Genomic DNA, 226125 nt, shown 5'->3' on the forward strand with positions numbered 1-226125 from the left:
ACGGTCGGCAACATCCAGCGCTTCGCGTTCGACGAGGACGCCCCGCCGGGACTGCCCTATCTCGCGACCCTGGCGACGATCGCCGCCCTGGGCAACTTCACCTACGTCTCGCCCAACATCGCCTCGATCATCAACACGTCGACCGACAACGCGGCCGCGGACTTGAACAACATCCTGACCGTGTTGAGCCTCCTCAAGAGCATGGTCGCCATCCGCTACGCGGCCAGCGTCCCGGCCGGCGAGGTGTTCGCCTTCCTGGAGACCTTCCTGAATATCGCCTGGAACCTGCCGGTGATCGCCAACCTGCTCCAGAACCACGGCGCCTTCGACACCACCTACAAGTCCCTGCTGCCCGAGACCGTCGGCAACCTGGCGTTCAACACCGGCGGCATCCTGGAACTGCCGATCGCTATCGCCGAGGACATCAAGGTGAAGGCCGCCCTCGCCGCGACCCAGGCCGCCCTGATGCTCACCTACGGCGGGCTCATGGTCGCCGCCGCCAGCATCTACCTGTTCGCGCCGGGGCAGGAGCACTAGGGGGAGGCGCCGCTGTCGGTGCGCCATAGGGCCGACCCGCTAAGCGATTGATCTTGTTGCGGCCCGTCTTGGCCACCAATTTCAGGAAACAACTTAACGCAGTCCCTGAATCGCCTTCGGCCAACCTAAGCCGGGCCCAGCGTCGGTTTATGCTGTTCTACGTGGTCGTTCGCGAACGTGCTCGATCGAAATCTCTAAGGCGCCGATACGCCAAAAACGGTCGCCAGCTACTGGCTCGCCATTCGGTCAAGAATATGCGCCTGACTCCAGCCGCTCCAGAGTGCCCGAGATCAGCGCTTGGCCTTCCATTGTGTCCAGGAAATCCATTGGGCAAGCGCCTCCAAATGCAGGTAGGGGCGACCTCAACCAATCGCCCAGCCAAGGCGACGGGATCAAAGTTTGGCGGAGCTTGATTTCTCTCAGTCATATCTTGGACCTGCAGGCCACCGACTTCCGGCAAGATCCGCTTTGTAACGATCGCCTGATCCAAAAGTGTCGTGTAGCCCGCGAGCAGGCCTCGGTCAGATGGAGTTCGGAAGTCTAGAGGCTTGAGGTCGCACGGAGGAAGGAGCCTCCCTCCGAGCTGCACATTACGGGTAAAAAGGTCCCTCGCTTCCTCCGTGCCTAGAAACACAATTGGAACGACGCCATCGTCCAGAAGCCTTTTCAGGCTGTCGGTGACGTCGCTGCGTTCGGAATTTCGATAGTTGAGATGTTGGGCCTCGTCGATGATTAGGAGGTCGGTCTGAAACCTCTGGAAGCACGCCTTCACCCGCATCTTGAGTTTTTGCTCAGTGCCTTGAGACGAATAAGAGTCCCCGAAATAGTCCAGGATTGAGCTCATCAGCCGCTTGGATGTCGCAGCGCGTTCGAGTGCGACGAAGACAATGGGGACGCGTTCTGAATTGCGAGGGTTGCTCGCATGGTATTGCCGGACAAATTCCGCAGTGGCGGTTGTCTTGCCCGATCCCGAGGGCGCGAGCGCGCGGAGATGGGCGCCAAGCCATCGTGGCGAGAAGGCGCGTAGGCCAGCGCCACCTCACCCTCGTTCAGCGACTGCACCTTGGGCGAGTTCTGCAGCCGGGCCATGGCTCGGCGCTCCTTGCCACGAAGCGTGGGTGCGAGATCCTCTAGCTTCTGGTTCAGCCCCGCCCGGACTCGTAGTCGGTCCGCTTCGCTGCAGAACCGCTCCCCCCTCTCCTCGGCCCACTTTTGAAGCTGCCGATGGTGCCAGAGCGACACGCTGCGGGCGTAGTCCGCATCGAGGCAAGGAAGCGTCACGTAAGTGCTGTTGCGCCTGTTCCAGACATGGATCTCCGACAGGCAAGCCGGGTTGTACTTGACCTTGACCGTTGCTGTAGCCGAACCCTTTCTGCGGGGCCTGATCGGCTCATAGCCAATCAGATCTTCGAGCAAGGCTGAAACCTTGCCTTCGTCGTGAAACACCAAGCCGAACAGTTCGACGCCCGACCGCGTGACGCGGCAGGGGTATTTGACAGCACCCAGCATCTTGTCGAGCTGCGCATCGTCCCTGATGACGTCGATTGAATGCTGCTGAGCGCTCTCCTGCCAGAGTTGGGCGGGACAGGCGCTCTGACCGCGACGCGGCGTAATGTGAAAGAGAATAATTGCTTCCGTGAGGAGTTCCTCAAGCTCAGTGAGCGTGAGCGCCGCTTCCTTTTCTGGATCGTATCCAAATTCACGCAAGAGCTCGGGCTTAAGCACGCCACCCGGCAGCTTCCGATTCAGAAGAGAGTTGAGGGTGCCAAACAGGCGCTCGATAGGCGCCTTATAGGTTGGGGAACCAACTGGAGCGAGCCGAAGGGAGGTACCGATATCGGCGAGAGCCTCCTGCATCGCGACGCCGGCAAACTCCCGGCCATCATCGACGACGATTTCGTCGAAGCGACCGAAGATAAACTCAAGGATGGGGAACGGATCGGCGGAGGAAGGAAGATAGATTTTGGGTCGGTTCGCTCCCGTATGACCTAGAGCGCGCTCGCGACCTTAGCGACAGCTTCGCCAAGATTTTTGCGAACGAGCAATTCGTCGATCAGCACAACGCCTTTCACCTGCGTGGCGTGGAGTGGAACGCTTGGTGCGACTGGCGAATGAAGATCGAACAGCGTGGCTTTGCCCGTGGAATTTTGTTTAAGGCTGATTGGAGCCTGCGTCGCTGAGCCTAGCGCGGTGATGATGTCGAATCCGTCGGAGAACTGGCGGCGCAGATCTGCCGCCAAGAGCTCGACGGACGATTGAGCCCGCTCGGGCGAATAAGGCGGGGTCACGCCGGTCATCACCTGCCGCAGCACTTGGGCGCCAAGTTTGCGGTCGAGCAGGTTGTGATCAAGTCGATTGCGGAAGCTCCGCAAGCACCGGTAGCAAGACGCGTCGCAGGCTGCGGGGCAATCCTCCATGATCTCAAGCGCTTTGCAAAATAGTTCGCTGCCGCGAGACGCCATCTGCGGCGAGAAGCCTGCGCCGCCCGCGAGCGTGTCGTAGAGGAAGACTTCCACGGCGGTTCCGGCCGCACCATCGTCGTTCAACGCCGGCCGATGTTCCGCCAGGATTTCACCGGGCTCAATCTCCAACAATTGGCTCGCAGCCTTGGCGATCGCCTCACAGATAGTGCGCATTGCCGACGCGGTCTCGGCGTTGGGCGGTGGCAATCGGATTGGCGAGGTTAGGCTGAAAGAGAACAGCGCTATGTCTGTGACAAATTCCACGCCCAACACCACCCCTCGGGACACGGCCCCCTGACAATTGGGCTCGCTTTCATTGGGGAAAGGTAAGCCGTGGGGCTGGCGCAAATTCACCTCCGGCGAGGCTACGGACTCAATGCGCCCGCAACGCACGCAGTACTCGTAGCCGTCGCCGCCGGGTCCAGAGTTCGAAACGAGTAGATGCTTGCGGGTAGCAAGACCCCGGAGCCTGGCATTTATCTCGTGGTCGAAGTCTTGGACGCCGGTCGACATGACAAGTTTGGCTCGCGTGGCGTAGGCGGTTTCGTTCGGTTCGTCCGGCGTGGTGACAGCCGGTTGATCCCAGAGATGGGCAAAGCCGGGTGGGCGGAACCAGGGTTTGCTCGGACCGAACGTGCCCGGCGTCTGGCAGGCCTCACAGGTGAGGGTTTCTCCACGCCGGCCTGGGTCGAAATCGATGGTCTTCGCGTGACCGCACCGGGCGCACTCGTAATAAAGCTTGCGGCGACCCCAAGCGTTCTTTCGGTCGTGCGGGAACGGTGAATAGATCGCTCGCGAGGTGTACTGCTTGCCGGCGATCCAGATCTGCTTATTTGGGGCGTACTGCGACAGGGCCACGTTGAGGCCTTGACTGGGGGCGAATTCCATCTCGTGACGAAAGCCCGTCGAGTTCGGGCTGAACACATAGAAGGGTGCGACGTCGGTCGGGAAAGCGTAGCGCGGTAGGACGCCCCAATAGAGCAGGCGGTCCAATAGATTGTCAGAGGCCACATCGACCAGATCCTCGGCCTCTGGCTGAGGATCTTGCTCCGCGCCTTCGGTCTCGGTGCCTCCGCTTGACGTGTCCGCCGACCCAATCGCCTCGGGCCCATCGAGCACTTCAGGCTGCTTATCGGCTTCAAGGGCGACCGGCATCGGGGGTTGTCCGCCTGTGGCCTCGTCTACGGCGGCCAGCAGATCGGGGATGAAGTCGGCAATCAACCCCGCGCGATCTGCTGACGAAAGCTCGGTCGGCAACCAGCGTTGCAAGGCACCTACCAAGTCGTCGCGCGCCAACTCCAGCCACTCTGCCAGGTCCACACGATTGAGGATGCCTGTCGAGTCCCGGAAATCGCCGACCTTTCCGAGCACGGAGAACAGGTTGGCGGCGGCCTCGGTGGTATGATCGAGATCCGGCAGACGTGCTTCGTGATAGCGCTGGAGCACGAACGCCCGGATGTGGCGACGGGCGATGTCGGGATTTTCCAGCGTGAGGCGGGGGTCGATGACCTCCCCTCGGATCATTTCCTGGGGCCGCGTAAAATAGTGATCGTCGTGGCTGTCGGCGCTACCGAAGGCCACCACCGTGGCCACGGCGTTGCCGCGGCGACCGGCGCGGCCGGCGCGCTGCTGGTAGTTCGCCCGCCCCGGAGGCATGTTTCGAAGCGCGACCCCCGATAGTTCACCAATATCGATACCGACCTCCATGGTCGTCGTGCTGGAGAGAACGTCGATCGCCGTCTCCGGCACGTCGGTGTTGCGCCAAGCCAGGTCGATGTCCTGGAAGCGCATTTCGTGGTGTTCCGCCCGGGAGAAAGCCTCGTCAGGGCGAGCCGCGTTTAACTGTGCGGTGTGTTCCGCAGCGATCAGGGACATCAACGCGGGCTGGTCGGACTCGAGAGCATCGATCACCGGTGTGCGATAGAACCCTTTGCGAGCCTGGAAGACGTCGTCGGCGTCCGGATCGAAGGCGTGGATGTCGTCCGAACTGCAGTCGATGCAGACGCTGAGCGTGCTGATCGGCCGATGCACTGACGTGCAGCGGTTGCACCGGCGCCAGGTTCCGCCAATTTCCAGGGTAAGATTCCGAGCCACCATCCGATGCTGGCCGTTAATGTTCTCGGTCAGAAGTGGGAGCAGGACCGGGAGCCAGCCCTTCTTGAACGCCGACTTCAACGCCGGCGTGCTGAAGATGGAATTTAACGGCTTAAACTCCCCACGGTGCGCGCGGACGAGCCCGCCCGTGCCCCACCATCCTGGCGGCATGTCCTTGAACCATATACCGGGTTTTCGGGCCCACGCTCTCAGCCAGGCGCGAACTACCGCCAGCTTGGTCTCCGGCGTCTCTGCCAACCCCGGTAGGGGCGGGAGCATTGTTACAAGCTTGTCGGTGTGTTTTGGCGCCTCGCGGATTGAGGCCACCGCGAGCGCTTCGAAGCCCAGGACATTGTCGCGTAACGTATCAGCGATGGCGCGTGTCAGATTGACCGGCGGCTTCTCATTGATGAGCGCCATCAGTTCCTGAGCATCCGGAACACTGCCCGGCGCGGTGTCGTGCAGAGTGGGCGTGACCTCGGATGCCTCAAGGCCAGGCCGCAGGCGAACCCCAAAACGGTGGGCGGCCACGATCACGGCCATGTAGGCGTTGTCGAGCACCACGGCCGGCAATCCGTCCTCTAGCATCCGATAACCCCTCGGCAGCAGGGCGCGAATAGTGTCCTTGAACGAGAAGTTCTGCAGCGTCGGGGCCAGTCGCGCCGCGACCTGGCGAGAATCCGAGAAGACCAGAACCTTACGACCGCGTAGCGGCGCGAACTCGGTGGCCGGCCTGGGGCTAGGCGGCTGAACCTTGATTTGAGAACTTAGCAGCGCTTGGAAGGGCTGATCGCCCTTTGTTATGTGATCCTGAACACTCGACTTGTTGCCGCGCGCGTATTTCTTACAGCAGCCGCAGGGGGCGAACTGACCGGCCCTGACCGCACTTCCGTCGCCGTCCACCTCATCGTCGTCATCGTCCTCATCATCACCGCTGTCCGCCTGGCCGGCCATGGCGATGGTCGAGGGCGCCAAATAGACGATGCGTGTTCGCTCGCTCGGGTGAGGCGGATCAAGCCGACCAGTGACCAGATCGTAGACGGCAGGAATGCCAAGCGTGGCTGCGGCGGGCGGCTCCAGTAGCAGGTCGAGCGGCTCCAGCGCCTCAACGAAGCCGTCGGCGGTAAGCATCTGATGACCTGCATCGGCGAAAATCTGCCGCGGCCGGCTGACGTCCTTTGTGTAGGCACGAGCGTACGAAGTGCCGCAGTACCGGCAGGTGAAGTACTCCAAAACCGGGGCGTTACAGGCGCACCGGGCGCGCGGCTGGCTGTAGAGGCGGCCGATTGGACCGCCGCGGTCGAGCGGTGGGAGATCTTCGCAGTCCGGATTAGTGCAGGCCCACAGGCCGGGTAAGCCCCGATAGAAGGCGTGAATTCGGCAGGGTAAGAGGCTCGCGTCGTCGGGCTTGAGCCGCGCCCGGCTGCCTAGCGCCAATAGGGCGTTGATGGCTTGGTCGCCGCGGGGCGTGTCGATCTTTGGAAATACGCGCTGCCGAACTTCGTCGAACGATAGGGCGCCGACCATGGTGGCGTTGACGAGCCGACTGAACGGGGCCCAGCCAGACAGCGCCGCGTGAAGGTCGGGTCCGTGTCCTGCGCCGCTCGGCTTGCCGCGATAGGCGAGGAACGATGCGATCGACTGGTCGCGCTCGGCATCGAGATCGGAATAGAACTTGGCCATGTCGACGCTGCAGAGGGCCATGGCGTCGGCTTCGACGCCGTCGCCCTCACCGGGTTGAAGCTTCAGATCACCGGTGATTGGTCGAAAGCTCGACGGTTCCGCCCCCGAGAGCTGGCCACCGAACACGCCGGCCGTCTTCTTACCCTCGGCGCTAAAGCTCGCCGTGGCGCAGATTACCTGAAACCTCTCCGCGGGGATATCCAGCCGTTCGCGCAGGCGCCGCAACAGCAAGCCGACCTCGGCGCCCTGGGCGCCGCGATAGAGGTGAGCTTCGTCGAGGACGATGAGAAATTTCTCATCTGGGCATGCTTTCAGCCAGGCCCGCGTCTGATCGAAGATCGGGCGCTCGATGGGCCGGAGCATCATATATTCCAGCATCGAGTAGTTGGTGATCAGCAGGTCAGGCGGACTGACCTGCACTTCGTAGCGGGTTAGAAGTTCGGCTTCGCCCGCCCGGGTGATCGCCCTTCGGAACTCGCCGTTCGAGTCCAACCAATTGCCGCTGCCGAACCAACCGCCCACGCTCGGCTTGGCGGGCCATTTGCCCTTGTCATGGAGCTTGCCCTGCAGACCTTGCGCCTTGGCCGGAGCCGACTGCGGTGGAGTGCCCGGGCCGACCTGGGCTGCGGCGTCTTCGATATCGACGAAGAAGTCGCCGATCGATTTGAGCCGTCGCGAGTCCTTTTGGCGTGTGCGCACCCCGGCGTAGGGCGTGCGGCTGGTGTAGCGCGCGAAGAGGGCCGCCCGCCCGGACCATTGCTCGAAAGCGCTAACGACGCGCGGGTCGCCAAACAGCAGCCGCAGCCGGCCCAGTTGGTCGTTGACCAGGGCGTTCATCGGATAGAGCACCATGGCGCGAACGGCGTGATGCTTGGCGAACTGCTCCGGTTTGTCGTGGGCCTCGACCGCCAGCTTGCCGATGATCGGCAGTAGGAATGACTCGGTCTTGCCGGAGCCGGTCCCCGTCATGATCATCAGGTTTCTGAGCTCCACCAGAATGCCTTCGATGGCTTCGGCCTGGTGGATGTAGGGCGGATCGAACAGCAGTGGTTTGCCCGCAGAAGGATCGGAGAGCCGCATGTAGAGGTCGCGTGCGCCCTTCGGTAGGTTCGCCATCTCCGCATAGCGCTTGCCTGTCTGATAGCGCGGCGTGGATTCCAGGAACGGGTTCTGGAAGATGCCGCCGATCTCTTCGAGCAACTGGCGGCGCTGGCGCACGACGGACGGATCGGCGACGTGATAGGTCGCCTCGATATAGCCCAGCAAGGTGCGCTGCAGCGCCTCGATCGTCTCTTGAATGGTCGCGGTCATTTGAGCCCCACCGGCGAGATCATTGCGCTTCTGTCAGCCAGAGTTTTTCGGATAGCGCAGCGAGCTCGTCGGCTGCGGCGGCCGCTGGAACAGTGTAGGCGAAGAGGCAGCCAGCGCGGGACGACTTGTCCCCTTTGACGGCCAGTCGTCGCTCGGCGAAGGCCGGCAACGGCGAGAAGAACGCCAAATCCACGTCCTCGCCGGAGGTCGAAGGCCTGACCTGCTGAGGGCTGTTGGCGGTGGCGTCGAAGGCGGCTTGGATACGCCAGGCCAAATCGCACGGCCGCTCCCAATTGTCAGTCGGGACGAGATCGTGAAGCCGTCTGGGCTCGCCGCGCTCCAGCTCGACCAGGCACCAAGGCCGCACACCGAACAGTTGCTGGCGCCGCGCCACGAAGACACCCGTGTCGTTCGACGCGGGCGGGCGCCAACGGCCCGCATAGAAGGTCACGGGACTTTCGGGATCAATGAGGGTCAAACCCTCCACCGGCGCAGTCGCCAGCGGCGTCTTTGACAGCTCGCCGCGGCTAGAGTCGGAATAGCTCCTGGCCGAGGTGCTGACGGGCGCGCGCAGCCATGCTGTCTCGGGGAGTTCGACAAGGCCTAGCGCCTTCAAATGGTCGATCACCGTAGCGGCCATCGGCTGCCGCAGGCTGCGCAAGGGGCCTTGGTGCTGCACATGGGCTGCAAGGTCGCCCAGCAATGCGGTCGGTTGATCACCAGCCACGCCCAAAATGATCAGATCGCCGTTGCTCCGCCGCACGAAGCTCGGGGGTGCTGGGCGCAGGACCAAACTGCCGGTGCGCCAGGCGTCGCCATCCTGCGGCGTCACCTCAAGAACATCCCCGTAGGCAATAAGGGCGTCGAGGATTGCGTCGTACCATTCGCCATCTTCGCCGATGACGCCGACCAGCGGTTCACGCGCGAAGTGGAGCGCGTCCGCTCGGGAACAAGGCGCAAGCGCCGAGACTGCCCGGCGCAGCGACTGAGCAGCGAGCGCCTCCGGCGAAACACCTGGCCCGCTGAGAGCCAGGGCGCGCGCTGTCCTGGTGAGGACGCCGGCGAGGGTCAGCAACTGAATCATGCCGCGACCGCCCCCTTGATTGCGGGGGCTGTCGCCTGGGCGAGGAACGCGCCTCGAACCAGCGGACGGACAGCGAGCAGGCGTCCGATCGCTTCAGCAGGGTTGAGGCCAGCGGGCGGCCGGTATCTCCAAGGTCTGAATGCCAAGGTGGCCGCCTGATTCGCCAAGTCTCGATCAGAGGTGATGCTGTAGTGCTGCGCGTGACGGAAGAGCTCCGCTCGGACTCGGGGCCAGGGCAAATTCACCCAGTCGGTCGTCCGCATCCGCCACCCAAAGCCTGGTGATCCGCCGACGCCCCCTTGAGCTCGCTCCAAGGTCGGTGTCGCAACAGTCCCAAGCAAAGCCGTCCAATTTGCACCGCAGGCCGTGCGCCGCAATTCGGCGTAGAGGCCGGCCAGGGTCTGGGTCTTCCGAACGGCGGCCAGGCGCCCGATTGGACGGGCGCGTCGCCAGTGCTGCAGTGCTGCGACCAGCGTCACAACCGCTGGCGCGGGTTCGTCTGAGCCAGGACTGCAGTCCTGGCGCAAGCCGAGCTCGGAAAAGGCGGAGAGGCGCTCGGTGACCGGAACTGACGCAAATGCTATGTAACGCTCGCCTTTGTAGGTGGCGCTGTAGAGCGCCCCGGGACCTGGCATGTCGATGCCGGCGACAAGATCGCTGGCGTTGGCGGTGCGGAAACGGGCTGGTGAGGCGACGTCAATCCGCGTCACGCGAACGTCCTCGTCGTGGGCCGTCTCGTCGATCAGTCGCAAATGCTGCCGAACCGGGTCAAGGCTCCACCGCAGCGGTTCGACGCGGTGCGGGAACCGGACGGTCTGTCGCCCGAGTTCATCCAGCTCCGCAACCAGATCCACGCGGTGGGCGGCGTCGATAGCGTCCGAATACTCCTTGAGGCGGCGTAGGGCGGGTGCGAACCCATTCTCGCCCATGGGCAGGGAAATCTGGGTGAGCGGGCCGCCACCCGCGACCTGGCCGCTGGCGTCTATCGTCTCCAGACGCCAGTTAACCCGCCGCCCAGACGGGCCATAGAGCGACACTGCGGCGTGACCGGTCAGCACGTTTTCGAGGCTCGCATTGGCTGGGTCCAGGAGAACGCGAAAGCCCGCCCGCTCCGACGCCACGTCGGTCCAGGGACGCGGTTCGAACACTTCGAAATCGAAAGCAACAGGGCTGACGTCGATGGCGCCGTCTGCGGTCGCGTTGCGGGCAACGGCCGAAATTCTGAGGGTATGGCGGCCGACGGGTAGGGCGCCCAGCGACACAAGGATCGCGGCGTCGGCCGCTGCTAAGCGACTCCGGCCGCCAGCGTCCAAGTCGAGGATGAATTCTGCGGCCGGAAAATCCGCAGTGAGCCGCAACATCACTTCCTCGCCGGCCGCCCAGCTCGGGCCGTCGAAGTCGCGACGGACGACAGGGTTGAGGCCAAGAGGTTCGACCCGCGCTCGAAGCGAATAGCCGAGACCCAGCTGCTTCAGCGCGGTCCGATAGGCCTGTGAAATCGATGGCGGGGTTTTGAAGGCGTAGGCGAAGGCACCCGTCAAACCCGTGGTCGTCGAACGCATGGCCAAGGAACGAGCGAGTTCGGCCGGAACGGCTCCGCGCGCCACCACCACGTAGCCTTGGGAAGGCCGGACTTGATTGCCGGCGACCTGTCGGTACGCATTGTCTTCGTGGCGCCGCAACAGCCACAACGGACGGTCTTCGAGAGTGATCAGCGGTGCAAGGAGCGGGAGCACGGCACCCGATGCGCCCTCCAACTCGATCGCCGAGTCGCCCGCTTCGGGAAAGCTTACCAGCGGAACCTCGCGGTTGGACCATGAGAGCAGGACTGCACCCGGAGCCCAGCGCTCGGTTTCGCCGTGCTGTCGGACCCTCATCCGGCCCAGGGCCGCTGGGGCCAGTGCGGCCTTTTTAAACGCTGCGGCAAAGTCGGGCATGTGCAGGCCAAGCTGGGTGGCCCCATCCGCGACACGAGCCACCAGGCGTGGGGGCCGAACCATGTCGTCTGATTTCGCCAAGCCCGACCGGGGTTTGCCGTCACCGGCGAGCGTCGACGCGGCGACTCCGCGCGCCGACCGAAGAACTTGCCGCGCCGCGCGCAGGAACTCGCCGGCTTCTCGCCGCCCCTCAAGGTCGGCCACGATGCGCGACAGGGTGTTTGGAATGATCCGTGGTACGAGTTCGTTCAGATCCTCGTCGCGAAGCGCCAGCACGATCCGACCCGTCAGATCGGTCTGTTCCAAGAAATCGTCATAGCGCGCCGACCGCTGGTCGCCTGTCGCGGCCAGATAGGCGCCGATCTCGTCGGCGCCCGCGTCGGCGAGCCGGCTGAGTCCATAGCGGATATGGAAGAGATGGCGGGCGAAATGGCCTTGAAGATACTTGGGCAATAGAGCGCCGGCGATCGGCCACGCGATTATGCTAAAGTGCTGCGCCCAGCGCCCTTCTGGGGTGGGGCCAGCGAACTCTCGCTGGAACCGCTCAAACCAAGCGCGGAGCACTTGGCGGTCCGTCTGGGCGCGCCAGGCTCCAGCTGTGAGTTCCAACGACGGCCAATATTCGTCACCGTCGTAGCCGTAGCCCGCTTCCGCGGCCAAAGTGACCCACACCAGCCAATGTTGGCGACGAAGCCCGTAGGTGCGGTGTTCCAGTGACGCCGCCTCGCGCGCTGCCCGGATGATGTCCTCGGTCTGGCCATGCTCTATGGCGTAGACGGGATAGCCCGCCGGCCTTCGCAGATCGGCCAGCGCCGCGAAGTGCGCTTCAAGCTGGATTTGGAGGGTATCCAGCATCGGGGACCTATCCAGTCCGGCGAAGGTCGGCGCCAGGGAGTTCGACCAGGCCGCGGATCAGGCGCGGGATCTTCGCGCGCGTCCAACTGCGATAGTCGATTTCGCCACGCTCCGCGCGCGGGGCCATCCAGCGTGCCACCGCCATGTCCGAGATTTCAGCGACCGTTCGCAGTCCGGTGATGTCGGGTTCTGCCTGGCCGTTGTGCAATACGTCGAAGGCGTTGGTTGCCAACTTGGCGACAAACACCTCGCGCTGGATGCCATGCTTCAAGACCGTTTCGTTGATCCGGAGGGCCTTCAACGCCGCCCGGATCGTCCTGAGCCGCCAATTGGGTCCCTCGCCAAACTCGTGGCGATCAGCGTAGGCATGGTCACGTTCGCGTAGAAAATCGCGCATCTGCTCGAACAGCGCGTCGGTGATGTGGAAATGACCCCAGCCGATCGTGAAGCCGATGCGCTCGAAGTACGGCTCGCCCTCAAGCCGCAGGCGGTTGTAGACCGACGATCGGCCCATGGACGACGTGGTCGTGACGGCGAGCAAATTTGCGGACTTCTCCGTCTTGGAGATCACGCCCACCGTTGTGCCGTACTTGGCTTTAAAGTCGTCATAGACGTCGCGGGAACGGATCAGACACGCGACTGCCTTGCCGCCCAGGAGGAAGCTGTAGGGCGGCACAGCTCCGAGCACGTAAGCGTCGAGCAAGCCAACTAGGCGCTCGGCGCGATCATGCACGGTCCAACCAATCGCATGGTCGCGGACGGACAGATTGTAGACCGGATCGCCCAGGGCGATCACACCTGCCAGCCGGTCGTGCGCCTCGTCCCAGACCAGGTACCGCATCCGGCGGCCAAACCCTACCGAGACTGGAACCGACCACGTCATGGTCGCGACCCGGAAGATATCCGCTTCAAGTGTATCGGATTTCACGACACGCAGCGTCAATCGGACGTGATTGACGTCGATTTCCGCCCCATCGGCGAAATAGGGCAAAGCCCGCGGAAGCGCGCGCTCCAAAAACGGCTGGGCGTCCTGCAGCCGACTGCGGCGCTGGGCGCGATGCAACTGGCGGACAACTGTCTTGCCCTCCCCGGGCAGCACCAATTCGCCCTCCGAGTTCTTGGTGAAGCCCAGAGTTTTGAAATGGCGTCGTATGGTCCGCTTGAGCGCGGCTTCTTTGTCAAAAGGTCTTGCGACGCTCCCTGGCTGATCACTCACACTGTCCCCGCCGCCTCCCGCCACCATCGAATCCAGCGGGATGTGATCACCGCTCCAAACTGGAGCTTGCACTATAATATTCAGGGCGCACAACCTCGGAGGGTGGTCAATTAGGCCTGCTCTGGTTCGGCTGTCATCTCGTGTCAGCAGGGGAAGGGCTAACCGAGCCGGTGAGCAGCATCATATTGAGTTCGGGGCTTCTGATGCGGTTCGCTATCAATGGTACCCGGCTGTATTCTGCGCCTTCTTCGGTCTCGCCGACGGCCGTCGGGTTTGCGGCGCGATTTGCGCCGTAAGCCCTGCATCCTCAACGGGAGACACATGATGTCCCAGTCCAGTCAAAATGCCGCTGAGACAATTGTCGCCAATGGCTGGATTCCACCGAAGGCAGCGCGGTGGACGGCGACAGGCGCGCCAGTCTCCCGGCCTTATGCGTCGGGTGCAGCGTCGATGCAGTGAGGACCTTCGCCGGCTGCGGTGCGGCCTTGATGCACGCTGAGACTCTGGCCTAAGGCCAACGCTTCGGGGTTGATGTCGCCTAACACTAAGTTTCTGGAAGGAGCGACGCGCGTACCTCGCCGCGTCCCAGCAGTCGGCTGAACTTTCGATAGTCGCTGTGTTCAAAGCGCCAGCGGCCGGCGACGACCGCAGGATGGACTTTGGCGTGCTCCGCAAGCTCGATGATGTCTTCGGACGACATCTCCGGCGAGGCGTGAGACGCCCATAGAGAGTCAGGAATTAGAGCATTGCGCGCGAACGCGTCGGCTTCCGCTTCGATCTGATCTGAGCTGCTGACCTCAAGATCATCCAGGATGACCGATACGTTCGGTCCCAGATGACAGCACACATGTGCGAATTCGTGTAAAAGCGTAAACCAGAAGTTGTCTAGACGATCGTGGCGCAAAGTCATCGCGATGATCGGTGTGCCGTCGTGCCGGCAAATGGCCGCGCCGTCCAAGAAGGTTCCTGGCAGGTGCTCTAGAACAACAAAAACAATCCCAAGCGCCGCCAGTTCTGCTTTGAGCCGCTCTGGCCAGTCATCATGGACACTCAGCGCGGCCAGGCGTCGAGCGTCTTTCCCCGTTAGAGCTTTCTTTCGCTTCGACGGAATGTCTGCGGTTTCGGCCTTCAGAAGAACGGCGCCACACCACCCCTCAAGCGCGGCAAAGTCCGTTTTGGCGTTAGTCCTATCGGTCCGTGTCTTCCTCAACATCGCCATTGCCGGAGACAGGTTCGTGGTGCGCGCCAGGAACGCGTCCCAGGTTTCTTTCGGTTTGAGGAAGCCCAGGCTCCGCAGCTTCTCGATCGCACTCTGAGATCCCGTGGAGGCGCGTTTGGGGGGCTCATGCCGGATCGGGCCGATAAGAGAGGCGATAGGAATTCCAAGGTGCTGATGTAGAGCGCGAATTTGATCGACGGTCGGCTGCCGCTGACCGGTCAAAATCTCGGAAACGCGTGATTTAGAACCAAGGTACGGCGCTAGATCGCGCGGCTTTAGCCCAGCCTGATCCATACGGAATCGGATGGCGTCCGCCGCCGTCGTGGCCATCGGAGGCATCTTCGAGGCCTCCCAGCGCTCGATGAGCATTTGCAGCACTTCGAGTTGATCAACTGACGCCCGGTCGGTCTTCGTGATCAGGCTGCTCGCCTGTTTCATCGCGACCTCGTAGTCGGCGTCCGAGCGAATAGGTGTGATCGTCAATTCGCCTTACCTCTTCCGCGCGTCGGACGTTGCTCGGTTCTTGCCACTGAGTCCACGCCGACGATCAAGATGATGCTTGTGCTGTAGTTCACCACGAGCCGAACGAAGCACTGCGGCCCCACGACGATGGTGACATTCGCGCCATCGACCAGAGCGCTTGGGTACGCAGCACGCACGTCTTCAACTGACTTCCAACTCGCATCGATCAGTTCTGCGCAAAGCGCGCCGAGTGCTCGCGCGTTCGCATCCGTGCTTCGCCCCCCGGCGGCGGATGCGAGTCGGAGCGTACCCATGATCTTCATGCACCGTTGCATACCCGCAGTAGTAGCGCAAGAAAATTGGTTCCACATGCGGGAACGCATATTGCGCTCCTCGCGTCGTTGTGGCAGCTGTTTGCATGTGGGTTCCCGGATGTGGAACTCACATTTTCACTGTCGCCTTTGATGGCGCCGTAGGGTCGGAAAGGACCAATGTTATGATTGAAGCCAAGGCCGAAGAGCCCCTTGTCGATGGTGTCGTCGCCGGCGGATTTGCGATCGAGACGGGCGATGCCGAGTTCAACTTCGCCACGGCGTATATCGCTGATGCGAAGGTCGTCGGTTCGCAGATCGTCGAAGCCGCCGGCATCCGCCCCGCCGATGATGTGGTGGTTCTGCAGCACCTGCCGACTGGAGAACTTGAATCGCTGCGCATGAACGAAACGGTCGATCTCACCGCCTCGGGCGTCGAGCGGTTCTTCGTGCTTACCGGCGCCAGCGCTCTGAACCGTGTCTTCGTCGATCGTCTGGAACTCGCTTGGCCTTACAAGACGCTCGCTGCGCGCCATATCAAGTTCCTCGCCAAGGCCAAGCCGAACGAGCAGTTGGTCCTGGATGGCCCCCACGGGCCGGTGGTCTTGGATGATGACGTGATCGTGGACATCTCCAAGGAGGGCGTTGAGCACCTGCGCCTGGAAAAGCAGACCTGGACCCTTAATGTCCATGGTGTCCCGCTGACGCTGTCGACGCCGACAATCATCGCCCGTGACGCGCTTGTCCTGGCCGGCTTCGACCCCAAGGACTGGCGCATCATCCTGAAGGTGGTGCGGGCGCCCGCCGTCCCGATCAGCGCCGACGACGTGGTCGACCTGCGCACTCCCGGGATCGAGAAGCTGCGGCTGATGAAGGACGACGTGAACAACGGTGAAGCGCCCGCGCAGCCGAGCCGTGCGTTCGCGCTCCTGGCCGTCGACGAAGCCCATCTCAATCGCCTTGGCCTGCGGTGGGAGACGGTCGTTGAAGGGCAGCGCCGCTGGTTGCTGATTCACAACTACCCGGTCTTGCCGGGCTACGAGGTTGACCGGGTCATCCTCGCGCTCGAAATCCCGCCGGACTATCCCGGCGCGGCGATCTACGGCTTTTTCACTTATCCGCCGCTGAAGCTGACCAACGGGCGCCAAATCCCCAATCCGCGCCCCGACAGCGAGATTGCCGGCCGGGTCTACACCGGCTGGTCGCGATACCGCACGCCGGTTCAGTGGGACCCGAACATCGATAACATCGTCACGCAACTGGCGCTGGTTGAGCAGGCTCTTGAAAAGGAGGTGGTCGCATGATCGCCTGGACCTGTCTGGCCTTTCCCGGATCGCTCCATGCGGATCTTCAAGCCCATCTCTTCCCCGGGGACGGGCTGGAAGCCGCGGCGGTCTTGGTGTGCGCTCGCACGCCCGGACCTAGGCTCCGGCTGATCGTGAAGCACGTGATCCTGGTGCCGCATGACGCCTGTAAACAGCGGACGGTGGACACCATTACCTGGCCCAGTGACTTCGTCGAGCAGGCGATCGCCGTCGGCGAGGACGAGGGGCATGTCTTGGTCCCCATCCATTCGCATCCCGGGGGGCTGTTTGACTTCTCCGAGGCGGACGATCGTAGCGACCGCGAACTGCTGCCCTGCATTTTTCAGGCCTACGGCGAGGCGCACGGTTCGGCTATCATGACCCCCGATGGTTCTGTTCGCGCCCGTCTCTACAATCGGGCGATGAAGGTCACGCCGATCAGCGCGGCCATGGTGATCGGCGACGACATCCGCATCTGGTGGTGCGACGGCGCGACTCTCACCGGCCCCGCCCCACGTCCCATCGCGTTCACGGCTGGCATGACCTCGGAGTTGGCCCGCTTGACGGCGGTGGTGATTGGCGTGTCGGGCACGGGCTCGATCATTGCTGAACAGGTCGCCCGGCTTGGCTTTGGTCGTGTCGTCCTGATCGATTTCGATCTCGTCGAACTCAAAAACCTCAATCGAATTCTCAACGCGACCACTGCGGACGCTAACGCCGAGCGCAATAAGGCGCGGATGTTTGCTGACGCCGTCGCCACCTACCGGGGTGAGGACGTCGCTTTGGCGGTTCCGATGTCGATCGCCGAACGCGACGCGGTTCTCGCCGCCAGCCAGGGCGATGTCCTCTTCTCCTGCGTCGATACGCTTGAGGCGAGGCATCTCGCCGATCGGATCGCCGCTGCTTTCGCCATCCCGTTGTTTGACGTTGGCGTGACAATTCCGACGCGGATGTCACCGAAGGGGGCGCAGATCGCGGACGTCTGCGGACGCATCGATTATGTCCAACCCGGTGGTTCAACCTTGAAGGATCGCCGCATCTACACGGCCGATACGCTGCAAGCCGAATATGATCGGAAGGCTGATCCAGTCGGGCACCAACAACAAATCGACGCCGGATACATCAAGGGCATTGTCGAGGAGGCACCGGCGGTCATCGCGCTCAACATGCGCGCCGCATCTGCGTGCGTACTTGAGTTCATCGCCAGGCAATATCCGTTCAGGCACGAACCCAATCGGCTCTACGCCCAGACCCGGTTCAGCCTTGCTGTCGGTGATGAAACGCTGATGGCGGAAGACGATTTTGGCCGGTCCGCCAATCCCATTCTCGCCGTCGGTGCCCAAGAGCCGCTCCTGGGCTTGCCGCGATTGGCGCGGCCGGCGGGGGCATTGTGATCGGTTCGTCGAAGTGGATCCGCTTCTGGTCGAGCGTTTGCCCGCCACGCCGGATCAAGACGGTGGAAGGGGATTCTCTTCCGTCGGTCCTTCGGGGGCGAGACCTCTTCTTGGCTCGCGAGGATGGCCAAGATTGGTGCGTTGGGCTGAGGTGTCCCTGCGGCTGTGGCCGCACCATCGAACTCATGCTGTTGCCGGCGGCTAAGCCACGCTGGTCGGTTGAAATTGACCAACTCGGCCACCCGTCACTTTCGCCCTCGGTATGGTTGAAGTCGGGATGCTGTTCGCACTTCTGGCTCAAGAACGGCCGCGTTTACTGGTGCTGACTTCGGGCGGCCGGTCGCGGACGACACTCGCCCCTGAGCGCCCAGGGCGAGCGTCGGGACGCATGTCAGTCCACGGTCTTGCGCTGGCGCAGGTCAGTCGCCCGCGGAGCTTTCACGCCCCACCACTTGCGACCGCCTCGCATTATTGACGGTCTTAAGTTGGAAATGGGTACGCGTTAGGTTGCAACGACAGCCGCCTGGCGGCCCGGAAGGGACTCGAACCCCTGACCTTCGCTTTAGGAAAGCGCTGCTCTATCCTGCTGAGCTACCGGGCCACGCTTGCGCGGGTCAGGGTGCATAGCGCAAGTTTCCGGGCATGCGAACCCCGGGCCGGAAAAGCTTCACGGGTCGCCGCGGCGTCGTTCAAAGGGGGGATACGCCATGGGTCTGCTGCGGCCGTTGAAGACGCTCTATGTCCAGGTGCTGATCGGCATCGCCCTGGGCGTGCTGGTCGGGGCGCTGTGGCCGGACGTCGGGGTGCAGCTGAAGCCGCTGGGCGACGCCTTCATCAAGCTGGTCAAGCTGGTGATCGCCCCGGTGATCTTCCTGACCGTGGCGGGCGGCATCGCCCACATGGGCGACATCAAGGCCTTCGGCCGGGTGGGCGTGAAGGCGCTGGTCTATTTCGAGGTGGTCTCGACCCTGGCCCTGTTCGTGGGCCTGCTGGTCGGCCACATCCTGCAGCCTGGCCACGGCTTCAACATCGACCCGGCCCACCTCGATCCCAAGATCGCCGCCGGCTACCTGGAGAAGGCCCATCACGGCGAGGGGCTGGTCGCCTACCTGCTGCACCTGATCCCCGAGACCTTCTTCGGCGCCTTCGCCGAGGGCAACCTGCTGCAGGTGCTGGTGATCGCCGTCCTGACGGGCTTCGCCTGCACCCGCATGGGCGAGTTCGGCGACCGGATGGCCGCGGGCATGAGCGACCTGGCCCGATTGTTCTTCGGGATCATCCACGTGGTGGTCAAGCTGGCGCCGCTGGGCGCGTTCGGGGCCATGGGCTTCACCATCGGCAAGTACGGCGTGCACAGCCTGATCCAGCTGGGCGCCCTGGTGGCCACCTTCTACGTCACCGCCCTGGTCTTCGTGCTGGTGGTGCTGGGCGCCATCGCCTGGGCCTGCGGCTTCTCGATCCTGAAGTTCCTGGCCTATATCCGCGAAGAGCTGCTGATCGTGCTGGGCACCAGCAGCTCGGAAAGCGCCCTGCCCCAGCTGATCGAGAAGCTGGAGCGGCTGGGGGCCCGGAAGTCGGTGGTCGGGCTGGTGGTGCCCACGGGCTACAGCTTCAATCTCGACGGCACCAACATCTACATGACCCTGGCCACCCTGTTCCTGGCCCAGGCCACCAACACCCACCTCAGCTTCCTGCAGATGGCCAGCCTGCTGGGCGTGGCCATGCTGACCTCCAAGGGGGCCAGCGGGGTGACGGGCGCGGGCTTCATCACCCTGGCGGCGACCCTGGCGGTGGTGCCCGACATCCCCATCGCCGCCCTGGCCGTGCTGGTGGGCGTGGACCGGTTCATGAGCGAGTGCCGGGCCCTGACCAACTTCGTCGGCAACGGCGTGGCCACGCTTGTCGTGGCCCGCTGGGAGGGGGCGCTGGATCGCGACCGATTGTCGCGGGAGTTGTCCCAGGGTCCCAACGCTTCGCGCCTTGAAGTCGTTGAGGAACTGCCCGCCGACTGAACGCGCGGTTTCTCCGGCGGGGCGCCGGATGACCGCGTTCGACGAGCGTTAAGCATAGACTCCACCTTGCCGCGACATCGGCCGATGCTAGGCTGGCGGCTCGGGGACACGCGTATCTGGGACGCCAAGAGTGTTAAACGTCGCGAACGCCGAGCGTTCGGAACAGGCCGACCACGCCGCCCTGATCACCCTGGTCGAAACGATCGAGGCGCTGTCGGCCACGCGCACCATCGAGGATGTCGCCGCGGTCGTCCGCTCGGCCGCCCGGCGCATCTCCGGGGCCGACGGCGTCTGCTTCGTGCTGCGCGACGGCGACCTGTGCTGGTACCTGGACGAGGACGCCATCGGCCCGATGTGGAAGGGCCAGCGCTTCCCGATGACCGCCTGCATCTCGGGCTGGGCCATGATCCACGGCCAGACGGTGGTGATCCCCGACATCTACCTGGACGACCGCATCCCGCACGACGCCTATCGCCCGACCTTCGTCAAAAGCCTGGTGATGACGCCGGTGCGCGCCAAGGACCCCATCGCCGCGATCGGCGCCTACTGGGCCGTGGGCCAGACGCCGTCGGTCGACACGGTGATGAAGCTGGAGGCCATGGCCCGGGCCACGGCGGCGGCCATCGAGAACGCCAACCTCTACGCCTCGCTGAACGAGGCCCTGGAGCGGCGCACCTTCCTGCTGCGTGAGCTGGACCACCGGGTGAAGAACACCCTGGCCTCGGTGCAGTCGATCGCCCGCCAGACCCTGCGCACCGCCCCCTCGCCCGCCGACTTCGCCGAGTCTTTCGAGTCCCGGCTGATGGGCCTGTCGCGGGCCCACGAGCTGCTGACCCGCCGCGCCTGGGGCCGCACCGACCTGCGCGACGTGCTGGAGGCGGCGCTGCAGCCGTTCGGCGGCCTGGCCGACCCGCGCTTCTCGGCGCGCGGCCCCGCCATCTCGCTGACGGCGGAAACCGCGGTGGCGCTGCACATGACCCTGCACGAGCTGATGGTCAACGCGGCCAAGCACGGGGCCCTGACGGCGGCCAGCGGCCAGGTCACCGTGGTCTGGCGGATCGAGGACGTGGAAGGGGTCCGGAACCTCGTGCTGGAATGGGTCGAGCGCGGCGGCCCGCCGGTGTTCGTGCCCAAGCGCCAGGGCTTCGGGACCAAGCTGCTGGAGCGCGGGGTGGCCCGCGACCTGGGCGGCGAGGCCAAACTGACCTACCAGCCCAAGGGCCTGACCTACTGGCTGCGCGCGCCGCTGTCAGACCGGATCGTGGCCGGCCCGATCGCGAGAACGCCCGAATGACCGCCCATCCTCCGCGCATCATGATCGTCGAGGACGAGGCCCTGGTGGCCCTGATGGTCGAGGACCTGCTGACCGATTTCGGCTGCGAGATCTCCGGCTCGTTCGGCGCGGTCGACGACGCCCTGGCCTATCTGAAGGACGCGGTCGCGCCGCCGCCGGCCCTGGACGGGGCGGTGCTGGACGTCAACATCGGCGGGACCATGGTCTTCCCGGTCGCCGAGCGCCTGCGCGCCGCCGGCATCCCGTTCGTGTTCGCCACCGGCTACGGCGCCCTGCCGCGCCAGGGCTTCGAGGACGTGAAGGTGCTGAACAAGCCGATCAATCCCGTCCTGCTGAAGGATGCGGTCGAGGCGTTCGGCAAGGCCGCCTAGGGCGCGCCTGGCGCGCCGGCCGGCAAGGTCAGGCGATAGACCAGGATGACGCTGTCGTTGTCGCCCTCGCCCGCCCCCTTGTCGTTGGTCAGGCCCGCGTCGAAGGCCTGGCCGTTGACCTGGCCCTTGGCCGTCAGGAAGTCGTTGTCGTTGCCGACCAGCAGGAAGACGTCGTTCGGCGCGGCCGGGTCCAGCGCCGGCGCCAGCGCCATGGCCTCCCACTTCTCCGACAGGCTGAACCGGTCGGACGGGGCGGTCGAAAGGTTCATGCCGAACCGCGCCAGCTGGACGGGGTTGAGCAGGTTCACCAGCTCGGCCTGCCTGACCGGCCTCAGGCCGGCCGCCAGCGCGCCGTCGGCGGCGACGGGCTGGACGCCCTGTTCGTACGGCCCGCCCGCCAGGTTGGTCGCGCCGGTCGTGTCGACCAGCAGGACAGCCTTGAACACCGGGGCCTTGGTCGAGCCCTTGCCCCGGCCGTTGGCGTCGCGGGCCAGCACCAGGAACTGGTGGTCGTTCAGGGCCAGCATCTCCGACTGGGCGGCGGTGACGTCGGCGGCCTGGCCGTCGCCGCTCTCGCGCACGACCGGCAGCTGCAGCACGTAGTGGCCGATCGGCGCCTTGGGCGTGCGGCTCTTGGAGATGTCGTAGACCAGGACGCGGGTGTTGTTGCGGGTGGCCGCGTTCGAGCCGGCTGTGTCCTGCATCGTGGCGCTCTGCAGGATGGCGACCAGGCGCTTGCCGTCGGGCGTGACCGCCAGGGCCTCCAGCCCCTGGTTGTTGCGCCGGCCGGTGGTCGGCGCGCTCTCGGCGGTGAAGTCCATCTGGCCCTTGCGCATCGGCAGCAGGGCCGGCGGCGCCTGGATCGCGCCGATCTGCCGGCCCGTCCTGTCGAACAGGTAGATGCCCGCCGCGTACTCGTCGGAGACGTAGAAGGCGCCGTCCGGCAGATAGGCCACGGCCTCGGAGTCCAGGCTGATCTTGCCCGCGCCTTCCCCGGTCGCGGGCGAGGGATAGCGCACGCCGTCGCGGGTCAGCACGTTGGGGCCGGGATCCTTGCCGGTGAACGGCTGGCCCGTCTGGTCCTTCAGCAGGAAGCCCCCGGTCGGGGTGATCGTCAGCTTGCCGCCGGCCAGGGTCAGGCGATGGGCGTGCAGCCGGTTGGCGTAGTCGACCGTGCCGGCCACCGAGCCGACGCCGTTGGGGCCCCGGTCCGGCAGGGTCAGCAGCTGGCCCTCGTAGGTCCCGTCGGCCAGGCGGCGCCAGGACCGCAGGGCCATGCCCGAGAACGAGCCCAGGGTGTCGCCCTTGAAGTCCCGCGTGGCCGCGTCCAGCCGCCCCACGGCGACCAGGCCGTGGTTGACGAAGGTCCGCCCCTGGAAGGTGACGGTCTCGTCGCCCGCCGCCTGGCTCCAGTGCTTGACGAGGTAGGTCGGGGATTGCGCCTGGGCGGCGCCGGCGAGCGTCGCGGCGGCGAGAGCCAGCAAGATCCAACGGCGCATCGGGTCTCCTTGAACATGGAGCGGCGGGCGACCGCTAAGCCGCCCGCCGATGGTGGGTTCGCGCGGGCGCGTGGACGCCTAGAAGTCGAAGCCGACCGTGGCGAAGACCTGCCGCGGGGCCGAGGCGTGGAACACCAGGATGCTGCCCGCCGCGTCGTCCGGCGCGAACACGCTGCTGTCGAAGTTCGACGCGTAGCGCTTGTTGGTCAGGTTGGTGACGTTCAGCGTCACCTTCGCGCCCTTGGCGAAGCTGGCGCCGTCGAACTTGTAGCCCACGCCCAGGTCGAAGGTGGTGTAGCCGCCGAAGCTCTGGTCGTTGGTGTAGGTGTAGTAGCGGCGATCGGTGTACTTGCCCTGCAGCGTGGCCCATAAGCCGTCATGCCGGAGGGTCAGCGAGCTGGCCAGCAACTGCTTGGGCGTATCCACCTGCTGCTTGCCGGACGTTTCCTTGACCACGCAGGTGGTGGTGCACCAGTTCAGGTCGTCGTCGTAGGTGGTCTTGTTCAGCGAGACCGAGTTGTACCAGTCCATCCAGGCCAGCGGCTTCCACAGCACGCCCACTTCCAGGCCCTTGCTGGTGACGCTGCCGGCGTTGTGGAAGGAGTTGCCGCAGCCCGGGTTCTGCTGCTGGTTGGTCGGGCAGGGATTGTACTGCAGCAGGCGGTTGTCGAAATCCACGAGGTAGGCCGAGGCCGAGACCTGCAGCGGGCCGCTGACATAGCGGTAGCCGGCGTCGAAGCTCTTGGAGGTCTCGGGCTTGAGGTACTTGCCCTGGGCGTCCCAGACGGCCTGCGAGACCGACTGCGGGCCCAGTTTGAAGCCGCCCTGGAACATGGCCATGTTCTCGGCGTAGCTGGCGAACACCTCGTGGCCGGGCGCGATGCGCCAGCGCGCGCCGACTTCCGGCAGGAAGTTGTCCTTGGCGTGCAGCACCCCGCTGGCGAACTGGCTGGACGCCGGCGGGGCCGCCAGGGCGATGCCGCGGATGGCCTGGGCGTCCGACTTGGCGTCGGTGCTCTTGAAGCCGAAATCGATGCTCAGGGCGTCGTCCAGCAGGGTCACCGTGTCCTGCAGATAGAACTGCTGGGTGGTCCAGTCGGTCTGCTGCACCCACTGGGCGGTGTTGGGCGTGCCGTCCAGGAACCGGGCCAGGCTGAAGGGGTCGGTGACGTTGGTCCAGATGTAGCGCGCGGCGCTGCTGGTGTTGTCTTCCAGCCAGAGGCCGCCCTGGATGTGGTGGACGCCGACGGTCCAGCCCAGGCTGGCGACCACGCCGGTGCGGTCGATGGTGTAGCGCGTGTCGCGGATCTGGACCGGGAGGTCGTCGGCGGTGGACGTCGTGCCCTGGGTGGACCAGCCGGTGATCCAGTTGTTGCCCGCGCCCTTGTCGGTGTGGTTGTAGACCTGCACGTGCAGCAGCAGCGACGGCGTCATGTTGAAGTCGCCGGCCAGGTAGTACAGCTCGTCGTTACGCAGGATCTGGCCGTTGGTGAAGGTGACGTCGGCGTTCTTCTGCGGCGACGGCGCGGGAACGCACTTGGTCGGCGCGGTCGGGGCGGTCACCGAGCAGTAGGCGACGCCCAGATAGGACTGCCAGTCCGGCGCATAGCCGCCCCAGTCCCAGCCGAGGCGGCCCAGCATGTCCTTCGACAGATAGGCGTCGTCGGCCTGGTTGGTGCGCGAGACGTCCGCGAAGGCCGTGATCTTGGCGACCTCGCCGATCCGGTAGACCAGCTTGCCGTTCAGCTGCTTGCCCGTCGACTTGTTCCAGGCGCCCTGGTTCACGAACAGGTCCTGCTGGCTGTATTGGCCCGACAGATAGGCCGACAGGCCGCCGTGCTCGCCGCTGTCGATGCGCAGGAAGGTGCGCGCGGAGTCCTCGCTACCGACGGTGCCGTTGACCGAGACGCCGAAGTCCTTGTGCGGGTCGCTGGAGGTGTAGAGCAGCGCGCCGCCCAGGTTGCTGGTCGAGGCGATGCCCAGGCCGGCGATGCCCGTCGCCAGATCGGCGCGGCCCAGGTTCTCGGAGATCAGGGCGCGGCTGACGGTCAGGCCGTTGTAGTTGTTGTAGGCGCCGTCGCCCAGCGGCATGCCGTCCAGGGTGTAGCCCAGGTGGGTGGTGTTGAAGCCGCGCACCTGCAGGGACAGCGACTGCTCGTTGACGCCCAGGGCGTCGATCGACTGGGCGCTGACGCCCGGCAGCAGGTTCAGCGACTTCTGGAGGCTGGTCCCGGGCGGCAGCACGTCCAGCTGCGACGGCAGCAGGGTCGAGACCGAGCGGGTCTGGCCGCTGCCGACGACGACCAGCTGATCGACTTCGTTGCTGTCCGCGGCCGCGGGCGGCGCGTCCGCCGCGTGCGCTTGCGCGGCGAACATGAGGCAGGCGGCGATGGCCGCCACGCTAGCGGATCTCAGCAACATTCAGACGTCCCCACAGGCAAGAGCGCCGCAGGGACTCGCTTCCACGGCGCCGGTTGTTCCGACGTCGCGTCTATTTCACAGCTTGATGACAGTTTTGCCGCAGCCGCAGGCTGTCGCGGGCGAGCGACAACCCCCGGGTGAGAAGGGGGCGCCGCTCGCCGGAGTCGGCCTTACTTCTTCTTCCCGATCTCGAACCGGCCCACCGTCATCGGGCCGTTGTCGCCCTTCTTCAGCTCGATGGTGAAGGTCTCCTGCTTCTCGCTGGGGCGGCCCCAGTCGCGGAACAGGCGCACCCGCACCGTGCTCGGGCCGTTCGGGTCGAGGACGTCGGCGGCGTAGACATTGACCTTCAGCACGTAGGTCCCGTCCGGAGCGCGGTGCAGCAGGTACTCCTCGGGGCCGAAGCCCCGGGTCATGTCGTTGGACAGCCGGCCGCCGATGGCGGTGTTGGGGTTGTTGTAGATCGCCCGCTCGCCGGTCGGCTCGTCCACCCACAGGTCCATGTCGGTCTTGTCGGTGTTCCACTCCAGCACCGCGCGGATATCGACGTCGAGCAGGGCCACCAGGCGCGGGTCCAGCACCTCCTGGGTCAGGCCCAGGGCCTTCATCCGGGCGATCAGGCGGTTGGCCTCCATCAGGGCGATGACCTCGACGCCGTCATAGTCGCGGTTCCAGGGGCGGACGACGACGGCGTTCAGCAGGTCCAGCGCCCGGCGGTAGTCGGCCTCGCGGGCCTTGCCGCTGGTGCGGTCGCCGCGCGCGATCAGGGCCAGGGCCAGGTCGCGGCGGGGCTGCGGACGGTCGGGCTCCAGGAACAGCATCCGCTCGCGCAGCCAGATCGCCCGGTCCAGGTCGCCATAGGCCTGCAGGCGGTCGGCGACGATGATCAGGGTCTTGGCGTCGGCGCCGGGTACGTCCAGGGCGCTGACCACGACGGCGGCCGCCTGGGTCTTGCGTTCCGAGCGGGCCAGCCATTCGGCGACGTCGAAATAGAAGGCCGGGGCGTCGCCGTACGACTTCTCCAGTTCGGCGTAGCGCGGACGCCAGGCCTCGCCCGAGGTCGCGGCCAGGGCCTTCAGATAGGGCCGGTCGGGGTTCCATGCGGCGGCGGCTACGACGATGCGGCTTTCCGTCGGCTCGGACTCCGCCGACGCGGCGTCCGAGGAAGCCGCGGCGCGGGCCACGGCCACGGACTGCGACTGCTGGCGCCGGGCGGCCGTGACGGCGACCTCCTCGACGCTCTCGCTCGAATAGGCCGTCGGCGGCGGAGGCGGCGGAGGCGGCGGAGTGGGCATCGGCGACGGGAGCGACGGCGCCATGTCCATCGGCGCCGCCATGACCGCGGGCGGGGCGACGCCTGGGCGCGGCTGGACGACGTCGCGCGCGGGGCTCGGTTTCGGCGCCTTGTACGTCTTGTCCCACCAGGCCTTCTGCGCGGTCCAGGTCGCGACGATCCTGTCCAGGCGCGCGGCCTGGACCTGGGCGTCGGCCGTCTTCTTCGCCACCATGGCGGCGCGGTAGCCGTCGATCAGGGCCTCGCCGGCCGAGGACGGCGGGGCGACGCCGGCGTCGACATAGTCCTGGACGTTCTCGAGCACCACGAAGCTCGCCTCTTCGGTCGCCACGTTGTAGCGCCGCGCCAGGGCCAGGGCCTCGTCGCGGTCGGGACGGTCGGTGGCCAGCAGGCCGGCCACCGCGTCGCGGCCCCACAGCACGCCCGCGCCGTCGAAGGCCCGCACGGGCCCGTCCAGGCGGAAAGTGCGCGCGCCGCCGGGTCCGGTGAACACCAGGCCGCCGGCGGCCGGTGCCTTGCCGACGATCCACCAGCGGCCGGCGGGACCGGCGACCAGGCGATAATCGACGGCCTGGCCGTCGTCGGCCTTCAGGCTGAAGCCGGGCGTCCCGGCCGCGGTCAGGCGGGCCAGGGCGGCGTCCGGGGTCACGGACGACAGGTCCACATGCCGCCCGCCGCCACGCTCGGCCAGGGCGGCCAGGAAGTTGCGGTCCGCGCCCTTGGCGCTGGACAGGGCGAAGGTCCGGCAGGGCGGCGGCGTCGCGTCCCAGCCGTCGAGAGTCATGCGGCCGTCCGAGACCACGACGCAGGTGTCGGCCTGGCCGGCGCCGGCCGCGAACACGCCTTTCAGCGAGCTGGCGCCGCCGTAGGTCACCGCCTTCAGCGCCGCCTCCAGGGCCTCGCCGGTCGGGGCCGACAGGGTCACCGCGCGCGGCGCGTCGTCGGCGAAGGTCACCAAGTCCACCGCCCCCGGGCGCGCGGCCTCGACATAGCGGCGCAGCACGGCGATCTCGGCCGCCAGGTCGTCGCCGGTGCGCGAGCGCGACCGGTCCCAGTAGACGCGCAGGCGGCGCACCGTGGCGGCCTGGGCGTCGAACGGCAGGCGCAGTTCGAAGAACCGCTCGCCGTTGGCGTGACGGCTCAGCTCCAGCGGACCCGCCGCGTTCCACGGACCCACCCGCAGGGCGCCGGACAGGGCGACGTCCTTGGCCGCGACCAAGGCGGTCCAGCCGCCGGCGGCGTCCCTGGTCCAGTCCAGCTTCAGGCCGCCGGGCGCGGCCAGCGACGGCGCGGCGACGGCGGACGGCGCGGCCACCGCGACCTTCATCTCGCCCACCACCGCCGACGACGACAGCGGCAGGTCGAAGCCGCCGTCGGCGGCCAGGGGGCTGACATAGCTGAGGCGGATGGTGCGGCCCCGTCCCGGCAGGATCGGGAACACCCGGGTGTGGAAGCTGTTGTCGGCGGTCACCTCGGCCAGGCCCGGATCGACCCCGGCCCGCACGCGCTCCTCATAGACCAGCTTGGCCTGGCGCTTGCCGGTCAGCACCCCGTCGACCATGCGGCCGTTGACGTCCAGGGCGTAGCCGTTGACCACCGCCCCGGCCGGCAGGGCCAGGGTGAAGTCGCCTTCCATGATCTGGGCCGTCGGATTGTCGAAGCGCGCCGAGATCGTGGTCTGGGCCAGGCCGCCCACCAGGACGACGTCGACGTCCAGCTTGGCGATCTTCAGGGCCTGGCTCTGCTGCCCGGTCTCCACCCCGCGCGGACGGGCGACCAGCAGCGGATTGGCGGTCTCCGCCGCCCATGCGCCGACGCTGGACAGGGCCAGCACCGCCGCGACCAGGACAACCTTCATGACCCGACGTCTCCCCGTTCTTCCTTATGACGAGGAGCCTAGGCGCATATTACACGTGTAGACAAGAGATGTTCGGAGCCGCGACCCTCAATAAGCCTTGCCGTTGTTTTTGCGCACCGGCAGGGCGGCCCAGTCGAAGTCGACGAACAGGCGGGCGTTGATGCTGATGCGCGGGTCGTCGAAGTCGGGCTGGCCGCTGTCGAAGCTGGGGAACTCCGAATAGGTCGGGCAGCCGCAGATGGCGCAGTGGTGGTGCTGGCCCAGATAGTGGCCCCACTGATAGGTCGAGACCCGGTCGCGGGCCGTGGTCAGCTTGAACTGGGCGGGCTTGTAGTAGGCGTACAGCGCGCCCCGCCGCGAGCAGAACGAGCAGTTGCAGTCGGTCAGCTCGGTCGGCGCCTCCGTCACCTCGAACTGGGTGGCGCCGCAATGGCAGCGGGCCTTGAGGGGCAGGTCGGTCATGGCGTTTCTCCTGGCGGGAACAACGTCCGCCAGCCTAGGCGGCTCCTGCTGCCAGCGGGGTCAGCATGCGACGTCCGGTCACGGCCCGGGAGCGCGGCCCGGCCTGCTATCGTCCCGGTTTACGAATTCATCACGCGCTCGCGAACATCCTCCGGAGGTTCGCCGGACGTCGGCGACGAACGGGCGGGGCATGATCGACAGCAAGCGGATCGGATCGGCGGCGGCGCTCGCCGTCCTGCTGGTCGCCGGCCCCGTGGCGGCCGCCGGCCCGGTCGATGCGCGCCTGGACGCCGCCAAGGCCGCCATGATGGGCGATCCCGGCGCCGCCCTGACCCTCTCGACCCAGGCCTTGGCCCTGGCCAAGGCCGACGCCGGCCCCCGCCGCGACCAGGAGATCGCCGCCGCCCAGTGGCTGCAGGGCGAGGCGCTGCTGCGGCTGGACCGTCCCGACGAGGCCGCGCCGGTGATCGCCGCCGGCCTGGCCGTGGCCGCCGCCAAGGCCCCCGACAGCAAGCTGCACGGCGATCTGGTGATGACCCAGGCCGCGCTGGAGGCCGCCCGCGGCCAGGTCCAGCTGGCCCTGCGCGACTTCCAGGCCGCCTACCGCATCTTCGGCAAGGCCGGCCATCCGCGCGGCCAGGCCGTGGCCCTGCAGAACATCGGCTCGATCTACCAGGACGCCCACGACTACGAGAAGGTGCTGCACTACTACGCCCAGTCGGCCGAGGCCTATCCGGCCGACCAGCTGCTGCAGCTGAGCGCGGCCAACAACATCGGCAACGCCCTGATGGACGGCGAGCAGTACGGCCGGGCGGTGGTCGAGTTCGAGCGCGGCCGCAAGATCGCCCAAGCGATGGGCAGCCCCCAGCTGGAGGCGCGGATCACCGCCAACCAGGCCATCGCCGAGGTCCACGGCGGCCATCCCGACGCCGCCTGGCGCCTGATCGGCGCGGCCGACGCCCTGCTGCGCCCCCTGCCCGACGCGCGCGACGCCCGCCGGTCGGTGATGAAGGCCACGGTCCAGGTCGAGCTGGCGCGCGGCCATCCCAAGGCGGCCGCCGCCCTGCTGGACCCGCTGTTCGCGGGCGTGGACCTGAAGACCACCGGGCCGGACTATGTCGACCTGCACGCGGCCGCCTACAAGACCTACAAGCAGTTGGGCCAGACCGAGCTGTCCCTGGCCCACCTGGAGGCGTTCAAACGCCTGGACGACCAGGCCCAGACCCTGGCGGCCTCGACCAACGCCGCCCTGATGGCCGCCCAGTTCGACTCCGCCAACCAGGCCTCGCGCATCGCCGCGCTGAAGGCCGGCCAGCTGGAGCGCGACGTCAAGCTGGCCCGGGCCCGTAACCTGATCGCCGCCGTGCTGCTGGCCGCCGCCGCCCTGGCGGTCGCGGCCCTGGCGGCGGCCGTGGTGGGCGTGCGGCGCGGCCGCAACCTGGCCCGCGCCGCCAACGAGCGGCTGCGCCAGGCCAACCAGGCCCTGGCCAAGGCCGTGCGGGCCCGGACCGAGTTCCTGGCCGCCACCAGCCACGAGATGCGCACCCCGCTGAACGGCATCCTGGGCATGACCGAGGTGGTGCTGGCCCAACCCGACCTGGACCCCGCCCTGCGCGACCGCGTCGCGGTGGTCGGCGCCGGCGCCCGGACCATGCGGGCCCTGGTCGACGACATCCTGGACCTGGCGCGGCTGGAGACCGACGGCGTCACCCTGAACCGCGCCGCCTTCGACCTGCCCGGACTGGGCCGCGAGGCCGCGCGGCTGTGGTCGGACGAGGCCGCCGCCAAGGGCCTGGCCCTGACCTGCGACTTCAGCCAGGCCCCGGCGCGGATCGTCGAGGACCCGGGCCGCCTGCGCCAGATCCTGTTCGCCCTGCTGTCCAACGCCGTGAAGTTCACCGATCGGGGGACGGTGTCGCTGTCGGCGAGCGTCCGGCAGGACCCCGACGGCGAGCGGCTGGTCCTCCAGGTCGCCGACACCGGCCCCGGCGTCCCGCCCGACAAGCTGGCCGAGGTGTTCGAGCCGTTCGGCCAGGTGGATTCCAGCCGCACCCGGACCCACGGCGGGGCCGGGCTGGGCCTGGCCATCTGCCGCCGGCTGGCGGACGCCATGGGCGGCGAGATCCGCCTGGACAGCGTGGTGGGCCAGGGCTCGACCGTCACCGTCGCCTTGCCGCTGCGGCGGTCGGGCGCGGCCCCGTCCGCCGCCCCGGACGCGCTGGGCGACTGCGCCTTGCTGTTCTGCGATCCGAACCCGCTGACCCGCTCGGTCGTCGCCGCGGTGCTGCGCCCAAAGGTCCGCGAGCTGACCGCCGTGGCCGGCCTCGCCGACGCCCTGGACGCGGCCCAGGGCCAGCGCTTCGACCTGGCCCTGGTCGAGGCGGCGGGGCTGGGCGACGGCCCCGAGGCGCGCGCCGCCGCCCTGGCCGCCCTGGGCGACACCCTGGCGCCGGCCCCGGTCGCGGTGCTGCTGCCCCAGGCCGCCGAAGGCCCGGACGGCGAGGCGGAGGCCGCCCTGCTGTCGGCCGGCGCCGCCCTGATCGTCCGCAAGCCGGTCACCGCCGCGGGCCTGGTCGAGGCCCTGGGCGGCCTGCTCGAGACGCGGGCGGCCGACGAACCCGACGCCAGGACGGTTGCCACCGTCTGAACCCGGTCTAAACTCTTGTTTGGTCTGGGGGCGGGCCAGGTCGGGCCGCCTTTTCACGAAACCGGGGATCGTCCGCGATGCGGGTGCTGTTCGTCGAGGACAACCAGATGAACCGCCGGGTCGTCGCCGAGATGCTGCGGGCCGGCGGGGTCGACATGGACGAGGCCGAGGACGGGCCCTCCGGCCTGGCGATGATCGACGCCAACGCCTACGACCTGATCCTGATGGACCTGCGCATGCCGGGCATGGACGGCCTGACCGCCATCCGCGAGATCCGCACCCGCTCCGACGCCAAGGCCCAGCTGCCGGTGATCGTCGTCACCGCCGACGGCGGCGCCACACTGGAAGCCGACTGCCAGGCCGCCGGCGCCGACGACGTCATCCGCAAGCCCGTCGACCTCTCCACCCTGTTCACCACCATCGGCGACCTGATCGCCCGGCGGGGGGACGCGGGGCTGGTGCTGGGGTAGGCGGCGGGGCGCCTGGCGTCTCTAGCGGACGACGCGCGCTCGTTTGTGATGGTCCGGCCGAACGGATTCGACCACGCGGCCTTCGCGCACTTCCAGCACGCGATCCGCGCGACGCACCAGCGCCGGGCCGTGCGCCACCACCACCCGGGTGATCGGCAACGCGCTGATGAGGTCGCCGATCGCGTTCTCGGTGTCTTCGTCGAGATTGGCGGTGCCTTCGTCGAGGAACAGGACCGCCGGCTGGCGGTACAGCGCCCGCGCCAACAGGATCCGCTGCTTTTGGCCGCCGGAAAGCGACGAGCCCATGTCGCCGACCAGGGAAAGGTACTGCATCGGCATACGAACGACGTCCGCATGGATGCAGGCCGCCTCGGCCGCCTCGATCACCCGCGCCATGTCGAGATCCGGATCGAAGAAGGCGATGTTGTCCGCGATCGTGCCGGAAAGCAGGCGATCGTCCTGAGCCACCACGCCGACGCTCGCGCGCCACGCCCTGACGTACTCGGGCGTCGCCGGCTGGCCGTCGAGGAGAACCTCGCCTCCCGTCGGCGACTGCAGGCCCAGCAGCAGTTTCAGGGTGGTCGTCTTGCCGCCGCCGGAAGGTCCGACGAGGGCCACGAATTCACCGGGGGCGATGTCGAAGCTGACCTCGCGCAAGACCAGGGGATCCGCCGAGGCGTAGCGAAAAGACAGGTCGCGCGCCTCGATCCCCCCCGCGACCCGCGCGCCGAGCACCGCCGGTCCGGTCGTTTCGGGCGCCGCTCCGACGATGTCGCCCAACCGCTGCAGGTGCAGGCCCAGGAGCGTGAACTCCATGCCCTGGTTGATCAGGGAGAAGCAACGGTCGGTGAAGGTCTGGCGGAAGGAAAGGAAGGCCAGAAGCATGCCGACCGACAGGCCGGCCCCGTCGATGATCAGGCGCGCGCCGAAGAAGACGACCAGGACGAACTGGATCGCCATGACGCTGTTCTGCAAGAACCCCAGGAGGATGTTGAACTTCGCGACGGAGACCGACGTGTTGATCGTGCTGGCGTAGCGGTTGCGCCAGGCCGCCTCGCGCTCGATCTCGCGCCCCATCAACTTGATCGTCACGGCCGCCCGCACGGTCTCCATCAAATGCGATCGCTCCTTGGCCGAAGCGATCAGCTGCTCCTCGGTCCTCGACCGCAGGAATGGATAGAAGACGGCCGCGAGGATCAGCATCAGCAGGATCGACGCGCAGACCACGCCGGCCAGCAACGGCGAATAGAGGAACAGGATGACGGCGGCGAGCAGCGCCATCACCCCGTCGATGACCGAAGCGATAAGGCCTCGGGTCAGCGCGTCCTGGATCGGCGAGGTGGACCCCAGACGAGAGAGGATGTCGCCGACGTGGCGCTTTTCGAAGAAGTTCGACGGCAGCCTCAGCAGGTGGTGCACCAGGTTCCCCACCATCTGGTAGGTCAGCATGCTGCCGAACACCTGCAACATCCACGATCGCAGCGCCGTCATGCCCAGTTGCAGCAGTATGAGACCGCCGAACCCCAGCGCCAGGACGGTCAGGAGGTTTTCGTCCATCCGCCCGATCGCCTCGTCGACGACAAGCTGGATCTGGAACGGTCCCGCGAAGGCGACGATCTGGAGCGCCAGGGACAGCGACAGGATCTGGACGAAGGCCGGAACAAAGCCTCGCTGTCGCGACCACAGGCTTGAGATGCGCACATCCACGCGCGCTTCGGTCTTCTGGAAATCCGCCTTCGGGACGACTTCCAGCACCACGCCCGTGAAGTGGTTCGAGACGTCCTCGCGACTGAGCGTCCGGACGCCGCGCGCGGGATCGTGGATGACGACCCGATCACGCTCCACGGCCTTCAGCACGACGAAATGATTGAGGTCCCAGTGCAGGATCGCGGGTGTCCGCACCTTGGCGAGGGCGTCGACGCCGATGCGCAGGGGGCGGCTCTCGAACGCCAGCTGGTCGGCCAGCGACATGAGATTCCGCAGGGTCGCTCCGGCCAGGGAGATCGAAAAGCGCTGTCTCAGCCCGTTCAGATCGATCTCGTGGCCATGATACGCGGCGATCATGGCCATGCAGGCCAGGCCGCATTCGGCGCCCTCGGAGGCCAGCACGACCGGCAACTTTCGGCGGCGTTCGAAATTCAGGGCGTCCAGCAGGTCGATCATCGGCGGCCCGCGGCATAGATCGGGTCGAGCAGCCATTCGACCAGCGAGCGCCGGCTCAGCACCACGTCCGCGTTGGCCAACATGCCCGGGCGCAACGGCATGTCCTGGCCGTAGGCCCGCACGCTCTGCCGATCGAGCTTCACGCGGACCCGGAAGACGGGCTCCTGCAGGGCCAGGCCGGGGATGGAAAGCTCGCCCGGCGCGAGCACCGTCCTGGAAACCGTGCGCACCCTTCCGCGGGCGGCGCCGAATTTTTGATGCGGGAACGCCTGGTACATCAGGCGCACCTCCTGCCCCGGCCGTATGAAGCCCGCCGCCCGGGAGGGCGCGAACAGTTCGGCCTCCATCCCGTCGCCGGACGAGACGACGGCGATGGTGGCGCCCGAGGGCAAGGTCTGGCCGACATCCACCGGGATCGCCCCCACCCGGCCGGCGATCGGCGCGGTCGCCACGTAGGTGGACTGGAGGGCGGCGGCGGTGCCCTTCTGCCGGACCTCCGCGATCGCGGCCTTCGATTGGGCCGTGGCGGCCCGGGCGTCCAGGGGGACGGTCCTCAACTGGGCGTCCAGGTCGCCGATCTGGCGCTCGTAGGTCAGGACAAGGGTACGGACCTCGGCGGCGTCCTGGGCCATCATCAACGCCGTCGACCGGGCCGCGTCGAGGTCCCGGCGGCTGAGATATCCCTCGGCCGCGACGCGCTCGAAGCGCTCGACATTGACGTTCGCCAGTCGCGTCCGTTCTTCGAGGGCCGACAGCCGAGCGCGGGTTTCGGCGAGTTCCCGCTCGAGCGCCAGGCGCTGGCTCGCGAGCCGCGCGGCCTGGACCGACAGCCGGGCCTGGGTCGCGCGATCCTGGGCTTCGAGAGCATCCGATTCCGCGGCGACGTCGCGCACCATCGCCCGTCCCGCGTCGCCTTCCGGAACGTCCATCGACGTCCGCAGCACGGCCAGGGCCTGCCCCTGGCGGACGACCTGGCCTTCGGTGACATCCAGGGCTTCCACCATGCCGGCCTGACGCGCGGTGACGCGAATGAGGCCGGCCTGCGGAACGAGCCAGCCCGTCACGGTCTCGCGCCGGGTGTATGTCGCCGTGACGCAGAACACCGCGACCGCGACGACCACGGCCACGCAGCCCCAGGCCAGCACGCGCGTGGAAGGGCGCGACGCGAGGATGACCTCGCCCTCGAGGCGCCGGCTGGCGTGGGCGACGGCTTGAGGCCGGAACAGGTCGCTATTCACTTTGGTGGATCACCACGCTCGGGAAGGTCGGCCGGCGGTTTCCCGCCGGCCTCGCCGCTAGTTTTCCTTTCCGCCCGGTTCCTTGTTCCCGTCCGAGTGCGGGGAGCCGCCGCCGCTGTCGCCGCCACCACCGCCGCCGCCGGCCGGAGCCTCGCCGCCCGTCTTGGTGCGCGTGACCTCGATGGTGCCGAAGGGCGTGGGGATCGTGATCTTCACGGTCGTCGTGGTGCCCGCGCCGGAGACGAAATCGATCTCGTCGTCGTTCAGCGGGCGGAAATCGTTGTCCGTGGCGTGGGCCAGGTTCGAACTACGCATTTGTGACCTCCAGTGATTACCCCGAAACTGGGCAATCAACCATAGGTACAATATTTTATTTCAATCAATCGGAAATATACATTATCATCAATCACGACTAGGACACCGCCGGGACGAAGGGGCGATCGAGGCCCGGACCCGGTGTGAGGAGGATCCGCCCGGAGGGATAGTCGAGGGTCAGTCCGAAGCGCGCGAGAAGGGGCAGGCCGATATTGCCGGCGAGGCTTTCGGCCCCGCGTCCCTTGTCGAGATCGACGAAGAGCGCCGGCACGTCGCGAAACGTCCACGGGCCGAGCGCCGCCGTCGTGATCCTGGCTTGTCGGGACGCGTGCGAACCCGATACGTCGACGCTGCTGGCGGTCGTCCACGGACGACGGGTCAGCATCCGCCGAGGCTTCCAGAAGGAGCCGTACAGGATCAGCGGCGCCGCGGCGTTCCCGAGATCGATGGCGAAATCGACCAGGCCGATGTCCTCCAGGCGCACCTGCACGGTGGGGATGGTCCCAACCCTGCGGATCGGGAGGGATCGCGCGCCGGCCGGAGCCTGGAAACGGGAGGGCGCGATGAATTCGAGCTCGCCGGCCTGGAAGTCGATCGCCGCCGCCACCTGGTCGAGCACATCCTGGCCCAGGATGACCTGGATGGCGCGACCCACCGACCGGCGGACCGCGGAAAGATCGCTGAGGCCCACGCTCTGCCCGGCGACGGTCATGCCCGCGATCCTGATCGGCGGCCCTTCGGCCGCCTGGACGTCGATCGTCGCGCCGCTCGTGCCCGGCGCCTTGAAGGCCCCCGCGCCGCGGACGCCGACGCCGCGGGCGAAGGCCAGGTCGAGGTGGGTCGCGGACGAACCGCTGTCCAGCAGCGCCAGCACCTGGCGTCCCGCTATCTCGACGGGAAATATCAGGTCGGTCCCGGGGCCGAAGGCTATGGGGCCTGTCCCCTGGGCGGCCGTCTCGAAGCTCACCGTGGTCCGGGGCCGCGGCGGCGAGAACACCTCGGCCGGCGGCGGCGCGTTGCAGCTCACCTCGATGTAGGCGAACGTCTCCAGCGCTTCGGAACCGTCCTGCTCGAGGTCCACGGCTTCCGTCTTCTCGAGGAACGGCCAGCGGACCCCATCGATCAACCGCCAATCCTCGTAGCGGGAGAAGTGGCTGCCTTCCGGTTCGACGACGCGGACTCCGCCCAGCGCGCCGGTCTCGGGCGCGATGAAGAGACTGATCGTCACCGGACCCGGAAATTTCGCCGTCAGCACGCCCCAGGTCTGTCCGTAGCGGCGCTGCGGTTCGTCGGATCGCCAGCCGGCGCCCAGGATCCACGGGGAGAGAACGCTGGCGGCGGGATAGCGACGCTCGCCCGTCGTCGACCGTTCGACACGGCCGTCGACGCCCTGGACCCAAGCGTCCGCCTTCGCCGTGACGAGCCTGGTCTTGATGGGACCGGCCTCGACCGTTTCCGAAGAGCGCCCTTCGGCGTCCACCCAGGTCCGGCGGATCGCGTCGAGGTCGGCGACCCTGACCCTCGCCACCGCGGCGATCAGCCTGACGGCGTCGAAGGCGCGCCCGCCGCGCCAGGCGCGATAGCGCTCCAGAAGCGGCGGGGACGAGACCAAGGCCTTGGCCCAGCCGGGGATCGCGGCAAGGGCCACGCCCATCAGCAGCCGCCGTCGACCGGGCAAGTCTCTCTCCAGCTGCACTGAATGCCCCCAAAAGCGCGCGGCGTTCCGTCGTGCTTCCAGCCAAACTGCCCACGCGACAGAAGTGCGTCAACACTCCCGTTGGTTGAGGGGCGATCTCGGCTCCCCTAGCGCCCCACCGGAACCCGCATCGCCAGAATCTCCCGCGTCTGCCGCGTGATCCCGTACAGCACCCCCGGCTGGCTTTCGTCCCAGTCGATGGACTGGCCCTCGGCCTCCATGCCGACGGTGTCGAGGTGGTCGAGCACGCCGCCGCCCATCGGCAGCTGCATGACGTAGAGCTCCGGCCGGTCGTGGCCGCTGAGATAGAGCTTGCCGTCCGGGCCCCAGCCGCCGCCCGAGATGCTCATCGGCGCGATGCGCTCCAGCACCGAGGCCGGCAGGCCCCAGGCCTCCAGCCGCCGCCACTGGTCGTCGAACTTCACCAGGGTGGTGTGGCGATGGTCGCGCGGGGGCTCGCCGCCCTTGCCGTCGTAGTTGGCGAACATCACCCACCAGAAGCCGTCGTGGCGGTCGACCCAGGTGGCCGAGCCCGTGCCCAGGCCCAGCGAGACGCTGCGCCGGTGCGCCAGGCTTGCGGGATCGAACATCTCGATCGTGCTGACCTGGGGCGTGGCGGGGAAGTTGGAGCTGGCGCAGACCAGGTCCTTGGCGATCACCGCGCAGGCGTTGATGTGCGGGAAGCGGGCCTTGTCGCCCGTCCATTCCGCGCGCTTCTCGCCGGTCTTCTTGTCGAAGCGGACCAGCCTGGAGTTGCTGACCGAATAGATGTCGCCGGGCCCGACCGCCGCGCCCTGGGTGGCGCCCCCGTCGTAGCGGCGGAGCGTCTCGGCCTTGCGGGCCGGCGCGTCGCCCGACGGAGCCGGAGCGGGCGCGGGAGCCGGCGAGGCCTGAAGCGCGAGGGCGGCCAGGATCAGCGGGAGCATCGGTCTTCCTTCATCGACAGGCCGGCCGCCGAGTCGGCGCGGCCTTGGCCGCCCAGTCTGGCAGTCCAATGTTGCAGTCCGGCGACCCCGCCGCACGCCCGAAACGAAAACGCCCCCGGACGCGGGTCCGGGGGCGCTTCGAGATCGATGGCGAAGGACGCTTAGGCGGCGTTCTTCAGCAGCGACTTGGTCAGGATGCCGATGGCGGCTTCGCGGTCGATGCGCTCGATGGCGGCGACTTCGCGGGCCATGCGGTCCAGGGCCGATTCATAGAGCTGGCGCTCGGAATAGGACTGTTCCGGCTGGTTCTCGGCGCGGTGCAGGTCGCGGACCACCTCGGCGATCGAGATCAGGTCGCCGGAGTTGATCTTGGCTTCGTATTCCTGGGCGCGGCGCGACCACATGGTGCGCTTCACGCGGGCGCGGCCCTTCAGGGTGGTCAGGGCTTGCGACACGACATTGCCTTCGGCCAGCGGGCGCAGGCCCGCGGTCTTGGCCTTCTTGGTCGGCACGCGCAGGGTCATCTTTTCGTGGTCGAAGGTGATGATGTAGACCTCGAGCGACATCCCGGCCACTTCCTGGGTCTCGACGCCCTGGATGCTGCCCACGCCGTGCGCGGGGTAAACGACGTGATCGCCGACCGAGAATTCCAGACCGCTCTTGCTCATTCGTTCGTCCTCAATAAGTTCGGGCAAAGCCCAAAACACCGCGTCTCGAAAGCATCCAAAGGGCGTCCCAAACGGCGACAGGGACCCGTCCGCGAAATGCTTGCGGGGCCAAGACCGGTCGGGATTGGGATAGTTCTTAAGTCACCCTTCGCCTTCGATCGGGCGCGCCGGTTTCCCGGCTGACATCGTCCACATGACGGGCAGGCGCGGGAGATCGCGACCTTTACGTCGGGAGCGACAATATCATAAAATTCAGCTTGATGAAAGGCTTGCGACCTGTTTAGCCGCCCGATCCGACCCGTTCGGACAAGCTTCCCGAGGTTTTTCGCGGAATTTTTCGTCGAATCCGCCGGTTTTGGCGTTCGCGCGCGGAGCGGGGCCGTAGGGCCCGCCGGGCGAGTCGGGACGCCCCGCAATCGGGACGCCGCATCGGGTCCGGCGCGCGGCGCCGGCCGGCTCAGCTGCCCTTGCCGGGCTTTTCGCTGAAGTACTTCTCGAACTTGCCGGTCTCGCGCTCGAACTCTTCGCGGTCGGCGGGCGGCGTGCCCTTCACGGTGATGTTCGGCCAGATCTTGGCGTATTCGGAATTGATCCGCAGCCACTTGCCGTCCGGCTCGTCCTCGGTATCGGGCTTGATGGCGTCGATCGGGCATTCCGGCTCGCAGACGCCGCAGTCGATGCATTCGTCCGGATTGATGGCCAGGAAGTTCTCGCCCTCATAGAAGCAGTCGACCGGGCACACCTCGACGCAGTCCATGAACTTACATTTGATGCAGGCGTCGGTAACGATGTAGGTCATCGAAGGCTCTGGTCGGTTCCGGGTCGTCTAGAGAGGCCGCGTTTTCGAAGCCGGGCGGCCGAATGTCAATGCGGCTTGGCTGCGCGGGAGCGCAGGATTTCTGACACCTGCCCTGAGATGGGCGTCCGGCGCCACCTTAAATAGGCTCGGATCTCCATATACCGTCGTTACGTTACCCTTTCTTATCGAAGCTCGGTCACAACCAAGCCGAGGAAAACAAACAGGAAGTCGACAACCCGACCCATGACGAGAACCGCCGTGCGCCCTCACGTCTCGATCACCGACCACGAGACCAAGACGCCGGGCGCCCAGATGGACGCCTTCGAGACGTTCGTGCGTCATGCCCCCTTCGCGGCGGCCCTGGTCGACAACGCCTTCCGCCTCACCGCCGTCAGCCCCGACTGGGAAAGCCACGGCCTGAGCCCCGACCTCCACATCGGCGACGACTTCCGCCGCGCCCTGTTCAATCCCGAGGACGTCGACAGCCTGGAGCGCTGCGTGGCGTTCGGCGAGCCGTTCTCGCGCTATCGGGCCATCTCGCTCAACGGCGCCGAGTCCCGCATCTGGCGCACCGAATTCGCCGCCACCCTCACCGAGACCGGCCGCACCCTGGCGGTGATCGTCACCGCCCGCGACGTCAGCGGCTACGCCGAGACCGCCCTGAAGGCCGAGCGCGACCAGCAGCGCCTGAAGATGGCGCTGGAGCTCGACGAGCTGATGGTCCGCGAATACGACCTGCGGACCGGCGAGATCTACTGCTCGGGCACCTCGCCGGAGCTGGAGAAGTGGTGCCTGTTCAAGGACGACCCGCTGGAGATCGTCCATCCCGACGACCGCGAGAAGATGGCCGAGCTGGTCCGCAACCGGAAGGACGGCGAGGCCCAGGTCTTCGAGTTCCGCCTCAACCGCGACGACGGAGTCGAGACCTGGGTGCGCTCGGTCGGGAAGAAGTTCCTGGGCGCGGATGGGAAACCGGAGCGCCTGGTCAACCTGTTCAAGGACATCACCGACCGCCGCCGCCACACCGAGGCCGTCGAGAACCTGGCCTTCAAGGACAGCCTGACCGGCCTGCCCAACCGCGCCTATTTCAATCGCAAGTTCCAGGAGGCCGTCGACGCCTCGGAGATGATGGGCGAGCTGTTCGGCCTGATCATGATCGACGTCGACCACTTCAAGGACATCAACGACACCCTGGGCCACGACGCCGGCGACGCCCTGCTCAAGCGCCTGGCCGAGATGCTGCACGCGGCCTTCCGCGCGGGCGACACGGTGGCCCGCCTGGGCGGGGACGAGTTCGCGGTGATCCTGCGCGGCCTGCATTCCGAGGCCGACATGATGCGGCCCGTCAACGCGCTTCAGGACCTGCTGCGCCGGCCCATCGAGCACGGCGGCCGCAGCTTCTCGGTCAGCGCCAGCATCGGGGCGGCCCTGCACGGCGATCCCGACGCCGACCCCAGCCACATGATCAAGAACGCCGACATCGCGCTCTACCGGGCCAAGGATGAGGGCCGCAACCGCAGCGTCGTCTTCGACCCCTCGATGCGCTCGGCCCTGGAGCAGCGCGTCGAGCTGCTGCGCGACGTGCGCGCGGCGATCGCGGCCAAGGAGTTCGTGCTCTACTACCAGCCGATCGTCGACATCGCCTCGCACAGCGTCAGCGGCTTCGAGGCCCTGATGCGCTGGGACCATCCCGAGCAGGGCGTGCTGACCCCCGACCGCTTCCTGGCCGCCTTCGAGGACCAGGACCTGTCGCTGAAGCTGGGCGACATGGCCTTCGAGACGGCGCTCAAGCAGATGCGCGACTGGCTGGACCAGGGCGTGGAGTTCGGCCGCGTGGCCGTCAACATCTCGGCCGCCCAGTTCCGCAGCGGACGCCTGGCCGAAGAGGTCCAGGACCGTCTCAAGCGCTGGAACGTGCCCTGCGAGCGCCTGACCATCGAGGTCACAGAGAACGTCTATATGGGCTGGGGCTCGGAGATGGTCAGCGAGACCGTCCGCCAGCTGCACCGGGCCGGGGTGATGATCGCCCTGGACGACTTCGGCACCGGCTACGCCAGCCTGGCCAACCTGCGCCAGTTCCCGATCGACCGGCTGAAGATCGACAAGTCCTTCGTCCAGAACGCCGAGGACGCCGCCATCGTGAAGGCGGTGATCACCCTGGGCTCGTCCATGGGCATGAAGGTGGTGGCCGAGGGCGTCGAGGACCAGGCCCAGCTGGACGCCCTGGCCGACTACGGCTGCGACCAGATCCAGGGGTATCACTTCAGCCGGCCGATGCCGGCGGGGATGGTGCCGGGGTTCCTGGAGCGGTTCGGGGAGTAGATGCTCCCCCTCCGGCTCTTCGGGCCACCTCCCCCAGAGGGGGAGGAGCTTTAGCCCTCCACCGCCTCGTACAACTCCCGCGCCTCCGTCGCCGGTCCGCGGCGTTCGCCGAAGCCCAGCACCCGCACCGACACCACCCGCCCGCCGATCGCGAACACCAGCCCATCCCCGATGCGCAGGCCGCGCGAGGGCTTGTCGACCCGGCTCTCCACGCCGGTGCGGGTGAGACGGATGCGGCCTTCCTCGACGAAGCGGCCGGCCAGGGAGCGGGTCTTGAAGAACCGCGCGCGCCACAGCCAGACGTCGGCGCGGCAGTGGCCGGGATCGGCGTCGGTCATGCGGAAGCCTTGGCGGCGCCGGCCGCCGGCTTGCGGCGGCGCGGTTTCTTCCGCCTCGGCGGCGGCTCGGTCAGCTTGGCGAGAGCCGCGAAGGGCGAGTCCGGGCGCGCCTTGACGCGCGGCTCGGGCAGGGCCGCCCCGCGCCGCTTCCAGACGATCGGGTCGCCTTCCTTGGGCCGGATGGCGGGGGTGTAGTCCAGGGCCCGCAGCACGGCGGCGGCCTCGGCCGGGGTCCAGCCCAGGGCGTCGCGGGCGGCGTCCGTCAGCACCACCCCGCCGGGCCGCTGGCCGTCGCGCAGCAGGGCGTCCAGGCGCTCCAGCATCTCGACCGGGACCACGTGCCTGCCGACCAGGCGCAGGCCGTTGGCGGCCAGGGCGCGGGCGTCCGGCGTCGGGCTTGGCGCGGCCGCCAGGCGCTCGCTCTCGCCGCGCCAGCCGCCCGGCGTCAGGGCCCGGGCCGTGGCCAGGGCCTCGGGCCGCAGCACCGAGGGCAGGAACAGGCTGAACGCCCCGATCCGCACGCCCAGGCTCTTCAGCGTCCGCCGCTCGGCCTGGCTCATGGCCTTCAGGTCGGTGTCGACCGCGCGTTTATCCAGCACGCCCCCGGCTTCGAGAAGCCGGTGGGCCAGGCCGCGCGGCAGGCCCTTCAGCTCGCCGCCGCCCAGGGCCCGCTCCAGCTTGCGCAGGCCGTGCAGCTTGCGGTCGACCTCGCCGGCCAGGAAGGCGTCCAGCCGCCGTTCGGCCCGCTCGCGGACCGAGGCCTCGCCCAACTCGCCCAGCAGGCGCGCGCGCGGCTGCATCAGATTGCCGCCCGCCCGCACCGCGCCCGCCGCCTCGCCCTTCCACAGCACCGCCCCGTCCGGGGTCAGGGTGAAGGCGGCGTCGGCCTCGGCCGCCAGCTGGCCCAGGCGTCTTGCGACCTCGGGGGTGACCGCCCGCTGGGCGGCGTTGCGCAGGGCCTTCTCCTCGAGGGCGCTGGTGCCCTTCTCCTGGACGAAGGTGACGCCGGTCAGCCGGCCGACGATATGACCCTCGACCGTCACCGCCCCGTCGGCGCCGACGCCGGCCAGCATGGTCTCGCGATCGCCCAGCTGGCGCATCAGCACGCTGGTGCGCCGGTCGATGAACCGGGCCATCAGCTTCTCGTGCAGGGTGTCGGACAGCCGGTCCTCCAGCTGCCGCGTCACGCCCTGCCAGTGGGCCGGGTTGTGCAGCCAGTCGCCGCGGTTGGCGATGTAGCTGAGGGTGCGCACGCCCGACAGGCGGGCGGCCAGGCTGTCGATCTCGCCGTCGGTGCGGTCCAGCGCCTTGAACTGGCCGGCGATCCAGTCCTCGGGCAGGCGCTTGCGGCCCGTGGTCAGGTCGTCGAACAGGGTGCGGACCATGCGCTGGTGGTCGTCGTCGGTGGTCTTGCGGAAGTCCGGCGTCTGGCAGACGTCCCACAGCCGGATCAGGGCCGAGCGGTCGGCCTTGCAGCGGGCGATGACGTCGTCCTGCTGGGCCAGCTTGCGCAGGGTGCGCTCGTCCAGCGCCTCTTCCGACAGGCTCAGGCCGTTGCGATGCGGCGGCTCGGCCAGCGAGCGCAGCAGGCCCTGCAGGCTGCCGAAGTCGAGGCGGCCGTTGCGCCACTCCGCCCCCATCACCGGCTCGAACCGGTGATGCTCGACGGCCTCGACCAGGTCCTCGTCCATCTCCTCGCAGTCGCCGGTGACGCCGAAGCTGCCGTCACGGGTGAAGCGCCCGGCCCGGCCGGCGATCTGGCCCACCTCCTGCGGGTGCAGCCAGCGGGTGCGCTTGCCGTCGAACTTGCGCAGGCCGGCGAAGGCCACGTGGTCGACATCCATGTTCAGGCCCATGCCGATGGCGTCGGTGGCCACCAGGAAGTCGACCTCGCCGCTCTGGTAGAGCGCGACCTGGGCGTTGCGGGTGCGGGGGGAGAGGCTGCCCATGACCACCGCCGCCCCGCCCCGTTGGCGGCGGATCAGCTCGGCGATGGCGTAGACGGCGTCGGTCGAGAAGGCGACCACCGCCGTGCGGCGCTGCAGACGGGTCAGCTTCTTGGAGCCGGTGTAGGTGAGGGTCGAGAACCGCTCGCGCGTCACGATCTCGGCGTCGGGCAGCAGGCGGCGCACCAGGGGGGCCATGGTCCCCGCGCCCAGCAGCATGGTCTCGAACCGGCCCCGGGCGTGCAGCAGCCGGTGGGTGAAGATGTGGCCGCGCTCGGGGTCGGCGCACAGCTGGATCTCGTCGATGGCCACGAACTCGACCTCGCGGCCCAGCGGCATGGCCTCGACCGTGCAGACGAAATAGGCCGCGCGCGGCGGGACGATCTTCTCCTCGCCGGTGATCAGGGCGACGCTGGCCTTGCCGCGCAGCTTGACGATGCGGTCGTAGATCTCGCGGGCCAGCAGGCGCAGCGGCAGGCCGATCATGCCCGAGGCGTGGCCCAGCATCCGCTCGACGGCCAGGTGGGTCTTGCCGGTATTGGTGGGGCCGAGCACCGCCGTCAGCTTGGAAGGGGCCAGGCCTGTCGAACGGTCACTCATGTCTCAAAGGTGGGATGGGAATCGACCTTAGGCAAGCGGGGGCCTAGGGCGACTGGACGTCACGGCGGCGCTGGGCCATGCAGGATGCATGACGCTCATCCTCACCCGCATGGCGGCGCTTCGCATCCAGAACGCGCGGGCGGACTTGGTCGCGGCGGTCATGAGAGTGCGGGCGCGGCTCGGCCTGCTGCCGCCGCCCCAGGTCCGCCACGCCGCCGCGCATTGGCGCAAGGGCGTCACCTATGTCCACGCCATGGGCGCGTCGGTCGCGGGCGTCCATCACCACATGCCGCCGGTCCAGCGTTTCGAGGCCGACGCCGACGCCGCCGAGATCGGCGCGGCCGTGCTGGCCGGCCTGGCCGCCTATCGCGAGCGGCTACGGTTTCCGCCCGCCGATTCCCCGGCCGCCAAGGCGCGATACCTGGACTTCCTGAAGCTGCTGGACGCCAGGACCAACGCCGAGATGGCCAAGGGCGGAAAGTTTGTGACCATCGAGGGCGCGGCCGACACCCTGCGCTTCACGCCCTGGCGCAACGAGGGCGCGCGACGCGGCTTTTCGGGCATGCCGCCCGAGACCAACCTGGAGCTGCCCGCCGACGCCAGCCTAGAAGACCTGGGCAAGGCCCTGGCCGAGGCCTTCGCGCGCTGCGCCTGACTGGACGCCGCGCGGGCGATCGTCCAACGATGGCGCATGTCCGCCCTTGTCGCCGCCGCCTCCCCCGTCGAACTGGCCGCCCTCTGGCGCCTCGACCTGCTGACGGCGCGGGATGTGGTCCAGGTCTGCCAGGCCTGGCTGGAACAGGGCCTCGACGAGGCGTCGCCGGACATCGCCGTCCTGGCCGGCGAGATCGATCCCCGCCTCGACGATCTGCGCCCCCGCTTCGAGCGCGCCCTGGCCGCTCTCACCGGCCCCGTGCTCACCCGCGACGAAGCCCTGCTGATCGCCCTGCGCCTGCACCTGGCCGTCGCCCTCGTCCAGCCCGACGCGCGGTTCATGGGGGCCGTGGACCTGGCGGTCATCCGCTTCGCCCACGTCAGCGAGCGCCGGCTGGTGGTCCATCCGGCGCGGCTGACGGACCGTCCGGACGAAACCTTCGCCGAGCAGAACCTGGGCCTGGAGTACGTCTATAGCCTCTATTGGGAGCTCGACGATCTTCTGCGGGGCGAGATGATGGTCGCCGATCCCGCCGCCCTGGAGGCCGAGCTGAGGCGCGACCTGCGCGCGGAGGTCCAGACCCTGCACGACCACCTCCGCGCCCTGGAGGCGGACAGGAGGCGGGCGGCGATCCTCGCCTGACGGATCGGCGCCTCGGACCGGCAACGCCGCCCCCGTCCGGCGCGTTGTGATCTTGTCCGAGGAGGAGGCTCCAGCCGTGCAGAACTCCCGATGGAAGGCCGCCAGCGCCGAGGTGCACGAAGCCCTGCGCGACGCGAAGATCGCGGCGGTGATGCACGCCGTCGAGAAGGTGGACGCGGCCCTGATCGCCGACGAATACGCGGTGTTCGCCGCCGCCCTGGCGCCCGAGCTGGTGGTCAACAACCCCGGCAACATCGTCGCCGCCAGCGCCGTGGTCCGCCAGCTGAACGCCGACGGCAAGATCGCCTACAGCCAGTACGAGCGCCTGCTCGAGCACGCCTCGCTGCGCGGCGAGATGGTGCTGCTGATGGGCGAGGAGACCGTGGTGCCCAAGCCGCCCAATCCGCTGGCCGGCCAGACCGTGCACCGCCGCTTCACCGAGCTGTGGCGGCCCGACGGCGAGAAGTGGCTGCTGACGGCCCGGCAGGCGACGGTGGTGCGATAACTTCCCCCGAACGCAAAACCGTTGTCATCCCGGACCCAGGGGACTGGGCTGAGGCCTTGCGGTTCACCCGGGTCCCGGACAAGCGCTCCGCACTTTCCGGGATGACACCCCGTGGAGAGCCGGCGGAACAGGGCTCCTACTTCTCGAACACCACCTTCCCATCCACGATGGTCAGCACCGCGTCGGCCTTGAGGATTTCCGGCGGGGCCACCGTCATCAGGTCCTTGCTGAACACCGTCACGTCGGCCTTCTTGCCCGCCTCCAGCGTGCCGCGGTCCTGTTCGGCGAACGCGGCGTAGGCGGGGGCCCAGGTCAGCATGCGCAGGGCCTGGTCGCGGCTGACGGCCTCGTTGAGGCTCCAGTCGGCGTTGGCGAAGCCGTCCAGGCTGTGGCGGTAGACGGCGGCGTAGAACTCGATGCGCGGGTCGCCCACCTCGACCGGGGCGTCCGAGCCGGCGGCGATCACCGCCCCGCTGTCCAGGAAGTCCTTCCAGCGATAGCCCTCGTGCAGCCGCGCCTTGCCCAGGCGGGCGGGGGCGAAATAGAGGTCGCCGATGGCGTGGCTGGGCTGCATCGAGGCGATGACCCCCAGCTTGGCGAAGCGCGGCACGTCGGTGTCGGTGACGATCTGCGAATGCTCGATGCGCCAGCGGGCCGTCGTGTCGCCCGCCAGGGCCTCCTCGAACCAGTCCAGGGTCATGCGGTTGCCCCGGTCGCCGATGGCGTGCATGGCCACCTGGGCGCCGACGGCCTTGGCCCGCTTCATCAGGTCCAGCCCCTTGTCGCGCGGGGTCAGCTGCAGGCCCAGGCCCTCGGCGTCGCTGTAGGGCTCAAGCAGCGCCGCGCCGCGCGAGCCCAGGGCGCCGTCCATGTAGAGCTTGATCCCGCGCACCCGGATCAGGCCCGTGCCGTCCTGGGAAGGCCCTATGGGCAGGACCACGTCGGCGCTGGCCGGATCCATGTAGTTGTCGACGCGCAGGCTGAACTTCTTCTCCCGCGCCAGCCCCTGCAGGATCACCACGTCGGCCTTGTCGACGCTCATATTGTCCAGCCCCGTCCAGCCGCGCGAGGCGTAGAGGGCGCCGGCCTTTTCCAGGGCCTGGCGCTTGAGGGCGTCAGACGGCGGCGGGATCACCCCGGCCACCAGGCCCTGGGCGTGGTCGATCAGCATGCCGTCGGGCTCGCCGGCCGGGCCCTTCAGAATCTGGCCGCCGGCCGGGGCGACGGTGTCCTTGGTCACGCCCGCCGCCGCCAGGGCCGCGGTCGAGGCGACCACCGCGTGGCCGTCGGCGCGCTCCAGCACCACGATCCGGCGGGGCGCGGCGCGGTCGAGGTCGGCGCGGTTGGGGAAGCGCTTCTCGGGCCAGTGGGTCTCGATCCAGCCGCGGCCGTAGATCGGACCGTCGGGATGGGCGTCGGCATAGGCCTTCACGGCGGCGACCAGGCTCTCGATCGAGGTGGTCTGGTCCAGGTTCAGGGTCAGCTCGCGCAGGCCGATGCCGGTCAGGTGGGCGTGGGCGTCGACGAAGCCGGGGAAGGCCGCCGCGCCCTTCAGGTCGATGTCGCGCGCGTCCTTGGCCGCCTTGGCCTTGGCGGCGGCCAGGTCGCCGACGAAGGCGATGCGGTCGTCGCGGATCAGCACGGCCTGGGCGCTCGGCGTGGCGGCGACGCCGGTGTGGATCGGCCCGCCGTGGATCAGGATGTCGCCGGCGAACGCCGGGACGCTGGTGGTGGCCAGCAGGGCGGCGAGGGTGAGGATGCGGCGCACGACGATCTCCCGACAGCAAGAAACGGGAAATCTAGGCCGGGAACGGCGGCGTTGGAACCTTGACCTTTGGACTTGCCGTCGGCCGCCCGGTCGCGAAACTCACCCTGACCTCAGCAGCGCCGGGAAAGACGATGAAAGCCTACCTCGTGCTCGACTTCGCCATCCACGACCTGCGCGGCTTCATGCCCTATGTGGCCCAGATTCCGGCCTTCATCGCCAAGCACGGCGGCAAGTATGTCGTCCAGGGAACGGAGCCGACGGTCATGGAGGGCGACTGGGCGCCGCAGCGGATGGTGATCCTGGAGTTCCCCTCGCGCCAGGACGCCCAGGCGTTCCTGGACGACCCCGAAGCCCAGCCGCTGTTCGCCGTGCGCCACGCCACCACCGACAGCAAGCTGGTCCTGGTCGACGGCTGTGACTGAGCGGGACGATAGCGGATAACGGACTCCGACATCGCGCCCCCCTCTCCAACCGTCGTATCGCGCTGTTATATTGCCCCCATGACTTTCCCCTCCCCGACCCAGGGCTTCGCGCTCTTCGACACGCCGATCGGCCTGTGCGGCCTGGCGTGGGGCGAGCGGGGGCTGGTCGGCGCGCAACTCCCGGACCCGACGCCCGGCGCCTCGTGGGACCGCCTGCGCCGCCGCTATCCCGACGCCGTCGAGGCCGCCCCGCCGCCCGAGGTCCAGCAGGTGATCGAGCGGATCAACGACCTGCTGTCCGGCGGCCGCGACGACCTGACCGACGTCGAACTGGACTACGACGTGGTCGCGCCCTTCAACCGCCGTGTCTACGAGATCGCCCGCGCCGTGCCGCCGGGCGAGACCATCACCTACGGCCAGATCGCCAAGGCCGTCGGCGAGCCGGGCGCGGCCCGGGTCATCGGCAAGGCCATGGGCGAGAACCCCTGGCCGATCATCGTGCCCTGCCACCGCGTGCTGGGCGCCGACGGCAAGCCGGGCGGCTTCTCCTCGCCGGGCGGCCTGCAGACCAAGGCGCGGATGCTGACCATCGAGCGGGCCCGGACCAACGACGTCCCGACCCTGTTCGACCTGGAATTCTCGGTGGCGCCGAAGCGCGGGCGGTAGGGTCGAACCCGCCTGCACCCTAAATTTTGGTGTCATCCCGGAAAGCGCGGAGCGCTTGTCCGGGACCCAGGTGAACCGTAACGCGCCAGCCCCGTCCCCTGGGTCCCGGACAGCCTCTGCGAGGCTTCCGGGATGACAACGGTTTTGGGGCGCGATTTCTATCGGCCGAACCGATGGCGGCCAACCTCTCCGCCCTACAACCCCCGCCCCACCCGCAGCACCAGCTCGCGCAGCCAGATCGACCCCGGGTCCATCCGCGCCTCCACCGGATAGAACAGGTACTGTTGGTCCTCGCCCGGATCGATCGGCGGCTCGACCCGCAGCAGGTCCAGCGGCCCGGCCAGGGCGGCGATCAGTCGGCCGGGCACGAAGGCCACCAGGTCGGAGCGGGCGGTCATCCGCAGGGCCTGGAGATAGCTGGGCACGGCCAGGGCGATGCGGCGCTCTATGCCGTTCTGGCGCAGGAAGGGCTCGATGGCGTCGTCGCGCTCGCCCGCGCCGACCACGGCCACGTGCCGGGCGGCGTTGAACGCCGACAGGTCCGACAGCCGCCCCGCGTCCGGATGCCCGCGCCGGACGGCCAGGGCGTCTCGGTCTGTGTAGAGCGACTGGCGGTGGAAGCCGGGATAGGCCTCGCCGGTCCAGGCGATCACCAGGTCGACCGTGCGGGCGAAGTCGGGGGTCAGCACCGCCGGGCCGCGCCACGGCACCACGTCCAGCCGCACGCCGGGCGCGGCGGCGGCGACCTGGTCCAGCACGGCGGGCATCAGCAGGTCGACGCACAGGTCGGGCATCATCAGCCGGAAGCCGCGCGCGCTGGTCGCCGGGTCGAAGCCCTGGTCCTGGAACAGCCCCCTCACCTGGTCCAGGGCCTGGGCCAGGGGCGCTCGCAAGGCCTCGGCGCGGGGCGTCAGCGCCATGCGCGGCCCCACCCGCACCAGCAACGGATCGCCGGTCGCCTCGCGCAGGCGGCGCAGGGCGTGGCTGACCGCCGGCTGCGACAGGTTCAGGCGCAGGGCCGCGCGCCCGACGCTCGCTTCGGCCAGCAGCGCGTCCAGCGCCACCAGCAGGTTCAGGTCCAGCTTGGCGAGGTTCATCCGGTGAATATAGACCATCATCAGCATCGATTGGATGAATGATCCACGCGGCCGGATGATGAGGCTCCACCCTTGAACGGAGAGCCGCCATGAGCGCGACCCAAAACAACAAGCGACTGATGCAGGCCATCTTCGACGGCCTGGCGCGCGGCGACGCCAGGCTGTTCCTCGACAGCCTGGACGAGACCACCGTCTGGCGGATGATCGGGACCACGCCCTGGTCGGGCGTCTACACCGGCAAGGCCGCCATCCGCCGCGACCTGCTGACCCCGCTGTTCGCCCAGTTCGCCGACCAGTACGTCAACACGGCCGACGCCATTGTCGCCGAGGGCGACACGGTGGTGGTCGAGTGCCGGGGCAAGGTCACGACCAAGACGGGCAAGCGCTACGACAACACCTATTGCTGGGTGTGCCGCCTGGCGGACGGCAGGATCACGTCCCTGACCGAATACATGGACACCCAACTGGTGGCCGAGGCCCTGGAGGCGCCCGAACGGGGGTGAGAAGGAGGCCGGGAAGCTTGGCGGTTAACGCCGGTTCACCGTTCGTCGAACACGAGCGAAACGAATCATGACCGAATCAGCGACTTCGCCCGATTCAGTATTTGTTCCCTACAAGCTATTGTAGCTTAATTCGGATTAACCACAAATCATGTTCCGCCGAGCTCGGCCGTCAGGGTCCGGGCCTGGGCCTGGGCGGCCTCGAACAGGCCCATGGCCTCGGCCAGGGCCGCGCGGGCGACGGCCAGCTCGCGGTCGACCTCGCCCGCGGCGCCGATCAGCGTCCGGACCGTCGCCGCCTCGACCAGCACGGTGGTGCGCTGCACGTGCTGGGCGGCGCTGACCAGCACCAGGGCGGCGGAGTGGACGGCGGCCGCGCGCAGGGCGACCGCCGTCGGGTCCACGGCCTCTCCCGAGGCGGCGGCCATGTCAGCCCTTCGGCTTGGCGGCGGGGCGCCGGGACGTGGCGGGCCTGGCGGCGGTCGCCGGCTTGGCCGACGAAGACGGCTGGGCGGGCGCGGGCGTCAGGCCCTTGATGGCGGCCAGGGCGGCGTCGATCGCCTGGGCCTGGGCCTGGACGTCACCCCCGCCGAAGGCGCGCAGGGCGGCCAGCAGCGACAGCATGTTGTCCGGCACGTCCGACTGGCCCAGCTTGGCCACGGTGGCGGCCGCGGCCGCGGTGTCGAAGCTGTAGAGCTGCATCACCCCCTGGGTGACGGCGGCCTGAGCCAGGATCGCCTGGTTCTGCTGGGCGGCCGTGGCGTTCTCGTAGAGGATGCCCGTCGAGTGGGCCAGGCTCTGATAGATCGCCCCCATGGCCATGGCCGGGGCGTCGCCCAGCACCTTGACGTTGGCCTGGGTGACGGCGTCGGTGATCTGGGAATTGACGGGAGTGTCGAGGGCCATGGCGTCTTCTCCGGACTGCCGGAGATCATCCTCCGGTCGTGCGGCGGCATTCTTCACGCGCGGCCCTCAGCTTGGCAATCGGCGTTATGCGAAACGCGCGCGCCCTCCCTACTCCGGCGTGCAGGTCGCGCTGACGCGCTTGGCCTCCATCACCCCGGCCAGCGGGATGCCGTTGATGGTCTTCATGTGGACGTTCAGGCGGAAGCTCTCGGGGGTGTAGGTCCCCTTGGCGTCCACGGGCGCCACGCGGCCCTTCTTGTCGGTCCAGGTGCCCTTCAGCTGCACCTTGCCGTCCTGCACCACCCGGGTGTCGTAGTCGCAGGTGTACTTGCGGGTGCAGATGCCCTTGGCGAACTGCTCGACGTCGGCCTGCTTGAGGCAGCGGTCCTCGCTGCCGGCCGGGATCGGGCCGACGCGGTAGCTGTATTCCCACTGGCCGGGCAGAATCATCGTCCGCGCGCCGGCGGCGCCGGCGGCACCGGCGATTTGGGGGGCCGCGACGGCCGCCACGGCGCCCAGAATCAGCGTTCCGGCGATCAGGGCGGGGGCGAACAGGCGCATGCGGTCGATCTCCTTCAGGGACGGCTCTATATATAGAGCGGCAGATGAACCGCGTTTGAAGGCGATGTTGGGGCCGCGCTTCCGCCCTTCGCGTCCATTCGACCGTCAGGCGCGGCTTGACTCGGCAAGGCCCCTTCGCCTATATCGCCCGCTCTCGCGCGGCGGTCCGCCCATCGCGCGCCGAAATTCATGTTGCGGAGCCTTCGGCTTCGCCTAAGCCCAAGGTATCCACATGTCGCGCCGTTGCGAACTCACTGGGGTCGGTCCGATGGTCGGCCACAATGTGAGCCACTCGAACATCAAGACCAAGCGCCGCTTCCTGCCGGCGCTGGCTCCCGCCTCGCTGCAGTCGGAATCGCTGGGTCAGACCTTCAAGCTGCGCATCAGCAACGCCGCGCTGCGCACCCTGGACTTCAAGGGAGGCCTGGACGTGTTCCTGCTGGGCGCCAAGGACGAGCAGCTGTCGCCGCGCGCCCTGAAGATCAAGGCCCAGGTGAAGGCGAAGGCCAAGGCCGCCGCGGTCGCCGCCTAAGACTTTCTCGGTTTACGCCGAACGAAAGGCCCGCGAGGTTCGCCTCGCGGGCCTTTTCGCGTCTGGATCCTCGGTGTCCACACCGGGCAAAACCCTGGGAGCCTGGCCGGGTTAGCCCCGATTGCGACGCCCCCGCCCCTTGCGGATGCTGCCCCGCGGCCACGCTCGGTCCGAGCCCGCCGACCAGGAGCCCATCCATGACCTTCAGAATCCTCGCCGTCTCGCTGCTGCTGGGCGCGAGCCTCGCCCAGGCCCCGGTCCCGGCCCACGCCGCCCAGGCCCAGGCGACGCCCGCCGCCGAGGCCATGCCCGCGCCGGACAAGCCGCTGACCGCCGCCGATCTGGAAGGCATGCGCGAGGAGCTGCGCTCGTCCCGCAAGCAGATCATCGCGGCGACCCTGACCCTCAGCGACGCCGAGGCCACGCGCTTCTGGCCGGTCTACGACCGCTACGCCGCCGAGCGGACCAAGATCAAGGACGACCAGTACGCTCTGGTCGCCGACTACGTGAACAAGTACGGCCAGTACGACGACAAGGGCGCGATGGACTTCATCGGCCGCTGGCTGGACCAGGACACCCGCCTGGCCGCCCTGCGGTCCAAGTACGTGCCGATCGTCGGCAAGACCCTGCCGGGCGTGAAGGCGGCCACCTTCTTCCAGATCGACCGCCGCCTCAGCATGGCCATCGACCTGAAGCTGGCCTCGATGCTGCCGATCCTGCAGACCCAGACGCCGGCGAAATAGCGGCCGGGGGCCTTCAGCGTCGAAGCTCCAAATCCGTTGCCATCGCGGAAACGCGAAGCGTTGTCCGGGACCCTGGTGAACCGCAAAGCCTTCGCCCAGTCCCCTGGGTCCCGGACAGCCTCTGCGAGGCTTCCGGGATGACAACCTATGCTCAACGGGCTCAAGAGCTGGATTCCACGCACGAAAAAGCCCTCCCCCGTCGCCGGGAGAGGGCTTCTTCAACGCTTACTGGTGAGACGGCCGATAAGCCGCCGCCTCGGTACTAAGGGGTTGTCCGGTCTTAGCGGGCGCGGATGGCCGGGTTGGCGTCGTTGTACGAGGCCAGTTCCGGGTTGTTCAGCTTGCTGACGGCGTCGTTGACCGAGGCGCGCACGCACGAGGGGTACAGGTAGGTGGCCAGGCTCTCGCCGCGGACGTTCTGCCAGCAGACGGTCGAGGCGGCCTTGACGATTTCGGCGCGCAGCTCGGCCGGGGCCTTGCCGGCGGTCTTGATGCGGACTTCGGCGGCGCCGGCGGGAGCGGCGGCGAACAGGGCGACGGCCGAGGCGGCCAGGACGATGGTGCGGATCATGGGACGGATTCCGGGACAGCGTTGATTTCAACCCGTCCGAAAAACGTTTCCCCTGGCGGCTGGTCCAGGATCTCGCCCGCTCTGCCGCCTTTGCTCAAGCTGTAACTTGTCGCGCGTCACTTATCAACGGTTATGTTGCAGTGCGGACGCAAAACCGGTTGACACGAATTGTCGCGGGAAAGCGGGGCCGCAACCCGGTCCCGTGCCGCCGAAGCCGCGCGGGACCGGGCCGGAACGCGGGGTCCTAGTAGCTGGCCTTGATCAGGCCGTTGGCGCGGAACGCCTGGCGGTCATAGGCCTTCAGGGTGGGGCTGCCCACCTTCAGGACGGCGTCGCGGGTGACTTCGCGCACGCAGTAGGCGTAGAGGTCGTCGGCGTGCTTGCCCACGTCCTCGCGGCAGATCGACGAGGCGGCGGCGACGATGTCGGCGTGGATGGCGGCGTCGGTGCGGCCGCGGACCTTGACGTGTTGTTCGGCGGCGAAGGCCGACGAGGCGGTGGACAGGGCCAGGGCCGAAGCGGCCAGGACAAACAGAGTCTTCATGATCGATACTTCCGAAAGGGGGTTGGGGTTCAACCACCTCCCGGTGCGTTCCTCTGACGGCCGTTGGGATCTCGCCCGCTCAAACCATCGAAGGTAGCGGTAACATGACAACGCTGTCGTTTGAAGTAAAATATTGAGTTTCAAAGGAAACTATCTCGGAAGCTCGAAAAACGGGCGCCGCGACCGGGTCGATCCGGCCGCGGCGCCTGGTCGTGCGGCCTAGTCCACCGCCATGGCGGCGGCGGCCAGCTTCTCCAGGTTCAGGTACTGCTCCTTCTCGACGGTCACGCCGACACCGAAGATCGTCCCGCCCTTGAAAGTCCCGGGCGTAACATAGTCCTCGCTGACCGCGTCGCCGCTGTCGCGCCCGATGCACAGACCGTCGCCCGACAGGGTGAACTTGCCCAGCTGGGTCTTCATCGGCCCCTGGGTCGCGACCTCCTCGCCCACATAGAGCGTGGTCTTGCCGGTCGACTCGCCGTTCGGCCCCTCGCCTTCGCGGATGAACTCCACACCCAGCGTCTGCTTGCCGGGCTTGAGCTTGCCCGACACGAACTTCTGCTCGGGCTTGATGCCCAGGAAGTTGTAGACGTAGTGCAGCTTGCCGTCCTTGATGAACAGGCTGTGGCCGCCGAAGCGCGAGCCGTGGGCGAAGATCACGCCTTCGGCCTTATCGGTGATCTCGACGTCGGCGATGATCTTGTAGGATCGACCGCGCACGTTGACCGCCACGCCTTCCGGCACCGGCGAGGTGTCGGGATAATAGACATAGCGTTCACGCGGCGGTTCGGCCCCGGGACGCTCGACGCCGAGGATCTCGGCGGCGCTGCGGTCGTCCAGCGGCAGCACGTTGTTGGCCTCGGCCTCCTCGAACCAGGCCTTGACCAGCGCCTGGAGTTTTTCCGGATGCTTGTCGGCCAGGTCGATCGATTCCGAGCGGTCGACGTCGACGTGGTACAGCTCCCAGTCGTCGTGGTCGAAGTGACCCTTGCCGGTCAGCGGGGCGTGGATGGCCGCGGCCTTCCAGCCGTCCTCCCAGATGCCGCGCGTGCCCAGCATGGCGTAGTACTGGCGCTTCTTCTTCGTCGGCCCGTCGGCCTCGAAGCTGTACTTCATCGACACGCCGGACAGCGCGTGCTGCTTCACCCCGCGATAGGTGTGGGGCATCTCGATGCCGATGCACTCCAGGATCGTCGGCACCAGGTCGACGGCGTGATGGTACTGGTTGCGCACCTCGCCCTTGGCCTTGATGCCCTTGGGCCAGGAGATGACCATCGGGCAGGCGGTGCCGCCGGCGTATTCCGAATAGCGCTTGAACATCTTGTAGGGCGCCGAGAACGCCGCCGCCCAGCCCGTGGGATAGTGGTTGTAGGTCTCTGGCCCGCCCAGCACGTCGAGATACTTCATGTTCTCGCTCAGCTCGTCGGGATAGTTGTTGAAGAACTTGTTCTCGTTGACCGAGCCGTTCGGACCGCCCTCGCCCGACGCGCCGTTGTCCGAGCAGTAGAGGATGATGGTGTTTTCGAGCTGGTGGCTCTTTTCGAGATAGTCGATCAGCCGGCCCACCTGCTCGTCGGTGTATTCCGAGAAGCCGGCATAGACCTCGGCCATGCGCGAGAAGAGCTTGCGTTCCTGCTCGTTCAGCTCCTCCCAGGGGCGCACATAGTCGCCGGGATTGGCCTGGTCCTCCCGCATAGGGTTGAAGTCCTCGAGCTTGGTGTCGGCCGGCAGCAGGCCCTTCTCGATCATCCGCGGCACCACCCACTTGCGATAGGCGTCGTAGCCCTCGTCGAACTTACCCTTGTAGCGGTCGGCATATTCCTTGGGCGCGTGGTGCGGGGCGTGGTTGGCGCCGGGGCACAGCCACATGAACCAGGGCTTGGACGGATTGCTGGCCTTCTGGTCGCGGATCATCTGCATGGCCTGGTCGACCAGGTCCTTGGACAGGTGATAGCCGTCCTCCGGACCGTAAGGCTGGTCGATGAACTTGTTGTCCTCGGTCAGGTCCGGGTACCAGTTGTTGGTCTCGCCGCCGAGGAAGCCGTAGTAGCGGTCGAAGCCCTTCTGCAGCGGCCATTCGGACTTGGGACCACCCGCGCAGATGTCCTGTTCGGGCACGTTGTGGTCCTTGCCCAGCCAGAAGGTGCTGTAGCCGCTGTCCTGCAGCATCTGACCGACCGTCATGCAGTCCTCGGGCACGCGGCCGCTCCAGCCCGGGAAGCCGTTGGCGCCCTCGGTGATGCACGACATGCCGTTGAGGTGGTGGTTGCGGCCCGTCAGGAAGCAGGAGCGGGTGGGCGAGCACAGGGCCGTGGTATGCCACTGGGTGTAGGTCAGACCGTTGTCGGCCAGCTTCTGCAGGGTCGGCATGTTGATCGCCCCGCCATACGGCTGCCAGGCCGCCTGGCCGGTGTCGTCATAAAGGACGATCAGCACGTTGGGCGCGCCGTCGGGCGCCTTGGGCGGCAGGAACGGCTCCCAGTCCGCCTTGGAGTCGCGGATGTCGAGCTTGATGACGCCGTTGAACGGTTTCTTGGCCACGAGAGCCTCCGGGGGTTCGAGTTCTCACGCGCCGGCGGTCCGCCCGCCCCCCCGGCGGCGGCCCTCGTCGGCGGAGCATCCTGGCGATGCGGACGCGGACTGGGCCATGGGCGGAATCCCTCGGCGAGGCTTCCGATGATCCCCGTTCGAAGGGCGGGAAAACCGATATTTCCGTAGGGCGGGTCCGCCGGGCCGCCGCTAGGGGGGACGACCGCCGGCCAAGACGACCGCGTCACGGCGCGAAGACGTCCGGCGCGCGGCGGCCCCGCTAGGGCAAACCCGCCCTTCGACACCGGGCATCGCTGGATTTTGGGCTCCGCGCCCGCGCCCTAGGCTGCCCGCCGCCAAGGAGAGCCGCCATGCCCGACACCGCCGCCCCCTACGTCGCGCGACAGTTCAACGCCGCCCATCCCCACCTCGCCAATTCCGGGGGCGTGGCCGCCCAGCTGGCCAACCAGGCCTATGTCGAGGCCCTGGCAAAAGTCGTCTTCTACTGGGGCTATCCGGCCGTCGACACCTTCAGCCGGACCGACGCCTGGGAGGTGATGAAGGACGGTCCCGGCGCCACCATGGGCCTGTTCCCGGGGTCGCCCAAGAACGTGATGGGCTATCTGGACGACTACATGTCGCCGGCCCAGCGCAAGGTCGTCACCCCCAACAGCGACACCATCTACGGCGTTTCCGTCGTCGATCTGGCGGACGAAGGCGTGGTGATCCAGACGCCGACCGACGCTCCCCCCGGGCACTACTGGACGATCCAGATCGCCGACCTCTTCACCACGGTGATCCGCCAGCTCGGTTCGGCCTCGGGCACGCCGGGCGGCAAGTTCCTGCTGGTGGGCCCGGACTGGCGGGGCGAGACGCCCGAAGGCTTCGTCGAGGTGCTGCGCTCGCCCACCAATATCGCCCTGGCGATGGGGCGCAGCTTCATGGCGCGCTCGGCGGAGTCCAAGGCCCAGGCGCGGGCGGTGCTCAACCAGATCGGCGTCTACCCGCTCAGCCAGGACGCGCCGGGCTTGCGCGTCTTCGACTGCGAGGCCTGCGCGCGGAACAAGGTCTATCCCCCGCCGATCACGCCCGAGATCATCGCCGCCGATCCCGACATCCTGCGCATCCGCCCCGTCCACGCCGAACGGTTCTGGGACGACCTGGAAAAGGCCCTGGACGCCAATCCCAAGGTCGCGCCCGACGACGCCCCCATGGTCGACCAGGCCCGCACCCTGTTGGCCCTGCGCGCCTCGGACCCCGCCTGGAAGGCGCTGATCGACCGCGTCGCCCTGGTCGCCGAGAGCGAGCTGTTCGAGTCGGCCAAGTACCACCAGGTCGGCGTCGGGGCCGGCGGCGGCTGGCAGCGGCAGGAGAACGGCGGCGCCTGGGGGACCGACTGGTTCGGCCGCGCCCAGGCGGCCGTGATCTACATCTATGTCAACGACTTCCACGAGGCGGTCTACTTCGTGCGCGGCACGGACGCGAAGGGCGCCCTGCTCCAGGGCCGCTACACCTACGCCGTCACCTTCCCCAAGGGCGGCCTGCCGCCGGTGGACCGCGCGCGCGGCGGCTTCTGGTCGCTGTCGATGTACGACCAGGACTACTACTTCCTGACGCCCAGCCCCAACGGGCGCAACAACCTGGGCACGGTCAATCTCGACGCCGACGAGCTGGTCTTCAACGCCGACGGCTCGCTGACCCTGACCCTGTCGAGCCGCGAACCGGCCGATCCGACGGCGCGCGCCAACTGGCTGCCCGCGCCGGCCGGACAGTTCGCCCTGCTGGTCCGCACCTACGTGCCGACCGAGGCGATCCTGAGCGGGGCGTATGTCCTGCCCGAGGTGACGCGGGCGGGGTAGCGGCCCTCTGAACCCCTCTCTCTTTGAGAGAGGGAGGGGCCCGCCGCGAAGCGGTGGGAGGGTGAGAGGTTTCACCGTCGGCCGGCAAACCACCAGACGCTCAACCTCGCTTTCGGGCCTTTCCGATGAAGCGAGCCGCGCCACCGCCGTGGATCGGGCGGTCAGCCGAAGGCTGCTGAACGACCGCGTTTCATCCTGAAAGCGTGTAACCTCTCACCCTCCCATGGCTTCGCCATGGGCCCCTCCCTCTCTCTAAGAGAGAGGGTGAGGAAGGCGCCCCTACCGCCGTCTCTTCACCGGCTTGGGCGGAGCCGGCGGCGGGGGCGGCGGGGCGGTCCAGTCGAAGGCCATCAGCAGGGTGCGTTCCTGCGGGGCGTCGTTGTCGTCCGACAGGATGTAGATCCGCGTCGCGCCGGACGGGCCGGTGCTGAGCGCGATCCCCTCGAAATTGTCGCGGGTGGTCGCCCCGTCCAGGGTCAGGGTCGCGGCCAGGAACTGCTTGGCGGCCGGGGCGCGGGGATCGACGACGAACCGCACCTGGCCGCGCCAGCCGCGGATCGGGTCGTAGGCGCGGTAGAGGGCGGCGATCGCCTGGCCCTGGAAGGCCGCGAACGAGGTCAGGCCCCAGGTGAAGTCCGGCGGCGACTGCGGGGCCAGGCCCACGCACTGGGCCGACAGCTTGCACAGCCACACTTCGCCCTCCTCGCCGCCCACCAGATAGGCGTCGGGCCCGGCGATCGGATAGGCGGTCAGGGCCTCCATGCCCTCGTTGTCGGGGAAGGTGGTGGCCGGCTTGTTGACCGCGCGCGGCGTCCCGTAGGAGCCGTCGGCCAGACGCGGATAGAGCCAGATCCGGTGCTCGCGCTCGAAGCTGACCAGCCGGTCGCCGTTGGCCAGGATGGCCAGGCCCTCGGCGTCGGACTGGGCCTTGCCCTGCAGCGGCTGGCCGTCCAGGCCCTTCAGCGGTTGCAGCTTGCCGTCGGTCAGGCCGACCAGGCGGCCGGCCTCGTCCAGCTTCAGCTTCGCCTCGAACAGGTCGCCGTCGTCGCTGACCGCCACCAGCCCGCCGTCGGGGCCGAACTTCAGGTCCGACAGGCCGTGCAGGCGCTGGGTGTCGGGGCTGCTGATGGCGATGCCGCCGGCGTAGACGAAGCGGCCGATCGAAACCGGCGGCGGATTGGCCGAGCTCAGGGGCACGGGCGTGGTCGTCAGGTTGATCTCGGGCCCGACCTTGACCGGAGCGACCGGCAGGACGGCCGGTTGCGGCGGGGCCTTGGCGCACTGGCCCAGGGCCAGCGAGACCAGACCCAGGACGAGGAAGCCGCGCAGTCCGATCACGCGGGGACCTTGCGGGCGGCCTTGGGCTGCGAAGGCTGCACGGTCGGCGGCGCGGCCAGCAGGCCCCGGGCCCGCTTGACGGCCTTGGGCTCCTCGTCGAACAGCCCGGCCAGCTGGTCGACCAGGGCGCCGCCCAGCTGCTCGACGTCGACGATGGTGACGGCGCGGCGGTAGTAGCGCGTGACGTCGTGGCCGATGCCGACGGCGATCAGCTCGACCGGGCTCTTGGTCTCAATCTCGGCGATCACCTGCCGCAAGTGGCGCTCCAGATAGTGGCCCGAATTGACGCTGAGGGTGGAGTCGTCCACCGGCGCGCCGTCAGAGATCACCATCAGAATGCGGCGGGCTTCGGGCCGGCCGACCAGGCGCTGGTGGGCCCACATCAGGGCCTCGCCGTCGATGTTCTCCTTCAGCAGTCCCTCGCGCATCATCAGGCCCAGGTTCTTGCGGGCCCGGCGCCAGGGCGCGTCGGCGGACTTGTAGATGATGTGGCGCAGGTCGTTCAGGCGGCCGGGCGCGGGCGGCTTGCCGGCCTTGATCCACTCGTCGCGGGCGCTCCCGCCCTTCCAGGCGCGGGTGGTGAAGCCCAGCACCTCGACCTTGACCGCGCAGCGCTCCAGCGTGCGGGCCAGGATGTCGGCGCAGACCGCCGCCACCATGATCGGCCGGCCGCGCATCGAGCCGGAATTGTCGATCAGCAGGGTCACCACCGTGTCGCGGAACTCGATGTCCTCCTCCTGCTTGAAGGAGAGCGGCGCGGTGGGGTCGACGATCACCCGGGTCAGGCGGGCGACGTCCAGCATCCCCTCCTCCAGGTCGAAGGTCCAGGCGCGGTTCTGCTGGGCCAGCAGGCGGCGCTGCAGCTTGTTGGCCAGGCGCGAGACCACGCTGGAGAAGGCCGCCAGCTGCTGGTCCAGATAGGCGCGCAGGCGGGTCAGCTCGTCGGCGTCGCACAGGTCCTCGGCCGGCACCACCTCGTCATAGGCCGTGGTGAACACCTTGTAGGGCGGCTCGCCGGCCCCGCCCTGGCCGGGATCGGGACGGGCGGGCTTGGCGCCGTCGCCCATCTCGGGCGCTTCCTCGGTGTCCTCGGGATCGCCGTCCTGCTCGGACTGGACCATCTCCTCGTCGCCGGCCTCGGACTCGCGGTCCGAGGTCTCGGCCTGCTCGGGCTGGGCGCCGTCGGACTGCTCGCCCTCGCCTTCGCCGCTGTCGTCCTCCGAGGCCTCGGTGTTCTGGTCCTCGTCGCCCTCGTCCTCGTCGGACTGCTCGGTGGCGTCGGACATGTCCTCGCCCAGGTCCAGGTCGCGCAGAATCTCGCGGGTGACCTTGGCGAAGGCCTGCTGGTCGTCGATGGCGGCGGCCAGGCGGTCCAGGTCCTTGCCGGCCTTGGACTCGATGTCGGCGCGCAGGATGTCGACCAGGGCCTTGGCCCCGTCGGGCGGGGCGTCGCCGGTCAGGCGCTCGCGCACCATCAGCGACAGGATCTCGGCCATGGGGGCGGACTGGCGGTCGGTGGCGACGGCGCGGGTCAGGCCCTGCTTTTCGAGGCGAGCCTCCAGCGCGGCCGTCAGGTTGGCGCGCACGCCGCCCAGGTTGTTGGAGCCGATCGCCTCGATCCGGGCCTGCTCGATGGCCTCGAAGGCCGCCTGGCCGTCGGGCGAACCGGGCCGGGCGCGGGCGTGCGAGACCGGGTCGTGGTGGGCCAGCCGCAAGGCCATCTGGTCGGCCAGGCCGCGGATGCGGGCGGCTTCCTTGGAATTGAGGTCGCGCGGCGGATGCGGCAGCACCGCCCGGTTGCCGACCAGGCTGGGTCCCTCGCCCGAGAACACCACCTCCAGATCGGGCGTCTCGGCGAGCGACCGCGCCGCGTGGGCTAGGGCGCGCTTGAAGGGTTCCGTCGGGCTTTCGGGCTTGGAGGCCATGGAAATGGGTTACCGACCCGCGGCGGCGAAGACAAGGCGGAGCAAGGGGAACTGCAACAAAGGAACATTGAAAGTGCAGGCCGCGTTTGCCTTGGCGAAGCTCGCGACGGGCGGGCCGAGTTGCTTGAGGAAACGACCATGTTGAAGTGGGCCATCATCCTGGCGGTCATCGCCCTGATCGCCGGCGCCCTGGGCTTCACCGGCATCGCCGGCGCGGCCGCGGGCATCGCCAAGATCCTGTTCTTCCTGTTCCTGATCGGCTTCATCATCTTCGCCGTGCTGGGCGTGACGGTGTTCAAGAGCGTGACCAGGGAGTGAGGCCCAAGGGGCAAGCGATCGCGCACCGATCACTTGCCCCCTACGGACCGCTTCGCGGTCGTCTTCCCCCGGGAGGGGGAAGAGCCTTCGCGTTCGACGCCTCGCGGCTCCGCCCCCTACGGGGGCGGACAGACCGCGTAGCGGTCAGGTGGGGGCAAGTGGGTGAGCCGCCGACCTATTTGGCGGCGGTGTAAGCCTTCGACTGCTCCCCGACGACCGACACCAGGTCTCCCATCGTCAGGTTCACGTCCACCAGGTGCAGCCCCCAGTCCTTCAGAGGCTGGCCCAGCACCAGCAGGTCGCCGGGGATGTTGTCGGCGCGGGGATCGGCCTTGTCGGGGTGCACCGTCACGGCCAGGTAGTCGAAGCCGTCCTGGCTGACGCACTCGGCCGAGACCAGGCCCGGCAGCTCGACGAAGGGCGTCGAGACGGTCACGTCCTTGGCCCAGACCGTGGCCGGGCGCATGGCCGTGCCCATGATCGTGCGGTCGCTGAAATAGCTGCGCACCGTCGCCGAGCCGCCGGCCAGGGCCGCCGGGTTGACGCAGGCGGCCTTCATGCCGGGCTCGGCGACCTTGCCGAAGAACTTGCTGGTCGGCGGCGGCGGCGCGTCGGCGCGGAACGAGACGTAGCTGATCACGCAGCCGGTCTGGCCGGCCTTGCGGCACAGCGGCAGCGAGCCGTAGGCGTCCTTGGCCGGGTCGACGGGCGTGTTCATGCCCAGGATCAGGGCCGAGACCAGCTGCTTCTGCACCGGCTTGCCGTCGATCTCCTCCTTGATCAGCCGCAGCAGGATGCGCGAGCCCTGGGAGTGGCCGATCAGGACGACGCCGCGGCCGTGGTTGTCGCGGGCCAGATAGTCCTTCCAGGCGTCGCGCACGTCGGCATAGGCCAGCTCGCCGTCGCCGGTCGAGGCCTGGCCCATCATCAGCTTGCGCAGGGCCGCGATGGTCACCTGGCGATAGCTGGGGGCGTACAGCTTGCAGACCGACCCGAAGCGGGCGAACTGCTGGTCGGCCACGGCCTTTTCCGGCAGGTCCGGCGTCATGTCGCTGTTGCCGCCCGGGTCGCTGGACACGGTCGGATAGACGTAGAAGCAGTCGATCGGGGCGTTCGGGTCGGCCTTGAAGGTCTCGACGCTGGTCTTGCCGTCGGCCTGGACCACCGTGGCCGTCTGGTCGGCGGCGCAGGCGTCCTGGCGGCCGGGACGGCACAACCAGTTTTCCTCTTTGGCGTAGTTGTTCGGCACCGGCGGCGGCGTGGCCGAGTTGCGGGCGCAGGCCGCCGTGCTCAGGCCCAAGGTCGCGATCAGGCCCAGCGCGGCCCACTGCTTGCGTGACATCCCTACCCCTCCAACGTTTGTTTGGCGCGGAGGATGGCTTGGGTAGCGGGATAAGGGAAGGCGCCTTTCCCGCCCAAATATCGTTGTCATCCCGGAAAGCGCGCAGCGCTTGTCCGGGATGACAACTGTTTTGGATGTCAGAGAGGAGGCTAGCTCCCCGGCACGATCGCCTTCAGCCGCGCCTCGCCGGTCGGGGCCTCGCGGCGCGGCGGGCCGAAGCCGCCTTCGGGAGGAGCGCCTTCCGGCGGCGGGCCGGGCGGAGGGCCGTCCGGGAAACCGCCGGGCGGCGGACCGCCCATCGGCCCGCCCCGGGGCCCACCGGGCCCGAAGCCCTGGTCCTTCCAGTCGGCGGCCGGGTCGACGCCCAGGGTCAGGGCCAGCTCGTAGCCGTCCTTCAGTTCCCGGACCGCCGCGACCATGGCCTCGCCGCCCTGCAGGGCGATGCCGTCCTGGCGGTTGAAGGTGTCGCGCCTGCGGGGCCGGCGATAGGCCGGGACGTTCTCGTACAGCCATTCCGACAGGGCGTCGGGCGCGAACAGCTGGCTGGTCAGCACCGTGCGGGCGTCCAGGAACACCTTCAGGTGCATGTGCGGGGTGCGGCCCTCGTACCAGCCGGGCCAGATGCTGCGGAAGCTCGCGCGGCCCTCGGCGTCGGTGACCTGGGCGCCGCGCAGGAACCTCGTGCCCTTGGCGCCGGTCCGGTGGTCGTCGCCCCCCTCCTCGTTATTAGGGCCCTCGTAGCCCGAATAGATCCCCGCCGCGTCGCAGTGCCAGAGGTCGACCCGCGCGCCCTTGATCGGCCGGCAGCCGCCGTCGACCACGGTGACCGCCACCCGGACGGGAACCCCGGGCCGCCCCTCGGTGACGTCCGAGCGGTCGAGCTTCGGGTCGAACCAGTAGGGTCCCTGGGTGACCTGCGGCGTCAGGCGGCAGACCTTGCCGGAGACGGGCGCCGGGGCCGGCTCGCTGCAGGCGGAGGTCGCGCTCAGCACCAGGGGCGCGGCGCCGGCCAGGGTCAGCAGGCGACGGCGGGCGGGGTTGGTGAGGGCGGGGTCGGCGGTCTTGCTCATGACGACGGGTCCTGACGGACGCACGCTACGGGCGTGTTTCCGAAAGATATCAGAGGCCGATACGCTTGGGGCGACCTCGGCTAGGCGCCGACGCTCCCCCCCTCGTCATCCCGGGCCTTGTGCCCGGGACCCCTGGTTCAGCTCGCACGTGAAGCGCCCATGGCGCGCCAGCGCGCCACCCTCCCGCACCTGCGGCGGATAGAGGGGTCCCGGGCACAAGGCCCGGGATGACGGCCGCATTTGAAAGACCGGGTTCAGCCCGTCACGCCGGCAGCCAGCGCCTCGGGAACTTGTCGCCCAGGGCGCGGGCCTCGCCGGGCTTCAACCCCAGTTCGCGCATCCGGTAGGCGACGACCTCGCGCAGGGCCTCGACCGGTTCGCGGCCGCCCGACGGGCTGGAGGCCACGGGGCCGGCCTGCATGGCCAGGTCGACGGCGGCCCACTCGGCCTGGGCGCGGTCGGGCTTGCCGACGGCGAAGTAGTGGCGGACGGGCAGGCGCTCGCCGGCCACTTCGACCATCACGCCGACGACCCAGCCTTGAACGATCAGATCGGCGTCGGGGCGCTGGCGGAACATGCGACCGGTTTAGCGATTTCGCGCGGCGGCTCAAGCTTCGCCGCAATTGGTCCAAGCGGCGCCGCAAATCGGCCGGGCCGAGCGCCTCAACCTTCGGACGCAAGGCGGGCGGAGGCGACCGATGGCCGAGCGGAGACCCTGGCGGACGCGGCTGGCGGCGGGCGGAGCGGGCCTGGTGATCAATGTCGGCCTGCTGGCCCTGCTGACCCTGGAGCGCCGGACGCCGCCGATGGCCGAGCCGCCCGCCGTGGTGGTCGCCCTGGAGCCCCGCGCCAGCCCGCCGGAGCGCCGACGATCGCCGCCGGCCCGCCGCGCCGGCGCGCCCGCCTCCACCCCGCCCCTTGAAGCGCCGCCCGACGTCGACCCGCTGGTCCTGCCCGCCGCGCCGCCGGGGAACGACCTGTCGTCGACCGTCGAGCCGCGCTGGCGGGTGGGCGGCGGCGAGTATCTGGACCCGGAGACGGCCCGCCGGGCCCGCCGCGCCTGGGAGGCGGCCGAGGACCGCCGCTACAAGCGCGCGTGCCTGGGCCAGTCGGACGAGCACATGACGCCGGAGGAGAAGGACGCCTGCTGGGACGCCTGGGGTGGAAACGCGCCGCTCAGCGGATCAGGCGGATCGCGACCTGGGCGGCGATACCCAGGACCAGCCACAACGTCACCCCGGCCAGGATCAGGTTGATCGTTGGCAGGCGCGGTTCGGGCGGGCGGGGAATCCTAGGCGAACGGCGGGGAAGCGGGGCGTCCATCGCGTTTCTCCCTGCGGACGCGTCGGACGCGCGCCTCGCGGGAAGTGTACGCCTACAACCTTTCAATTCATACGAGCAAATACTCTCGCAAAGAGAGTGACGCGATCAGCCCAGCACCTGGAACGCCGCCTGGCTGACCACGCCGAGGATCAACCACAGGCCCAGCCCCAGGACGATGAACACCGGACGCGGCGAGCGCCGGTCGCGGAACCCGTGAATCTCGTGACGCGCCATGTCCTGCCCTCCAGGAACGCCGATGCGTTCGCGGAGTCAGAAACGGGCTTGGCCATAATTTCGCTGCATGTGTTAACGCGAGCGTGATCGGTTATCCACAAGCGCGGCCGCACGCTTGCGGAACCCGCCCGTCAGGAGCTTGCCGGCAAGCCAGCGGCGCACGGGTTCGTCGTAGAGCTTGAGGCAGGCCCAGGCGATCGCCACCGCGACGACGAACACCCCGGCTCCCAGCAGGGCGCCCTGGGCAGGCGGGACCTTCTTGTCGATGACCCAGCCGGTGTAGATGTAGATCAGCGGATAGTGGGTGATGTAGAGCGGATACGACAGGTCGCCGAAGAAGCGGGCGATCCGCACCGACGGCCCGTCGGCGTCCTTCTCGCCGGCCCCGAGGGCCACGATCAGCGGGAACAGCAGGATCACGCAGGCGGCTTCGTACAGGCCGTTGACCCACAGCGCCTTGCCGCCGAAGCGCGGCAGGGCCAGGGCCACGATCAGCAGCAGGCTGCAGACCGCGAAGGCGTTCCTGACCTTGATCCGCTTGCCCAGCCGCATCAGCAGGACGCCCGCGAAGAACGGGAAGACGACACGGGTCAGGCCGATGCGGACGCCGTTGGCGTCCAGCGCCCAGCCGCCGATCAGGTCGCCCCGCGGGCCGGTGACCAGCAGGTGGATCGTGGCCAGGCCGGCCAGGGCCACCAGCACGCCCAGCGCGCGATTGGACAGCTTCCGCAGGCCCACGGCGTAGAGGACGTTGGCGAGGTACTCGTAGAACAGCGACCATTGCGGGCCGTTCAGCGGATAGATCTCGCCCCAGCCCCGGATCTCGGCCGAGGGCCGCAGCGGAATCATCACGAAGCTCAGCAGCAGCACCCCGACCACCTGCCAGGCCGTGACGGTCTCCAGCTTGGGGAACAGCGAGAAGTGCTGGAAGCCCAGCAGCGCCGCCCCGATCAGGCCGCCGACGATGATCATCGGCTGCAGCCGCACCAGGCGCCGCTTGTAGAAGTCCCACTGGCTCATGCCCGCCCAGCGGTCGTCGTAGGCGTAGGCGATCACGAAGCCCGACAGCAGGAAGAAGAAGTCCACCGCCAGGTAGCCGTGGTTGACGATCTGCTTCTGCGGATCGCCGCCGCTGTAGGCCTCGAACAGGTGGAAGACGACCACCATCAGCGACGCCACGCCGCGCAGCCCGTCCAGGATGACGTAGTGGCTCTTGGCGGGCGCGGTCGCATCGGTCGACGTTGCGGCGGCTGAGGCGGTCATTCGGTGTTTCCCCCGGCTTCGTTGGCGGCTCCCGTTTAAGGATCGCCCGGAAGGCTTCTTGGGTTTATCGTTAAACCACAAGCGTATTTTTGACGGGGACGCCGAAGCGATGAGCCGGGGACGCCGGACCGGCCAGGCCGGACGGGTGACGATCAAGGCGGTGGCCGCCCGGGCCGGGGTGTCGGCCATGACGGTGTCGAACGTCTTCAACGACACGGGCAAGTTCGGCCGCGAGACCCGCGAGCGGGTGCTGGCCGCCATCGCCGAGCTCGGCTACGTGCCCAACTCGGCCGCGCGGCGGCTGGTGGGGGCGACGCCCGCCCGGGTGGGCCTGCTGTACGCCGGGGTCGACAGCCTGTTCATCGACGGGGTGCTGGCGGCCACGGCGGTGGCCAGCGCCGAGCGCGGCCTGCAGCTGATGGCCCGCAAGGCCGACTCGCCGGAGGACGCCCTGGCCGTCGCCCGCGCGCTGCAGGAGGCCGGCGCCGACGCCCTGCTGCTGCTGCCGCCGTTCGACACGGTGATGGCCGGCTCGGCCCGCTTCCGGGCCCTGGGCCTGGCCGCCGCCGCGATCGCCACGGCCGCGCCCCTGCCCGGCCTGTCCACGGTGCGCATCGACAACCGCGCCGCCTCGCGGGCGGTGACGCAGCTGCTGATCGACAAGGGCCGGCGGCGGATCGCGGTCATCGCCGGGCCGCGCGACCACTCCGACAGCGTCGAGCGCCTGCTGGGCTGCCGCGAGGCGCTGGCGGCGGCCGGCCTGCCCTTGCCGGACGATCTGGTGGTCGAGGGCCGCTTCACCTTCGAGTCCGGGCTGGAGGCCGCCGAACGCCTGCTGGACCTGGCCGAGCCGCCCGACGCGATCGTCGCGGCCAACGACGACATGGCCGCCGCGGTGCTGTGGATCGCCCACCGGCGCGGTCTGGTCCTGCCCCGCGACCTGGCCGTGACGGGCTTCGACGACACCCTGCTGGCCACCCGCGTCTGGCCGTCCCTGACCACGGTACGCCAGCCGATCGACCGGATGACCGCCCGGGCGCTGGATCTGCTGCTGGACGCCCTGCGTCTGGGGCCGGAGGCGGCGCCGACGGACGTGCTGGAGACGCATGCGCTGGTCGAGCGGGCGTCGACCTAGACCTGAGACGGGGACATGCACTTGTGCGTGTCCCCAGCGGCGGCGCGGCGGTTTGGGGACACGCACAAGTGCATGTCCCCGGCCCCTACCCCGGCCCAAAGAAAAAGGGCGGGACCTTTCGGTCCCGCCCTCGTTCTTCAGCCGAGCCGACGTGGACTAGAAGTCCATGTCGCCCATGCCGCCGGGCATGCCGCCGGGGCCGCCGGCCGGGGCCGACTTCTTCGGAGCTTCGACGATGGCGGCTTCGGTGGTGATCAGCAGGCCGGCCACCGAGGCGGCGTCCTGCAGAGCGGTGCGGACCACCTTGGCGGGGTCGATGACGCCGTCGGCGACCAGGTCGACATACTGTTCGGTCTGGGCGTTGAAGCCGAAGGTCGCGTCGTCCTTCTCGAGGATCTTGCCGACCACGATCGAGCCTTCCACGCCGGCGTTCTCGGCGATCTGACGGATCGGGGCCTGCAGGGCGCGACGGACGATGGCGATGCCGGCGGTCTGGTCGTCGTTGTCGCCCGTGAGGGTCGCCAGCGCCTTCGAGGCCTTCAGCAGGGCGGTGCCGCCGCCGGGGACGATGCCTTCATCGGCGGCCGCGCGGGTCGCGTTCAGGGCGTCGTCGACGCGGTCCTTCTTTTCCTTCACCTCGACTTCGGTCGAGCCGCCGACGCGGATGACCGCGACGCCGCCGGCCAGCTTGGCCAGGCGCTCTTGCAGCTTTTCCTTGTCGTAGTCCGAGGTGGTGTCCTCGATCTGCTTCTTGATCTGCGAGATGCGGGCCTCGATGGCCGACTTCTCACCGACGCCGTCCACGATGGTGGTGTCGTCCTTGGTGATCGAGACCTTCTTGGCCTTGCCCAGCATGTCGAGCGAGACGTTCTCGAGCTTGATGCCCAGGTCTTCGCTGACGACTTGAGCGCCGGTCAGGATGGCGATGTCTTCCAGCATGGCCTTGCGGCGGTCGCCGAAGCCCGGAGCCTTGACGGCGGCGACGCGCAGGCCGCCGCGCAGCTTGTTGACCACCAGGGTGGCCAGGGCTTCGCCCTCGACGTCCTCGGCGATGATCACCAGCGGACGGCCCGACTGGACGACGGCTTCCAGCACCGGCAGCAGCGGCTGCAGCGACGACAGCTTCTTTTCGAACAGCAGGATGAGCGGCTCTTCGAGCTGGACTTCCATCTTGTCGGCGTTGGTGATGAAGTACGGCGACAGGTAGCCGCGGTCGAACTGCATGCCTTCGACGACGTCGAGTTCGGTCTCGGCGGTCTTGGCTTCCTCGACGGTGATGACGCCTTCGTTGCCGACCTTGTCCATGGCGCGGGCGATCATGTCGCCCACTTCCTTGTCGCCGTTGGCCGAGATGGTGCCGACCTGGGCGATTTCGGCGTTGGTGGTGACCTTCTTCGACGACTTCTTGATCTCGTCGACGACGACGGCCACGGCCTTGTCGATGCCGCGCTTCAGGTCCATCGGGTTCATGCCGGCGGCGACCGACTTGAGGCCTTCCTGGACGATGGCTTGCGCCAGCACGGTGGCGGTGGTGGTGCCGTCGCCGGCCTTGTCGTTGGTCTTCGAGGCCACTTCGCGGATCATCTGCGCGCCGAGGTTCTCGAACTTGTCAGCCAGTTCGATTTCCTTGGCGACCGAGACGCCGTCCTTGGTCGAGCGCGGGGCGCCGAACGACTTTTCGATCACGACGTTGCGGCCCTTGGGGCCCAGGGTCACCTTCACCGCGTTGGCGAGGATGTTGACGCCGCGCAGCATCTTGTCGCGCGCGTCCGAGGAGAAATAAACGTCTTTAGCGGCCATTTGAGAGCCCTTCTAAAAGAGAAACTTGGAGAGGAAACGGTCGAGCTGTCAGCCGGGCCTTAGGCCTCGACGATGCCCAGGACGTCGCTTTCCTTCATGATCAGCAGGTCCTGGCCGTCCACCTTCACTTCGGTGCCGGACCACTTGCCGAACAGGATGCGGTCGCCGGCCTTCACGTCGAGAGCAACAACGTCACCCTTCTCGTTGCGGGCGCCGGGGCCGACGGCGACGACTTCGCCTTCCTGCGGCTTTTCCTTGGCGGTGTCGGGGATGATGATCCCGCCCTTGGTCTTGGTTTCTTCTTCGACGCGCTTCACCAGGACGCGGTCGCCGAGAGGGCGAAATTTCATGAGTCTTCTCCGTCGGGACGGTTTTAAATTATGGTTCGTAAGCCAGCGGGGAGCGTCGCTGTTAGCAGTCGCTCCCATCGAGTGCCAACGCCGGGCAGGAGTTAGGACCGCCCCCCGGGGGAGTCAAGGACGGCCCCCAAATTGCTTGGGCGCCGATTTGCCGTGGGTGAAAGCCGCTCAAGCTCAGACGGCGGACGGAAAGCCGGGTCGCAGGCGTTGGATCAGGAAGATCAGCACGAGGACGGCGCATGACAAGGATCCCCCTCCTCACCGGCCCGGCCTTCGCCGCCCTGCTCCTGCTGGGCGCCTGCGCCAGCGACGCCACCCTGCCCGTGCGCACCGTGACCGACGTCGACGCCGACGCCGGGACGGTCGAGCTGGTCAGCGGCCAGGACCTGGAGATCGCCCTGCCCCTGACCGCCGGCACGGGCTACGGCTGGCGGCTGGACCAGGAGCCCTCGCCCCTGCTGGCGGGCGGCTCCAGCTTCCAGACCGAGGCCAAGGCGCCCGGCGCGCCGGTGCGGACGGTCTATCGCTACACCGCCGCCGCGCGCGGCCGGGGCGACCTGTCCTTCACGCTCAAGCGCCCCTGGGAGCTCGACGCGCCCGGCGACCGGCGGGTGGTCTTCCACATTCGCGTGCGCTGAACGCCCGACGACGCCCCGATTTCCGGACGCGCGAGGATTGTTGCAACGCCGCAAACACTCGCGGGAAACATCGCATAACGATGCTATTCCAACGCCTCGAAGGAAAATGGAAAAATCTTTTGAGGGCCACCGGTTTCCGGGACGTCTTTATGGGCGTTTTCCAGCAAATGCGGCCATGGTGTGTCCCTGACGCGACAGCGTTCTCCTAGTTTTATGACAAAGCTGTAATTGTCGTTGACCGGATTCGGAGCGGCCGATTACCTCGCCATCCGGGGAAAAACATCGACTCCGTATTCGCTCAACACACCGCGCACGAACCCTTCGTGCGTGCATGGGGGTACTTTTGCAAAAATCCACCACTCGCGCGCGCCTGCTCGCGTCTTCGCTGCTGTGCGGCGCCGTCCTGGCCGGTCCGTCCCTGGTCCTGGCTCAAACGGCTGACAACGCCACCGTCGAAGAAGTCGTCGTCACCGGTTCGCGCATCAAGCGCGACACCTTCTCGGCCCCGTCGCCGATCGCCACGGTGTCGAACGAGACCATCACCGACTCGGGCAACGTGATCCTCGGCGACGTGCTGATGGACCTGCCGATGGTCAACGCCAACAGCAACGCGCAGAACACCTCGTCGACGCTGTTCAACGCCGGTCAGGCCCGCATCGACCTGCGCGGCCTGGGCGCCTCGCGCACCCTGGTGCTGGTCGACGGCCGCCGCCACGTGTTCAGCGACGCCGCCTCGCCGGCCGTCGACCTGAACATGATCCCCTCGCTGATGGTCGAACGCGTCGACGTCGTGCCGGGCGCCGGTTCGGCCGTGTACGGCTCGGAAGCCATCGCCGGCGTCGTCAACCTGATCATGGTCAAGAAGTACGACGGGCTGAAGCTCGACGTGCAGACCGGCATCTCGCAGGAAGGCGACGGCGAAGAGTACCGCGTCGGCGCCCTGTACGGTCACAAGTTCCTGGACGATCGCCTGAACGTGGTGGTCGGCGCCGAACTGGCCCGCCAGGAAGGCATCATGCAGAAGGACCGCGACTGGGCCATTCCGGGCATCCGTCGCGACACCACCAAGGCTTCGCAGCCGGTGATCATGAACAGCCGCTCGAACACCTCGCCCTACGCGACGTTCCAGCTGATCGGCGGCAACACCCTGGGCACGGCCCGCGCCGTGACCCTGGACGTCCGCGACCCGACCAAGGTGGTCCGCCTGTCGGCCCCCTGCTCGACCGCCACCGTCCAGCCGACCTGTCAGGACGAGGCCCTGTTCTACAGCGGCGTCCTGAACCAGTTCCAGAACGAGACCAGCCGCGGCTCGGTGCGCGGCTACGCCGACTACGCCGTGACCGACCACGTCAAGCTGTTCGGCGAGTTCAGCTACGCCCGGGCCAAGGCCTACGGCATCTTCCAGCCGGCCTTCTCGTCGGCCGTCGGCGGCGGCACCATGCCGGTGACCCTCAAGGGCGACAACGCCTTCCTGAACGGCACGGGCTCCACCGCCGCGGCGCTGCGCGCCGAATGGCTGGCGGCCGGCAAGACCCTGACCGCCGCCCAGACCGCCCAGGTCGGCAAGTTCTGGGTCGAGTTCGGCGGCCGTAACGTCGAGACCGACCGCGAAACCGTCCGCGCCGTCGTCGGCATGAACGGCGACTTCGACGCCATCGGCCGCAACTTCTCGTGGGACTGGTACGCCCAGTACGGCAAGACCACCGGCGACACGACCTCGTTCAACGTGCCCAACATCCAGAAGGTGCAGTGGGCCACCGACGCGATCCTGGTCGGCGGCAACGTCGTCTGCCGCGCCACCACCGTGGCCGCCACGGCCGCCGCGGCGGCCGGCTGCAAGCCCTGGGACCTGGTGAACGGCGCCTCCAAGGACGCGATCAACTACACCAACGCCACGGCCACCACGACCGCCGACATCAAGCAGACCGTCGCCGGCGCCAACATCACCACCGACCTGTTCACCCTGCCCGCGGGCGCGGTGGGCGTGGCCGCCGGTGTTGAATACCGCAAGGAAGAAAGCACCTTCATCCAGGATCCGGTCTCGGCCGTCCCGAACACGCTGTTCTTCAACGCCGTCGGCACCCGCGCCGGCCAGTACGACAGCAAGGACGCCTACGGCGAAATCCGCGTTCCGGTCTTCAAGGACCTGAAGTGGACCTACGACCTGAGCGTCGAAGCGGCCGGCCGCATCAGCGACTACTCGACCATCGGCACCGCCAAGCAATGGCGTCTGGCCGGCGAGTGGGCGCCGATCCGCGACATCCGCTTCCGGGCCAACAAGGGCACCTCGGTGCGCGCGCCCAACATCGTCGAGCTGTACTCGCCGCAGAGCGTCAACTTCACCAGCACGGCCCAGGACCCCTGCGACAAGTCGCAGTACGGCGGCCTGAGCGCGTCGCAAGTGACGACCCGCGTGGCCAACTGCTCGGCGGCCATCAGCGGCTACAACAAGGACACCTTCGTCTCGAACATCGGCACGGGTCGCTCCTCGCTGCAGCTGCAACAAGGCGGCAACCCCGACCTGAACGAGGAAAAGGCCACCACGACCCAGATCGGCGTGGTCCTGCAGCCGCGCTTCATGCCGGGCTTCCAGCTGGCCTTCGACTGGTACAAGAGCGACATCACGGATGAAGTCGGCACCGTCCCGACCCAGACCCTGCTGACCGACCTCTGCTACAACTCGACCACGGCCTACGCCTCCAACCCGTTCTGCGCCCAGATCATCCGGGACGCGACCGGCAGCTCGCAGACGCCGGCCGCCGGCGTGGCGGGCGGCATCAGCCGCGTGATCCTGCTGAACCAGAACGTGGCGTCGGTGAAGATCGAGGGCTGGGACTCCTCGGCCCAGTACCAGTTCCCGCTGGCCAGCCTGCTGCAGGTGAGCGACGAGATCGGCGACGTCAGCCTGCGCGTCGACGTCACCCGTCAGTATCACTGGAAGCTGCAGGGCCTGCCGGGCCAGGCCTTCACCGAACTGGCCAACGCCATTCCGAACGCGACCCCGGAATGGAAGGCCAACATGGCGGCCACCTGGGCGGGCCAGAAGCTGCGCCTGCAGTGGCAGACCCGCTTCATCGGCTCCATGGCCGTGGCGACCCCGTCCACGCCGGTCTCGTCGCTCGATCCGTACTACACGGACGACCACTTCGAGCACGACGTGCGCGCCACCTACCGTCTGAACGACCAAGTGTCGTTCCGCGGCGGCGTCGTGAACGTGACCAACGAGCGTCCGCCGTTCCTGCCCGAGACCTACACGGGCACGGGCACCGGTTCGTCGACCTACGACAACCGCGGCCGCTTCTTCTTCATCGGCGCGACGATGACCTACTAGGCCTCGCGTCGGTCCCGGGTTCGCCCGGGGCCGGTTCGAGCGGAGGGGGCGGCGGACCATCCGGTCCGCCGCCTTTTTTCGTTGGGCGCTTTCCTGGCCTTGGCGCGGGCGCGGAAACTTGGTCTTGATGGGTCGGTGACGGAGGATCCGCGATGATCGACCATATCGGCCTGACGGTGAGAGACCTCGACGCCTCCAAGGCCTTCTACGACGCCGCCTTCGCCCCGCTGGGGATCGACGTGGTGATGAGCGTCGGCGCCGAGGAGACCGGCGCCCACGCCTTCCTCGGCTACGGCCCGCGCGCCGACGGGCGCGACATCCAGGCGGGCAAGCCCAGCTTCTGGATCGGCGGCGGCGACACCCTGACCGGCCCCATGCACGTGGCCTTCACGGCCGGGACGCGGGCGGCGGTCGACGCCTTCCACGCCGCGGCCCTGGCGGCCGGCGGCCGCGACAACGGGGCGCCCGGCCTTCGGCCGCATTATCACCCCAACTACTATGGAGCTTTCGTGCTCGATCCGGACGGCCGCAACGTCGAGGCCGTCTGCCATGCCCCGGCCTAGACGAGCGGAGACCCTGCGAGCGTGACCATCTCGAGCTACGGCCTTTCGCTGATCCTGGCGATCATCGCCTGCGTGATCGGCGGCGCCCTGGGCGGCCTGACCCTGGTCCGCCCCGGTTCGGTGCTGGGACTGACCGCCCTGGGCGGCGACCCGCCGCCGGCCGGGGAGGGGGACGGCGACGCGCCGCCCGCCGCCTCGCCGACCGAGGGCCGGGCCCTGGGCGGCCTCCTGATCCTGTCGCACGCCACGGCAGCGCTGTTCCTGGGCTACCAGTCCAACGTCGGCGCGGCCATGGCCTTCGCCCTGGCCATGGCCTGGACGGGCGCGGCCCTGGGCCGGGCCGTCTCGGCCCTGGTGGACAAGTCGAAGGAGCGCCTCAACCTGGCCAGCCTGGCCTTCGAGGTGATGATCGCCGTCACCCTGTCGCTGCCGTTCTTCAACGCCGGCCGGCTGGTGGTGCTGCGCGGCCACGGGATGCTGGTCTAGGGCGCCCGCCCGATCAGCGCGCCGCGTTCGCCGCTGAATCGATGCGCTGTTTCGCCCCGGCCTCCGCGTCGGTCAGTCTGGCCCGATAGGCCTCGTCCCTCGCCCGCAGCGCATCGTGGCGCGCCTTCAGCAAGGTTCTGGCTTCCTCCTCGAAGGATACGGGGCGGCCGGCCACTCGGCGATCCGAAAGGTCGCTGGACATGGCGACATGCTCGTCGGAGATGAGGCCGCCGATGCAGACGTGGGCGTCGGAGATGGCCATGCTGGTCGCAACGTGATTGTCGCTTGTGGCCATGCTGGTCGCGACGTGGTTGTCCGACCGTCGCGCCCATTCCTGCAATTTCGCCGTCTCTCTCTCAAGCTCCGCCTCGCTGGACAGGTTGACGAACCCGCCGCCGCCCGCGCGCGCGACCGCGGTCAGCTTCGCCGCCTCGCCCGACGGCAGGTTGAAGCCGATGACGTTGACGATCGCCCGCGTGCGGCCGCTGTTGATCCGACGGGCGACGGCCACGGGATCGCCGCCGCACGTCTCCTCCCCGTCCGACACCACATAGATGACCTGCTCCCCGGGCGTGGCCGAGGCGGCCAGCAGCGCCTCGGCGCGATCGAGTCCGGCGGCGAGCGGCGTCCAGCCCACCGCGCGGACCTCTCCCAGCGCCGTGCGGAGCCGCCCCCGGTCCGCCGACATCGGCGCCAGCACGTCGACGGCGGAACAGGATTTCGCCTTGCCGGGCTGGCTGTTGTCGCCCTGCTGGCCGAAGACCAGCAGGGACGTTTGCACCGATGCCGGCAGTCCGTCGACGAAGCCCAGCGCCGCCTCCCGCGCCAGTTCGAGCTTCGTCCGGCCGCCCATGCGTCCGGCCATCGAGCCGGATCCGTCGATCATCACGATCACGCGCGTCGGCGGAACTCGGGGGGCGATGTCACCGGCGGGGGCTTTCAGCGCCGGCTGCTTGAGCGCCACATCCTCCTTGAAGCACGCCTCCGGATCTTTCTTCGTGAACTGGGCGACATAGGCCCGCGCCTCTGCCGAACCTCCCGGGGCTTTCGCGCCGGCGTCGACCTGGCCGCGATCGGCCGCGGCGTTCCGGTCGCCCCGGGGGCCGCCGCAGCCGATCAGCGCAAGGGCGAGCCCACAGGCCACAAGACTAGGAACTGGAACGGCTGTCATTTCCGCGTCGCCTCTCAGGCGGACCGAGGCGCCGGATCACGCGCCGCGATGGTCTGTCGGGGATGCGAACGGGCCGCGAAACATTGGGTTCCGGAACACCGCTGGGCGTATCGCCGCCCCCTCACCGCCCCCGCAGGGTCTGGGACGGGCTCTCGCCGAACATCGCCCGGTAGGTCACCGAGAACCGGCCCAGCTCCCAGAAGCCGTGCTCCAGGGCCACCTGGGTGACCGAGGCCCCGGCTTCGCGGCCGGCGACCAGGGCCTTGCGGGCCGCCGACAGGGCCCGCAGCCGCAGATAGGTCCGGGGCCCCACGCCCAGCCCCTCCTCGAACGCCCGGTTCAGGGTCCGCCGCGACAGGGACAGGGCCTGGCAGAGCTCGGGGATCGCCACGGCCCGGCCCGGACGCTGGTCCAGATGGTCCTCGACCTGGCGCAGGATGCGGGCGCTGTTGATCCAGCCCTGCCGCCGGGGCTCGCGGCGCACGCCGTCCGCCAGCGCGGTCAGGAAGCCGTCGACGACGCCGTCGCGCAGGGCGGCCTGGGCCTGGGGCGTCAGCAGGCTCCCCTCCCAGGCCAGAAGCTCGAGCCGGGCCTTCAGCTCGACGTGCAGTCCCAGGGCCAGCTGCGGCCGCAGCCGCGCGCAGGCGCTCCACGGGCGGTCGTCGGCCAGGCCGTCGAAGGCGCCGGCGCGATCCCGCAGCCGCTCCAGCGGCGCCGTCAGGGCGGCGTAGGCCGTCAGCCCGTGTTGGCGGGCCTCGCGCTCGCCGCCGTCCGGCAGGATCAGCAGGTCGCCGGCCTGGACGTCGTGGCCCCATTCGGTCGGCCGCCCTTCGCCGGGGTCGGGCGTCTGCTCCAGGACCACCACCAGGGCGGCGGCGCCGGCGGCCATCACCCCGCGCAGGCGCAGGTCGCCGGTGATCCGGCCCAGGGTCAGGGTCAGGTCGCCGTGGATCGCGTGGGCCAGGGCGCCCCGGCAGGGGGCCGCGCTCAGCTGGGTGACCGCCAGGTCGGCGCCGGGGACCGCCTCGCGCAGGTCCTCGACGCCGGCGATCTCGCGCCCCGTGAAGCGGATCGGACGGCCCGGGTCTTCATTTCCGCGCCCAAGGCATGAACCATTCATCCGGCAATGCTGTCGCCATACAAGCCGGCCGTAAATCAGGGTTTTACCCTATTTTTCGGCGACAAGTGCAATCTAGGGAATGATTACCCAGGGATAGTGGAACAACTGCATCTCGAAGGTCTCATGCCTTGGAAAAATATCTCGCGGATTGGACGGAAACAACAATTCGACATCAAGGTTAATTTGGCGAGATGTGCATAGCGGCTGCTTGCCCAAGGCCCGACAGTGAAGGTCGATGACGGGCGTCAGGAGACGGCGATGGGATCGCGGACTTGGGCGGGGGTCGAGGACTTCGGCACGCTGGATGTCGAGATCACCCCCGACTGGGCGGCCTTCGCCCATTGGACCCCGGCCCAGCGGGCCCTGAAGGTCGAGCTGGACGGCGAACGCCGCCAGGCCGAGCAGGTCGCCGAGAGCACCGGCCGGCTGGTGTCGCGCCTAGTCGCCGAGATGGTCGCCGCCGAGCGGCCCCGGGCGCCCGACCTGGCCGCCTGACGCGCCAAGCCCGGCGACCTTGCGCGCGTCCCTCGGGGCGCTAGTCTCGCGCCATGACCCAACGCCCCCTCGACCGCCGCAACGTCCTGATCGGCGCCGGCCTGCTGGCCGCCCTGCCCGCCGTCGCCCTGGCCCAGACCGCCCCGACGCCGACCCCTGCCCCGGCGGCGCCGGCGCCCAAGCCGCCGGTCTATGTGGCGATCGATACGCCGCAGGGCCGGATCGTCATCGAGCTGGCCGTGGCCCAGGCCCCGATCACCACCGCCAACTTCCTGCGCTATGTCGACCGCAAGCTCTACGACAAGGCCACCTTCTTCCGCGCCTCGCGCGCGCCCGGCGCGGTGGACTACGGCCTGATCCAGGGCGGGCTGCAGGGCATCGGCGCCCTGCCGCCGGTCGCCCACGAGCCCACCACCCAGACGGGCCTCAAGCACGTGGACGGCACGGTCTCGATCGCCCGCACCGCGCCGGGCACGGCCACCTCGGACTTCTTCATCTGCATCGGCGACGCGCCCTATCTGGACGCCAATCCGGCCGCGACCGGCGACAACCTGGGCTTCGCCGCCTTCGGCCGGGTGGTCCAGGGCATGGACGTGGCCAAGAAGATCCTGGCCCTGCCCACGCCCGGCAAGGCGATCAACCCGGTGATGAAGGGCCAGATCCTCGACCCGCCGGTGCCGATCACCTCGGCCCGCCGCATCCCCGCCCCGACGGGACCGGACGTGACGCCGCCGCCGCCGCCGCCGCCGCCGCCGCCGCTCTGACGGCTTTCAAATACTATCAACCGTTGTCATCCCGGAAGCCTCGCAGAGGCTGTCCGGGACCCAGGGGACTGGGCGGACGCGGTGCGGTTCACCTGGATCCCGGACAAGCGCTGCGCGCTTTCCGGGATGACAACGTGAAAGGTCCCCGCCGGAGCTTCAAACAAAGAAAAAGGGCGGCGCCGTCGCCGGCGCCGCCCAGGTGATGCCTCCGGGGAGGAGGATCCGGTTAGAACGTCGCCCGCAGGCCCAGCAGCACCTGGCGGCCTGGGTAGTAGACGCTGTACGGCGCGTTGTCGTAGCCGAACGTGGTCCGCAGGGGCTCGTTGGTGATGTTCAGGGCGTCCAGGGTCAGGCGGAAGGCCTTGTCCATGAACGGCAGCTGGTAGCCGGCCGAGACGTCCAGCTGGCCGCGGGCCTCGGCCTTGAGCGGCACGTTGATGTTGTTCTGCGGAGCGTTGGCGGCGATCGACTCGTCGTTCCACACGTAGTTCACGCTGACCGACACGCCGTGGTCCTCGTAGAAGCCCTGCAGGTTGTAGCTCCAGGGCGCGACGCCGGTGGCGACGAGGCCCGACTCCGAGCTCTGCTCCAGGCGCGTGGCGTTGGCCGAGAAGCCCAGGCCGTGGACCACGAAGTCCAGCGGCTGGACCCAGGTGACTTCCACGCCCTGGATCAGCAGCTTGTTGAGGTTGACCGGCTTGGTCAGGGTCACGGTGGCCACGTTCGGCCCGCCGCGCAGGTCCAGGGCCTGCTGCTGCGAGACGCTCAGGTCGGCGTAGTTGATGCCCAGCGACGTGAACGGCACGGTGCTCTGGGTGTTGATCGTGAAGCCGTCGACGTCCTTGCGGAAGAAGGCCACGCCCACATAGCCGATGCCGCCGGTGTAGTACTCGCCGCCGATGTCGATGTTGTTGGAGGTGTAGGGCTTCAGGTTCGGGTTGCCGGCCGTCGCGACCTGGGCCGAGATGTCCGAGAAGGTGGTGCCGGGCAGCAGGCTGCCGGCGTCGGCCCGGGTCATGCTGCGCGAGGCCGCGACCCGCAGTTTGATGTTGTCGCTGACGTCGTAGACGATGTTGGTCGACGGCAGGATGTCGTCGTACTTCGAGCTCAGGGTCTGGTCGACGATGCCGGTGCTGACCGTGATCGGGCTGGTGACGCTCTGGTCGGTGTGGAAGTAGCGCAGACCGAAGTTGACGGTCAGGTCGCGGTCCAGCACCTGGCCCTTGGCGTTGGCCTCGGCATAGGCGCCCCAGGTCTTTTCCTCGATGTCGCCGACCGCGCCGCCGGTCACCGCGCCCGTCGATTGCGGGGCGTTGTCGCGGTAGTAGGCGTAGTTGCTGGCCTTCATCAGGGCCGCCACGTCCGGCATGATCATGCTGGTGTAGCCGACACCGCCGCTGGCCAGGTGGCCGAAGTCGCCGACATCCCAGCGCTGCAGGTACTGCGACAGCTGGCTGTTGGTGATCACGCCCGAGGTCCCGGCGCAGCCCGTGCCGCAGGTCGCGTTCTGGAAGGCGGTCGAGTTGTCGTAGGCGCGGATCGAGCGGCTGGCCTCGTCATAGGCCGCGCCGAACTTCAGGTTGACGGTGTCGTCGCCCCAGCGCGCGTCGACGTGCGCGCCCTTGGTGGTGGTCTCGCGCTTCACGTTCTGGACGTTCACGCGGTACCACTGCCAGCCCAGGTTCGGGTCGCCCAGGTCCTTGTTGGTGGTGATGATCGGCTGGCCGTCGGAGCCCGTCGAATAATAGACGTCCAGGCCCGACTGGGCCGGGGTCTGGAAGTCGAACTGCGGCTGCTCGCGGAAGAAGGTCGAGTGGCCGTAATTGACCTGGGCGTCGACGACGAAGTTGTCCTTCGGCTGCCAGCGCATGGTCGGGTTGACGTTGTAGAACTTGGTCGTCTGCTTGAAGATGTCGTTCTCGAGGAAGAAGCTCGAATTGGCGAAGGTGCCCGAGGTGACGACGTTGTTGGCGTCCACCGTCAGGTCGATCGGCACCATGCCGCCCGTCGAGGTCGACGACGTGCCGGGCCCCGAGTTGCGGACGTACCAGTTCATGTTCAGGCGCTGATAGTCGCGCTTGGATTCGGCGTACATGCCGTCGATGGCGAACTGCAGCTCGTCGGTCGGACGGTATTCCAGCGACAGCAGGGCCGAGACGCGCGAGCGGGTGCCTTCGGTGTAGCTGTTGCGGCCCAGGCGCGGGATCAGGGCGCGGCTCAGCTGGTCCTGGGTCAGGCCCGAGGTGGCCGTCAGGTCCAGGGTCTGGCCGGGCGTCAGGCCGTGGCCGACATTGTTGGGCGCGACGCTGGCGTAGACGAAGCCGTTGCCGCCCGGATCGGTGCAGCCCGTGCCGCACGAGAAGTTGCCGTCGGTCCAGCCCACGGACTCGAAGCCGTCGACGCGGGTCTTGGTCTTCACGCCCGAGACGCCGAACAGCACGCCGAACTTGTCCCAGGTCTTGCTGGCGACGACGGCGCCGCGCGGGCTGAGGTCCTTGTTGCTGTCGGTGTACTGGCCCTGGGCGATCACCGTCAGGTGCTCGCCTTCCTTGTCGAACGGACGGGCGTTGTGCAGGTTGACCGTGCCGGCGATGCCGCCTTCCAGCTGGTCGGCCATCGGGCTCTTGGACACGTCCAAGCGCGTGAACAGCTCCGACGGGAAGAAGTCGAGGTCGACTTCGCGGTTGGCGCTGCCGCCGTTGGTGCCGCCGTCCGAGGCCACCGCGATCTGGGTGCCGTTCAGCAGGACCTTCGAGAAGCTGGGGCCCAGGCCGCGGATCGAGACCTGCACGCCTTCGCCGTTGATGTCGCGGTTGATCTTGACGCCGGGGATGCGGTTCAGGGTCTCGGCCAGGTTGGTGGCCGGCAGCTTGCCGATGTCCTCGGCGAAGATGGAGTCGCCGAAGGCCACGCTGTCGCGCTTGGCCATGGTGGCCTGCTGCAGGCTGCGGCGGATGCCGGTGACGATGACTTCGTCGACGGCGGTGCTGGCGTCGTCGGCGGGCGCGGCGGTCGCCGCGGCGGGAGCGGCCGGAGCGGCCGTCGAAGCGTCTTGGGCGTGGGCGGCGGTCGCGGCCAGGCCCGCCAGGGCGGTGGCGGCCAGCAGGGCCGCGCGGGGGTTGAATCGGGTCATGCTTCACTCCTGGCCCGCCTGGGGGGAGCGGCGGGCCTTCCTAATGATTGGGCTTGTTCGGGTTGGATCAGCGATAGCGGTAGAGCTTCACCCGCTGGATCTGGAACTGGTCGGGCGGCAGTCGGATGTGCCGTCCCTGGTGGGTCTGGTCGCCGTTCAGGGTGCGGCCCGGGACCCAGCGCCCCTGGGCGTCGAACACGCCCTCGACGGCGCTGTCGATGCCGGCGATAGGCGGGCCCTCGCCGGCCCCCGCGAAGGTGACCACCAGGCCGCGTCCGGCCATCAGGTACTCCTCGGGTCCGATCTGGACGATGATCCCGCCGTGGGCGGCGGTCTTCTGGTCGGCCTTCGGCGTCCAGGTGTCGATGAAGGCGACGTTGAAGCGGTAGTCGCCGATGACCTGGCTGATGGGCTGGTCCAGCACCGTGCCGTCCTCCAGCACGCGCGGCTTGAAGCCCGACATCCTGCCTTGGCCCTGGGCCGCCAGGATCGCCGGGGTCAGCTGGCGCAGGACGTCGTAGGCCTGGGTGACGGCCTCCTGGTCCTTGCCCTCGGCGGTCTCGACCTGGAAGGGCGAGAAGCCGAACGCGTCCAGCTTGCCGATCGCGTAGAAGGCGTTGGCCGGCGTCTCGGGCGCGCCGACATTGTTGGCTTCCGGGATGAACAGCGCATTGTCGCGGCGCTTGTAGCGGCCGGCCAGGTCGTTGAAGTTCGGGAAGTAGATGTCGGGCGAGATCAGGTCGAGGCTGGGCGCGCCGGTCTTCCACACGTCGATCAGGTGCGGCAGCGGCCCGCCGCTGGGATATTCGCCCGGCGCCTTGCCCGTGCGGTTCAGGGCCACGTTCACGTACATCGGCAGCGGATAGGCCGCCTTGCCCGCGCGGGTCACGGCGTCGGTATAGCGGGCGTAGGACCAGGCGGTGAACACCTCCTGGCCGGCCTCGGCGTCGCCGAACACCTGGGCCCAGGTCCCGGACGTCTTGGCGCCGTGCGCCTTCCACAGGGCGCGCAGCTCGGGCTCGATGGCTTCCCCGCCTTGGGACAGGCGTTGCAGCAGTTCGGCCGGGACCGGGCCGGCCCAGGCGGCGTCGGCCTCGGGGCCCCACTCGCGGGCGGTGGGCAGCATGCCGATCTCGTTCTCGACCTGGACCATCAGCACCGCGCCCTTGGCGTCCACCGCCTTCAGGTGGGCCAGCAGGGCGGCGTAGGCCTTGGCGTCGGCGTCGCGCGTATTGGTCGAGAAGGCCGACAGGATCTCCTGGCTGACGCCGTTGGCGGCCTTGGCGCGCGGGAACCGGTCCTGGTCGCGCTTCACCCACGACGGGACGTAGGTGGACATGCTGTTCTTCCACGCCCCGAACCACAGGATCACCAGGTGCATGTCCTGGGCGCGGGCGTCCTTGATCAGGCCGTCGACGCTGGAGAAGTCGTACGCCCCCTCCTTCGGCTCGATCAGCTCCCACGACACGGGCGCGAGCACCGTGTTGAGGTTCATGGCCTTCAGCTTGGGCCAGTACTTGGCCATGTAGGCCTGGCTGGAGGCGCTGGAATTGCCCAGCTCGCCGCCCAGGACCAGCAGGGGCTTGCCGTCGACCACCAGGCGCTGGGCCGAGCCCTGCGTCTCCAGGCGGGGCATGTCGGCGAGGGCGGCGTGGGACACGACCAGCGAGGCCGCCAGCGCGCCGGCCAGCGCGCCCACGAGACGCGGGGCGCGGCTCGGGCGTGGCTGGCGAGTTCTATGCTGGAGGGGTCCCTGGTCCATTCGCTTCCCCGCTCCGGTTCGGCGTACTGACGCGCCGTGACCGATGATACCGCTAACACATCTGACATAAGGTCTGACCTGTCAATCTCGATAATCGGCAATTGTCAGGCCAATATCTTGACTGTGGCGCCGATGCTGACGCCGAGGTGAAAACCGGTCTCCCACGGGGTTCCGCAGCGGCAATCCGCGCCCATCGCGGGCCGTACGCGAACCGAGACGACATCCCGTAGGGTTTAATATTCCGCCGTTACGTCAATATCTTATCGACACTTTCGCGAGAATTCCCGCCGAAAGTCGCCGCCAGGACGCGCTCGGCCGAGCGATCCGCGCGGGCCGAGGGACGGCCGCGACGCCACGGGATCGCGGAGCGTGGCCTTAGTCTCGGGTCGTTTCAGCTTCGTTTCCGGCGCGTATTTGTCTGACCACATTTGCGCCTTGTTCGGGAGAACGCCCATCGGTGAAGCTTGTGGGACGAAGTGGTCAGACCTTTGCCGTGACGCGTGGCTTCAGACGGTCACCGACTTCAGCGGGACGAAACCCGCCTCGGTCTCCAGCCGCAGGCGGTAGTCGCCGGGCCGCAGGAACAGCACCGCCGAGGTCGCGCCGGGCGCCAGCACCTGCTGGTCGGCCGGGATGGCCAGGTCGGGCTCGACCGCGTGGACGGCCTGGACGATGACCGCCGCCTCGCGGGGGCCGGGGACGGCGGCCTCCAGCCGGCGGCGCGTGGGATCGGCGGCCAGCCAGCCGGGCCGTCCGGCGACGTCGGCCACGGGCGGGTGGAACACCGCCAGGTCCGCCCCCGCCGGCTTCGCGCCGATCCAGCCGTCCGGACCGCGCACGACGATGGAGTCCGCGGGCTTGAAGCGCTCCAGCACCGCCGTCGTCATCGGCGGGTCGGCGGCGTGCGGCGCGAACGAGCCCGTATAGGCCTGGGAGACGCACAGCGGATCGACGCCCGCCTTCTCGCGCAGCTGGGCGGCGAACCACAGCAGGCCCCGGTGGTCGGGCGTCTTGCGCAGGTGGGCGTAGCCGCAATGGACCAGGACCCGCGCGTCCGGGTTCGGCGTCAGCACGTCGGCGATGAAGTTCTCGGCCTGGGCCGGCTCGCGGCGCACGATGGCGGCCGCGCCGGTCTCGCCCGCCCGGCGTTGATCCTGGCGCTGCTCGTAGGCCGCCAGCCGATAGCCCAGCTCGGCCGCCTCGCGCACCGCCTCGCCATAGACCGGGTCATGCAGATAGTAGCCGAAGGCCGGGTTCAGGGCCGCCCCGGCCTTGAAGGTCCGCACGTCCGGCGCGCCGGGGCTGCGGCTGTTGAGGAAGTCCTCGGCGGCCAGGATCTCGAAGCCCAGCGGCCGCAGGGCGCGCAGCAGGCGGGCCAGGAACCAGCGATGGCGCGAGGCGACGTGGGCCTCGTTCAACATGACCACGCGGCGGTCGCGCGCCGCCTCGACGATGGCTGCCACCGCGTCCTGGGCGGTCGCCTCGGCGGCCAGGGGCGGGTCGTCCGCCGGTCCCATGGCGGCCGACCTCAGGGCGATCCCCTCGTCGCCGAGGAACGAGGCCGCCTGCTGCAGCGACGGGTCCGTCGGCGCGGCCTGGATGGCCCGCCAGGTCGGCAGGTAGCGTCCGCTGAGGAACAGGCTGGTCTGGGGGCTGGGGCCTGTGGGCTGAAGCGGCGCCGCCTGGCCCCGGGCCAGGCCCGGAAGCGCGCCCGCCGTCGCCCCGGTCATCGCCAGGCCGGCCGCCATGCTCCTGCGCGTCACGCCCATAGAGTCGCCTCCCCTGCTCGAAGGGAAACTCAGCTCAAGATTGCGGCCATCGCAAGTCCGCGCCGCGCCCCTACCGGACCGGGCAGGCCACCCACTGATAGGCGCGGGCCATCACCCCGCCGTCGGCGCGGACCAGGACCAGGCCGCTGGCGTCCGAGCCCGCGTCGCTGACCGTGGCGCAGCCGCCCTGGTCGATGCGGCGGGCGTAGTCGTGCTTGCGGTCGGCCTTGTAGGTCCCGTCCGGATTGGCCCAGACGTCGGCGAACGAGTAGCGCACGCCGCTCGAGCCATTGATCCGCGTGCCCAGGCCGTAGGGCCGGTCCAGGATCAGCACCTCGCCCTTGGGCACGCCGCGCGCCTTCATCCAGCGGATCACCTCGGAGAAGCAGGCGTCGCCCAGCAGCTGCTCGCCGCGCTCGGCGCAGCCCTGGCGGTTGCCGAACACCACCGGCAGGGTCGCGCCGTAGGCCTCGTAGGTCGCGGTCGGCGGCGGGGCGGCCGGCGCGCCGCAGCCGGCCACGGCCCGCTCGTGCACCCGGTCGCCGGGCTCGACCTCGAAGTCGACCGGCGTGGTCAGGCCGCAGCCGGCCGGGGCGGACAGCTGCGACTTGTCGAACCAGCGCTTGTCGGCCTTGAAGCCGGCCTTGCCCTTGCGCTTGAGCACATACTGCTCTGTCTCCTTGCTGGTCAGCACCTGGCCCGGGGCGGTCAGGCGCTTGGCGCCGATCACGTCCAGCTCCTTCAGGCCCGGCTGGGCGACCAGGACGCCGATGCCGGCGGCGAAGCAGACGCCGTCGCGCAGGGCCGCGTCGGGCGGGCAGTCCGGACGCGGAGCGGCCAGCTGCCGGGGCGCGCCGCGCACCGCCACCAGGCCGGTCGCCGGCCAGCGCTCGCCCGGCTCGCCCGCCAGGATCGGCGGCCGGCGCGGCCCGCCGTAACCGATCGGCGGCGGCGGCCCGCCGCAGCTGACGGACTGGACCTCGCGCGCCACCAGCTGGCCGTCGCGCACGTCGAGCCGGTAGTCGACGCCCCGGCCGATGGAGAAGCAGTCGCGCGGCACGCGGACCTGCGAGCTGGGCAGGTCGACCGGCGTCACCACCGGTCCGCCGGCGCCCAGCGACACGTCGTAGAGGCGGAAGTCGCGACCCAGCTGGCCGGAGATCACCGCCCCCGCCCCGCCCTCGACGCCGCGGCCGGTCAGGGCCCGGTCGACCGTCGCGCCGCGCGCCTTCATCCCGGCCACCACGCGGTCCAGGCACGCGCCGTCCGGCAGGGTCAGGGGCTTGGGGCATTTCGCACTGGGCGTCGCCACCGGCAGGGTCGCGCCCAGCACGTCGCGCAGCTCGCCATAGACCGGGCCGTTGATCAGCTTCATGTCCGGCGTCTGGGCCGAGGCGGCGCCCGCGACGCTGACGAACAGACCCAAGGCCGCGAGGCCCGCGCCAAGCTTCACGCTGATCATGATCCCTACCCCCAAGGTCGTCCGACCGACCGTGACAACCTTAACCATAAAGCCGGACTGCCGCCACCTGCCGCCAAGCTGCTGACAGTCCGTGTCAGCAGCCCCCCTAGCCTTCCCGGCCCGGCGGTCCTACCTTCCAGACATGGCCCGATCCCCAGAGACCGATGCCGGCGGCGTTTCCGACGTCTCCGCCAAGTTCATCCATGACGTCGCCCTGGACGCTGAGGTCGACGCCGCCACCACGCCCGCCCTGTGGCAGCCGCACCGCCCCGCGCGCCCGGAGAAGTCGGAAGGCGGCAAGAGGTTCAAGCTGGTCTCCGACTACCAGCCCGCCGGCGACCAGCCGACGGCGATCGCCGAGCTCGTCGCGGGCCTGGAAGGCCGCGAGAACGACCAGGTGCTGCTGGGCGTCACCGGCTCGGGCAAGACCTTCACCATGGCCAAGGTCATCGAGGCCACCCAGCGCCCGGCCCTGATCCTGGCCCCCAACAAGACCCTGGCCGCCCAGCTCTACAGCGAGATGAAGGGCTTCTTCCCCGACAACGCGGTCGAGTACTTCGTCAGCTACTACGACTACTACCAGCCGGAAGCCTACGTCCCCCGGACCGACACCTACATAGAGAAGGACAGCTCGATCAACGAGCAGATCGACCGCATGCGCCACTCGGCCACGCGGGCGATCCTGGAGCGCGACGACGTGATCGTGGTCGCCTCGGTCAGCTGCATCTACGGCATCGGCTCGGTCGAGACCTACACCGCCATGACCTTCACCCTGGAGGTCGGCCAGACCATCAACGAAAAGCAGATGATGGCCGACCTGGTCGCCCAGCAGTACAAGCGCAACGACGCCGCCTTCGAGCGCGGCACGTTCCGCCGCCGCGGCGACACCATCGAGATCTTCCCCGCCCACTACGAGGACCGCGCCTGGCGCGTCAGCCTGTTCGGCGACGAGGTCGAGGCGATCAGCGAGTTCGACCCGCTGACCGGCAAGAAGACCGGCGACCTGGAGATGATCAAGGTCTACGCCAACAGCCACCACGTCACCCCGCGCCCCACCCTGCGCCAGGCGATCATCAGCATCCGCGCCGAGCTCAAGGAGCGCCTGGCCTGGCTGGAGGCCAACGGCAAGCTGCTGGAGGCCCAGCGCCTGGAGCAGCGGACCAATTTCGACCTCGAGATGATCGAGACCACCGGCTCGTGCGCCGGCATCGAGAACTACAGCCGCTACCTGTCGGGCCGCCGGCCGGGCGAGCCGCCGCCCACCTTCTTCGAATACATCCCCGACAACGCCCTGCTGTTCACCGACGAGAGCCACCAGACGGTCCCGCAGATCGGCGCCATGTACAAGGGCGACCGCAACCGCAAATGGACCCTGGCCGAATACGGCTTCCGCCTGCCCAGCGCCCTCGACAACCGCCCCCTCAAGTTCGAGGAGTGGGACGCCATGCGCCCGCAGTCGGTGCACGTCAGCGCCACCCCGGCCAAGTGGGAGCTGGAGCGGGCCGGCGGCGTCTTCGCCGAGCAGGTGATCCGCCCCACCGGCCTGATCGACCCGCCGGTCGAGGTCCGCCCGGTCTCCAAGGACGGCGCCAGCCAGGTCGACGACGTGGTCGACGAGATCCGCCAGACCAAGGCCAAGGGCTACCGCACCCTGGTCACCGTCCTGACCAAGAAGATGGCCGAGGACCTGACCGAATACCTCAACGAGCAGGGCATCGCCGTGCGCTACATGCACAGCGACGTCGACACCATGGAGCGGATCGAGATCATCCGCGACCTGCGCCTGGGCATGTTCGACGTCCTGGTCGGCATCAACCTGCTGCGCGAGGGCCTGGACATCCCCGAATGCGGCCTGGTCGCCATCCTCGACGCCGACAAGGAAGGCTTCCTGCGCTCGGAGACCTCCCTGATCCAGACCATCGGCCGCGCCGCGCGGAACGTCGACGGCAAGGTCATCCTCTATGCCGACCGCGTCACGGGCAGCATGGAGCGGGCCATGGAGGAGACCGCCCGCCGCCGCGAGAAGCAGCACGCCTACAACCTCGAGCACGGCATCACGCCCGAGAGCGTCAAGCGCGACATCAAGGACATCCTCGACAGCCCCTACGAGCGCGGCGACCGCATCCTGGTGCCGATCGGCGGCATCGGCGAGGGCAAGGACGCCAAGCCGTTCAGCGGCGACAACTTCAAGGCCGCCCTCAAGGACCTGGAAGCCAAGATGCGCGAGGCCGCCGCGAACCTGGAGTTCGAGACCGCCGCGCGGCTGCGCGACGAGATCAAGCGGATGAAGCTGATGGACCTGGAGTTCGCCAACGAGGCGCTTACGGCGCCGGGCGAGGCGGTGGACAAGGCGATGCCGAAGCGGGTGCGCGCGGAGCTGAGGGCGGAGCAGGCGGAGGCGTTTCGGAAGGGACGGCTGTAGAGAACGTCCCGAAAATAGACTACGCTGGAGAATAATCTGATCCCACGACGAGAATGAACACATCCGCAAAAACGTTAGGATAAATTCTTCGCGCTATATCGTAAATAACAAACAAGAATGGGGGAGCTTATGCGTAAATTTACTACATATAAGATATTTGTTGGCGGCCCTTCCGATGTCGCCAACGAGATTGAAGCAGCAAGGGATATTATTTCGGATATTTCGTTGCTGACAAAGCCGATTGGCCTGTCGTTTGAAACATTCTATTGGGCGGAGGACGCAACTCCCGGCCTAGCGAAAGAAGCCCAAGCGAGAATTAATGATCAAGCCGACGGGTACGACGCCTTAATTGCCATTCTTGGTGCCAAGATTGGATCTCCGACAAAAGATCATATCTCTGGAACGGTGGAAGAAATTGAGAACGCCATAGATAATTCTAAGGATAGCTTTTTTAGACAAGACTCAGTTCTGACCTTCTTCAAAAATGTCAGCGTAAATGCAAACGATCCAAATCTTAAATCTCTATTGCTAATACAAGAATTTAAGGCATCCCTCGGTCATAGGGGGATATTATTTAAAGAATTTGATGATGAAATTGATCTAAGACACTCTATTCTCAGATCATTTGGAAGTCTTATAAAGCGCCATATCGACGATATAGAAAGTTCAAAAGAACTCGTCGAACCAGTTGGAAGCGAACCCGCGCCATCTGAACCCACATCAGATGAATCCATCTACGATCCGCAGGATGATGATCTAGGTATAATGGATTTAGACGCCATTATAGCGGAAAAGATGTCTATAGCAACACATAATTCCGAGATTCTTACAGGTTCTATAGAACTTTTAAGTAACAAGACTGGTGAATACATAAAGGAATTAACCATAGCTACGGAATTAAAAGATGTTTCTATGGGAAAAAAGATTCTCAACAATATATCCGACGAAATGATAAATTGCTCAAAGATTATTAGAGATACAGTCCCATCTATTAAAGACAATTTCGACTCAGGAATGAAATATACGAAGAGATTAATCGAAATTAGATTAATGGATTCCAAAGAAGATACTGAAGACGACTCCAATAAAGGAACGGTTGAGGCCGTAGCGGGAATGATACCGACCTCCGCAAATAATGCGGAGATATTTCGCGAATTTCAACAAACAATACATCAAATGCCAAGAATGACTAAGGAGATCAATATAGCAAAAAGGGTTCTGATTAACGAGATCGGGAACGTAATATCCCTATTTGAGTCAATTAATAAGTCGGCTATTGAAATATTGGATTTCTATGCTGGACTTAAGGCGAGATAGTTCGCTACAGAACCTTTGATATTTCGGGTAACTTCCCACACCTTATCCTTGAGTAGCGCGGTGCGAGGAGGAAGGGATGCCCACGCCCCTACTCCACCCCCGCCACCAGCTCCGTCGCCTTCACGCCCAGCGTCCGGGCCAGGCCGAAGATCGTCGTGGCGCTGGGGTTGCGTTCGCCGCGCTCCAGGAAGCCGACATAGTTGCGGTGCAGGCCCGCGCGCTCGGCCAGGGCCTCCTGGCTGAGGCCCAGCGCCTTGCGATGACGGCGGATTTCGCGCCCCAGGGCGAGGAGATCGTCTTTGTCGGCCACGCCGGACCGTTGCCTTGGTCGGCGTTGCGTTCTACATACTGTCAGTGTGTATTTTCTCAACCCTGAGGCAAGCGCATCATGAAACCCACCGCCGGCCCCCATCCCGTCGACGTCCATGTCGGGCCGGCCGTGCGATGGCGGCGGAAGCTGCGGGGGTTGAGCCAGCAGGCGCTGGCCGAGCGGATCGGGCTGACGTTCCAGCAGGTCCAGAAGTACGAGACCGGCGCCAACCGGATCAGCGCCTCGGCCCTGCACGCCATCTCCGGGGCGCTGGAGGTGCCGATCGCCTTCTTCTTCGACGGCCTGCCGGAGACGGTCGCCGGCCTGCCGGCGAAGGAGGGGCTCGAACCCGAGGCCTCGCTGACGGCGCGGATGCTGGTCGCGCCCGGCGGCCTGGCCCTTGCCGAGGCCTGGCTGGACCTGCCGCCCGGGCCGCTGCGCCATCGGCTGGCGGCATTGGTCCAGACGACGGCGGCGGCGTTGCGGGGCTCGGCGGCGTGAGCTGGATGCGCGCCGGGGACGCGCACTCACGGCACGGCGCCGGTGCGCTTCGCTCGGGGCCCAAGGTGAGTGCGTGTCCCCCAAGTCGTCCGCTGAGGTCGGGATCCAGGCCCACCGGCGCCCTGGGCGACGTAGGGGACACGCACTCACCTCACGGCCGTGAAGCAACCGGCAAGGCCTTGCCGTGAGTGCGCGTCCCCAGCCCGCGAGGGAGGGGCCGATCTTGGCGCCCGTCCCTCCCCCTTGTGGGGAGGGTGGCGGCGAAGCCGACGGGTGGGGGATCGGTGCAGGGGGGTTGACGGGTCTTGATCTGGTGAGTCAGCAGCCCCCACCCGACCCTGGCCCCGCCAGGGCCACCCTCCCCACAAGGGGGAGGGAAGGAGCGTTTGCGCTCGGCGGATAGCGGACAGAGTTCAGCGATTTCAACACCCTGAACTTTTTCGACCCGATTTGTCCTCACCCTCCCAGACCGCCCGTATCCTTGACCCACCTCGTCGCAGGGAAAGGGCGCATGGCCAGCGACCGATGCGGCGGCGGGGGGCGATCGAGCGGGACTGGGCTGGAGGGGGTTACTCCAGCGTGTCCGGGGAGCCTGGCGTTGCAGGCCCCGCCCGCCGTCGGCGTGGCTGGGGATCGGCGTGCGTGTCTCATGATCCGCGTCCCCCAGCGCCGGGTCTCGTCGGAAACGACGGGCCGGGTGTCCGGCTAAGCCTCAACAGGGCTGCCTACCGGACGCTGGCGGATAACGAGCGCGCGGAGCGATCGGCTTCGTCGAAACGGTTACAACACACAGAACTCCGGACGTCGTCCGGCGCTCCGCGTCCCTTTCCAGCTCACAGCCAGACTGGCGTGGGATCACACCCACTTGCCCCCACCTGGCGGCTTCGCCGCCTGTCCGCCCCCATAGGGGGCGGAGGACGCGTGCTCACCCCCTCTTCCCCCTCCGGGGGAAGACGACCGCGCAGCGGTCCGTAGGGGGCAAGGGATCGCCGCACAGTCCTCAAGAGAAGGAGCCCTCCATGACCCGACCCCGCCCCAAGACGCCCGAGCCCCCGAAGCAGGGGCGGCGCCCCCGCCTCGCCAAGCCCCTGCCCCTGCATCTCAGGACGCCCGAGGAACAGGCCCGGTTCGAGGTCCTCTATCGCGAGATCGACCGGCGGCTGGCCGCCCTCCAGGCCGCGCGGGACGCGGCGGCCGCGCGGCGATGAGCCCTATTCTCCCCGCTTCAGCCGCTCGCGATACGCTCCCGAGCTCGCCACATAGCCCTCGGCGTCGCCATAGGCCTGGTAGGTCCGGTAGCGCTCGTGGCTGCCCTTGACCTTCAGGGCGTGCTTGATCGGGCACCAGTACTGCTCGGTGCGGGCGGTGATCTCGCGGGCGTAGGCGATGACGCCGTTGCCGTAGCCGCAGAACACGCAGTTGAGCTTCTGCACCGGGTTCAGGTAGCCCAGCCGGTGGCGGTCGATGACCACGTAGTCCGAGCGCTTCACCCGGGCGATCCCCCAGGCCGTGAAGCAGCCCAGCTGGTAGAGGCTGACGCTGAGGTCGAGGATGGCGAGCGGCAGGGCCATGCCGTAGATCAGCGGCATGGTCAGCAGGGTGGGCCAGGGCGTGCGGGCCACGTTCAGGCCCTTGCGGTGGGCGCGCTGGCGCCGCAGGGCGTCGGCCTTGAAGCAGGGCTTGCCGTCCTCGATCGTGAACCCGGCCTCCGCCGCCCGGGCCGCGTCCCGCGCGGCGAACGCCGCCTCGATCTCGGCCTCCACGGCGCGGAGGCGGTCGATGAGCTGGTCGAGGGATTGGTCGGGCATGGGGGACTCCGCTTGCCGGAGACCATGGAGCGAGTCGCCGCTTGCCCCCACCTGGCGGCTTCGCCGCCTGTCCGCCCCCGCAGGGGGCGGAGCCTCGCGCTCTTCCCCCTCCGGGGGCGGAGGGCCGAAGGCCCAGAGGGGGCAAGTGTTCGCCGCGCCACGGCCCAGCTCTTGCTCCTCCCAACCCACAACGACCCATTTCGAGACAAGGCCGCCGCCATGTTCGCCAAGAAGAAAGACACCGCCCCCGCCCCGGCCTTCACGCCGCTGGCCCAGAACGAGCCGGTCCAGCTGGTCTCGCCGGTCCAGGCCCCCGTCCCGCCGCCCCGTCCCAAGCCGGCCTCGATGCTGGCCCAGGGCGTGGCCATCAAGGGCGACGTGATGGGCGACGGCGAGGTGCACCTGGACTGCGTGGTCCAGGGCGACATCCGCGTGGGCAAGCTGGTCCTGGGCCCCAACGCCCGGGTCGAGGGCTCGCTCCACGCCCAGGTCATCGAGATCCACGGCCGCGTGACCGGACAGGTCTCGGCCAAGCAGGTGCGCCTTTATGGGACGGCCGTCGTGGACGGCGACATCACCCACGAGCAGCTGGCCATGGAGAGCGGCGCCCAGTTCCAGGGCCGCAGCCTGAAGTTCCAGCGCCAGGCCCCGGCCCCGACGGGCGCTGCTCCGGCCCCCGCCGCGTCCCAGGCGCCGGCGCCCGGCGTCCAGTCGCCGGCCATGGCCGTCTATCCGGGCTGATCGCGCGTTGAGGTCTCGGGCGGCGCGGCGAGGGCATGGGGTCTTTGCCGTCGGCCGCCGACCGCGCTAGGATTTGCCATGCGTTCCCTGGTCCAGAACCCGCGTTTCCTGGTTCCGATCCTGCTCGGCCTGGTCGTTTCCGGGGCCGCCGGCTGCTCGCGGACCGACGACCGCGCCGGCGCGCCGGGCGCGGCGGGCTCCGGCCCGGTCCCGGCGACCGCCCAGGACGCGGCCCCCGCCGCGGGCGGGCCGACCACGCTCAAGCCCGGCCTCTGGAAGACCGTGACCCAGTCCCCCGGCGGGCCCCAGGAATCGACCCAGTGCGTGGCCGAGGGCTTCGACCCCGGCGCCGAGGCGGCCCGCAAGGTCTCGCCCTGCGGCAGTCCCCGGATGACCCGCACCGTCGACGGCTTCCGCATCGACCTGGCCTGCCAGAAGAACCACATCGACTACGTGCTGACCGGCACGGCGCGCGGCGACTTCGTCACGACGGCGCAGACCGACCTGCAGCTGGTCGTCTCGGCCTTCGGACGCCGCCAGACCCTGCACGCCCAGGCGACCAGCACCTACCAGGGCCCGTGCGAGCCGGGCGCCCAAGTGGCGGGCAAGGCGGCGGGCCAGGAACCGGGCCAGGAACCGGGCCAGGAACCGGGCAAGACGGGCGCCCGATAGCCTCCGAAACAGGCGCCGGAATCCCCCTGGGCGCGAAGCTGTGGCAGGCAGGACACTTAACCCGTCCGATCGCACGGATCAGGCGAAACCCGGGGAACGGCCGCGCTCCGACGCACCTTGTACTCTCGAGGGCCGGCGCCGCGTTTGGACGCCGCCCGAGGAGCGAAGACGTCCATGAACGGCCCGCTTTTGACCGTGGTCCCCGACCAAGTCGAGCCCGTCGAAGTCTACAATCTGAGCCGCGGTCCCGAGACCACGACCCAGCGCGTCCGGCGTTTGCAGCAGGAGGCCCGCCTGCTGGCCCGCGAGCAGATCGAGGCCATGGGCCGCGACCTGGACGACCTGGCCGCCCGGGCCCACGAGATCGCCGAGGGCGGCGACGCCTACGCCGTGGGCGTGCGGGAAATGGCCTCGCGCCTGGCCGCCGACCTGCCGCAGAAGGCCCAGGGGCTGCGCGCCATCCTGAACCGTTCGGGCAAGGACTAGGCGCCGGCGAAATCCCGGGCGGAAGGACGCGGCGGGCTGGTCAAACCGTCACATCGGCGCGCTAGATGGCCGACATGACCCTGCTGACCCGACGCGCCCTCACCACCGCCGCCCTGGCGGGAACCCTGGCTCCGGGCCTGAGCTTCGCTCGCGCCCCGAAGACGCCGATCGTCATCGCCCACCGGGGCGCCTCGGGCCTGCGGCCGGAGCACACCGCGCTCTCGTACGACCTGGCCATCGACCAGGGCTGCGACTTCATCGAGCCGGACCTGGTGCCGACCAAGGACGGCCACCTGATCGCCCGGCACGAGAACGAGATCGGCGGCACCACCGACGTCGGCTCGCGCGCCGAGTTCGCCGACCGCAAGGCGACCAAGACCATCGACGGCCAGTCGGTCACCGGCTGGTTCACCGAGGACTTCACCCTGGCCGAGATCAAGACCCTGCGGGCCCGCGAGCGGCTGCCGCAGCTGCGGCCCGCCAATCCGAAATACGACGGCCAGGCTCAGCTGCTGACCTTCGACGAGGTCGTGGCCATCGCCAAGGCGGGCAGCCAGCGCACGGGCCGGACGATCGGGGTTTACCCGGAGATGAAGCACCCCAGCTACTTCGCCGGCATCGGCCTGCCGGTCGAGGATCGCCTCGTGGCCCTTCTCAAGAAGAACGACCTGGACTCTGCGACGGCTCCGGTCTTCGTCCAGTGCTTCGAGGTCACGCCGCTGAAGACCATCCGCGCCAAGACCAAGGCGCGCCTGGTGCTGCTGACCGCCGGCGAGGGCGGCCCGGCCGACCTGCCGAACGTGACCTATTCCCAGCTGGTCAGCCCCTCGGGCCTGAAGGAGGTCGCGCTCTACGCCGACGGCCTGGGCCCGGAGAAGACCCAGATCGTGCCGCAGGACGCCAACGCCCTGCTGCCGGCCACCTCGCTGGTCAAGGACGCCCACGCCGCCGGCCTGGTCGTCCACCCCTGGACCGTGCGGGCCGAGAACTACTTCCTGCCGGCGTCCCTGCGCCGGGGCGACGCGACGGCGGCCGACTACCTGGCCCAGCCGGGCGACGTGACCGCGGTCTTCAAGGCCCTGTACGCCGCCGGCGTCGACGGCCTGTTCAGCGACTTCCCGGGCCTGGCGGTCGCGGCGCGGGGCTAGACCCGCGCTTGACCCCGCGAGGGTCGCGAGCGGATGCTGGCGCGATCCAAGGGGGGGACGTCCATGCGTGCGAAGATCCTGGCCGCCGGCCTGATGGCGGTCCTCGTCCCGGGCCTGACCCAGGCCGACATGGCCGCCCCGCCTATCCTGGCCATGGGCCTGTGCGCCTCGGGCGCGGGCGACGTCGCCGCCGCGGCCTCGCCGCCGCGCCGGACCGAGCTGATGAACGGCTACGGCAAGGTCCACTGGGAGATCGCCACCGCTTCGCCCGAAGCGCAGGCCTTCTTCGACAACGGCCTGGAGCTGGGCCACGCCTTCGCCCACAAGTCGGCCCTGGCCGCCTTCGAGGAGGCTTCGCGCCGCGATCCGGACTGCGCCATGTGCCTGTGGGGCCAGGCCTGGGCCGGCGGGGCCACGATCAACTTCACCGTCGACGCCGAGACGCAAGCCAAGATGGCCGCCCTGATGGCCCGGGCCACGACCCTGGCCGCGAACGGCCCGCCCCGCGAGCGCGAGCTGATCGCGGCCATGACCCTCCGCTACAGGAACGGCGGCGGCAAGGGTCCCGGCGACGACGCCTACGCCAAGGCCATGGACGCCCTGGCCCGCGCCCATCCGGGCGACAACGAGTTGGCCGTTCTGGCGGCCGACGCCTTGATGGTCCCGGCTTCGCTGCGCAACGCCAAGGGCAACCTGCCCCGCGCCGTCGAACTGCTGGAGGGCGCGCTGAAGCGCGATCCCGACAACGCCCCGGCCATCCACTTCTATATCCACGCGACCGAGATGAGCGGCTTCACGGCCCGGGCCGAGCCCTATGCCGACAAGCTGGAAGGCCTGGCCCCGTCGGCCAGCCACCTGGTCCACATGCCCTCGCACACCTACTACTGGGTGGGCCGGTACGAGGACGCCCTGCGGTCCAACGCCCAGGCGTCCAAGCTGGACGAGGCCAACGCCAAGGCCCAGGGCTTCACGGGCGACGGCGCGGCCTTCAACCTGTTCTATCACGGGCACAACGTGCAGTTCGGCATCGCCGGCGCCCTGATGTCCGGCGACGCGGCCGGCGGCCTGGCCCTCGCCCGTCCGGCCGTCGCCAACGGTCCCAAGCTGAAGCCCGACGACGCCTGGAACCAGATGGTGGCCGGCGCGGCCTACGACCTGATGGGCCGCTACGCCCCGACGGACGAGGTGCTGGCCCTGGCCGACCCGGGCCAGCCCTATCTGCGGGCGATGTGGCGCCACGCCCGCGCCGAGGCCCTGGGCCGCGACGGGGACATCGCCGGCCTGCGCCGCGAGGCCGCCCTGGTCGAGATCGACAAGGGCCAGCTGAAGGCCTTCGGCCGCTACGCCGGCCAGATGGCCGAGGTCACCCGGCTGGCGCACCTGGTGCTGGAAGGCCGTGCGGCCATGCTGGACGGCCAGCCCAAGGTCGCCGCCGGCTTCCTGCGCAAGGCGGCCGAGCTGGAGGAGAAGCGCTTCGCCGACATGACCGATCCGCCGATCTGGTATCCGGTGCGCCGCAGCCTGGCGGCCGCCCTGCTGGCCTCGGGCGACGCCCAGGGCGCGGCGACGGAGGCGCGCGCCGCCCTGGTCCGCCGCACCGGCGACCCGGTCGGCCTCAGCGTCCTCTCCCAGGCCGAGCGCAAGCTGGGCCAGGCGCAGGCCGCCGACCAGCATCTGGCCCAGGCCCGCAAGGGCTGGATGGGCGGCGACCTGTCGAAGCTGCCCCTGGCCCAGAGCTAGCCCGCTTGCGCCGAGCGAAGGGGCGAGGCAGCTTGCCCGCCTTCTTCGTTCCGGAACGCCTTCGATGATCCTCCGCCTCGCCGCCGCGACCGCCGCCCTGGCCCTGCTGGCCGCCCCCGCCCTGGCCGCGCCAAACGAGGGCGCCAAGCTGGACGTCATCGCCCAGGACTTCGTGCGCCTGACCCTGGAGGCCGGCGAGCGCGAGCCGGGCTATGTCGACGCCTATTACGGCCCCGCCGAGTGGGCGGCCGCCGCCAAGGCCAAGCCGCGCGAGGTCCCGGCCCTGCGCGCCGAGGCCGACCGCCTCGCCGCCGCCCTGAAGGCCGTCGACGGCAAGGCGCTGAGCCCCGACGAAGTCCGCCGCAAGGCCTTCCTCGCCGGCCAGGTCAAGGCCGCCCAGACCCGCCTGGCCATGCTGGCCGGCCAGAAGTTCAGCTTCCAGGACGAGGCCGAGGGCCTGTTCGGCGTGCGCCCGCCGCTCAAGCCGCTCAGCGCCTACGACCCGATCCTGGCCAAGATCGACAAACTGGTGCCCGGCGAAGGCGACCTGGCCACGCGCGTCAGCGCCTTCCAGGCCCGCTACACCATCCCGACCGACCGGCTGGAGCCGGTGATGAAGGCCGCCATCGCCGAGTGCAAGGCGCGCACGGAGGCCCACATCGCCCTGCCCAAGGGCGAGCGCTTCGACCTCTCGTTCGTCACCAAGAAGCCGTGGAGCGGCTACAACTGGTACAAGGGCGACGCCCACAGCCTGATCGAGGTCAACACCGACCTGCCCACCCCGATCAGCCGCGCCGTCGACCTGGGCTGCCACGAGGGCTATCCCGGCCACCACGTGCTGAACGCCCTGCTGGAAGAGAAGCTGACCAAGGGCAAGGGCTGGGTGGAGTTCAGCGTCTACCCGCTGTTCTCGCCGCAGTCGCTGATCGCCGAGGGCAGCGCCAATTACGGGATCAAGCTGGCCTTCCCGGGCGAGGAGAAGCTGAATTTCGAGCGCAAGACGCTCTACCCGCTGGCCGGCCTGGACCCGGCCACGGCCCAGACCTACGACGCGGTGACCGGCGCCATGGCCGACTTGGCCAGCGTCCAGAACACCATCGCCGACCTCTACCTGTCCGGGAAGCTCGACAAGGAGGCCGCCGTCGCCGCCCTGGCCAAGTACGCCCTCAGCTCGCGCGCCAAGGCCGAGAAGTCGCTGAGCTTCATCGAGGCCTACCGGAGCTACGTGATCAACTACAACCTCGGCCAGGACATGGTCCGCGCCCACGTCGAGCGCGCCGGCCCGTCGCAGGACGCCCGCTGGACGCGGATGGAGGCGGTGATCTCGCAGCCGACCACGCCGGCGGATTTGGCGAAATAGACGACGAGGGGGACACACACTCGCTCCAGGGACCTAGCCGGATCAGCAAGGCCTCGCCGCGAGTGTGTGTCCCCACCTTCACCCCCCTACGGAAGAGGGCTTAGCACCCGTCCCTCGTCGGCGCTCGACGTACCGTCCACCGCGGCCGCGTAGGCCTCGGCGACCGCCTCCGGCCCGGCGCCCTCGACGATCCGCAGCCAGCGCGGCGCGTCGGCAACAAACGGGGCCCAGGCGGCGTCGTGGCGCTCGTCCAGCCCGCCCGCTCCCCAGTCGGTCGCGCGCTTACGGATGCGGTCCGGCGCGAAGAAGAACGCCGGCTTGGGGCCGGGCATGACGCCCGCCCCGCGCTCGCCCTCCCAGTGCGTGCCGCCCACCAGGCAGGAATAGGCCAGGGCCTCGCCGAACCGCTCGTGCGCCGCCCTCAGAAGAGCCGCGTCGCCGGCGAAGTCGACCAGCACGACCGGTTCCTCGATCGGTGCGGTCGCCAGGTCCTCGTAGACCACCACCTGGTCGTAGAAGCCCAGCCCCTCGACGAAGGCCCGGTTGCGGGCCGAGGTCAGGCCGACGACCTTGGCCTTGCCGCGTTGCTTGAGCTGGAAGGCCAGGCTGATCGCGGTCTTGGACGAGGCGCTGGTCAGCACCACCGACCGCGCCCCGAACAGCGCGTTCTCGTCCAGGAAGTCCTCGATCAGGAAGCCGGTGATGAACAGCGGCCGCAGCAGGGCCCGGTGGTCCTCGGACGGATCGGCCGCCCCGACCGCCAGGTACTGGTTGTAGACCGGCGGCAGGCCGTGGCGATGCGGCGCGATGTCGGCGAAGCCGGTCCGGGTCTTGCGCGGCGTCACGGTCAGATGGGTCGACATCGGCCAGTAGCCGTAGAACCGCTGGCCGACCGCGAACTCCGGATGGCTGGACGCCTCGACCCGCGCGAAGCCCCAGACCGGGATCCGGCCCCAGCCCTCGGCCGCGGGGAAGAAGTCCCAGTAGCGCATGGCCTCGCCGAACAGGGCGTAGGTGATGTTGTTGGAGGTCAGGGCGAAGCGTTCGATCGCCAGCCGCGCCTGGCCCTCACCCAGTTCGGACGGCGGGGCCTCCACGACCTCGGCCCGCCGCAGATCGCCCTTCGACACCACGAAATCCCAGGCTTCCATCGTCGTCGCTCCTCTGCTGGCGACCATGGTAGGCGCGCCTCGCGACAAAACGTCAAACGTTTGTTTGAATCGATCCGGCGAACCGCCGCTTCATTGTCACGGGAGACAATGTTTTCGTTGCGACGCCGGGCGCGAAGCCCCAAGTCCGACCCATCTGTCCAGCTCGCGATCGGACCGCGCCCATGACCGACACGCCCCTGCCCCTTCGCCATTTCCTGCTGGCGCTGGCCGTGGTGGCGGTCTGGGGAACCAACTTCGTGGTCATCCGCGTGGCGCTGGATCACCTGCCGCCGCTCTTGTTCGCCGCCCTGCGCTTCACCCTGGTGCTGTTGCCCATGGCGTTCTTCGTCAAGCGGCCCAACGTCCCGTGGACCAACCTGGCGGCCTACGGCGTGCTGATCGGGGCCGGGCAGTTCGGCCTGCTGTTCGTGGCCATGAAGGGCCACATCTCGCCGGGCCTGGCCTCGCTGGTGGTCCAGACCCAGGTGTTCTTCACCATCGGCATGGCCATGAAGATCAGCGGCGAACGGGTGAAGGGCTTCCAGATCGCGGCCCTGCTGCTGGCCGCCTCGGGCATCGTGCTGATCGCCGCCCACGGCGGCGGGGCGGCCACCCCGCTGGGCGTGATCCTGGTGCTGGGCGCGGCCGCCAGCTGGGCCGGCGGCAACATCGTCGCCCGCCAGGCCGGCACGGTGAACATGCTGGCCTATGTGGTCTGGGCCAGCCTGTTCTCGATCCCGCCGCTGTTTGCGATGTCGCTGTGGCTGGAAGGCTGGCCGGCCATCGTGGCGGGCGTCGCCCACGCCGACGCCCTGACCTGGGGCGCGGTGGCCTGGCAGGCGGTGGGCAACACCATGTTCGGCTACGCGGCCTGGGGCTGGCTGCTGGCCCGCCACCCGGCGGCGACGGTCACGCCCATGGCCCTGCTGGTCCCGGTGTTCGGCATGGGCGCCTCGGCGATCCTGCTGCACGAGAGCCTTCCGGGCTGGAAGCTGCTGGCCGCCGTGCTGGTGCTGGCCGGGCTGGCGGTGAACATGCTGTGGCCGAAGGTCCGGATGCGGTTCCTGGCGCCGGCCTGAGGCTCTCCAAAAACCGCTCATCCCGGCGAATGCCGGGACCCAGATGGAATGGCTTTGAGGCTGACGCCAAGCGCTCTGAGCCTGTCCAACCCGACGCACCGCTATGGGATCTGGGTCCCGGCGTTCGCCGGGATGAGCGGAGTTGGAGGGTTATCCACAGCCCCAAACCAGTTCTGGACGAACCGTTCATGCGACGTGCGAAAATCGCACATTCCGCCTATGCTGACGCCAAGCCGCCATGCGTTTCGACGACCACTTCCTCGACGAACTGAAGCAACGCCTTCGCCCTTCCGACGTGATCGGGAAGACGGTGAAGCTGCGGCGGCAGGGGCGCGAGTATGCGGGGCTGTCGCCGTTCACCAAGGAGAAGAGCCCGTCGTTCTTCGTCAACGACGACAAGGGCTTCTACCACTGCTTCTCCAGCGGCAAGCACGGCGACATCATCTCCTATCTGCAGGAGACCGAGCGGCTGACCTTCACCGAGGCGGTCGAGCGGCTGGCGGCCGAGGCGGGCATGGCTCTGCCCGAGCCCGACGCCCGCGCCGCCCAGGAGGACAAGAAGCGCGCCGGCCTGTCGGACTGGATGGAACTGGCCGCCGCCTGGTTCGAGGGCGAGCTGCGCCGCCCCGTCGGCCAGGCCGCCCGCGACTATCTCAAGCGCCGGGCCCTGCCGGAGGACCAGTGGAGCCGCTTCCGCATCGGCTTCTCGCCCAACGGCCGCACGGCGCTGAAGGACTATCTGATCGCCAAGGGCGCCAAGCCGGCCGAGCTGGTCGACGCCGGCCTGCTCATCGCGCCCGAGGACGGCGGCCAGCCCTATGACCGGTTCCGCGACCGGATCATCTTCCCGATCACCGACACCCGGGGCAAGGTCGTCTCGTTCGGCGGCCGGGCCATGGATCCCGCCGCCCGGGCCAAGTACCTGAACGGGCCGGAGACCACGCTCTTCCACAAGGGCCGGCTGCTGTACGGCCTGTACGAGGCTCGGAAGCTCCTGCACGCCGCCCAGGCCGCCGCCCCCACCGAACAGACCCCGATGCTGGTGGTCGAGGGCTATATGGACGTCATCGCCTGCCAGCGGGCGGGCCTGCCGGCCGTGGCGCCGATGGGCACGGCCATGACCGAGGAGCAGATGGAGGTGCTGTGGCGCCTGCATCCCGAACCCACCCTCAGCTTCGACGGCGACAAGGCCGGCCAGCGCGCCGCCAGCCGGGCCATCGACCGCGCCCTGCCGCTGCTCAAGCCCGGCCGCTCGTTCAAGTTCTCGATCGTGGTCGGCGGCAAGGACCCCGACGATGTCCTGCGCGAGCAGGGGCCGGCGGCGCTGAAGAGCCAGCTGACCCAGACCACGCCCTTCGTCGAGGCGCTGTTCAACCGCGAGCGCGACCTGGAGCCGCTGGACACGCCCGAGCGCAAGGCGGGCTTCAAGCAGCGCCTGCGCGCCGCCGCCGGGACCATCGCCGACAAGGACCTGTCGGCGGCCTATCGCGACGACCTCTACGCCAAGCTGGACGCGCTGTTCCCCAAGCCCAACGCGGGCGGCGGGCAAGGCGGCGGCGGGTCCTGGGGCGACGGCGGCGGCCGGCCGTTCGTCCCGCGCGGCCAGTGGCGGGGCGGCCGCGACCGGGGTCCGCCCGATCCGGGCATCCGGGGCGTGGCCCGGGCCGAGATCACCACCCGGCTCAAGCCCTTCCACGCGGCGGTGGCGATCGCCGCCCTGCGCCATCCGGCCTGGGCGCGGCCCTATGACGAGGCGATCGAGCGGGTCGGCTTCGGCGATCCGCGCCTGTCGACCCTGGCCCACGAGCTGTTCGAGGCCCTGGCCGACGACATCGGCGACGACGCCCCGTTCCGCGCCATCCTGGAGCGCAAGGGCCTGGGCGATCACGTCGCCGAGGTCGAGCGCGTAGCCTCGGCGATCGACGCCCCGTTCCTGGACCCGAAGATGGAGCCGCACCGGGCCAAGGCCCTGTGGTCGGCCTGCTACGAGGCCCTGGTCGAGATCGGCGACAGCGAACGGGCCCTGGAGGCCCTGCGCCGCGAGGCCGTCACCGCCGGAACGCTGGCCGCGACGCGCGACCTGCGCACCCGCATCGGCGCGCTGGAGCGGCAGATCAGCGGGCTGGAGTTCTGGCAGGCGGCTTCGTAGGGCGCGCCCGCCCAACCTCCGCACCCGTTGAAATAGAACGATACTGATCACTACCCATCTTGACTCCTGCGTCATGCAACGCCATCTGGCGACTCAAGGATTTGCCACGCAGCTGATTGACATCGCCCGGGCCGCCGTCGCGCGCGCCCTCCTTGAAACAGGATGTCACCCTCGCCGCCCCCAAGTCCCAGTGGCTGCCGAAAACCCCTCAAGGGCCGACGCTGACCGCGCGTGAAGACAGCCCCTCCGCAAAGAGCCCAGCTCGCGGAGCGTTAGGTCATGGTTCTTTCGCGCGTCTCAGGCGTTTCTTGAGAATATTTTCAGCGGTTGGCTGGACAGCTTGCACGGACGACGGGGCGCAAAGCGCGGGCGCCCCATCACGGACACATTTCTCGACGCGCGCCACGTTTCGGCGCCGCGTCGTTTCGGAGACCTGAATGAGCAACAATTCCTCGGCCGAGACGGAAGCGCCCGAAGCCACCGGCGGCGATGGTCCCCTGCTCGACCTGACCGACGCCGGCGTAAAGAAGTTCATCAAGCAGGCCAAGGCGCGCGGCTACGTCACGATGGACGAGCTGAACAAGGTCCTGCCGTCGGAAGAAGTGACCTCCGAAGCCATCGAAGACACCCTCGCCATGCTGAGCGAGATGGGCGTCAACGTGGTCGAGGCCGAAGAGGACGCCGAGACCTCGGAAGGCGGCGAAGTCGTCGCCCGCGAGGACAACCAGGCGGTCATCACCAGCGACAAGCCGGCGGCCTACGACCGCACGGACGATCCCGTGCGCATGTACCTGCGCGAGATGGGCTCGGTCGAACTGCTGTCGCGCGAGGGCGAAATCGCCATCGCCAAGCGCATCGAGGCCGGCCGCGACACCATGATCCGCGGGCTGTGCGAGTCGGCCCTGACCTTCGAAGCCATCATGGTGTGGCGCGAGGAACTGGGCACGGGCCGCATCCTGCTGCGCGAAGTGATCGACCTGGAAGGCACCTACGCCGCGATCAACGGCGTGGCCGCCGCCCCGGCCGCCGAGGACGAGCCGGCCGAGCCGGTCGACGAGGAAGCCGGCGGCGAACCCAAGGCCGAGGGCGAAGGCGAGGACGACGACGACTTCGACGACGGCGCCGGCCCGACGGTCAGCGCCATGGAAGGCGAGCTGCGCGAAGGCGTGATGGCCATCCTCGACGCGATCGCCGGCGAGTTCGAGACCTTCCGCAAGCTGCAGGACAAGCTGGTCGGCAGCCGCCTGAAGGGCGAGGACCTGTCGGACAACGACCGCAAGGCCTACGAGGCCCTGTCGGCGACGATCATCCAGCACCTGAAGACGCTGAAGCTGAACAACAACCGCATCGAGGCGCTGGTCGAGCAGCTGTATGCGATCAACAAGCGCCTGATCGGCCTGGAAGGCCGCCTGCTGCGCCTGGCCGACAGCTACGGCATCAGCCGCGGCGAGTTCCTGAAGGCATATTTTGGTTCCGAGCTGAATCCGAACTGGGTCGACCAGGTGAAGGCCATGGGCGTGCGCTGGACCAAGTTCGTCGAGAACGACCTGAACTCGGTCAGCGACATCCGCCAGGAGATCGCCGCTCTCGCCACCGAGACCGGCGTGCCGATCGACGACTATCGCCGCATCGTCCAGACCGTTCAGAAGGGCGAGCGCGAGGCCCGTCAGGCCAAGAAGGAGATGGTGGAAGCCAACCTCCGTCTCGTGATCTCGATCGCCAAGAAGTACACCAACCGCGGCCTGCAGTTCCTGGACCTGATCCAGGAAGGCAACATCGGCCTGATGAAGGCCGTCGATAAGTTCGAGTACCGCCGCGGCTACAAGTTCTCGACCTACGCCACCTGGTGGATCCGTCAGGCGATCACCCGCTCGATCGCCGACCAGGCCCGGACCATCCGCATCCCGGTGCACATGATCGAGACGATCAACAAGATCGTCCGCACCAGCCGCCAGATGCTGCATGAAATCGGCCGCGAGCCGACCCCGGAAGAGCTGGCCGAAAAGCTGGCCATGCCGCTGGAGAAGGTGCGCAAGGTCCTGAAGATCGCCAAGGAGCCGATCAGCCTCGAGACCCCGATCGGGGACGAAGAGGACTCGCACCTGGGCGACTTCATCGAGGACAAGAACGCCATCCTGCCGATCGACGCGGCCATCCAGTCCAACCTGCGGGAAACCACCACCCGCGTGCTGGCCTCGCTGACCCCGCGCGAAGAGCGCGTGCTGCGCATGCGCTTCGGCATCGGCATGAACACCGACCACACCCTGGAAGAAGTCGGCCAGCAGTTCTCGGTCACCCGCGAACGCATCCGCCAGATCGAGGCCAAGGCCCTGCGCAAGCTGAAGCACCCGTCGCGGTCGCGGAAGCTGCGGAGCTTCCTGGACTCGTAAAGGGTTTGGTAGGTTCGAACGTCGAACGCCCGCTCCGGAAGACCGGGGCGGGCGTTTTCGTTAGCTGTTCTCTGTGTCGCGGCCGTCAGGCTCGCGAGCAACGCCCTTGAATGGTCCCTCCGAGGACTTGCGTTCCATGAAGTGGCCTGTCCTCTCGTCCCGCTTCTGCCAGTCGCCATTCTCATGCTGAAACTGGGTGCGCCCAGTCACAGCGCCACGTCGAAATCCATCACCGGTATTCTTGGCCATTGAAACCTCCCAAACGGGAACATTTAAGGAACAATGAGCACGAATCGGCGACCGGTCAAGACAGGTCAGCAGGCCAGAAAAAAGGCGGCCCCTTTCTGGGCCGCCCGTGAAGATCGACGAAATGATTGGCCTACTTGTTGACCTTCGCGTCGGTCGAAGCGCTGCCGCCGACCGAGGCCGAGGCCCCGTCGCGCGAGGCCGAGCCGGAGAGGCCGACCGAGCCGGCGCCGTTGGCCCCGCCCAGGTTGCTCCCGGCGCCGGTCGCGGCCCCGCCGTTCAGCGAACCGGACACGCCGTTGGTCGACAGGTCGCCGGCCGCATTGGCCGCGCCCGAGGCGTTGGCGGTCGCCGAGCCGGCCGTGTCGGTGGCCGAGCCCACGACCGCGTCGGCGGCCGAGCGGCCCTTCCGGGCCGTCCGGCCGGCGGTGTCGCGCGTGGTCTGCACCGCGTCGCCGGCGCGCTGGCGCGTGCGTTCGGTGGTGCTCTGCAGATGGGAGGTCAGGCCGCTGGTGTCGGGATTGACCTGGCCCGCGCCGCTCAGCGAACCGCCCGCCTGGCCCGTCAGCCCGCCGACCGTGCCGCCCAATCCTCCGGTGAGACCGCCCGACGCGCCGCCGGATCCGCCGAGGATCTGGGCCTGCGCCATGGGGGCGGAGAGCAGGACGACCGCGGTGGCGGCGCCCGTCAGGAAGGAAATCTTGCGCATCTTGTTCTCCTATCGATCGACGACTCCGACGGTCGCCTCTCGAACGGTCAGAACGCGGTTGCGGCCATTTCCTTCCGCGCGGCGAAGATTATTTTCGCTGCCGGAAAGGTTACCCGCCTCCGTTTTCAACCCTAGGGATTTTCAGGGACCGACGAACTGGCGACCCGCCCGCCACGCGGCTAAAGTGCGGGGAGAGACCAAGGAGGCCAGCCATGACCGTTCCCGACGAAGAGCTCTTCGCCTTTGTCGATGCCGAGCTGCCGCCCGAGGCCATGGCCCGGATCGAAGCGGCCATGGCGACCGATCCGCAGCTGGCGCTGAGGGTCGAGACCCAGCGCTCGCTGCGCCGGCTGCTGTCGGGCGCCCATGGGGGAGGCGCGCGCCCGCCCGAGGTCCGCGGCGCGGGAACGGCCCCATCGCCTCCCGAGGCCAAGGAGGCAGAGGTGATCGCCTTCCCGGGCGCCCAGGCCAAGAAGGACAAGGTCAAAAAGGACAAGGCCAGGACGAAGGAAACGATCCGGCCGCGCGACGCCAGGGCGCCCAAGCCCCGCGACGAGTCGGGTCGGGGTTTCCCCACCTGGATCGGCTTGGCCGCCTGCCTGCTGGTCGGCCTGGCGATGGGACGGCTGGCCGCGCCGCCGCCGGTCACCCTGAGCGGGGCCGACGATCCGCCCCCGATCGCCGCCGGACCGCTGGCCAAGATCCTGAACACCGGCGCCTCGGGCGTCGCCGAGGGGCCGGTGCGCGTCGCCCTGACGTTCAAGACCGCCTCGGGCGTCTATTGCCGCGCCTTCCAGGCCGCCGGCCGCGCGCCCGTGGCCGGCGTCGCCTGCCGGGAGCAGGACGCGTGGCGCGTGCGGGCGGTCGTTCCGGACAAGGCCGGCTCGCCGCTGCCGGCCGCCGTCCTGACCCTCGTCGACGCGATGTCCGCCGGACTGCCGCTGGACGCCGCCGCCGAGGCCAAGGCGCGAACGAGCGGCTGGAAGCCGGCGCGATAAAGGGGGGCCGCCCCCCGGCGGAGCCGGAGGGCGGCGGGTCCGAGCCCGCGCAGGGGGGAATGCGGGATGGGCTCGAACCGGCTGGCGCCGGGCGCGGCGTCCTAGGCGATCATGTCCAGGAGGGCGCCCGTCATCTCGTCGGCCGTCCGGATGACGGCGGCGTTGGCCTTGAAATCGGTCTTGGCCGAAACCTGTTCGACGGCCTCGTGGGCCAGGTCGATCTTCTGCGGGTTTTCGGTCTGCTCCGCGCCCCAGGCGACGGTGCGCTGGGCGCTGGCGGTGAAGCGGTCGGCGGCGGCGAACATGCCCGCGGCGGCGGTGTTGAGAACCTGCACGACCCTCTCCCTGACCCATCTGATTGGGGGTTGCCGGGTCAATGTGTGGCGCTTCGGTTAAGCGCTGTTCACCAAACGAGGTGAAGTTACACGGTTAATCGCGGAATCCCGCGCGCCGGCGGGAGCCCGCTTCCGCGATCGCCGAACCTAGACGCTGATGTCGACGAGGACCCCGGCCAGTTCGCCGGTGGCCTGGCCCAGCGCCGCGCCGGCCGCGGCCGTCATCTTGACGTTGGTCTGGGCGACGGCCAGCTGAGTCAGATCGACCGGCGGCCGCGCCTGCGGGGCGGCCGGGCGCTGGGTGGCGGCGCTGAAGCTGGCGGCGGCGATATGCACGGCGTCTTTCCCTCAAGGTCCCCGCCAACCTCGTCGCCAACCGTTAAACCCGGCTGACCAAACAAGGTAAACGCCGCGCGCCGGCGGGATAACGCGTTCTTTCGGCGGGACTTTTCCGGGAAAATTACAAAAGGTTCAGGTTCGAAAACCTCGACAAGCCGCCTTCCTCTGGCCAAGGTTCGCCCCTTTCGCGGGCCACGCCCGTATTTGGAGCCTGCCTTGATGCCGTTCTCCCGTCGCGCCGCGCTCGCCGGCGTCGCCCTGGCGCTGATCGTCCAGCCCGCCCTCGCCGCCCCCGCCGCGAAAGCAAAGCCCGCCGCGACCAAGCCCGTGGGCTTCACGCCCTCGGCCGACGCCATCAAGGCCCATATGAGCTTCCTGGCCGACGACCTGCTGGAAGGCCGCGAGGCCGGCACGCGCGGTTACGACATCGCCGCCAACTACGTGGCCGCCCAGTACGCGCTGATGCATGTGAAACCGGCCGGCGACAACGGGACCTACCTGCAGCAGGTGCCGCTGACGGCCTTCCGCGTCGCCAATGAGGGCGGCGTCTCCTACACCGGCGCCGACGGCAAGTCGGGCGCCCTGACCTTCGGCGAGGACTACCTGCCCTCGGCCCAGGCCCGCCAGGAAGAGACCAAGATCACCGCCCCGCTGGTGTTCGTCGGCTACGGCATCGTCGCCCCCGAACGCGGCCGCGACGACTACGCGGGCCTGGACGTGAAGGGCAAGATCGTCGTCATCCTGAACGGCGCCCCCACCGGCCTGCAGACCGAGATCCGCGCCCACTACAGCAACGTCAACACCAAGCGCGTCGAGGCGGCTAAGCACGGCGCGATCGGCGTGCTGACCCTGCCGACCACCGCCTCGGAAAAGAACCGCCCGTTCGCGCGCGGGATCGGCAACTACCAGGAATGGCGCATGACCTGGAACGACGCCCAGGGCGTGGCCAACGTGCGCGGCGCCTCGGCGCCGGGCCTGGCCACCCTGAGCCTGAAGGGCGGCGCCAAGCTGTTCGCCGGCGCCCCGACCTCTCTGGACGCCGTGCTGGCCGCGGCCGAGACGCCGGAAGGCCTGGTCAAGGGCTTCGACCTGCCGACCAACGTCACCATCCAGCTGAAGACCGAGATCGAGAAGCGCCAGAGCAGCAACGTGGTCGGCCTGATCGAGGGCTCGGACCCGACGCTGAAGGCCCAGACGATCATCCTGTCCGCCCACCTCGACCACCTGGGCATCCACGGCAAGGACGCCGACAAGATCAACAACGGCGCGCTGGACAACGCCTCGGGCGTGGCCACCCTGCTGGAGGTGGCGCGCGGCTTCAAGGAAGCCAGGACCAAGCCCAAGCGCTCGATCGTGCTGCTGGCGGTGACGGCCGAGGAGAAGGGCCTGATCGGCTCGGACTACTTCGCCAACAACCCGACCGTGCCGCGCGCCGGCATGGCCGCCGACGTCAACCTGGACATGCCGATCCTGCTGTACGACTTCCAGGACGTCATCGCCTTCGGCGCCGACCGCTCGTCGATCGGCCCGGCCGTGGCCCGCGCCGCCGGCCGCGTCGGCATCGGCCTGTCGGCCGACCCGCTGCCGGAAGAAGGCCTGTTCACCCGCTCGGACCACTACCGCTTCGTCGAGCAGGGCGTGCCGTCGGTGTTCCTGATGACCGGCTTCAAGAACGGCGGCGAGAAGGGCTTCAAGGACTTCCTGGCCACCCACTACCACAAGCCCAACGACGACCTGAACCAGCCGATCAACTACCAGGCCGGGGCCCGCTTCGCCCTGGTCAACTACGAGATCGCCCGCGAACTGGCCGACGCCCCGGCGCGCCCCAGCTGGAACAAGGGCGACTTCTTCGGGAACCTGTTCGGGAAGAAGTAGCGTCTAGGACGCCCCCTCCGTCACGAGGCTTAGCCCTCGCGCCACTTCCCCCGTGAAACGGGGGAGGTGGCGGCGAAGCCGACGGAGGGGGCGTCCCACGACCTTATCCATCCTTGACCCCGCCCGCGCCCGGCGCGATCTAGATCGCTCTGACAAGCCGGAGGCCGGACAGGTGAAGAGCGTTGGCGTCCTGCTGAGGATCGGCCTGATCGTGCCCGCGATCATGGTGGCCGACGTCCTGGTGGCCCAACACCTGTTCCCAGGCTTCGACGCCGGCGCCCAGTTCATCAGCGAGCTGGGCGGCCCCAAGGCCCCCAATCCGCAGATCTTCAACATCGGCATGATCCTGGCCGGCCTGGCCGGCGTCGCGGCCGGGTCCGGCTTCGCCCACGCCCTGGAGCACGCCGGCGGCCGTCGCCGGGTCTCGGCCTTCGCGGGTCTGTGGGTGGCGATGACCGGCCTGGGCGCGCTGTTCGCCGGCCTGTTCCACTGGCCCGACCCGATGCACCGCGCCTGCGGCGTGGGCCTGGCCATCCAGTTCGCCCCGCTGTTCACCGCCTGGGCCCTGTGGGGCAAGCCGGCGCATCGCCGCTTGGCGCGGTTCTCGCTGGGCTGGTTCTTCTTCCTGCTGCTGGTGCTGGCCCTGCTGACCGGGGTCTGGAACGTGCGGACCGGCAGCGACGTCGGCTTCTGGCAGCGCGGCCACGCCTTCCTGGGCCTGCTGTGGCTGGCGATCGCCGCCTTCTGCCTGGACCGCCACTGGCGGGCGCGCGACCTGATCCCGCCCCTGCCGGTCGCCGACGGCCAGATCGAGGCCGAAACCGAAGCCGAGCCCGACTACGCCCCCGCCGCCTCGTAGGTGACGATCAGGTCGTCCGACGCCAGGGCGTCGCCCTTCAGCGCGTTGACCAGGTCGGTCGCGACCGTCTTCTCGTCGAACGGCAGGCGCTCGGCCAGGGCGAAGATCTGGATGTGATAGTGATGGACGCCGTGGCCGACCGGCGGGCGCGGACCGAACCAGCCCACGCTCCCGTTGTCGTTGATCCCCTGGGTCGCGCCGCCGATCAGGCCCAGGCTGGCCTCGTTGGGCAGGCCTTCCGGCAGGCTGGTGGCCTCGCCGGGGATGTTCCAGATCAGCCAATGCACGAACGGCTTCTCGCGCGGGGCGTCGGGGTCCTCGACGATGATGGCGTAGCCCGCCGCGCCCTCCACCGCCGTCCAGACCAGCGGCGGCGAGACGTTGTCGTGATAGGCGCTGTGCCGGTCGGCCAGGCAGCCGTCCAGGTCGGCGGCCGTCGTGGTCAGGACCAGATCGTCCTCGCCATAGGGCTGGACCTTCTGGGTGGCGATCGCGGCGCCGGAATGATCGGGGGTCTGGGCGTGGGGCATGGCCGTCCTCCTGGGCTCACAGGAGAACCCTCCGGACGCCGGGCGGGTTTCAACCGAGGCTGGACGGCGCCTTGCGACGAAGGCGGATCAGTCGGCGCACGCCGATCCAGGCGGCGGTGACGGCCACCGCCAGGACGATCGCCAGGATGGTGGCCGGAAGGAGAAGCAGGCTGGCGCTCGGACAATGGGCGTTGAAGCCGCACGGATCGACCGGCGTCAGCTTGTGCGACTGCATCTTCTCAGGCGCCGCCACGCGCTCTTCTGCAATCGTGGTCGATGCGGTCGGCGTCATCGAGCGGCCCCTTCCCGGTCGGATGACGCCATCGTCGGGGCAGCCGGCGTGGAAGGCAACCCGAAGGGGAGAAGCCTACCGCCAGGCGTAGTTGAAGCTGAGGCTGATCCGCTGCTCCTCGGCCTGGTTGGGCGTCACCTCGTGGCGCAGCCAGCTTTCCCACATCAGGATCGAGCCCGGCTCGGGCTGGACGTAGACGAACGGCTGAAGCGTCTCGGGCGCGTCGGCCTCCCGCGTCGGGGCGGCCATCATCATCGGCAGGCGCGGGTCCTCGAACTTCAGGGCCGAGGCGCCGGGCGGGATGGTCACATAGACGGTGCCGGAGATGACGCTGTGCGGGTGGATGTGGCCGGTGTGCTGGCCGCCCGGCTCCAGGATGTTGATCCAGAAGCTGTCCATGACCAGCTTGCCGCCGGCCAGGTCGAAGTGGAGCGCCTTGGCGAAGGTCGCCGCGTGTTTGTCGAGCTTCTTCTTGAGGTCGGCGAACAGGCTGTCGCGCTGGGCCAGGTCGTCCAGCGAGGCGTAGGAGGTGTAGCCCAGATAGCCCTTCTTCTCGGCCCAGGCCTGGCCGGCCTCGTCGTCCTCGGCCACGGCGATGCAGGCGTCGTGCAGCTCGTCGATGAAGACCTCGAAGCCCTTCTCGCCGGCGAGGCTGGCTTCATAGAGCGGCGTGACGAAGAGCGGGCGCGTGGTCATGGGCTGGGTCATAGCTCTCCGCACGATTGACGACAAACCCTGATTGGAACATCATGAGAACATGGCTGACGGCGATCACACCCTGAAGATCAATGCCGAGCTCGCGGAGCGGCTGAAAGCCGTGTCTGGCGACCTCGGCAAGAGCGTGGACGAATACGCCACCCAGCTTCTCGACGCCTTCACCGGCCTTGATCCGCGCAAGCATGACGAGGCCTATTGGGAGGAAGTTCAGCGCATCTGCGATGAGACTGAACGTGACGGCGGCGTTCCCTGGGAACAGGTGGAAGCCAAACTGCGAAATTTCGGCCAGAAGCGCTGATCGGTGCGCCGTATTGAGCTCTCCAGGCTCGCTTGGATCGATCTCGATCGCCTGGAAGCTTGGCTTGCCGTCAACGGGGCGCCTTACGCCGCGGATCTCGGCGTCACATTACGCGACGCTATCGCCAGCCTACGGGAATTTCCCGAACGGGGTCGTCATTCCGGCTTCGGCGAATTGCGCGAGTTGATCGTGCCGTTTCGCACCTAGAGCTATGTGATCACCTATTCCGTGACTGTCAGCAGCGTGATTGTCGCGCGCATTCATCACGGCTTCGAAGATCGCTGAACCTCCCAGACTCGCCTATATGTCGCTCGTGAACGACGCGACCACCGACACCCCCGCCGCCAACGCCCTGAAGGGCGCCGCCCTGATCAAGGACGAGGTCACGCGCCTGCCCGACGGGCCCGGCGTCTACCGGATGATCGGCGAGAACGACGAGGTCCTCTACGTCGGCAAGGCCAAGAGCCTGAAGAAGCGCGTCGTCCAGTACGCCCAGGGCCGCTTCCACACCAACCGCATCGCCCACATGGTCGACGCCACGCGGGCGATGGAGTTCGTCACCACCCGCACCGAAGCCGACGCCCTGCTGCTCGAGATCAACCTGATCAAGTCGCTGAAGCCGCGCTTCAACGTGCTGCTGCGCGACGACAAGAGCTTCCCCGAGATCATGATCCGCCGCGATCACGACGCGCCCCAGCTGCGCAAGCATCGCGGCGCCCACACGATCAAGGGCGACTATTTCGGGCCGTTCGCCAGCGCCGGGGCGGTGAACCGCACGCTGAACACCCTGCAGAAGGCGTTCCTGCTACGCTCGTGCAGCGACAGCGTCTACGAGACCCGCTCGCGGCCCTGCATGCTGCACCAGATCAAGCGCTGCGCCGCCCCGTGCACCGGCCTGATCGGCAAGGACGACTACCAGGCCCTGGTCGACCAGGCCGAGGCGTTCCTGCGGGGCAAGTCCCGCGCGGTGATGGCCAGCATCGCCCAGCAGATGGAGGCGGCGGCTGAGGACCTGGAGTTCGAGCGCGCCGCCCGCCTGCGCGACCGCATCCGCGCCCTGGCCTCGGTGGCCCAGGAGAGCCAGATCAATCCCGAGACCGTGGACGAGGCCGACGTCGTGGCCCTGCACGTCGAGGGCGGCCAGGCCTGCGTCCAGGTGTTCTTCTTCCGCGCCGGCCAGAACTGGGGCAACCGCGCCTATTTCCCGCGCGTGACCGGCAACGCCGAGGAAGGCGAAGGCGAGGGCGAGACCAGCACAGAGGAGCAGCGGATCCTGACCGCGTTCCTCGGCCAGTTCTACGACGACAAGCCGATCCCGCGCCTGATCCTGACCAACCTCGACCCGGCCGACCGCGACCTGCTGGCCGAGGCCTTCTGCCTGAAGAGCGGCCGCAAGGTGGAGATCTCGACGCCCAAGCGCGGCGAGAAGGCCGACCTGGTCGGCCACGCCCTGACCAACGCCCGCGAGGCCCTGGGCCGGAAGATGGCCGAGGGCAGCGCCCAGACCAAGCTGCTGGCGGGCGTCTGCGAAGCGTTCGGCCTGGAGGCCCCGCCCGAGCGGATCGAGGTCTACGACAACAGCCACATCCAGGGCACCAACGCCGTCGGCGGCATGATCGTGGCCGGGCCCGAGGGCTTCATGAAGGGCCAGTACCGCAAGTTCAACATCCGCTCGACCGAGCTGACGCCCGGCGACGACTACGGGATGATGAAGGAGGTGCTGCGCCGCCGCTTCTCGCGCCTGGTCAAGGAAGAGGAAGAGGGCGACAGCGACAACCGCCCCGACCTGGTGCTGGTCGACGGCGGCAAGGGCCAGCTGGACGCCGCGCTGGAGGTGATGGCCGACCTGGGCGTCGACGACATCGCCATCGTCGGCGTGGCCAAGGGCCCGGACCGCGACGCGGGGCTGGAGCGGTTCTTCCTGCCGGACAAGGTCCCGTTCATGCTCGAGCCCAAGTCGCCGGTGCTCTACTACCTGCAGCGCCTGCGCGACGAGGCCCACCGCTTCGCGATCGGCGCCCACCGCACCCGGCGCTCGATGGACCTGAAGAAGAACCCGCTCGACGAGATCGAGGGCGTGGGTCCCGGCCGCAAGAAGGCCCTGCTGCACGCCTTCGGCTCGGCCAAGGGCGTGGCCCGGGCGGGGGTCGAGGACCTGATCAAGGTGGAGGGCGTCAGCCAGCCGCTGGCCGAACGGATCCACGCGTTCTTCCGGAAGGGGTAGCGGGGCCAGCACTTGCCCCCACCTGACCGCTTCGCGGTCTGTCCGCCCCGTAGGGGGCGGAGCCTTGCGCGAGGCTCTTCCCCCTCTGGGGGAAGACGATCGCGAAGCGATCCGTAGGGGGCAAGTGCTGGCCGCACCTACTCCCGCGCCGAAAGCTCCAGCCAGTCGAACTCCTCCTCCAGCGCCCGATAGGCGTCGTCGCCGATCTCGCCGCGGTGGCGCAGGTCGGTGAGGGTCCGGCGCGAGACCTCGACCACCCGCCGGCGCAGGGCGTTGTCGGCCGACTCTCGGGCGTTGCCGCCCTGCCGGGTCTGGCTGAGGGCGTCGCCGTATTCGCGGCGCAGGGCCTCGGCGGCCGGACTGTCGTCGCCGTCCAGCTCGAGCAGCATGGCCTTCAGGGTGGCGGCGCGGGCGATCTTCAGCTCCTTGCGCACCGGATCGTCGTCGGGCAGCGGCAGCACGGCCAGCAGCGGCTTCAGGGTCAGGCCCTGGATCACCAGCGTGCCCAACACCACGGCGAAGGCCGCCAGCTGGATGAAGTCGCGATAGGGGAAGCCCTCGGGCAGGGCCAGGGCGGCGGCCAGGGTGACCATGCCGCGCATGCCGCACCAGGCCACCACCAGTCCGCCGGACGCCGTGGGCGCGGCCATGCTGGACCGGGCCAGGCGCACGCCGAACCAGTGGTTCTTCAGCCGCACCCCGGTGTTGTAGCTCATCACCCAGGCGATGCGGATGACGATCACCGCCGCCAGCACCACCCCGGCCCCGCGCAGATAGGCCGCCCGCTCGTGCGGCGACAGCCCTTCCAGGATCGGGCCGATCTGCAGGCCGATCAGGGTGAAGGCCAGGACGTTCAGCACCACCGTCACCGACTCCCAGACCGCGAAGGACGGCACCCGCAGGCGGGCGGCCATCGGGCGGCTGGTGCGCCGGGCCAGGGCCACGCCGTAGACGACGATGGTGATCACCCCCGACAGCCCCAGCCGCTCGGCCAGGATCCAGACCCCGAAGGTCGAGACGAACTGGATGATCACCGAGCTGGGTACGTCGCTGAGCCGGCCCAGCAGCGGGGTGGCCGCCTTGGCCAGCAGCCAGCCGACGGCGACGCTGCCCACCGCCACCAGGGCGAACATCGGGGCGGCGTGGACCAGGCTGAAGCCGCCGGCCGCCGCCCCCACCGCCAGGCGGTAGATCAGCAGGGCCGAGGCGTCGTTGAGCAGGCTCTCGCCCTCCAGGATCTTGAGGATGCGGTGCGGCGGGCGCACCTGGCGCAGCACGGTCAGGGCCGCCACGGCGTCGGGCGGGGCCACCACCGCGCCCAGGGCGATGGCGGCGGGCCAGGGCATGGCGGGGAACAGCAGCCGGGCGACCACGGCGACGCCGATCGTGGTCAGGCTCACGGCGATCAGCACCAGGGCCGACACCGGCCGCCAGTTGTCCCTCAGGTCGCGCAGCGAGGAGTCGTAGGCCGCGTCCAGCAGCACCGGGGCGATGAACAGGGCCAGGATCAGCTCCGGCTCCAGCTCCAGCCTCGGCGCGCCCGGCATCAGGGCTACGGCCGCTCCGCCCAGGGCCAGCAGGGCCGGATAGGGCGCGCCGATCCACCGGGCCAGCGCCGACAACAGCACCGCCCCCAGCAGCAGGGCCAGGATCCATTCGAAGACCAGCATGGGCGTAGCGTCGCCGCTGCGGGGCGAATTGGCAATTGGCTGAGGTTAGGGCGACGAACACTTGCCCCCTACGGACCGCTTCGCGGTCGTCTTCCCCCGCAGGGGGAAGAGCGCGAGCCTCCGCCCCCTATGGGGGCGGACAGGCGGCGAAGCCGCCAGGTCGGGGCAAGTGGCCGCGCCCGCTGAGCCCTACGCCGCCCAGCGCGCTCCGGCCCGCCCCAACCGGAACCGTCCCACCAGCGCCGACAGACGCTCGCCCTGGCCCGCCAGGGCCTGGTCGGCGGTGCGGGCCTGGGCGACCATGGCCAGGTTCTCCTGGGTGAAGCGTTCCAGCTCGGCGACGTCGGCGTTGACCGCCGTCAGGCTCTGGGCCTGTTCGCGCACCGAGGCGGCGATGCGGGTGGCGGCGGCGTCGATGTCGGCCATGCGGCCGGCCACGCCGGTCAACGCCTCGCCCGTGCGGCCCACCAGGCCGACGCCGGCGGCGACCCGGGTCCCGGAATCGCTGATCAGGCCCTTGATCTCCTGGGCCGAGGTCGCCGAGCGCTGGGCCAGGGCCCGCACCTCCTGGGCCACCACCGCGAAGCCGCGGCCGGCGTCGCCCGCCCGCGCCGCTTCCACGCCCGCGTTCAAGGCCAGCAGGTTGGTCTGGAAGGCGATCTCGTCGATCAGGCCGACGATGTCGCCGATGCGGCGGGCCGAGGCGTCGATGTCGCCCATGGTCGAGGCGGCCTCGCCCACCACGGTCCCGCCCTGTTCGGCCTGGGTGCGGGCCGTGGCGACCAGGCGGCGGGTCTCGTCGGCGCCGGACGAGGTCTCGCCCATGGCGCCGGTGATGGCGTTCAGCGAGCCGGCCGTGCGCTCGACCCCGGCGGCCTGGCGCGCGGTGCGGTCGGCCAGGGCGCCCGAGGCGTCGCTGAGCGTGCGGGCCGCCTCGCCGATGGCGTCGCTGGCCTCGGCGATCTCGCCGATCGCCGTCTCCAGGCTCTCGACGGCGGTGTTGAAGTCGCGGCGCAGGGGCTCGTAGACCTCGGCGAACGGCCCCTGGATGCGGCGGCCCAGGTCGCCCTCGGCCACGGCGGCCAGGGCCGCGCCCACCTCGCGGACCACGGCGGTCTGCTCGTCGATCGACAGGCTGAGGGCGGCGGCGCGGTCGCGGTCGGCGTCCGCGGCGCGGCGCAGGGCGTCCTGCTCGTCGCGCAGGGCCTGGGCCCGCTCCAGCTCGGCCCGCAGGGTCTCCAGCGCCCGGGCGATGGCGCCGATCTCGTCGGCGCGGGCGGTCTCGGCCACCGGCTGGTCGTAGCGGTGCTCGGCCAAGCCGCGCACGGTCTCGCGCAGGCCCAGCAGCGGCCGGGCGATCAGCCGGCGCGAGGCCACGGCCAGCACGCCCAGGGCGGCCAGCAGCATCAGGAGGCCGCCGATCGCCATGCCCACGGCCAGCTTGCGGGCCGGGGCCATCAGAGCGTCCTCGGTGACGTCGACGACCATGGCCCAGGTCGCGCCCGAGGCCAGGCGGATCGGGGCGATCAGGCGCTGGGCCGGACGCCCCTTGATCTTCACGCCCTCGACCACCGCCGGACGGCCGTCGGCCATGGCCTTGCGGACCACGTCCAGGCCGGGATCGGCATAGGCCTTCATGCGCAGCGCCGCGTCGGGGTGCGAGACCCACAGCCCCTTGGGCGAGACCAGCATGGCCCGGCCGTCGTCGAAGGGCTTCAGGGCGTTCAGGCGGGCGGCGATGTCGTCCAGGGCCAGGTCGGCGCCCATGACGCCCACGGTCCTGCCGTCGACCACCACCGGATAGGTGATCGAGGTCATCAGGACCATCTTCTGCGCGCCGCCGTCGGCCACGTTGTCGGAATAGGGCTCCAGGATCGCCGGGCGGCCGCTGGCGAAGCTGGTGGTGTAGAAGTCCTCGCCGAACTCGGCGTCCTCGCCCTGCTCGGCGGTCAGGCTCTGGCCGTCGCGCACCCAGTAGCCGACGAACCGGCCCAGCGGGGTCGAACCCAGGTCGGCGCGGCCGGCGACGGCGGCATCGTCGCCCAGGGCGTCGGGCTGGAACATCAGCCAGCCGCCCAGCATGGCCTTCGAGGCCGTCGAGACCGGCTTGAGCTGGGCCATGTAGACGGCGCGGTCGCGCTGGCCCGAGGCGTAGGAAGCCGCGAACATGCCGGCGGCCGAGCGCACCACGGCGTCGGCGTCGTCCAGGTCGTTCTTGACGCCCTGGGCGGTCTCCTGGGTCATGCTGGCGGCGTAGCGCTGGGCCAGGGCCTGGACGGCGTGGCCGCTCTGCCACGAGATCAGCAGCGACCCCAGCAGCAGCAGCGCGCCCAAGGCCGCCCCGCCCGCGGCCATCAGCTTGCCCGCCAACGACAACCGCCCAAACGCTCCGGTCATCCGTCCGTCCCCCGACTCAACTCGAACGGCGGAGAAGAGCGGGCAAACCTTGCGGAACGCTGAACGGCGAGCGCCGCTATTCGACGCTGAACGCCAGCCCCGCCTTGGCCTGCAGCCGCTCCACCAGCTTGCCCCGCAGCGCCGCGCCCGGCGTCCAGATCCCCCCGGCCACCTCGGGCGAAGCGATCAGGCACAGGGCCGTCTCGGCGATCATCTTGCTGGTCGAGCCGTAGCCGGGATCCTTGTCGCCCTTGACGCCGGCCCGGACCTGGCGGCCGTCGTCGGCGATGGCCACGAACAGCAGGTCGTAGAAGCCGGCCTCGCGCTCGGCCTTGCTGGGCCCCTCGCCCGGCTTGGGACCGCCCTCGGCGCCCATGCTGGCATTGGCGGCGGTCACGGCCTTGGCGGCGGCCTCGCCCGCCTCGCCGGGGCCGGTCAGCACCATCTCGTCATAGACGAAGTCGGCGCCGTACGGCTGGTCCATCAGCCAGTTGGAGCGGTGGACGTTGCGGGTGTTGATCGCCGCCATCACGAACGGGGCGGTCCAGGCGTCCAGGTCGTCGTCATGGGCCACGGCCGCCCCGTGCGGCTGCTTCGGCCCGGCGAAGTCGGGGGTCAGGGCGAAGGGGTCCTTCAGGTATTCCAGGACCTGGGGATCGCGGGCCGCCGCGGCCAGCGTGGCCTTCAGGCTGGCCGCCGTGCCGCCCGAGAACGTGCCGCGCATGGCCCTCACCCGGCCCTTCACCCGCGCGGCCGGGGCGCCGAACGTCTTGGCCGCCGCCTGCTGGACGAACCAGACGCCCAGCTCGAACGGGATGGAGTCGAAGCCGCAGGAGAAGACGATCCGCGCCCCGCTGGCCTGGGCCGCCTTCTCGTGGGCGTCGATCATCTGGCGCATCCAGGCCGGCTCGCCGCACAGGTCCAGATAGTCGGTCCCGGTCTCGGCGCAGGCGGCCACCAGGTCGGAGCCGTAGAGCTGGTAGGGGCCGACGGTCGTCAGAACCGCCTTGGTCCGCGCGACCATGCGGCGCAGCGAGGTCGGGCTGTCGGCGTCGGCCACGATCAGCGGCGTGTCGACCGGAGCCCCGATCTCGTCGCGGACGGCGACCAGCTTGTCGGCGCTGCGGCCCGACATCGCCCAGCGGACGTCCGGATGGTGCCTGGCGAAGTGCTCGGCCACCAGCCGACCGGTGAAGCCGGTCGCGCCGTGGACGACGACGTCGAATTCCGCGTTGGGGTTCATGGGGTGCGCCTCCCGATGTTTCTTATGGTTGGAGGCACAGTGGCGCGGATGGGGGGAGAGCGCAAACGACCGTTTGAGCTTCCAAACCGTTGTCATCCCGGAAGCCTCGCAGAGGCTGTCCGGGACCCAGGGGACTGGGCGGATGCGGTGCGGTTCACCTGGGTCCCGGACAAGCGCTGCGCGCCTTCCGGGATGACAACCCTATCGGATCGAAGGGTTAGGCCGCGGCCTTCGGCTTCAGCCCCAGCAGCCCCAGGAAGCTCAGCCCCGCCGCCGCGGCCAGATAGACCCCCACCGGCGCCAGGCCGCCCTTGTCGGCCAGGGCCTGGGCGATCATCGGGGCCAGGCCGCCGCCCAGGATGCCGCCGAGGTTGAAGGCGGCCGATGCGCCGGTGTAGCGCACCCGGGCCGGGAACAGGTCGGGCAGGAAGGCGCCCAGCGGTCCGTAGACGAAGCCCATGACCAGCAGGCCGATGGCCAGGAAGGCGCCGATGGTCGGCAGCGAGCCGGCGACCATCATCAGCGGCAGCAGGGCGCCGACGCCGACGGTCATGGCGCAGCCGGCCATCAGCACGCGGCGCGGGCTGGTGGCGTCGGCCCAGTAGCCGGCGACGACGATGCCGCCGGCCATGAACAGGATGGCGATCAGCTGGGCGCTGAGCATGGCCGTGCGGCCGTAGGCCAGGTCCTTGGCGCCGTAGCCCAGGGCGAAGGCGGTCATCAGATAGTAGACAGCGAAGCAGCAGATGGCCGCCAGGGTCCCGCACAGGGTGGCCTTCCAGTGGTCGCGCAGCAGCTCGCCCAGCGGCACGGCCGGCGGCGCCTCGTGGGCGATGGCGGCGGCGAAGGCGGGCGTCTCGGTCAGCTTCAGGCGGATCCACAGCCCCACCCCGACCAGCACCACGCTGCCCAGGAACGGCAGGCGCCAGCCCCAGGCCAGGAACTGCTCGGGCGTCAGGACCAGGCCCAGGATCAGGAACAGGCCGTTGGCGGCGATGAAGCCGACCGGCGCGCCCAGCTGCGGGAACATGCCGAACCGGGCCCGCCAGCCGGGCGGCGCGTTCTCGACGGCCAGGAGGGCCGCCCCGCCCCACTCGCCGCCCAGGCCGAAGCCCTGCCCGAACCGCAGCAGGCACAGGAGCGTCGGGGCCAGCCAGCCGGCCATGGCGTAGGTGGGCAGGAAGGCGATGGCCAGGGTCGAACCGCCCATCAGGACCAGCGAGGCCACCAGGGTCGACTTGCGCCCGATCCGGTCGCCGAAATGGCCGAACACCGCCGCGCCCAGCGGCCGGGCCAGGAACGCCACGCCCAGGCTGGCGAAGGCGGCCATCTGCTGCAGGCTGGGCGACTTGGACGGGAAGAACAGCTGGCCGAACACCAGCGAGGCGGCCGTGGCGTAGATGTAGAAGTCGTAGAACTCCACCGCCGTGCCGACGAGGCTGGCGGTCAGCACGCGGCGTGTGGAGTTGGTCGCGGTCGCTTGCTTCGCCTCAGTCGTGCGCATGTTCGTCATGTCCCCGAAACTCGGGCATGGCTTGGCGTTTGAAAGTCGCGCCGTCAACCGCGAGCCTGCAAGATTCGCCCTTCAGAAGGCCCGTTCCGCCTCCGTCACGCAGAAATCCGACCTTGATTTGGACCGACGGAGACAAGTGTTTGCACGGGCGACGACCGCGCCCCGCGCCGAAGACGACACCTTCCGACGGTCGCTCCGGTCTGCTAGCGATTGTGTGGGGGAATTCATCCATGCTCGACATGCGTCCAATGTTTGGGTTCGCGTTGGCCTTGCTGGCGGCGTGTGCGACTTGGGCGCAGGAGGCCCCGCCCATCGACGCGCCATCGGCGCTCCACGGCGGCGAGTTGCGCGCCTTGCCGGCCCAGCGCCTCGTTGGCGAACGTCCCCATCCGCCCGCGAGCGTCGCGCGCGGCGAGACCATTGTCGGCTTTCCCTTCGCCTTCAATCGCACCGCCGTGCTCAGCGAAGACGTCGCCATTCGCAATCGGTACGTCAAAGGCGTGTTGGCCCAGGCGGGCAGTCCGGGCTTCTTCGCGGGGCTTCTGCGTCAGGACGGGACCGGCGCGATCGGGGAAGTCTGGTGCTTCCTGAACAAGCCCGACAGTGATCCGAGCAAGATCGCCTGCCTAATGACCGCAGGCGAGGAGTCGACCTACATCCCTGGCAATCCGTACGTGCTCGTTGGCAAGGTTCAAAAGCGTGACGCCGTTCTCCACGGGACCAAACCTCGCTTCGAGGAAAAGCCTGTCGCAATTCCTGGCGACCTCCGTCTGGAGTATCGGTTCGACAGCTGGACCTCCGACTATGCGGAGATCGAGGAACTCGCGGGCGGAAGCCGGGTGATGCTGCGCCCGTTGCGGCGACAACCCGATGGGCGAGCGTTGCTGAAGACCTTGGCAGGCGACTTCTGGCTGGCTCCGGTCGCCGGTGATCCTGCCCGGGCCGACGTAAGCCCCGCCGCCCCATAGCCCTTCCCGGCCTTCATGCGTTAGAACCTCCGCCATGAAAGCCCTGCCCAACATCCTGACCTCCGCGCGCCTGGTCATCGCCCTGTTCATGTTCGTGGCCCTGGCCGCGGCGGCCGGCGGCGTGCCGTGGCTGAGCGACCAGCTCAGCGTCGAGCAGTGCATGTCGCTGGAGCGCTGGGCGTTCGTGGCCTTCGTGGTCGCGGCGGTCACCGACTTCTTCGACGGCTGGCTGGCGCGCAAGCTGGACGCGGTCAGCATCTGGGGCGCGATCCTCGACCCGATCGGCGACAAGATCCTGGTCTGCGGCGCCCTGCTGGGCCTGATGGCCCTGGGCCCCAATCCGCTGGTGATCCTGCCCGCCGGCCTGATCCTGTTCCGCGAATTCGCCGTCAGCGCCCTGCGCGAGGTCGGGGCCGGCAAGGGCGTGAAGCTGCCCGTCACCCTGCTGGCCAAGTGGAAGACCACCCTGCAGCTGGTGGCCATCGGCGCCGAGATGATCCTGGCCTCGTGGGCCGCCTTCCACCTGCCGACCGACGCGTCGGTGGTGACCCCCGCCACCTACGGCGCCCACGCCCTGCTGTGGCTGGCCGCCGTGGTCACCCTGATCACCGGCGCCCAGTACTGGGAAGCGGCGCGCAAGGCGCTGGTCTAGCGGTCGTTTCCAGATCGATCGAAGCTTCAATCCGTTGTCATCCCGGAAGCCCCATAGGGGCTGTCCGGGACCTAGCTTCTTCGCTGGCCGCCCTTTCCCGCCGCCAAGGCCGCGACATAGGCCTCCATCAGCCGCACCAGCTCGTCCTCCAGCGCTTCGGGGTCAAGGTTCAGCTCCGGCTCGGCGGCGGCGGCGCGCAGCAGGCCGATCACCGCGTGGGTCAGGACGAAGGCCGTCTCGGGCGTCAGCTCGACCTCCAGCCGCGCCTTGCCGGCGATGGCGGCCAGGAACGCCTGGTGGTGGTGCAGCAGCATGCCGTCCCGGCTCTGGCGGAACAGGGCGTCCAGCAGCACCTGGCGCGTGGCGGGCGAGCCCTCGACGCCGTTCATAAGCGCCCGGACGATGGTCCGCACGCTGCCCAGGTCGGGACGCTCGATGACCGTCCGCGCGATGGCGTCGCGCACCGCGGCCGCCCGGCGCTGGGCCAGGGCCGCCAGCACGTCCTGCTTGCCGCCGAAGTACTGGTACAGCGTGCCGATGCTGACCCCCGCCCGCTCGGCGACGTGATTGGTGGTCAGCCGCTCGACCCCGTCGGCCTCGAGAAGTTGAAAGGCCGCGTCCAGGATCGCCTCGATCTTGGCCTCCGCCCGCGCCTGGCGCGGCGTTCTGCGTTGTCTTTCAGCCACTTGCCGGGTCCTCGACCGCGCCCAATCCCGCCGGCCGGAAGGCGAGTAGGAATGTGAGCAATGCTTACATAACCTGATCGGCGACACCAGGATCCCGAGCGGGTCCGTCGCACCAGGAACACCGATGAGCCTCTCCATCGACCAGGTCCGCGCAAAGGTGGCGTCGCAGAAGACGCTGCTGCCGGCGCTGTACGGGAACGTCGACTTCGACACCACGCCCGAACGCTTCACCTGGGACCCGGCCCTGGCCGTGGTCCGCGACCGCCAGCCGATGGGCGTGGAGGTCACCCAGGAGGACCTGGACCGCGTCCACGCCTACACCATGCTGGGCGACGTGGTGGCCGACGCCTACGCGAGCTTGATCCCCCAGTTCGGCTTCCGCCGGCTGATCGACCTGCTGACCCGCGCCTGCGACCAGGGGATCGCGGCCGTGCCCGACGCCCCGCCCGAGCTGGTCGCCTTCATCGCCGCCATGGAGGCCACGCCCGACTGGGTCGACATGGACCTTGTGCGCGAGGGGGCGCGGCTGGACCTCAACGCCACCGCCCACCTGGCCCCGTTCGCGGTGCGCGGGGCGTTCATCGCCACCTTCCTGAACAAGTACTCGGCCCTGCCGATGGCCCTGACCGGCACGCTCAGCAACGACAGCGCCGCCCGGCGGGTCAACGAGACGGCCACTTTCTTCGCCACCACCGTCCTGCCCGGGGCGCTGGAGCGGCATGGGGCCGGGTTCAAGGCCGCGGCCATGGTGCGGCTGATGCACTCGATGGTGCGGTTCAACGCCCTGCGCTCGGGCCGCTGGGACGTGGGGGTCTACGGCGTGCCGATCCCGCAGGTCGACCAGATGCCGGCCGGGCTGATCCCGATCTTCCTGATGTCGTTCGACATCATCGGCAAGGGCCGCCGCCGGTTCACGCGCGAGGAGCGGGCCCGGGTGGAGCTGGCGCGCTACCGCTGCTTCCTGCTGGGCCTGCCCGAGGACCTGCTGGCCGACACGCCCGAGGGGGTCGTGCGGGCCATGACCGCGCGCAATTCGACCCTGCGCCAGGGCTTCGACGACGCCACCTGCGGGGCGCTGATCCGCGCCACCATGGCCGCCTACCTGCCGCCCGACCGCTCGCCCGCCAACCGGCTGCACGACCGGATCGAGCGCCGCTTCGCCAAGGTGTTCTTCCTCAAGCATTTCATGAAAGGCGACCGGGCGGCGGCCGCGCGGATGGGGGTCGAGGTCACCCCGGCCGACCGGCTGGTGTTCGGGGCCGTGGCCCTGGGCGTGGTGACGGAGATGGCCGCCTTCCGCGCCGCGCGCCATGCGCCGGGCCTGCGGGAGATCAGCGAGGCGGTGCTGGTGCGCCGTGTCCGTCGCCTGCTGGCGCGGTACGGGCACGCGGAATATGTGACCGACGCGGCGCGGTACCGGCCGGCGCACGCGGCGGCGTGATCCTCCGCCCCCTATGGGGGCGGACAGGCGGCGAAGCCGCCAGGTGGGGGCAAGTGTTCGCCTCTACTCGGCGGCCAGCAGCGGCGCGTCCTCGTCCTCGACCGCGTCGGGATCAGTGGGGCCGTGCAGCAGCCAGTCGGTCTCGGGCGCGTCGTGACCCGCCCGGGTCCGTTCCGCCCGCATCACCAGGGCCAGCCAGCCGGCCCCCGCCGTCAGAAACACCATGATCGCCTCCGAAGCGCTCCGTCGTTATTGAGAATGACTATCAACAGCGACGGAGGCAAGGCGTCTTTACGGCGCGGCTTGGCTTATTTCGGAGAGACTTAGGCCGCCTGGGCGGCGGCGGCCTTGCGGCGGGCGGCCGCGGCGGCGCCGCGCTTGAGGGTGGCCGCTTCCAGGCTGACCTGGCGGCGCTTGGACGCCTCGAGTTCGAGCACGGGCAGGACTTCCGCCGCGGCCAGCCGCTGGGCCGGGGTGCCCACGACGTCCAGCCGGCGGGCGTTGCCCAGGAGCGTGAGCAGCTCCCGGTCGTTCAGCAGAGGAATCCGCTCGATCAGGGTCATGGTGCAGTCCTCGAAACTCAGCAATTCCCGCAATAGCGCGAGAGAATTTGCTTAACGTTCAAGGCGCTGCTTGGGGTCCAAAACTAATCGCGATTCAAGACGATTCACGAATTCACTTGCTCCCCACGGTTTGGAGGCCCATGGTGCATTATCGAATTCGCTGCCGTTCGGCCTGCTTTTCCATGCTCTCTTCGCGAGAGCGCCGGACGCGCCTACCGACCCCCAACGAAATTTGATCGACGCGCGGAACTCCTCCGCCGACGAATATTGACTGCAAGGACTACCACTATGGCTACCGGCACCGTGAAATGGTTCAACGGCACCAAGGGCTTCGGCTTCATCCAACCCGACGACGGCGGCGCTGACGTCTTCGTCCACATCTCGGCCGTTGAACGCGCCGGTCTGCGCGGCCTCGACGAAGGCCAGAAGATCACCTACGACCTGGAACAGGACCGCCGCAGCGGCAAGATGGCCGCGGGCAACCTGCAGGCTTAATCGCCTCGAAGGTTCGAAAGACAGATGGGTCGGCGCCTGGCGCCGGCCCATTTTTCTTGCGCGCTCCCCCGGGGCGCGACAGGGTTCTCCGCAGCGAGCGTTCAGCCCTCCCCCATGAGCCCCATGCGCCCAGCCCGCCTTCTCGTCATCGTCCTGGCCGCCCTGAGCGTGACCGCCTGCGGGTCGCTGTCGCGCGACGCCTACACCGCCAGCGACCTGGCCGGGCCGCCGCCCCAGGGCCTGGCCGAGCTGCGCTTCAACGCCAGCGACAGCGACGCGGCCATCCGCTTCGCCGAACCCGCCCGCAAGCGCGCCTCGGCCCAGCGCACCTTCGACGTCCTGGCCCTGTCGGGCGGCGGCTCGAACGGGGCCTACGGGGCCGGGGTGCTGGCCGGCTGGACCAAGCGCGGCGAGCGGCCGGAATTCGACATCGTCACCGGCGTCTCGACCGGCGCCCTGACCGCCCCCTTCGCCTTCCTGGGCCCCAGCTGGGACGACCGCCTGGCCGAGGCCTACACCGGCAAGGCCGCCGGCAAGGTGCTCAAGCCCCGCGGCCTGGGCCTGCTGTTCCACACCAGCGTCTACAGCGCCTCGGGCCTGCGGGCCCTGGTCGACGCCAACGTCACCGATGACCTGCTGCAGGCCATCGTCGCCGAGCACAGGCGCGGCCGCCGCCTGCTGATCGCCACCACCAACCTCGACACCGAGGAGACGGTGATCTGGGACATGGGCGCCATCGCCAGCCGGGGCGACCCGGCCTCGCGCCAGCTGTTCAAGGACGTGCTGGTGGCCAGCGCCAGCATCCCCGGCGTCCTGCCGCCCACCCTGATCGAGATCCCGAGCCCCAATGCCGAAAAGGGAGGCCGGCGGCTGTCGGAGATGCACGTGGACGGCGGCGTCACCATCCCGTTCTTCGTGGCCCCCGAGTCGCTGCTGCTGTGGACCGCCGCCAAGGGCCAGGTCCGGCCCGGGCGGCTCTACGTGATCGTCAACGGCAAGGTCGGCGGGGCGTTCGGCTTCACCAAGGGCAACGCCGGGGCCATCGTCGGCCGCTCGTGGGACGCCATGAGCAAGGCCCTGATGCGCACCCACCTGGCGGCCAGCAGCGCCTTCGCCCGCCGCAACGGCGGCCAGCTGCTGTACGCCGCCATCCCCGACAGCGCCGACGTCGACACCTCGGGCCTGGACTTCGCCAGCGACAACCGCGAGGCCCTGTTCCGCATGGGCTACGAGCGGGCCCAGGCCGGCTGGGCCTGGAGCCTGACCGACGAGCCCGCCGAAGTCCCGCCCGGCGCGCCGACCGTGCCGGCCCCGCCGGTGATCAGCGGCCGGTAGCCGGCGGCGCGCGCCGTCAGCTCTTCCTCGCCGCACCTCGCGCGGGCGACGGACCGGCGAGGGCGACGGTGGACGACGCCGCGCCATAGCGCTTGTCCGCCAGCGAAGCGCAAGCTTCCACCGCCAACTTCGCCTTGACGGCGTGGCGATTGTACAGCCGCTGGCAAACCCAATCGGTGAGCTTCGCGCACTTGCGGCCCGACCAATCCTTCGCCGTCAGATTCGCGATCTTGAAGACCTTGACCGACGGCGTCAGGACTGGGGGCCTGCCCGCCGGTCTGTTTCCCGCCGCTCGGGGCGCCTGGACGCGTGGCTTGGCCGGATCATCGACAAGGCGAACGCTCTTCACCTCTTGGGCGGCCTTTTCCAGCCGCGCGAACTTGTTCTCGAGATAGAGCGAACTGGTGAGCTCGATCTCGACCGTGCTCAAGCAGTCGTTGAGTTTCTTCGTCTCCTGCAGGGCGGTCCATTCCACCGCGCCAGGGCCATCGCCCCGGCAATGCCGCAGCAGCGCCTTGGCGTCGCGCCGCTTGCCGGCCACGTCGAGCCGGTAGGCCTTGGTGAGGCATGCGTCCAGCCGGCTGAAGGAAGAAGTCATCAGGTCGAGGGACGGCCGGAACAGCTGGCTGGTCCCGTAGCCCAGATAGTCGATCATGCTGGCGCGGAAGGCGAAGCCGTTGAGATTGTAGGCGAGGTAGGCCTCCTGATAGGCCTTCCAGCGCGCTTCGCGCTCCGCGGCCTTGCCGCCGTCCTCGATCGTCGACCGCACCAGGGCCACCGCGGTGCGCCGCGCCTCGTAGGTCTTGCTGAACGCCTCGATCAGGTCACTGCGCCGGATCTCCAGGTCGGCGATGCGTCGGGCCTCCTCGGCCGCCCGCCTCTGTTCGTCGGTGAAGTGGTTGCTGACCAGGCCGCCGACCACGCCGGTCGTCAGCAGGGTGAGCAGGGCGACCCCCAGGCTGGACTTGAAGAAGCCGTCGATCGCGGACAGGGCGCCGGGCTGGGGCTTTTCGGGCGCGGCTTCCCGCGTCAGCGTCACGACGACGTGGACGGGCGGGACGGCATCGTCGGCGGGGGGCGAAGGACCTGTCATGAGCGGTTTCCAGGCGGGGGCGATCGACCGAGGCGGGAGGCCCGATCACGGCGCCGCTTCCCGCCCAAGATGCCGCGCCGGGCCCGGTCCGCCTGTGGCGAATGCCACGCCCAGGAGGTCTATTTCACCAGACCGGGACCGGCGGCCCGGCGGCGGGGTCCGGCGCGTCGCCTCGCCGAACCCCGCTCCCCGACTCTAGGGTTGCGCCGGACCGACTCCCTCTCTAAACGGGCGGCTTAACCTGCAAGATGGTCGGCAGCGGGCGCGCGGATGTGCGCGACCGTGTCTCTGCGCGCGAGTCTCCTGATATGCCCAAAAGAACAGACATCTCCTCGATCCTGATCATCGGCGCCGGTCCGATCGTCATCGGCCAGGCGTGCGAGTTCGACTATTCGGGCGTTCAGGCCTGCAAGGCGCTGCGCGCCGAGGGCTACCGGATCATCCTGGTCAACTCGAACCCCGCCACGATCATGACCGATCCGGACGTGGCCGACGCGACCTATATCGAGCCGATCACCCCCGACATGGTCGCCAAGATCATCGAGAAGGAGCGGCCCGACGCCCTGCTGCCCACCATGGGCGGCCAGACCGCGCTGAACACCGCCCTGGCCCTGGAAGAGGCCGGCGTGCTGAAGAAGTTCGGCGTCGAGATGATCGGCGCCAAGGCCGAGGTCATCGACAAGGCCGAGGACCGCCAGAAGTTCCGCGACGCCATGGACAAGCTGGGCCTGGAATCGCCCCGCTCCAAGGCCGCCCACACCATGGACGAAGCCAAGGAAGGCCTGGAGTTCGTCGGCCTGCCGGCGATCATCCGCCCCTCCTTCACCCTGGCCGGCACCGGCGGCGGCATCGCCTACAATGTCGAGGAGTTCGAGGAGATCGTCGCGCGCGGTCTGGACCTCTCGCCCACGACCGAAGTCCTGATCGAGGAAAGCGTCCTCGGCTGGAAGGAATACGAGATGGAAGTGGTCCGCGACACGGCGGACAACTGCATCATCGTCTGCTCGATCGAGAACATCGACCCGATGGGCGTGCACACCGGCGACTCGATCACCGTCGCCCCGGCCCTGACCCTGACGGACAAGGAATACCAGTGGATGCGCGCGGCCTCGATCGCCGTGCTGCGCGAGATCGGCGTCGAGACCGGCGGCTCGAACGTCCAGTTCGCCGTCAACCCGGCCGACGGCCGCATGGTCGTCATCGAGATGAACCCGCGCGTGTCGCGCTCGTCCGCCCTGGCCTCGAAGGCCACCGGCTTCCCGATCGCCAAGGTCGCCGCCCGCCTGGCCGTCGGCTACACCCTGGACGAGCTGAAGAACGACATCACCGGCGGCGCGACCCCGGCCTCGTTCGAACCCAGCATCGACTACGTCGTCACCAAGATCCCGCGCTTCGCCTTCGAGAAGTATCCGGGCAGCGAGCCCCTGCTGACCACCGCCATGAAGTCGGTCGGCGAGGTGATGGCCATCGGCCGCACCTTCAAGGAAAGCGTCCAGAAGGCCCTGCGCGGCCTGGAGACCGGCCTGGCCGGCTTCGACGAGGTCGAGATCGCCGGCGCCGATGATCCGGACACCGGCCGCGCGGCCGTGATCCGCGCCCTGGGCACCCCGACGCCGGACCGCCTGCGCGTGATCGCCCAGGCCTTCCGCCACGGCCTGACGGTCGAGGAGGTCAACGCCGCCTGTTCGTACGAGCCGTGGTTCCTGCGCCAGATCGCCGAGCTGATCCGCCAGGAGGGCTGGGTCCGGGCCGGCGGCCTGCCGACCGACGCCCAAGGCTTCCGCGCCCTCAAGGCCCAGGGCTTCTCCGACGCCCGCCTGGCCAAGCTGACCGGCTCGACCGAGAAGGCCGTGCGCAAGGCCCGCCATGACCTGAACGTCCGCCCGGTGTTCAAGCGCATCGACAGCTGCGCCGGCGAGTTCGCGGCCACCACGCCCTACATGTATTCGACCTACGAGACCGGCGCCCTGGGCCAGGTCCCCGAGTGCGAGAGCCTGCCGACCAACCGCAAGAAGGCGGTGATCCTGGGCGGCGGTCCCAACCGGATCGGCCAGGGCATCGAGTTCGACTACTGCTGCTGCCACGCGGCCTTCGCGCTGGATCAGATCGGCATCGAGTCGATCATGGTCAACTGCAACCCCGAGACCGTCTCGACCGACTACGACACCTCCGACCGCCTGTACTTCGAGCCCCTGACGGCCGAGGACGTGCTGGAGCTGCTGCACGTCGAGATGGGCAGCGGCGAGATGGCCGGCGTCATCGTCCAGTTCGGCGGCCAGACCCCGCTGAAGCTGGCCCACGCCCTGGAAGAGGCCGGCGTGCCAATCCTGGGCACCACCCCCGACGCCATCGACCTGGCCGAGGACCGCGAGCGCTTCCAGCAGCTGCTGAACGGCCTGGACATCGCCCAGCCCGAGAACGCCATCGCCCGCACCTGGGACGAGGCCCGGGCCGAAGGCGACAAGATCGGCTTCCCGTTCGTGATGCGCCCGTCCTACGTGCTGGGCGGCCGCGGCATGGAGATCATCCGCGACCACGAGGCCATGGAGCGCTACATCGCCGGGGCCGGCGAGATCTCGCTCGAGCACCCGATCCTGCTGGACCACTATCTGAGCCGCGCCACCGAGGTGGACGTCGACGCCCTGTGCGACGGCAAGGACGTGTTCGTGGCCGGCGTGCTGGAGCACATCGAGGAAGCCGGCGTCCACTCGGGCGACAGCGCCTGCTCGATGCCGCCCTTCTCGCTCAGCGCGCAGACCGTGGAAGAGCTGAAGCGCCAGACCGTGAAGATGGCCCTGGCCCTGAACGTCCGCGGCCTGATGAACGTGCAGTTCGCCATCGAGGAGCCGCACAGCGCCAATCCGCGCATCTACGTGCTGGAAGTGAACCCCCGCGCCTCGCGCACCGTGCCGTTCGTGGCCAAGACCATCGGTCGCCCCGTCGCGGCGATCGCCGCCAAGGTGATGGCCGGCGAGACCCTGGCCAGCTTCGGCCTCAAGGACGTCCCCTACGACCACATCGCGGTCAAGGAAGCGGTCTTCCCGTTCGCCCGCTTCGCCGGCGTCGACACGGTGCTGGGCCCGGAAATGCGCTCGACCGGCGAGGTCATGGGCCTGGACTGGATCCGCGAGGGCGAACAGGGCCTGGGCCCGGCCTTCGCCCGCGCCTTCGCCAAGAGCCAGCTGGGCGGCGGCGTCACCCTGCCCACCGCCGGCACGGCCTTCGTCTCGGTCAAGGAAAGCGACCGTCCGTGGATCGTCGAGCCGGTGAAGCTGCTGCAGGCGGCGGGCTTCAAGGTGCTGTCCACCGTCGGCACGCGCGGTTACCTGGCCGAGCAGGGCGTCGAGGTCGAGCTGGTCAAGAAGGTGCTGGAAGGCCGCCCGCACATCGTCGACGTGATGAAGAACGGCGGCGTGCAGCTGGTGTTCAACACCACCGAGGGCAAGCAGGCCCTGGAGGACAGCTTCGAGATCCGCCGCACGGCGCTGATGATGAAGGTGCCCTACTACACCACCTCTGCCGGCGCCCTGGCCGCCGCCCAGGCCATCTCCAGCGCCCCGGCCAAGGCCCTCGAGGTCCGGCCGCTGCAGAGCTACGCGTAAGCCTCTTTCCACGACTGGGGACATGCACTTGTGCGTGTCCCCAACCGTTGAACCGACTTCAAAGGCGTGATGCCTCCGCGCCCGTATTGGGGACACGCACAAGTGCATGTCCCCGGCGCGAAGGCCGAAAGACAGAACCGCCGCGATCCGCCGAAAGGCCGGTCGCGGCGGTTTTCGTTTGCGAGACCCCTCGCCCGACGGTCTTCCGGACCGCCGCCCCCTCCCGCGAGGGGAGAGGGATGACCGCGCCGTTGCGGCCTTCGGTCCACCATGGTCAAGTTCTGGCGCAAAGCCGGAGAACTCCTTGCCGAAGCCTAGCCGCGCCCACGGAGCCGCCGTCCTGACCGCCCTGGTCCTTGCGGCGTCCGCCTGTTCGCCGACCACGCCGGAGGACGCGGCCCGGACCGCCGTCCAGGCGGCCGAGGCGGCGAACAGCGTCCCGTCGGAGGCCGTCGGCGGCCGCCTGTCGCCCGCCGAACTGGAAGGGGCCAAGCAGGGCGTGCTGCGCGGCTATCGTGAGGACGCCACCAGGCTGGCCATCCACTACGCCATGGACGACCACGCCGAGCCGGCCGAGCGTCGCCGCTGGCTGGGCCTGGCGGCCGGCACGGGATCAAGCCTGGCGATCCTGCGCGACGTCTATTTCCTGGCCCACACCGGCGAGCCGGGCGACTGCGTGAAGGCCCGCGCCCTGGTCGCCGAAGGCAAGGCGCTGTTCACCCGCGAGATCGCCGCGGCCAAGGCCAGGAACCTGCGCGACGCCAAGGTCCAGGCCCTCACGGACCTGCAGGACCTGGAACGCGAGATCGCCCACGACGCCTGCGGAACGGGCGGGGCGTAGAGTTATCCACAGGATCGCGAGCGGGGACATGCACTCGTGCGTGTCCCCAACCGCATCATCGACGCGCCAGGACGAGAACCGCCGCACCTGCCTTGGGGACACGCCGCAAGGGCATGTCCCCGACCTCTATCCCCGCGAATTCCGAATCCGCCCTCAACGAAATCAACGCGCTACACGAAAATACAAGTTTCCGATCCCCACCCTCCAGGACGGCCGCACACTAGCGGCATGACCCAAGCTCAAGACACCCCCACCTGGTGCTTCACCTTCCAGCAGAAGCTGATGGACGCCCTCGACGCGGCCTGGGCGATCCTGGAGCGCAGCGACGACCCCGCCGAGATCCGCGCGGCCCGCGACAAGGCCAAAGCCGTCGGCGACCTGGCCGCCATGGCCCGCAAGGTCGCCCTGATCGTGCCGGCCGCCCGATCCCGGGTCTCGCCGCCCTCGATGCTCGACGCCGCCGCGGCCCATCTGCACGCCGCCCAGTCGGTGGCCGACGTCGGGACGATGGTCCGGACGCCCAATCCGGCGCCGAGGGCGATCGACAAGCTCAAGGGCGGGCGGCGCGGACGGTTGTGAAGCCGGCGCGTAGGGCTTGCGCGCCGACGGGTTGCCGGGAACAACACGCAGCGACCGCACCGGCAACAGGGCTGACGTCAGCCCAGCCGCCGGCGCGTATGGTTTCGAGGGGCAAGTTCGTGGGTTTCACAAAAGAAGAAGGCCGGAAGATCATGGTGATCCTGGCCGTCAATTGGTTGGCCTGCGCCGTTCTTTCGGGCTTTCTCTTCATTCTGTCGCGACACGACCCCTTGCAGGCTTTCATCAAGTGTTTCGCCGTGTGTTGCGGAGCGGTCGTGGTGGCGTATCTGGTGAAGCGAGACCTCATTTCCGCTCTGCTGACGCTTGGCGGCGCGGTGGTCTTGTTTTCCCTGACGGTGATTCTGCATTCGGCCTTGCTGCCGCCGGATGTGGTTCCGATCTCCGGCTGAGGAGACGGGCGTCCGGGCCCCGAGGGAGCGACGAGTTTCTGACCATGACGACCTATACCGACGAAGCTGTCGCCGACCTGGCCCGCCGCCTGCTGGACCACAGCCTGCCCAAGGACCAGTGGACCCACGCCGCGCACCTGACCGCCACCCTGCGCCTGGTCCGTACACGGAACGAGGGCCTGGAGCGCGACATGCCGCGCATCATCCAGACCTACAACGTCGCGGTCGGCGGGGTGAACGACGACCACAGCGGCTATCACGAGACCATCACCCAGGCCTACCTCGCCGCCATCCGCGCCTTCGTCGCGACCCTGCCGGCCGGGACCTCCGACAGCGCGGCGGCCGCCCGGCTGCTGGCCACCCCGATGGGCGACAAGGCCTGGCCCCTGACCTTCTGGTCGCGCGAGCGGCTGTTCAGCGTGGCGGCCCGCCGGGGCTGGGTCGAGCCGGACCTGCGCCCGCTGGAGGCGCCTGTCGGGACCCCCGCATGATCCTGTTCGTCGCCTTCTATCTGGGCGTGCTGAACCTGCTGACCTTCGCGATCTTCGGCTTCGACAAGGCGGCCGCGGCCGAAAAGCGTTCGCGTGTGCCCGAGCGCGCCCTGCTGACCCTGGCCGCCCTGGGCGGCAGCCCCGGCGCGTTGGCGGCCCGCCCGGTGTTCCGCCACAAGACCCGCAAGCAGCCGTTCAGCGCCTGGCTGACCCTGATCGTGTTCGTGCAGGTGGTGGCGGTCGTGATCGGGCTGGTGGTGTGGCGCAGGAGCCTGACCGGCGCTTGACGCCCCCGCGCCGCGCCGCCACGACAGCAGTCGAGGCGCAACCGGGGGAAGATCGTTGGGGCGGAATACGATGATAACGGGCCTGCTCGCGACCGGCCTGCTGGCCATGGCCGGCCCGGCCGCCGCCGCCGCCGCCGCCGCCGACTATGGGCTCGTCGGCAAGACCGACCAGGCCGTCATGCTGATCGACCGCTCGACCGTGAAGGAAGACGGCCACATCCGCTCGGCGCGCGCCCTGATCTTCAGCCGGGACCGGCGCTTCGACCCTAAGGAGGCCTATACGATCCTGGCCTATCAGTTCGATTGCTCGGCCCTGACCTCGAAGGTCGACCGCATCCTCGTCTTCGATGAAGCCGACGCGGTGATCAGCAACGACAACACCGCCGCCTCGGCGTTTGAGCCGGAAAAGCCAGGCACCCTGGGCCGGGAAGCCCTGTCCATCGTCTGCGGGACCAAGGACTACCCCATCGCCAAGAGCCTGAGCCTGCCCGTCGCCAAGGCGGTGGCCGACGCGTTCCTGCATCCGGCGGCCAAGTAGCGGGTCGAGCCCAGGGGGGCCGCTCCGCCCTTGACGGACCTCCACGTCACCCTGCCACCCTGCGCGCAACGCCTCGGGGAGCCCGCGCCATGATCGTCGTCCATCACCTGAACAATTCGCGCAGCCAGCGCGTGCTGTGGCTGCTGGAGGAGCTGGGGCTGCCCTACGAGGTCAAGCGCTACCAGCGCGACGCCAAGACCATGCTGGCCCCGCCAGAGCTGCTGGCCGTGCACCCGCTGGGCAAGTCGCCGGTGATCACCGACGGCGACAAGACCATCGCCGAGACCGGCGCCATCGTCGAATACATCGTCCAGACCTACGGCCAGGGGCGGCTGGTCCCGGCCGCCGGGACGCCCGAGCGGCTGCGCTGGACCTACTGGCTGCACTACGCCGAGGGCTCGGCCATGACGCCGCTGCTTCTGAAGCTGGTGTTCACCGCCCTGCCCAACCGCGCGCCGGGCCTGCTGAAGGGGCTGGTCAAGAGCATCGCCTCCAAGGCGCAGAGCGGCTTCGTCGACCCGCAGCTGAAGAGCCACATCGACTACTGGGACGCCGAGCTGGCCAAGACCGCCTGGTTCGCCGGCCCCGACTTCACCGCCGCCGACATCATGATGAGCTTCCCGCTGGAAGCCGGCGCCGCCCGGGCCGGGGCCGCCTCGCGCCCGCGCGTCAAGGCGTTCCTGGACCGCATCCACGCGCGTCCGGCCTACAAGCGCGCCCTGGAGCGCGGCGGGCCGTACGACTACGCGTGATCTGAAAACCCTCTCTCTTTGAGAGAGGGAGGGGCCCATGGCGAAGCCATGGGAGGGTGAGTGGTTACACCCTCACCGAATGAAGCGCGGCTTTTCATTGGGTTTGCGAGAAGCCCCAAGATCCTTACTGGCGGTCGTCTTGGTCTCGGCGGACCGCATGGAGCCTTCTCCGGCCAGCGGTGAAACCACTCACCCTCCCACCGCTTCGCGGCGGGCCCCTCCCTCTCTCTAAGAGAGAGGGGTTGCTTAGGCCGCCCCCCCTGCGACACGGCGTCGCCGTTAAGCTTGGTTAAGGGTTCCCTCACACCCCGGTCGCCATGCTCCCCGCTTGAATCGCGCGGAGAGCGTTTTGGACCGGGGCACGGCAGAGAGCATGCGGGGCGCGACCTCGACCGCCGGCCTGGTCCTGGCCGTCTGCGCCACCATCCTGACCACCCTGTTCGCCACGGTCGCCGCCGGCGCCGCCCCGCGCGATCCCGCCCGGGTCGCGGCGGTGTTCCCGCCCTGGTGGACCCCGGCCCAGACCGCCTCGGCCGCCGCCTCGGCCGGCCAGATCGCCGGGGCCGGCGGCGTCCCCTTCATCCTGATCCTGCGCGGCGAGCCCGACGCCCTGGGCCCGCGCCTGCGCGCGGCCGGGGCCTGGCTGCTGCTCGACCCCGACGCCGCCGGGCGCTGCTCGCCCCAGGACTCGCCTGTGAGCTCGCCGCTCGCCCCGGAGACCCGCTGATGCGCCTGACCTTCTCCAACCTCGACGCCCAGCGCCAGGCCGGCGCCCGGATGATCGCCCTGCTGACGGCGCTGATGATCCCCGTGGTGATCGCCGCCAAGCTGATCCTGGGCGGACCGTTCGTGGGCCTGGCGATCGCCAGCGTCGGCGCCGCCGCCCTGGGCGGACTGGCCCTGAAGCTCAGCGCCAACGGCTCGCTGGGCCGGGCGCTGTCGGGCGTGGCCCTGATGGCCCAGGTCTCGCTGCTGGTCGCCGCCGTCGACGGCCACGCCTGGCAGATCGACATGCACATGGCCTATTTCGCGGCCCTGGCCCTGCTGGTGGTCTATTGCGACTGGACGGTGATCGCCGCCGCGGCCGCCACCGTGGCCGTGCACCACCTGGGCCTCAGCTACATCCTGCCCGCCGCGGTGTTCCCCGGCTCGGCCAGCCTGGGCCGCGTGATCCTCCACGCCGTGATCCTGATCGTCGAGGCCGGCGCCCTGATCGGCATCAGCGCCAGCGTCAACCACATGTTCGGCGTGGCCGAGCGGGCCCGGGCCAAGGCCGAGGCCGCCATGGCCGAGGCGCGCGAGGCCGACCAGGCCGCCGAACACGCCCGCCGCTCGGAGGAGACCGGCCGCGTCGCCCACGCCGCCGTCCAGGCCGAGGCCGAGCGCCAGCGGGCCGACATGGTCGACGCCCTCGCCGAGAGCCTGTCGCGCCTGGCCAAGGGCGACCTGTCGGTGCGGCTGGTCGAGCGCTTCGCCGAGTCCTACGAGCAGTTGCGCGCCGACTTCAACCAGGCGGCCGGCAAGCTGTCGGACGCCCTGGTGGTGATCGACGACCGCGTGGCCGGCGTGCGCCGGGGCTCGGACCAGATCGCCGACGCCGCCTCGCACCTGTCGCGCCGCACCGAGCAGCAGGCCGCCAGCCTGCAGGAAACCGCCAGCGCCATGGACGAGATCACCACCACGGTCGGCCACACCGCCGACGGGGCGCGCCGCGCCGCCAAGGTGGTGGCCCAGGCCCGCGAGGACGCCCGCCGCTCGGGCGAGGTGGTCGACGAGGCGGTCGGGGCCATGGGCGCGATCGAGACCTCGGCCACCCAGATCTCGCGGATCATCGGGGTGATCGACGAGATCGCCTTCCAGACCAACCTTCTGGCCCTGAACGCCGGGGTCGAGGCGGCCCGGGCGGGCGACGCGGGGCGCGGCTTCGCCGTCGTGGCCCAGGAAGTGCGCGGCCTCGCCCAGCGCTCGGCCGAGGCGGCCAAGGAGATCAAGGCCCTGATCACCACCTCGACCAGCCAGGTCGGGACCGGGGTCGATCTGGTGGGCCGCACGGGCCAGGCCCTGGAAGGCATCGTCGCCCAGATCGCCGAGATCGACGGTCTGGTCAGCGAGATCGCCGCCAGCGCCCAGAGCCAGGCCGAGGGGCTGTCGCAGATCAACACCGCGGTCAACCAAATGGACCAGGTGCTGCAGCAGAACGCGGCCATGGTCGAGCAGACGGCCGCCGCCACCCAGACCCTGAACGGCGACGCCAGCGACCTGGCGGGCCTGGTCGGGCAGTTCCAGCTGCCCCGGAAAGGTCATTCGGAACAAGCGGCGCGCCGACGCGCTTGATCCTGGCCCGTAACGGGGTCAAGCTTCGCTTTCAGGCCGGGTACTTGCTTATCGCTAACGCGGCGCCTATCCTCTCAGCCCCCGGTCGTGCGCGCCAACGTCCGGGAGTCTTCCTCCCTTTGGGCGAACCGAGCTAAAATCCGCAATGGAAAAAGTGCCGATGACCGCCGGGGGTTACCAGACCCTCGACGAAGAACTGAAGCGTTTGAAGACGATCGAACGGCCGGCGGTGATCGCCGCGATCTCCGAGGCGCGGTCGCATGGCGATCTGTCGGAGAACGCCGAGTACCACGCGGCCAAGGAACGCCAGGGCTGGATCGAAGGCCGCATCGCCGAGATCGAGGACAAGATCGCGCGCGCCCAGGTCATCGACGTCTCGAAACTGTCGGGCAAGCAGGTGAAGTTCGGCGCGACGGTCAGCGTCGTCGACGAGGACACCGAGGAAGAGGCCCGCTACCAGATCGTCGGCGAGCACGAGGCCGACGTGAAGTCGGGCCGCATCTCGCTGAGCTCGCCGCTGTCGCGCGCCATGATCGGCAAGGAAGTCGGCGAGGTGGTCGAGGTCAACACGCCCGGCGGCGTGAAGGCCTACGAGATCCTCAAGGTCGAGTGGGTCTAGCTTAAGCCCCATTCCAGGGACATTTGCGTGCGACGCGTCGAGCGGCTTAGCTTGGTCGACGCGTCGCTTTGCTATGGCCGGGATCACCGACGTGGTTGAAACCAAGAAGAACGCGGGGGCGACGCCGAAGGCCGCCCCGAAGACGAGCAAGCCGCGTAAGGCTCCGGCCGGGGCGGCTCCCGCCGCGTCCAAGCCGGCCGCCGCGAAGGCCGATGCGCCCAAGGCCGCTCCAAAGGCCGCCGCCAAGACGGCGACGTCGAAGGCCGCCCCCAGGGCCGCGAAGGGCCCCAAGGCCGAAACGCCCGCACCAGTCGCGCCCCAGGCCGCGCCGAAGCCCGCGCCGCGCCGCAAGGCCGCGCCGAAGGTCGTCGCCGAGACGCCGGCGCCCGAAACCGCCGCCCCGCCCGTTCCCCAAGCGCCCGTCAGGGAGCCGATCACCATCTGGGCCATCTCGGACGGCCGCGCCGGCATCGAGGCCCAGGCCGTGGGCCTGGCCGAGGCCGTGGCCCGCCAGGTCCCCGCCGACATCGTCGTCAAGCGCGTGGGCTGGAGCGGCCGGACCGGCCGCCTGCCCTGGTGGGCCAACTGGCTGCCGCGCCGCTGGCTCACCCCCGAGAGCGAGATCGCGCCGCCCTGGCCCGACCTGTGGATCGCCGCCGGCCGCGCCACCCTGCCCCTGTCGATCCGCGCCAAGCGCTGGTCGGGCGGCAAGACCTATGTCGTCCAGATCCAGGACCCGCGCGTCCCGGCCAACATGTTCGACCTGGTGATCCCGCCCAAGCACGACCGCCTGACCGGCGACAACGTGCTGCCGATCACCGGCTCGCCGCATCGGGTCACCAGCCAGCGGTTGGACAGCGAATACGAGAAGTTCAAGGACCGCATCGACACCCTGCCCCATCCGCGCGTGGCGGTGCTGCTGGGCGGCAAGTCCAAGGCCTTCGACCTGTCGGCCCTGCGCGCCGCCGAGATGGCCCACCAGATCCAGCTGCCGCTGGAGCAGGAGGGCGGCAGCCTGCTGATGACCTTCTCGCGGCGCACGCCCGACCAGGCCAAGGCCCTGCTGACGGCCCGCCTGCGGCACCTGCCCGGCATGATCTGGGACGGCACGGGGCCCAACCCCTATTTCGCCTTCCTGGCGGCGGCCGACTACATCCTGGTCACCGAGGACTCCACCAACATGGCCACCGAGGCCGCGTCGACGGGCAAGCCGGTGTTCATCCTGAAGATGGACGGGACCAGCCTGAAATTCCGCCTGTTCCACCAGGAGCTGGAGAGCATGGGCGCGGCCCGCCCCTACGGCGGGGCCTTCCACGGCTGGGCCTACGAGCCCGTCGACGAGACCGGCCGCGCGGCGGCGGAGGTCGTGGCGCGGATGGACGCTCGGGACGACGGCGCGACAAGCGCCTAGGGCGAGCTGAAGCGCGGCTTGCGCGTCAGGATTGTTCTCGTTATGTTCACGACATGACGGAACCCGCCATTGCAGCGCCACGGCCAGGCAAGGCCGCTCGCAACGAAATGAGGAAGGCCTTGGCGACCACGGGCAACGCCCTGTCGATCGCCATGCTGGTGACGGTCTTCCTGCAGCCCGTGTCGTCCGGTCGCGCCGTGGGGCTCGCCGGCGTCTCTGCGGTCGCCGCCTTCGTTGCCTTGCGGGTCGCCGCCCATTATGTTTTGCGCAAGATGGAGGACTGAGCATGGATCCGATCTCCATACCGCTGACGTTCCTGCTGGCCGGCGCCTTGGCCTATGGCGTCTACTGGGCCTTCAGCAAGTTCGACCGCCGCTGATCCTCGCTGTCCTCCAGGCCCGCATGGGTTCCGAACGCTTGCCGGGACGGCCGTCGATGCCGCTGGCCCGGGCGCCGCTGATCGTGCGGCAGATCGAGCGGATGGCGCGGTCGCGGCGAGTGGACCGGCTGGTGGTCTCGACCACCACCGACCCCGCCGACGACGTGCTGGAGGCCGTGGTCCGGCGCGAGGCGATCGCCGTCCATCGCGGTCCGCCGCAGGACGAACTGGCCCGCCTGGCCGGCGCCCTGGAGGCCTATCCGGCCGACCACGTGGCGCGGGTGGGCGACGACAGCCCGCTGATCGATCCCGAGCTGATCGACGCCACCCTGGACCTGCACCTGGCCGAAAACGCCGACCACACCACCAACCGCTCGCCCGGCGCGGCCTGGCCGGCCGGCCAGGGGGTGGAGGTGATCACCGCCGACGGCCTGCGCCGACTGGCCGCCGAGAGCGCGGCCCTGCGGCTGCGGGACGGCGACGCCGATCCGACCCCGCCGGCGCCCGACCGCTGGTCGTCCCTGGCCCTGCTGGCCCAGCCCGATCAGGGCGAAGTGCGCTGGGCCGTCGAGAGCCCGGCCGACTACGCCTTCGTGGCGGCGGTCTATGACGCGCTGTACCCGGCCAACCGGGCCTTCACCTCGGCCGACGTGCGGCGCCTGCTGGAGACGCGGCCCGACCTGGCGACGTTCGGCGGGGTGCGGCGGCTGTGAGCGCCCCCCGCATCCTCTTCGTCGCCGACGCCGGGCCCACCGTGGGCGGGGGGCACGTCATGCGCAGCCTGACCCTGGCGCGGGCCCTCCAGGGCGAGGGCGCGGCCTGCGCCTTCCTGGCCCCGCCCGCCGTGGCGGCGGTGCTGGACGCGTTCGGGGCCGACGTCGCCCGGATCGCGACCGACGCGGCCGCGCCGGCCGAACTGGCCTCCGCCGCCGCCCTGGCGGCCCGCGGCTTCGACGCCGTGGTCGTCGACCACTACGGCCTCTCCGCCCCCGACCACCGCGCGATCGCCGCCGGCAAGCCGGTCCTGGTCATCGACGACCTGGCCGACCGGCCGCTCGACGCCGACCTGGTCCTGGACTCCGGCCCCGCCCGCAAGGCGGCCGACTATGACGGCCTGGTCCCGGCCCGCGCCGAGCTGCTGCTGGGACCCAACCACGCCCCCGTCCGCCCGGCCTTCGCCGCCCTGCGCAAGGAGGCCCTGGCCCGCCGGGCCGAAGCCGGGCCGGTGCGGCGCGTGCTGGTCTCGCTGGGCCTGACCGATGTGGGCGGGATCACCGGCCGGGCCGTGGACCTGATGCTGCCGCGCCTGGGCGGGGCCGTCGCGCTGGACGTCGTGCTGGGCGCCGGCGCCCCCAGCCTGCCGGGCCTGCGCGACCTGGCCGTCCGCGAGCCGCGCCTGGCCCTGCATGTCGATACCCAGGACATGCCGCAGCTCACCCTGGCGGCCGACCTGGCCGTCGGGGCCGGCGGCTCCACCAGCTGGGAGCGCTGCGTCCTGGCCCTGCCGACCCTGCTGCTGGTGCTGGCCGCCAACCAGCGCGAGGCCAGCGCCGCCCTGGCCGGGGCCGACGCGGTCCTGGCCCTGGACGTCGCCGATGCGGACTTCGAGACCGCCTTCGCCGAGGCCTTCGCCCGCCTGCTGGCCGAGCCCGATCTGCGCGATCGCCTGTCGGCCGCCTCGGCGGCGGTCTGCGACGGCCGCGGCGCGGCGCGGGTCGCGCAGCGGTTCCTGGACACAATCGGCCGGAAACACCCTGGATAACGCCGTTCACCTATCCCATCTTGGCTGTAACCCAAGGGGAGCGGACATCATGAGCGGACAAGGCAAGGGCTCGGTCGTCGTCACCGGCGCCTCCACGGGCATCGGCTGGGCGGTGACCCAGGTGTTGACCCAGCGCGGCTTCCACGTGTTCGGCAGCGTGCGGAAGGCCGCCGACGCCGAGCGGCTGACGGCGGCGTTCGGAGCGGCGGTGACGCCCCTGGTGTTCGACGTCACCGACGAAGCCGCCGTGCGCGCCGCCGCGCGGACCGTCGAGGCCACGCTGGACGGTCGCCCCCTGGCGGGCCTGGTCAACAACGCCGGCATCGCCGTGGCCGGGCCGCTGCTGCACCTGCCGGTCGACGAGTGGCGCAAGCAGCTGGAGGTCAACCTGACCGGGGTGGTGATCACCACCCAGGCCTTCGCGCCGCTGGTCGGGGCGCGCAAGCCGGCCGGCGACAAACCGGGCCGGATCGTCAACATCGGCTCGGTCGGCGGCCGCAACGCCAACCCGTTCATGGCCCCCTACTGCGCGACCAAGTTCGGGTTGGAGGGCCTGTCGGAATCCCTGCGCCGCGAGCTGCTGCCGTTCGGCGTCGACGTGATCGTGGTCGCCCCCGGGGCGGTGGCGACGCCGATCTGGGACAAGGCCGACGAGACCGACACCAGCGCCTACGCCGACACCGTCTACGCCCCCGCCCTGGACCGGCTGCGGGCCTACATGCTGTCGATCGGCAAGAACGGCCTGCCGCCCGAACGGATCGGCGAGGCGGTCCACACCGCCCTGACGACGCCCAAGCCCAAGGTCCGCTACACGATCACGCCCCAGCCGATGCAGATGCTGATGGCCGACGTCCTGCCCAAGCGGACCCTGGACCGGATCGTCGGCAAGCGGCTGGGCTTGCTGCCGTAGGGCTGATCGCCGAAGGGGCGGGTTTCCCCTTCGGCGACCGCCTGGTCCTACAGCCCGTCGTCGAGCGCGCCGGCCAGGACGCGATTGTGGTTCACGTCACGATAGGCGCCGCCCGACAGGGTGGTGACGGACGTCCCGTTGATGATGATCGGCGTCGCGACCGTGCCGGGATTGATGTTGTAGTCGCCGATCGTGTTGTAGGTCGAAGAGCCGTCCAGCCGGATGCCGCAGGCGATCCCGCCGGGACCGTCCAGGATGCCGTTGTTGATCTTCACGCGGCTGGCCCCGTTCGTCAGGGAGACGCCCGTGGTCATCGGCTGGTCGGCATGTGGTTCGCACGACACCGAGACGATCCCCAGCGAGGACGCATCGACGGCGATCCCGGTCTTGGCGCCGGTGATGTTGCATTCGACGATGAAGCGCGCCGAGCCGCCTTCGACCGACACCGCCGTATGGTCGGCGTAGTTGGCGCCGCCCTTGGCCTCGAACGATCGGCCGATCGTCACCCCCGAGGAGGCGATGATCTGCACGCTGGGACCGAGCGCCGGATCGGCCAGGCCGGGGGCCGAATAGCCGTCCACCACGGCCAGCTTGGAACCCGCCGGCAGGTTGATGATCCGCAAGCCGGTCTTCTTCCAGCCGTCCAGCACGCAGAACGCGACGTGGATGTCGAAGGCCTGGACGCCCGTGGCGACCGGGGCGGCGATGTCGAAGGCGTGGGACCCGCCCGCGGTCTCGACGCTTTGCCAGAAGCCGTCACGCAGGTCGGCGCCGTAGACGTAGACGCCCCAGGCCTCGCCCTGATAGCCGCCGTTGACCACGTCCACGACCCGCTTGTAGCTGGACCCGTTGGCCGAGGCGTTGGCGAAGCCGGCGATCGTGCAGTCCGACACCACGCCGAACCGGCGGTTCGCGGCGCCCGTCTGGGCGCTGCGCGTGGTCAGGATGTCGACCCGCGCGCCGGAGGTCTGGGCTTCGTAGTAGTCGATGGGATTGTCGGCGAACTCGCCTTGGATCAAGGCGTTCGTGGCGAAGCGATGGACGAAGCCCCGGCCGCCGGTCGGAATGGGATCGACGAAGGTCGCGGTGCTTACCGCGTCGCGAAGGACGCCGATGCCCACGTGCTGGCATTCGTCGATCGGAGACGAGGTGGAGGCGTTGAAGCCCGGCTGCAGCGTGCCGTCGATCCCCGTGACATCCCCCGTCGGCGACGCCGTCACGAACACCGTGCCGAAGCGGCTTTCACCGACGAACCGGATGTAGCTGCGGTTGATCGGGACGTAGTCCGACACCAGGAACGCGCCGGCGGGGAAGCGGACGGTCCCGCGCAGGGTGATGCTTTCGCGGGCCGCGCGACGAGCCGCGTCGTTGACGGCGGCCGAGGCGTCGGCGCCGAAGCCCCACCATTCGGGACGCACGGCCTCGACGGCGCCGTCGGCGAAGATCACCTTCCCGGCGCCGGTGAAGACCCGCTCGCGCGGCGCATCGAACGGACCGGTGAAGGTCAGGGTCGCGCCCGAGGCGATGTCGAAGACCGCGCCGGGCAGCAACTGGATCGCTCCGTGTACGGTCGTGTCGGCGGCGATCGGATGGGATGAAGTCATGATGGTCATAATATGATTTCCAAAAATGGCTGGTGAGCCGACGCGGAGGTCCGCGCCGGCGTCAGAATGTTCTTGTTTTGTTCTGACAAGGGCCAAGGTGCGGCCTCCTTCCGACAGTTCGGGACGTACCCTCCCGTGACGCGTCAGGTTGAAGACCGGCTCCCTCGGCGCTCTCTCACGACGGCTTGGATCGGAACGCCGCGCGCAGGTCGCTGGTGAAGAACTCGGGCTGTTCCCAGGCCGCGAAGTGGCCGCCCTTGGGATGGCGGTTGTAGAAGACCAGCTTGGGGAACGCTTTCTCGGCCCAGCTGCGCGGGGCCTGGTAGAGCTCGTCGGGGAAGGCGCTGACCGCGACCGGCACGGTCACCCCCTGGGGCGCGAAGAACGGCAGCTTGTTCTCCCAGTAGAGCCGGGCCGAGGACACCGCCGTGTTGGTCAGCCAGTACAGGCTGACGTTGTCGAGGATGTCGTCCCGCGTCAGGCCCTCGGGCACGCCGTCGAAGACCCGGGCGATCAGGGCGTAGCTGAGGGCGTCGTGATCGAGCATCCAGGCGGCCAGGCCGACCGGCGAGTCCGCCAGGGCGTAGAGCGTCTGCGGCCGGCCCGTCATCTCCTGGGCGTAGCCCAGCCCGTGCTTGAAGAAGAAGTCCAGCTGGTCCCAGGCCCGCTTCTCGTCGGCCGAAAGGCCGGCCGGCGGCGGCGCGCCGGAATTCAGCGCGGCGGCGATCTCGGGGGGCACGGCCGAGGGCATGTTCAGGTGGACGCCCAGCACCTTGGTCGGGGCCAGCACCGCCATCTGTTCGGTCACCGGATCGCCCCAGTCGCCGCCCGAGGCGTAGAACTTGTCGTAGCCCAGGCGGCCCATCAGCACGGTCCACGCCTTGGCGATGCGGACGGGGTCCCATCCGGTCGCCGTCGGCTTGGCCGAGAAGCCGTGGCCCGGCAGGGACGGGATCACCACGTGGAAGGCGTCGGACGGCTTGCCGCCGTGCGCCGTCGGGTCGGACAGCGGATCGATGATCTTCAGCTCCTCGATGATCGAGCCCGGCCAGCCATGGGTGAGGATCAGGGGCGCGGCGTCGGCGTGCCTGGAGCGGACGTGGATGAAGTGGATGTCCAGCCCGTCGATCTGCGTCACGAACATCGGCAGGCCGTTCAGCCGGGCCTCGACCTTCCGCCAATCGTAGTCGGCCGCCCAATAGCGGGCCAGCTTCTGCATGGTGGCCAGCTGCACGCCCTGGGTCGCGTCGCCGACCGTCTCGCGCTCGGGCCACCTGGTGGCGAGGATCCGGCGGCGCAGGTCGGACAGGGCGTCGTCCGGGGCGTGGAACTGGAACGGCCGCACGGCGGCGTCGGCCGCCGGGGCGGCGGCCAGGGTGGTGGTGGCGTTGGTCATGGCGATCGCGGCTCCTGCAAGCGTGGTGGCGATCAGGGCGCGACGATCCGGCCCGTCAGATTTCGCCGACATGGATGCCCCCTGTCGAAATGGACGCCCGGCGTGGAAAGGCGTCGTCGAAGATGGCGGAAAGCCAGTCATCGACGCTTCGCGGAAAGTCCACACGAACGTTCAGATTGATTTTTATGCAATTGTAGTCATGCAGGCGATGTATCCGCGCGCCTACGCCGCGTACTCGCTCAGAAACTCGGCGGAGAACTTGCGCCCAAACCTGCCGATGGCAAGATATATGCTTCACACGTTTTCGTGTTTACGGCGCCGCTTCGCGCCGACACGAGCCTGAAGCCTCAGCGCGCATCCTGGGCGAAACCGCAGGGCGAAGGGCTCCGGCGCCCTCGGCCGGGAACCATGCCCGGACAAGCAGGCCCCGCGCCTCAACCCCCATAGCGCAGGGCGGACTCTTTCCATCATAAAGGGAGAAGTCAGGAACTTGGCCGGGGGCGGACGGGAATGGCGGACCAGACATCACAGGCGCGAAGCGCCGGCGCCGACACCGGGAGCATCGCGGGCAACGCCGTGGGCGACCAGGCGACGGCGGACGATCGCCTGGGCTTCACGCCCTATGTGGAAGCGATAGCGCGTTTCCTGACCTCCAAGGCCACCAAGCCGCCGCTCACCATCTCCATCGAAGGCGAATGGGGCAGCGGCAAGTCCTCGTTCCTGCTGCAGCTGGAGCGCGCCATCGGCGGCGTGCGGATCCGGACGCCCCTGTCCCGGCGGCTGCCGAGATGGGCCGGCGGGCTGGGCTCCGCGGCGGTCACGCACAAGCACACCGCGCTGAGCGTGCGCTTCAACGCCTGGCGGCACGACAAGCAGGACGCGCTCTGGGCGGCCTTCGCCCTGGCCTTCGTCAAGTCGCTGCGCACCGAGGTGGGCCTGATCCGGGCCTGGCGGGGCGATGTGCTGCTGTTCTTCAAGCGGTTGAACGGCTGGGCGTTCGCAGTCTTCCTGCTGTCGCTGCTGGCGATGCTGCTCGGCGCCTTTGAAGCCTGGCATCTGGTGAAGACCCACCCAAACCAAGCGGGATTGCTCCTGGATTGGCTGGTGGCGGTCAAGCCGGACAAGTCGACAACGTCGACCGAGCAGGACTTCGCACCGGCGCTGCGCCAAGCCCTGTCCACCGGGGGCTTCGGCGCGATCGCGGCCATTGGCCTGGCCGGACTCTACAAGTACCGGACGTTCCTCAAATCACCCCTCACCCTGCAGCTGGAGAAGTACATCTCCAAGCCCGACTACGAGGGTCACACCTCGTTCATCGAGGAGTTCCACCTGGACCTGAACCGGCTGGTCGAAGCCTATGCCGGCGACCGGCGGGTCTTCATCTTCATCGACGATCTGGACCGCTGCGACGTGCCGCGCGCCGCCGACCTGATGCAGGCGATCAACCTGATGATCGGCGACACCCGGAACCTGGTCTTCATCATCGGCATGGACCGCGAGAAGGTCGCCGCCGGGATCGCCCAGAAATACAAGGACATCCTGCCGTTCCTCCGCGACAGCGCCCACTGGAAGCCGAACGACGAGAAGGACAACTATACGCCGCTGTATTTCGGCTACGGCTATCTGGAGAAGTTCATCCAGATCAGCTTTTCACTGCCCATCGCGGCCGACGAGGCGGCGCTGGAAAGCTTCTTCAGGGACGACCCGCCCCCTCCGCCTGGTTGGGGCGCACGGCTCTGGGCCTATTGGAAGCCGAGGCTTCCCCGGCTTCCAGGATCCGCGCCGCCGGAGGCCGCGGAAGCGGCTGACCCGACGCCGCCATCCGGATCGGCGCCGATATCGCCGGAGGCGGCGGCGGAAAGGGAATATATCCGGCTCGAAGTGGATCGGGACTCCGAACGGGTCCGCGACATCGTCAAGGCGGTCAGCGGCCTGTTCGAATACAATCCCAGGCGCATAAAGCAGTTCATCAACACCTTCCGCCTGGCGCTCTACATCGCCAGCGACCTGGGCCTGTTCGACAAGGAAGGCGCGCGCGGCCCCGACGCCACGCCCGAGCAGATCGGCAAGTTCGTCGCCCTGCTGCTGCGCTTTCCCGACCTTCGCTTCGTCCTGGACGAGGACCGGAGCCTGCTCCGCAAGCTCCAGGAAGCCGCGTTCACCTGGCCGGAGCAGCGGAACCTCGCCTATCATTGGCTGGACAAGCCGGGGGCCGTTCAACTGCTCAAGTTCGGATGCGAGCCGGGCCGGTCTTCCGACCAGTACTCGCTGGCCGCGTTCGACATCAATCGGCTGTTTTCCGTCCTGCCCCGCGTGGCGGGGCCGCTGGACGCCTCGAGCACCGAGCTCTCCATCTTCGATGAGTTGGCGCGCCGGTACGACGATATCCGCAGGTCCGAACCGAGCAGCAACGCGCGCACGGCGAAGATGACCAACGTCGCCGAAGAAGCGATCAGCCAGGCCGGTCGATTGTCGCCGTCATCGGCGACCGCGGTGCTGGCCCGCCTCGCGGTCGGCGCCCGGTCCGGCCGACGCCTGATGCGGATCCTGATCGCCTCGGCCCACCGGACGCCGGCCAATCTCCCCTGGCTTCTCGACTACAACGGAAACTTCGTGAGCCCGTTCGAGCACTTCTGGTGCATCCAGACGCTCATCCTCCACACGGACCTGATGAGCCAGGATCAGCGTGCTCGGGTCGCCGCCAGCCTCACGTCGCACTGGCTGGCGATCAGCGCCGATCCCGGCCGGATCCGCGCGGCGCAGGAGTTGCGCAGACTGGTGACGTCGCGCCCGCGCTCCGGATCAGCCTCGGGGCCGACCTCCGCGCCGGCTTCGTCGTCGGCGAAGACCGCGGCGCCGTCCGCGAAAAGGCCGGCGACGAAGCGGTCGGCCGCTTCGTCGGAGGCATCGACGAAACCCATGAAGAAGTGAGCGGTCTTGCCTAGCCCACCATGTCCCAGGCCAGCGGTTCTCCCCGCTTCAGCGCGCGTGCGGCCGGGCGGCCCAGCACGGCTTCGTAGTCGGCGGGCGGCAGGCCGTTGCCGGGGCGGACCGAGCGGACATTGGCCTTGGTCAGGGCCTCGCCGGCGGCGACGTCGGCGGTGACGTAGAGCGAGCGGCGGAACTGGCGGTTGCCGCGCTCGCTGCCCAGCAGGTCGTAGTTGACGCCGCCCAGCGCCTTCCAGGCGTTGCGGGTGTCGTCGCACAGGGCGCGGAACTCGGCCGGTTCGAGGGAGAAGGCCGCGTCCGGGCCGCCGTCGCTGCGGGCCAGGGTGAAGTGCTTCTCGACCGCGCAGGCGCCCAGCGACACCGCCGCCACCGAGGCGGCCGTGCCGGGCGTGTGGTCCGACAGGCCGATCGGGCAGCCGAACCGCTGGGCCATGTCGACCACGGTGCGGACATTGGCGTCCTCGAAGCTGGCCGGATAGCTGGAGACACAGTGCAGCAGCAGCACCCCGCCCGCCCCGGCCTGCAGGGCGGTGTCGAGGGCGGTCTGCATCTCGGCCAGGTTGGCCATGCCGGTCGAGATGATCAGCGGCTTGCCCTGGCGGGCGGCGTAGCGGATCAGCGGCAGATCGACGGCCTCGAACGAGGCGATCTTGTAGGCGGGGGCGTCGAGCCCGGCCAGGAGGTCGACGGCGGTCTCGTCGAAGGGGCTGGAGAAGATCGTCACGCCCCGCTTGGCGGCACGCTCGAAGATCGGCGCGTGCCATTCGTAGGGGGTCTGGGCCTCCTGGTAGAGCTCGTGCAGGCTGCGCCCGTCCCACAGGCCGCCGTGGATCTTGAACTCGGGGCGGTCGACGTCCAGCGTGATGGTGTCGGCGGTGTAGGTCTGCAGCTTGATGGCGTCGCAGCCGGTGTCGGCGGCGGCGTCGACCATTTCCAGCGCCCGCTCCAGGCTGCCGTTGTGGTTCCCCGACAGCTCGCAGATCACGTAGGGCGGATAGTCGGCGCCGATCCTGCGGCCGGCGATCTCGATGTAGGGGGCGGTCATGGTGCGGACGTCTCACGCGGGACTTTCGCCCATATTAACCCTGAAATCGTGGACGAGGCGTCAACTCCCGGGCCCTCCCCCTGTGGGGGAGGCGATCGCGCAGCGATCGGTGGGGGGAGTTATAGAGCGGTTGATACCGACCACTGCCCCCTCCGGCCCTTCGGGCCACCTCCTCCACAGGGGCAGGGACTTGGGCCTCGCCCGGAGTCGCGCCCAGCCGGAATCGGCCCTATATCTGCGGCCATGTCGACTCCCGAACCCCGCCACACCCGCTGCCTGATCATTGGATCGGGTCCCGCCGGCTACACCGCCGCCATCTACGCCGCCCGCGCGCTGCTCAAGCCCGTGCTGATCGCCGGCATCCAGCCGGGCGGCCAGCTGACGATCACGACCGACGTCGAGAACTATCCGGGCTTCGCCGACGTCATCCAGGGCCCCTGGCTGATGGACCAGATGAAGGCCCAGGCCGAGCACGTGGGCACCGAGTTCGTCAGCGACATCGTGCTGAGCGCCGACCTCTCCAAGCGTCCGTTCCACATCAAGACCGACAGCGGCCAGGAATGGTTCGCCGAGACCCTGATCATCGCCACCGGCGCCCAGGCCAAATGGCTGGGCCTGGAGAGCGAGAGCAAGTTCCAGGGCTTCGGCGTTTCGGCCTGCGCCACCTGCGACGGCTTCTTCTACCGCAACAAGGACGTGGTCGTGGTCGGCGGCGGCAACACGGCCGTCGAGGAAGCCCTGTTCCTGACCAGCTTCGCCAGCAAGGTGACGCTGGTGCACCGCAAGGACGAGCTGCGGGCCGAGATGATCCTGCAGGAGCGCCTGCTGGCCCACCCCAAGATCGAGGTGATCTGGGACAGCGCCATCGACGAGGTCCTGGGCGACAGCGACCCGATGGGCGTCACCGGCGTGCGGCTGAAGAACGTCAAGACCGGCGAGACGCAGGAGGTGAAGTGCGACGGCGTGTTCATCGCCATCGGCCACGCCCCGTCGTCGGAGCTGTTCAAGGGCCAGCTGGAAACCGGTCCGGGCGGCTATCTGAAGGTCAAGCCGGGCACCACCTCGACGGCCGTGCAGGGTGTCTACGCGGCCGGCGACGTCACCGACGACGTCTACCGCCAGGCGGTCACCGCCGCCGGCATGGGCTGCATGGCCGCCCTGGAAGCGGTGCGCTTCCTGGCCGAGGAAGACCACAAGAAGGCCCACCACCCGATCAGCCACCACGAGGCCGAGAAGATCGGCGTCTGGTGATGCTGATCCGGGAGGCGGCTTCGGAGGACCACGCCGAGATCCACGCCGTGGTCGCCGCCGCCTTTGACCGGACCCCCGAAGGCCACCAGGGCGAGGCCGACCTGGTCGACGCCCTGCGCGCCGACGGCGACGCCCTGGTCGAGCTGGTGGCGGAGGAAGACGGCTTCATCGTCGGCCACCTGCTGTTCAGCCGCCTCGAGACGCGACAGGGGGCCACCGACACCGGCGCGCGCTTCGCCGCCCTGGCTCCGCTGTCGGTGCTGCCCGCGCGCCAGAGGGACGGGATCGGCCTGGCCCTGATGCAGGTCGGTCACGAACTGTGCCGCAAGGCCGGGGTCGAGGCCGTGATCGTGCTGGGCCATCCCGACTACTATCCGCGCGCCGGCTATTCGGCGGCGGCGGCCACGACCGTGACCGCGCCGTTCTCGGGCCCGTCGTTCATGGCCCTGGCCCTGACGCCGGGCGCGCTGGACGCGCCGACGACCATCGCCTACGCGCCGGCCTTCGGGCTCTAGAGCCCGGTCAACAGTTTCTTGAGCAGCGCGTTCAGCTGCTGCTGCTCGGCCTCGGTGAGCACCGAGATCATCTGAGTCTCCATCGCCACCATGCGGCCGATCATCTCGTCGATCACCCGCTTGCCCTCCGCCGTCAGTGCGATCTGGCGGCCGCGGCGGTCCTTGGGATCGGGCCGGCGCTCCACCAGGCCGGCGCGCTCCAGCCGGTCCAGCCGGTTGGTCATGCCGCCGGACGAGATCAGGGCCGCCTCATAGAGCTGGGTGGGCGAGAGCATGTAGGGCTCGCCCGAGCGTCGCAGCGGGGTGAGCACGTCGAACTCGCCCACGTTCAGGTCGGCCTGCGCCAGCAGCGGGTTCATGTGGTCGCGGGTCACGCGCGCGGCCGCGTCCAGCAGCCGCCCGATGGTCTCCACCGGCAGCATGGGCAGGTCGGGGCGCTCGCGGGCCCACTGGTTGGCGGCGGTTTCGGCTCGGTCCAAGGCGCATGATCCCTTGATCCAAAGTATCTTGATATCAAGATACTTTGGATCTACAAACTCGACCGCGCGACAATAGGGCCGCGCGCCGGCCCCGGAAAGAGCGCCGGCCGCTTGGGGAGACGACCATGTCGAAGATGCTTTTCGTGAATCTGCCGGTCGTGGACCTGGCCCGATCGACGACCTTCTACGAGGCCCTGGGCCTGAGCCGGAACCCGCAGTTCAGCGACGAGACCGCCGCCTGCATGGTGCTGTCGGAGACGATCTTCGTCATGCTGCTGACCCACGACAAGTGGCGCACCTTCACCGACCGTCCCATCCCGCCGGCCACCTCCAGCGAGGTCATGCTGGCCGTGTCGTGCGACAGCCGCGAGGCCGTGGCCGCCATGGTCGACGCCGCCGCCGCGCACGGCGGGACGGCCGACGTCAATCCGGCCCAGGACTACGGCTTCATGCTCAACCGCACCTTCACCGACCCCGACGGCCACGTCTGGGAAGCGGTGTGGATGGACATGGCGGCGGCGGGCAGCGCGGCCTAGTTCAGCAACCTAATTCAGCGGATTGACCAGGCTGGGCGGGCGCGGCTTGGGCGGCGGCGGGGGCGGCGCCGGCGGCGGGGCGGCCTCCACGGTCTTGACCGTGGTGTCGACCACCGGCGTCTCGAGCGCGCCCAGGGCCTTGTTGATCTTGTCGATCTCCTCGGGCGTGGGCAGGCGGCGGCCGCCGCGCATGGCGGCGGCGGGATCGCCGGTCATCGGCGGCAGGATCTCGACCACGCCCTCGGGGCTGACGATCTTGGCCGGCTCGCCGGTCGCCACCGGCAGGACCCCGCCCGAGGCGGCCACGGCGGCCATCGAGCCGGGCGGCGCGGCTTCCAGGGTGCGCGGATCGGCGCCCATCAGGATGTCGGCCGACACCGTCTCGTCGCCCGAATAGCGGCCCCGGAACGCCGCCTGGGTCCCCGACGGCCCGGTCCAACGATAGAAGACGTGGGTCCCCAGGGTGCGCAGCTTGACCAGGGTGGGCGCCCAGTACGGATAGACGTAGGCCGCGTGGTAGTGGGTGGCCGCGCCGACGTCCTTCATCACGAAGCCGGCCAGGGCCCGCCTGGCGACGATCTCGGCGTTGGTCCAGACGACGGGGCTGATCTGCCGCTGCAGCGAGCCGTCGCAGGTGAAGCTGAACTGGCAGCCCGTGCCCCGCGCCGCGCCCTCGTAGATCACGCCGCAGATCGACTTGGGATAGCCCGGGTGGCGCACCCGGTTGATCACCGTCTGGGCCACGGCCTGCTGGCCGGCGACGGGCTCGAATCCGGCCTCGAAATAGACCGCCTGGGTCAGGCAGTGCAGGGCCTTGTCGCGCTCGGCCTTGGCGCCGGTCAGCATGAAGGGCCGCGACGCCTCCAGCGGCAGGGGCGAGGCGGCCTTGAAGCCGTTGATCACCCGGGCCTCGTCGAAGTCCGGCTCGCGGTCGCCCAGGCGGGGGATCAGGTGCAGGTCCAGCTTCTCCCAGCCGCGCACCCGGCCCCAATAGTCCTTGTGCGGGCGGGGATCGTGGCGACGGGCCAGGGCCAGCATGGCCGGGTCCATGTCGGCGGTGTAGCGGGCCAGGCCCGCGTCGGACAGGCTGCCGGCCAGCCTGGCCACGCCCGCCGCCCGTCCGGCGCCGGCCGGCAGGTAGTAGGTCGCGCACGCGGAAAGGCCGCCGACGGCGATCAACGCGCCCCCGACGGCCTTCACCAGCCTGTATCGGCCTAGGTCGAGCACGCGTGCTCCCAAACGATCACTTCCCGCCGAGCGTGGAACGGATCATCCAGGCGTGCTTCTCGTGGGCCGCCAGGCGCTGGGTGTAGAGGTCGGCCGTGGCCTCGTCGCCGGCCTCGTCGGCCGCGCCGAAGGCGTCGCGCAGGGTGGCGATCACGGTCTCGTTGTCGGCCAGCAGTTCCTTGAACATGCCCTCCCACTCCTTCTCGGCGTCGCCGTCCTTGATGCTGGAGAGGTTGCCGAACGCGCCGTAGCCCATCGGGGCCAGTTCGCCCAGTGCGCGAATCCGCTCGGCGATGGAATCGAGCGCCGTCCACTCCTCGGTGTACTGGCCTTCCAGCAGCACGTGCAGCGCCTGGAAGTTCGGACCCCGCACGTTCCAGTGGTAGCCGTGGGTCTTGAGATACAGCGCATAGCTGTCGGCCAGGACCTTGTTCAGGCCCGCGACGATGTCGGCGCGCTGCTTCGTCGTGAAGCCGGTGTTCGGGCTGGCGGCCATGATGATCTCCCGTGTTGCGTGTTCTAGGTAAGCGTGTCCATGCTCATGGCAAGCCGTTAGCGTATGGAGTCCCATGAAGATTGAAGATCCGCACGCAAAAGCTCGGGGGCCGGTTTCGCCCGACGCGATAAGCGCGTGGCTTGTCTCGAGGATCCCGCCCTCGCCGGCGCACGCCGCCCTGGTGACGCTGGCGGCCATCGTCTTCGCGATCGGATTCCGGCTCGCCGTGATGGGCACGGGGAACGACCTGGGCGCCACCCAGCCGTTCTTCCCCGCCGTCATCGTGGTCACGCTCTACGCCGGCTGGCGCTGGGCGCTGGCGCCCATCCTGGCCTGCATGGCCTTCGCGTGGTGGTTGCGCATGGGAGCCGGCGGCCATCCGCCGGACGGCGCCCGGATCGGGGCGTTCGTCCTGTTCCTGTTCTCGGCGGCCGTCACCACCGCGGTGACCCAGGTGCTGAGGAGCAGCCTGATCAGCCTGGCCGACGCGCGCCGACGCCAGGTCGAGGCCGAGGCCCGCCTGCAGGTCACCCAGGCCTCGGCCGGGGTCGGCCCCTGGGAATGGGACATCCAGGACGACGTGCTGAGCCTGTCGGCCACCGCGCGCCGGAACCTGGGCCTGGCCATGGACGCGCCGACGGACATGGACACCCTGACCGAGCTGGTCCACCCCGACGACCGCCCCCTGGTCCGGAGCCGGATCCGCGAGGCGATCAAGCACGGCCCCCACTACGAGGTCGAATACCGGCTGGCCAACCATCCCGACGGCGAGCGCTGGATCCACGGCCAGGGCCAGGTGGTCCGCGACGAGGCCGGCCGCGCCCTGCGGGTCATGGGCGTCAATTTCGACGTCACCCAGCGCCGCCGCGCCGAGGACAGCCTGCGTGAGAGCGAGGCCCGCTTCCGGTCGCTGGCCGACAGCGCCCCGGCCCTGATGTGGATCAGCGGCGAGGACGGCGTGAGGGTGTTCGTCAACACCGCCTATGTCGAGTTCGCGGGGGTGTCGTACGACGAGGCCCTGGTGCTGGACTGGCGCTCGCGCCTGCACGCCGACGACCTGAACCGGATCCTCAAGGCCCAGATCGCCGGCGAGGCCTCGCGCAGGCCGTTCAGCCTGGAGGGCCGCTACCGCCGGGCCGACGGTGAGATGCGCTGGCTCAAGTCGTTCTCGCAGCCGCGCCTGGGCTGCGGCGGCGAGTTCATCGGCTTCATCGGCATCGCCTTCGACTTCACCGACACCAAGGAGGCCGAGGCCAAGCTGACCGGGCTGAACGAACTGCTGGCCGACCGCGTGCAGGAGGCGCTGTCGGAGCGCGACGAGGTCCAGGCCGCCCTCACCCAGTCGCAGAAGCTGGAGGCCATCGGCCAGCTGACGGGCGGGGTCGCCCACGACTTCAACAACCTGCTGACCGTGATCATCGGGGCGCTGGACGTGCTGGAGCGCAACCCCGCCGACGACCAGCGCCGCAGCCGCATGCTGCAGGCGGCCCAGGCCGCGGCCCGGCGCGGCGAGAAGCTGACCCACCACCTGCTGGCCTTCGCCCGCCGCCAGCCGCTGAACCCGGAGATCTGCCGGATCGACGCCATGATCGGCGAGAGCGAGGGGCTGCTGCGCCGCGCGGTCGGCGAGGGCGTGGAGCTGACCCTGGACCTGAAGGCCGGCGGCCGCACCACCCTGACCGACTCCGGCCAGTTCGAGGCCGCCCTGCTGAACCTGGTGGTCAACGCCCGCGACGCCACCCCGCAGGGCGGCCGGATCGCCGTCTCGTCCCAGGGCCTGGACCTGGCCGAGCCGCGCGGCGAGCTGCCGGCCGGGCGCTATCTGAGCATTGCGGTGGCCGACACTGGCGCGGGCATGGACGCCGAGACCCTGCAGCGCGCCTTCGAGCCGTTCTACACCACCAAGCCGGTGGGCAAGGGCACGGGCCTGGGCCTGTCGCAGGTCTACGGCTTCGTGCGCCAGAGCGGCGGCGAGGTGACCATCGAGTCGGCGGTCGGCAAGGGCACCACCGTGTCCATGCTGCTGCCGGTGCGCGAGGCCTTCTCGCCGGTCGAGGTGCTGGCCGTCCGGCCGCCGGCCACCCGCGCCAGCTCGCACGTGCTGCTGGTCGAGGACGACGTCGAGGTGGGCGACCTGATCTCGGCGATGATCGACGAGCTGGGCCACATGGTCAGCCGCGCGGCCAACGCCGACGAGGCCCTGACCATCGCCCGCGCCGACCCGACCCTGGCCCTGGTGATCACCGACGTGATCATGCCGGGCGGCAAGAGCGGGGTCGACCTGGCCATGACCCTGGCCCAGGAACGGCCGGAGCTGCCGGTGCTGCTCAGCTCGGGCTACACCGGCCAGGAGCTGGTCCGCGCCCACGACACCCCGTGGCCGCTGCTGAGCAAGCCCTACGCCCTGGACGCCCTGGCCCAGGCCATGGCCGACGCCTGGGACCGCCACGCGCCGGTCCAGGCGACGACGAAGAAGAGCGGCAAGGCGAAGGTGTAGGGAAGGTCTTCCTACGTTCCCATTTGATCCGTCATCCCGGGCCTTGTGCCCGGGACCCCTGGTTCAGCTCGCACGTGAGATGCAAGCGGTTCGCCAGCGAACCGCCCCTCCCGCACTTGCGGCGGACAGAGGGGTCCCGGGCACAAGGCCCGGGATGACGAACCGAGGGGCGTTGGAGAAACCTACGAAACTTCCGCCGCCAGCGCCGCGGCCACTTCCCCCATCACGCCCGACCAGTCGTTGTAGTCCGGCGGCGAGAAGACCCGGGCCTGCGGGTACCAGGGGTAGGCCTTCGAGCCCAGCCGGGTCCAGGCCGCCGCGCCCGTCAACAGCCAGACCGGCGCGCCGCACGCCCCGGCCAGGTTGAAGGTGGCGTTTGAGAAGCCGATCGTCAGGTCCACGGCGCGGCAGAGGGCGGCGACGTCGTCGAGGTCGTACTTCAGGTCGATCCCGCGCGGCTCCCAGATCTCGACGCCGAACCGCTCGCGGGCCAGAGCCATCTCGGGCTCGCAGTCGCCGTACTGCAGGTTGACGAAGGTGACCCCCGGGGTCTGCAGGATCGGCCGCCACTGCTCGAACGGCGAGAACTGCCGGCCCCGCTCGGCCTGGAGGCTGAGGCTCTTCCACAGCAGCCCCACCTTGCGCCCCGGCGCGGCGGCCAGCTGGTCGCGCCAATAGGCGACCCGCTCGGGATCGGCGACCAGGTAGCCCGTCTCGCGCGGGAACGCGTCCTCGGTGGACCGGAAGGCGGTCAGCAGCGACGCCATCGGCGTCCACAGGTCGATGGCCGACCAGTCCTCGATGAACGGCGCCGACCAGTAGACCCGCCCCTCGTGCCGCACAGTCCGGTGGGGCGTGACGGAGGCCTTGGGGAAGCTGCGCTTGAACAGCGGGACCAGGCGGTACTCCACGACGATGCTCAGCAGGCTCTCGTCGCCGACGGCGGCGATGGCGTCGCGCAGGACGTTGGCGAACAGCACCTCGTCGCCCAGCCCCTGCTCGCCGCAGACCAGCAGCCGCTTGCCGGCCAGGCTCTCGCCCGGCGTCCAGCGCGGCTTGGCGACCACGAAGGTGGCCACCTGCAGGAGGTCGGGCGACAGCCGCGCCTCGTAGGCCTCCCAGCCTTCGCGCAGGCGGCCCAGGGCCAGCAGCGCCGTCGCGCGGGCGAACCGCATGGTGGCCAGGTCGTTGGCCTCGGCCTCCTCCCCGTTGCGCAGCGCCGCCTCGCAGTCCTCCAGCGCCCCGGCCGCGTCGCCCAGGTCCTGCCGCGCGAACGCCCGGTTGTGATAGGCCTTGCCGTAGGTCGGCAGCAGCCGCAGCGCCTCGTCGAAGAAGGTCAGCGAGGCCGCGCCGTCGCCGCGGCTGACCAGCACCGTGCCCAGGGTGTTCCACAGGCCTTCGGCGCCCGGGTTCTGCATAATCGCCGACCGCACCAGCTCGATCGCCTCGTCGGAACGGTCGGTGTCGCGCAGCGCGCAGGCCAGGTTGTTGATCGCCTCCAGATCGCCCGGACGGCTGGCCAGGAAGTGGGTGAAGAACTGGACCGCCAGCTCGGGCAGGCCCAGGCGGAAGGCCAGGCGTCCCAGGTCGCCGGCGACGGGCCCGTGGTCCGGCAGCAGCTGCAGCGCCGCCTCGTAGCAGCGCATCGAACTGCCGAAGTCGCCCAGCTTCTCGCGCGAGACGCCCAGCACGTGCCAGGCGATGCCCTGGCGCTCGTCGCGGCCCAGGGCCTCCAGGGCCAGGGCCTCGCCCCGGCCGTAGTCGCCCGCGTGCAGCGCGCGGATCGCCCCGTTCAGCAGCTCGACCATGTCGAGGTCGCCAAGGTGGTCGACCGCCGTCTTGAGCTCGTCCAGGGCCTGGGCCGAGGCCGCGTCGCCCAGGCTCGGCGCGGCCATCCCGGGCACGATGGGAGCGGCGGCCTCGAAGGCGTCCGACGCGCCCCGCAGGCGCGCCATCAGCGCGGCCTGGGCGTCGGCGGGCTTTGAGGTGGCTTCCATGTCGGACCCCTGGGAAACGAACGCTTCGGCGGACCCTAGCCCCCGCCTCTTAACCTTGTGTTGGTGGATGTACCACGGTTGGGACCCGTCGCGGGCCTGCGCGCCGAGGCCCTCCGGTTACGCCGTGATCGGATTTTCATGCTCACGCTTTGCAATCCGCGTCGGAAGGTCTATATGTGATCCATCCCTTTTGCTCAATTTCAGCATAAGGGGCGACGTCGGAGCGGGATTTAACGATTTGTCCTCCGTTTCCGGCGTTTTTTGAGGTTCTGGAAATGCTCAGTTTGAGCATAAGAGAGGATCACATGGCCGACGGCTTCGCGCCCCTCGCCTTCACGCCCGACGTCGAAGCGGCGACCGCCCAGATGTGGGACAAGGTGAAGCACCATGTCACCCCGCTCGAATGGCAGCTGCACGCGCCGCTGATCGCCGAGATCAATCGGCTGAAGCGCGAGAAGAACGCCGTCATCCTGGCCCACAACTACATGACGCCCGAGATCTTCCACGGCGTGGGCGACTTCGTCGGCGACAGCCTGGCCCTGGCCCGCGAGGCGGCCAAGTGCGACGCGGCGGTGATCGTCCAGGCCGGCGTGCACTTCATGGCCGAGACCAGCAAGGTGCTGGCCCCGGAAAAGAAGGTGCTGATCCCCGACCTGAAGGCCGGCTGCAGCCTGGCCTCCTCGATCACCGGCGCCGACGTGCGGCTGATCAAGCAGCGCCACCCGGGCATCCCGGTGGTGACCTACGTCAACACCACCGCCGACGTGAAGGCCGAGACCGACATCTGCTGCACCAGCGCCAACGCCGTGCAGGTGGTGGAGTGGGCGGCCCGCGAGTGGGGCGTCGACAAGGTGATCCTGATCCCCGACGAGTTCCTGGCCCGCAACGTCGCGCGCCAGACCAACGTCAAGATCATCGCCTGGGCCGGTCGCTGCGAGGTGCACGAACGCTTCACCGCCCAGGACATCGCCGACATGCGCTTCGCCTGGCCGGAAGCCGAGATCCTGGCCCACCCCGAGTGCCCGGCCGAGATCCTGGAGGCCGCCGACTTCGCCGGCTCGACGGCGGCGATGAACGACTATGTCGCCCTGCGCAAGCCCAAGCAGGTGGTGCTGATCACCGAGTGCTCGATGGCCTCCAACGTCCAGGCCGAAAGCCCGGGCACCCAGTTCATCGGCCCCTGCAACATGTGCCCGCACATGAAGAAGATCAGCCTGCGGAACATCCACGACGCCCTGGTCCACGACCAGTTCGAGGTGACGATCGATCCGTCGATCGCCATCCGCGCCAAGCTGGCCGTCCAGCGGATGATCGACCTGCCGCCGCCGACCGTTCCGGCCCGCTACGACCTGGTCAAGGCCCAGCACCACGTGGACGTGGAGCTGATCTAGAAGCCTCGCCTCGCTCGCGTCCCAAGTTCCCGGCCCTTCCCCGTTCCGGAAGGGAGTGGAGTGTGAAATGACCGACCGCGTCACCTTCGATGGCCCCGTGATCCTCGGGGCGGGTCTGGCGGGCCTGACCGCCGCCCTCGCCGCCGTGGATACGGGCGGCAAGGCCCTGGTGCTGTCGCCCACGCCCCTGGCCACCGGCTGCTCCAGCGCCTGGGCCCAGGGCGGCATGGCCGCGGCCCTGTCGGACGAGGACGCCCCGGCCCTGCACGCCGCCGACACCATCGCCGCCGGCGCGGGCCTGTGCGACCCGACCGCCGTCGAGCTCCTGACCACCGAAGGCCCCGCCGCCGTGCGGGCCCTGGCCGCCCTGGGCGCGCCGTTCGACCGCCAGCCGGACGGCGGCTTCGTGCTCAGCCTGGAAGCCGCCCACGCCAAGGCCCGGGTCGCCCGGGTCGGCGGCGACGGGGCCGGCGCCGCGATCATGGCCGCCGTGATCGCCACGGTCCGCGCCACGCCCGCCGTCGAGGTCCGCGAGAACGCCCGCGCCCGCCGCCTGCTTCAGGACGCCACGGGTCGCGTGGTCGGGCTGATCGCCGAGATCGACGGCGCCCTGGTCGAGATCCTGGCGCCGGCGGTGATCCTGGCCACCGGCGGCGTCGGCGGCCTCTACGCGGTCACCACCACGCCCGCCCAGGTGCGCGGCGAGGGCCTGGGCCTGGCCGCCCTGGCCGGGGCCGAGATCGCCGACCCCGAGTTCGTCCAGTTCCACCCCACGGCCATCGACATCGGCAAGGACCCCGCCCCCCTGGCCACCGAGGCCCTGCGCGGCGAGGGCGCGATCCTGCGCGATCGCGACGGCCGGGCCTTCATGGCCGACTACCATCCGGCCCGCGAGCTGGCCCCGCGCGACGTGGTGGCCCGCGCCATCCACGCCGAGCGCGCGGCCGGTCGCGGCGCGTTCCTGGACGCGACCCAGGCCGTGGGCGCGCACTTCCCGCACGAGTTCCCGGCCGTCTTCGCCGCCTGCATGGGCGCGGGGATCGATCCGCGCGTCCAGCCGATCCCGGTGACGCCGGCCGTGCACTACCACATGGGCGGGGTCGCCACCGACCTGGACGGCCGCGCCAGCCTGCCGGGCCTCTACGCCGCCGGCGAGTGCGCCTCGACCGGGGTGCAGGGCGCCAACCGCCTGGCGTCCAACAGCCTGCTGGAAGCGGCCGTGTTCGGCGCCCGCGCCGGCCGCGCCGCGGCCGCGGAACGGGCGATCGGCGGCGAGCCGGTCAGCCTGGAGCCCCTGCCCGACCTGCCCGAGGCGGCGCTGCAGACCCTGCGCAAGGCCATGAGCCGCGACGCGGGCGTGATCCGCGACGCCGAGGGCCTGGAGCGGCTGGCGACCCAGATCGAGGCGCTGGAGCCCGCCTACGGTCCCTGCCCCACGGTGGTCGCCGCCAAGCTGATCGTCCGCGCCGCCCTGGCTCGCCAGGAAAGCCGAGGCGGCCACTACCGCGCCGACTTCCCCGCCACGGCCTTGCCGGAGCGGACCTTCGTCACCTTGCAAGACCAGGAAACGGGCCGCGCGGTCCGGTACGCCGCCGAATGACCACGCCCCTCGACGACCTCCTCGTCCGCCCGATCATCGAGATGGCCCTGGCCGAGGACCTGGGCCGGGCCGGCGACATCACCGGCCAGGCCTGCATCGATCCTGACGCCCGCCTGTCGGTGGTGTGGGCCGCGCGGCAGGACGGCCGGATCGCGGGCCTGTCTTGCGCCCGCCTGGCCCTGGCCGCCCTGGACCCGACCGCCCGCTTCGAGGTGGTCACCCCCGACGGCGCCGACGCCGCGCCGGGCGCGATCCTCGCCCGGGCCGAAGGCAACGCCCGCGCCGTGCTGGCCGCCGAGCGCACGGGGCTGAACCTGCTGGGCAAGCTGTCGGGCATCGCCACCCTGACCCGCGCCTATGTCCGCCTGGTCGAGGGCACGAAGGCGACCATCGTCGACACCCGCAAGACCACGCCCGGCCTGCGGGCGCTGGAGAAGTACGCCGTGCGCTGCGGCGGCGGGATCAACCACCGCTTCGGCCTCGACGACGCCATCCTGATCAAGGACAACCACGTCGCCGCCTGCGGCGGGGTGGGCGAAGCCGTCCGCCGGGCCCGCGCCTTCGCCGGCCACCTGGTGAAGGTCGAGGTCGAGGTCGACGGCCTGGACCAGCTGGAGGACGCGCTGAAGCACGGCCCCGACGTGGTCATGCTGGACAATTTCAGCCTCGACGACCTGAAGACCGCCGTGTCCCTGGCGCGCGGCCGCGCGGTGCTGGAAGCCTCGGGCGGCGTCAACCTGACCACCGTGCGCGCCATCGCCGAGACCGGCGTGGACGTGATCAGCGTGGGCGCCCTGACCCACTCGGCCCTGACCCTGGACATCGGCCTGGACGCGGCCTAGCCGAGGCGCGCCCGATACAGCGCGACCGCGTCCTGCCCGGCCGGAAAGTGGAGCCGGCCCGAGCGGTCGTGAAGGGCCGCCCACACCGCCTCGGCGACGTCGATCTCGCGCGTGGTCATGGCGGGCTTGGCGAAGCTTTCGAAGATCGGACCGGCGAAGTCGGCATAGGCGGCCGGGATCAGGTCCTCGACGCGGATGTCGGTGTTCTGCGCGAAACGGGTCGTCGGGCCGTATCCCGGCTCCACCAGCTTCACCCGGACGCCGAAATGGCCCAGCTCAAGGGCCAGCGAGCCCGAAAAGCCCTCGATGGCCTGCTTGCTGGCGGTATAGGCGGCCGCCAGCGGCATGGCGGCCAGGGTGACGGACGAGGTCACGTTGACGATCACGCCGGATCGGCGCTCGCGCATCTGGGGGATGACGGCCTGGCACATGGCCATCACGCCAAAGGTGTTGGTGTCGAACACCTTGCGGATGTGGGCCATCGGGGTCGCTTCGAACGCTCCGACGACCCCGACGCCGGCGTTGTTGACCAAGGCGTCTATCGGGCCGGCCGCCGCCACGGCCGCGGCGATGCTTTCCGGGCGGGTTACGTCGAGCGGCAGAACCCTCAGCATCTCCGAACGCGGCAAAGCGGCCGTGTCGGGCTTGCGCATGGTGGCGACGACGTTCCAGCCCTTGGCCAGGAAATGGCGGGCCGTCTCGAGGCCGTAGCCCGAGGACGCGCCGGTGATCAGGATGGTGGGCATGGTAGCCTCCAGTTGCTTGGACGCCGCCTTCCTAAGGCCCATTGTCGGGACGATCGATAATCAGAAGTCCAAAATTAGTTTCCAATCATCCAAATCCGCCTGCGGAGAAGCCTAGGCCGTTTCCCCGCCGCCGTTGCGAGCGAACCGACCGGGCGAACAACCCAGCCGCTTGCGGAACGCCGTGCTGAAGGCGCTCGCCGACTCGTAGCCGATCTCGTCGGCGATCCGGTCCAGGGTCTTGGCGCCGCCCATCAGGGCGTCCTTGGCCAGCGCCATGCGCCAGCGCGCCAGGTATTCGATCGGGCCGCAGCCCAGGACCTCGCCGAACCGCGCGGCGAACGCCGAGCGCGACAGCCCCGCGACCTTAGCCAGGCCCGCGACCGTCCAATGGCTCCGCACGTCCGCGTGCATGGCGCGCAGAACCCGGGCCAGGACCGGATCGCGCAGCCCGTTGAGCAGGCCAGCCCGATCGTCGTCCCGCGCCACGCCGCGCCAGCGCAGGGCCTCGACGAGCAGGACCTCCAGCATGCGCTGCAAAATCATGTCGCGACCGGGCTCCTCGCGCGCGCACTCGTCCCGGATCAGCGCAATCACCGCGCTCAACCTGTCCGTCCGCCCCTCCGAGGCCGGGATCAGGATCATGCGCGGCAACAGGGCGAGCAACAGCTGCGCGTTGATCCGCTCGATGCGGAAGGCGCCGCCCAGTGATTCAAAATCGGCTTCGCCCTCCGGATCACCGTGCCGCACCGGCGCGTTCGTCGGCTCGCGAAGGACACCGCCGACGCCTGGATGGCTGCTCAACGCGAAGGCCGGCGTGGACGGCAGCAGCAGGAAGTCGCCCGCCGTCATCCTGAAAGCGGGCTGGTCCGCGAAGGCGATCCAGCACTCTCCCTTCAGGACGATCGTGAAGCCGGGCGCATCGTGGTCGGCGTAGCGGACGCCCCAGCGCCCCCGCCCGGTGATCGGCTTTGAGAGGACCGAACTCGGCCGAAGCAGCGCGACGATGTCGCTTAGAGGATCCATTCGGACGATCAGACACTAGATTGCACCGCTGAATTATCAGCCATCCAGCAGGGCCTGTCACCAGCGTCGCGCGTCACACCGCGACATTCCGCCCCACCGCCTCCGCGACAGCGGTTTCTTAACCCTGTTCAGTCATAGGGTAACGGTCCCAAGCCTGGGGGACGGGGGCCGGAGCGCGTCGGGGTCTTGCAGCCAAGTCAGTACATCAATCTGGACAAGGCCAAGGCGCTGGTCGTCGACGACAATCCCCAGTCGCTCGACATCCTGATCGGCGTCCTGACCAGCTTCGGGCTGCGCAACATCACGCGCAAGGCCGACGGCAAGGAAGCCCAGGAAGAGCTCAAGTACACGGCCTACGACCTGGTGCTGCTGAACGGCCCCCTACCCGAGATGGACGGCTACGACCTGACCCGCTGGCTGCGCCGCGAGGCCGACGAGGCCAATCGCATGACGCCGGTGATCATCGTCACCTCCCACACCCGCCGCAGCCAGGTCGAGAAGGCCCGGGACTGCGGCGCCAATTTCATCGTCACCAAGCCGATCTCTCCGGCCGTGATGCTGGAACGCATTCTGTGGGTCGCCCGAGGCGACCGGATGTTCATCGAATGCGACGCCTATATCGGTCCCGACCGCCGCTGGCGGAACCTCGGCCCGCCCGTGGAGTTCCCGGACGGCCGGCGCCGCGACGATCAGTCCATTGAACTGGGCGAGCCCGAAGGCGCAAACATGAGCCAGGACGAGCTTGACGCCCTGATTAAACCTATGAAGTCGATTGCATGACCCAGGTCAAAAAGAGCCGCATGAAGCCCCGCCTGGGCCAGCTGATGAAGCAGTCGGGCGGCATGTACGTGGCCGAGGCCCTCAAGCGCGCCGACGCCACCATGGAAACCCTGCGCGAGCCGTCCCTGACCGGGATCGACGACTACATCACCGCCCTGGACGCCTTGCTGGTCTCGGGCCAGGACGAGGCGGCGGTGATCGAGGGCCTGTACGCCCGGGCCGGCGACATCGTCAGCCTCAGCGGCGCCGAGCGCAACGAGGCGGTCCAGATCGCCGCCCGCTCGCTGTGCGACCTGCTGGACGAGGCCCCGGGCCTGACCCCGTCGATCGTGGCCGGGATCAAGGTCTACATCGCCTCGATCAAGCTGCTGCACCGCGCGCCCGACAATCCCGACCTGCAGCAGCCGATCCTGCAGGGCCTGGCCGCCGTGCTGGAAAAGCACCGCGGCGAGAACCGCTCCGCCGCCGACTAGGCCTTCGCAGCATCCCGCCGGCGCTTGGCAGACAAGCACTCGCGGCCCTGCTTGCGCCATGCCACGCCTTCGCCGACGCGGAGGGACCCGGCATGAGAGCGGCCAGCCTGATCATCATCCTCGCGGCCCTGCCCCTGGCGGCGGCCGACGCACCCGCGCCCAGCCCGGACTTCCCCGACGGCTATCGCGACTGGCGGCACGTCTCGACCGGACTGATCGGCCCGCACGCCCCGGCCTACGCGGTCAACGGCGGCTTCCACCACATCTACGCCAACCCGGCGGCCCTGGAGGGCTATCGCGAGGGCCGGTTCCCCGACGGGGCGGTGCTGGTCTACGACCTGTTCGAGGCCGTCGACAAAGGCGGCGACGTCACCGCCCAGGGGGCGCGACGGCACGTGGACGTGATGGTCAAGGACAGCCGCCGCTTCGCCGCCACCGACGGCTGGGGCTACGCCGAGTTCGCGGCCGGCGAGCGCACGCCCCGGCCGGGGATCGCCGCCAGCCAGGACACGACCTGCCACGCTTGCCACCAGCGGGCGGCGGCGCGGGACTTCGTGTTCAGCGGGTTGCGGGACTAGCTTTCAACGCCCGCAAAACGGTTGTCATCCCGGAAGCCTCGCAGAGGCTGTCCGGGACCCAGGGGACTGGGCCAAGGCTTTGCGGTTCACCTGGGTCCCGGACAACGCTTCGCGTTTCCGGGATGACAACGGTGATTACCGCTTCCCCCGCAGCCACGGCGCCAGGCGGTCCTGCAGGGGCTGGTCGATATAGGTGTGGAACAGCCAGGCCGCGGCGATGGCGATCGGGAACGAGGCCAGCCACATCAGCCACTGCCAGCCGATGCCGATCGGCACGGTCTCGATCAGCTTGTGCACCGCGCTCCAGTAGATCACGCCGACGAAGATGTGGGTGATGAACAGGGCGAACGACAGCTTGGCGCCCTCCTCGATCCAGGCCCGGGGGTGCTTGACCGGCAGGCGGCCCGCGCCCAGCACGATGGCGGCGATGGCGGTCAGGCAGGGGATGTCGAACAGCAGCTCGTCGGGCAGGGCGTAGCGGTCCAGCGGCTGCATGGCCACCAGCACGACGACGCCGCCGACCAGCAGGGCCTTGGCGGCCTTTTCCGACGGCCAGTCCATCTCGACCGCCCGCGCCAGGCAGACGCCGAGGATGAACAGCGGCAGGGCGCGCACGACGCCGAAGCGGAACTGAAGGTCCGACAGGGCGTGGTCGAACACGGTCCGCGCGATCACCTCGCAGGCGGCGAAGGCCAGGGCCCCGACCAGCGGCAGCACCCAGGGGTGGCGCACCTTGTCGGCGGCCCGCCACAGCCAGGGGAACACCGCGTAGCAGACGATCAGGGCCGAAAGCGACCAGCTGGGCAGGTTCCAACCGTCGCTGTTGAAGCCCCAGGCGTGGACCAGCAGGGCCTGGACCGGCAGCTGGTCCCAGGCGAAGCGCGAGGGCTTGTGGGCGTCGGTGCCCAGGGCGTTCAGCACCAGCACCAGGGCGGCCATCATCAGCAGCACGATCAGGTGCCCCGGCCAGACACGGCCGACCCGGCGCACCCAGAAGCGGCCGTGGCTGATCCGCCCGGTCAGGGTGGAGGCCCCGTAGGCCCGGCCCAGCACGTAGCCCGACAGCATCAGGAAGAAGTCGGTGGCCAGGAACCCGCGCGAGAACACCTGGCCGAAGCGCTCGATCCGCATCGGGCCCTCGGCGCCGAAGTGGTAGATGACGATCAGCAGCGAGGCGAGCAGCCGCAGCAGGTCCAGGGCGCCGCCACGCGTCGAGGCGCGGACGGGCCTGACCGCGACCGGCTCGGCGACCGGTTCGGACTCCGGAAGGGGGGATTGGACGGGTACGTTCACAACGTCCGTGCCTTAACAAAGCCGGGCGGCTCGGGAAAGCGCGCGCAGCCCCTGTGCGCGCGTCATGGCGACACAGCCTGGGACTGTGGCGGAATAGCCCCGCCCCTTCCTTCTCCCCGTCATCCCGGGCCTTGTGCCCGGGACCCCTCCGTCCGCCGCAGGTGCGGATGTGTGGCGCACCAGCGCGCCATTGCACTTCACGTGCGAGCTGAACCAGGGGTCCCGGGCACAAGGCCCGGGATGACGGACGGGGATATTGAAGTTGGGAGGAACCGCCCCATCTGTAACTCCATCAGTATCTAATCGGACGCCCCGCCCATGACCGCCCGCCTGCCCGTCCTGTTCCTCGGCCACGGCTCGCCGATGAACGCCATCGAGGACAACGCCTGGAGCCGCGCCTGGGCGGCGCTCGGCGCCGAGCTGCCGCGCCCCAAGGCGGTGCTGATGATCAGCGCCCACTGGGAGACGCGCGGGGCCAGCGCCGTGAGCGCGGCCGAGCGCCCCGAGACCATCCACGACTTCGGCGGCTTCCCCCAGGCCCTGTTCGAGGTGCGCTACGACGCGCCCGGCGACCCGGCCCTGGCCCAGCGGGTGGCGCAGGTGCTGTCGCCCGACCTGGTGGTCCAGCATCCGACCCGGGGCCTCGACCACGGCGCCTGGGGCGTGCTGAGGCCGATGTACCCGGACGCCGACGTACCGGTGGTGCAGCTGAGCCTGGACCGCGGCCGGCCCGACCGCTGGCACTACGAGGCCGGCAAGCGCCTGGCCGCCCTGCGCGACGAAGGCGTGCTGATCGTCGGCAGCGGCGACATCGTCCACAATCTGCGGGCCGTGAATTTCCGCACCGGCGAGACCCCGGAGTGGGCCCCGCGCTTCAACGAGACGGCCAAGGCCCTGATCGCCGCCGGCGACCACGACCCGCTGATCGACTGGCGCGGCCTGGGCCCCGACGCCGAGGCCTCGATCAACAGCGCCGAACACTACCTGCCCCTGCTCTACGTGCTGGGCGCGCAGGAGAAGGGCGAGCCGGTCTCGTTCTTCACCGACGACGTGTTCGCGGCCATCTCGATGACGTCGGTGCGGGTGGGATAGCGTCCGCGCATCCTTTCCCGTCCCACCGGGTTTTCCCCGCATGACCTACCACCTGCATTACTGGCCCACGATCCAGGGGCGCGGCGAGTTCGTGCGGCTGGCGCTGGAGGAGGCCGGCGCGGCCTATGTCGACGTGGCGCGCGGCGGCAAGGATGAAGGCGGCGGCGAACGGGCGCTGATGGCCGACATCGGCGACCACGACCATCCGTCCTTCGCCCCGCCCTATCTGGTCGACGGCAAGCTGGTGATCGGCCAGACGGCCAACATCCTGCTGCACCTGGGCGCCCGTCACGGCCTGGCGCCGAAAGGCGAGGCCGGGCGGCTGTGGGTCAACCAGCTGCAGCTGACCATCACCGACCTGGTGGCCGAGGCCCACGACGTCCACCACCCCGTGGGCATGGGCCTCTACTACGAGGACCAGAAGGCCGAGGCGGCGCGACGGGCGGAGGAGTTCCGGACCCAGCGGATGAAGAAGTACCTCGGCTGGTACGAGACGGTGCTGGAGAAGGCGCAGAAGGGCGGCTGGCTGACGGGCGCGGACCTGACCTATGCCGACCTGTCGCTGTTCCAGGTGGTGGAGGGCCTGCGCTACGCCTTCCCGCACGCGATGAAGCGGCTGGAGCCGAAGCTGAAGCGGGTGGTCGCCGTGCGCGACGCGGTGGCCGAGCGGCCGAACATCGCGGCCTATCTGAGCTCGGAGCGGCGGATTCCGTTCAGCACGGAGGGGATCTTCCGAGCTTATCCGGAGCTGGATCCAGCCTAGGGCGTGACCACCACCGTATAGCTCAATGCCGTGTTTTTCGCCCTGGCCGGCGTCTGTTCGTCGCTGACCATCAGTTGACGGAAACGGCCGGCGCGCGCGGCTTCGACGGCGTCGCCGTTGGTGATCAGCGGCCTGGGACCCGCGTCCGTACGGGAATAGAACCACTCCCGCGCGAAGGTGTCGGCGCTGTAGGGCTTTATCGGCCCGACGACGCCCTCCGCGAAGGTGATCACGGCCTTTGGGTCGTCGACCCTCGCGAAGACCCGGCACACCTTGTAGCGGACCCGGATCCTTTGCTTGCCGTCGGCTCCCAACAGGTCGCCGGGGTTTTCGCTCACCAACAGAAACCTGTCGCCCGACCGTCTGGCCTCGATGAAGGTTTCATTGCCTTGGGCGAAGCCCTTCGTGGGGAATTGGGCCCAACGGCGCTTCTCCGCCTCGGCGAGCGCTCCCTCCCGGCTGGCGTTGGTGGCCATGCACATCGTCCGAAAGTCGGAAACGAGCGTCGCGGAGGACACGGTTTGCCCCGCGGCCGCCAGCGGCGTCGCCGTCGCGGCCAATACCGTCAGGCATAGGAGCCGACCCGCGACGTTGCGCCTCGCGTCGGCGCGCTCTGGGTTTGGAAATGCCATGTCGGATCCCGCTCGATTACGGTCAAGCTTACCGTCCGCCCGAGCGTCCGCAAGCGAAAGAGATCGACATGTTCGCGCAGGTTGAGCTGCTGGATCGGCGGCCTGGCTGAAAAGACCCCAGCTTGGCCGGACTCGGGAACGCCCGCCTAGCTCGACGGGCTTCCGCCCGCCACCACGTCCACGCGGCGCCAAGTCTGCGACTTGCACAGGAAGCCGCCGATCAGGCAGCCCTTGGCCTTCATGGTGGTGGCGTCGGGGAAGTCGGCGGTGCCGTTGAAGTTCATGTTCAGGTCGGGCACGAACACCTTGCCCTTCCAGCTGCCGTTCTTCTGGAGCTGGAAGTCGCGCAGCAGCTGCAGGCCGACCAGCTCGGGCGTGCCGCCCTTCCTGGCGTCGGCCTTGGCCTCGTCATTGGCCCAGACCACCACGCCGCAGGCGCGACCGCCGCCGCACGGCTTGATCTCGACATGGACGCTGTTCTTGGGATTGCGCCAGACGCCGTAATTGAACGAATCCTCGGCCAGGGCGGGCGAGGTCAGGGCGGCCATGAGGCCGGCGGCCGTGGCCAGCCCGACGAGGAACGACTTGATCCGACGCATGCACGAGGTCTCCACCTGAGATCGTTGTGATGCAGGTTCGCGTTCGGATCAAGTCGGGGCGGCTTCTCCATCCCGCTCATCCCGGCGAATGCCGGGACCCAGATGGAATGGCTTCGAGGCTGACGCCACGAACGCCGAGCCCCTCCAATAGGCCACACGGTGATGGGATCTGGGTCCCGGCATTCGCCGGGATGAGCGGATATTGAAAGCGCTCACGCGCCCACCGCCAGCGCCTCGCCCGCCTTGCGCGCCGCGGCCCAGCGCTCGTCCATGCCCCGGCCGTAGAGGGCGGTGATCCGCTCCAGCACGGCCGGCGGGGCGGTCTCCGGGCGGCCGGCGTGGAAGGGCGGGTCGGGGGCGTATTCGACGGCCAGCTGGATGGCCTGGGCCGTCTCCTCGCCGGCGATGTCGGCCACGATGGTCAGGGCGAAGTCGATGCCGGCCGTCACCCCGCCGCCGGTGAAGACGTTGCCGTCGCGCGCCACCCGGGCCGGGTCGGGCGTGGCGCCGAACAGGGCCAGCTGGTCGCGCCAGGCCCAGTGGCAGGCCGCCCGCTTGCCCCGCAGCAGTCCGGCCGCCCCCAGCACCAGCGAGCCGGTGCAGACCGAGGTCACGTAGCGCGCCCCGGCCGCCAGCCGCCGGATCTGGTCCAGGAAGGCTTGGTCGGCCATGGCCTGGGTCGTGCCGAAGCCGCCGGGCACGCACAGCAGGTCGCAGCGCTCGACCTCGGCCAGGCGCGCTAGGCGGGCGAACACCAGGCCGTCAGCCTCGATCTCGCCGCCCGCCTCGCTGGCGACCGTGACCTGCGCGCCGGGCAGGCGGGCGAGGATCTGGTGCGGACCGGTGAAGTCCAGGTGGGTGACACCGGGGAACAGGGCGAACACGATGTGGAACGGCGCGGGTTTGCTCATGGGAGCCCTCCTGTTGACGCCGCAGCATCGCCCGCCTAGCGTCTGACCGAAATGACATAGTTCCCTCGAAACCCGCCACGACCGTCCAGAGGCGCCCGCAGGAGCGAGCATGACCCGCGACATCGGCTTCCTGATCTTCCCCGACTTCCAGCTGCTGGACGCGGCCGGGCCGATCGCGGCGTTCGAGATCGCCGGGCGGCTGGTCCCCGGCGCCTATCGCCTGCACCTGCTGGCCCGCGAGGCGGGGGCCGTGCCCAGCTCGTCCGGCGTGGCCATGACCGCCAAGGCCTTCGCCGAGGCCCCGCCGCTGGACACCCTGATCGTCTCGGGCGGCGAGGGCACGCGCAGCCCGGCCATCTGCGAGGCGACCCTGGCCTTCGCCCGCGCCACCTTCCGTTCGGCCCGGCGCACCGCCAGCGTCTGCTCGGGGACCTATGTCCTGGCCGCCGCGGGCCTGCTGGACGGCCGGCGGGCCACCACCCACTGGCAGCGCTCCAAGGACTTCCAGCGCCGCTATCCGACCGTGCGGCTGGAGCCCGACAAGATCTTCGTCCAGGACGGGGCGCTGTGGAGCTCGGCCGGCATCACCGCCGGCATCGACATGGCCCTGGCGATGATCGGGGCCGACCTGGGCGAGGAGGTCGCCCGCCGCACCGCCCAGCAGCTGGTGGTCTATCACCGCCGCCCCGGCGGCCAGTCGCAGTTCTCGGCCCTCCTGGAAATGCGCGGCGGACGGTTCGACGGCCTGCTGGCCTGGGCGCGCGAGAACCTGGCCCTGCCCCTGAGCGTCGACCAGCTGGCCGAGCGGGCGGCGATGAGCCCGCGCAACTTCGCCCGCCAGTTCGCCGTCGAGACCGGCAGCACCCCGGCCAAGGCGGTCGAGCGCCTGCGAGTCGAGGCGGCCCGCGCCCTGCTCGACAACCAGCCCCTGCAGGTCGAGGACGTGGCCCTCGAGACCGGCTTCGGCGACCAGGAGCGCATGCGCCGCGCCTTCCTGCGGGCGTTCGGCCAGCCGCCCCAGGCCCTGAGGCGCGCCGCCCGCGCCTCGCAACCGAATGTTGCAGCGGCGCCATAGCTCGCAATAATACAGTCAAGCTAGGCAACCTGAGATTTACGACACCGGTGAACCCCTCTACCGGGGCTAGGTCCGATCACGGACCAGTACCTATATTTTTGGGGGGACTACCTATGCGTCTGTTCATCACCACCGCCGTGGCCGCTCTGGCCATGGCCGGCGCCGCTTCGGCCCAGACCGCCGGCCCGGCGCCCGCGCCGAAGCCCGCCGCGCCCGCCGCCGGCCAGTACATCTCGGTCTCGGGCGGCCTGGTCGGCAAGACCGACTACGACGTCGGCTTCGCCGGCGGCTACAAGGCCAAGGCCGACGTCGACGCCGGCGCCCAAGGCGCCGTGGCCTGGGGCTCCACGATCGGCAACGGCTGGCGCGCCGAGATCGCCCTGGGCTACCGCAGCCAGGACAGTGAAACCGTCGTCACCTGGAACGGCACGAAGATCGGCGCCACCGACGGCAAGGTCGAGGCCCTGAGCATCGACATCAACGGCTACTACGACTTCCCGGTCTCGGGTCCGGCCAAGCCCTATCTGGGCGCGGGCATCGGCGTGGCCCAGGTCAAGTTCAGCGACGACCTGATCGACGACAAGGGCGACGCCCTGACCCTGCAAGGCATCGCCGGCGTCAGCTTCGCCGTCTCGCCGACGATCTCGCTGTTCGCCGAGGGCCGCTACCAGTACACCGGCTCGATCAAGATCAAGACCACCAGCCCGTCGGGCGAGCAGAACTCGCACCTGAGCATGACCGGCCCGGCCGCCTTGGTCGGCGCGCGCTTCGCGTTCTAAGAGAACGGGGACAGGCGTCAGCGCCTGTCCCCAACCTCGACCTCGCTACGCGCCCCGTTCGGCCGCCATCCTCGCCACCTCGGCCTTCAGGATGTCCAGCGCCTCGGTATTGCAGCGCAGGATCTCGACCATTTCCTGCTGGCGCAGATCATCCAGCTTGTCGTGCAGGCGCATGATCTCCAGCTCGGCCCGCAGATTGACCACATAGTCGTGCTCGGCGTTCAGCCGGTCCTTCGTGGCCTGGCGGTTCTGGCTCATCATGATCACCGGCGCCTGGATCGCGGCCAGGGTCGACAGGATCAGGTTGAGGAAGATGAACGGGTAGGGGTCGAACGCCAGATGCAGGGGCTTGAGGCCCAGGTTCAGCCCGATCCACAGCGCCAGGCACAGCGAAAAGCCGCCGATGAACGCCCACGAGCCGCCGATCGCCGCCACCGTGTCGGCTAGGCGGTCCCAGTAGCCGCGGTCATCGACGACCAGCGCCTTGTTCAGCCCCGTCGGCGCCTCGGCCGCGATCAGGTCGATGACGCTGCGCTTGACGTCCGTCAGCTCGGCATAGGGCGTGGCCAGCAGCTCGCGGGACAACTGGTCGAGGCGTTGATCGGGGGTCATGGGCGTCCCTGATGTGAAGGTTTCTAGAAGATGCGTCTTGAACGATCGCGCGCAAGCTCCCGCGATTGACGTCCGTGTCCGCGCGGCGCGAGGGTGCCCTGGTCGGCTTGACGACACAGTCCAGAGCACAAGGAGAAATCCCCATGGCCCACAAGTTCCACATCAAGAAGAACAAGGCGGGCGAGTTCGTCGCCTACTTCGTCCACAACAGCGAGACAATCTTCTGGACCGAAGGCTACAGCTCGAAAGCGGCGGCCAAGAACGCCATCGAGTCGATCAAGAAGAACGGCCCCGACGCCGAGGTGGACGATCAGACGGACTGATATCGACGACGGGGACACGCGCCGGCGCGTGTCCCCACTCGAACCCTTGACCGCCCTGCCCTCCCGGGCGTCTGATCAGCGATAACAAACCAGAACGGGAGGGGCGCGTGAGCGCAGCAGCGAAAGGCCGCAAGGCCGTCTTCATCACCGGAGCCGCCAGCGGCATCGGCCTGGCCAGCGCCAAGCGCTTCGCCGCCGAGGGCTGGTTCGTGGGTCTGTCCGACATCGACGTGACGGGGCTGAAGGCCGCCCTGGTCGCCATCGGGCCGGAGAACGGCGCGACCTTCCGGCTGGACGTGCGCGACCGCTCGGCCTGGTCCTCGGTGCTGGCCGACTTCGCCAAGCTGACCGACGGGCGGCTGGACGTGCTGCTCAACAACGCCGGGGTCGCCAAGTTCGGGCCGTTCGACAGCCACGGGGACGCCGACATCGACCTGCAGCTGGACATCAACATCAAGGGGGTGGTCACCGGCGCCCGGTCGGCCCTGCCCTGGCTGAAGGCCACGCCGGGCTCGCGCCTGATCAACATCTCGTCCTGCGCGGGCCTGTACGGCTCGCCCGGCCTGGCAGTCTATTCGGCCACCAAGTTCGCGGTGCGCGGGCTGTCGGAAGCCCTGGACGTGGAATGGAAGCCCCACGGCGTCGGGGTGGCCTGCGTGATGCCGTGGTTCGTCGACACGCCGATCCTCAACGCCGGCGCGCCAGGCAGCAACGCCAACATGTCGGACGTGCTCAAGAGCGGCGGCCTGCCGGTCTATCCCGTGGAGGACGCCGCCGAGGTGATCTGGCGCGCCGTCCACGGGAAGGAACTGCATTACTTCGTGGGCAAGCGGGCCAAGCAGATGCGCTTCGCCAGCAACCACATGCCCGGAGCGCTTAGGAAGCAGCTCCGGTCCCGGCCGATCCTCCAGCAGACTTGATCGTCTCGCCGGAGGTCTTGGTCGGGTGCATGGCCGGGGCCGAGGCGGGCTCGGGGACCGGGCCCAGCGGGCCGCCCATGCCGCCGGCGGCGGCCGGCTTGTCGGGCGAGGAGATCACCACGGCGCTGGCCAGCTGGATCGGCGCGGCCTTGCCGTCGGCGACCGAGGTGGTCGGCAGGCTGGCCAGGGTCACAGTCGGCAGCTCGTCGGCCGTCGACGGCCGCGGCGTGCGGCTGAAGGCGTCCGGCGCGCCCGAGCGGCCGCCGAAGCGGTAGAACACGTGCATGCCCACCTGGGCGACGCGCAGCAGGCGCGGGCCCCAGCCCGGCGCGACGCCGGTGGTGTGGAAGTGGGTGGCGGCGCCGACCTCGCTCATCACCGCGCCCGACAGCGCGCGGGTGGCGACCTTCTGGGCGCGGGCCCAGGCGCCGCGATCGCGCGGGGCGCGCATCGAGCCGTCGCAGGCGAAGCTGAACTGGCAGCCGGTGTGGGTGTAGGCGCCCTGGAACACGACGCCGCAGATCGATTTCGGGAACGAAGGGTGGCGTACGCGGTTAAGTACGACTTGAGCCACGGCCGCCTGGCCGTTCGGGGTCTCGCCGCGGGCCTCGTAATAGACCGCTTCGGAAAGGCACTCGAGTTCACGCGAGCTTTCCAGGGCGTTGGTCAGGCGGAACGGGGCCACGGCCGGATTGAACGGGCCGCCGAAGCTGGCGCGCAGCATCAACGGCTGGCGATCCTGGTCCGATTGCTGGCGCTGTTCGAGACGCTCGACCAGCAGGGCCGATTGCCGGTCGCGCTGGGCGCCGCCGGCGACGGTGTAGGGATCATGGCGGCGGGCGATCGCGAGAGCGCCGGCGTCCATGCGAGACGCGGCCTGGTACAGCGCCGCGTCGGAGAAGTTCCCCTCGGCGCCGTCGGCCAGGCGAGATACGCGAGCGTGCTGACTGGCGGTCTGGGCCATGCCCCCCGCAAGGTAAACGCCGCCGAGCGCCACACCGGTGGCGGCTCCAACCAATACGGCGCCGATCAGCGCGCGCGCGTCTGCGCACGTCTGCGACTTGATAAACAAAACTCGTGTCCTGCGCGGCGAGGGCGGTCCGCCCCCCGACAAAAACGCCCTCGGAAAACCCGGAAAAATACTGTCGGGCAGTCCTGAAAGCGGAGGCTCGGCCGGTTCACGATGGTGGCCGAAGTCCTACTTATGGACCGCCTTATGACGCATCCGTGACCGACTCGCAAGCGCACGCGGCGCCACGGCTTGAATTTTGGGCGACCGCGCGTCAGACACAATGGTTAATGCTTTGATTACAAGGAAAAAACGCGACAGTCCCGAGAATCGGCGCGGAGGCGAATATTCGCGTGTCGCGACAGACTTCCACCCCCTCGCTCTCAAAGGAACCCCAGTGGCGCGACGCCGTTACTCTAGCGGGAAGGTGTAATTGTCTCGGAGGACATAATGTCTGCTCTACGCTGGGTTCCGCTGTGGGTTGCGGCGGCGTTAACCCTGACGGCCTGCGGCCACAACATGGAGCAGAGGGCGGCCACCGGGGCGATCGCCGGCGCGGTCGTCGCCGGGCCCGTGGGCGCCGCCGTGGGGGCCGGCGCCGGGGCCGTGGTCGACAAGGTCTCGAAGTAGGGAAATCCCCTAGACGACCACCTAGGCGACGGCCGAGACCGAGGGCCGATCACCCCTGAACAGACGCCACAGCTCGACCGCGATCTTAACCGTAAGCACCACCATCATCACCGTGGCGGTGAGGTGCAGACTGAGGTCCAGCGCGGTCTGCAGGCCCGCGATCGCGTCGGTGTGCGGCTCGACGCCGTCCAGGGGCGCGACCACGACGATGCGTCCCACCCGCCACAGCACGGCCGCCAACGCCAGGCCGGCCAGGCCGCACACGACCTCCAGCGCCGCCCGGATCCGCACCCAGCCGGGACGCAGCAGGCCGATCAGGCTGGAGACCAGCTGCACGCCCGCCCAGGCCAGCAGCGGCCAGTACAGCGTCGCCCAGATCGAGGCCGGCTGCAGGACCATGTCGCTGTCCGTTACGCGGTTGGACCACGGCGCGGGGACGACGCCCGTCCACCACAGCACGAACAGCGTGGTGAGGATCACCTCCAGCAGGGCCTCGAAGCGCCGGCGGTTCGGCCCCTTGCGCCCGAAGCCCTTCCCGGTCGCCCCCAGGGCGTCCAGGCGCGGCAGGTCGGCGACCTTCCAGTTCGTCAGGCCGTCCAGCGGGATCCAGCCGCGCTCGATCGCGAAGCCCAGCACCGTGGCGACGCCGATCATCGTGAAGGCGGCCGAGATGAAGCTGGACAGGAACTGGGCGAAGACGCCGGGCGCCTGTCCGGGCGCGGTGATCACCGTGATCACCGCGGGGATCGCCGAGACCACCGCCGCCACGACCAGCAGCGCCTTCACCCCGAACATGTAGAACGGATAGATCTCGGGCCCGATCAGGGCGCGGGTGGTCCCGAACCGCCCCGCCACAGCGATCGGATGGCCGAACGCCTTGAGCAGGGCTTCGCGCTCGGCGGCGGTCAGCGGCCGCCCCAGCTCGGCCTCCTTCTCCTCCATTCGGTTGAGCAGGGTGTCGCGCAGCTCGGCGACGATGTCCTCACGCTGGTCCTTGGGCAGCAGGGCCGCGACGGCGGCCAGATAGCGATCGAGCAGGTCCATGTCCTGGCCTCCTTCGTCAGATCAGGTTTTGCAGGGTGTCGTTCATCGCCCGCCACTCGGCGGACAGGCGGGCCAGCACGGCCTCGCCCTCGGACGACAGGCGGTAGAAGCGCTTCTTGCGCTTGTCTTCCTCGCGCCACTCGCTGGTCAGCAGGCCCTGGCTCTCGAGCCGGCGCAGCATCGGATAGAGGGCGCCTTCGTCGATCTCCAGACCCACCTCGGCCAGGGCCTGGCGCAGGCTGTAGCCGTAGCGCTCGACCTTCAGCTGCGCCAGCACGGCCAGGATCAGCGTCCCGCGCCGCAACTCCTGGCGCAGGGTTTCGAAGATGTCGGCGTCTTGCGGCATGGTGTACGTCACATGGTGTGCGTCACTTGGTGTGTGACGTACACTGTGTGCCACACAGTTAAATGGCGAGTCAAGTCGGGCGAACGACGGTCCCCCGCGCACCGGCGGAAACCTCTAAGGTTTAGCTTGCCGCTCCAGCACGGCGGCGCGCGCCTCGGTCTGCTTCAGCAGGCACCGGGTGACCTCGAGATTGCCCTGCAGCCCGACGCGGACGTCGGGACCGACGTCGAGGACGGCGTTGCACTGGGCGTCGCGCGTCTTGATCCACGCCCGCTGGGCGTTGCGCAGCGCCGTCCGCCCGGGCTCCGGCTGGGCCAGGGCGGCCTGGTAGGCCCGGTTGAGGCGGGCGTCCTGCGCGTCGAGCAGCTCGCTGATGCACTCCAGGACCTCATAGGTCTCGCCGTCGCAGCGGGCGGCCTCCTGGACGGCCGTGACCGGCGCGGGCTTGTGCGCCGGGTAGCGGTCCAGTTCGTCCGCCCGTTCCCCGGTTCGGTAGTAGTAGCAGGCGTTCATCCGGACGTAGGTGCGGTTGTCGTAGTTGGCGGCGTCGGAAGGTTCGAGATAGTCGACGCAGTCGAGGTCCCGCCAGTCGATCCAGGCGCGCTGGGCCTTGCGCAAGGCCTGCTTCCGCACCGGCGTGTCCAGCCGGCCGAGGGCGGCCTTGTAGACGGCGTTCAGGCGGTCGTCCTCCTTGTCCGCCAGGTTGCTGAGGCATTCCCGCGCCCCGCTGACGTCGTCCCCGTCGATCCGATCGACGCACTTGGCCGCTTTGCGCACCCGGGCCTCGCCGTCGCCCTCCGCGCCGACGGGCTTGAAGACCTCGGTGCGGGGACGGCGATCGTGGTCCAGCTCGTCGGCCCGCTGCCGCGTCCGTGCGTAAGCGCAGGTCGCCGCCCGCACGGGGCCCTGCGTCTCCATGCCGGCCTGGCCGATATAAGAGGCGCAGTCGGCGTCGCGGAAGGCGACCCAGGCCGTCTGCATCTGCTCCAGGTCCAGGCGCTGCATGTCGTTCATGCTGGTCATGGTCGCGTCGTACGCCCTGACGAGACGCGCCTCTTCCTGGGCGGCCAAGGCGCGGATACAGGCGGCGATCCGGCTGGCGTCGCCACCGCCGTCGGCCGTACACCGCTCCACCGGCGTGACCGCGCCCACGGGCTTGGCGGCCAGGACCGTGGTGGGCGCGCTGGCCAGCAACAGCACGGCGGCGAGGGCGACAGACCGGATCATCACAAGCTCCACCAGGGGTGGCGCAAAGCTAGACCGTATTTCGCGGAAGGCCAGAGAACGCGTTACCCAAAACGAGCCGCGTCGCCGCCTAGGCCGACGGCGTCAGCCGCCGCAGCCTCGGAACGGCGGGCGCGTCCAGGTCGCCCTCGGCCACCGGGACCGTGATCTCGACGGTGAAGCGGCTGCCCTCTCCCAAAGCGCTCTCGACCCGGATGTCGCCCGCCATCAGGGTCACGATCTGCCGGCTGATGCTGAGGCCCAGGCCCGTGCCGTCCTTGCGGTCGACCGCCTCGCCCGCCTGTTCGAACGGGCGGAAGATGCTCTCCAACTGGTCATGCGGGATGCCGACACCGGTGTCTTCGACGACGAAAGCCAGGCGCGCGGTTTCGGCGTCGCCGCCCAGGGCCAGGACTCGCAGGTCGATCCGGCCGCCGGGCGTGAACTTGACCGCGTTGCCGACCAGGTTGATCAGCACCTGGCGCACCCGCTTCTCGTCGGCGTCGACCAGTCGGGGGACGCCGGGCGCGATCTCGACGGCGAAGTCCAGGCCCTTCTCCTCGGCCGGCAGGCGGAACATCTCGCCCACCCCTTCCACGCAGGCGTGCAGGTCGAAGGGCGCGGCCAGCAGGTCGAACGTCCCGGCCTCGATCTTGGCCACGTCCAGGATGTCGCTGATCACCGCCAGCAGGTGCTCGCCGCTGGCCTGGACGGTCTTGACCGCCGCGCGCTGCTTGGCGTTCAGCTCGGTGCGGCCCAGCCAGTAGGTGTAGCCGATGATGGCGTTCAGCGGCGTGCGCAGCTCGTGGCTCATATTGCCCAGGAAGCGCGACTTGGCGTTGCTGGCCGCCTCGGCTTCGGCGTGGGCGTCGGCCAGCAGTTGGGTCCGCCGCAGATGCTGCCGCTGCCGCGCCTCGTAGTCGTGGCGCACGTGCAGGAAGCGGTAGACCAGGAACCCGGCCGAGCCCACCAGCCAGACGCCCAGGATGATCAGGTAGAACTGCTCGGTCGACAGGTAGGCGCCCTGGAAGGTGATGTCCTCGACCGTCACCGCCAGCTTGTCGCCCGCCCTGGCGCCGCTGGTGGCGATGGCCACGGACTGGACCAGCTTGAAGTCCGGCGCGGCCTGGGCCGCGGTCAGGCCGTGACTGGCCAGCCACCAGTCCTCGGCCGCCAGCCGGCTGAGCGGCACGCGGACCACGTTATGGCCCTGGACCACCGGGATGTCGGTCGCCAGGTGCATCGGCTCGCCCTTGAGCTTGTCGCGCACGGCGCGGCCCGGCTCGGGCTTGACGATCAGCCTCAGGCGGTCGGCGGGGCCCTGGTAGGAAAAGCGCAGGGTGGCCGTCTGCAGGTGCGAGAAGTCGAGCCCGCCGCCCACGCGCGCCAGGTCCAGGCCGTAGCCGCAATAGGGATAGGCCGTCCCCTGGCGGATCTCACACGACCACGACAGCGGCCGGGCCGGATCGACCGAGACGGTGGACCCGCCGCCGCTCTCGGCGTCGGAATAGCCGTAGCCGGCGAACCGGCCCGATTGCGGCGACAGGACCAGCGTCTGGTTGGTGATGGCGCTCTTGCCCAGCACCGCGGCGAACGACACGGCCACCAGCAGGAAGACCGCCGCCTCCAGCCGCAGATTGGCGTAGCCCAGCCACGGCTTGCGGGCCTGGCCGGCCGCCGGCGCGAGATCCGTTGGTTCCTGCACGACGCTCCCCCGGGCTTCCCGCCCCGAACAGGGAAGCACTCAAACTCCACCGTAGGATTAATCCCAGCAAAGTTTCCTCAAGGTTTATCGCCGGACGGATGCGACGTTTTGGCGTCGCCCCCTAGGTCTTCCGCATGGGCGCGAAATAGGCCTTCCGCTCGCCCTCGGCCTGGGAGGCCGAGGCGTGGATGCGCAACAGGTCCTTGCGGGCCAGCAGGCCCACCAGCCGGCCGCTGGTCGGGTCGGTTACGGGGATGCGGCCCTGGCCGGTGGCCAGCATCACGTCCACCGCCCGGGCGACCACGTCGTCGGGATGGGCGACGGGCAGGGCCGCGTCCGAGATCCGCTCGGCCACGGTCTGGGCTTCCAGGCCGCCCTCCACCCGCCAGGCCAGGGCGTCGGCCCGCGAGGCCAGGCCCACCAGCCGGCCCGAGGCGTCCACCACCGGATAGAGCTGGTGGCGGCCGGCCTGCAGCACCTCGACGGCCGCCGGGATCGGCAGGTTGGCGGGCAGGGTGTCGACCGCCTGGACCATCACGTCGGCCACCCGGACCAGTTCGTAGGGATCGACGCCGTACTCGCGGGTGATGTGGCGACCGCGGCGGGCGATCTTCTCGGTCAGGATCGAGCGCTTGAGCAGCAGCACCGTGGTGGCGTAGGCGGCGGCCGAGGCCGCCAGCAGCGGGGCCAGCATCCGCCAGTCGCCGGTCAGCTCGACCGCGAAGATCACCGCCGTCAGGGGCGAGCGCATGGTCCCGCCCAACATGGCCGCCATGCCCAGCAGGGCCCAGAAGCCGGGGTCGCCCGGCAGCACCTGGCCGACCAGCCAGCCCATCGCCCCGCCCAGGATCAGCAGCGGCGCCAGCACCCCGCCCGAGGTCCCCGACGACAGGGCGACCAGCCAGATCGCCGCCTTGACCGCCAGCAGCACCAGCACCGCCTGGACCACCAGGTGTCCGGTCAGCAGGTCGCGGATGACGTCGTAACCCACGCCCAGGGCGCGGGGCTCGATCAGCCCGCCCAGGCCCACGCCCAGCCCGCCCAGGGCCGGCCACCACATCCAGTGGATCGGCAGGCGCTCGAAGGCGTCCTCCAGGCCGTAGAGCAGCTTGGTCAGCAGGCCCGACTGCAGGCCGGCCAGCACGCCCAGGCCGGCGCACAGGCCAAGACCCCACCAGGGCAGCAGCGGATCGGCGTCGAACGGAAACAGCGGCCCCGTCCCGAACAGCAGCGGCCGCCAGGCGGTGGCCGCCACCGCCGCGACGGCGACGGGGATGAAGCTGCGCGGCCGCCATTCGAACAGCAGGAGCTCGACCGCCAGCAGCACGGCGGCCACCGGCGTGCCGAAGATCGCGGTCATGCCCGCCGCCGCCCCGGCCACCAGCAGGGTTTTCCGCTCGGCCGCGCTGAGGTGGAAGAACTGGGCGAACAGCGAGCCGATCGCCCCGCCGGTCATGATGATCGGCCCCTCGGCCCCGAACGGCCCGCCCGTGCCGATCGAGATCGCCGACGAGATCGGCTTGAGCACCGCCACCTTGGGCGACATCCGGCTGCCGCCGATCAGGATCGCCTCGATGGCCTCCGGGATGCCGTGGCCGCGGATCTTCTCCGAGCCGAACCGCGCCATCAACCCGATGACCAGCCCGCCCAGCACCGGGGCGGCCACCATCCAGGCCGAAGGCGTCAGCGTGTCCAGCGAGCGGGAGACGACGTCCAGGCGTCCGAACCAGACCAGGTTGGTGGTCAGGGTGATCAGGCGGATCAGCACCCAGGCCGCGCCCGCCCCGCCGCTTCCCACCACCAGGGCCATGGCCGCCAGCATCAGCAGGCGGCGATCGGCGGTGAAATCGCCCAGGGCCCGGCGCGGGGCGGGCGAAGCGCCGGGAGGGGCGCCGGAAGCGGCGTCGGATTTGGCGTTGGCGGCTTTCATGCTTTCCTCTAGGTCGGCCCCTTGTAGAAGGGCCAGTATGTCGTATTACGACATTTTCCAAGGGGAGAACGAACGGTTGGGCGAGAAGATCGGCGAGAAAAGCGGCGACGGGGCCAGCCTGACGCGGGCCCAGTACGTGGCGCTGGCGACCTTCCGCTACGAGCTGCGCCGCTTCATGGCGTTCAGCGAGACCGCGGCCCACGGCGCGGGCCTGCCGGCCCAGCAGCACCAGGCCCTGCTGGCGATCGCCGGCTTCGACGGCGAGGGCGCCCCCACCGTGGGGACCCTGTCGGAGCGGCTGATGATCGCGCCGCACACGGCCACCGAACTGACCTCGCGGATGGTCGAGGCCGACCTGATCAGCAAGGTCCCCTCGGCCGAGGACCGCCGCAAGGTCCGGCTGGCCCTGACGCCCAAGGCCGAGTCCCTGCTGGCCGACCTGAGCGCCGCCCACCTGCGGGAGCTGAAGTCCCTGGAGCCCGCCCTGAACGCCGCGCTGTCCCGCCTGACGCGCGACCGCGCCTGACATCGAAAAGACCATGCGACAGACCCTCGTCCAGGCCCTGCGCGGCCGCGCTCCCCTTCGCGCCCAGGACCTCCTGCGGTCCGGCCTGGGGGCGCTGCTGGGCATCCCCGTCACCGGCCTGCTGGCCCACCTGATCGCCAGCGGCAAGGCCTCGGCCCTCCCCCTGCTGATCCCGCCGATCGGCGCCTCGGCCGTGCTGGCCTTCGCCGTGCCGGCCAGCCCCCTGGCCCAGCCCCGGTCGATCATCGGCGGCAACATGGTTTCGGCGCTGGCCGGGGTGACCTGCGCCCTGGCCTTCCACGGCCATCCCGCCCTGGCGGCCGCCATGGCCGTGGCCTGCGCCATCGTCGCCATGGGCCTGCTGGGCTGCCTGCACCCGCCCGGCGGCGCCGTGGCCCTGGGCGCGGCCCTGGCCGCCGGTCCGGTCGGCGCGGCCTCCTACGCCTATGTCTTCGTGCCGGTCGGCCTGTGCTCGACCCTGCTGGTGCTGAGCGCCATGGCCTACGCCAGGGCCGTCGGACGCTCGTACCCGCACCGCGTGCCGCCGCCCGCCAACGTCCACGCCACCCAGGACGCCCCGCCGCTGCGCCGCGTCGGCTTCACGCCCCAGGACATCGACAACGCCCTGGCCCACTACGGCGACCTGCTGGACGTCGACGCCAAGGACCTGGACGCCCTGTTCCGCGAGGTCGAGCTCCAGGCCCACCGGCGCATCCACGCCCACATCCTGTGCAGCGACATCATGTCCCGAGACGTGTTGAGCGTGGACCTGCACCAGAGCGCGCAGAGCGCCCTGGCCTACATGCGGGCCCACGACCTGCGCTCGGCCCCGGTGGTCGACAACGAGCGCAGGGTGGTGGGGATGGTGCGCCGCGCCGAGCTGCAGACCGGCCGCGACGGCCCGGTCGAGGCGGTGGTCGACCCGTTCGTGCACAAGGTCCGCCCCGGCACGGCCATCGAGGCCCTGCTGCCGATCCTGTCCAGCGGCGTGGCGCACGAGGCCATGGTGGTGGACGAGCACCGCGTGCTGCTGGGCATCATCACCCAGACCGACCTGCTGGGCGTGCTCTACCGCGCCCACATCGTCGAGGCCGTGGCGCTGCAGCGGGCCGAGGACGCGGGGTCGTTCGACCCGGCGATCTGAAGCGCTCCTTCTGTTGTCATCCCGGAAAGCGCGCTGCGCTTGTCCGGGACCCAGGTGACTGGGCGAATGCGGTGCGGCGGCCCCTGGGTCCCGGACAGCCCCTGCGGGGCTTCCGGGATGACAACTTTTTTGGGCCCTTTGAAGAAGCTCTAGCCCTTCGGCGGGATCCACCCGAAGAAGTCGCCCACCCCGGTCAGCAGGAACTGCATGCCGATACAGATCAGCAGGAAGCCGAAGATGCGGGTCATGGCGTCCATGCCGCCCTGGCCCAGGAATCGGACCATCAGCTCGGCGGCCCGCAGGATCACGAAGGCGATGACCAGGGTCACGGCCATGCCCAGGATCACCCCGCCGTAGACGATCACCCACTTGTCCGGATAGTTGCCGCGGATCGCGGCCGCGGCGCTGAGCACCACCGAGATCGAGCCCGGCCCGGCCAGGCTGGGCATGGCCAGGGGCGTGAAGGCCACGTCCAGTTCCTGGGCCTGGCTCTCGCTGGCCACGGCCTCGGCGGTCGACGGCTTGGGGAACAGCATCCCAAACCCGACGCTGAGGATGATCAGCCCGCCGGCCGAGCGGATGCCCGGGATCGAGATGCCGAAGAACTCGACGATGGCCGAGCCCAACAGCAGGAAGGTCGCCAGGATGGCGAAGGCGTAGACGCAGGCGCGGATGGCCTGCTGCTTGCGCTTCTTGGCGTCGAACCCCGCGGTCAGCGACACGTAGAGCGGCGCCGTGCTGAACGGGTTCATGATCGGGAACAGCGCGCCGATCGTCAGGATCAGGGCTTCGGCGAAGATCGGAATGGGCGTGCTCCCGCGGATCGGCGGCGCGACGGATTTCGCGCGTCGCCGCGAGTCTGACCGTGGGCGGACCGTCCAGGCCATCCAGCGCAGACCTGATAAGCGCCGCCCAAACTCCGCATTCGCGGCCTCGCCGCCCTTGCCCGCAGCGGCCGCGCCGGGCAGAACGGTCGCGTGGCGTATCGGGGGCGAACCATGCGGACTGTTCTTCACGCGGCGGCGTTCGCCGCGATCCTGGCGCTGGCCGGTCCGGCCCTCGCCCGCGACACGCAACCCCGGCTGCCCGCGTCGGCGGCCTCGCCCGTGGACGAGGACCTGCGCCTCGCCTTCCAGGACGCCAACGATCACATCGAGCGCGGGGAATACCTCCAGGCCTATGGGGCGTTGGAAACCCTGACCGGCAAGCCGACCTTCCAATCCGCCACGAGCGCGCTGCGCCATGCGACCTGGTTCCTGATGGCCGGAACCGCGGGGGAAGCCCGCGACTGGCCCAAGGCCCGGGCGGCGATCGAGAAGGCCGTCGCCTTTTCGGAAGCCGACGCCACGGACTGGCAGGTCCGCATCCAGATCGCCCGCTCCAGCGGCGACACGGCCGACGGCCTCAGGAGCATCGCGGTCATGGCCCGGCGCTTCCCGAAGGGCCTGACCGCCCTTTCGGACGAGGACATCGGACGCTGGTTCGATCGCGCCAAGCTCGAGACCGACCAGGACCTGGCCTTCGACTTCGTCGACGCCCTGCTGACCCACTGGACGCCCAACGACCCGTTCGTCGACCCGTTCGTCGAGCTGAACGGCATGCGGCAGGTCCAGGTCGAGGGCCTGCTGCGCCAGGGCCGGACGGCCCAGGCGATCGCGGCCACGCGGAAGATCGACAATCCCGACGTCCTGATCGCCATGCGCGCCGACAAGCGCTTCGACGCGCTTTCGGCGGCCGATCCCGCCCTGCTGGACCCCAAGCCCGCCGCCCTGCGGCAACTGGCCAGGATCGACGCGCTCTACCCCGCCCACACCGACCTGCTGTCCGGCGTCGACGCGCGGACCAGCGCCCTGCTGGACTTGAATCGAGGCGAGGAGGCCCTGGCCTTCGTCGAAACGGCCATCACCCGCGCCCAGAAGGATCCCCGCGCCTTCAAGGACATCGACACCCGGCTGGGCTGGACGATCAACCTCAAGAACCTCGCCCTGGGGTCGCTGGGCCGCGACGAGGAGGCGCTCGAGGCCCTCGAGACCGCAGCCCGGGTGCCCGAGAAGGGCAAGGCGAACATCAACCAGACCCTCAATCTCGCCGGCCAGCAGATGCGGATGGGCCGCTTCAAGGCCGCGCTGGCGACGGTGGCCTCGGTGCGCGACGACCGCCTCAGCCCCTACGGCAGGGCCGTGGACCTGCGGATCACCGCCTGCTCCGCCACCCAGCTCGGCGATCTCGCCACCGCCGACGAGGCGCTGCGGCAATTGCGCGGCGTGAAGCTGGAGGCCAAGCGGCAACTGGAGGACGCCTTGCTGTGCCGGGGCGACCTGGACGGCGCGGCGGCCATGCTGATCGAGCGGCTGCAAAGTCCCGTCCAGCGCAACCTGGCGCTGGCCGGCCTGCAGGTCGCGCCGCTGCGCCCCTCGCCGCTTCCGCTGGACGTGACGCTTCGGCAGCGCATCGCCGAGCTTTGCGCCAGGCCCGACGTCCGCGCCGCCATCGACGCGGTCGGCCGCGTGATCAGCTACAGCCCCGAGGACCTGTGGCCGCCGAAGCCGTCGGCGGCGGGCAAGGCGCGCTGAGCCGTCCAGCCGGTGGTTTGACATTTCGCGGCCGGGCTGGCGCCCTGCCCGCATGACGGAGCTCTTCCGCCTTTCCGGCGCCGTGCGGCGCGACCCCGAGATCGAGGCCTGGTTCGCCGCGCCCCACCACGACCTGCGCCGCCTGGCCCAGCCGTGGTTCGAGCGCCTGCGCGCGGCCGGGCCGGACGTCGGCGAACTGCTGCACGACGGCCATCCCACCGCCTGCGTCGGCGGCGCGGCCTTCGCCTATGTCGACGCCTTCAGCGCCCACGTGAACCTCGGCTTCTTCCACGGCGCCGACCTCCCCGATCCGGCGGGCCTGCTGGAAGGCGCGGGCAAGCGCATGCGGCACGTGAAGGTCCGCTGGGGCAAGCCGGTCGACGAGCCGGCGCTGGAGGCGCTGATCGCGGCCGCGTACCGGGACATCAGGGCCCGGCTGGAGGGGGAGTAAATAGTTGTCATCCCGGAAGCCTCGCAGAGGCTGTCCGGGACCCAGGGGACCGGGCGAGGGCGGTGCGGTTGTCCTGGGTCCCGGCTCTACGCTTCGCTTCGGCCGGGATGACACCTGATTTTCAATCCGGCATGGCGTCGTACTGCGGCAGGTCCAGGGGCTTGACCCAGTGCAGCCGGCGCATGTCGAACATCTCCAGCTTCGGCGCGATCAGGTCGGGCTGGTCCAGGCTGCCCAACTGGACGAAGACCGTTCCCGGGAACGTCTCGAGATTGTCGGTGAACACCCGCGAGCCGCACTCCGGGCAGAAGTTGCGATCCAGGCCCTTGCCGGAATTGGCGATGTAATGGAACGCCTTGGGCTGGCCGCTGAGCAGCTCGAAGTCGTCGGCCGGCACGCCGAAGAAGGTCGCCATCTCGCCGCCCGACGCCCGCTTGCAGTCGTTGCAATGGCAGTTGGCGATGAAGCTGGGGTCGGTGTCGAACTGGAACTTCACGGCGCCGCAGGCGCACTGGGCCGTATACTTCTTGGGCATGTCGTCTCCGTTCGGTCTGACGAGGAAGGCGAGAAGTCACGCAAGGGTACGGGCGGCGATGCTTCCATCGCTCCGGTCGTCAGGCAAGCGGGATCAGCGGTCGAACTTGGTCGACAGGATGATCGACGACGTCGTGCGCTCCACGCCCGCCACGTGCCCGATCCTGTCCAGCACGGTGTCCATCTCGGCGACGGTGGCCGTGGCGGCGAAGGCGATCATGTCGTAGTCGCCGCTGACCGAGTGCAGCAGCCTCACCTGCGGGATGGCGCGCAGGGCGGCCTCGACGGCGCGGGCCTCCTTGGGGCCGATCTTGATCATCACGTGCACCCGCACCGCCCCGTGCTCCAGGTCGGGCGCCAGGCGGGCGCCGTAGCCCAGGATCACCCCGTCGCGCTCCAGCCGCTCGATCCGGCTCTGGACCGTGGTGCGCGAGCGGCCCACCCGCCGGGCCAGGTCGGCGGTCGAGGCCCGGCCGTTGTCCTTCAGGGCGGCGATCAGCTTCTGGTCGATGGAGTCGATAGGCATTTCGTCGAGGCTTCCCTACATATCGCCGAAACTTAGACTGCGAACCGACGAAACCGCCACTAGGATTCGACGAAACGGCGGGGATGATGTCCGCCCCTGGAGGTTCACCGCCTGTGCTGGACAAAGCCCATCAAGAGGCCCTCGCCCTGATCGTCGGTCCTCACGGACTGATCGTCGAGGCGGCCGACCGCGCCGCCTACGAGACCCCGGCCCGCTACGCCGGCGGGACGGCGGCGGCCGTGGTGCGTCCGGCGACCACCGCCCAGGTCTCGGCCGCGGTCGGCTACTGCGTGCGCCACAACCTCCCCTTCGTGCCCCAGGGCGCCAATACCGGCCTGGCCGGCGGCTCGACGCCCGACGCCGGCGGCGCCCAGGTCGTGCTGTCGCTGGATCGTCTGACGGGTCCGCTGGAGATCGACGCCGACGACCGCACGGCCACCGTCGGCGCCGGCGTGCGCCTGTCGACCCTGAACGCGGCGCTGGAGCCGCACGGCCTGTTCCTGCCCATCGACCTGGGCGCCGACCCGTCGCTGGGCGGCATGGCGGCCACCAACACCGGCGGGGCGCGGTTCCTGCGCTATGGCGACATGCGGCGGCATGTCCTGGGCCTGGAAGTCGTGCTGGCCGATGCGGCGGGCACGGTGCTGACCCTGTCGCACGGCCTGCGCAAGGACAACGCCGCCGTCGCCCTGCGCCAGCTGTTCGTCGGCGGTTGCGGGGCGTTCGGGGTGATCACCAAGGTCACCGTCGAGGTCCACCACCGCCCGCGCCAGAGCGCCACCGCCCTGCTGGTCCCGCGCGACGCCGACGCGATCCTGCCGCTGCTGCTGGCCTTCGAGGCCCAGGCCGGATCGAGCCTGACCGCCTTCGAGGGCATGTCGAAGGCCGCCATGACCCGGGCCATCGACCACGTGCCGTCGCTCAGCAATCCCTTCGCCGGCGGCGTCCCCGACTACGCCGTGCTGGTCGAGCTGACCCGGACCTGGGCCCCGCGCGAGGGCGAGGCGAGCCTGGACGAGGTGCTGCAGCAGATCGCGGGCGACCTGCTCGAACGCGACGACACGCCCCTCGCCGACGCCCTGTTCGGCCCGGCCGAAAAGATGTGGGCCCTGCGCCATGGGCTGTCGGAAGGGCTGCGGGCCAGCGGCCCCGTCTTGGGGTTCGACCTCAGCTTCCGCCGCCGCGACCTGGCGCGGTTCCGCCGCGAGGCGGTGCTGATGCTGGAGGCCGACTTCCCCGACTTCGCCCTGTGCGACTTCGGCCACGTGGCCGACGGCGGGGTGCACTTCAACCTGGTCGGCTCCACCGATGCCGAACGTCGCGCGGCCCTGCGCGAGGCGGTCCTCGGCCTGGCGGTCGACGGCTTCGGCGCCAGCTTCAGCGGCGAGCACGGCCTGGGCCGCGCCTTCCAGGACGCCTACGACCGCTTCACGCCCCGGCTGGTGCAGGACTACAGCGCGGCCGTGGCGGCGGTGTTCGGGACGGGGTCGGCGAGCGTGCGGCTGGGGCCGGTCAGCGGGGCCAATTGAACTATGACCTTTACTTCAACCGCTCATCCCGGCGAATGCCGGGACCCAGATGGAATGGCTTTGAGGCGGGCTCCTCGAACTCAGAGCTGATCCAGCCCGACACACCGCCAAAGGATCTGGGTCCCGGCATTCGCCGGGATGAGCGGATCAGAAAATAGATTTCCAGGACTGCCAGCATGACCACCCTGCCCTCCGCCGTCGCCGAAGCCCGCGCCATCCTGCAGCGCCTGGGCGTGACCGCCGCCCTCGACGGCGGGATCCTGGCCGCGCGATCGCCGGTGACCGGTGAAGTCCTCGCCAACCTCGTCGAGCACACCCCGCAAGAGGCCAAAGCCGCCATCGACGCGGCCCACCAGGCGTTCCTGGCCTGGCGCAAGGTCCCGGCCCCGCGTCGCGGCGAACTGGTACGCCTGCTGGGCGAGGAGCTGCGCGCCGCCAAGGCCGACCTGGCCGCCCTGGTCACCCTAGAGGCCGGCAAGGTGGTCTCCGAGGGGCTGGGAGAGGTGCAGGAGATGATCGACATCTGCGACTACGCCGTGGGCCTGTCGCGCCAGCTGTTCGGCCTGACCCTGGCCACCGAGCGCCCGTCGCACCGGATGATGGAGACCTGGCACCCGCTGGGCGTGGTGGGCGTGATCAGCGCCTTCAACTTCCCGGTCGCCGTCTGGTCGTGGAACGCGGCCCTGGCCTTCGTCAGCGGCGACAGCGTGGTGTGGAAGCCGTCGGAGAAGACCCCGCTGGTCGCCCTGGCGACCCAGGCCCTGTTCGAGCGCGCGGCGGCGAAGTTCGGCCCCGACGCGCCGGCCGGCCTGTCGACCCTGCTGATCGGCGGCCGCGAGGTCGGCGAAGCCCTGGTCGACCACCCGAAGGTCCCGCTGGTCTCGGCCACCGGCTCGACGGCCATGGGCCGGACGGTGGGGCCGAAGCTGGCCGCCCGCTTCGCCCGCGCCCTGCTGGAGCTGGGCGGCAACAACGCCGCCATCGTCGCCCCGTCGGCGGACCTGGACCTGACCCTGCGCGGCGTGGCCTTCGCGGCCATGGGCACGGCCGGCCAGCGCTGCACCACCCTGCGCCGCCTGTTCGTGCACGACAGCGTCTACGACGCCTTCGTCGGCCGGCTGAAGACCGCCTACCCTTCCGTGCCCGTCGGCGACCCGCGGGCGGCCGGTGTGCTGGTCGGCCCGCTGATCGACAAAGCCGCCTTCGACGCCATGCAACGGGCCCTAGACGCCGCCCGCGCGGCCGGCGGCCGGGTGATCGGCGGCGTCCGCGTCGATGTGGCCGGACCGGACGCCTTCTACGTCGCTCCCGCCCTGGTCGAGATCGACCACCAGGCCGACATCGTCAAACACGAGACCTTCGCCCCGATCCTCTACGTGATGCGCTACACGGAGCTGGCCGACGCCATCGCCGAGCAGAACGACGTGGCCCAGGGCCTGTCGTCGTCGATCTTCACCCTCAATGTCCGCGAGGCCGAGCTGTTCGTCTCGGGCGAGGGCAGCGACTGCGGTATCGCCAACGTCAATATCGGCCCCTCGGGCGCCGAGATCGGCGGGGCGTTCGGCGGCGAGAAGGAGACCGGCGGCGGCCGCGAGGCCGGCTCCGACAGCTGGAAGACCTATATGCGCCGCGCCACCAACACCGTGAACTACGGGACCACCCTGCCGCTGGCGCAGGGGGTCACGTTCGAGGTGTAAGCCCTTTGCCTCCCACCACCGTTGTCATCCCGGAAAGCGCGCAGCGCTTGTCCGGGACCCAGGTGAACCGCACCGCCTTGGCCCAGTCCCCTGGGTCCCGGACAGCCCCTGCGGGGCTTCCGGGATGACAACGGATTTAATCGCTTCCGCCCATCACCGGACCACCCCATGAGCCACCTCTCCACCCTCGTCGCCTCGGCCGTCGGCCAGAAGGCCGCCGCCGCGATCCTTGACGTGCTCGAGATCGACCCGGCCCTGACCGCCCAGGCCGAAGGGCCGGTGTCGCGCGCCGTGTTCGCCATGGCGCTGAACGCGGTGCTGTTCCACGACATCATGGGCCGCGTGCCGCTAGGCGCGGCCTACGTCCAGGAGCGACGCGCCGAGGGCCACAAGCTGGTGTTCGACCACGGCGCCCTGCGCACCATCGACTTCGGCGACGGCGTACCGACCGGAGCCTTGCCCGCCGGCCACCTGGCCTTCGCGCGCATCCTGGAGCCGCTGGGCTACGTCCTGGCCGACCTCTATCCGCTGGACCGGCTGAAGATGACCGGCCGGGCCTACGCCCACGCAGACCTGCCCGAAGCCATCCCGCAGTTCTTCATCAGCGAACTCCACGTCGAGCGCTTCTCGCCGGCCTTCGGGGTGATCGCCCACGCGGTGTTCGACAGCACCGCCGACGCCTTGGGCGTGGAGGCCCAGCGGGCCCTGGCCGCCTTCGCCACCGAGGGCTCGTGCGGGCTGGACACGGCCCGCGCCGCCCTGCCCCAGGTCGTCGCCGCCTTCGCCCGCACCCACGGCCCGCTGCGCCTGGAGCACTACCGCGCCCTGCTGGCCGAGTCGGCCGAGGCCGCCTGGATCGCCACCGAGGGCCAGGCCTTCAACCACGCCACCGACCGGGTCCCCGACGTCGAGGCCGTGGCCGACGCCCAGAAGGCCCTGGGCCGTCCGGTCAAGGACACCGTCGAGGTCTCGGGCTCGGGCCGCGTGCGCCAGACCGCCTTCAAGGCCCAGCCGGTCGAGCGCGCGTTCCTCACCGATGCGGGCGAGACGACCCTGACCGTCCCGGGCTCGTTCCACGAGTTCATCTCGCGCGACCGGTTCGTCGACGAGACGGGCGTCGAGCGCCTGGACCTGCGGTTCGACAGCGGCAACGCCCAGGGCATCTTCAAGATGACCAAGGCGGGATGACACAAGAACCGCTCATCCCGGCATTCGCCGGGATGAGCGGATTTGATCCTACTCCTCCAGCGCCGTCGCGATCGCCATGCGCAGCTGGCGATCCGAGACCGGCTTGAACAGCAGGCCGGCCGGGTGGTCCTGGTGGATGCGGTCGATGGTCGACTGCTCGCGCGAGCCGGTGATGAAGATCACCTTCGAACCGACCTCGGCGTGGATGGCCAGGGCCGCGTCAACGCCGTCCTGTTCGCCGCGCAGCCGCATGTCCATCAGCACCACCTCGGGGCGGAACATCATGGCCAGGGCCAGGGCCTCGTCCGCGTTGGTGGCCGTGCCGCAGACCGACAGGTTCATGTCCTCGACCTGCATGCACAGGCCCTCGGCCACCAGGAACTCGTCGTCGACGACCAGCACCGTGGACTTCTGGAGGGCGACGGCGTTCACGCGGCCACCTCGCCCGCCAGGGGAGCGGCGGCTAGGGGGGCGGAGGCTAGGGGCGCGGCGACGCGGATCTCGCTGCGGGTCAGACCCTGCTGGCTTTCGACCATGATTGTTCCTTCCATCTGCGCGACAAGTCCCTGGATGATCGTCGAGCCCAGCGCGACCTTGGGGCCCTCGCCCCTGGGCGCCTTGGGGCTGTAGCCCCGGCCGTTGTCGGCCACGACGAGCAGCAGCTCGCCCGCCTCGGTTCGGCTGAGATTGACCTCGATCTCGCCGCCGCCGTCGGGGAAGGCGTGCTTGAGCGAATTGGTGACCAGCTCGTTGACCAGCAGGCCCAGCGGGATGGCGAAATCCAGGCCCACATCCAGCGGGATGGCCTCGACCGACAGGGACACCGCGTCGCCCGCCCCGCCCTCGACGATGTTGCTGGACAGCTCGCTCAGGAAGGGGGCGATGTCGAAGGTCTTCAGGTCGCTGGAGCTCATCAGCTGCTGGTGCACCAGGCCCAGGGCGAAGATCCGGTCGCGCAGGCCGCGCAGGGCCTTGCGGGCGTCCGGATCGGTGATCTGGCGCGTCTGCATGACCAGCAGGCCGTCGACCATCTGCAGGTTGTTCTTCACGCGGTGATAGACCTCGCGCAGCAGCAGGTCGCGCTGGGCCAGGGTGGCCTTCTGCTCCTCGACCACGCGGGCCAGCTCGGCCGTGCGCTCCTCGACCCGGCGCTCCAGCTCGGCGGCGGACGGCAGGGCGGCGATCTTGGGCAGCAGCGGCCACAACAGGGCCGCCGTGGCGATCGACAGACCCGCGGTGACCAGCTTGATCAGCCCCTCGATCCCGTAGGCGGGCGCCCACAGGGTCAGGATGGCCATCAGGTGGGTGGTCCCGCAGGCCAGGATGAAGGCCACGAACAGATAGGCCACCCAGCTGTACTTGATGTCGGGCCGCATCTTCACGAAGGCGGCGATGGCCAGGGGGATCGACAGGTAGGCCAGGCCGATCACGGCGTCCGAGCCGGCGTGCAGCGCCACCAGGCCGGGAGCCCAACTGAGACAGAAGCCGTGGGGCGTCAGTCCCGTCGGATTGAGCAGCCAGTCGACCCACGACATGTCCACGCCTCCTGCCCAGCGCGCCGTTTCGACGGCGCGGCGATCAAAAAGCCCCCCGGCTCATGAAGGCAGAAAACGACAGGTTCAGGTAGTATTTTCGCGTGGAGCTTGGTTACCCGCCGCGCCGGGACGGTGAGGGCGGAAACGGAAAACCGGCCGGCTCGGGGGGCGAGCCGACCGGTCCTTCGGCGACCGGTTCCTGGGGGGAGGGACGAACCGGCCGCGGGGCCTTCCGAGCGTCGACGTGCGGGGGGCGAGACGCGGAAGGCGTGGGAATTCAAGCGCGGGATCGGACCGTCCGTCTTGGACGATCCGATCCTGCCGGGCCTAGCCGAACAGCTTGGCCGCGGTCTTGGCGACCAGCTCGCCCTGGTGGCGGGCGCCGGCCAGTTCCAGTTCGCTGGGCTGGCGCGAACCGTCGGCGCCGGCGATCGTGGTGGCGCCGTAGGGCGCGCCGCCGGTGATCTCCTCCAGCGTCATCTGGCCCTGATGGCTGTAGGGCAGGCCGACGATGGTCATGCCGAAGTGCAGCAGGTTGGTGATGATCGAGAACAGGGTGGTCTCGTTGCCGCCGTGCTGGGTGGCCGACGAGGTGAAGGCCGCGCCCACCTTGCCGTTCAGCGCACCGCGGGCCCACAGGCCGCCGGCCTGGTCAAGGAAGTTGGCCATCTGCGAGGCCATGCGGCCGAAGCGCGTGCCCACGCCCACGACGATGGCGTCGTAGTTCTCGAGATCGGCGATCGTGGCCACCGGGGCGGCCTGGTCCAGCTTGTAGTGCGACTTCACCGCGATCTCCTGCGGCACCAGTTCCGGCACGCGCTTGATGTCCACGGTGGCGCCGGCGGCGCGGGCGCCTTCGGCGACGGCCTCGGCCATCTTCTCGATATGGCCGTAGGCGGAATAGTAGAGGACGAGAACCTTGGCCATGAGGGCCTCCTTATGGGGAAACTAGGGACTGGGAGATGGCCGGGGACAGGCGCATGCGCCTGTCCCCAGTCGGGAAGGGTTAGAGTTCGGCGGCGTCGACGAGCACCAGCTCGGCGTCTTCCAACGCTTTCACGCGGATGACGGCCTCGTCTTGGATGGCCGCGCCGTCGCGGGTGTTCAAAGCCACGCCGTTGACCTCGACCTTGCCGCTCGACGGGACGAGGTAGCCCTTGCGGTCGGCGCCGATGGCGTACTCTGCGGTCTCGCCGGCCTTCAGGGTCGCGCCCAGCACGCGGGCGTCGGTGCGGATCGGCAGGGCGTCGCCGTCGTCGGCGAAGCCGCTGGCCAGGGCCACGAACTTGCCGCTGCGGTCACCCTTGGGGAACGGCTTGGCGCCCCAGGCCGGGCCTTCGCCGCGCTTGTTGGGGATGATCCAGATCTGGAAGATCTTGGTCACGCCCGGCTCGAGGTTGTACTCGGAGTGGCGGATGCCGGTGCCGGCGCTCATCACCTGGACGTCGCCCGCCTCGGTGCGGCCCTTGTTGCCCAGGCTGTCCTGGTGAGTGATCGCGCCTTCGCGGACATAGGTGATGATCTCCATGTCGGCGTGCGGGTGGGGCGGGAAGCCCGTGCCGGCCGCGATGGTGTCGTCGTTCCACACCCGCAGGGCGCCGTGATGGACGCGCTTGGGGTCGTGGTAGTCGGCGAACGAGAAGTGGTGCTTGGCGTTCAGCCAGCCGTGGTTGGCGCCGCCCAGGCTGTCGAAGGTTCTGACGTCGATCATCGTCTTGTCTCCTGGAGACCGGGCCCCGGGTGAAGCGGTGGGGCCGTCTCTGTTGAGGAGAAGATGGCCTCTTGCGTTCACATCCGAAATGGAAATGATCGAAACAAACCATTTCTAAAAGTGCACCATACAAATCCGCTCATCCCGGCGAACGCCGGAACCCAGAGGGATTGGCGATGTGGCTGACGCGAGGCGCTCTGAGCTCCTCCAATCAGCCTCTCGGCTTTGGGATCTGGATCCCGGTATTCGCCGGGACGAGCGGAGGAAAGGAAGACATGAAACTCCCCGACTTCGAGGCCTGGGCCGTGTTCGCCAAGGTGGCAGAGACCGGCTCGTTCGCCCGGGCGGCCGAGCAGCTGAACCTGTCCAAGGCCACGGTCTCCAAGGCCGTCACCCGGCTGGAGACCCGGTTGGGGGCGACGCTGTTCCACCGCACCTCGCGCCGGCTGTCGCTGACCGAGGCGGGCAAGGCCTCGCTGCACCGGGCCAGCCACATCCTGGCCGAGGGCGAGGCGCTGGAGGCCGAGGCCTCGGCCCAGTCGGCCACGCCGCGCGGCCTGGTGCGGGTGGCCGCGCCGATGTCGTTCGGCATCGCCCACCTGGGCCCGGCCCTGCCCGAGTTCTTCGCCCTCTATCCCGAGGTGTCGGTCGAGCTGTCGCTGTCGGACCAGCTGGTCGACATCGTCGAGGAGGGTTTCGACCTGGCCCTGCGCATCTCGGCCCTGGAGGACTCCAGCCTGCTGGCCCGGCGCCTGTGCCCGGTGCGGGTGATGCTGGTCGGCTCGCCGGCCTATTTCGACAAGCACGGCCGGCCCGCCCACCCCAAGGACCTGACCGCCCATCGCGGCCTGTTCTACACGGGCAGCCGGTCCAAGGACGTCTGGCGGTTCCAGCACGCCGAACACGGACAATACGCGGTCAGCGTCCCCTCGCCCCTGCGGGTGAACAACGCCGACATCCTGCGGCCGTCGCTGCTGGCCGGCCTGGGCCTGGCCATGCAGCCGGACTTCCTGGCCTGGGAGGACGTGAAGGCGGGGCTGCTGGAGGAGGTGCTGCCCGACTGGGCCCCGCCGCCCATCGCCCTGCACCTGGTCACCCCGCCCAGCCCGATCCGGCCGGCCCGGGTGGAGGTGCTGATCGCGTTCCTGGCCAAGCGGATGGCCAACGCGCCGTGGTCGGGGTGAGGGGTTTCCACCCCACCCTTCAAACCGTCATCCCGGGCCTCGTGCCCGGGACCCCTGGTTCAGCTTCCACGTGAAGCGCTTTCGCGCGCGAACGCGCCACACCCCTGCCCTTGCGGCGGACGGAGGGGTCCCGGGCACAAGGCCCGGGATGACGATAGTTTAGAGAGGCGGCGGATCAGATCTCTCGAAAGAGGATCAGGCCATCTTGTGCTTGTCGCTGAGGCACTCGCCGATGGCGCGGGCGCAGCCCGGCAGGCCCAGGGCGCCGATGAACGACATGGCCACCGCGCAGACCAGCATCACGGGTTGGAAGATACGCATGCGATTTCTCCACAGCCAGTTCGTTCACAGGGCGTGCTTAAACCCAGATAAGGTCGAAGCTTGACGTTTGTTCCCTTGCTCGGGGCGTGCACGTCGGAAAAGCTCAGCGTGCGGCAGATATGTCTCACCCGTATGTCAGTCTCCCAACGCATAGGCGACACGAGCGGCCTCAATTCGCCGTAGTTTGGCGTGCAGAGGCTCCCAATCGTCGGCCTCCGCGATCGGCGCCCACAGGGCCTCGACCTCGTCGATCAGCATCTCCTCGGGCTCGGGACGGCCGAAGACGGGACTTTCCAGCCGTTCTGAGCGGTCGGGCTCGAATTTCGCCAGCGCACGGCGGAAATCCAGGAACGGCTCCTGGGCGTAGAGCCCGGCGCGCGGACCGGCCAGGGCGCGGGCCGCCGACGCCTCGCCGCCGAACCAGTCGAAGAAGAACGGCTCCCAGCGCAGTGATTCGCCGCCCTCGCGACCGCCGACCGCCAGGGCGGTGAACGCGGCCTGGACCAGGGCGATATCCTCTTCCGCCGAGCGGGACTTCAGGCCCAGGCGGTTCAGCATCGCCGCGCGCAGGGCGTCGCGATAGAGGTCGGAAAAGCCGTTGAGGGCCGCGATCAGCCCGGCGTCCTCGCCGACCTGGGCCAGGCAGGCGGCCAGCTGCTGCAGGTCCCAGAACACCGCCTCGGGCTGGCGGCCGAAGCTGTAGAGCCCCGAATGGTCGAAATAGGCGGCCGTGAAGTTCGGGTCGTTCTTCGGCAGGAACCGCCAGGGCCCGTAGTCGAAGCTCTCGCCGGTCACCACCATGTTGTCGGTGTTGAGCACCCCGTGCACGAAGCCGGCGGCCATCCAGCGGGCCAGCAGGCGGGCGCTGGCGGCGACGACCTGTTCCAACAGGACCCTGGGCCGGTCGGGCAGGTCGGCGACGGCGGGGAAATAGGTCTCGACCGCGTGATCGACCAGGGCCGCGATGTTGTCCGGCCGCTCCAGGTAGGCCTGGCGCTGGAAGGTCCCGAAGCGGATGTGGCTGTGCGACAGCCGGGTCAGCACGGCCGAGCGCGTGGGGCTGGGCTCGTCGCCGCGCACCAGATTCTCGCCGGTCTCGACCAGGGAGAAGGCCCGCGAGGTGGGCACGCCCAGGGCCTCCAGCATCGCGGCGGCCAGGATCTCGCGCATCCCGCCCTTCAGGGTCAGCCGCCCGTCGCCGGCCCGCGACCACGGCGTCTGGCCCGAGCCCTTGGTGGCCAGGTCCAGCAGCCGGTTTGTTCCCTGTTCCCGGAGCTGGGCGAACAGGAAGCCGCGCCCGTCGCCCAGGTCGGGGTTGTAGCTGCGGAACTGATGGCCGTGATAGCGCATGGCCAGGGGCCCGGGCTGGTTGCCCGGCAAGGGGCGGAAACGCGCGAAATGGTCCAGCCATTCGGGGTCGGTCAGGCCCTCCAGCCCCACGGTCGCCGCGGCGCGGTCGTTGCGGAAGCGCAGCAGCGTTTCGGGGAAGTCGGCGGGCGCCACCGGGTCGGCGAACTCCGGGCCGAGGCGCATGAAGACCGGATCGGGGCGGTAGGCGGCGGAGACGGGCATGCCCCGACATGAGCCGCCGCGCCCTCCGGCGCAAGCGCCCGCCGCCGTCGGGACCGCGTTTCGAACCAACAGAACATCGGGGATGGTGGCGTAACGCTGTCGCATCCGGGCAACAGGAGGCCCGCCAACCTTTAATTCACAAGGTTTTCCCTTGCCGAGCACCCAGCGGGGCCATAACCCTTGCGTGTCTATTCGAACAAACGTTCGGGTCACGACCAATCAACAAGGCGGGGCGATGCAAGCGCCTCACCACAACGAACCGAGGTAGGAAATGCGCTTTACTCAGGTGCTTTGCGGCACGGCGTCCGCCGTCGTGCTCGCCGGTCTGACCCCGCTGGCGGCTCAGGCCCAGGATACCGCCGCCAACGACATCCCCACCGTCGACAGCATCGTCGTCACCGCCCAGAAACGCGAACAGAACCTGCAGGACGTGCCGGTGGTGGTCACCGCCGTCGGCGCCAAGCTGCTGCAGGACACCGGCGTCAAGGACATCAAGGACCTGACGATCCTGACGCCCGGCCTGACCGTGACCTCCACCACGTCGGAAGCCTCGACCACCGCCCGTATCCGCGGCGTCGGCACCGTCGGCGACAACCCCGGCCTGGAAAGCTCGGTCGGCGTCGTGATCGACGGCGTCTATCGCCCGCGCAACGGCGTGTCGTTCGGCGACCTGGGCCAGATGGAGCGCATCGAGGTCCTGAAGGGTCCGCAAGGCACCCTGTTCGGCAAGAGCACCTCGGCCGGCGTCATCAACATCGTCACCAAGGAGCCGGAATTCGGCTTCGGCGCCGAGGCCGAGGCGACGATCGGCAACTTCAACGCCCACGGCCTGGCCGCTTCGGTCACCGGTCCGCTGTTCGGCACCGAGACCCTGGCCGGCCGCCTGTACGTCGCCGCCCGCGAGCGCGACGGCTACAACGACGTGGTCACCGGCAAGGGTCCTAGCGACCGCGACCAGGACGCCGACCAGGGCTTCTACACCGTGCGCGGCCAGCTGCTGTTCGTGCCGGACGACAAGTCCTCGTTCCGCCTGATCGGCGACTACACCAAGCGCGACGAGAACTGCTGCGGCGCCGTGCAGATCCGCACCGGCCCGACGGCCAACATCCTGGCGATCGTCAACGGCGGCGCGGCCCTGGCCAACCCGGCCAACCCGTACGACCGCGTCGCCTATTCGAACCGCGGCGCGCCGTCGTCGGTCGAGGACAAGGGCGTCTCGCTGGAAGGCAAGATCGACACCGACTTCGGCGAGATCACCTCGATCTCGGCCATCCGCAACTGGCGCACCGACAACGGCCAGGACTCCGACTTCAGCACGGCCGACCTGGCCTATCGCGTGAAGGACGGCACCAACTACGCCGAGTTCACCACCTTCAGCCAGGAACTCCGCCTGGCGGGCCAGACCGACAAGTTCGACTGGCTGGTCGGCGCGTTCCTGGCCGACGAGCGCCTGGATAACAGGGCCAACTTCCTCTACGGCAACAACTACGAGCAGTACCTGGGCCGCCTGCTGTCGCTCTCGGCCTCGCCCGCCACCGGCGGCCTGCCCAACTTCGTGGCCACCCTGCTGAACCGCGCGCCCAACACCAGCTTCGTCGGCGGCCAAGGCCTGCACGACCGCTACCAACAGCGCGCCACCACCATCGCCGGCTTCACCAACAACACCTGGCACGTGACCGACGCCTTCGACATCACGGCCGGCCTGCGCTACTCGATCGACGACAAGAAGCTGGACACCTACCAGACCACCAGCGACGGCGGGATCGCCTGCGCCACGGCCCTGTCGCCGGCCGGCCAGCTGCGCATCGCCACCCTGGTCGGCGCGGCCAACGCCCCGACCGTGATCGGCAACCTCTGCCTGCCCTGGGCCAACCCGCTGTTCAACGGCCGCGGCACCACCCAGAACCGCAAGGACAAGGAGTGGAGCGGCACGATCAAGGCCTCGTACCGCTTCTCGCCCGAGGTGTTCTCGTATGCCTCGTACGCCCGCGGCTACAAGGGCGGCGGCTTCAACCTGGACCGCACCCAGTCGGCGAACGGCCTGCCCAGCGGCGGTCCGGGCGTCGTCCCGATCCTCGACACCTCGTTCCCCGCGGAATTCGTCGACAGCTACGAAATCGGCCTGAAGAACACCCTGTTCAATCGCACGGTGCTGTTCAACATCACGGGCTTCTACCAGAAGTTCACCGACTTCCAGCTGAACACCTTCCTGGGCACCTCGTTCGCGGTCCGGTCGGTCCCGGAAGTGACCTCCAAGGGCGCCGACGTGGACTTCATCTGGTTCACCCCGGTGCACGGCCTGTCGATGCAGAGCGGCCTCAGCTACTCCGACACCAAGTACGGCGACCAGGCGATCCCCAACGACCCGACCAACGCCCTGGCCCTGCTGCCGGGCAGCCGGATGTCGCTGGCGCCCAAGTGGTCCGGCTCGGCCTCGGTCACCTACGAGACCCCGGTCGGCGGCGACATGAAGGCCCGCTTCAACCTCGGCGCCAAGTACTCGTCCGACTACAACACCGGTTCGGACCTGTTCCCGCCGAAGGTCCAGAAGGACTACACCGTGGTCAACGGCCGCGTCGCCCTGGCCGCCCAGGACGACAAGTGGACCGTCGAGCTGTGGGGCCTCAACCTGTTCAACGAGAAGTACGAACAGGTCGCGTTCAACGGCTTCCTGCAGGGCTCATCGGGCCTGTCGGCGACCAACAAGGTCTACAACCCGGCCGCTGACACCATCACCTACGATGCGTTCCTGGGCGCGCCGCGCACCTACGGCCTGACCCTGCGGGCCAAGTACTAGGACCCGGAAAATCCGCTCTTCCCGACGAAAGCCGGGACGAGCGGAGATGGGACGAAAAGCCAGAGGGCGATCCGGGCGACCGGGTCGCCCTTTTCGTTTGGCCTTTTGTTTTGGCTGCGCTTTCAACGAATCTCAAAGCACCTCACCTTGAGCCGGGGCTCGACTGCGGAGGCGCATCGCATGAAGACCGTCCGGCTGCTCGGCGTCTGGGTCTGCCTGCTCCTGGGCCTGGCGATCGCCAACCTGGCCCTGCGAACGCCCCCGCCCCTGCCGGCGAACGCCCCCGCCGACCAGTTCTCCGCCACGCGCGCCATGGCCGACGTCCGGGCCATCGGCCAGAAACCCCACCCGATCGGCTCGGCCGAGATCGTCCGGGTCCGCGATCACCTGCTCTCGCGCGTCAGCGGCCTGGGGCTGGAGGTGCTGGTGCGCCCCGGCGAAGGCGTGCGGGACGCGGCCAAGTGGTCGCCGCGCTCGGTGGCCGTCGGCGCGGTGCAGAACATCGTCGCCACCCTGCCCGGGACCGACCGCGAAGCGCCGGCCGTGCTGGTGATGAGTCATTACGACACCGTGCCCAACTCGCCCGGCGCGGCCGACGACTCGGCCGGGGTCGCCGCCGCCCTGGAGATCGCCCGCGCCCTGAAGGCCGGCCCGCCCCCGGCCCGCGACGTGATCTTCCTGTTCACCGACGGCGAGGAGCCGGGCCTGCTGGGCGCCGAGGCCTTCTTCGCCCGCGACCCGCTGCGCGACCGCGTGGGCGTGGTGGTCAACATGGAGGCCCGGGGCGACGCCGGCCGCGCGGCCATGTTCCAGACCGGCGCCGACAGCGGCGAGCTGATCCGGCTCTATGCGGCCAACGCCCACCAGCCGACCGCCAACTCTCTGGCCGCCGCCGTCTACCGGCGCATGCCCAACGACACCGACTTCACCCACGCCCTGAGGAAAGGCCTCCCGGGGCTGAACTTCGCCTTCATCGACGACCAGCTGGCCTATCACACGCCCCTGGCCACGCCCGACCACCTGAACCAGGGCAGCCTGCAGAACCTGGGCGACCAGGCCCTGCCCGCCGTCCGCGCCCTGGCGATGGGCGCGAGCCTGCCGGCCAAGTCGCCCGACCTGATCTATTCCGACGTCCTGGGCCGGGTCCTGGTGGCCTATCCGGTCGAGGCGGGCTGGGGGATCCTGGCGGCGGCCGGCCTGCTGATCCTCTTCACCGGCTTCCGCGCCCTGCGCGGCAAGGCCGTGACCTTCGTCGAGATTCTGCGCGGGATCGCCGGCTTCCTGCTGCTGTCCGCCGCCGCCGTGCTGGCCCTGCACCTGGCCGGACGCCTGATCGGGATCACCGACCAGCAGCGCTATTACGCCGTCCTCGGCCAGTTCAACGCCCTGCTGCCCGGCGCGGGGATCCTGCTGATCGGAGTGTGCCTGACCGTGCTGGTCCTGCAGGCGCGCGGCCTGGCGCGCATTTGGGGACGCGTCTGGATCAGCCTGGCGGCCCTGGCCGTGGGCGGGGCGTGCAGCCTGGTCGGCGGGTTCGACCCCGTGGGCCTGGGCCTGGGCGGGGCCGTCGTGGTCCTGGCCTGGCTGAGCCTGGGCCGGGGCGTGGGCGTGTTCGGCGCCTGGCTGGGCGCCCTGCTGGTGGTGCTGGCCCTGGCGGTCACGGCCCAGGCGATGCTGCCCGGCGCCTCGGTGATGATCGCCTGGCCGCTGCTGGCCGCCAGCCTGGCCGCCGCCCTGGTCATGGCCGTGGGCGGGACCCGCGACCGCCGGGTGGCCTGGCTGCTGACCCTGGCCATCGCCCTGGTCGCCGTCGCCGTCGTCGCCCAGCTGGGCGCCTGGGGAGCCTGGACCTTCGCGGGCGTCGGCCTGATGGAGCCGGCCGTGCTGGCGGTGTTCGCGATCCTGGCCGCCCCGGCCCTCCTGCCCCTGGCCTTCGACTTCGCCGCCTATCGCTGGGCCCCGATCTTCGCCGGCGTGGCCACGGCGGCGGGGATCGGCCTGCTGCTCTACGCCGGCCTGGGCGACGCCGGCCCGACCCGCCCGAAACTGGCCGAGGCCAGCCACCTGGCCGACCTGTCGACCGGCACGGCCTGGCGGGTCTCGCCCCAGCCGCGCCTGGACCCGTGGTCGACCGTGGTGCTGTCGGACAACGACGCCAAGCCCGTGCGCCAGGCCTATCCACCCCTGTTCCGCGAGCCGGTGTGGATGGCCCCGACGGCCGTGCTGCCGGTCGAGCGGCCGACCCTGGTCATCGACCGGGCCGGCGACCGCCTGCTGGTCCGCGCCGTGCCGACCCTCGGCGCCGAGGTCCTGGCCCTACGCCTGAAGTCCAGCGTCGCCCTGGACCAGCCGCGCCTGAACGGCCGCCCGATCGCCCTGCCCAACACCGCCGGCCAGTGGAGCAGCCTCAGCTACCACGCTCCGGACCCGAACGGCGTCACCCTCAGCTTCACCGCCCGCGCGGCCGGCAAGGTGGAGGTGGCGGTGATCGAGATCCGCGACGGCTGGCCACGCGGGGTGTCGGCCATTCCCGCCAAGCCGGCGGGGCTGATGGCCAGCGGCTATTCGGACAAGACCATCGTGCTGGACCGCGGAACGCTGGCGTGGCCGGCTTATGTGGAGGGGGACGAGTAGCGGCCGGGGACATGCGCTCGCGCGTGTCCCCACCAGCTAGCGCCACCCCACCAAATAGACCCGTCATCCTCGGGCTTGTCCCGAGGACCCCTGCTTCAGCCGAGAAGAACGAAGATCCGTTGCGCTGTGATGCTGCGGTTTGACCCCGACCGACAAACTGGCGGACAGAGGGGTCCTCGGGACAAGCCCGAGGATGACGAATTTAGAGGCGCGAATGAGCGCTTGGGGACACGCGCGAGCGCATGTCCCCGGCCTCAGATCACGATCACGCCCTCACCAGGCTCCGCCACATACAGCCCCTCCACCACCTTGGCCCGGCGCTCCAGCGTCGCGCGCTGGTTCACATAGCCCTTGTCGGTGATCTCGCCGGCGTCGATGGACGGCGGTTCGGTCAGGATGGTCACGCGGGCCACGCGGCGCGACGAACCGCCGGCGGCGGCGTTGAAGGCCCCGATCCGTTCGCGCAGGATCGCCGTCAGCTTGTCCAGCGGCGTGCCCGGCCCCTCGTCGGCGACCAGGGCGGCCAGGCCGGCGGGCGAGGGCCAGACCATGGCGGCGATGAACGGCTTGTCCTGGCCGGCGATCACCGCGTCGTGGATGTAGGGGCTGCAGGCCGCCACCAGGTCGGGACGCAGAACCCCGACGCTGACCCAGGTGCCGCTGTCCAGCTTGAAGTCCTCGGTCACCCGGCCGTCGAACACCAGGCCCTTCGAAGGGTCGTCCGGATCGACGAACCGCGCCGCGTCGCCCAGCTTGTAGAAGCCCTCCTCGTCGAAGGCCGCGGCGGTCTTCTCCGGGTCCTTGTGATAGCCGCCGGCCACGGTGGGGCCCTTGACCCGCACCTCGTACTTGGCGCCGGCCGGGGCCAGCTTCAGGGCGATGCCGGGCAGCGGCAGGCCGACCAGCCCGACCCGCTCGGTCAGCCAGTGGACCACGGTCACGCCTTGCGTCTCGGTGGCGCCGTACATGGTGGTCAGGGGCACGCGGTGGCCGGTCTCGGCCACGGCCAGGGCCTGCATGCGGGTGTAGACGTCGTCCGACAGCGTGGCGCCGCCATAGCCCATGTACTTCAGGTTCTTGAAGAACGCCTTCCGGAGGACGGGATCGCCCTCCATCGCCCCTGCCAGCATCGAGAAGGCGATCGGGGCCGAGCCGAACACCACGGGCGAGACCTCGTAGAGGTTCTTGATCGTGGTCTCGAACATGCCCGGCAGCGGCTTGCCCTCGTCGATCCACAGCGTGCCGCCGGCCCATAGCACGCCGTTGAAACCGATGTTGCCCGCCGAGATGTGGCTCCAGGGCATCCATTCCAGGCTGTTGGGAATCTCGTCGGTGGGCTCGTCGGTGCGCAGGCCTTCCTGGCCGGCGATGACGCCCGCCATCATGGCGTGGGTCTGGGGCACGCCCTTGGGCATGCCGGTCGAGCCGGAAGTGAACAGGTACTTGGCCACCGTCGCGGGCGTCAGGCTCTCGCGCTTGGCGGCGACGTCGCGCGGGGGGGGGGCGGCGACGGTCGCGAACGGGATCGCCCCCTCTCCGGTCCCGTCGGCGGTGACCAGCAGCAGGTCGGGCTTGATCGCCTTCAGGGTGGCGATCGCCTTGTCGAACAGGGCGCCGGACTGGGCGAAGACGACCTTGGGCGCGACCTTGTCGAAGCAATGCTTGAGCTTGCCGTGGTCGGTGGACATCAGGCTGTAGGCCGGGCTGACCGGGGCGGCGGGCGCCCCCGCGCCATAGGCCCCCAGGGTCATCAGGGCGTGCTCGATCGAGTTGCCCGACAGGATCATCACGCTGTCGTCGGCCGTGACGCCCTGGTCCAGCAGCCACTGGCTGATCCCCTCGACCGCCCGCTGGGCCTCGCCGTAGGTGACCCCGCGCCACGGACCGTGGTTCGGCTCGCGCTGCTTCAGATAGGGCCGGTCGGGATGCTGGGCGGCGCGTTCGGCCAGCAGGTGGCTGATCGTGCGCGGCCCCTCGCCGGGCGGATGGTTGGACGTGATGACGATGCTGCCGTCGGGCCGGCGGTCGACGCTGACGTCGGGGCCCCTCATGGCCAGGGGCTTGAACGGGGCGGTGCTGGCGTCGCGCGGGGTCGACGCGCCGTCGGCCGGCGTCATGGTCTCACTCCCTCGGGTTATCGTTGTTCCCTTGACCGTGCGCCCTGGGCGCGGGCGCGACAAGGTTTCCGTTTGGGGAAGCGAGAGAGGTTTTCCCTCCCCACGAGGGGAGGGACGGACCCAAAAGCTACTCCGCCGCGGCCTTCGTCCCGTAGCCGAGGATGGCCTTGGTCTCCAGGAACTCGCCGAAGGCGTGGTCGCCCCATTCGCGGCCGTTGCCGCTCATCTTGTAGCCGCCGAACGGGGCCATCAGATCGGGGCCGGCGCCGTTCAGCACCACCTGGCCGGCGCGCAGCTTGGACGCCACCGAGCGGACTTCCGACTGGTCGTTGCCCGAGACATAGGCCGCCAGGCCGTATTCGGTGTTGTTGCCGATCTCGACCGCCTGGTCGACGCCGTCATAGCCGAGGATCGCCAGCACCGGGCCGAAGATCTCTTCCTTGGCGATGGTCATGTCCGAGGTGACGTTGGCGAACACCGTCGGCTTCACATAGTAGCCGGTCTCCAGGCCTTCCGGCTTGCCGGGGCCGCCCGAGACCAGGGTCGCGCCCTCGTCGACGCCCTTCTGGATCAGGCCCTGGATCTTGTTCCACTGCACTTCCGAGACCACGGGACCCAGCTTTGAGTTGCCGTTCGGGTCGCCCACGGTGTGGGCCTCGGCGGCGGCCTTGGCGATGGCGATCACCTCGTCCATGCGCTTGGACGGGACCAGCATCCGGGTCGGGGCGTTGCACGACTGGCCCGAGTTCATCATCACCGAGGCCACGCCGCCCCCGACCGCCTTCTGGTAGTCGGCGTCGTCGAGGATGATGTTGGGGCTCTTGCCGCCCAGTTCCTGGTGCACGCGCTTGACGGTCGGGGCGGCGTTCTTGGCCACCTCGACGCCGGCCCGGGTCGAGCCGGTGAACGACACCATGTCGACTTCCGGATGCGAGCTGAGCGCCGCGCCCACCGTGGGGCCGTCGCCGTTGACCAGGTTGTAGACGCCGGCCGGCACGCCGGCGGCGGCCAGGATCTCGGTCCAGATCCAGGCCGAGAACGGGGCCACTTCCGAGGGCTTGAGCACCATGGTGCAGCCGGTGGCCAGGGCCGGCGCGACCTTGCAGGCGATCTGGTTGATCGGCCAGTTCCACGGGGTGATGAAGGCGCAGACGCCGATCGGCTCCTTCACGAGCCGGGTCGTGCCGCGGTCTTCCTCGAACTTGTAGTCCTTGAGCACCTGCAGCGAGGTCTGGACGTGGGCGATGCCCATGGCCGCCTGGGCGCGCTGGGCCAGCCACGACGGGGCGCCCATCTCCTCGGTGATGGCTTTCGCCATGTCCTCGAAGCGCTTCTGGTACTCGGCGATGATCCGCTCGAGCAGGTCGATGCGCTCCTCGCGGCTGGTCTGGGAGTAGGTGGCGAAGGCCTTGCGGGCGGCGCGGACGGCCAGGTCCACGTCGTCGGCCGTACCCAGGGTCACCCGGCCGGCGACGGCCTCGGTGGCCGGATTGATCACGTCCACAGTCTTGGAGCCTTTCGGCTCGACCCACTGACCGTCGATGTAGAACTTCAGGTAGTCGCGCATGCCGTGCTCCTCCGGGCTGGGGCGGCTCACGTCCGGAAGGACGGCGGCCCTCGTTCAAACATCCATTTTAATGATCATTGATCACTGGGGAAGGGCCGATCGTTCGCCCCTCACCACATCGGGTCGCATTCGGCGCCATGCAACGCCTCGACGATGCGCCGGCGAGTGCTGGGCGTGGTCCCGTCCGGCAGGGCGTCGGGGGCGAACCAGCCGACCTTGTGGATCTCGCCCTGGGCGTTGGCGGCGCACGGCGCCCAGGCGTGGACTCGGTAGACCAGCACGTGGTCGCCGGGATGGCGCGGCTCGTTGCTGTGCACCGAGACCAGGCTGGGCCGGCCCAGCACCCGCACCCCGGCCTCCTCCTGCATCTCGCGGGCCAGGGCCGTCTCGGCCGTCTCGCCGCGCTCGACCCCGCCGCCGGGCAGGTACCAGCCGTGGACATAGGTATGCTCGATCAGCAGCACCCGCCCCTCGGCGTCGGTGACCACCCCGCGCACGCCCAGGGTCAGGCCCCGCCGGGCGCGGAACCAGGCATAGACGAAGGGACGGGTGAACGGTTCGACACGGCGGCGCCAGAGCATGGCGGAAACCTAGGGCTCCGCGCGCACCAGCGCCAGCACGTCCGCCAGCCGATAGCCGGCCGTCGCGATCCGCAGCTCGGCCAGGTCGCGGGCCGTGGCCCAATAGCCCTTCGGGAGCACGGGCGCCTCGGCCCGCGTCCTGCCGGTGGCCAGGGCGCCGTCCCGGTAGGCCACGGTCTTGGCCAGGACCCAGCTCTCGTGCTCCCAGGTCAGGAAGGCGCGGTAGGGGTCCGGACCCAGGCCGCCGCCGGTCGGACGAGGGTGGGCCGCCTCGGCCGCCGCGGCCAGAGCCTCGGAGCCGACGTCCCGTCCGCCCGGCCGGTTGGGAACCCCGTCCCAGAACTCGTGCAGGTCGACCGACGGACCGCCCGGCGCCCAGCGCACATAGGCGATCGTGCCGGCCCGGTCGGTCTTGGGGAATGTCCACGACATCCAATGGCCGGCGTGCAGCGGCTGATGCAGGTCGCCGACCCCGTGCATGATCCAGCACAGCGCGACCGCGCGGTCGGCGCGCGGCGCCCTGGGGTCGCGGGCGATCGCCAGGTTGTCGCGGAAGGCGCGCTCGCCATGGCCGAACGACAGCGGCATCACGAAGCGCCAGGGCGAGACCACCTTGACCGCGTAGTGCCAATCGGGACGGTCATGGGGGCTGCCGCGCGTGTCGTCGGGCCAGCGGGCCATCAGGGCGAACAGCCGCCGCTCGCGCGCCCGGCCCGTCAGCCCGGCCAGCTGGCGCTCGAAGGCGGCGTGGTCGGGATGGTCGCGCATGAGGGCGACGATCGCGGCCACGGCCTTGGGATCGCGCTCGGCCAGGACGTCATAGGCGATGTCGCCGGTCGCCATGTGCCCCTGGTCGTTCCAGGCCAGGGCCGGCGCGGGCGCCAGGGCGGCCACGGCCAAGGCCGCCGTCGCCACGGCCGCGATCAGGCTTCTGCGCATGTCCCTCCCCCTTTTCCGCCCAGCAGGCCCCCGTCGCCCCGCCGGGTCAAGCGCCGCGCGACGCCCAGCCTTGCGGTCGGCGTCGCGCGAGGCTAAAGCCCGCATCACCTTTCAGTCTGAAAACGGATTCAAGCTCATGGTCGCGATCGGCGTCATCGCCATCTTCCTGGTGGTCATCCTCGGCCTCAACAAGTTCGAATTCGGCCGTTTCGACTAAGACCATGACCGAGCGCGGCGCGGCCCTGGTCACCGGCGCCGGCCGCCGGATCGGCCGGGTCCTGGCGCTGGAAGCCGCGCGCGCCGGCTTCGACGTCGCCGTCCACTACCGCACGGCTCGAGATGAAGCCCAGGCCGTCGCCGACGAGATCGCCGCCCTGGGCCGCCGGGCCGTCGTCCTCGACGCCGAACTGACGGACGAGGGCCAGACCGCCGCCCTGATCGGCCGCGCCGCCCAGGCCCTGGGCCCCGTCACCCTGCTGGTCAACAGCGCCTCGACCTTCGAGGACGACCGCCTGGCCACGGCGACCCGGCAAAGCTGGGACGCCCATCTGGACGCCAACCTGCGCGCCCCGGTCGTGCTGGCCCAGGCCTTCGCCGCCGCCCTGCCCGCCGGCGCCCCCTCTTCAAATGGCGGCCAGATCGTCAACATCATCGACCAGCGCGTGCTGCGGCCCAATCCGCAGTTCTTCAGCTACAGCCTGTCCAAGGCCGGCCTGTGGTGGGTGACCCAGACCATGGCCCAGGACCTGGCGCCGCGCGTGCGGGTCAACGCCATCGGCCCCGGCCCGACCCTGGCCTCGGTGCACCAGGCCTCCGGCGAATTCGAGCGCGAGGCCGCCGGAACCCCGCTGGAACGGGCCGTTTCGCCGGGCGACATCGCCGCGGCCCTGCGCTACCTCATTGACGCAACGTCGGTCACGGGCCAGATGATCGCGGTCGACGCGGGCCAGCATCTGGGCTGGCGCACCCCCGATGTCATCGGTTCCTGAGAGTCTCGCCTTGGCCGCCCAACCCCTGACCAACCTTCCGAACGAAGCGACCCAGCCCACGCCGGCCCGGGTCATCGTCACCAAGGTGTTCGTGCGCGGCCTGAAGGTCGACGCCTGGATCGGGGTCTATGACCACGAGCACGGCCGCCAGCAGCCCCTGGTCATCGACGTCGAGCTGGACGTCGCCGCCAGCCACTGCGAGGACCTGGGCGACACCGTCAACTACGAGACCATCCTCCAGGCCGCCCAGGCCATCGCCGCCGAGGGCCATATCGACCTGGTCGAGACCTTCGCCGAGCGCCTGGCCCAGGCCAGCTTCGCCGACAGCCGCGTGACCCGCGCCCGCGTGCGGGTGGAAAAGCCCCTGGCCCTGGCGCCCCACGCCGCCGCCGCCGGGGTGGAAATCACCGCCGTCCGGGGGTGATGGCCACGCTGTCGCACAGCGCCCGCCTCGTCCCCTTCCAGCCGGAGACGGTCTGGACCCTGGACGGCGCGGACCTGGTCGAGCGCCGCGGCCGGCAGGAACGCCGCTTCCCCCTCTCCGCCCTGACCGCCTTCCGCCTGTCGCGGCCGCGCGACGGCGACCGCCACCGGGCCCTGACCCTGGTGTTCGGCCGCCGCCACAAGCTGCTGCTGCCGTCCCAGAGCTGGACCGGCCCCGGACGCTTCGAGGACCGGCTGGCCGGCTTCTCGCTGTTCGCCCGCGCCGTCGCCGCGGTGGCCGCCGACCTCGCCCCGCCGGGCGGGCGCGGGCCCCGTTTCGAGCTGGCCGGGGGCCTGAACGTGCGCGAGGGCCTGACCTGGGTGATGGGCCTGCTGGCCCTGGGCACGGCGGTGCTGCTGCTGCTGGCCTTCACGCCCGGCATGGCCGGCGTCGCCCTGGCCTTGGCCGCGCGCATGGCCTTCCTGCTGATCCTGCTGATGGCGGTGCTGCCGTGGCTGGGACGCGGCCAGGGACTGGACCCCCACGCCCTGCCCGAGGCCCTCCTGCCGAGCGCTTAGCGCCCTCCCTCTCCCCTTGCGAGGGAAGGGAGCATGACGCGACCTTCATTTGCGTTCGCGGCCGATATTGGCGACCATCGTTCCATGAGCCAGACCGATCCCGCCGCCGACCCGACCGCCGACCCCGCCGTCCCGCCCGCCCTGCAGGACGACAAGACCATGCCGCTGGTCGTCTACGCCCTCTATCTGGCCGGCCTGATCTCGGCCGGACTGACCGGGGTGGTGGGGGTGATCCTGGCCTATGTCAGCAAGGACGCCGCGCCCGACTGGCTGCGCACCCACTACGTCTTCCAGATCCGCACCTTCTGGCTGGCCCTGCTGTTCTCGGTGATCGGCGGCGTGCTGACGCCGGTCGGCATCGGCTTCGTGATCCTGCCCGCCGTCTGGGTCTGGACCGCCGTGCGCTGCATCCTCGGCCTTTCCTGGCTGTTGAAGATCCAGCCCTATCCCACGCCCCGCAACTGGATGATCTGAATGAGCGACGCCGCCGAAAGCCCCGCCCGCGCCCCCGAACGCCTTGGGGAGGACAAGCTCCTGCCGATCGTGGTCTACGCCCTGTACCTGCTGGGCTGCTTCAACGGCCTGACCATCCTGGTCGGATTGATTGTCGCCTATCTCAACCGCGAGACGGCCGGGCCGATCAACGCCAGCCACTACACCTTCGCCATCCGCACCTTCTGGCTGTCGATCTGGTGGTTCCTGATCGGCATGGCGCTGTTCCTGGTGGGATTGGCCCTGGCGGTGCTGCTGATCGGCATCCCGATGCTGATCGCCGGCGGCACGATCATGGGCGCGATCGGCGTGTTCTTCGTGGTCCGCTGCATCGTCGGCCTGGTCTATCTGCTGCAGGGCCAGGCCTATCCGCGGCCAAACGCCTGGCTGCTCTGACCCCGGCTTCCGTTAGGTCATGGGCGTTTCCCAGGCGCCCGGGTCGCCCGGCGCCCGATATGGCGGCGCTTGGCCCCGCCCCTTCCCCTGGCGGTTGAGACGGCTCGACGCCGGAGCGGCCCTGCGCTGACCTCCTCCTCCTTACGAACGGGTCGTGGAGGGGACGACATGCTGGCTCGGCTCGTGGGGGTCGTCCTCGGGACGATCCTGGCGACATCGGGGTACGTGATCGCGGGTTTCGGCGTCCTGGGGGATTGGGCGCAGAACCTGGATCTCGGTCCCTTCGAGCCGCACCGTCCGTTCGTGGGCTGGGCGGCGGCGATCACGGGGGTAGTGCTCCTCGTCGCCGCCCTGACCCCGCGTCCCAAGCCCAAGGCGCGGCGCAGGCCGGCGCCGGTGGACCTGGAGCCGGTCGCCGAACCGGTCCTGGCCGTCGAGCCCGCGCCCGAACCGGCGCCGGTCGTCGCCGCGCCCGTCGCGCCGCCTGCCCCGCCCCCTGTCGCCACCCCGATCGTCGCGGCCGAGCTGCCGCCGCCCGCCCCGGCCGAGACCTTCGAGGGCCTCCGCGCCCGGCTGGTCAGCCTGAGCCGCCAGGAAGCCTGGTCCCAGGCGGCCCAGGCCCTGAACCACCTCCTGCGCATGGCCAGGGACGACCGCGAGAAGGCCGTGTCGCGCCGCGACCTGGGCGACTTCGCGCGCGGCCAGGGCCGGCTGGACGACGCCGCCGAGGCCTATGAGGAGGCGGTCAGCTATGCCCGCGCCGCCCGCGCCGCCGCGCCCCGGGGCGACTTCGCCGCCGACGAGCTGCTGGCCGGCGCCCTGTCGGGGGTCGGCGACGTGGCCGAGATGGAGGGTCGCCTGAACGAGGCCCTGGCCGCCTTCGAGGAGGCCCTGGCCCTGCGCCGCTCGCACGGCGGCCGCGAAGCCGCCGATCCCAACGCCCGCCGCGCCCTGTCGGTGTCGCTGGAGCGCCTGGCCGACCTGCGCGAGGACCGGGGGCACCGCATGCGAGCCCTGGACCTCTATCGCGAGAGCTACGACGTGGCCGCCCGCCTGGCGGCGGCCGACCCGGCGCGGTTCGGGGCCGACCTGGCGTCCACGCGGGCGCGGCTGGCGGAGCTGGAAGCGAAGGTGGCGGGGTAGCTTCGCCCCACCGCTCGCCCTACCGCTTGATGCTCAGCAGCTCCTCCAGCATCTGGTCCGCCGTGGTGATGATCTTCGAACAGGCCGAATAGGCCCGCTGGGTGGTGATCAGGCCGGTGAACTCGGTCGACAGGTCCACCGTCGAGGCTTCCAGGGTCGAGGGCGCGATCGAGCCCGCGCCGCCGTCGCCGGGCGTCTTGAGGCTGAAGCCGCCGCTCTCGTTGGTCACCCGATAGGCGTTGCCGTTGACCGCCTTCAGCCCGTCCGGGTTGGAGAAGGTGGCGATGGCGACCTGGGCGATGCGGCGGGTGACGCCGTTGTCGAAGATGGCCGAGACATAGCCCTTATCGTCGATCTCGATGTTGGTCAGGTTGCCGAACGCCGTGCCGTTGGTGTTGACCGACTGCACCACCGACTGGCTGTTGAACTGGGTCAGGCCGCCCGCGGCGTTGGCCAGGTCGATCTGGATGTCCTGGCTGTCGATGCCCAGGCCGTCGGCCCAGCGCGGGCCCGTGCCGGTGGCCAGCGGATCGGACGCGCCGATGCTGATCGAGGTCGGGTTGGTGGTCCCGAACAGCCCGCCGGTGCTGGCCAGCTTGCCGTCGTTGGTGAAGGTGATCTTGCCCGAGCTGATCAGGCCGTTGGCGTTGTTGTCCAGGTCGCCGGGCTTGGCGCGCAGCTCGGCGTACCACTCGTTGGGACCCGGCCCCTTGATCAGCGACAGGGTGATGGTGCGCTGACCGCCCTTGGAGTCCGAGACCGGCAGCTGGATCTCGAAGTCCGGCTTGACGCCCTTGGTCGGGTCCAGGGCGTAGTCCGACATCGAGTTGGTGGCCGGGTCGTAGGCCCCGGCGGCGACGGCGTCGGCCTTGGTGGTCATGCCCAGGTCGGACAGGTTCACGGTCTGGCCGGCGGTGGTCAGGGTGGTGACCGGAACGGTCGCGCCGGTGGGGAGGTAGCCGGTCAGGGCGCCGGTGGTGGGGTCGTAGGTGGCCGTGCCGGTGGACACCACGGTTCCCGCCCGGCTGATCGACACCGAATACTGATTGCCGGTTCCGGTCGGGCTGTAGGTGACGGCGTAGTCCACGGCGGGCGTCGCCGCGGGGGTTTCCGGCACGGCGGTCTTGGTCACCTTGGCGTTGGCGGCCGCCGACACCGTCTGCTCGGAGCGCAGGTTGGCGTTGATCCCGGCGCGGGTGGTCTTCTCGGCGGCCCCGCCGACCGTGGCGACGTTGATGGACGACAGCCGCGACAGGTCCGAGGGGTCGGTGGTGATCATGCCGGTCACCGGGTCGGCCAGCCAGCCCTGGAGGTAGAGGCCGGCGTCGTTCTGCAGGTAGCCCAGGTTGTCCAGGGTGAACGAGCCGGCGCGGGTGAACGAGCGGGTGTCGGTGGGCGACAGGCCCTCGGGCTTCTCGGTGGTCACGAAGAAGCCGGCGCCCGAGATCGACAGGTCCAGGTTCGAGGTCGTGGCCTGGGACAGGCCCTGCTGGCTGACGAACTGGTGGGTCTTGGCCCCGACGCCGCCGGCGCTGTAGCTGCCGTTCTTGCTCTGCGAGGTGACCATCGACGAAAAGTTGGCCGAGCTGCGCTTGTAGCCGACGGTGTTGACGTTGGCGATGTTGTCCGAGATCGCCGCCAGGCTCGAGGAATTGGCGAGCAGGCCGGAAACCCCGGCCAACATGGCGCTGTTGATGCTCATGACGTGTGGAACCCCATCCGGTTATCGTTGGCCGGACGCGGTGCAAGTCATGTGCGAAAGGCGGAAGCTCCAGGTAATGAGTAGTATAGATGGTTAATATAATCGCCGTTTACTATGTTTCGAGATCTTCTGCCGGGTAGGTTTTGCCAGGCGGCGCGACCGCACCATCTTATGGTTAACTGCGGCGGGCCATAAAAAATCCCGGAGAGCCGAGCCCTCCGGGATCTGCATTTCAGTAAGAGCGCCAGCTTACGCCGGCACGAGCTCCCGCCGCACCAGGGCGGCGTAGGCGTCCATCAGCGACAGCGACAGCTGGCCCGGGGTGAACTTGAACTCGCCGATCTCCGACACCGGGGTGACCTCGGCGGCGGTGCCGACGATGAAGCACTCGGTGAAGGTCGACAGCTCGGCCTTCTCGATGTGGCGCTCGATCACCTGGATCCCGCGTTCCTTGGCGATCTGGATCACCGTCTGGCGGGTGATGCCGTTCAGGATGCAGTCCGGGATCGGGGTGTGCAGCGCGCCGTCCTTGACGAAGAACACGTTGGCCCCGGTCGCCTCGGCGATGTAGCCGCGGTAGTCGACCATCATCGCGTCGGCGAAGCCTTCCTTCTCCGCGGCGTGCTTGGAGATGGTGCAGATCATGTAGAGCCCGGCGGCCTTGGCGGCGGTCGGGATCGTGTTCGGGGCCGGACGGTCGTACTTGGCCCAGGTCAGGCGGATGCCCCTGGCCTTGGTCGCCGGGTCGAAATAGCTGGGCCAGTCCCACACGGCGATGGCCACGTGGATCTTGGTCTGCTGGGCCGACACGCCGATCATCTCGCTGCCGCGCCAGGCGATGGGACGGACATAGCAGTCGGTCAGGCCGTTCTTGGCGGCGGTCGCCTTGCACGCCTCGTCGATCTCGGCCACCGTGTAGGGGATCTTGAAATCGAGGATTTCGGCCGATTTGAACAGGCGCTCGGTATGCTCGGTCAGCTTGAAGATCTCGCCGCCGTACATCCGCTCGCCTTCGAACACCGACGAGGCGTAGTGAAGGCCATGGGTCAATACGTGCACCTTCGCGTCCCGCCAGGCGACGAACTGGCCGTCCAGCCAGATCCAACCATCGCGATCGTCGAAGGGAACGAGAGACATCGGTCCAAGACCTCCTTATTTGGAACCCGGCTCTTAGACGCCCCGAGCCGGCGAAGGTCAAATAAAATGGACGCAAGCTGATGGCCGGGCCGCTTTCACCCGGCCCTTCCCCCGGCGGGATCGGGGGATCGACCGACCCCCGCCTGATCCTGGGCGAGGAGCAGCTGGACAGCGGGCTGGAGCTGCTGCTGCTGGCCGAGGCGGGCCTATGGGCGGCGGTCGACGCGGCCCTGGAGGGCGAGGGGCCGGGCCTGGGGCGCTCGCACTGGCGCGCCGCCTTCCTGCTGCGCCGCCGGCCCGGCATCGGCGTGCAGGACCTTTCCAAGCTGACCAGCCTTTCGAAGCAGGCGGCCAGCAAGACCCTGTCGGACCTGCAGCGCCTGGGCCTGGCCCGCAAGGCGTCCGGCGACCTGGACGCCCGCCGGCGGCCGGCCGAGCTGACCCCCGAGGGGATCGCCTTCGAGTACCGGGTGGCCGAGCGGCTGCGCACCCTGCTGGGCCGCGCCTACCGCACCGGGGGCCTGGACGGCGTGGCCGGGACGCGGCGCATCCTGGCGGCCCTGGCCGGACCGCGCCAAGGTGTCGGCCTCAATCGTCGGGACGGGCTATGACCCCAGAAGAACGCGCCGAGCGCCATCTGCTGGTCGTCGACGACGACGACCGCATCCGCACCCTGCTCAAGGAATTCCTGGCCCGCGCCGGCTTCCGGGTCAGCGCCGCCGCCGACGCCGCCCACGCCGACCGGCTGACGGGCGCGATGGACTTCGACCTGCTGGTGCTGGACGTGATGATGCCCGGCGAGGACGGTTTCTCGTTCACCCGGCGGCTGCGGGCCCGGGGCGGCGAGGCCGGCAGGACGCCGATCCTGATGCTGACCGCCCGCGACCAGACCAGCGACCGGATCGAGGGTCTGACCCACGGGGCCGACGACTACCTGGCCAAGCCGTTCGAGCCGCGCGAACTGCTGCTGCGCATCGAGTCGATCCTGCGCCGCTCGACGCCCAAGCCGTCGGGGCCGCGCGCCCTGAGCCTGGGGGCCTGCGCCTTCGAGCCCGAGCGCGGCGAGCTGACCCGCGACGGCGAGCCGATCCGCCTGACCGAGGCCGAGGTCGCCCTGCTGCGCCGCCTGGCCAAGGCCGCCCACGCGCCCGTCGACCGCCTGGAGCTGGCCCGCGACACGGTCGACGCCACCGGCCGCGCCGTCGACGTCCAGGTCACCCGCCTGCGCCGCAAGATCGAGCCCGATCCGAAGAACCCGAGATATCTGCAGACCGTGCGCGGGATCGGCTATCGGCTGGCGCCGGACTGATGTTCCGCTTCCGCACCCGCCTCTACATCCCCCGCCAGATCAAGCGGTGGCTGCCGACCTCGCTGTTCGGGCGATCGCTGCTGATCATCGTCCTGCCGGTGGCGGTGATGCAGATCGCCGTCACCTGGGCGTTCTTCGACGCCCACTGGGAGACCGTCACCAGCCGCCTGTCCGAAGGACTGGCCGGCGACGTGGCCTGGGCGGTGCAGACCTACAAGGACGATCCCTCGCCCGAGGCGCTCGACAAGATGGCCGAGCGGGCCGAGGAGTCGATGTCGCTGTCGATCGCCCTGCAGAAGGGCCGCAAGCTGCCGACCGGCCAGCGGCCCTCGCTGTTCGCCTCGCTGGACCGCTCGCTGCGCACGGCCCTGGACGACCGGCTGGACGACCCGTTCTGGTTCGACACCACCCGCTATCCCGGCCACGTCGACATCCGCGTGCAGGTCAAGGAAGGCGTGCTGCGGATCATCGCCCCGCGCGACCGCGCCTTCGCCACCCAGGGCCACATCTTCATCCTGTGGATGGTGGTGGCCACCCTGCTGCTGACGGCGGTGGCCATCCTGTTCATCCGCAACCAGGTGCGGGCCATCGAGCGCCTGGCCGACGCGGCCGACGCCTTCGGGCGCGGCATCGACCAGGCCGCCTTCAAGCCGCACGGCGCGCGCGAGGTGCGCCAGGCGGCCTCGGCCTTCCTGGCCATGAAGGCCCGAATCCAGCGCCATATCGAGCAGCGCACCGCCCTGTTGGCCAGCGTCAGCCACGACCTGCGCACGCCCCTGACCCGGCTGAAGCTGGAGATCGCCCTGGCCGAGCCCAGCCCGCAGTTGGAGGCCATGGCCCGCGACCTCTCCGAAATGGAGCACATGATCGACGAGTACCTGGCCTTCGCCCGGGGCGAGGGCGGCGAGGAGGCCCGCCAGGTCATGCTGCGGCCGCTGATCGAGGGGGTCTGCGAGGGCGCCCAGCGGGCCGGGGCCAAGGTCGAGGTGTCGATCGGCGACGACCTGTCGGCCATCCTGCGGCCCCAGGCCTTCAAGCGGGCCCTGGCCAACCTGATCGACAACGCCGCCGCCCACGGCGAGACCGTGCGGGTCTCGTCCACCGCCGCCCCCTCGGGCGGCGTGTGGATCTTCGTCGACGACGACGGCCCCGGCATCCCCGACGACCGCCACGAGGAGGCCTTCCGGCCCTTCAACCGCCTGGACGAGTCGCGAAACCAGAACGAGAAGGGCGTGGGGCTCGGCCTAGCCATCGCGCGGGACATGGCGCGCGGGCTGGGCGGCGAACTGACGCTGCAGAAGTCGCCGATGGGCGGGCTGAGGGCGGTGCTCAGACTTCCGGGATGAGCGGATCAAATTGGGGACATGCACATGTATATGTCCCCAGCCGCCCCTACCGCATCGCCGCCTCGATGAATCGCGGCCCCGGCGCTTTCATCGCCCGGGCCATCGCCTCGTCGAACGCCTCGGCCGTCTCGACCCGTTCGGCGGGCACGCCCAGGCCCTGCGCCACCGACACCCAGTCGATCCTCGGATCGCCCAGGTCCAGGAGCCGCGACGCCGCCGGGCCCGGCTCGCCGCCGCCGGTGCGGCCCATCTCGATGCCCAGGATGCGGTAAGCGTGGTTGGCGAACACCACCACCGTCACGTCCAGCCGCTCGCGGGCGATCGTCCACAGGCCCTGGACTGTGTACATCCCCGCCCCGTCGCCGTTCAGGCTCAGCACCTTGCGGTCGGCACAGGCCACGGCCGCGCCGATGGCCAGGGGCACGCCCTGGCCGATGGCCCCGCCGGTCAGGGACAGCCAGTCGTGGGCCCGGGCGTTGCGGGTCTGGGTGAAGATCGGCAGGCCGGCGGTCACCGCGTCGTCCGAGATGATCGCCCCGGCCGGCATATGGCGGGCGATGGACGCGCCCATGGCCCAGGCGTCCAACTTGCCCGAAGGGGCGGCGGCCGGGGCGTAGGGCTCGACCGCACCCGCCGCCGGCGCGTCCAGCGCCTGGGCCAGGGCGTCCAGGGCGGCGGTGGCGTCCGTGGCCCGGTCGCACAGGGTCAGGGTCGCGCACCCGTCGGGGACCAGCACGCTGGGCCGGTCGGGATAGGCGAAGAAGGCCACCGGCGCGGTCGTGGCGACCAGCACCATCAGGTCGACGCCCTCCAGGTCCTTCAGGGCCTGCTCGCCGAAATAGGGCAGCTTGTCGGGGCGGAAGCGGCCCTCGCCGCGCGCCTGACGGGCGGTGAAGGTGTCGGTCAGCACCCGTACGCCCGCGGCCGCGATCCGCCCGGCGGCGGCCACGGCGGCCTCACCGCACGCGCCAGAGCCGAGCAGCAGCACGGGCTTGGCGGCCGCCTTCAGGGCCCTGGCCACGGCGGCGACGGCGGCGGGGTCCGGGGCGCGGAACCTCGGCCGCTCGACCGTCGGCCCGGGGACGCTGGTCTCGTTCCAGGCGCTGTCGGCGGGCAGGATCAGGCACGCGTTGCCGCCCGGCGCGCCGAAGCTGGCGGCCACCGCCTCGGCGGCCAGGGGACCCACGGCGTCGGCGCTGTCGGCCGACTTGACCCACAGCGAATTGGGCGCGGCCAGGGCGGCGATGTCGGAGTTCAGCGGGGCGTCGTACTGGCGATGGTCGGTGGCGTGGTCGCCGACGACGTTGACGATGGGGGTGTAGGCCCGTCGGGCGTTGTGCAGGTTGGCCGCGCCGTTGGCGTAGCCCGGCCCCAGGTGCAGCAGGGTGCAGGCCGGCGTCCCGGTCATCCGCCCCCAGCCGTCGGCCGCCCCGGTCGCCACGCCCTCGAACAGGCACAGCACGCTGCGCATGCGCGGCTCGCGGTCCAGGGCCGCGACGAACTGCATCTCGCTGGTGCCGGGATTGGCGAAGCAGGCGGTGACGCCGTTGTCGGCCAGGGTGGTGATCAGGGCGTCGGCGCCGTTCATGGTCTTCTCCGTACCGTTCGCGCGAAGCTTCCGACATTTCGGGAGACCCGCCAACGGGGTTGCGGGTTCACCCTCGGGGAAGGTTGCGGGGACAGTGCTGTCCGTCGCAGTCTGGCCCGCGCCGAAGCGTCGCCGAAGAGCGGACCGGCAACGGGGAAACTGAATGTCTCGATCAAATCTGGCCAAGGCCGTCCTGGCCGCCTCGGTCCTGGCCGGGGTCAGCTACGTGGCGGCCTGGAGCCTTCCTCTGTCGCCCGCCGCCGAGCTGACCTGGAAGGGCCTGGGCGTCGGGCTGCTGGCGGTCTATGCCGCCCTGAACGTGCGCAGCCTGGACGGCTGGCTGCTGACCCTGGTCATGGCCTTCGGCGCCCTGGGCGACGTGCTCTTGGGCGCGGCCGGGCTGACGGTGGGGGCCCTGGCCTTCCTGGCCGGACACCTGGTCGCCATCGGCCTCTACCTGCGCAACCGCCGGCCCCGCCCGTCGAGGAGCCAGGTCGCCCTGGCCGTGATGCTGGTCCCCGCCGTGGTGGTCATCGCCTTCCTGCTGCCCGCCGACCGCGCCGGCGCGCCGGGCGTGGCGGTCTACAGCCTGGGCCTGGCCCTGATGGCGGCGACGGCCTGGCTCAGCCGCTTCCCGCGCTTCCGGGTCGGGATCGGGGCGCTGATGTTCGTGGTCTCCGACCTGATCATCTTCGGCCGCAACGGCCCCTGGCCGGACAACTTCGCCACCGGCCTGGCGGTGTGGGGGCTGTATTATTTCGGGCAGTTGCTGATCTGCGTGGGGGTGGTGAGGGCTCTGAGCCTGAAGGAGGGGACACACACTCACGTCGAGGCCTAGCCAGATAAACGCCGATCGTGGGGTGAGTGTGTGTCCCCCAAGTCGTCCATGGCCTCAGCCGAACACCATCACCCCGTCGTCCGGCTCCTCGGCGAACAGCCGCTCCAGCTCCGCCGGACGCCGCTCCCGAGCCAGGGCCTGGTTGATGTAGCCCTTGTCGGTCAGCTCGCCGGACGCCGCGTCGGGCGCGCCGTCCAGGATCAAGGCGCGGGTCACCTTGCCGCCGCCCTTGGCCAGGCCGTTCAGGCGCTCCAGGCCGTTGCGGATCGCCGCCTTCACCGCCGCCGGATCGCCGATCCGCAAGGCCGCCTTGGGGTCGAGGAACAGCATCAGCCCCACGCCCGCCCGGCCCTCGCCGCAGACCACCGCGTCCGACACCGCCCCGGCGATGGCCGACACCGCCGCCACCCGCAGGGCCCCGGCCACCACGAAGGTGCCGTTGGCCAGCTTGAAGTTCTCGACCAGCCGGCCGTCGAACACCAGGCCCGCCGACGGGTTCAGCCGGTCGGCCAGCTTGGCCGCGTCGCCCAGGCGATAGAAGCCGTCCTCGTCGAACGCCGCCGCCGAGG

203 protein-coding genes, 1 tRNA gene and 2 pseudogenes (2 of these 206 cut by a window edge) are annotated in these 226125 nt (G+C 69.4%); 107 read left to right on the plus strand and 99 right to left on the minus strand.

Annotated features, from left to right (window positions below):
- On the plus strand, nt 1-537 hold the 3' portion of the coding sequence (locus tag BR39_RS0104550; RefSeq protein WP_051695180.1) for a hypothetical protein. The gene continues 2892 nt to the left of window position 1, outside the view; 537 of the gene's 3429 nt are visible here — the last part of the coding sequence; the start codon falls outside the window, past its left edge; the stop codon is at nt 535-537.
- A 246-nt stretch (nt 538-783) separates the two neighbouring features.
- Here the strand turns inward: BR39_RS0104550 and BR39_RS27230 are convergent, their stop codons facing one another.
- The 8 genes and pseudogenes from BR39_RS27230 to BR39_RS26055 all read right to left on the minus strand — a co-directional run bounded on the left by BR39_RS27230 (nt 784) and on the right by BR39_RS26055 (nt 14881).
- On the minus strand, nt 784-933 hold the full coding sequence (locus BR39_RS27230) for an MbcA/ParS/Xre antitoxin family protein (protein WP_255347286.1): 150 nt from the start codon (nt 931-933) through the stop codon (nt 784-786).
- A 232-nt stretch (nt 934-1165) separates the two neighbouring features.
- A pseudogene (locus BR39_RS27235) lies at nt 1166-1459 on the minus strand (TniB family NTP-binding protein); the annotation flags it as partial.
- Nucleotides 1381-2394 carry a hypothetical protein gene (locus BR39_RS26915; RefSeq protein WP_231499396.1) on the minus strand — a complete coding sequence of 338 codons (1014 nt, stop codon included), beginning with the start codon at nt 2392-2394 and terminating at the stop codon, nt 1381-1383. The pseudogene BR39_RS27235 and the gene BR39_RS26915, both read right to left, overlap by 79 nt.
- Nucleotides 2395-2525: 131 nt before the next feature.
- Nucleotides 2526-8087 carry a DEAD/DEAH box helicase gene (locus tag BR39_RS0104560; RefSeq protein ID WP_029908162.1) on the minus strand — a complete coding sequence of 1854 codons (5562 nt, stop codon included), beginning with the start codon at nt 8085-8087 and terminating at the stop codon, nt 2526-2528.
- 19 nt (nt 8088-8106) lie between these two features.
- Nucleotides 8107-9171 (minus strand): hypothetical protein, encoded by a 1065-nt coding sequence (locus tag BR39_RS0104565; protein ID WP_029908164.1) that lies wholly within the window; start codon nt 9169-9171, stop codon nt 8107-8109.
- Nucleotides 9168-11963, minus strand: coding sequence for a hypothetical protein (locus BR39_RS0104570; RefSeq protein ID WP_029908165.1), 2796 nt, complete (start codon nt 11961-11963; stop codon nt 9168-9170). The genes BR39_RS0104565 and BR39_RS0104570 overlap by 4 nt, the downstream gene beginning before the upstream one ends.
- Before the next feature lie 7 nt (nt 11964-11970).
- Nucleotides 11971-13251 (minus strand): Druantia anti-phage system protein DruA, encoded by a 1281-nt coding sequence (locus BR39_RS0104575; protein WP_197026642.1) that lies wholly within the window; start codon nt 13249-13251, stop codon nt 11971-11973.
- A gap of 472 nt (nt 13252-13723) precedes the next feature.
- Nucleotides 13724-14881, minus strand: coding sequence for an ImmA/IrrE family metallo-endopeptidase (locus BR39_RS26055; RefSeq protein ID WP_081916537.1), 1158 nt, complete (start codon nt 14879-14881; stop codon nt 13724-13726).
- Nucleotides 14882-15356: 475 nt separating this feature from the next.
- On the opposite strand from BR39_RS26055, the gene BR39_RS0104580 reads away from it, so the two are divergent.
- The 3 genes from BR39_RS0104580 (at nt 15357) to BR39_RS27420 (ending at nt 18195) form a co-directional block, all read left to right on the plus strand.
- On the plus strand, nt 15357-16475 hold the full coding sequence (locus BR39_RS0104580) for a multiubiquitin domain-containing protein (protein ID WP_051695182.1): 1119 nt from the start codon (nt 15357-15359) through the stop codon (nt 16473-16475).
- Nucleotides 16472-17869, plus strand: coding sequence for a ThiF family adenylyltransferase (locus tag BR39_RS0104585; RefSeq protein WP_029908171.1), 1398 nt, complete (start codon nt 16472-16474; stop codon nt 17867-17869). The genes BR39_RS0104580 and BR39_RS0104585 overlap by 4 nt, the downstream gene beginning before the upstream one ends.
- A 62-nt stretch (nt 17870-17931) precedes the next feature.
- Entirely contained in the window at nt 17932-18195 is a 264-nt protein-coding gene (locus BR39_RS27420; protein WP_369795630.1) for a DUF6527 family protein, read from the plus strand.
- A gap of 198 nt (nt 18196-18393) precedes the next feature.
- Here the strand turns inward: BR39_RS27420 and BR39_RS0104590 are convergent.
- Nucleotides 18394-18470 (minus strand) — tRNA-Arg (locus BR39_RS0104590).
- Nucleotides 18471-18594: 124 nt separating this feature from the next.
- Here BR39_RS0104590 and BR39_RS0104595 point away from each other — a divergent pair.
- The 3 genes from BR39_RS0104595 to BR39_RS0104605 all read left to right on the plus strand — a co-directional run bounded on the left by BR39_RS0104595 (nt 18595) and on the right by BR39_RS0104605 (nt 21546).
- Nucleotides 18595-19881, plus strand: coding sequence for a dicarboxylate/amino acid:cation symporter (locus BR39_RS0104595; RefSeq protein ID WP_231499419.1), 1287 nt, complete (start codon nt 18595-18597; stop codon nt 19879-19881).
- Nucleotides 19882-20011: 130 nt separating this feature from the next.
- A complete protein-coding gene (locus BR39_RS0104600) occupies nt 20012-21175 on the plus strand; it encodes a sensor histidine kinase (RefSeq protein WP_035018158.1) in 1164 nt (387 codons plus the stop codon).
- Nucleotides 21172-21546 (plus strand): response regulator, encoded by a 375-nt coding sequence (locus BR39_RS0104605; protein ID WP_029908176.1) that lies wholly within the window; start codon nt 21172-21174, stop codon nt 21544-21546. Before BR39_RS0104600 ends, BR39_RS0104605 begins: the two co-directional genes overlap by 4 nt.
- On the opposite strand, the gene BR39_RS0104610 is transcribed toward BR39_RS0104605, so the two are convergent.
- From BR39_RS0104610 to BR39_RS0104625, 4 genes are all read right to left on the minus strand, one after another.
- Nucleotides 21543-23045: an esterase-like activity of phytase family protein gene (locus BR39_RS0104610; protein WP_035018160.1), complete on the minus strand. Its 1503-nt coding sequence runs from the start codon at nt 23043-23045 to the stop codon at nt 21543-21545. The genes BR39_RS0104605 and BR39_RS0104610 overlap by 4 nt on opposite strands.
- A 78-nt stretch (nt 23046-23123) precedes the next feature.
- Nucleotides 23124-25466: a TonB-dependent receptor gene (locus BR39_RS0104615; RefSeq protein ID WP_029908181.1), complete on the minus strand. Its 2343-nt coding sequence runs from the start codon at nt 25464-25466 to the stop codon at nt 23124-23126.
- Between the two features lie 170 nt (nt 25467-25636).
- Nucleotides 25637-28618, minus strand: a complete 2982-nt coding sequence (locus tag BR39_RS0104620) for a VIT domain-containing protein (RefSeq protein ID WP_029908183.1) — start codon at nt 28616-28618, stop codon at nt 25637-25639.
- Nucleotides 28619-28705: 87 nt separating this feature from the next.
- Nucleotides 28706-29080 carry a GFA family protein gene (locus BR39_RS0104625; protein ID WP_156035579.1) on the minus strand — a complete coding sequence of 125 codons (375 nt, stop codon included), beginning with the start codon at nt 29078-29080 and terminating at the stop codon, nt 28706-28708.
- 190 nt (nt 29081-29270) lie between these two features.
- Between BR39_RS0104625 and BR39_RS0104630 the strand changes: the two genes are divergently transcribed.
- Together BR39_RS0104630 and BR39_RS0104635 are read left to right on the plus strand one after the other, a co-directional pair.
- A complete protein-coding gene (locus tag BR39_RS0104630; protein ID WP_051695184.1) occupies nt 29271-31727 on the plus strand; it encodes an ATP-binding protein in 2457 nt (818 codons plus the stop codon).
- A 77-nt stretch (nt 31728-31804) separates the two neighbouring features.
- Nucleotides 31805-32197 (plus strand): response regulator, encoded by a 393-nt coding sequence (locus BR39_RS0104635; protein WP_029908189.1) that lies wholly within the window; start codon nt 31805-31807, stop codon nt 32195-32197.
- A gap of 21 nt (nt 32198-32218) precedes the next feature.
- On the opposite strand, the gene BR39_RS0104640 is transcribed toward BR39_RS0104635, so the two are convergent.
- The 7 genes from BR39_RS0104640 to fdxA all read right to left on the minus strand — a co-directional run bounded on the left by BR39_RS0104640 (nt 32219) and on the right by fdxA (nt 40002).
- Complete coding sequence (locus tag BR39_RS0104640; protein WP_029908191.1) at nt 32219-34360, minus strand: peptidase domain-containing ABC transporter; 2142 nt, start codon at nt 34358-34360, stop codon at nt 32219-32221.
- Nucleotides 34357-35598, minus strand: coding sequence for an HlyD family secretion protein (locus tag BR39_RS0104645; protein ID WP_029908198.1), 1242 nt, complete (start codon nt 35596-35598; stop codon nt 34357-34359). The genes BR39_RS0104640 and BR39_RS0104645 overlap by 4 nt, the downstream gene beginning before the upstream one ends.
- Before the next feature lie 57 nt (nt 35599-35655).
- On the minus strand, nt 35656-35913 hold the full coding sequence (locus BR39_RS0104650; RefSeq protein ID WP_029908201.1) for a hypothetical protein: 258 nt from the start codon (nt 35911-35913) through the stop codon (nt 35656-35658).
- Nucleotides 35914-36010: 97 nt separating this feature from the next.
- Nucleotides 36011-37567 carry a retropepsin-like aspartic protease gene (locus tag BR39_RS0104655; RefSeq protein WP_029908203.1) on the minus strand — a complete coding sequence of 519 codons (1557 nt, stop codon included), beginning with the start codon at nt 37565-37567 and terminating at the stop codon, nt 36011-36013.
- 149 nt (nt 37568-37716) lie between these two features.
- Nucleotides 37717-38535 carry a hypothetical protein gene (locus BR39_RS0104660; RefSeq protein ID WP_029908205.1) on the minus strand — a complete coding sequence of 273 codons (819 nt, stop codon included), beginning with the start codon at nt 38533-38535 and terminating at the stop codon, nt 37717-37719.
- Nucleotides 38536-38696: 161 nt separating this feature from the next.
- Entirely contained in the window at nt 38697-39203 is a 507-nt protein-coding gene (locus BR39_RS0104665) for a CarD family transcriptional regulator (RefSeq protein WP_029908206.1), read from the minus strand.
- Between the two features lie 457 nt (nt 39204-39660).
- The gene (gene fdxA / locus BR39_RS0104670) at nt 39661-40002 is read right to left on the minus strand and encodes a ferredoxin FdxA (protein WP_029908209.1); all 342 of its coding nucleotides are present in this window, start codon (nt 40000-40002) and stop codon (nt 39661-39663) included.
- A gap of 243 nt (nt 40003-40245) precedes the next feature.
- On the opposite strand from fdxA, the gene BR39_RS0104675 reads away from it, so the two are divergent.
- Nucleotides 40246-42324: a bifunctional diguanylate cyclase/phosphodiesterase gene (locus BR39_RS0104675; protein ID WP_029908211.1), complete on the plus strand. Its 2079-nt coding sequence runs from the start codon at nt 40246-40248 to the stop codon at nt 42322-42324.
- 50 nt (nt 42325-42374) lie between these two features.
- On the opposite strand, the gene BR39_RS0104680 is transcribed toward BR39_RS0104675, so the two are convergent.
- Nucleotides 42375-42662: an RNA-binding S4 domain-containing protein gene (locus BR39_RS0104680; protein WP_029908213.1), complete on the minus strand. Its 288-nt coding sequence runs from the start codon at nt 42660-42662 to the stop codon at nt 42375-42377.
- Entirely contained in the window at nt 42659-45208 is a 2550-nt protein-coding gene (locus BR39_RS0104685; protein WP_029908214.1) for a helicase-related protein, read from the minus strand. Before BR39_RS0104685 ends, BR39_RS0104680 begins: the two co-directional genes overlap by 4 nt.
- Before the next feature lie 88 nt (nt 45209-45296).
- Here BR39_RS0104685 and BR39_RS0104690 point away from each other — a divergent pair, with 88 nt between their 5' ends.
- The 3 genes from BR39_RS0104690 to BR39_RS25210 all read left to right on the plus strand — a co-directional run bounded on the left by BR39_RS0104690 (nt 45297) and on the right by BR39_RS25210 (nt 47010).
- Complete coding sequence (locus BR39_RS0104690) at nt 45297-45863, plus strand: hypothetical protein (RefSeq protein ID WP_029908215.1); 567 nt, start codon at nt 45297-45299, stop codon at nt 45861-45863.
- 36 nt (nt 45864-45899) lie between these two features.
- The gene (locus BR39_RS0104695) at nt 45900-46505 is read left to right on the plus strand and encodes a hypothetical protein (protein ID WP_029908217.1); all 606 of its coding nucleotides are present in this window, start codon (nt 45900-45902) and stop codon (nt 46503-46505) included.
- A 76-nt stretch (nt 46506-46581) separates the two neighbouring features.
- Nucleotides 46582-47010, plus strand: a complete 429-nt coding sequence (locus tag BR39_RS25210) for a nuclear transport factor 2 family protein (RefSeq protein ID WP_051695190.1) — start codon at nt 46582-46584, stop codon at nt 47008-47010.
- Between the two features lie 136 nt (nt 47011-47146).
- Here the strand turns inward: BR39_RS25210 and BR39_RS0104705 are convergent, their stop codons facing one another.
- The gene (locus BR39_RS0104705; RefSeq protein WP_029908220.1) at nt 47147-48778 is read right to left on the minus strand and encodes an amidohydrolase; all 1632 of its coding nucleotides are present in this window, start codon (nt 48776-48778) and stop codon (nt 47147-47149) included.
- A gap of 131 nt (nt 48779-48909) precedes the next feature.
- On the opposite strand from BR39_RS0104705, the gene BR39_RS0104710 reads away from it, so the two are divergent.
- Nucleotides 48910-49200, plus strand: coding sequence for a DUF1330 domain-containing protein (locus tag BR39_RS0104710; protein ID WP_029908223.1), 291 nt, complete (start codon nt 48910-48912; stop codon nt 49198-49200).
- Between the two features lie 78 nt (nt 49201-49278).
- On the plus strand, nt 49279-49866 hold the full coding sequence (locus BR39_RS0104715; protein WP_029908224.1) for a methylated-DNA--[protein]-cysteine S-methyltransferase: 588 nt from the start codon (nt 49279-49281) through the stop codon (nt 49864-49866).
- A 194-nt stretch (nt 49867-50060) separates the two neighbouring features.
- Here the strand turns inward: BR39_RS0104715 and BR39_RS0104720 are convergent, their stop codons facing one another.
- Nucleotides 50061-50984 (minus strand): LysR family transcriptional regulator, encoded by a 924-nt coding sequence (locus tag BR39_RS0104720; RefSeq protein ID WP_231499397.1) that lies wholly within the window; start codon nt 50982-50984, stop codon nt 50061-50063.
- Between the two features lie 68 nt (nt 50985-51052).
- Between BR39_RS0104720 and BR39_RS0104725 the strand changes: the two genes are divergently transcribed.
- Nucleotides 51053-51466: a nuclear transport factor 2 family protein gene (locus BR39_RS0104725; RefSeq protein WP_029908226.1), complete on the plus strand. Its 414-nt coding sequence runs from the start codon at nt 51053-51055 to the stop codon at nt 51464-51466.
- Between the two features lie 146 nt (nt 51467-51612).
- Here the strand turns inward: BR39_RS0104725 and BR39_RS0104730 are convergent, their stop codons facing one another.
- The 3 genes from BR39_RS0104730 to BR39_RS0104740 all read right to left on the minus strand — a co-directional run bounded on the left by BR39_RS0104730 (nt 51613) and on the right by BR39_RS0104740 (nt 52930).
- Nucleotides 51613-51891, minus strand: a complete 279-nt coding sequence (locus BR39_RS0104730) for a hypothetical protein (RefSeq protein WP_029908227.1) — start codon at nt 51889-51891, stop codon at nt 51613-51615.
- Nucleotide 51892: 1 nt separating this feature from the next.
- Nucleotides 51893-52369, minus strand: coding sequence for a RebB family R body protein (locus BR39_RS25215; RefSeq protein WP_081916542.1), 477 nt, complete (start codon nt 52367-52369; stop codon nt 51893-51895).
- Between the two features lie 108 nt (nt 52370-52477).
- Nucleotides 52478-52930 (minus strand): DUF3617 family protein, encoded by a 453-nt coding sequence (locus BR39_RS0104740; protein WP_029908229.1) that lies wholly within the window; start codon nt 52928-52930, stop codon nt 52478-52480.
- 232 nt (nt 52931-53162) lie between these two features.
- On the opposite strand from BR39_RS0104740, the gene rpmB reads away from it, so the two are divergent.
- Both rpmB and BR39_RS0104750 read left to right on the plus strand, forming a co-directional pair.
- Nucleotides 53163-53462, plus strand: a complete 300-nt coding sequence (gene rpmB, locus BR39_RS0104745) for a 50S ribosomal protein L28 (protein WP_029908231.1) — start codon at nt 53163-53165, stop codon at nt 53460-53462.
- A gap of 197 nt (nt 53463-53659) precedes the next feature.
- Complete coding sequence (locus tag BR39_RS0104750) at nt 53660-54205, plus strand: hypothetical protein (RefSeq protein WP_029908232.1); 546 nt, start codon at nt 53660-53662, stop codon at nt 54203-54205.
- Nucleotides 54206-54485: 280 nt separating this feature from the next.
- Here the strand turns inward: BR39_RS0104750 and BR39_RS0104755 are convergent, their stop codons facing one another.
- From BR39_RS0104755 to BR39_RS0104765, 3 genes are all read right to left on the minus strand, one after another.
- Entirely contained in the window at nt 54486-54776 is a 291-nt protein-coding gene (locus BR39_RS0104755; RefSeq protein WP_029908234.1) for a hypothetical protein, read from the minus strand.
- Nucleotides 54777-55020: 244 nt separating this feature from the next.
- Nucleotides 55021-55320, minus strand: coding sequence for a hypothetical protein (locus BR39_RS0104760; RefSeq protein ID WP_029908236.1), 300 nt, complete (start codon nt 55318-55320; stop codon nt 55021-55023).
- A 219-nt stretch (nt 55321-55539) separates the two neighbouring features.
- Nucleotides 55540-57861 carry an arylsulfatase gene (locus BR39_RS0104765; RefSeq protein ID WP_029908238.1) on the minus strand — a complete coding sequence of 774 codons (2322 nt, stop codon included), beginning with the start codon at nt 57859-57861 and terminating at the stop codon, nt 55540-55542.
- A gap of 359 nt (nt 57862-58220) precedes the next feature.
- Between BR39_RS0104765 and BR39_RS0104770 the strand changes: the two genes are divergently transcribed.
- Nucleotides 58221-59708, plus strand: coding sequence for a DUF1254 domain-containing protein (locus BR39_RS0104770; protein ID WP_029908240.1), 1488 nt, complete (start codon nt 58221-58223; stop codon nt 59706-59708).
- 279 nt (nt 59709-59987) lie between these two features.
- Here the strand turns inward: BR39_RS0104770 and BR39_RS0104775 are convergent, their stop codons facing one another.
- Together BR39_RS0104775 and cobT are read right to left on the minus strand one after the other, a co-directional pair.
- Nucleotides 59988-61046 carry an esterase-like activity of phytase family protein gene (locus BR39_RS0104775; protein ID WP_029908242.1) on the minus strand — a complete coding sequence of 353 codons (1059 nt, stop codon included), beginning with the start codon at nt 61044-61046 and terminating at the stop codon, nt 59988-59990.
- Nucleotides 61043-62971, minus strand: coding sequence for a cobaltochelatase subunit CobT (cobT, locus tag BR39_RS0104780; RefSeq protein WP_029908244.1), 1929 nt, complete (start codon nt 62969-62971; stop codon nt 61043-61045). The genes BR39_RS0104775 and cobT overlap by 4 nt, the downstream gene beginning before the upstream one ends.
- Nucleotides 62972-63109: 138 nt before the next feature.
- Here cobT and BR39_RS0104785 point away from each other — a divergent pair, with 138 nt between their 5' ends.
- Nucleotides 63110-63289: a DUF1328 domain-containing protein gene (locus BR39_RS0104785; protein WP_029908246.1), complete on the plus strand. Its 180-nt coding sequence runs from the start codon at nt 63110-63112 to the stop codon at nt 63287-63289.
- Between the two features lie 175 nt (nt 63290-63464).
- On the opposite strand, the gene BR39_RS0104790 is transcribed toward BR39_RS0104785, so the two are convergent.
- The 3 genes from BR39_RS0104790 to BR39_RS0104800 form a co-directional block, all read right to left on the minus strand.
- The gene (locus BR39_RS0104790) at nt 63465-64631 is read right to left on the minus strand and encodes a DUF3089 domain-containing protein (protein WP_029908248.1); all 1167 of its coding nucleotides are present in this window, start codon (nt 64629-64631) and stop codon (nt 63465-63467) included.
- A gap of 149 nt (nt 64632-64780) precedes the next feature.
- The gene (locus BR39_RS0104795; RefSeq protein WP_029908249.1) at nt 64781-65701 is read right to left on the minus strand and encodes an intradiol ring-cleavage dioxygenase; all 921 of its coding nucleotides are present in this window, start codon (nt 65699-65701) and stop codon (nt 64781-64783) included.
- 262 nt (nt 65702-65963) lie between these two features.
- Entirely contained in the window at nt 65964-66278 is a 315-nt protein-coding gene (locus tag BR39_RS0104800) for a hypothetical protein (protein WP_029908252.1), read from the minus strand.
- Between the two features lie 121 nt (nt 66279-66399).
- On the opposite strand from BR39_RS0104800, the gene BR39_RS26365 reads away from it, so the two are divergent.
- Nucleotides 66400-66957, plus strand: coding sequence for a hypothetical protein (locus BR39_RS26365; protein ID WP_156035580.1), 558 nt, complete (start codon nt 66400-66402; stop codon nt 66955-66957).
- A 172-nt stretch (nt 66958-67129) separates the two neighbouring features.
- Here BR39_RS26365 and BR39_RS26920 read toward each other — a convergent pair whose 3' ends face one another.
- Both BR39_RS26920 and BR39_RS0104815 read right to left on the minus strand, forming a co-directional pair.
- A complete protein-coding gene (locus BR39_RS26920; RefSeq protein ID WP_231499398.1) occupies nt 67130-67258 on the minus strand; it encodes a hypothetical protein in 129 nt (42 codons plus the stop codon).
- Between the two features lie 72 nt (nt 67259-67330).
- The gene (locus BR39_RS0104815) at nt 67331-68521 is read right to left on the minus strand and encodes an acyltransferase (RefSeq protein WP_051695192.1); all 1191 of its coding nucleotides are present in this window, start codon (nt 68519-68521) and stop codon (nt 67331-67333) included.
- Between the two features lie 109 nt (nt 68522-68630).
- On the opposite strand from BR39_RS0104815, the gene BR39_RS0104820 reads away from it, so the two are divergent.
- Nucleotides 68631-69656 (plus strand): LacI family DNA-binding transcriptional regulator, encoded by a 1026-nt coding sequence (locus tag BR39_RS0104820; RefSeq protein WP_029908256.1) that lies wholly within the window; start codon nt 68631-68633, stop codon nt 69654-69656.
- 156 nt (nt 69657-69812) lie between these two features.
- Here BR39_RS0104820 and groL read toward each other — a convergent pair whose 3' ends face one another.
- Nucleotides 69813-71456 carry a chaperonin GroEL gene (gene groL / locus BR39_RS0104825; RefSeq protein WP_029908259.1) on the minus strand — a complete coding sequence of 548 codons (1644 nt, stop codon included), beginning with the start codon at nt 71454-71456 and terminating at the stop codon, nt 69813-69815.
- A gap of 59 nt (nt 71457-71515) precedes the next feature.
- Complete coding sequence (groES, locus tag BR39_RS0104830; protein WP_029908260.1) at nt 71516-71806, minus strand: co-chaperone GroES; 291 nt, start codon at nt 71804-71806, stop codon at nt 71516-71518.
- A 248-nt stretch (nt 71807-72054) separates the two neighbouring features.
- Here groES and BR39_RS0104835 point away from each other — a divergent pair, with 248 nt between their 5' ends.
- The 4 genes from BR39_RS0104835 (at nt 72055) to BR39_RS0104850 (ending at nt 76833) form a co-directional block, all read left to right on the plus strand.
- Nucleotides 72055-72453, plus strand: coding sequence for a protease inhibitor I42 family protein (locus BR39_RS0104835; protein ID WP_029908262.1), 399 nt, complete (start codon nt 72055-72057; stop codon nt 72451-72453).
- Between the two features lie 343 nt (nt 72454-72796).
- Nucleotides 72797-75784 carry a TonB-dependent receptor domain-containing protein gene (locus BR39_RS0104840; protein WP_029908264.1) on the plus strand — a complete coding sequence of 996 codons (2988 nt, stop codon included), beginning with the start codon at nt 72797-72799 and terminating at the stop codon, nt 75782-75784.
- Between the two features lie 152 nt (nt 75785-75936).
- A complete protein-coding gene (locus BR39_RS0104845; protein ID WP_029908266.1) occupies nt 75937-76347 on the plus strand; it encodes a VOC family protein in 411 nt (136 codons plus the stop codon).
- A 27-nt stretch (nt 76348-76374) separates the two neighbouring features.
- On the plus strand, nt 76375-76833 hold the full coding sequence (locus BR39_RS0104850; RefSeq protein WP_029908268.1) for a DUF4345 family protein: 459 nt from the start codon (nt 76375-76377) through the stop codon (nt 76831-76833).
- 13 nt (nt 76834-76846) lie between these two features.
- Here BR39_RS0104850 and BR39_RS25660 read toward each other — a convergent pair whose 3' ends face one another.
- Nucleotides 76847-78004, minus strand: coding sequence for a VWA domain-containing protein (locus BR39_RS25660; RefSeq protein ID WP_081916546.1), 1158 nt, complete (start codon nt 78002-78004; stop codon nt 76847-76849).
- Nucleotides 78005-78125: 121 nt separating this feature from the next.
- Nucleotides 78126-79124, minus strand: a complete 999-nt coding sequence (locus tag BR39_RS0104860) for a helix-turn-helix domain-containing protein (RefSeq protein WP_051695196.1) — start codon at nt 79122-79124, stop codon at nt 78126-78128.
- A gap of 258 nt (nt 79125-79382) precedes the next feature.
- Here BR39_RS0104860 and BR39_RS0104865 point away from each other — a divergent pair, with 258 nt between their 5' ends.
- A complete protein-coding gene (locus tag BR39_RS0104865; RefSeq protein WP_029908274.1) occupies nt 79383-79619 on the plus strand; it encodes a hypothetical protein in 237 nt (78 codons plus the stop codon).
- Between the two features lie 53 nt (nt 79620-79672).
- The gene (locus BR39_RS0104870; RefSeq protein WP_029908276.1) at nt 79673-80383 is read left to right on the plus strand and encodes a peptidylprolyl isomerase; all 711 of its coding nucleotides are present in this window, start codon (nt 79673-79675) and stop codon (nt 80381-80383) included.
- 226 nt (nt 80384-80609) lie between these two features.
- Here BR39_RS0104870 and BR39_RS0104875 read toward each other — a convergent pair whose 3' ends face one another.
- From BR39_RS0104875 to BR39_RS0104890, 4 genes are all read right to left on the minus strand, one after another.
- Entirely contained in the window at nt 80610-83516 is a 2907-nt protein-coding gene (locus BR39_RS0104875) for a TonB-dependent receptor (protein ID WP_029908278.1), read from the minus strand.
- Nucleotides 83517-83583: 67 nt separating this feature from the next.
- Nucleotides 83584-85215 carry a DUF5597 domain-containing protein gene (locus BR39_RS0104880; protein ID WP_231499399.1) on the minus strand — a complete coding sequence of 544 codons (1632 nt, stop codon included), beginning with the start codon at nt 85213-85215 and terminating at the stop codon, nt 83584-83586.
- A gap of 569 nt (nt 85216-85784) precedes the next feature.
- Nucleotides 85785-87041 (minus strand): hypothetical protein, encoded by a 1257-nt coding sequence (locus tag BR39_RS0104885; protein WP_156035582.1) that lies wholly within the window; start codon nt 87039-87041, stop codon nt 85785-85787.
- Nucleotides 87042-87117: 76 nt separating this feature from the next.
- Nucleotides 87118-88509 (minus strand): hypothetical protein, encoded by a 1392-nt coding sequence (locus tag BR39_RS0104890; protein WP_231499400.1) that lies wholly within the window; start codon nt 88507-88509, stop codon nt 87118-87120.
- Nucleotides 88510-88651: 142 nt separating this feature from the next.
- On the opposite strand from BR39_RS0104890, the gene uvrB reads away from it, so the two are divergent.
- The gene (uvrB, locus tag BR39_RS0104895; RefSeq protein WP_029908287.1) at nt 88652-90931 is read left to right on the plus strand and encodes an excinuclease ABC subunit UvrB; all 2280 of its coding nucleotides are present in this window, start codon (nt 88652-88654) and stop codon (nt 90929-90931) included.
- A gap of 129 nt (nt 90932-91060) precedes the next feature.
- On the plus strand, nt 91061-92248 hold the full coding sequence (locus BR39_RS26370; protein ID WP_156035583.1) for a hypothetical protein: 1188 nt from the start codon (nt 91061-91063) through the stop codon (nt 92246-92248).
- An 88-nt stretch (nt 92249-92336) separates the two neighbouring features.
- Here the strand turns inward: BR39_RS26370 and BR39_RS0104900 are convergent, their stop codons facing one another.
- Nucleotides 92337-92558 carry a helix-turn-helix domain-containing protein gene (locus BR39_RS0104900; protein ID WP_029908289.1) on the minus strand — a complete coding sequence of 74 codons (222 nt, stop codon included), beginning with the start codon at nt 92556-92558 and terminating at the stop codon, nt 92337-92339.
- A gap of 78 nt (nt 92559-92636) precedes the next feature.
- Here BR39_RS0104900 and BR39_RS0104905 point away from each other — a divergent pair, with 78 nt between their 5' ends.
- Together BR39_RS0104905 and BR39_RS0104910 are read left to right on the plus strand one after the other, a co-directional pair.
- Nucleotides 92637-93059, plus strand: a complete 423-nt coding sequence (locus BR39_RS0104905) for a helix-turn-helix domain-containing protein (RefSeq protein WP_029908291.1) — start codon at nt 92637-92639, stop codon at nt 93057-93059.
- 1019 nt (nt 93060-94078) lie between these two features.
- Entirely contained in the window at nt 94079-94267 is a 189-nt protein-coding gene (locus BR39_RS0104910; protein ID WP_029908293.1) for a hypothetical protein, read from the plus strand.
- Nucleotides 94268-94270: 3 nt separating this feature from the next.
- Here the strand turns inward: BR39_RS0104910 and BR39_RS0104915 are convergent, their stop codons facing one another.
- Nucleotides 94271-94867 carry a hypothetical protein gene (locus tag BR39_RS0104915; protein ID WP_029908295.1) on the minus strand — a complete coding sequence of 199 codons (597 nt, stop codon included), beginning with the start codon at nt 94865-94867 and terminating at the stop codon, nt 94271-94273.
- Between the two features lie 219 nt (nt 94868-95086).
- Between BR39_RS0104915 and BR39_RS0104920 the strand changes: the two genes are divergently transcribed.
- The 6 genes from BR39_RS0104920 (at nt 95087) to BR39_RS0104945 (ending at nt 101014) form a co-directional block, all read left to right on the plus strand.
- Nucleotides 95087-95608 carry a polymer-forming cytoskeletal protein gene (locus BR39_RS0104920; protein ID WP_029908297.1) on the plus strand — a complete coding sequence of 174 codons (522 nt, stop codon included), beginning with the start codon at nt 95087-95089 and terminating at the stop codon, nt 95606-95608.
- A gap of 78 nt (nt 95609-95686) precedes the next feature.
- Entirely contained in the window at nt 95687-96280 is a 594-nt protein-coding gene (locus BR39_RS0104925; protein ID WP_051695199.1) for a hypothetical protein, read from the plus strand.
- A gap of 174 nt (nt 96281-96454) precedes the next feature.
- The gene (locus BR39_RS0104930) at nt 96455-96766 is read left to right on the plus strand and encodes a hypothetical protein (protein WP_029908301.1); all 312 of its coding nucleotides are present in this window, start codon (nt 96455-96457) and stop codon (nt 96764-96766) included.
- A gap of 65 nt (nt 96767-96831) precedes the next feature.
- Nucleotides 96832-97914 (plus strand): glycerophosphodiester phosphodiesterase, encoded by a 1083-nt coding sequence (locus tag BR39_RS0104935; RefSeq protein WP_029908302.1) that lies wholly within the window; start codon nt 96832-96834, stop codon nt 97912-97914.
- 63 nt (nt 97915-97977) lie between these two features.
- On the plus strand, nt 97978-99654 hold the full coding sequence (locus tag BR39_RS0104940; protein WP_029908304.1) for a hypothetical protein: 1677 nt from the start codon (nt 97978-97980) through the stop codon (nt 99652-99654).
- A gap of 64 nt (nt 99655-99718) precedes the next feature.
- Nucleotides 99719-101014, plus strand: a complete 1296-nt coding sequence (locus BR39_RS0104945) for a hypothetical protein (RefSeq protein ID WP_029908306.1) — start codon at nt 99719-99721, stop codon at nt 101012-101014.
- 86 nt (nt 101015-101100) lie between these two features.
- On the opposite strand, the gene BR39_RS0104950 is transcribed toward BR39_RS0104945, so the two are convergent.
- Nucleotides 101101-102165: a DUF2855 family protein gene (locus BR39_RS0104950; protein WP_029908308.1), complete on the minus strand. Its 1065-nt coding sequence runs from the start codon at nt 102163-102165 to the stop codon at nt 101101-101103.
- A gap of 182 nt (nt 102166-102347) precedes the next feature.
- Between BR39_RS0104950 and BR39_RS0104955 the strand changes: the two genes are divergently transcribed.
- The 3 genes from BR39_RS0104955 to rpoD all read left to right on the plus strand — a co-directional run bounded on the left by BR39_RS0104955 (nt 102348) and on the right by rpoD (nt 107783).
- Nucleotides 102348-103244 carry an EamA family transporter gene (locus tag BR39_RS0104955; RefSeq protein WP_029908310.1) on the plus strand — a complete coding sequence of 299 codons (897 nt, stop codon included), beginning with the start codon at nt 102348-102350 and terminating at the stop codon, nt 103242-103244.
- 238 nt (nt 103245-103482) lie between these two features.
- Nucleotides 103483-105393, plus strand: a complete 1911-nt coding sequence (gene dnaG, locus BR39_RS0104960) for a DNA primase (RefSeq protein ID WP_029908312.1) — start codon at nt 103483-103485, stop codon at nt 105391-105393.
- 437 nt (nt 105394-105830) lie between these two features.
- Nucleotides 105831-107783: an RNA polymerase sigma factor RpoD gene (gene rpoD, locus BR39_RS0104965; RefSeq protein ID WP_029908315.1), complete on the plus strand. Its 1953-nt coding sequence runs from the start codon at nt 105831-105833 to the stop codon at nt 107781-107783.
- A gap of 379 nt (nt 107784-108162) precedes the next feature.
- On the opposite strand, the gene BR39_RS0104970 is transcribed toward rpoD, so the two are convergent.
- Nucleotides 108163-108738, minus strand: a complete 576-nt coding sequence (locus BR39_RS0104970; RefSeq protein WP_029908317.1) for a hypothetical protein — start codon at nt 108736-108738, stop codon at nt 108163-108165.
- A gap of 212 nt (nt 108739-108950) precedes the next feature.
- Between BR39_RS0104970 and BR39_RS0104975 the strand changes: the two genes are divergently transcribed.
- Nucleotides 108951-109736, plus strand: a complete 786-nt coding sequence (locus BR39_RS0104975) for an anti-sigma factor (protein ID WP_029908319.1) — start codon at nt 108951-108953, stop codon at nt 109734-109736.
- A 101-nt stretch (nt 109737-109837) separates the two neighbouring features.
- Here the strand turns inward: BR39_RS0104975 and BR39_RS0104980 are convergent, their stop codons facing one another.
- Both BR39_RS0104980 and BR39_RS0104985 read right to left on the minus strand, forming a co-directional pair.
- On the minus strand, nt 109838-110071 hold the full coding sequence (locus BR39_RS0104980) for a flagellar basal body rod C-terminal domain-containing protein (RefSeq protein WP_029908320.1): 234 nt from the start codon (nt 110069-110071) through the stop codon (nt 109838-109840).
- A gap of 147 nt (nt 110072-110218) precedes the next feature.
- Nucleotides 110219-110407, minus strand: coding sequence for a hypothetical protein (locus BR39_RS0104985; protein WP_029908322.1), 189 nt, complete (start codon nt 110405-110407; stop codon nt 110219-110221).
- 222 nt (nt 110408-110629) lie between these two features.
- Here BR39_RS0104985 and BR39_RS0104990 point away from each other — a divergent pair, with 222 nt between their 5' ends.
- Together BR39_RS0104990 and BR39_RS0104995 are read left to right on the plus strand one after the other, a co-directional pair.
- Nucleotides 110630-112285 carry a M20/M25/M40 family metallo-hydrolase gene (locus tag BR39_RS0104990; RefSeq protein ID WP_029908325.1) on the plus strand — a complete coding sequence of 552 codons (1656 nt, stop codon included), beginning with the start codon at nt 110630-110632 and terminating at the stop codon, nt 112283-112285.
- 223 nt (nt 112286-112508) lie between these two features.
- Nucleotides 112509-113144, plus strand: a complete 636-nt coding sequence (locus BR39_RS0104995) for a DUF998 domain-containing protein (protein ID WP_156035639.1) — start codon at nt 112509-112511, stop codon at nt 113142-113144.
- Here the strand turns inward: BR39_RS0104995 and BR39_RS0105000 are convergent.
- The 3 genes from BR39_RS0105000 to BR39_RS0105010 form a co-directional block, all read right to left on the minus strand.
- On the minus strand, nt 113123-113674 hold the full coding sequence (locus tag BR39_RS0105000; protein WP_029908334.1) for a YbhB/YbcL family Raf kinase inhibitor-like protein: 552 nt from the start codon (nt 113672-113674) through the stop codon (nt 113123-113125). The genes BR39_RS0104995 and BR39_RS0105000 overlap by 22 nt on opposite strands.
- Before the next feature lie 49 nt (nt 113675-113723).
- Nucleotides 113724-113966 carry a hypothetical protein gene (locus BR39_RS0105005; protein ID WP_156035584.1) on the minus strand — a complete coding sequence of 81 codons (243 nt, stop codon included), beginning with the start codon at nt 113964-113966 and terminating at the stop codon, nt 113724-113726.
- Between the two features lie 75 nt (nt 113967-114041).
- Nucleotides 114042-114662: a TIGR02466 family protein gene (locus BR39_RS0105010; RefSeq protein ID WP_029908338.1), complete on the minus strand. Its 621-nt coding sequence runs from the start codon at nt 114660-114662 to the stop codon at nt 114042-114044.
- A gap of 61 nt (nt 114663-114723) precedes the next feature.
- Here BR39_RS0105010 and BR39_RS25220 point away from each other — a divergent pair, with 61 nt between their 5' ends.
- The 3 genes from BR39_RS25220 to uvrC all read left to right on the plus strand — a co-directional run bounded on the left by BR39_RS25220 (nt 114724) and on the right by uvrC (nt 117205).
- A complete protein-coding gene (locus BR39_RS25220) occupies nt 114724-114981 on the plus strand; it encodes a hypothetical protein (protein WP_051695202.1) in 258 nt (85 codons plus the stop codon).
- Between the two features lie 3 nt (nt 114982-114984).
- A complete protein-coding gene (locus BR39_RS26375) occupies nt 114985-115188 on the plus strand; it encodes a type II toxin-antitoxin system RelE/ParE family toxin (RefSeq protein WP_156035585.1) in 204 nt (67 codons plus the stop codon).
- A 97-nt stretch (nt 115189-115285) separates the two neighbouring features.
- Nucleotides 115286-117205 (plus strand): excinuclease ABC subunit UvrC, encoded by a 1920-nt coding sequence (gene uvrC, locus BR39_RS0105020; RefSeq protein WP_029908341.1) that lies wholly within the window; start codon nt 115286-115288, stop codon nt 117203-117205.
- Nucleotides 117206-117342: 137 nt separating this feature from the next.
- Here uvrC and BR39_RS0105025 read toward each other — a convergent pair whose 3' ends face one another.
- The 4 genes from BR39_RS0105025 to BR39_RS0105040 form a co-directional block, all read right to left on the minus strand.
- Complete coding sequence (locus BR39_RS0105025; protein WP_029908343.1) at nt 117343-118875, minus strand: sodium:proton antiporter; 1533 nt, start codon at nt 118873-118875, stop codon at nt 117343-117345.
- Between the two features lie 189 nt (nt 118876-119064).
- Nucleotides 119065-121272, minus strand: a complete 2208-nt coding sequence (locus tag BR39_RS0105030) for a methyl-accepting chemotaxis protein (RefSeq protein WP_029908344.1) — start codon at nt 121270-121272, stop codon at nt 119065-119067.
- Between the two features lie 76 nt (nt 121273-121348).
- On the minus strand, nt 121349-122515 hold the full coding sequence (locus tag BR39_RS0105035; protein WP_029908346.1) for a trans-acting enoyl reductase family protein: 1167 nt from the start codon (nt 122513-122515) through the stop codon (nt 121349-121351).
- A gap of 217 nt (nt 122516-122732) precedes the next feature.
- On the minus strand, nt 122733-124019 hold the full coding sequence (locus tag BR39_RS0105040) for an MFS transporter (protein ID WP_051695328.1): 1287 nt from the start codon (nt 124017-124019) through the stop codon (nt 122733-122735).
- Nucleotides 124020-124258: 239 nt separating this feature from the next.
- Between BR39_RS0105040 and BR39_RS0105045 the strand changes: the two genes are divergently transcribed.
- Nucleotides 124259-124996 (plus strand): hypothetical protein, encoded by a 738-nt coding sequence (locus BR39_RS0105045; protein ID WP_156035586.1) that lies wholly within the window; start codon nt 124259-124261, stop codon nt 124994-124996.
- A gap of 34 nt (nt 124997-125030) precedes the next feature.
- Nucleotides 125031-125648, plus strand: a complete 618-nt coding sequence (gene pgsA / locus BR39_RS0105050; RefSeq protein ID WP_029908355.1) for a CDP-diacylglycerol--glycerol-3-phosphate 3-phosphatidyltransferase — start codon at nt 125031-125033, stop codon at nt 125646-125648.
- Between the two features lie 71 nt (nt 125649-125719).
- Here pgsA and BR39_RS0105055 read toward each other — a convergent pair whose 3' ends face one another.
- Nucleotides 125720-126334, minus strand: a complete 615-nt coding sequence (locus tag BR39_RS0105055; protein ID WP_029908358.1) for a TetR/AcrR family transcriptional regulator — start codon at nt 126332-126334, stop codon at nt 125720-125722.
- A gap of 124 nt (nt 126335-126458) precedes the next feature.
- On the opposite strand from BR39_RS0105055, the gene BR39_RS0105060 reads away from it, so the two are divergent.
- Complete coding sequence (locus BR39_RS0105060) at nt 126459-127775, plus strand: oxygenase MpaB family protein (RefSeq protein ID WP_029908360.1); 1317 nt, start codon at nt 126459-126461, stop codon at nt 127773-127775.
- Nucleotides 127776-127838: 63 nt separating this feature from the next.
- Here the strand turns inward: BR39_RS0105060 and BR39_RS26680 are convergent, their stop codons facing one another.
- Both BR39_RS26680 and BR39_RS0105070 read right to left on the minus strand, forming a co-directional pair.
- The gene (locus BR39_RS26680) at nt 127839-128000 is read right to left on the minus strand and encodes a hypothetical protein (RefSeq protein WP_197026643.1); all 162 of its coding nucleotides are present in this window, start codon (nt 127998-128000) and stop codon (nt 127839-127841) included.
- 98 nt (nt 128001-128098) lie between these two features.
- Entirely contained in the window at nt 128099-128338 is a 240-nt protein-coding gene (locus BR39_RS0105070) for a hypothetical protein (protein WP_029908362.1), read from the minus strand.
- Between the two features lie 288 nt (nt 128339-128626).
- On the opposite strand from BR39_RS0105070, the gene BR39_RS0105075 reads away from it, so the two are divergent.
- Both BR39_RS0105075 and BR39_RS0105080 read left to right on the plus strand, forming a co-directional pair.
- Nucleotides 128627-128833, plus strand: coding sequence for a cold-shock protein (locus tag BR39_RS0105075; protein WP_029908363.1), 207 nt, complete (start codon nt 128627-128629; stop codon nt 128831-128833).
- A 123-nt stretch (nt 128834-128956) separates the two neighbouring features.
- On the plus strand, nt 128957-130168 hold the full coding sequence (locus BR39_RS0105080; protein ID WP_029908365.1) for a patatin-like phospholipase family protein: 1212 nt from the start codon (nt 128957-128959) through the stop codon (nt 130166-130168).
- Nucleotides 130169-130184: 16 nt separating this feature from the next.
- Here the strand turns inward: BR39_RS0105080 and BR39_RS0105085 are convergent, their stop codons facing one another.
- Nucleotides 130185-131261 carry a hypothetical protein gene (locus BR39_RS0105085; RefSeq protein WP_029908367.1) on the minus strand — a complete coding sequence of 359 codons (1077 nt, stop codon included), beginning with the start codon at nt 131259-131261 and terminating at the stop codon, nt 130185-130187.
- Between the two features lie 308 nt (nt 131262-131569).
- Between BR39_RS0105085 and carB the strand changes: the two genes are divergently transcribed.
- From carB to BR39_RS0105165, 16 genes and pseudogenes are all read left to right on the plus strand, one after another.
- A complete protein-coding gene (carB, locus tag BR39_RS0105090) occupies nt 131570-134863 on the plus strand; it encodes a carbamoyl-phosphate synthase large subunit (protein WP_029908370.1) in 3294 nt (1097 codons plus the stop codon).
- A gap of 304 nt (nt 134864-135167) precedes the next feature.
- Nucleotides 135168-135704, plus strand: a complete 537-nt coding sequence (locus BR39_RS0105095) for a hypothetical protein (RefSeq protein ID WP_029908371.1) — start codon at nt 135168-135170, stop codon at nt 135702-135704.
- A gap of 228 nt (nt 135705-135932) precedes the next feature.
- Nucleotides 135933-136283 carry a hypothetical protein gene (locus BR39_RS0105100; RefSeq protein WP_029908373.1) on the plus strand — a complete coding sequence of 117 codons (351 nt, stop codon included), beginning with the start codon at nt 135933-135935 and terminating at the stop codon, nt 136281-136283.
- A gap of 119 nt (nt 136284-136402) precedes the next feature.
- On the plus strand, nt 136403-136693 hold the full coding sequence (locus tag BR39_RS0105105; RefSeq protein ID WP_156035587.1) for a hypothetical protein: 291 nt from the start codon (nt 136403-136405) through the stop codon (nt 136691-136693).
- A 44-nt stretch (nt 136694-136737) separates the two neighbouring features.
- Nucleotides 136738-137184 carry a hypothetical protein gene (locus tag BR39_RS0105110; protein ID WP_029908377.1) on the plus strand — a complete coding sequence of 149 codons (447 nt, stop codon included), beginning with the start codon at nt 136738-136740 and terminating at the stop codon, nt 137182-137184.
- The gene (locus BR39_RS0105115; RefSeq protein WP_035018163.1) at nt 137181-137471 is read left to right on the plus strand and encodes a DUF1294 domain-containing protein; all 291 of its coding nucleotides are present in this window, start codon (nt 137181-137183) and stop codon (nt 137469-137471) included. Before BR39_RS0105110 ends, BR39_RS0105115 begins: the two co-directional genes overlap by 4 nt.
- 70 nt (nt 137472-137541) lie before the next feature.
- Complete coding sequence (locus BR39_RS0105120; protein WP_029908379.1) at nt 137542-138009, plus strand: surface-adhesin E family protein; 468 nt, start codon at nt 137542-137544, stop codon at nt 138007-138009.
- An 89-nt stretch (nt 138010-138098) separates the two neighbouring features.
- Nucleotides 138099-138761: a glutathione S-transferase family protein gene (locus BR39_RS0105125; protein WP_029908382.1), complete on the plus strand. Its 663-nt coding sequence runs from the start codon at nt 138099-138101 to the stop codon at nt 138759-138761.
- Between the two features lie 373 nt (nt 138762-139134).
- Complete coding sequence (locus BR39_RS0105130; protein ID WP_051695204.1) at nt 139135-139488, plus strand: hypothetical protein; 354 nt, start codon at nt 139135-139137, stop codon at nt 139486-139488.
- Nucleotides 139488-141095, plus strand: coding sequence for a methyl-accepting chemotaxis protein (locus BR39_RS0105135; protein WP_029908385.1), 1608 nt, complete (start codon nt 139488-139490; stop codon nt 141093-141095). The genes BR39_RS0105130 and BR39_RS0105135 overlap by 1 nt, the downstream gene beginning before the upstream one ends.
- Before the next feature lie 145 nt (nt 141096-141240).
- A complete protein-coding gene (greA, locus tag BR39_RS0105140) occupies nt 141241-141714 on the plus strand; it encodes a transcription elongation factor GreA (protein ID WP_018061146.1) in 474 nt (157 codons plus the stop codon).
- Nucleotides 141715-142147: 433 nt separating this feature from the next.
- Nucleotides 142148-143092: pseudogene (locus tag BR39_RS0105145) on the plus strand (mitochondrial fission ELM1 family protein); the annotation flags it as partial.
- 152 nt (nt 143093-143244) lie between these two features.
- Nucleotides 143245-143409 (plus strand): hypothetical protein, encoded by a 165-nt coding sequence (locus tag BR39_RS0105150; RefSeq protein ID WP_231499402.1) that lies wholly within the window; start codon nt 143245-143247, stop codon nt 143407-143409.
- Nucleotides 143410-143500: 91 nt separating this feature from the next.
- Nucleotides 143501-144217: a cytidylyltransferase domain-containing protein gene (locus tag BR39_RS0105155; RefSeq protein WP_029908393.1), complete on the plus strand. Its 717-nt coding sequence runs from the start codon at nt 143501-143503 to the stop codon at nt 144215-144217.
- Entirely contained in the window at nt 144214-145266 is a 1053-nt protein-coding gene (pseG, locus tag BR39_RS0105160; RefSeq protein ID WP_029908395.1) for a UDP-2,4-diacetamido-2,4,6-trideoxy-beta-L-altropyranose hydrolase, read from the plus strand. The genes BR39_RS0105155 and pseG overlap by 4 nt, the downstream gene beginning before the upstream one ends.
- Before the next feature lie 49 nt (nt 145267-145315).
- Entirely contained in the window at nt 145316-146176 is an 861-nt protein-coding gene (locus BR39_RS0105165) for an SDR family oxidoreductase (protein WP_029908397.1), read from the plus strand.
- A 47-nt stretch (nt 146177-146223) separates the two neighbouring features.
- On the opposite strand, the gene BR39_RS0105170 is transcribed toward BR39_RS0105165, so the two are convergent.
- Nucleotides 146224-147780, minus strand: coding sequence for a hypothetical protein (locus BR39_RS0105170; RefSeq protein WP_156035588.1), 1557 nt, complete (start codon nt 147778-147780; stop codon nt 146224-146226).
- 175 nt (nt 147781-147955) lie between these two features.
- On the minus strand, nt 147956-149248 hold the full coding sequence (locus BR39_RS0105175; protein WP_029908401.1) for an epoxide hydrolase family protein: 1293 nt from the start codon (nt 149246-149248) through the stop codon (nt 147956-147958).
- Between the two features lie 504 nt (nt 149249-149752).
- On the opposite strand from BR39_RS0105175, the gene BR39_RS0105180 reads away from it, so the two are divergent.
- A complete protein-coding gene (locus BR39_RS0105180; protein WP_197026644.1) occupies nt 149753-152107 on the plus strand; it encodes a P-loop NTPase fold protein in 2355 nt (784 codons plus the stop codon).
- A 10-nt stretch (nt 152108-152117) separates the two neighbouring features.
- On the opposite strand, the gene pseI is transcribed toward BR39_RS0105180, so the two are convergent.
- Entirely contained in the window at nt 152118-153170 is a 1053-nt protein-coding gene (gene pseI, locus BR39_RS0105185; RefSeq protein ID WP_029908405.1) for a pseudaminic acid synthase, read from the minus strand.
- A 243-nt stretch (nt 153171-153413) separates the two neighbouring features.
- Between pseI and trxB the strand changes: the two genes are divergently transcribed.
- A complete protein-coding gene (gene trxB / locus BR39_RS0105190; RefSeq protein ID WP_029908407.1) occupies nt 153414-154421 on the plus strand; it encodes a thioredoxin-disulfide reductase in 1008 nt (335 codons plus the stop codon).
- Complete coding sequence (locus BR39_RS0105195; protein WP_029908409.1) at nt 154421-154936, plus strand: GNAT family N-acetyltransferase; 516 nt, start codon at nt 154421-154423, stop codon at nt 154934-154936. Before trxB ends, BR39_RS0105195 begins: the two co-directional genes overlap by 1 nt.
- Here the strand turns inward: BR39_RS0105195 and BR39_RS0105200 are convergent.
- The gene (locus BR39_RS0105200) at nt 154933-155415 is read right to left on the minus strand and encodes a MarR family winged helix-turn-helix transcriptional regulator (protein WP_029908412.1); all 483 of its coding nucleotides are present in this window, start codon (nt 155413-155415) and stop codon (nt 154933-154935) included. The genes BR39_RS0105195 and BR39_RS0105200 overlap by 4 nt on opposite strands.
- 125 nt (nt 155416-155540) lie before the next feature.
- On the opposite strand from BR39_RS0105200, the gene BR39_RS0105205 reads away from it, so the two are divergent.
- Nucleotides 155541-155951 (plus strand): VOC family protein, encoded by a 411-nt coding sequence (locus tag BR39_RS0105205; protein ID WP_029908414.1) that lies wholly within the window; start codon nt 155541-155543, stop codon nt 155949-155951.
- Nucleotides 155952-155960: 9 nt separating this feature from the next.
- On the opposite strand, the gene BR39_RS0105210 is transcribed toward BR39_RS0105205, so the two are convergent.
- Together BR39_RS0105210 and BR39_RS0105215 are read right to left on the minus strand one after the other, a co-directional pair.
- The gene (locus tag BR39_RS0105210; protein ID WP_156035590.1) at nt 155961-157178 is read right to left on the minus strand and encodes a cell wall hydrolase; all 1218 of its coding nucleotides are present in this window, start codon (nt 157176-157178) and stop codon (nt 155961-155963) included.
- Between the two features lie 16 nt (nt 157179-157194).
- On the minus strand, nt 157195-157674 hold the full coding sequence (locus BR39_RS0105215; RefSeq protein ID WP_029908418.1) for a Dps family protein: 480 nt from the start codon (nt 157672-157674) through the stop codon (nt 157195-157197).
- A 181-nt stretch (nt 157675-157855) separates the two neighbouring features.
- On the opposite strand from BR39_RS0105215, the gene BR39_RS0105220 reads away from it, so the two are divergent.
- Complete coding sequence (locus BR39_RS0105220; RefSeq protein ID WP_231499404.1) at nt 157856-160171, plus strand: PAS domain-containing sensor histidine kinase; 2316 nt, start codon at nt 157856-157858, stop codon at nt 160169-160171.
- A gap of 182 nt (nt 160172-160353) precedes the next feature.
- Here the strand turns inward: BR39_RS0105220 and BR39_RS0105225 are convergent, their stop codons facing one another.
- Nucleotides 160354-162168, minus strand: a complete 1815-nt coding sequence (locus tag BR39_RS0105225) for a tetratricopeptide repeat protein (protein WP_029908422.1) — start codon at nt 162166-162168, stop codon at nt 160354-160356.
- A 305-nt stretch (nt 162169-162473) separates the two neighbouring features.
- Between BR39_RS0105225 and nadA the strand changes: the two genes are divergently transcribed.
- The 3 genes from nadA to nadC all read left to right on the plus strand — a co-directional run bounded on the left by nadA (nt 162474) and on the right by nadC (nt 166001).
- Nucleotides 162474-163559 (plus strand): quinolinate synthase NadA, encoded by a 1086-nt coding sequence (nadA, locus tag BR39_RS0105230; protein ID WP_029908424.1) that lies wholly within the window; start codon nt 162474-162476, stop codon nt 163557-163559.
- Between the two features lie 67 nt (nt 163560-163626).
- Complete coding sequence (locus tag BR39_RS0105235; protein ID WP_029908426.1) at nt 163627-165159, plus strand: L-aspartate oxidase; 1533 nt, start codon at nt 163627-163629, stop codon at nt 165157-165159.
- Nucleotides 165156-166001 carry a carboxylating nicotinate-nucleotide diphosphorylase gene (gene nadC, locus BR39_RS0105240; protein ID WP_029908428.1) on the plus strand — a complete coding sequence of 282 codons (846 nt, stop codon included), beginning with the start codon at nt 165156-165158 and terminating at the stop codon, nt 165999-166001. The genes BR39_RS0105235 and nadC overlap by 4 nt, the downstream gene beginning before the upstream one ends.
- On the opposite strand, the gene BR39_RS0105245 is transcribed toward nadC, so the two are convergent.
- Nucleotides 165998-166747, minus strand: coding sequence for an SDR family oxidoreductase (locus tag BR39_RS0105245; RefSeq protein ID WP_029908430.1), 750 nt, complete (start codon nt 166745-166747; stop codon nt 165998-166000). The two genes, nadC and BR39_RS0105245, sit on opposite strands and share 4 nt — an antisense overlap.
- A gap of 111 nt (nt 166748-166858) precedes the next feature.
- Nucleotides 166859-167770 (minus strand): AraC family transcriptional regulator, encoded by a 912-nt coding sequence (locus tag BR39_RS0105250; RefSeq protein WP_029908432.1) that lies wholly within the window; start codon nt 167768-167770, stop codon nt 166859-166861.
- 186 nt (nt 167771-167956) lie between these two features.
- On the opposite strand from BR39_RS0105250, the gene BR39_RS0105255 reads away from it, so the two are divergent.
- From BR39_RS0105255 to BR39_RS0105265, 3 genes are all read left to right on the plus strand, one after another.
- Entirely contained in the window at nt 167957-168550 is a 594-nt protein-coding gene (locus BR39_RS0105255) for a PleD family two-component system response regulator (protein WP_029908435.1), read from the plus strand.
- Complete coding sequence (locus tag BR39_RS0105260) at nt 168547-169023, plus strand: hypothetical protein (protein ID WP_029908437.1); 477 nt, start codon at nt 168547-168549, stop codon at nt 169021-169023. The genes BR39_RS0105255 and BR39_RS0105260 overlap by 4 nt, the downstream gene beginning before the upstream one ends.
- 92 nt (nt 169024-169115) lie before the next feature.
- A complete protein-coding gene (locus tag BR39_RS0105265; protein WP_029908439.1) occupies nt 169116-169601 on the plus strand; it encodes a cytochrome P460 family protein in 486 nt (161 codons plus the stop codon).
- A gap of 135 nt (nt 169602-169736) precedes the next feature.
- Here the strand turns inward: BR39_RS0105265 and BR39_RS0105270 are convergent, their stop codons facing one another.
- Nucleotides 169737-170798, minus strand: coding sequence for an acyltransferase family protein (locus BR39_RS0105270; protein ID WP_369795631.1), 1062 nt, complete (start codon nt 170796-170798; stop codon nt 169737-169739).
- A 414-nt stretch (nt 170799-171212) separates the two neighbouring features.
- On the opposite strand from BR39_RS0105270, the gene ygiD reads away from it, so the two are divergent.
- A complete protein-coding gene (gene ygiD, locus BR39_RS0105275; protein ID WP_029908443.1) occupies nt 171213-171986 on the plus strand; it encodes a 4,5-DOPA dioxygenase extradiol in 774 nt (257 codons plus the stop codon).
- 40 nt (nt 171987-172026) lie between these two features.
- Complete coding sequence (locus BR39_RS0105280; protein WP_029908446.1) at nt 172027-172749, plus strand: glutathione S-transferase; 723 nt, start codon at nt 172027-172029, stop codon at nt 172747-172749.
- Here the strand turns inward: BR39_RS0105280 and BR39_RS0105285 are convergent.
- The 3 genes from BR39_RS0105285 to BR39_RS0105295 form a co-directional block, all read right to left on the minus strand.
- Nucleotides 172746-173225 (minus strand): hypothetical protein, encoded by a 480-nt coding sequence (locus BR39_RS0105285; protein WP_156035591.1) that lies wholly within the window; start codon nt 173223-173225, stop codon nt 172746-172748. The two genes, BR39_RS0105280 and BR39_RS0105285, sit on opposite strands and share 4 nt — an antisense overlap.
- Nucleotides 173226-173527: 302 nt before the next feature.
- Nucleotides 173528-173980 carry a DUF2147 domain-containing protein gene (locus BR39_RS0105290; RefSeq protein WP_029908450.1) on the minus strand — a complete coding sequence of 151 codons (453 nt, stop codon included), beginning with the start codon at nt 173978-173980 and terminating at the stop codon, nt 173528-173530.
- 212 nt (nt 173981-174192) lie between these two features.
- Nucleotides 174193-174891 (minus strand): DJ-1/PfpI family protein, encoded by a 699-nt coding sequence (locus BR39_RS0105295; RefSeq protein ID WP_029908452.1) that lies wholly within the window; start codon nt 174889-174891, stop codon nt 174193-174195.
- Nucleotides 174892-175000: 109 nt separating this feature from the next.
- Between BR39_RS0105295 and BR39_RS0105300 the strand changes: the two genes are divergently transcribed.
- Entirely contained in the window at nt 175001-175966 is a 966-nt protein-coding gene (locus BR39_RS0105300; protein ID WP_029908454.1) for a GlxA family transcriptional regulator, read from the plus strand.
- 113 nt (nt 175967-176079) lie between these two features.
- On the plus strand, nt 176080-176745 hold the full coding sequence (locus BR39_RS0105305) for an outer membrane protein (protein WP_029908456.1): 666 nt from the start codon (nt 176080-176082) through the stop codon (nt 176743-176745).
- 45 nt (nt 176746-176790) lie between these two features.
- Here BR39_RS0105305 and BR39_RS0105310 read toward each other — a convergent pair whose 3' ends face one another.
- Entirely contained in the window at nt 176791-177357 is a 567-nt protein-coding gene (locus BR39_RS0105310) for a DUF1003 domain-containing protein (RefSeq protein WP_035018166.1), read from the minus strand.
- A 143-nt stretch (nt 177358-177500) separates the two neighbouring features.
- On the opposite strand from BR39_RS0105310, the gene BR39_RS0105315 reads away from it, so the two are divergent.
- Both BR39_RS0105315 and BR39_RS0105320 read left to right on the plus strand, forming a co-directional pair.
- Nucleotides 177501-177680, plus strand: a complete 180-nt coding sequence (locus BR39_RS0105315; RefSeq protein ID WP_029908460.1) for a DUF1508 domain-containing protein — start codon at nt 177501-177503, stop codon at nt 177678-177680.
- Between the two features lie 107 nt (nt 177681-177787).
- Entirely contained in the window at nt 177788-178600 is an 813-nt protein-coding gene (locus BR39_RS0105320; protein WP_029908462.1) for an SDR family oxidoreductase, read from the plus strand.
- Here the strand turns inward: BR39_RS0105320 and BR39_RS0105325 are convergent.
- Complete coding sequence (locus BR39_RS0105325) at nt 178557-179672, minus strand: cell wall hydrolase (RefSeq protein WP_029908463.1); 1116 nt, start codon at nt 179670-179672, stop codon at nt 178557-178559. The genes BR39_RS0105320 and BR39_RS0105325 overlap by 44 nt on opposite strands.
- Before the next feature lie 387 nt (nt 179673-180059).
- On the opposite strand from BR39_RS0105325, the gene BR39_RS0105330 reads away from it, so the two are divergent.
- A complete protein-coding gene (locus BR39_RS0105330; RefSeq protein ID WP_029908465.1) occupies nt 180060-180239 on the plus strand; it encodes a hypothetical protein in 180 nt (59 codons plus the stop codon).
- A 21-nt stretch (nt 180240-180260) separates the two neighbouring features.
- Here the strand turns inward: BR39_RS0105330 and BR39_RS0105335 are convergent, their stop codons facing one another.
- The 5 genes from BR39_RS0105335 to BR39_RS0105355 form a co-directional block, all read right to left on the minus strand.
- The gene (locus BR39_RS0105335; RefSeq protein ID WP_029908467.1) at nt 180261-181283 is read right to left on the minus strand and encodes a hypothetical protein; all 1023 of its coding nucleotides are present in this window, start codon (nt 181281-181283) and stop codon (nt 180261-180263) included.
- Nucleotides 181284-181299: 16 nt separating this feature from the next.
- Nucleotides 181300-181629, minus strand: a complete 330-nt coding sequence (locus BR39_RS0105340; RefSeq protein WP_029908469.1) for a PadR family transcriptional regulator — start codon at nt 181627-181629, stop codon at nt 181300-181302.
- 114 nt (nt 181630-181743) lie between these two features.
- On the minus strand, nt 181744-182856 hold the full coding sequence (locus BR39_RS25665) for a lysozyme inhibitor LprI family protein (RefSeq protein ID WP_051695205.1): 1113 nt from the start codon (nt 182854-182856) through the stop codon (nt 181744-181746).
- An 88-nt stretch (nt 182857-182944) separates the two neighbouring features.
- Nucleotides 182945-184558 (minus strand): HAMP domain-containing sensor histidine kinase, encoded by a 1614-nt coding sequence (locus BR39_RS0105350; protein WP_051695207.1) that lies wholly within the window; start codon nt 184556-184558, stop codon nt 182945-182947.
- Nucleotides 184559-184679: 121 nt separating this feature from the next.
- Nucleotides 184680-186488 carry a chloride channel protein gene (locus BR39_RS0105355; RefSeq protein WP_029908475.1) on the minus strand — a complete coding sequence of 603 codons (1809 nt, stop codon included), beginning with the start codon at nt 186486-186488 and terminating at the stop codon, nt 184680-184682.
- A 76-nt stretch (nt 186489-186564) separates the two neighbouring features.
- Here BR39_RS0105355 and BR39_RS27340 point away from each other — a divergent pair, with 76 nt between their 5' ends.
- Both BR39_RS27340 and BR39_RS0105365 read left to right on the plus strand, forming a co-directional pair.
- The gene (locus tag BR39_RS27340) at nt 186565-187014 is read left to right on the plus strand and encodes a MarR family winged helix-turn-helix transcriptional regulator (RefSeq protein ID WP_197026645.1); all 450 of its coding nucleotides are present in this window, start codon (nt 186565-186567) and stop codon (nt 187012-187014) included.
- Between the two features lie 13 nt (nt 187015-187027).
- Nucleotides 187028-188158, plus strand: coding sequence for an HPP family protein (locus BR39_RS0105365; protein ID WP_029908479.1), 1131 nt, complete (start codon nt 187028-187030; stop codon nt 188156-188158).
- 149 nt (nt 188159-188307) lie between these two features.
- Here the strand turns inward: BR39_RS0105365 and BR39_RS0105370 are convergent, their stop codons facing one another.
- Nucleotides 188308-189045 (minus strand): MarC family NAAT transporter, encoded by a 738-nt coding sequence (locus BR39_RS0105370; protein ID WP_051695208.1) that lies wholly within the window; start codon nt 189043-189045, stop codon nt 188308-188310.
- Between the two features lie 111 nt (nt 189046-189156).
- Between BR39_RS0105370 and BR39_RS0105375 the strand changes: the two genes are divergently transcribed.
- Together BR39_RS0105375 and BR39_RS0105380 are read left to right on the plus strand one after the other, a co-directional pair.
- Nucleotides 189157-190731: a hypothetical protein gene (locus tag BR39_RS0105375; protein WP_029908483.1), complete on the plus strand. Its 1575-nt coding sequence runs from the start codon at nt 189157-189159 to the stop codon at nt 190729-190731.
- A 52-nt stretch (nt 190732-190783) separates the two neighbouring features.
- Entirely contained in the window at nt 190784-191182 is a 399-nt protein-coding gene (locus BR39_RS0105380) for a DUF1801 domain-containing protein (protein WP_029908485.1), read from the plus strand.
- A gap of 121 nt (nt 191183-191303) precedes the next feature.
- Here the strand turns inward: BR39_RS0105380 and BR39_RS0105385 are convergent, their stop codons facing one another.
- Nucleotides 191304-191717 (minus strand): GFA family protein, encoded by a 414-nt coding sequence (locus BR39_RS0105385; RefSeq protein WP_029908487.1) that lies wholly within the window; start codon nt 191715-191717, stop codon nt 191304-191306.
- A 93-nt stretch (nt 191718-191810) separates the two neighbouring features.
- Nucleotides 191811-192242, minus strand: coding sequence for an Lrp/AsnC family transcriptional regulator (locus BR39_RS0105390; RefSeq protein ID WP_029908488.1), 432 nt, complete (start codon nt 192240-192242; stop codon nt 191811-191813).
- A gap of 113 nt (nt 192243-192355) precedes the next feature.
- Here BR39_RS0105390 and BR39_RS0105395 point away from each other — a divergent pair, with 113 nt between their 5' ends.
- From BR39_RS0105395 to BR39_RS0105405, 3 genes are all read left to right on the plus strand, one after another.
- A complete protein-coding gene (locus tag BR39_RS0105395; protein WP_029908491.1) occupies nt 192356-193771 on the plus strand; it encodes an FAD-binding oxidoreductase in 1416 nt (471 codons plus the stop codon).
- A gap of 176 nt (nt 193772-193947) precedes the next feature.
- On the plus strand, nt 193948-195468 hold the full coding sequence (locus BR39_RS0105400) for an aldehyde dehydrogenase family protein (protein WP_029908492.1): 1521 nt from the start codon (nt 193948-193950) through the stop codon (nt 195466-195468).
- Nucleotides 195469-195636: 168 nt separating this feature from the next.
- Nucleotides 195637-196656 (plus strand): 2-oxoadipate dioxygenase/decarboxylase family protein, encoded by a 1020-nt coding sequence (locus tag BR39_RS0105405; RefSeq protein ID WP_029908495.1) that lies wholly within the window; start codon nt 195637-195639, stop codon nt 196654-196656.
- 48 nt (nt 196657-196704) lie between these two features.
- Here the strand turns inward: BR39_RS0105405 and BR39_RS0105410 are convergent, their stop codons facing one another.
- The 4 genes from BR39_RS0105410 to BR39_RS0105425 form a co-directional block, all read right to left on the minus strand.
- Complete coding sequence (locus tag BR39_RS0105410; RefSeq protein WP_029908497.1) at nt 196705-197088, minus strand: response regulator; 384 nt, start codon at nt 197086-197088, stop codon at nt 196705-196707.
- Complete coding sequence (locus BR39_RS0105415) at nt 197085-198191, minus strand: sensor histidine kinase (protein WP_029908504.1); 1107 nt, start codon at nt 198189-198191, stop codon at nt 197085-197087. Before BR39_RS0105415 ends, BR39_RS0105410 begins: the two co-directional genes overlap by 4 nt.
- A 327-nt stretch (nt 198192-198518) precedes the next feature.
- Nucleotides 198519-199118, minus strand: coding sequence for an NAD(P)H:quinone oxidoreductase (gene wrbA, locus BR39_RS0105420; protein WP_029908506.1), 600 nt, complete (start codon nt 199116-199118; stop codon nt 198519-198521).
- A 79-nt stretch (nt 199119-199197) separates the two neighbouring features.
- Nucleotides 199198-199902, minus strand: a complete 705-nt coding sequence (locus BR39_RS0105425) for a pirin family protein (RefSeq protein ID WP_029908508.1) — start codon at nt 199900-199902, stop codon at nt 199198-199200.
- Between the two features lie 275 nt (nt 199903-200177).
- Here BR39_RS0105425 and BR39_RS0105430 point away from each other — a divergent pair, with 275 nt between their 5' ends.
- Nucleotides 200178-201086 carry a LysR family transcriptional regulator gene (locus tag BR39_RS0105430; RefSeq protein ID WP_029908510.1) on the plus strand — a complete coding sequence of 303 codons (909 nt, stop codon included), beginning with the start codon at nt 200178-200180 and terminating at the stop codon, nt 201084-201086.
- Between the two features lie 195 nt (nt 201087-201281).
- Here BR39_RS0105430 and BR39_RS26380 read toward each other — a convergent pair whose 3' ends face one another.
- Complete coding sequence (locus BR39_RS26380; RefSeq protein WP_156035592.1) at nt 201282-201407, minus strand: hypothetical protein; 126 nt, start codon at nt 201405-201407, stop codon at nt 201282-201284.
- 135 nt (nt 201408-201542) lie between these two features.
- Nucleotides 201543-202979, minus strand: coding sequence for a protein adenylyltransferase SelO (locus BR39_RS0105440; protein WP_029908511.1), 1437 nt, complete (start codon nt 202977-202979; stop codon nt 201543-201545).
- 271 nt (nt 202980-203250) lie between these two features.
- Between BR39_RS0105440 and BR39_RS0105445 the strand changes: the two genes are divergently transcribed.
- A complete protein-coding gene (locus BR39_RS0105445) occupies nt 203251-205776 on the plus strand; it encodes a TonB-dependent receptor (protein WP_029908512.1) in 2526 nt (841 codons plus the stop codon).
- 180 nt (nt 205777-205956) lie between these two features.
- Complete coding sequence (locus BR39_RS0105450) at nt 205957-208410, plus strand: M28 family metallopeptidase (RefSeq protein ID WP_029908513.1); 2454 nt, start codon at nt 205957-205959, stop codon at nt 208408-208410.
- A gap of 254 nt (nt 208411-208664) precedes the next feature.
- On the opposite strand, the gene BR39_RS0105455 is transcribed toward BR39_RS0105450, so the two are convergent.
- The 4 genes from BR39_RS0105455 to BR39_RS0105470 all read right to left on the minus strand — a co-directional run bounded on the left by BR39_RS0105455 (nt 208665) and on the right by BR39_RS0105470 (nt 213614).
- Entirely contained in the window at nt 208665-210527 is a 1863-nt protein-coding gene (locus BR39_RS0105455; RefSeq protein WP_029908514.1) for an AMP-binding protein, read from the minus strand.
- A gap of 127 nt (nt 210528-210654) precedes the next feature.
- Entirely contained in the window at nt 210655-212094 is a 1440-nt protein-coding gene (locus BR39_RS0105460) for an aldehyde dehydrogenase family protein (protein WP_029908515.1), read from the minus strand.
- Nucleotides 212095-212204: 110 nt separating this feature from the next.
- On the minus strand, nt 212205-212675 hold the full coding sequence (locus tag BR39_RS0105465) for an NUDIX domain-containing protein (protein ID WP_029908516.1): 471 nt from the start codon (nt 212673-212675) through the stop codon (nt 212205-212207).
- 9 nt (nt 212676-212684) lie between these two features.
- Nucleotides 212685-213614: a S1/P1 nuclease gene (locus tag BR39_RS0105470; RefSeq protein ID WP_029908517.1), complete on the minus strand. Its 930-nt coding sequence runs from the start codon at nt 213612-213614 to the stop codon at nt 212685-212687.
- Here BR39_RS0105470 and BR39_RS26385 point away from each other — a divergent pair.
- The 7 genes from BR39_RS26385 (at nt 213613) to BR39_RS0105505 (ending at nt 217636) form a co-directional block, all read left to right on the plus strand.
- The gene (locus BR39_RS26385; protein WP_197026646.1) at nt 213613-213831 is read left to right on the plus strand and encodes a hypothetical protein; all 219 of its coding nucleotides are present in this window, start codon (nt 213613-213615) and stop codon (nt 213829-213831) included. The genes BR39_RS0105470 and BR39_RS26385 overlap by 2 nt on opposite strands.
- A gap of 4 nt (nt 213832-213835) precedes the next feature.
- The gene (locus tag BR39_RS0105480; RefSeq protein ID WP_029908519.1) at nt 213836-214603 is read left to right on the plus strand and encodes an SDR family oxidoreductase; all 768 of its coding nucleotides are present in this window, start codon (nt 213836-213838) and stop codon (nt 214601-214603) included.
- Nucleotides 214604-214613: 10 nt separating this feature from the next.
- A complete protein-coding gene (gene folB / locus BR39_RS0105485) occupies nt 214614-215027 on the plus strand; it encodes a dihydroneopterin aldolase (RefSeq protein WP_029908521.1) in 414 nt (137 codons plus the stop codon).
- The gene (locus BR39_RS0105490) at nt 215027-215605 is read left to right on the plus strand and encodes a hypothetical protein (protein WP_029908523.1); all 579 of its coding nucleotides are present in this window, start codon (nt 215027-215029) and stop codon (nt 215603-215605) included. Before folB ends, BR39_RS0105490 begins: the two co-directional genes overlap by 1 nt.
- Before the next feature lie 84 nt (nt 215606-215689).
- A complete protein-coding gene (locus BR39_RS0105495) occupies nt 215690-216079 on the plus strand; it encodes a DUF4870 domain-containing protein (protein ID WP_029908526.1) in 390 nt (129 codons plus the stop codon).
- Nucleotides 216080-216493, plus strand: coding sequence for a membrane protein (locus tag BR39_RS0105500; protein WP_029908528.1), 414 nt, complete (start codon nt 216080-216082; stop codon nt 216491-216493).
- 168 nt (nt 216494-216661) lie between these two features.
- Nucleotides 216662-217636 carry a hypothetical protein gene (locus tag BR39_RS0105505; RefSeq protein WP_029908530.1) on the plus strand — a complete coding sequence of 325 codons (975 nt, stop codon included), beginning with the start codon at nt 216662-216664 and terminating at the stop codon, nt 217634-217636.
- A gap of 19 nt (nt 217637-217655) precedes the next feature.
- Here BR39_RS0105505 and flgE read toward each other — a convergent pair whose 3' ends face one another.
- Nucleotides 217656-219338: a flagellar hook protein FlgE gene (gene flgE, locus BR39_RS0105510; protein WP_029908532.1), complete on the minus strand. Its 1683-nt coding sequence runs from the start codon at nt 219336-219338 to the stop codon at nt 217656-217658.
- A gap of 249 nt (nt 219339-219587) precedes the next feature.
- Nucleotides 219588-220475: a branched-chain amino acid aminotransferase gene (locus BR39_RS0105515; RefSeq protein ID WP_029908534.1), complete on the minus strand. Its 888-nt coding sequence runs from the start codon at nt 220473-220475 to the stop codon at nt 219588-219590.
- Between the two features lie 80 nt (nt 220476-220555).
- Between BR39_RS0105515 and BR39_RS0105520 the strand changes: the two genes are divergently transcribed.
- Genes BR39_RS0105520 through BR39_RS0105530 form a run of 3 tightly spaced genes read left to right on the plus strand, consistent with a single transcriptional unit; the run spans nt 220556 to nt 223130 of the window.
- Entirely contained in the window at nt 220556-221086 is a 531-nt protein-coding gene (locus BR39_RS0105520) for a MarR family winged helix-turn-helix transcriptional regulator (protein ID WP_051695210.1), read from the plus strand.
- Nucleotides 221083-221784, plus strand: a complete 702-nt coding sequence (locus BR39_RS0105525) for a response regulator (protein WP_029908538.1) — start codon at nt 221083-221085, stop codon at nt 221782-221784. Before BR39_RS0105520 ends, BR39_RS0105525 begins: the two co-directional genes overlap by 4 nt.
- Nucleotides 221784-223130: an ATP-binding protein gene (locus BR39_RS0105530; protein WP_029908541.1), complete on the plus strand. Its 1347-nt coding sequence runs from the start codon at nt 221784-221786 to the stop codon at nt 223128-223130. The genes BR39_RS0105525 and BR39_RS0105530 overlap by 1 nt, the downstream gene beginning before the upstream one ends.
- Nucleotides 223131-223176: 46 nt before the next feature.
- On the opposite strand, the gene BR39_RS0105535 is transcribed toward BR39_RS0105530, so the two are convergent.
- On the minus strand, nt 223177-224718 hold the full coding sequence (locus BR39_RS0105535) for an acetolactate synthase large subunit (RefSeq protein ID WP_029908543.1): 1542 nt from the start codon (nt 224716-224718) through the stop codon (nt 223177-223179).
- A 163-nt stretch (nt 224719-224881) separates the two neighbouring features.
- Here BR39_RS0105535 and BR39_RS0105540 point away from each other — a divergent pair, with 163 nt between their 5' ends.
- Entirely contained in the window at nt 224882-225556 is a 675-nt protein-coding gene (locus BR39_RS0105540) for a lysoplasmalogenase family protein (protein ID WP_029908545.1), read from the plus strand.
- A gap of 54 nt (nt 225557-225610) precedes the next feature.
- On the opposite strand, the gene BR39_RS0105545 is transcribed toward BR39_RS0105540, so the two are convergent.
- On the minus strand, nt 225611-226125 hold the 3' end of the coding sequence (locus BR39_RS0105545; RefSeq protein WP_029908547.1) for a feruloyl-CoA synthase. 1291 nt of this gene lie beyond the right edge of the window; the window shows 515 of its 1806 coding nt (coding positions 1292-1806); its start codon lies beyond the right edge, outside the window — the gene reads right to left on this strand; it ends in the stop codon at nt 225611-225613.

This window comes from Caulobacter sp. UNC358MFTsu5.1 (assembly GCF_000712075.1).
Taxonomy (GTDB): domain Bacteria; phylum Pseudomonadota; class Alphaproteobacteria; order Caulobacterales; family Caulobacteraceae; genus Caulobacter.

Excerpts from the sequence above, each read along its gene's own strand:
- BR39_RS26915 (WP_231499396.1), bottom strand. The coding sequence starts at position 2,394 with ATGCAGGAGGCTCTCGCCGATATCGGTACCTCCCTTCGGCTCGCTCCA.
- BR39_RS0104560 (WP_029908162.1), bottom strand. The coding sequence starts at position 8,087 with ATGACCGCGACCATTCAAGAGACGATCGAGGCGCTGCAGCGCACCTTG.
- BR39_RS0104565 (WP_029908164.1), bottom strand. The coding sequence starts at position 9,171 with ATGATTCAGTTGCTGACCCTCGCCGGCGTCCTCACCAGGACAGCGCGC.
- BR39_RS0104570 (WP_029908165.1), bottom strand. The coding sequence starts at position 11,963 with ATGCTGGATACCCTCCAAATCCAGCTTGAAGCGCACTTCGCGGCGCTG.
- BR39_RS0104580 (WP_051695182.1), top strand. The coding sequence starts at position 15,357 with ATGATTGAAGCCAAGGCCGAAGAGCCCCTTGTCGATGGTGTCGTCGCC.
- BR39_RS0104585 (WP_029908171.1), top strand. The coding sequence starts at position 16,472 with ATGATCGCCTGGACCTGTCTGGCCTTTCCCGGATCGCTCCATGCGGAT.
- BR39_RS0104605 (WP_029908176.1), top strand. The coding sequence starts at position 21,172 with ATGACCGCCCATCCTCCGCGCATCATGATCGTCGAGGACGAGGCCCTG.
- BR39_RS0104610 (WP_035018160.1), bottom strand. The coding sequence starts at position 23,045 with ATGCGCCGTTGGATCTTGCTGGCTCTCGCCGCCGCGACGCTCGCCGGC.
- BR39_RS0104615 (WP_029908181.1), bottom strand. The coding sequence starts at position 25,466 with ATGTTGCTGAGATCCGCTAGCGTGGCGGCCATCGCCGCCTGCCTCATG.
- BR39_RS0104620 (WP_029908183.1), bottom strand. The coding sequence starts at position 28,618 with ATGAAGGTTGTCCTGGTCGCGGCGGTGCTGGCCCTGTCCAGCGTCGGC.
- BR39_RS0104625 (WP_156035579.1), bottom strand. The coding sequence starts at position 29,080 with ATGACCGACCTGCCCCTCAAGGCCCGCTGCCATTGCGGCGCCACCCAG.
- BR39_RS0104630 (WP_051695184.1), top strand. The coding sequence starts at position 29,271 with ATGATCGACAGCAAGCGGATCGGATCGGCGGCGGCGCTCGCCGTCCTG.
- BR39_RS0104635 (WP_029908189.1), top strand. The coding sequence starts at position 31,805 with ATGCGGGTGCTGTTCGTCGAGGACAACCAGATGAACCGCCGGGTCGTC.
- BR39_RS0104640 (WP_029908191.1), bottom strand. The coding sequence starts at position 34,360 with ATGATCGACCTGCTGGACGCCCTGAATTTCGAACGCCGCCGAAAGTTG.
- BR39_RS0104650 (WP_029908201.1), bottom strand. The coding sequence starts at position 35,913 with ATGCGTAGTTCGAACCTGGCCCACGCCACGGACAACGATTTCCGCCCG.
- BR39_RS0104655 (WP_029908203.1), bottom strand. The coding sequence starts at position 37,567 with ATGGGCGTGGCCCTTGCCGCGATCCCCGGCTGGGCCAAGGCCTTGGTC.
- BR39_RS0104660 (WP_029908205.1), bottom strand. The coding sequence starts at position 38,535 with ATGCTCCCGCTGATCCTGGCCGCCCTCGCGCTTCAGGCCTCGCCGGCT.
- BR39_RS0104665 (WP_029908206.1), bottom strand. The coding sequence starts at position 39,203 with ATGAGCAAGAGCGGTCTGGAATTCTCGGTCGGCGATCACGTCGTTTAC.
- fdxA (WP_029908209.1), bottom strand. The coding sequence starts at position 40,002 with ATGACCTACATCGTTACCGACGCCTGCATCAAATGTAAGTTCATGGAC.
- BR39_RS0104675 (WP_029908211.1), top strand. The coding sequence starts at position 40,246 with ATGACGAGAACCGCCGTGCGCCCTCACGTCTCGATCACCGACCACGAG.
- BR39_RS0104680 (WP_029908213.1), bottom strand. The coding sequence starts at position 42,662 with ATGACCGACGCCGATCCCGGCCACTGCCGCGCCGACGTCTGGCTGTGG.
- BR39_RS0104685 (WP_029908214.1), bottom strand. The coding sequence starts at position 45,208 with ATGAGTGACCGTTCGACAGGCCTGGCCCCTTCCAAGCTGACGGCGGTG.
- BR39_RS0104690 (WP_029908215.1), top strand. The coding sequence starts at position 45,297 with ATGACGCTCATCCTCACCCGCATGGCGGCGCTTCGCATCCAGAACGCG.
- BR39_RS0104695 (WP_029908217.1), top strand. The coding sequence starts at position 45,900 with ATGTCCGCCCTTGTCGCCGCCGCCTCCCCCGTCGAACTGGCCGCCCTC.
- BR39_RS0104710 (WP_029908223.1), top strand. The coding sequence starts at position 48,910 with ATGAAAGCCTACCTCGTGCTCGACTTCGCCATCCACGACCTGCGCGGC.
- BR39_RS0104715 (WP_029908224.1), top strand. The coding sequence starts at position 49,279 with ATGACTTTCCCCTCCCCGACCCAGGGCTTCGCGCTCTTCGACACGCCG.
- BR39_RS0104720 (WP_231499397.1), bottom strand. The coding sequence starts at position 50,984 with ATGATGGTCTATATTCACCGGATGAACCTCGCCAAGCTGGACCTGAAC.
- BR39_RS0104725 (WP_029908226.1), top strand. The coding sequence starts at position 51,053 with ATGAGCGCGACCCAAAACAACAAGCGACTGATGCAGGCCATCTTCGAC.
- BR39_RS0104730 (WP_029908227.1), bottom strand. The coding sequence starts at position 51,891 with ATGGCCGCCGCCTCGGGAGAGGCCGTGGACCCGACGGCGGTCGCCCTG.
- BR39_RS25215 (WP_081916542.1), bottom strand. The coding sequence starts at position 52,369 with ATGGCCCTCGACACTCCCGTCAATTCCCAGATCACCGACGCCGTCACC.
- BR39_RS0104740 (WP_029908229.1), bottom strand. The coding sequence starts at position 52,930 with ATGCGCCTGTTCGCCCCCGCCCTGATCGCCGGAACGCTGATTCTGGGC.
- rpmB (WP_029908231.1), top strand. The coding sequence starts at position 53,163 with ATGTCGCGCCGTTGCGAACTCACTGGGGTCGGTCCGATGGTCGGCCAC.
- BR39_RS0104750 (WP_029908232.1), top strand. The coding sequence starts at position 53,660 with ATGACCTTCAGAATCCTCGCCGTCTCGCTGCTGCTGGGCGCGAGCCTC.
- BR39_RS0104755 (WP_029908234.1), bottom strand. The coding sequence starts at position 54,776 with ATGATCCGCACCATCGTCCTGGCCGCCTCGGCCGTCGCCCTGTTCGCC.
- BR39_RS0104760 (WP_029908236.1), bottom strand. The coding sequence starts at position 55,320 with ATGAAGACTCTGTTTGTCCTGGCCGCTTCGGCCCTGGCCCTGTCCACC.
- BR39_RS0104770 (WP_029908240.1), top strand. The coding sequence starts at position 58,221 with ATGCCCGACACCGCCGCCCCCTACGTCGCGCGACAGTTCAACGCCGCC.
- cobT (WP_029908244.1), bottom strand. The coding sequence starts at position 62,971 with ATGGCCTCCAAGCCCGAAAGCCCGACGGAACCCTTCAAGCGCGCCCTA.
- BR39_RS0104785 (WP_029908246.1), top strand. The coding sequence starts at position 63,110 with ATGTTGAAGTGGGCCATCATCCTGGCGGTCATCGCCCTGATCGCCGGC.
- BR39_RS0104790 (WP_029908248.1), bottom strand. The coding sequence starts at position 64,631 with ATGTCACGCAAGCAGTGGGCCGCGCTGGGCCTGATCGCGACCTTGGGC.
- BR39_RS0104795 (WP_029908249.1), bottom strand. The coding sequence starts at position 65,701 with ATGAGCAAGACCGCCGACCCCGCCCTCACCAACCCCGCCCGCCGTCGC.
- BR39_RS0104800 (WP_029908252.1), bottom strand. The coding sequence starts at position 66,278 with ATGTTCCGCCAGCGCCCCGACGCCGATCTGATCGTTCAAGGCTGGGTC.
- BR39_RS26365 (WP_156035580.1), top strand. The coding sequence starts at position 66,400 with ATGGCCGAGCGGAGACCCTGGCGGACGCGGCTGGCGGCGGGCGGAGCG.
- BR39_RS26920 (WP_231499398.1), bottom strand. The coding sequence starts at position 67,258 with ATGGCGCGTCACGAGATTCACGGGTTCCGCGACCGGCGCTCGCCGCGT.
- BR39_RS0104815 (WP_051695192.1), bottom strand. The coding sequence starts at position 68,521 with ATGACCGCCTCAGCCGCCGCAACGTCGACCGATGCGACCGCGCCCGCC.
- BR39_RS0104820 (WP_029908256.1), top strand. The coding sequence starts at position 68,631 with ATGAGCCGGGGACGCCGGACCGGCCAGGCCGGACGGGTGACGATCAAG.
- groL (WP_029908259.1), bottom strand. The coding sequence starts at position 71,456 with ATGGCCGCTAAAGACGTTTATTTCTCCTCGGACGCGCGCGACAAGATG.
- groES (WP_029908260.1), bottom strand. The coding sequence starts at position 71,806 with ATGAAATTTCGCCCTCTCGGCGACCGCGTCCTGGTGAAGCGCGTCGAA.
- BR39_RS0104835 (WP_029908262.1), top strand. The coding sequence starts at position 72,055 with ATGACAAGGATCCCCCTCCTCACCGGCCCGGCCTTCGCCGCCCTGCTC.
- BR39_RS0104845 (WP_029908266.1), top strand. The coding sequence starts at position 75,937 with ATGATCGACCATATCGGCCTGACGGTGAGAGACCTCGACGCCTCCAAG.
- BR39_RS25660 (WP_081916546.1), bottom strand. The coding sequence starts at position 78,004 with ATGACAGCCGTTCCAGTTCCTAGTCTTGTGGCCTGTGGGCTCGCCCTT.
- BR39_RS0104860 (WP_051695196.1), bottom strand. The coding sequence starts at position 79,124 with ATGAATGGTTCATGCCTTGGGCGCGGAAATGAAGACCCGGGCCGTCCG.
- BR39_RS0104865 (WP_029908274.1), top strand. The coding sequence starts at position 79,383 with ATGGGATCGCGGACTTGGGCGGGGGTCGAGGACTTCGGCACGCTGGAT.
- BR39_RS0104870 (WP_029908276.1), top strand. The coding sequence starts at position 79,673 with ATGACCCAACGCCCCCTCGACCGCCGCAACGTCCTGATCGGCGCCGGC.
- BR39_RS0104875 (WP_029908278.1), bottom strand. The coding sequence starts at position 83,516 with ATGACCCGATTCAACCCCCGCGCGGCCCTGCTGGCCGCCACCGCCCTG.
- BR39_RS0104890 (WP_231499400.1), bottom strand. The coding sequence starts at position 88,509 with ATGATCAGCGTGAAGCTTGGCGCGGGCCTCGCGGCCTTGGGTCTGTTC.
- uvrB (WP_029908287.1), top strand. The coding sequence starts at position 88,652 with ATGGCCCGATCCCCAGAGACCGATGCCGGCGGCGTTTCCGACGTCTCC.
- BR39_RS26370 (WP_156035583.1), top strand. The coding sequence starts at position 91,061 with ATGCGTAAATTTACTACATATAAGATATTTGTTGGCGGCCCTTCCGAT.
- BR39_RS0104905 (WP_029908291.1), top strand. The coding sequence starts at position 92,637 with ATGAAACCCACCGCCGGCCCCCATCCCGTCGACGTCCATGTCGGGCCG.
- BR39_RS0104910 (WP_029908293.1), top strand. The coding sequence starts at position 94,079 with ATGACCCGACCCCGCCCCAAGACGCCCGAGCCCCCGAAGCAGGGGCGG.
- BR39_RS0104915 (WP_029908295.1), bottom strand. The coding sequence starts at position 94,867 with ATGCCCGACCAATCCCTCGACCAGCTCATCGACCGCCTCCGCGCCGTG.
- BR39_RS0104920 (WP_029908297.1), top strand. The coding sequence starts at position 95,087 with ATGTTCGCCAAGAAGAAAGACACCGCCCCCGCCCCGGCCTTCACGCCG.
- BR39_RS0104925 (WP_051695199.1), top strand. The coding sequence starts at position 95,687 with ATGCGTTCCCTGGTCCAGAACCCGCGTTTCCTGGTTCCGATCCTGCTC.
- BR39_RS0104930 (WP_029908301.1), top strand. The coding sequence starts at position 96,455 with ATGAACGGCCCGCTTTTGACCGTGGTCCCCGACCAAGTCGAGCCCGTC.
- BR39_RS0104935 (WP_029908302.1), top strand. The coding sequence starts at position 96,832 with ATGGCCGACATGACCCTGCTGACCCGACGCGCCCTCACCACCGCCGCC.
- BR39_RS0104940 (WP_029908304.1), top strand. The coding sequence starts at position 97,978 with ATGCGTGCGAAGATCCTGGCCGCCGGCCTGATGGCGGTCCTCGTCCCG.
- BR39_RS0104945 (WP_029908306.1), top strand. The coding sequence starts at position 99,719 with ATGATCCTCCGCCTCGCCGCCGCGACCGCCGCCCTGGCCCTGCTGGCC.
- BR39_RS0104950 (WP_029908308.1), bottom strand. The coding sequence starts at position 102,165 with ATGGAAGCCTGGGATTTCGTGGTGTCGAAGGGCGATCTGCGGCGGGCC.
- BR39_RS0104955 (WP_029908310.1), top strand. The coding sequence starts at position 102,348 with ATGACCGACACGCCCCTGCCCCTTCGCCATTTCCTGCTGGCGCTGGCC.
- dnaG (WP_029908312.1), top strand. The coding sequence starts at position 103,483 with ATGCGTTTCGACGACCACTTCCTCGACGAACTGAAGCAACGCCTTCGC.
- rpoD (WP_029908315.1), top strand. The coding sequence starts at position 105,831 with ATGAGCAACAATTCCTCGGCCGAGACGGAAGCGCCCGAAGCCACCGGC.
- BR39_RS0104970 (WP_029908317.1), bottom strand. The coding sequence starts at position 108,738 with ATGCGCAAGATTTCCTTCCTGACGGGCGCCGCCACCGCGGTCGTCCTG.
- BR39_RS0104975 (WP_029908319.1), top strand. The coding sequence starts at position 108,951 with ATGACCGTTCCCGACGAAGAGCTCTTCGCCTTTGTCGATGCCGAGCTG.
- BR39_RS0104990 (WP_029908325.1), top strand. The coding sequence starts at position 110,630 with ATGCCGTTCTCCCGTCGCGCCGCGCTCGCCGGCGTCGCCCTGGCGCTG.
- BR39_RS0104995 (WP_156035639.1), top strand. The coding sequence starts at position 112,509 with ATGGTGGCCGACGTCCTGGTGGCCCAACACCTGTTCCCAGGCTTCGAC.
- BR39_RS0105000 (WP_029908334.1), bottom strand. The coding sequence starts at position 113,674 with ATGCCCCACGCCCAGACCCCCGATCATTCCGGCGCCGCGATCGCCACC.
- BR39_RS0105005 (WP_156035584.1), bottom strand. The coding sequence starts at position 113,966 with ATGACGCCGACCGCATCGACCACGATTGCAGAAGAGCGCGTGGCGGCG.
- BR39_RS0105010 (WP_029908338.1), bottom strand. The coding sequence starts at position 114,662 with ATGACCACGCGCCCGCTCTTCGTCACGCCGCTCTATGAAGCCAGCCTC.
- BR39_RS25220 (WP_051695202.1), top strand. The coding sequence starts at position 114,724 with ATGGCTGACGGCGATCACACCCTGAAGATCAATGCCGAGCTCGCGGAG.
- uvrC (WP_029908341.1), top strand. The coding sequence starts at position 115,286 with ATGTCGCTCGTGAACGACGCGACCACCGACACCCCCGCCGCCAACGCC.
- BR39_RS0105025 (WP_029908343.1), bottom strand. The coding sequence starts at position 118,875 with ATGCTGGTCTTCGAATGGATCCTGGCCCTGCTGCTGGGGGCGGTGCTG.
- BR39_RS0105030 (WP_029908344.1), bottom strand. The coding sequence starts at position 121,272 with ATGACCGGAGCGTTTGGGCGGTTGTCGTTGGCGGGCAAGCTGATGGCC.
- BR39_RS0105035 (WP_029908346.1), bottom strand. The coding sequence starts at position 122,515 with ATGAACCCCAACGCGGAATTCGACGTCGTCGTCCACGGCGCGACCGGC.
- BR39_RS0105040 (WP_051695328.1), bottom strand. The coding sequence starts at position 124,019 with ATGCGCACGACTGAGGCGAAGCAAGCGACCGCGACCAACTCCACACGC.
- BR39_RS0105045 (WP_156035586.1), top strand. The coding sequence starts at position 124,259 with ATGCTCGACATGCGTCCAATGTTTGGGTTCGCGTTGGCCTTGCTGGCG.
- pgsA (WP_029908355.1), top strand. The coding sequence starts at position 125,031 with ATGAAAGCCCTGCCCAACATCCTGACCTCCGCGCGCCTGGTCATCGCC.
- BR39_RS0105060 (WP_029908360.1), top strand. The coding sequence starts at position 126,459 with ATGAGCCTCTCCATCGACCAGGTCCGCGCAAAGGTGGCGTCGCAGAAG.
- BR39_RS26680 (WP_197026643.1), bottom strand. The coding sequence starts at position 128,000 with ATGGTGTTTCTGACGGCGGGGGCCGGCTGGCTGGCCCTGGTGATGCGG.
- BR39_RS0105070 (WP_029908362.1), bottom strand. The coding sequence starts at position 128,338 with ATGACCCTGATCGAGCGGATTCCTCTGCTGAACGACCGGGAGCTGCTC.
- BR39_RS0105075 (WP_029908363.1), top strand. The coding sequence starts at position 128,627 with ATGGCTACCGGCACCGTGAAATGGTTCAACGGCACCAAGGGCTTCGGC.
- BR39_RS0105080 (WP_029908365.1), top strand. The coding sequence starts at position 128,957 with ATGCGCCCAGCCCGCCTTCTCGTCATCGTCCTGGCCGCCCTGAGCGTG.
- BR39_RS0105085 (WP_029908367.1), bottom strand. The coding sequence starts at position 131,261 with ATGACAGGTCCTTCGCCCCCCGCCGACGATGCCGTCCCGCCCGTCCAC.
- carB (WP_029908370.1), top strand. The coding sequence starts at position 131,570 with ATGCCCAAAAGAACAGACATCTCCTCGATCCTGATCATCGGCGCCGGT.
- BR39_RS0105100 (WP_029908373.1), top strand. The coding sequence starts at position 135,933 with ATGACCCAAGCTCAAGACACCCCCACCTGGTGCTTCACCTTCCAGCAG.
- BR39_RS0105110 (WP_029908377.1), top strand. The coding sequence starts at position 136,738 with ATGACGACCTATACCGACGAAGCTGTCGCCGACCTGGCCCGCCGCCTG.
- BR39_RS0105115 (WP_035018163.1), top strand. The coding sequence starts at position 137,181 with ATGATCCTGTTCGTCGCCTTCTATCTGGGCGTGCTGAACCTGCTGACC.
- BR39_RS0105120 (WP_029908379.1), top strand. The coding sequence starts at position 137,542 with ATGATAACGGGCCTGCTCGCGACCGGCCTGCTGGCCATGGCCGGCCCG.
- BR39_RS0105125 (WP_029908382.1), top strand. The coding sequence starts at position 138,099 with ATGATCGTCGTCCATCACCTGAACAATTCGCGCAGCCAGCGCGTGCTG.
- BR39_RS0105130 (WP_051695204.1), top strand. The coding sequence starts at position 139,135 with ATGCGGGGCGCGACCTCGACCGCCGGCCTGGTCCTGGCCGTCTGCGCC.
- BR39_RS0105135 (WP_029908385.1), top strand. The coding sequence starts at position 139,488 with ATGCGCCTGACCTTCTCCAACCTCGACGCCCAGCGCCAGGCCGGCGCC.
- greA (WP_018061146.1), top strand. The coding sequence starts at position 141,241 with ATGGAAAAAGTGCCGATGACCGCCGGGGGTTACCAGACCCTCGACGAA.
- BR39_RS0105165 (WP_029908397.1), top strand. The coding sequence starts at position 145,316 with ATGAGCGGACAAGGCAAGGGCTCGGTCGTCGTCACCGGCGCCTCCACG.
- BR39_RS0105170 (WP_156035588.1), bottom strand. The coding sequence starts at position 147,780 with ATGACTTCATCCCATCCGATCGCCGCCGACACGACCGTACACGGAGCG.
- BR39_RS0105175 (WP_029908401.1), bottom strand. The coding sequence starts at position 149,248 with ATGTCGGCGAAATCTGACGGGCCGGATCGTCGCGCCCTGATCGCCACC.
- pseI (WP_029908405.1), bottom strand. The coding sequence starts at position 153,170 with ATGACCGCCCCCTACATCGAGATCGCCGGCCGCAGGATCGGCGCCGAC.
- trxB (WP_029908407.1), top strand. The coding sequence starts at position 153,414 with ATGTCGACTCCCGAACCCCGCCACACCCGCTGCCTGATCATTGGATCG.
- BR39_RS0105195 (WP_029908409.1), top strand. The coding sequence starts at position 154,421 with ATGCTGATCCGGGAGGCGGCTTCGGAGGACCACGCCGAGATCCACGCC.
- BR39_RS0105205 (WP_029908414.1), top strand. The coding sequence starts at position 155,541 with ATGTCGAAGATGCTTTTCGTGAATCTGCCGGTCGTGGACCTGGCCCGA.
- BR39_RS0105215 (WP_029908418.1), bottom strand. The coding sequence starts at position 157,674 with ATGGCCGCCAGCCCGAACACCGGCTTCACGACGAAGCAGCGCGCCGAC.
- BR39_RS0105225 (WP_029908422.1), bottom strand. The coding sequence starts at position 162,168 with ATGGAAGCCACCTCAAAGCCCGCCGACGCCCAGGCCGCGCTGATGGCG.
- nadA (WP_029908424.1), top strand. The coding sequence starts at position 162,474 with ATGGCCGACGGCTTCGCGCCCCTCGCCTTCACGCCCGACGTCGAAGCG.
- BR39_RS0105235 (WP_029908426.1), top strand. The coding sequence starts at position 163,627 with ATGACCGACCGCGTCACCTTCGATGGCCCCGTGATCCTCGGGGCGGGT.
- nadC (WP_029908428.1), top strand. The coding sequence starts at position 165,156 with ATGACCACGCCCCTCGACGACCTCCTCGTCCGCCCGATCATCGAGATG.
- BR39_RS0105245 (WP_029908430.1), bottom strand. The coding sequence starts at position 166,747 with ATGCCCACCATCCTGATCACCGGCGCGTCCTCGGGCTACGGCCTCGAG.
- BR39_RS0105250 (WP_029908432.1), bottom strand. The coding sequence starts at position 167,770 with ATGGATCCTCTAAGCGACATCGTCGCGCTGCTTCGGCCGAGTTCGGTC.
- BR39_RS0105260 (WP_029908437.1), top strand. The coding sequence starts at position 168,547 with ATGACCCAGGTCAAAAAGAGCCGCATGAAGCCCCGCCTGGGCCAGCTG.
- BR39_RS0105265 (WP_029908439.1), top strand. The coding sequence starts at position 169,116 with ATGAGAGCGGCCAGCCTGATCATCATCCTCGCGGCCCTGCCCCTGGCG.
- ygiD (WP_029908443.1), top strand. The coding sequence starts at position 171,213 with ATGACCGCCCGCCTGCCCGTCCTGTTCCTCGGCCACGGCTCGCCGATG.
- BR39_RS0105280 (WP_029908446.1), top strand. The coding sequence starts at position 172,027 with ATGACCTACCACCTGCATTACTGGCCCACGATCCAGGGGCGCGGCGAG.
- BR39_RS0105285 (WP_156035591.1), bottom strand. The coding sequence starts at position 173,225 with ATGGCCACCAACGCCAGCCGGGAGGGAGCGCTCGCCGAGGCGGAGAAG.
- BR39_RS0105290 (WP_029908450.1), bottom strand. The coding sequence starts at position 173,980 with ATGCGTCGGATCAAGTCGTTCCTCGTCGGGCTGGCCACGGCCGCCGGC.
- BR39_RS0105295 (WP_029908452.1), bottom strand. The coding sequence starts at position 174,891 with ATGAGCAAACCCGCGCCGTTCCACATCGTGTTCGCCCTGTTCCCCGGT.
- BR39_RS0105300 (WP_029908454.1), top strand. The coding sequence starts at position 175,001 with ATGACCCGCGACATCGGCTTCCTGATCTTCCCCGACTTCCAGCTGCTG.
- BR39_RS0105305 (WP_029908456.1), top strand. The coding sequence starts at position 176,080 with ATGCGTCTGTTCATCACCACCGCCGTGGCCGCTCTGGCCATGGCCGGC.
- BR39_RS0105310 (WP_035018166.1), bottom strand. The coding sequence starts at position 177,357 with ATGACCCCCGATCAACGCCTCGACCAGTTGTCCCGCGAGCTGCTGGCC.
- BR39_RS0105315 (WP_029908460.1), top strand. The coding sequence starts at position 177,501 with ATGGCCCACAAGTTCCACATCAAGAAGAACAAGGCGGGCGAGTTCGTC.
- BR39_RS0105330 (WP_029908465.1), top strand. The coding sequence starts at position 180,060 with ATGTCTGCTCTACGCTGGGTTCCGCTGTGGGTTGCGGCGGCGTTAACC.
- BR39_RS0105335 (WP_029908467.1), bottom strand. The coding sequence starts at position 181,283 with ATGGACCTGCTCGATCGCTATCTGGCCGCCGTCGCGGCCCTGCTGCCC.
- BR39_RS0105340 (WP_029908469.1), bottom strand. The coding sequence starts at position 181,629 with ATGCCGCAAGACGCCGACATCTTCGAAACCCTGCGCCAGGAGTTGCGG.
- BR39_RS25665 (WP_051695205.1), bottom strand. The coding sequence starts at position 182,856 with ATGATCCGGTCTGTCGCCCTCGCCGCCGTGCTGTTGCTGGCCAGCGCG.
- BR39_RS0105355 (WP_029908475.1), bottom strand. The coding sequence starts at position 186,488 with ATGAAAGCCGCCAACGCCAAATCCGACGCCGCTTCCGGCGCCCCTCCC.
- BR39_RS0105365 (WP_029908479.1), top strand. The coding sequence starts at position 187,028 with ATGCGACAGACCCTCGTCCAGGCCCTGCGCGGCCGCGCTCCCCTTCGC.
- BR39_RS0105370 (WP_051695208.1), bottom strand. The coding sequence starts at position 189,045 with ATGGCCTGGACGGTCCGCCCACGGTCAGACTCGCGGCGACGCGCGAAA.
- BR39_RS0105375 (WP_029908483.1), top strand. The coding sequence starts at position 189,157 with ATGCGGACTGTTCTTCACGCGGCGGCGTTCGCCGCGATCCTGGCGCTG.
- BR39_RS0105380 (WP_029908485.1), top strand. The coding sequence starts at position 190,784 with ATGACGGAGCTCTTCCGCCTTTCCGGCGCCGTGCGGCGCGACCCCGAG.
- BR39_RS0105385 (WP_029908487.1), bottom strand. The coding sequence starts at position 191,717 with ATGCCCAAGAAGTATACGGCCCAGTGCGCCTGCGGCGCCGTGAAGTTC.
- BR39_RS0105390 (WP_029908488.1), bottom strand. The coding sequence starts at position 192,242 with ATGCCTATCGACTCCATCGACCAGAAGCTGATCGCCGCCCTGAAGGAC.
- BR39_RS0105400 (WP_029908492.1), top strand. The coding sequence starts at position 193,948 with ATGACCACCCTGCCCTCCGCCGTCGCCGAAGCCCGCGCCATCCTGCAG.
- BR39_RS0105405 (WP_029908495.1), top strand. The coding sequence starts at position 195,637 with ATGAGCCACCTCTCCACCCTCGTCGCCTCGGCCGTCGGCCAGAAGGCC.
- BR39_RS0105415 (WP_029908504.1), bottom strand. The coding sequence starts at position 198,191 with ATGTCGTGGGTCGACTGGCTGCTCAATCCGACGGGACTGACGCCCCAC.
- wrbA (WP_029908506.1), bottom strand. The coding sequence starts at position 199,118 with ATGGCCAAGGTTCTCGTCCTCTACTATTCCGCCTACGGCCATATCGAG.
- BR39_RS0105425 (WP_029908508.1), bottom strand. The coding sequence starts at position 199,902 with ATGATCGACGTCAGAACCTTCGACAGCCTGGGCGGCGCCAACCACGGC.
- BR39_RS0105430 (WP_029908510.1), top strand. The coding sequence starts at position 200,178 with ATGAAACTCCCCGACTTCGAGGCCTGGGCCGTGTTCGCCAAGGTGGCA.
- BR39_RS26380 (WP_156035592.1), bottom strand. The coding sequence starts at position 201,407 with ATGCGTATCTTCCAACCCGTGATGCTGGTCTGCGCGGTGGCCATGTCG.
- BR39_RS0105440 (WP_029908511.1), bottom strand. The coding sequence starts at position 202,979 with ATGCCCGTCTCCGCCGCCTACCGCCCCGATCCGGTCTTCATGCGCCTC.
- BR39_RS0105445 (WP_029908512.1), top strand. The coding sequence starts at position 203,251 with ATGCGCTTTACTCAGGTGCTTTGCGGCACGGCGTCCGCCGTCGTGCTC.
- BR39_RS0105450 (WP_029908513.1), top strand. The coding sequence starts at position 205,957 with ATGAAGACCGTCCGGCTGCTCGGCGTCTGGGTCTGCCTGCTCCTGGGC.
- BR39_RS0105455 (WP_029908514.1), bottom strand. The coding sequence starts at position 210,527 with ATGACGCCGGCCGACGGCGCGTCGACCCCGCGCGACGCCAGCACCGCC.
- BR39_RS0105460 (WP_029908515.1), bottom strand. The coding sequence starts at position 212,094 with ATGCGCGACTACCTGAAGTTCTACATCGACGGTCAGTGGGTCGAGCCG.
- BR39_RS0105465 (WP_029908516.1), bottom strand. The coding sequence starts at position 212,675 with ATGCTCTGGCGCCGCCGTGTCGAACCGTTCACCCGTCCCTTCGTCTAT.
- BR39_RS26385 (WP_197026646.1), top strand. The coding sequence starts at position 213,613 with ATGTCCCTCCCCCTTTTCCGCCCAGCAGGCCCCCGTCGCCCCGCCGGG.
- BR39_RS0105470 (WP_029908517.1), bottom strand. The coding sequence starts at position 213,614 with ATGCGCAGAAGCCTGATCGCGGCCGTGGCGACGGCGGCCTTGGCCGTG.
- BR39_RS0105480 (WP_029908519.1), top strand. The coding sequence starts at position 213,836 with ATGACCGAGCGCGGCGCGGCCCTGGTCACCGGCGCCGGCCGCCGGATC.
- BR39_RS0105490 (WP_029908523.1), top strand. The coding sequence starts at position 215,027 with ATGGCCACGCTGTCGCACAGCGCCCGCCTCGTCCCCTTCCAGCCGGAG.
- BR39_RS0105495 (WP_029908526.1), top strand. The coding sequence starts at position 215,690 with ATGAGCCAGACCGATCCCGCCGCCGACCCGACCGCCGACCCCGCCGTC.
- BR39_RS0105500 (WP_029908528.1), top strand. The coding sequence starts at position 216,080 with ATGAGCGACGCCGCCGAAAGCCCCGCCCGCGCCCCCGAACGCCTTGGG.
- BR39_RS0105505 (WP_029908530.1), top strand. The coding sequence starts at position 216,662 with ATGCTGGCTCGGCTCGTGGGGGTCGTCCTCGGGACGATCCTGGCGACA.
- flgE (WP_029908532.1), bottom strand. The coding sequence starts at position 219,338 with ATGAGCATCAACAGCGCCATGTTGGCCGGGGTTTCCGGCCTGCTCGCC.
- BR39_RS0105515 (WP_029908534.1), bottom strand. The coding sequence starts at position 220,475 with ATGTCTCTCGTTCCCTTCGACGATCGCGATGGTTGGATCTGGCTGGAC.
- BR39_RS0105520 (WP_051695210.1), top strand. The coding sequence starts at position 220,556 with ATGGCCGGGCCGCTTTCACCCGGCCCTTCCCCCGGCGGGATCGGGGGA.
- BR39_RS0105525 (WP_029908538.1), top strand. The coding sequence starts at position 221,083 with ATGACCCCAGAAGAACGCGCCGAGCGCCATCTGCTGGTCGTCGACGAC.
- BR39_RS0105530 (WP_029908541.1), top strand. The coding sequence starts at position 221,784 with ATGTTCCGCTTCCGCACCCGCCTCTACATCCCCCGCCAGATCAAGCGG.
- BR39_RS0105535 (WP_029908543.1), bottom strand. The coding sequence starts at position 224,718 with ATGAACGGCGCCGACGCCCTGATCACCACCCTGGCCGACAACGGCGTC.
- BR39_RS0105540 (WP_029908545.1), top strand. The coding sequence starts at position 224,882 with ATGTCTCGATCAAATCTGGCCAAGGCCGTCCTGGCCGCCTCGGTCCTG.